Below are 230,686 nucleotides of genomic sequence, written 5' to 3' on the forward strand. Positions count from 1 at the left end.
GCGACCAGTGTGACAACTGCGGCAACCAGCTCGACCCGATCGACCTGATCGACCCGAAGTCGCGGATCAACGGGGAGACCCCGAAGTTCATCGAGACCGAGCACTTCTTCCTGGACCTACCCGCCCTGGCCGACGTGCTGCGGCAATGGCTGGACACCCGGGAGGGGTGGCGGCCCAACGTGCTGCGGTTTTCCCGCAACCTGCTCGACGACCTCCAGCCCCGGGCGATCACCCGTGACCTGGAGTGGGGCGTACCGATCCCGCTGGACGGCTGGCGCGACCGGCCGGACAAGCGGATCTACGTCTGGTTCGACGCGGTGATCGGCTACCTGTCCGCCTCGATCGAGTGGGCTCGCCGCTCCGGCGACCCCGAGGCGTGGCGGAAGTACTGGTCCGCCGACGGCGACGGTAAGGACGCCCGGTCCTACTACTTCATGGGCAAGGACAACATCGTCTTCCACTCGGTGATCTGGCCGGCGCTGCTCTCCGGATACTCCGGCGAGGGCTCCCGCGACGGTGAGCCGGGCGAGCTGGGTCGGCTCAACCTGCCCACCGAGGTGGTCTCCAGCGAGTACCTGACCATGGAGGGGCGAAAGTTCTCCTCGTCCCGCAAGGTGGTCATCTACGTTCGCGACTTCCTGGAGCGCTACGACGCCGACGCGCTGCGCTACTTCATCGCCGCCGCCGGCCCGGAGAGCAACGACACCGACTTCACCTGGGCCGAGTTCCTCCGCCGCAACAACGACGAGCTGGTCGCCGGCTGGGGCAACCTGGTCAACCGGTCCGTCTCGATGGCGGCGAAGAACTTCGGGGCGATCCCGCCGGTCGACCCGGCCGGGCTCACCGAAGCCGACGAGGCGTTGCTCGCGGTGGCCCGCGCCGGGTTCACCACGGTCGGCGACCTGATCGGCCGGCACCGGCAGAAGCAGGCGATCGGTGAGGCCATGAAGGTGGTCGCCGAGGCCAACAAGTACCTCTCCGAGCAGGCGCCGTGGAAGCTCAAGGACGAGGCGGACAAGCCTCGGATGGGCACCATCCTGCACGTCGCCCTCCAGGTGATCAGCGACGCCAACACGCTGCTCACCCCGTTCCTGCCGCACTCCGCGCAGCAGGTGCACGAGCTGCTCGGCGGCACCGGTGTGCACGCGCCGATGCCGGTCATCGAGCAGGTCGACGACCTGGACGGCGGTCCGGCGTACCCGGTGCTCACCGGGGACTACACCGTCGGCGCGCGCTGGGAGTCGGTGGCGCTGGAGGCGGGCCGGCCGCTGGCGGTGCCGAAGCCGGTGTTCCGCAAGCTCGACCCGTCGATCGTCGACGAGGAGCTGGCCCGGCTGGCCGACTGAACGCACGACGGGCGCGGCGGCAGGGTGCCCTGCCGCCGCGCGACGTCACATCGCGTATCGGGTGTCCATCACCTGGTCGTCGGTCACCTCGGGGCCCGGTGCCCAGGCCTCGTAGACGCCGCGTTCGTGGCACTGCGCGCCAGTCGTGATCACCGCGTCCGGGTTCGGGTAGCGCAGTCGCATCCGCAGCCAACCGGCCTCCTCCCGCAGCACCAGGCACGGCACGCCCCGCCACTGGGCGAACCGGAGCCGGCGGGCCACCGCACTCACCGGGTAACGGGCCGCCCGGGTCATCGCCAGCACCCGGAACCCGCCGGGCAGGTCGGCCACCGCCTCGTACTCGTTGTCGCCGTGCACGCCGACCAGTTGGGTGGAGCGCGGCGTGTCCCCGTTCGGCACGTACTCCTGGTCCGGGGAGAGGCCCGGCACCGCGGCGAGCAGGTGCCGCCACTGCGGGCCCACCATCCGCAGCCACCCGCGCTGCTCGGCCTGGTAGGTGTAGAGCACCACCTCCGCCCCGTCCGCCGGGTAGGCGAGCAGGGCGGCGTTCGCCGGCATCGGCAGGTCGGCGAAGTCCCGGGTGATGAACTCCGGGATGAGCTGACCGTTGCTCGGCACGAAGCCCGTCCCCAGCACCGGCGCACCGAGCCGGTCCCGGGATCCCAGCGCGGTCAGGCCGCGGTGTGCCTCGCCAACCGGCACGTCGTAGTCGCCCGGGTCGGACGCCCGCCAGCGCAGCGCGTACGCCACATCCATGCCGTCCCGGCCGACCTCACCGTCGGTGCGCAGCACCGTCGTCGCCGCCGGCGTACGCAGATGCGCCACATCGTGCTCGCGGTAGCAGAAGCCGTGCGGCAGCCAACCCCGTACGTACCCGGCGAGCTGTCGGGCGGAGAGCACCTTCACCATTCGGGTGCCGCGCCGCACCACCGCCGACGCGCGTGCCACCGCCAGCATCGGGTCACCCGCCGTGGCCGGCTGCTGGCTGAGCTGGTGCAGGTACGCCCAACCCCGCTCGCGGTGCGCGGGCATCATCAGCGGCGTCTCCGGCTCGTCGGCCGGCTCCGTCGCCCCGTGCACAGCGGTCACTTCGGTGACGTGCACGAATCGGCGCCACGGCAGGGCGCTGCCCGGGCGGGGCGCCCACTCGAAGCCGGCCACCTCGTCGGCGCTGAACAGCTCGTAGGCGGCGCCTCGGGCGATCTCCTCGGCCGGGTAGACGCCGCCCTCGAACGCCACGTGCAGCCCGGTACGTTCGCCGGCGGTGTCGCCGACCTGGGGAATGACGCTCATGCCGTCACCTCCCTCTGCTCGGTGAGATGGGGGTCGGCACGCTGTCGCGTCGGCCCGGTGGCGCACTGAGTCCGCTCATTGCCAGCACTCCGCTCCGCCCCGTGCCGTCGCTGCTGTGCCTGCCGGTTCGCTCGCTGCGCTCGCTCGATGGCGACGGTAGAGTCGCGCGGCGTAGTCGAGGTGAACGTCGGGTGGCGGGCAGATGGCCAGGCCCGGTGTGTGATGCTGTCGCTGATGAGCGAGCCCACTGAATCCCGCCGAGAGCGTGCCGCCCGGCGGGCCGGAGAGTTTCCGCCCGCCCCCGAGCCGCTGCCCCGGCCGGTGCTGGACAGCCACACGCACCTGGACATCACGGTCAGTGAGGCCGGTGTGCCTGGCGGCGGTCCGGCCGACGACCCGGTTGCCGTGGCCATCGCGCTGGCGACGAAGGTCGGCGTGGACCGGCTGGTCCAGGTGGGGGTGGACGTCGCCTCCTCGCGGTGGGGCGCGGAGACCGCCGACCGGTATCCCGCCGTGCTGGCCACCGTGGCGCTACACCCCAACGAGGCGCCTGGGCTGACCGACCTCGACGAGGCGTTGCGGGAGATCGAGTCGCTCGCCGCCCGCGACCGGGTCCGGGGGATCGGCGAGACCGGGATGGACTTCTTCCGTACCGGGGACGAGGGGCGTGCCGCCCAGGAGGAGAGCTTCCGGGCGCACATCGCCATCGCCAAGCGGTATGGCAAGGCGCTGGTCATCCACGACCGGGACGCGCACGCCGACGTTCTGCGGATCCTCGACGACGAGGGCGCTCCCGACCGGGTGGTGCTGCACTGTTTCTCCGGTGACGCCGACTTCGCCCGCGAGTGCGTCCGCCGGGGCTTCCTGCTCAGCTTCGCCGGCACCCTCACCTTCGGCAGTGCCACCGCGTTGCGCGAGGCAGCCGCGCTCACCCCCGTGGACCAGATCCTGGTGGAGACCGACGCCCCGTACCTCACCCCGATGCCGCACCGTGGCCGGCCGAACGCCTCGTACCTGATCCCGCTCACCGTCCGCGCGCTCGCCGCGACCACCGGCACCGACCTGGACGAGCTGTGCGCGGCCATCTCCGCCACCGGCGACCGGGCGTTCGGCCCGTGGTGAGCCCGGCCCGACGGTCGGCCCCGACGCCGCCGCTACGCTGCCAGCCATGAGCGGTCTCCTCGGCCCGGTGGAGATCCGGGAACTCGCCGCCCGGCTGGGCGTCGCGCCCACCAAGAAGCTGGGCCAGAACTTCGTGCACGACCCGAACACCGTGCGCCGGATCGTCACCGCCGCCGGTCTGACCCCGGACGACGTGGTGCTGGAGGTTGGGCCGGGGCTCGGCTCGCTGACGCTCGGGCTGCTGCCGGTCGCCGGGCACGTGCACGCCGTGGAGATCGACCCGGTGCTCGCCGGTGCGCTGCCGGAGACCGTCGCGCGGCACGCCGGGGCGGACGCCGGTCGGCTCACCGTGCACCGCGCCGACGCGTTGCGGATCGACGCCTCCGAGCTGGGCGACCCGCCGCCGACCGCGCTGGTGGCGAACCTGCCCTACAACGTGGCCGTGCCCGTGGTGCTGAGCCTGCTCGCCGTGCTGCCCACCCTGCGGCAGGGCCTGGTGATGGTGCAGAAGGAGGTCGCCGACCGGCTCGTCGCCGGTCCGGGCTCCAAGGTGTACGGCATCCCGTCGGTCAAACTCGCCTGGTACGCCCACGCCCGGGGCGCCGGTCGGGTCCCCCCGAACGTGTTCTGGCCGGTGCCCAACGTCGACTCCGGTCTGGTCGCCTTCACCTGCCACGAACCACCCCGGCTCGACGTACCCCGGGAGCGGGTCTTCGCCGTGGTCGACGCGGCGTTCGCGCAGCGGCGCAAGACGCTGCGCGCCGCGCTGGCCGGCTGGGCCGGCGGCCCGGACCGGGCCGCCGCCGCGCTCACCGCGGCCGGCGTCGACCCCGGCGCCCGGGGGGAGTCACTGACCGTCGAGCAGTTCGCCGCCATCGCCGCGTCGGCTCCGGTCGGTACGCCGGCCGCAAAGTAGGCTGACGCCGTGCCCGCCGAGGAGTTGACCTTGACCAAGCCGTCCTACATTCGTCTGCACGTGCGGGACCTCACCCCGTGACCGAGGCCTGGCGACCGGACGACGAGGACGAGCGACGCGGCGCCCTCGGGCCGGTGCGGGTCCGGGTGCCCGCGAAGGTCAATCTGCACCTCGGGGTGGGCCCGCTGCGCCGCGACGGCTACCACGAGCTGAACACGATCTACCAGGCCATCTCGATCTACGACGAGCTGACCGCCCGTCGGGGCGACACCCTCGCCCTGACCATGGAGGGCGAGGGCACCGGCGAGCTGGCGTTGGACGACACCAACCTGGTGATCCGCGCGGCGCACGCCCTCGCCGGGTACGCGGGAGTGTTGCCGCACGCCCGCCTGCACCTGCGAAAGCGGATCCCGCTCGCCGGTGGGCTGGCCGGCGGCAGCGCCGACGCGGCCGCCGCGCTGGTGGCCTGCGACGCGCTCTGGGGCACCGGGCTGTCCCGCGACGAGCTGGCTGGGATCGCCGCGGACCTCGGCTCCGACGTCCCGTTCCTGATCTACGGTGGCACCGCGCTGGGCACCGGCCGGGGTGAGGCGATCAGCCCGGTGCTGGTCCGCCCCATCTCCTGGCACTGGGTGGTGGCGATCGCCGACAGCGGCCTCTCCACCCCGGCCGCGTACCGGGAGTTGGATCGGCTCCGCGACGCCGGGACCGCTGGTGCCCCGCTGGGCAGCACCGACGCGTTGCTGGGCGCGTTGCGCCAGCGCGACCCTCGGGTGCTCGCCCGTACGCTCGGCAACGACCTCCAGGACGCCGCGCTGGCGATGCGTCCGGCGCTGGCCGACACCCTCAAGGCTGGTGAAGCCGCTGGTGCCCTTACCGGCATCGTGTCCGGCTCTGGCCCGACCTGCGTGTTTCTCGCCGCCGACGCTGCCGCCGCGGAGCGGATCGCCGCCGAGTTGACCGCCGCGGGCGTGTGCCGGGAGGCGCGGGTCGCGCACGGTCCGGTCGCTGGCGCCCGCGTCGGCTGACCGCGCGTCCCACCAGGCCTGTGCCCGCGCGGCGCGGGCTTCCGGGGCGTCCGCGTACCCTTGGGCCAGGCGTCCAGGTGCCCGCCGGCACCCGGACGCCTTGATCATGAAGGGTGGAACGTGGCGAACATCGTCAATCTGGACCGGGTGTCCAAGGGGTATGGCGCCGCCGGGCGGCTGCTCACGGACGTCTCGCTCGGCCTGGACGACGCCGACCGGATCGGCGTGGTCGGCCTCAACGGCGCCGGCAAGTCCACCCTGCTGCGGCTGCTCACCAAGCAGGAGGACCCCGACGACGGTCGGGTGACCCACCGCCGCGACCTGCGTGTGCTCTGGCTGCCGCAGCAGCTCACACTCGCCCCCACTGCCACCGTCCGGGACGTCGTGCTCGGCACCGCCTGGCTCAGCGAGGGCATGGGCGCCGAGCACGAGTGGGCCGGCGACGCCGGGGTGCGTGCCATCCTCGACGGCCTCGGCATGCCGCACCTCGGGCTCGACCAGCCGGTCGGCCCGATGTCCGGCGGCGAACGACGCCGGGTGGCCCTCGCCGCGCTGCTCGTCCGCGAATCCGACCTGCTCATCCTCGACGAGCCCACCAACCACCTCGACGTCGGCGGTGTCGACTGGCTGGCCCGGCACCTGGTCGGGCGCAGGGGTTCCCTGGTCGTGGTCACCCACGACCGGTGGTTCCTGGACGCGGTCTGCACCAACACCTGGGAGGTCGCCGACCAGACCGTCCGCGCGTACGAGGGCGGCTTCGCGGCCTGGATCCTCGCCCGCGCCGAGCGTGATCGCGTCGCCGCCGCCACCGAGGCCCGCCGGCAGAACCTGCTCCGCAAGGAGATCGCCTGGCTGCGCCGCGGTCCACCCGCCCGCACCTCCAAGCCCCAGTTCCGCATCGACGCGGCCAACGCGTTGATCGCCGACGTGCCGCCGGCGCGCGACACCATGTCGTTGCAGCGGATGGCCACCTCCCGGCTCGGCAAGCAGGTGTACGACCTGGAGAACGTCGAGCTGCTCGCCGGCCCCAAGGAAATCCTGCGCGACGTCACCTGGCAGGTCGGGCCGGGCGACCGGATCGCCATCCTCGGCGCCAACGGCGCTGGCAAGACCACGCTGCTGCGGATGCTCGCCGGCATCACCCGCCCCGACGGCGGCCGCCTCGGCACCGGCTCCACCGTGCGGCCCGCGTTCCTCTCCCAGGAGCTCGCCGAGCTGCCCGGGCACCTGCGGGTGCTCGAAGCCGTCGAGGAGGTCGCCCGCCGGGTCCAGCTCGGCGACCGGGAGGTCTCCGCCGCGCAGCTCGCCGAGGTCTTCGGCTTCGACGACCGCCGACTCTGGACCCCGGTCAGTGACCTCTCCGGTGGCGAACGCCGCCGGTTGCAGATGCTGCGACTGCTCGCTGGCGAGCCCAACGTGCTGCTCTTCGACGAGCCCACCAACGACCTGGACACCGACACCCTCGCCGCGCTGGAGGACCTGCTCGACTCGTGGCCCGGCACGATCATCGTGGCGAGCCACGACCGCTACCTGATCGAACGGGTCACCGAAACGGCGTTCGGGATGTTCGGCGACGGCCGGCTCGTGCACCTGCCGGGCGGCGTGGATGAATACCTCGCCCGGACCGCGGAGCGGGCCGGCAGCATCCGGCCCGGGGTCAACCCGACCGCCGGGCCCACCGGCCCGACTGCGGGTGGCATGTCCGCCGCCGAGGTCCGCCAGGCCCGCAAGGATCTGACCAAGCTGGAACGCCAACTCAGCAAGCTCGACCAGCGCGAGGTCACGCTGCTCGATCAGCTCGCCGCGGACGCCACCGACTACGCCCGGGTCGCCGAGTTGGACACCCAGCTCAAGGATCTGCGCGCCGAGCGGGAGCGGATCGAGGAGACCTGGATGGCCCTCGCCGAGGACCTGCCGGAGAGCTGACCGGACCGGCGCGCCGGCCCGGGACCGTGTGCGGCGTCACACCGCCACATGCGAGACAATCGTCGGCGACACCTCACCCCACGGCGTTGGAGACACAGACATGGCCCACACCCCCGTCAACCATCCCGCGCGGCCGATCTACCGGGCGATCGGCGGGCTGACCGGTCTGTACCTGGTGGTCTTCGGTGCGCTCGGCATCATCACGAGCACCGGCAACGAGATCCTCGCCCAGGACGACACCCGGGTCCTCGGTCAGGGCACCAACCTCGGCTTCTCGCTGCTCAGCGTGCTGCTCGGGATCGTCGTGCTGGTCGGCACCGCGCTCGGCCGCAACATCGACGTGGCGATCAACCAGTGGCTGGCGTACGCCATGATGGTGATCAGCCTGGCCGGTCTCGCGTTCATCCGGACCGACGCCAACATCTTCAACTTCAGCATCACCACCGTGGTCGTGGTGATGATGGCGGCCCTGGTGCTGCTCATGGTCGGCATGTACGGCAAGGTCGGGTCGGAGGACGAGTCCGAGGCCTGGCAGAAGGCCCGTCTCGTTCTCTGAGTTTCTTCCTTGGTTGCGGTGGTGGTTTTCGCCGGAGCCCGAGCTGCTCCGGGCGGTCAGGCTTGATCCCTGCGCAGCTCGGGCTCCGGCGAAAACCTGACGGGGTCCTGCCTTCCGGCGGACCCTTTCGGCTTTGTGGTTCTCCGGACAGTCCCCGCTACCTCGGGTGACAATCCTCCTGAAACGGTCAACTCAGGTGGATGGGGTCAGGGGTATGCCGCACTTTCCGGTGAACCATCCGGCACGGCCGCTCTACCGGGTTCTCTCCGGTCTGATCGGCGCCTACATCCTGATCTTCGGCGTCTGGGGCGTCGCCGAGACGATCGGCAACCCGCTCTTTGACCGGAGCAGCACCTGGGCCCTCGGGCTACGCACCAACCTGGCCTTCTCGCTCGCCTCGGTGATCTTCGGAGTCGTCCTGATCATCGGGGCCTCGCGGCGCACCAACCTCGGCCACTACATGAACCTCACCGCTGGCGTGGTGTTCCTGGTTACCAGCATCCTGATGATGTCCGTGCTGCAGACCGGGGCGAACTTCCTCAACTTCTCGATGTCGACCGTGGTCGTCTCGATGCTGTTCGGCCTGATCCTGCTCGGCACCGGCCTCTACGACAAGGTCGGCCCACCGGAACACGCCGAGGCGGAGCTGGAGCACCGCAAACACCCGGTGGCCGACGCGCACCGCCGCTGATCGGGTCAGCGGCGCCGGGCGGTGATCAACGTCGGCTTCGCCTCCAGGTGCGACAACCCGTTCCACGCCAGGTTGACGAGGTGCGCCGCCACCGTCTCCTTGCGCGGCTTACGCACTTCCAGCCACCAGCGGCCGGTCAGTGCCACCATGCCCACCAGCGCCTGCGAGTACAGCTCGGCGAGCTTCGGGTCGTACCCGCGGCTCTTGAACTCGGCACCCAGGATGTGCTCGACCTGGTGCGCCACGTCGTTCATCACGCTGCTGAAGTTGGCCGCGCCGGACATCAGCGGCGACTCGCGGACCAGCACCCGGAAGCCGCTGGTCTCCTCCTCGATGTAGGTCAGAAGGGCCAGCGCCGCCTGCTCCAGCAACTCTCGCGGATGCCCGGCGGTCAACGCGTTGGTGATCCGGTCCAGCAGGGCCCGGACCTCCCGGTCCACCACCACCGCGTAGAGCCCCTCCTTGCCGCCGAAGTGCTCATAGATCACCGGCTTGGAGACCTTTGCGCGGGACGCCACCTCCTCGATGGAGGTGGCGTCGAAACCGCGCTCGGCGAAGAGTTGCCGCCCGGTGGCGATCAACTGCTCCCGTCGCTGGGCCGCTGACATGCGGACCCGGGAGGCGGGCTTGGCTGCGGGTGCCGGGGTCGGCGGTGTCGCCCGCCGACCGCCGACTCCGTCACCGTCACTGACCTCGGGCATGTCGCCGCCTCGCTGGCGCTCGGTGACGCCCTGCCGTGGAATGGTGCCTCCGCTGTGCCCGTTCACGTCGTCGCCTCACTGGCGGGCGGTCGGACCGCCCTGCCGCGCCGTCCGACCGTACCCGGATCGGCTCCCCGTCTGCCGAGCCGTCCGGTCGCCCCGTGTGGCTCGGTCATCCGGCACATCCTGCCAGGCGGGATCACGGTGCACCGCCCGGTTTTACCGGGGTGCGACCGGCTTCACCAGCTTGGCGGCCAGGCGCTCCGGCTTTGGCCAGCGCACCTGCGACGCCGCGCCGACCTTCTCGAACAGCCAGATCACCCGGGCCGAGATGTCCACCTGGCCGCGCAGCACGCCGTGCCGGGCGCTGGTCGGGTCGGCGTGGTGCAGGTTGTGCCAGCTCTCGCCGAACGACAGGATCGCCAGCGGCCAGAAGTTCGACGCACGGTCGCCCTGGCGCATCGCGAACGGACGCTCACCGTAGACGTGGCAGACCGAGTTGATCGCCCAGGTGACGTGGTGCAGCAGACCGATCCGGACCAGCCCGGCCCAGAAGAACGCGGTCAGCGCGCCCTGCCAGGACCAGGTCACCAGGCCGCCGATCAGCGCCGGGCCAAGCAGCGAGATGGCCACCAGCGCAGGGAAGAGCCGATCGACCCGGCTGATGTCACGGTCGGCGATGAGGTCCGGTGCGAAACGCGCGCGGTTGGACAGCTCACGGCGGAACAGCCAGCCCACGTGCGCGTGGAACAGGCCGCGGGTCAACGCCCAGAAACTGGTGCCGAAGCGCCAGGGCGAGTGCGGGTCACCCTCCAGGTCGGAGAAGGCGTGGTGCCGTCGGTGGTCGGCGACCCACTGAATGATCTCGCCCTGTACCGCCAGCGAACCCGCGACCGCCAGGGTCACCCGCAGCCACCGCTTGGCCTTGAACGAGCCGTGCGTGAAGTAGCGGTGGAAGCCGACGGTGATGCCGAGCCCGGAGACGACGTACCAGACCAGGCCGATGACCACGTCGGTCCAGCCCAGCCAGCCGCCCCAGGCCACCGGCACGGCGACCAGGAGGGCAACGAAGGGGATCACCACGAAAGCCCAGAGGGCGGCCAGGATTCCGGGGGACTGGCTGCCGTCAGTGAGTGGTTTGGGGGCGGGGCCGGCGGTGTTGGGATCGAGCAGAGCAGTGGACATGGGACCTCGCAGGGGGATGGAAACGATCACGAAGCTACGCCTACGTCACCGTAACTTACGGCACCGTAGATCGCACGGGGAAGTTTTGAACGGCCTTCGCATGGCTGTCCAAAGTCGCAGGTCAGGTGCCCTTCCTGGCGGACGGGTGCGGTGGCTCACGGCAGCGGACGCGCGGCGTGCGGGCTGCTCGCGCGGGTGCCGGAAGCGCGGGTCGCTCGGGGTGCGGCGGAATGAGCGATGGCGTCCGGCGGCCGGGGCGCTAAGGTGTACCCGCGGGATCCCCATCCCCTGGCGCGACCTGCTCGCGTCATTGATCGGCCGTGGTGTAATTGGCAACACCCGGGTCTTTGGTACCCGTATTTCAGGTTCGAACCCTGGCGGCCGAGCTGCCCATATACGTCCGTTTTAGGTTCCACTGGGGGTAAGAGGAGAACGTGCAGGGCCCCGCGGCTAGCATGGCCGCGAGAGTGTCCGCCGTCCCGACGGGAGCCACGTCGTGCCCCAGCCCCACCTTCGTACCGTCGTCGTACTCGCCGCCGGTGAGGGCAAGCGGATGAAGTCGACACTGCCCAAGGTGTTGCACCCCCTGCTCGGTCGGACGTTGCTCGGTCACGTGCTGAGCGCCGCCGCGCCCCTGGCCGCAGACCGCACGGTCGTCGTCGTGGGGCACGGCGCCGACCAGGTCCGGGGGCACCTGACCGAGGTCGCCCCGGACGCCACCCCGGTGCTCCAGGCTGAGCAGCTCGGCACCGGGCACGCCGTACGCATCGCGCTGGACGCCGTCCCGGACGGCCCCGGCACGGTCGTGGTGATCAACGGGGACGTGCCCCTGCTGCGACCCGAGACGGTGGGCGCGCTGGTGACCGCGCACGAGGAGGCCGCTGCCGCAGCCACCGTGCTGGCCGCCGAGGTGCCCGACCCGACCGGGCTCGGGCGGATCGTCCGGGACGCCGACGGCCGGCTGGAGCAGATCGTCGAGGAGCGCGACGCCAACGCGGCGCAGCACGCGATCCGGGAGATCAACGCCGGCATCTACGCGTTCGACGCCGTGCGGCTGCGCGAGGCGCTGGGCAAGCTCTCCACCGACAACGACCAGGGCGAGGAGTACCTGACCGACGTCTTCGGGCTGCTCCGCTCGGTCGGCGAGCCGGTCGCGGTGCACGTGGCCGTCGACCACTCCGAGACGTTGGGCTGCAACGACCGGGTCGAGTTGGCGACGCTGCGCCGGCTGCTGCGTGACCGGGTCAACGAGGCGTGGATGCGCACCGGAGTGAGCCTGCTCGACCCCGCGACCACCTGGATCGACGTGACGGTGGCGCTGGACCGTGACGCGGTGGTCGACCAGAACACCCAGCTGCGCGGCGGCACGGTGGTCGGCGCGGGCGCGTTGATCGGGCCGGACGTCACGCTGATCGACACGGTCGTGGGCCCCGGCGCGTCGGTGATCCGCAGCCACGCCGTCGGCGCCGAGGTGGGCGAGGGCGCCACCGTCGGGCCGTACGCGTACCTGCGACCGGCCGCGCGGCTGGCCGCGAAGGCGAAGGTCGGCACGTTCGTCGAGGTGAAGAACTCCGAGATCGGTCCGGGTGCCAAGGTGCCGCACCTGTCGTACGTGGGTGACGCGACGATCGGCGCGAAGGCCAACATCGGCGCGGCGACGATCTTCGTGAACTACGACGGGGTGAACAAGCACCGCACGACCGTGGGCGAGGGTGCCTTCGTCGGCTGCGACACGAGCTTGATCGCGCCGGTCGAGGTGGGTGCCGGAGCCTACGTGGCGGCGGGCAGCGCGATCGCCCAGGACGTGCCGCCGGGCGCGCTCGGGGTGACCCGCGCCCCGCAGCGCAACATCGAGGGCTGGGTGGCGCGCAAGCGCCCCGGGACGGTCTCCGCGGCGGCGGCCGAGCGGGCGCAACGCGGCACAGAGGGTGCGTCGGGTGTGGCCGGCGCCGCAAGCGACAGTGAGGCAATGCACGGGGTGACCGAGACGGTGGGCGGCGCATCCGGCACGGGAGATACTGCAACCGAATAGTCCCCGACCCACCACCACCGGGCCGGGCGCCGCCGACATAACGGGAGCAGACGGGCCCATGGGCAGCATCGTCGCCGAAAACCGCAAAAGCCTGATGCTCTTTTCCGGACGTGGCTTTCCGGAGTTGGCCAAGGAGATCGGTGAGGTGCTCGGCGTCGCGCCGACTCCAGCCGACGCATACGAGTTCGCCAACGGCGAGCTCTTCGTACGTTTCAAGGACTCGGTGCGTGGTTCGGACGCCTTCGTGGTGCAGTCCGTCACGCACGGGGTGAACACCTGGGTCATGGAGACCCTGATCATGGTGGACGCGCTGAAGCGGGGGTCGGCCAAGCGGATCACCGTGGTGTTGCCGTTCTACCCGTACGCGCGGCAGGACAAGAAGCACCGGGGTCGGGAGCCGATCTCCGCCCGCCTGGTGGCCGACCTGTTGAAGACCGCTGGCGCGAACCGCATCCTCACCGTCGACCTGCACACCGCGCAGATCCAGGGCTTCTTCGACGGCCCGGTGGACCACCTCTTCGCGATGGACATCCTGGCCGAGTACGTGGAGCGCAAGTACGCCGGACGGCCGATGACCGTGGTGGCACCGGATTCCGGTCGGGTGCGCGTGGCCGAGCGGTGGACCGACCGGTTGGGCGGCTGCCCGCTGGCGTTCATCCACAAGACCCGTGACCCGATGAAGCCGAACCAGGTCGTGGCGAACCGGGTGGTCGGTGAGGTGGAGGGCCGGGTCTGTCTGATTGTCGACGATATGATCGACACGGGTGGCACCATCGCCAAGGCGGCCGACATCCTCAAGGAGTCGGGGGCGGCGGAGATCGTGGTCGCGTCCACCCACGCGCTGCTGTCGGACCCGGCCACCGAGCGGCTGAAGAACAGCTCGATCAGCGAGATCGTGGTGACCAACACGTTGCCGCTGCCGCCGGAGAAGCAGCTGGACAAGCTGACCGTGTTGTCGATCGCTCCGCTGCTGGCGCGGGCGATCCGGGAGGTCTTCGACGACGGCTCGGTGACTACCCTCTTCGGTGGCCTGAGCTGAGTCTCGCGCTGTGTGAGCCCCGTTTCCGCCACTCGGCGCGCCGGTGGGAGCGGGGCTGGCAAACTGGTGGAAACGGGGCCGGCACGCTGGTGGGAGCACCACCGACGCGCCGGCCTGGAGCCGTGATCGGGGACTGCCGGAAACCCTGGAAACAGCTCGGGTAGACTGGTGCGGTTGCCACGGCGAGGGTGCCCGGCGGGCCGCTGAAAAGCGCCGCACGGAGGCACCGTCATCGACGCGGTGCTCCGGGCAGTCGTTCATGACGCAGAGCCCCAGCGAGCCCCTCGCCCCAGCACCGCAAGACGACAAGCCGCCGCAGCGAAAAGCATCAGGAGTTTCCCCGTGTCCGAGGTAAAGATCAGCGCCGAGCCCCGTACCGAGTTCGGCAAGGGTGGTGCCCGCCGTACCCGCCGGGCCGGCAAGGTGCCCGCCGTGCTGTACGGCCACGGCGAGAAGCCCAAGCACATCGCGCTGCCGTCGCGGGAGTTCGCCGCCGCGATCCGCAAGGGCGGTGCCAACCAGCTCTTCGCGATCGACATCACCGACGGCACCCAGGTGCTGGCGCTGCCGAAGGCGATCCAGCGTGACCCGATCCGGGACACTTTCGAGCACGTCGACCTGATCCTGGTTCGTCGGGGCGAGAAGGTCACCGTCGATGTTCCGGTCCAGCTGGTCGGCGAGGCCGCGAAGGACACCCTGATCGTGCACGAGCACGACACCCTCTCGGTGACTGCCGACGCCACCAAGGTTCCGGACCACCTCGAGGCGTCGATCGAGGGCCTGGAGGCGGGCACCCAGGTGACCGCTGGCGACGTCAAGCTGCCGTCCGGCGTCGAGCTGGCCGTCGACGCGGAGCTGAACGTCGCGTCGGTGACCGCCGCCCCCACCGCCGAGCAGCTCGAGGCGACGCTGCCCGAGATCGAGGTGGCAACCGACGAGGCCGAGGCCGAGGTTGGCGAGACCACCGAGGGTTCCGAGGGTGCGGACGCCGCTCCGGCCGCCGAGGGCGCCGAGAGCACCGAGGCGCGCACCGAGGCCTGATCGGTTCGTACTGTGCGGCAGGCGTCCCCGAGCGTTCGGGGGCGCCTGTCGGCGTATCGGGAGTCGGTGGGATGGGCGTCGGGAGGGACGGGTCGTGACGGACGAGGCGGGGCCGTGGCTGGTTGTCGGTCTGGGCAACCCGGGTCGGGAGTACGCCGGGAACCGGCACAACGTCGGGTTCATGGTGGCCGACCTGCTGGCCGGGCGGGTAGGTGCGCGGTTCGGGCGGCACAAGCGGTCGGTGGCCGAGGTGGCCGAGGCGCGACTGGGGTTCGGTGGACCGAAGCTGGTGCTCGTCAAGCCACTGACCTACATGAATCTTTCCGGCGGACCGGTGGCGGCGCTCGCGCAGTTCTACAAGGTGCCGGCGACGCAGGTGATCGCGGTGCATGACGAGCTGGACATCGGGTTCGGCCAGGTGCGGGTCAAGTTCGGCGGCGGCGAGGGTGGCCACAACGGCCTGCGCTCGATGTCGAAGTCGTTGGGCACGAAGGACTACGTCCGGGTGCGGTTCGGCGTCGGCCGACCGCCGGGGCGGCAGGATCCAGCCGATTATGTGCTGTCGGATTTTGGCGCGGCAGAGCGCAAGGAGCTGGATTTCCTGGTGGACCGTGCTGCCGACGTGGTGGAGTCGGTGATCGTCAAGGGCGTGGAGCCGACGCAGAACCTCTACCACGGCGGGTGAGCGGGGCGGGGCGTACCGGTTCGGAAACGGCGGGCCGGTAGTCTGCGCCTTTCGGCGTGCCGCAACCGACGACGCGGGTCGCGGCGAATCGGTCCGTGCGGGCACGGGTCGCGGCGAGGCGACGGGAGCGGTCAGTTGAGCAGTCCTCCGATGATCGATGGCGCGTTCGCCCGATGGCTGGCGTCCCGGGCCGGGCAGGTGCTGCTCGACCTGCGTACGGAGATGGGTTTCGCGGACGCCGGCGCGCTCAAGTCGGCCGGAGACAAGGTGTCGCACGACCTGATCCGCACGGAGTTGGCGAAGTGGCGGCCGGCCGACTCGGTGCTCTCCGAGGAGGACGAGGGGTCGCGGTTGGCCTGGGCCGCCGAGGTGAACACCGGAGCGGTTTCGCGGTTGACCGCGGACCGGGTGTGGATCATCGACCCGTTGGACGGCACCCGGGAGTTTTCCGAGGAGGGCCGCTCGGACTGGGCGGTGCACGTGGCGCTCTGGGCGCGTAACGCGCCGAGCCCGCACGGGCTGGTCGCCGGGGCGGTGGGGCTGCCGGCGCAGGACCGGGTGCTGGGCACGGACTACCCGCCGGCGTACCCGCCGATGACGGTGGAGGCTGCGGCGGCCGGCGAGCGGAAGATCCGCCTCGCGGCGAGTCGGAGCCGGCCGCCGGTCTTCCTGACCGACCTGGCCGAGGACGTCGGGGCGCACCTGGTGCCGATGGGCTCGGCGGGAGCGAAGATCGCCGCCGTGGTCACCGGCGAGGTGGACGCGTACATCCATGCCGGTGGGCAGTACGAGTGGGACTCGGCGGCCCCGGTGGCTGTGGCGACGGCCACCGGACTGCACGCTTCCCGGATCGACGGTTCTGCGCTGAGATACAACGAGGCGGATCCGCGCCTGCCGGACCTACTGGTCTGCCGCCAGGATCTCGCCACCCGGTTGCTTGCAGCGCTGCAGAGACATTCCGGGTAGCCTGAGCGCACTTTCTTGACATGTCCGACCGGAAAGGTCTGGAAATCGGATGAGCGAGCGAATCGAGCCGGTGTCATGACCACCCCGGCGGCGTACCGGGTCTCCCACCTGGACGCCTTGGAGGCGGAGAGCATCTTCGTGATGCGCGAAGTGGTCGCCGAGATGGAACGCCCGGTGCTGCTCTTCTCCGGCGGCAAGGATTCGATCGTCATGCTGCGGCTTGCGCAGAAGGCGTTCGCCCCGGCCAACATCCCCTTTCCTGTCATGCACGTCGACACCGGGCACAACTTCCCCGAGGTTCTGGAATACCGTGACCAGCGGGTCGCCGAGCTGGGGCTGCACCTCGTGGTGGCGAGCGTGCCGGAGGCCCTGGCGAGCGGCATGGTCCGGGAGTCCGGCGACGGCATGCGCAACCGGATCCAGACGCCGGTGCTGCTGGACGCCGTGGAGAAGCACCGCTTCGACGCGCTGTTCGGTGGCGCCCGCCGGGACGAGGAGAAGGCTCGGGCGAAGGAGCGAATGTTCAGCTTCCGCGACGAGTTCGGCCAGTGGGACCCGAAGAACCAGCGGCCGGAGCTGTGGTCGCTGTACAACGGCCGGCACCACCCGGGCGAGTCGATCCGGGTCTTTCCGCTGTCCAACTGGACCGAGCTGGACGTCTGGCACTACATCGCCCGGGAACGCATCCCGCTGCCCTCGATCTACTACGCGCACGAGCGCGAGGTGATCGAACGGGACGGCATGGTCTACGCGGTCAACGAGTTCTTCCGCCCCCGCGCGGGCGAGGAGCGGTTCAAGGCACAGGTGCGCTATCGCACCGTTGGTGACGCCTCCTGCACCGCTGCGGTCCGTTCCGACGCGGACACCGTGGAGAAGGTCATCGAGGAGGTGGCGGCCACCCGGATCACCGAGCGCGGCGCGACCCGTGGTGACGACCGGGTCAGTGAGGCCGCCATGGAGGACCGCAAGCGGGAGGGCTACTTCTGATGAGCACCGAGATCGTGGCACCGGCCGCCGAGACGCGGACGATGGACCTGCTGCGGTTCGCCACCGCCGGCAGCGTGGACGACGGGAAGTCGACCCTGATCGGTCGGCTGCTCTACGACACCAAGTCGCTCTTCACCGATCAGTTGGCCGCGGTGGAGGCGGTCAGCGCGGCCCGCGGTGACGAATACACCAACCTCGCGTTGCTCACCGACGGTCTGCGTGCCGAGCGGGAGCAGGGCATCACCATCGACGTGGCGTACCGGTACTTCGCCACCCCACGGCGCAAGTTCATCATCGCCGACACCCCGGGGCACACCCAGTACACGCGCAACATGGTCACCGGGGCGTCCACCGCCGACCTGGCGTTGATCCTGGTGGACGCGCGCAAGGGCCTGGTCGAGCAGTCCCGCCGGCACGCGTTCCTGTGCTCCCTGCTGCGGGTGCCGCACCTGGTCCTCTGTGTCAACAAGATGGACCTGGTGGACTGGTCGCAGGAGGTCTACGAGCGGATCGCCGACGAGTTCACCGCGTTCGCCGCGAAGCTCGACGCACCGGACCTGACCGTGGTGCCGATCTCCGCGCTGCGCGGCGACAACATCGTCGCCCGGTCGGAGAACATGCCCTGGTACGAGGGCCCGTCGCTGCTGCACCACCTGGAGCGGGTGCACATCGCGAGCGACCGTAACCTGGTGGACGTCCGGTTCCCGGTGCAGTACGTGATCCGTCCGCAGTCCACCACGGTCACCGACTACCGCGGCTACGCCGGTCAGGTCGCCTCCGGCGTACTCAAGCCGGGCGACGAGGTGATGGTGCTGCCGTCCGGCTTCACCAGCCGGATCGCCGCCGTGGAGACCGCCGACGGGCCGGTCCCGGAGGCGTTCCCGCCGATGTCGGTGACGGTACGACTGGCCGACGAGATCGACATTTCGCGGGGTGACCTGATCTGCCGGCCGAACAACGCGCCGGCGGTGGCCCAGGACATCGAGGCGATGGTCTGCTGGATGGACGAGACGGCCCCTCTGCGGGTCGGCGGCCGGTACGCGATCAAGCACACCACCCGGTCGGCGCGGGCGATCGTGCGTGGGCTGCACTACCGGTTGGACATCAACTCGCTGCACCGCGACGAGTCGGCCGACGAACTGCGGCTCAACGAGATCGGCCGTGTGCGGCTGCGCACCACGGTGCCGTTGCTGGCCGACGAGTATCGCCGCAACCGCACCACCGGAGGTTTCGTCATCATCGACGAGGCCACCAACCGCACGGTCGGCGCCGCCATGATCGTCGAAGCCGGCTGACCGGAACTCGGCCCCGACTCGGCCCGAGGTGGGGTGTCTGACCCGGACGTCGGACGAGGGGGTCGGCACCTACGCATCGCCTCCTTTGCTCTGCTTCAACCCAGGCGACACCGCGCGTCCGATATCCGGACACCGGGTGTTGCCTCCGCTGAAGCAGAGCAAAGGAGGAACCGAACACCCTCCCCACCGGAGGGATGCCCAGAGTGATCAAGCCCATGCCAGGGTTAGTCCAGGCGGGTGGCGCCGGGGGCTGGGAGGACTGTCACGGTGTTGGGGGCGGTGAAACCACGCTCGGCGTACGCGGCCGTGACGGCGGCGGCGACCGCGTCGGCGCGGTCGGCCTCGACCAGGGCGAGGACGCAACCGCCGAAGCCACCGCCGGTCATCCGGGCACCCAGCGCGCCGGCCGCCAACGCCGCCTCGACCGCGGTGTCGATCTCCGGCACGGTGATCTCGAAGTCGTCGCGCATCGAGACGTGTGAGGCTGTGAGCAGTGGGCCGATGTCACGGACCCGGGCGGTGCGCAGCAGTGCCACCGTGTCCAGTACGCGCTGGTCCTCGGTGACCACGTGCCGGACCCGTCGCCGGGTCTCCTCGTCGTCGAGCTGGGCCAGCGCGGCGTCGAGCTGGTCGACGCCCACGTCCCGCAGGGCGGCAACGCCGAGCGCGCTGGCCCCGGCCTCGCAGGAGCGGCGGCGGGCAACGTACTCACCGTCGGCGTGCCGGTGCGGCGCCCGGCTGTCGATGACCAGCACAGCCAGCCCGGCGGCCTCCAGGTCGAACGGGATCTGCTCGACCGACTCGTCGCGGCAGTCCAGGAAGAGGGCGTGCCCGGCGCGGCAGCGGATCACCGCGGACTGGTCCATGATGCCGGTCGGCGCGCCCACGTAGACGTTCTCCGCCCGCTGCGCCAGCCGGGGCCGCAGTTCCGGGGGCAGCTCCAGCCCACCGAGGTCGAGCAGAGCGGCCAGCACGGCTGACTCCAGCGCGGCTGAGGAGGACAGCCCGGAGCCCAGCGGCACGTCGGAGGCGATCGCCAGCCGAGCGCCCGGCACCGGATGGCCGGCCTCGCGGAGCGCCCAGACCACCCCGGCGACGTACGCGCCCCAGCCGGCCACCCGACCCGGCTCGGCGACGTCGTCCGCGCCGAAGGTGATCGTCTCGTCGGAGAGCTCGGACCAGACCGTCCAGTGCTCCCCGTTCTGCCGGTCGGCGGCGACGACGGTGCGCAACGGCAGCGCGAAGGGCAGCACGAACCCTTCGTTGTAGTCGGTGTGCTCGCCGATCAGGTTGACCCGGCCGGGAGCCGCCCAGCGGCCGGCGGCCTGGCCGCCGTACTGCGCGGTGAAGCCGGCGGCGGCCCGTTCGGCGACGTCGCCGGTGGGGTGGGTCACGGCTGCTTGCCCAGGACGTGGGTGCGGTAGAAGGCCCAGGCATCGCCGACCATGTCGTGCAGGGTCGGCTTCTGCGGCACCCAGCCCAGCTCCTCGCGGGCCAGCGCGGAGGAGGCCACCAGCTCGGCCGGGTCGCCCTCGCGGCGCGGCGCCACCTCGACGGGCAGTTGGTGCCCGGTGATCTCGCGGACCACGTCGGCGACCTGGCGGTTGGTGAAGCCGTTGCCGTTGCCCAGGTTGTAGATCCGGTGCTGGCCGCTGGTGGCCGCGCCCAGCGCCAGCAGGTGCGCGCGGGCCAGGTCGGCGACGTGGATGTAGTCGCGGACGCAGGTGCCGTCCTCGGTGGGGTAGTCGTCGCCGAAGAGCTGGAGCTTCTCCCGCCGGCCGGCGGCGACCTCCAACGCGATCGGGATCAGGTGCGTCTCCGGGTCGTGCCGTTCGCCGAGCGCGACGTCGCCGTCGAGGTGGGCACCCGCGACGTTGAAGTAGCGCAGCGACACGGCGGCCAGCCCGTGCGCGATCGTCTCGGAGGTGAGCGCCATGTCGACGGCGAGCTTGGTGGCGCCGTACGTGTTGGTGGGCGCCTTGACCGCGGTCTCCGTGATGGGCAGCTCGGTGGGGTTGCCGTAGACGGCGGCGGTGGAGGAGAAGACCATCCTGGGCACCCCGGCGGCCCGAACCGCGTCGATCAGGGCGAGCGTGCCGACGGTGTTGGTCTGCCAGTAGATCTCCGGCTTGACCATCGACTCGCCGGCGGCGATCAGGGCGGCGAAGTGCAGCACCCCGTCGAAGCCGGCGTCCGGGGTGATGACGCGGGCGGCGTCGTGGATGGACGCCTCGACGTGGGTCGCGTCCGGGGCGAGTGCCTCCCGGTGCCCGGTGCGCAGGTCGTCCAGGACGACCACCTGGTGGCCGGCGTCGAGCAGCATCCGGGTCACTACGCTGCCGATGAAGCCGGCGCCTCCGGTGACGAGCAGTTTCACGTCGCAGCCTCCCTGCCTGGCCCGCCCAGGACGTGGCCCTTCGGTGATCACCCTAAGTCGGCGGCCGGCACCCTCGCCGATGCCACCGACAAACCCCATTCCATCATAATCTCTCACGATTAAACAGAGCCGAACATGTGTGGCCCGCTTCGCGTGATCCCCGGTGCGGCGAGCCAACGGTGTCTACCATCGCTGTCATGCGGGAAGCGGCCCGTACCGGGCTCCGGCGACGCGTGCGGGTGCGGCCCCGCCGCGACCCCGGCCCGCTCGCTCGGGCCGTCGCCCGGGTGCTGGTCCGCGCCGCAGATGGTGCCAGCCGACTCGTCACCGATCTGCTCGGGGCAGGCCCGGCAGCCGGCCGTGAGCGCATCTCCGAGGCCGAGCTGCGGGATCTGGTCGCGGCGAACACCGTGCTCGACCCGGACGAGCGGCGGATCATCGACGAGGTCCTGGTGGCCGGTGCCAGCCTGATCCGCGAGGTGATGATGCCGCGTACCGAGGTGGTCTTCCTCCCGGCGCGGCTGACCATCGCCGAGGCCGCCCGGCTGGTCCGCGCCGAACCGCACACCCGCTACCCGGTCACCGACGGCACCCACGACGACGTGGTCGGCTTCGTGCACCTACGGGACGTGCTGCTGCGCCCGGACGCTGACCCGTGCGTCACCGTCGGCGAGTTGTCCCGGGAGGTGAAGCGGCTTCCCGGCACCAAACGGGTCCTACCCGCGCTGACCGAGATGCGCCGGGAGGGGAAGCACCTCGCGGTGGTGGTCGACGAATACGGCGGCACCGCCGGGATCGTCACCCTGGAGGACCTCATCGAGGAGTTGATCGGCGAGATCCACGACGAGTACGACGCCACTCCGGACCCGGTGCACGTCGGCCTGCCCGCCGTGGTGGACGGCCGCCTCAACCTCGCTGACTTCGCCGAACGGACCGGGGTGGCACTACCTCCTGGGCCGTACGAGACGGTCGGCGGGTTCGTGATGGCCGCGTTGGGCCGGCTCCCGGTGAACGGCGACGAGGTGCCGGTGCCCGGTGAGGCGGCCGACGTCGGCGCGCCCGATACCGCCGATCTGCCGGGCGGCTGGCTGCTGCGGGTGCTCGCGTTGGACGGCCGCCGGGTGGCCCGGCTCGCGGTCTCCGCCGTCCGGGTGCCCGAGCAGCGCCGGGTCGCCGCCGGGCCGACGCGCCGGGTCGGCGCGGACGAACCACGCGAGGTCAGCACCCCGACACCGGCGGGCCGCAGCCGACCCGCCGGCCCGTCATGACGGACCGGGTTGCTTGCTGACAGAATTATCGCCATGTCCGACGTTCCCGCCCGCCCCCGCGTCTTCTCCGGCATCCAGCCGACGGCCGACTCGTTCCACCTCGGCAACTACCTTGGCGCGGTGCGGCACTGGGTGGCCCTGCAGGACACCCACGACGCGTTCTACTGCGTGGTGGACCTGCACGCCATCACCGCCGGGCACGACCCGGAGCTGTTGCGCCAGCGGACCCGGGTGGCAGCCGCCCAGCTCTTCGCGGTCGGGCTCGACCCGGAACGCAGCACCCTGTTCGTGCAGTCGCAGGTGCCCGAGCACCCGCAGCTGGCCTGGGTGCTCGGCTGCATCACCGGCTTCGGCGAGGCCAGCCGGATGACCCAGTTCAAGGACAAGTCGCAGAAGCAGGGCAACGAACGCGCCAGCGTCGGGCTGTTCACCTACCCGATCCTGCAAGCCGCCGACATCCTGCTCTACCAGGCCAACGCGGTGCCGGTCGGTGAGGACCAACGCCAGCACCTGGAGCTCTCGCGGGATCTGGCCCAGCGGTTCAACTCGCTGTTCGGCCCGACGTTCACGGTGCCCGCGCCGCACATCGTCAAGGACACCGCGAAGATCACCGACCTGCAGGACCCGACCGCGAAGATGTCCAAGTCGTCGTCCTCGCCGGCCGGCATCATCGACCTGCTGGAAGATCCGGCCCGGTCCGCGAAGAAGATCCGGTCGGCGGTGACCGACACCGGTCGGGAGATCGTCTTCGACGCCGAGACCAAGCCGGGCGTGTCCAACCTGCTGACCATCCACTCGGCGCTCAGCGGTCGCAGCATCGACGAGCTGGTGGCCGCGTACGCGGGCCGCGGCTACGGCGACCTGAAGAAGGAACTGGCCGAGGTGGTGGCGGACTTCGTTCGCCCGATCCAGGAGCGCACCCGCGCCTACCTCGACGACCCGGCGCAGTTGGACAAGCTGCTCGTCGCCGGTGCCGACAAGGCTCGCGCGGTGGCCGCGACGACCCTCCGGTCCGTGTACGAGCGGGTCGGGTTCCTGCCGCCTGTGCGCGGCGAGTAGCTCCGCGAGACAGGTGGACGGGTCGGTGGCCGGAGGGGCAGCGCGAAGCGTGGATCGCAGTGGCGGGGTGGTGCCGACCGGCGACACCATCCAGATCGGCATCGCGGTGGACATCCCCGAGCCGTGGGGTGCCCAGCTCACCCGGCGGCGGGTCGAGGCCGGCGACCCGCTCGCGGTGCCCGCGCACGTGACGTTGCTCGGGCCCACCGAGATCCGGACGGTCGATCTGCCCGCCGTCGAGCGGCACCTGGCCGCCGTCGCCGCCGCGCACCTGCCGTTCGCGCTGCACCTGCGGGGCACCGGCACGTTCCGTCCGGTCACCCAGGTGGTGTTCGTCGCGGTGGCCACCGGGATCAGCGAGTGTGAGTTGCTGGCCGCCGCCATCGTCGCGACGCCGCACCTGCACCGCGAGGCCCGCTTCCCGTACCATCCGCACGTCACCGTGGCGCAGGACGTGGCGCCGGAGGCCCTGGACAAGGTGTACGAGGATCTGGCCGACTTCTCCGCGATGTTCGAAGTCGACGCGTTCACCCTCTTCTCGCACAGCGGACAGGCCCGGTGGCAGCCGCGTCGGGATTTCCGCCTCGGCGATTGAGCCGTCGGCGACGCGCCGGCCGGGGCGCATCGGGAGCCGGTTGCCACTACGGCGGTGGGAGATCGGCGAGGATGATCGCGTGAACGTGGTCGGCTGGATCGAGGCGGGCATCGACCGCTGGGTGAGCGCCGCGCGCCACCGCTCGGGGCTCTTCGATCACGTGTGGCGGGCCGGCGCGTTGTACGCCGAGGTGCTGGCGGGCCGGCTTGCCGCCGCGATCGCCTACTACGGCTTCTTCGCGGTGTTCGCCCTCGCCCTGGTCGCGTACTCCATCTTCGGCGCGATCCTGGAGGACAACGACGAGGTCAGCGCGGCGGCGGCCGGCTTCCTCAACGAGAACCTGCCGTTCCTGGACGCGGAGCAGATCGCCAACTCCAGCGGCACGGTCGGTGTGGTCGGCCTGGTCATCCTGGTGTTCACCGGGATCGGGTGGGTAGAGGCCATTCGGTCCTCGCAGCGGTTGATGTATCAGCTCAACCAGCAGCCGGGCAACCTGGTGATGCGGCGGCTGGTCGACCTGGGCGTGATGATCGGCATTTTCGTTCTGCTCGGCGTCTCGGTCGCGGCGGTGGACGCGTTGGAGTCGCTGCTGCGTTTCCTGTTGCGCAGCACCGGATCGGTCGGCCTGACCACGATCAGCGCGGTGCTCAGCGTGCTGTTCAACGCGGTGCTCGCCACCGCACTGCTCGTCGCGGTGCCCCGGCTGCGGATGAGCCGGTCCCGGCTGCGTCCGGTGGTGGTGCTGGTCGCGGTCGGCATCACGCTGCTGAACACGGTCGGGCGGTACTACGTGGTGCGTACCGAGCGGAACCCGGCGTACACCGTGGTGGCCGGCGCGGTCGGTCTGCTGCTCTACCTCTACCTGCTCAACCAGCTGGTGCTGTTCGGCGCGGCGCTCCTCGCGACCAGCACGAACGGTCGGGTGGTGGACCTGGCGGAGGCCGCCGTCCCGCCGAGGGACGTCGACGAGGACACCGACCCCGGCACGCCGGGCGGTGGGGGCTGATGACGGAAGGTGTGCAGGTGCTGATCTCGGTCGATCCGGACTCGTCGGTGCCCCCGTACGAGCAGGTCCGTGTGCAGCTCGCCGAGCTGATCGGCGACGGTCGGTTGCCGGTCGGTTGCCGACTGCCCACCGTCCGGCAGCTCGCCGCCGACCTGCGGTTGGCCGCGAACACGGTGGCCCGGGCGTACCGGGAGTTGGAGGTTGCCGGGCTGTTGGAGACCCGGGGGCGCAACGGCACCTTCGTGGCTCCCGGCCGGGACGACGCCGTCGATCGGCTGCAGCGGGCGGCGGCCGACTACGCGGCCGAGGCAGCTCGGCTCGGCGTGTCGCCGGCCACCGCGCTCGCCCTGGTCCGTGCCGCCCTGGATGCCGTCCGCCCCGGCTGACCGGCCGCCGATCGGCCGCCGGACGGGCGGTAACTGAGCGGAAAGGCGTCGGCGCTCGCGTTCGCGGACCATGATGAGCCGGTGGGCGCACTCATGACACTGGACCTGCCGGCGGACTCACCGCTCCTCGGCCTGCCGTGGATCATCACCTTCGGTCCGCTCGGTGACCTCGACGAGTGGGAGCCGGTGGTCTGCGGGCCGTACGAGCGGCCGCACGCGTTGGCGCTGGCCGAGGCGGTGGTTGCCGAGGAGCAGTTGATGGCCGTGGTGGAGCCGCTGCTGCCGGCGCTGTCCGCCGACGAGATCCGCAGTGAGATCGCCGCCGCGCAGGTGGCCGCCGAGGACGAGGCCCGTCAGGTGGAGGGGGCCGACCTCTACGGGGATTTCGAGGACGTGATCGACGAGGAACTGGACGCCGCCGCCGACGAGGCAGGCCACGGTGAGCCCGCCGAGCCACCGAACGAGGCCGAGGTGCGCGCCGGCTTGACCCGGATCGCGGCGCTGCTCACCGCGAAGTGATGGCCCGGCGCGGCGCAGACGAACACCGGCGCCGCGCGGAGCGGACTCCGCGTGGCGCCGGTGTCACCTCACCCCCCACCACAAGGGGCCGGTAGCCCAGTCGCCCGCCGGCGCGGGGCACGGCGAACGACCAGGTCGAGAACCAGTTACCCGCTCAGCGCCGTTCCAACCAGGCGGCCGCGTCAACGGGCAGCAGGTGGCCGGAGCCCTGGCCGGTGAGCGCGTCGCTGGCGACGAGCGGCTGGCCGTACCCGTCGATCAGGACCGGCGCGCCGCTGAGGTTGACCACGCAGGTCAACGTGGTTTCGCCGGCGGTGCGGGAGAAGGCCAGTACGCCTGGCCCGGTCTCCAGCCAGGTGACGCCGTCGGCGTCGCTGGCCAGCGCCGGATGCTCGTGACGGATCCTTAGCGCGGCCCGGTACAGCTCCAGCGTCGAGCCGGGCACGCCGGTCTGCGCGGTGACGGACAGGGCACGCCAGAGCGCCGGGGCGGGCAGCCAGCTCAACTCGCTGCCGGCCGGCCCGAAGCCGTACGGGGCCAACTCGCCGCTCCACGGGATGGGCACCCGGCAGCCGTCGCGGCTCTCGCCGGTCCGCAGGAACGCCGGGTCCTGTCGCAGCTCGTCGGGAAGGTCGAGGACCTCGGGCAGGCCCAGCTCCTCACCCTGGTACAGGTACGCGCAGCCGGGCAGGGCGAGCATCAGCAGGCTGGCGGCGCGGGCCCGGCGCAGCCCTTCGGCGCCGTCGCCGTACCGGGTGACGTGCCGCTGTTTGTCGTGGTTGGACAGCACCCAGGTGGTGGGCGCCCCGACCACGGTCGCCTCGCCCAATGCCGTGTCGATCACCTTGCGGAACGAGTCGGCCGACCAGGTGGCGTCGAGGAAGTCGAAGCTGAACGCCTGGTGCAACTCGTCCGGGCCGATGTAGCGGGCCAGGCGCTGCGGCGTCTCGGCCCATGCCTCGGCGACGGCCATCCGCCCGCCCGGGTAGCTGTCCAGGATGGGACGCCAGGCGCGGTAGATCTCGTGCACCTCGTCCTGGTCGAAGTAGGGCAGCCGGCCCTTGCCGAGCAGTTCGACCTGGCGTTGGCCGGTGGTCATCGTGCTGAAGCCGACGTCCGGCAACCCGTCAGCCTTGATCATGCCGTGCGCGACGTCGATGCGGAATCCGTCCACGCCTCGGTCGAGCCAGAACCGCAGCACGTCCTCGAACTCGGTGCGCACCTCCGGGTGGCGCCAGTTCAGGTCCGGCTGGGCCGGGTCGAACAGGTGCAGGTACCACTGGCCGTCCGCGATCCGGGTCCAGGCTGGGCCGCCGAAGATGCTCTCCCAGTCGTTCGGGGGCAGCTCGCCGTGCGTGCCCTGGCCGTCGGCGAAGAGGTAGCGGGCCCGCTCCGGCGAGCCGGGGCCGGCGGCGAGAGCGGCGGTGAACCAGCGGTGCGCACTGGAGGTGTGGTTGGGCACCAGGTCGACGATGATCCGCAGGCCGAGGGCATGCGCGTCGGTGATCATGGCGTCGAAGTCGGCGAGTGTGCCGAACATCGGGTCTACGTCTCGGTAGTCGGCGACGTCGTACCCGCCGTCGATCATGGGAGAGGTGTAGAAGGGGGTCAGCCAGAGCGCGTCCACCCCGAGGTCGTGCAGGTACGGCAGGCGTTGCCGGATGCCCTGGAGGTCACCGGTGCCGTCGCCGTCGCTGTCGGCGAAGCTGCGGACGTACACCTGGTAGACGACCGCGGAGCGCCACCAGTCGTCGTCGGCGGCGTGGGGCGGGGTGGCGGTGCTGATCATCCGAGCAATATGCCGGCCCGCCGCTGCAAGAGTCAAGCAGATCTTGCGTAAGCGAGTCGCGCGGAACTCGGGGCAACCGCGGTGGAACCGCGCACCACCAGCTCCGGGCGGAACAGGTATTCGGAGTGCGGGGCGCCGTGTCCGTTGATCTCGTCCACCAAGGCCCGGACGGCGGCCACCGCCATCGCGATGACCGGCTGCCGCATGGTGGTCAGCGGCGGGTCGGTGAAGGCCATCAGCGGTGAGTCGTCGTAGCCGACCACGGAGAGTTCGCCCGGCACGCTGAGGCCGCGCTGGCGGGCCGCACGGATCGCACCGAGCGCCATCAGGTCGGAGCCGCAGACCACGCCGGTGACCCCGCGGTCCAGCAATCGGCCGGCCGCCGCCTCGCCACCCTCCACGCCGAACAGGGACAGCTCGGCCAGAGGGCCCAGATCGGCTTCGGCGACGCCGGCCAGTCGCGTCATCGCGGAGCGCCAGCCGGCCACCTTGCGCTGCACCGGGACGAACCGGTCCGGGCCGGTGATCAGGCCGATCCGCCGGTGCCCGAGCGCGACCAGGTGGGCAACGGCCAGCTCCGCCGCCTCCCGGTCATCGCAGGAGACGAAGGGTGCACCGATGCCGGGCACGTACCCGTTGATCATCACGACTGGCAACGGCCGGGCGAGCAGCGCCCGGTAGCGGTCGTGGTTGGCGGCGGTGTCGGCGTGCAGACCGGAGACGAAGGCGATCCCGGAGACCTGCCGGTCCAGCAGCATCTCCACGTACTCGTCCTCGGTCACGCCGCCGGCCGTCTGGGTGCAGAGCACCGGAGTGAACCCGCTCTGCGCCAGTGTCGACTCGATGACCTGGGCGAAGGCGGGGAAGATCGGGTTGTCCAGCTCCGGCACCACCAGGCCGACCAGTCCGGCGCTGCGCTTGCGCAGTCGGGCGGGGCGCTCGTAGCCAAGCACGTCGAGTGCAGTGAGGACTGCCTGCCGGGTCTCCGGGGCCACGCCGGGGCGGTCGTTGAGCACCCGCGACACCGTGGCCTCGCTGACTTCGGCCTGCTGGGCGATGTCGGACAGTCGAGCGCGCATGGCGGCACTTTAGCCCACCGGCAAGTTCTTGCGGGGTCCCTTGCAAGTGCTTCCATAATTTGCAACCTCTTGCTAACGTCCCCGCAACATGCGAGAGCAGCGGCGCAGCGCCCATGCGCCGGTTGGCAAGAACTTCCAGAGCTTCCCATCGGTGGGCCGCCCTTCCCCCGGCGGACCCGCCATGACGACAGGAGTACCGATGCGCATCCGTACCGCGGGTGTGGTCGCCCTCTTCACCCTGGCGCTCGCTGCCTCCGGGTGTGGCGGCGACAGCGACGAGCCGGCCGCGAAGGAATCCCCCAAGGCCGCCGGCGGCAAGCTGGTGATCTGGGCGGACGACAAGCGGACCGCCGCCCTCAAGCCGTTCGCCGACAAGTTCGGCCAGGAGAACGGCGTCACCGTCGAGGTCCAGGCTGTCAGCAAGGACCTGCAGACCAACTTCGTCACCGCCTCGCAGCAGGGCAGCGGCCCCGACGTGGTCGTCGGCGCGCACGACTGGATCGGCAACCTCGTGCAGAACGGTGCCATCGATCCGGTGCAGCTCGCCGCCGAGCAGAAGAGCGCGTTCAACGCGACCGCCATCAAGGCGGTCACCTTCAACGGTCAGCTCTACGGCGTGCCGTACGCGCAGGAGAACCTGGCGCTGATCCGCAACACCGAGCTGGCCCCCGAGGCGCCGAAGACCATCGAGGACCTGGTCGCCACGGGCAAGCAGCTCAAGGCGTCCAAGAAGGCCACCGAGACGCTCTGCCTCCAGGTCGGCCAGAACGGCGACGCGTACCACATCTACCCGCTCTACAGCTCGGCCGGCGGCTACCTCTTCGGCACCGGCGCGAACGGCGACTACGACCCGAAGGACCTGGGCGTCGGCAAGCCCGAGTCCATCGAGGCGTTCAAGAAGATCGGCGCGTTGGGCGAGAAGGGCGAGGGCGTGCTCAAGCGCTCCATCGCGGACACCAACTCGATCGCCACCTTCACCGGCAAGAAGTGCGCCTACCTGGTTTCCGGTCCGTGGGCGGTGGCCGACGTCAAGAAGGCCAACATCAAGTACGACATCTCCGCCATCCCCGGCTTCGCGGGCGGCAAGGAGGCGCAGCCGTTCGTGGGTGTGCAGGCGTTCTACGTTGCCGCCAAGGGCAAGAACAAGGCGCTGGCCCAGGAGTTCGTCGCCAACTACACCACCACGCCCGAGTTGGCCGTCGCGCTCTACAACGCCGAGCCCCGGCCCCCGGCGTTGACCGCCGCCCTCGACCAGGTCAAGGGCAGTGATCCGGATCTGGCCAAGTTCCAGGAGGCTGGCAAGAACGGGCAGGTGCTCCCGGCCATCCCGGCGATGGCCGCGATCTGGGACCCGTTCGGCAAGGCCGAGGCCGCCGTCATCGGTGGCGCCGACCCGACCAGCACCATCACCACGGCCGGCAAGACGATCTCCGGCCAGATCAAGTAATGAGTACGCCGCTGTCCGGCCCGGGGTCTGCCACGCAGACTCCGGGCCGGGAGCCCGACGGCTCCCCACCCTCGCGCTCGCGCCTCCCGCGCCCACGGTTCCGTGCCACGCGGGACGACGCGCCGATCACCGTGACCGGGCTCGCCGGGAAGGTGCTCCTGCTCGGTCTGACCGCCGGTGTCGCGGTCTGGGCGGCCTTCCCGCTCATCGCCGCCGAGATGTGGGCCGGCCTGGCCCTGCTGGCGGCGTCCACCGCCGGGCTGTTCTACCTGTATCTCACCCGCCGGCACATTCCGGCCAAGTACCTGGTCCCGGGCACCCTGTTCCTGATCGCCTTCCAGGTCTTCCCGGTGCTCTACACCGCCAGCACCGCCTTCACCAACTTCGGGGACGGACACCGGGGCGGCAAGGACGACGCGATCGTCGCGATCCAGTCCTCGTCGGTCACCCAGGTACCCGGGTCCGCCGAGTACGCCCTGTCGATCGCCACGAAGGGCGACCCGGCCACCGGGTCGCTGGTCTTCCTGGTCAGCGACCCGGGCACCGGCGCGGTCTCCGTCGGCGACCCTGGTGGGCTGCGCAAACTCGACGCCGCCGACGTCACGGTCGCCACGGGCGGCAAGGTCACCGCCGCCGACGGGTACACCGTGCTGAACTTCGGCCAGGCCAGTGCCCGCAGCAAGGAGATCACCGACCTGGTGGTCCCGACCGCCGGTGGCGCGCTGCGCTCCAGCGGCCTGTCCCGCGCGTACGAGGGCAAAGCGGTGCGGGTGTACGAGGCTGGCTGCGACTGCGTACGGGACACCGAGACCGGGCGGACCTGGACCGCCGACGAGGAGGCGGGCGCCTTCGTCGCCGCTGACGGTGAGCGACTGGCCCAGGGCTGGAAGGTCAACGTCGGGCTGCGCAACTTCACCCGCGTACTCACCGACGAGAGCGTCTCCGGCCCGTTCCTCAGCACCCTGATCTGGAACTTCGCCTTCGCCATCGGCTCCACCGGCGGGACGTTCCTGCTCGGCATGCTGATCGCGCTCGTGCTGCACTCGCCCCGGATGCGCGGCACCAACTTCTACCGGGTGTTGCTGGTCCTGCCGTACGCCATGCCGTCGTTCGCGATGCTGCTGGCCTGGCGGGACATGTTCAACGCCGACTTCGGTCTGATCAACAACCTGTTCGGGCTGGACGTGGACTGGTTCGGTCAGGCGTGGACAGCCCGCCTCGCGGTCATCCTGGTGCAGCTCTGGCTCGGCTACCCGTACATGTTCCTGGTGGCCACGGGTGCGTTGCAGGCCATCCCGCGGGAGCTCACCGAGGCCACCTCGGTCGACGGGGCCTCGCCCTGGCAGTCCTTCCGCGCGGTCACCCTGCCGCTGCTGCTGGTCGCCCTCTCCCCGCTGCTGATCTCGTCGTTCGCGTTCAACTTCAACAACTTCAACGCGATCTACCTGACCACCGATGGTGCGCCCTTCCCGGCCGACAACCCGACCAACGGCGCCACCGACCTGCTGATCACATACACCTATCGGCTCGCCTTCGGCGGGCAGGGCGCGCAGTTGGGCTTCGCCGCCGCTATCTCGCTGTTCATCTTCGCCATCGTCGCGGTGGTCTCCGCGGTCAGCTTCCGGCGGACCCGCAAGCAGGAGGAGGTGTACGCGTGACAACGGTCAAACTTAACCCGACCGTACGGCGACGTAACCGGTGGTTCGCCCAGGTCGGCTGGCGGCATCTGGTCGCCGTGCTCGGCGTGCTGTTCAGCCTCTTTCCGATCGTGTTCGTGCTCTCCGCCGCGCTCAACCCTCTCGGCACGCTCTCCACCACCGAGCTGGTGCCGACCGACGGGGTGTCGCTCGGTAACTTCGGCGGGTTGTTCGAGCGGACCGCCTTCGGGCGGTGGTTCCTCAACTCGTTGCTGATCGCCGGGGTCGCGTCGTTCGCGTCGGTGTTCCTCTCCGCGCTGGCCGCGTACGCCTTCTCCCGGATGCGGTTCCGTGGTCGCCGGGTGGGGCTGCTCTCGCTACTCCTGATCCAGATGTTCCCGCAGTTCCTGGCGATTGTGGCGATCTACCTGATCTTCGGCACGATCACCGACCTGTGGCCGTCGATCGGCTTCAACACCCCGTGGGGCCTGCTCCTGCTCTACCTGGGTGGCGCGCTCGGGGTGAACACCTGGCTGATGAAGGGGTTCTTCGACACGCTGCCCCGGGAGTTGGACGAGTCGGCCACCATGGACGGTGCCTCGCACGCCCAGGTCTTCTTCCGGATCATGCTGCCGTTGGTGGCACCGATCCTGGCGGTGGCCGGGCTGTTGGCCTTCATCGGCACCATCAACGAGTTCCTGATGGCCAACGTGTTCCTCACCAGCACCGACTCCAAGACCCTGGCGGTCGGGATGTACGGCCTGTTGGAGGGCAACGAGCGCAACAACAACTTCGGCATCTTCGCGGCCGGCACCCTGCTCACCGCGATTCCGACAGTGCTGGTCTTCCAGTTCCTTCAGCGTTACATCGTCTCTGGGCTGACCTCGGGAGCCGTCAAGGGATGAGACCGGGGGTGGTCGATGCCCCGTCGCCGCGAGGTAGTGTGCGTCGGCGCTGCCCCGACGTTTTTCAGCGAGGGCGGGACAGCGCACGAGTGGTGGGCCTGCTTCACTAGCCGCTGGGCGGCCCGCCGCCCTCATCCGCAGTCCGGTGCTGTTCCCCGGGGGAGTTTTTCGTGCAGCTGTCGATCCTGATGCCGGTCTACAACGAAGCGGAACGCGTCGCGGAGGCCCTGAAACAGGCCCTGGCCGTGGCGTACCCGTGTGAGATCGAGATCGTGGTGGTCGACGACGGGAGTACGGACGACACCGCGGAGATTCTGGGCGGGATGGACGACGCGCGGCTGCGGGTCGTGACGCATCCGCGCAACGCAGGCAAGGGTGCGGCGATCAAGACGGCGGTGGCCAGCGCCCGGGGCGAGTACATGGTGATCCTGGACGCCGATCTGGAGTACGACCCGCAGGACATCCCGAAACTGTTGGCGCCGGTGCTGGACGGGCACGCGACGGTCGTCTACGGCAACCGCACCTTCGGTAGTCACAGTGCGTACAGCTTCTGGTACGTCATGGGTAACAAGGGCGTGACCACCGCGGCGAACATGCTGTTCAACTCCTACATCGGCGATCTGGAGACGTGTTTCAAGCTGATGCCGGTGGAGTTGTACCGATCGCTGGACATCCACTCCCGCGGGTTCGGTATGGAGGCCGAGGTGACGGGCAAACTGCTGCGGCGGCGGATCCGCCCGTACGACGTGCCGATCAGTTACCGGGCGCGAGGCCGTGAGGAAGGCAAGAAGATCACCTGGCGGGACGGGGTCGAGGCGTTGTGGATCCTGGGCCGGGAACGGGCCCGGCGTCGTCCCGGCGGCATCCCCGCGCAGTCCCTCGCCGACCGATGACGATCACGAAGCGCCGGGACCCGGGAACGGTCGTCCGCGTCGTTGTGGCACTCGTCGGAGTGGGTTGCCTGCTCCTGGCTGCCCAGGGCGCGGTGCAGGCGACCATGCGCGGCGTCGCCCTCGCCAATGACCGGGAATACGACCTGACCGCGCGACGGCATCAGGTGGACTACGAGAAGCTCTGGCGCGAGTTCGTCGCACAGGTGCCTCCGGGCAGCCGGATCGCGCTCACGCCGAGCCAGCCGAACAAGGCGCTCTGGCATCAGCGGCTGAGTGAGTTCGCCGCACTGAACAGATGCGTGGTCGTTCGCGGATCGAAGCGGGACTACGTGGTGAGCGTCGTCCTGGTGGAGCGGCAGCGACCGGCCGGTCCCGGCGTGCGGTTGGTCGTACGGAAGGTCGCCTGAGGACATGCATCCCACCCCGATACTCGCCGCTCTCGCCCTCGTCGCCGCCGGTTTCCCGCTGGCCTTCGCGATCCTGCGCAGCCCCTTCCTCGCCCTGCTCCTCGCGCCCCTGGTGGCGGCCCTGTTGAGCACGGGTGCGGTGATCCTGATGCTGGTCGTCGGTGGCCCGCTGCCGCTCTGGCTCGCCCTGGTGCTGCTTGCCGGGGCAGCGGTCGCCTGGTGGCTGCTGCGCCGCCCCGGCGAGCCGGTGCCGTACGGAGGCTGGTCGCACGCGTTGCTGATCGTGCTGGCGTTGCTCCCGCCGTTCCTGTTGGTCTTCGAACCGCCCTTCCAGTGGGATGCGCACTCCATCTGGTGGCTGCACGCCGGCTACTTCTCGCATGACGGCGCGTACGCGCGGGCAGCGATCGGCAGCTCTGGCTTCGTGTTCTCGCACACCGACTACCCGCCGCTCGCCTCCGCGTCGGTCGCGGCCGTGTGGAGCGTTGTCGAGCCGGACTTCCGTACCGCCCAGCTCGTTGCCGCGCTGGTCAACTTCTCCGCGATCGCGATGCTGGTCCACCTGGTCCGGCGAGCGCTGGGCGGGGTGTCCGCGTGGGTGGCCTGGGCGCTCGCCGTCGGGGTGGGCCTGGCTTCCTGGTCGACCGCGGCGTACGGGGTGGCGAGCGGGCTTGCCGACACGCTCTGGGCGGCAGCCGTCGCCGGGGCGGTTGTGGCCCTGCTGTTCGGTGCCGGTCCGCTGCGCCGACCCCTGTTGCCGCTTCTGCTGCTGACCGTTGCGGCGCTCACCAAGAACGAGGGTTTGGTGGCCGCCGTGGGCGTCGCCCTGCTGGTCACCCTGCGGGGCCGCGCCGACCTGCGGCGAGCCGGGCTGGTCTGGCTGCCGGTGCTGGCCGGGGGCGTGTGGGTGGTGCTGGCCCGCCTTGCCGATGCCCAGTCGGACATCGCCACCGGCAGTTCGGGTGGCGCGCCCTCGCGGGGGGACCAGGGGGCGGTGGAACGGTTCCAGGCCACCATGGCGGCGTTGTGGGACCAGGTCGGCCCGGTGGTGGCGGGCGCTGCGGTGGTGGCGGTGCTCGGTGCGCTGTTCCTCCGGGGGCGGCGCCGTGCGATCGGGCTGGCCTCGGACGGCTGGGTATGGGCGGTCAACGGCTTCTACCTGGCCGTTCTGGTCTGGACCTACCTGTCCGGTCCGAACGACATCAACTGGTGGCTGACGACCTCGGTGGATCGGGTTACGGTGCTGGTGGTGCTCTTGGCGGCCGTGAGCTGTGCGGGCTGGGTCGGCGTCGCGTTCGGCGGTGGCCACCCCGCGGAGCCTGACCCGGTGAGCGACGGGCCACGCGAGTCGGTCATGTCGGGTGCAACCTCGGGCGCGGCCGACTGACCGGCTCCCGCTACTACGATCCGTCGTGGATAGGGGAGTATGGGGCTGTGGAAGCTCTCAGACTCGCCCTTCTCTATGTCCATCTGATCGGGTTCGCGCTGCTGCTCGGCGGCTCGATCGCTCAGTACGTCAGCGGCCGGCTGCGGATCAACCCGGCCATGCTGTGGGGCTCGGTGATCGGTCTGCTGACCGGCATCGGGCTGTCCGCGCCGCTGCGCGATGGCGACGAGCCAGCGCCGGCGAAGCTTGTGACGAAGTTGGTACTCGCTCTGCTGATCTTCGTCATGGTCTTCTTCTCCCGGAAGCGGGAAGTGCTGAACCGTGGTCATTTCCTCGCGATCGTCGGCCTGACCCTGGTCAACGCGGCGGTCGCGGTCTTTTGGCGGTAACGTCCGGGGAGGGGCCACCCCCCGAAAAACCGGACGTTACGGACGCCTTGGCGCTCGCTTACCAGCACGAAGAGTGACCTGCCCCACGCAAGGGTTACACGCGGGTAACAGGCGCTCAACAGTCGTGCACGATTGTCGGCCGGTGGGTGGACGCGGGCGTACGCTCCCGTCCGTAACGTGGGACAGCCGGCGGCATACCGCAGGTCGGCTGATGGCTGCCACCGCACTAGGCGCGGTGTGCAATGGGAAGGAGACGTCTTGCGCTCGGTGCGTGGGATGCGGATCGCCTCGATCGTCGCGGTGGGTGGGCTCGCGCTCACCGCCGCCGCTTGTGGCGAGGCCCCCGATGATGACAAGAACGCCGGCAGTGGCGCCAAGAAGTTCAGCGCCTGCATGGTGACCGACGTCGGTGGCATCGACGACAAGTCGTTCAACACCTCGGCCTGGAAGGGTCTCGAGGAGGCCAAGGCCGCCAACAGCAACATCGAGACCAAGTTCGTCGCGTCGAAGGCCGAGGCCGACTACGAGCCGAACCTGACGCAGTACGTCAACCAGAAGTGCGACTTCATCCTGGCGGTCGGCGGCCTGATGGCCAACGCCACCTCGAAGATCGCCAAGGCGAACCCGAACCAGGCGTTCGGCATCGTCGACGCCAACCCGGGTGACGCCAACGTCTACCCGATGCAGTTCGACACCGCCCAGGCCGCGTTCCAGGCGGGCTACCTGGCCGCCGGGATGAGCAAGAGCGGCAAGGTGGGCACCTACGGTGGTCTGCCGATCCCGCCGGTGACCATCTTCATGGATGGCTTCGTCGACGGTGTGACGTACTACAACACCACCAAGAAGAAGAACGTCCAGGCGCTGGGCTGGAACAAGGAGACCCAGAAGGGCTCCTTCACCAACGACTTCGCCAAGCAGGACGAGGGCAAGAAGGTCTCCGACGCGCTGGTCGCCCAGGGTGCGGACATCATCATGCCGGTCGCCGGCGGCGCCGGCCTCGGCACCACCTCCGCGGCCAAGGCCTCGGGTGGCAAGTACAACACCATCTGGGTGGACGTCGACGGCTGCGAGAGCACGCCGGACTGCTCCGCGATCATCACCACCGTGGTCAAGAACATCCCGGAGGCCGTCAAGGAGGCCGTGCTGAAGGCCGCCGGTGGCGAGAAGCTGCAGGCCAAGCCGGGCTTCGTGGGCACCCTGGCCAACTCCGGTGTCTCGATCGCCCCGTACCACGACTTCGACAGCAAGGTTCCGGCCGAGCTGAAGGCCGAGGTCGACAAGATCAAGGCGGACATCGCCGCTGGCACCATCACCGTCACCTCGAAGGCCCAGCCGACCAAGTGACAACCGGCCGGCCCCTCCGGTGAGATCATCACCAGGGGTCGGGGGACAGGTACGACCGAGCCGGCCGCTCTGGCCCCTGCGGGTTACCCGCGGGGGCCGGAGCGGCCGGATCGCGCACCACGTCGGCCAGGCCGGTCCGGCCGGATCGACGGCAGCTAGGCTGCACCATCGCTCGCACTCCAGGAGGTTGCGCTGAGACTCGAACTGCGCGGCATCACCAAGAGGTTCGGTGATCTGGTCGCCAACGACCACATCGATCTGACGGTGGAGCCTGGAGAGATTCACGCCCTGCTCGGCGAGAACGGCGCGGGCAAGTCGACCCTGATGAACGTGCTCTACGGGCTCTATCAGCCCGACGAGGGCGAGATCCTGGTCGACGGCAAGCCGCTGAAGCTGAAGGGCCCGTCCGACGCGATCGCCGCCGGGATCGGCATGGTGCACCAGCACTTCATGCTGGTGCCGGTCTTCACCGTGGCCGAAAACATCATGCTCGGCGCCGAGCAGGTCAAGGGCGGCATCGCCGGCTTCCTGGACCGACGCCGGGCCAAACGCGAGGTCACCGAGGTGTCCGAGCGCTACAACCTCCAGGTCGATCCGGACGCGGTGATCGAGGACCTGCCGGTCGGCATCCAGCAGCGCGTCGAGATCGTCAAGGCGCTCACCCGCAACGTCGACCTACTCATCCTGGACGAGCCGACGGCCGTGCTCACCCCCCAGGAGACCGAAGAACTGCTGACGGTCATGCGGTCGCTCAAGGCGGCCGGCAAGTCGATCGTCTTCATCACCCACAAACTCGGCGAGGTCAAGGCCATCGCCGACCGGATCACGGTGATCCGACGCGGAAAGACCGTCGGTACCGCCTCGCCGGAGGCCAGCCGGGACGAGTTGGCCGCGCTGATGGTCGGGCGCAACGTCCGGCTCACCGTCGACAAGTCCCCGGCCACGCCGGGCGACCCGGTGCTGGAGGTGGCCGGGCTCGTCGTCGACGACGACCGGCAGATCCGAGCGGTCGACGGGGTGGACCTGACCGTGCGCGCCGGCGAGGTGCTCGGTGTGGCGGGCGTACAGGGCAACGGTCAGACCGAGCTGATCGAGGCGATCATGGGCCTGCGCCCGGTGCTCGCCGGCACGGTCAGCCTGGTCGGCGACCGGATCGACGGCTGGAAGACCAAGAAGGTGCTCCGCGCGGGCGTCGGCTACGTGCCCGAGGACCGCAGCGTGGACGGCCTGGTCAAGGAGTTCAGCGTCGCGGAGAACCTGGTGCTGGACATCTACGACCGGCCGCCGTTCGGTGCGGGACTCGCGCTCAAGCCGGACGCCATCGCGGCCTCCGCGAAGGAGCGGATCGAGCAGTTCGACGTCCGCACCTCATCGGCCGACGCGGCGGTGGGCACCCTCTCCGGCGGCAACCAGCAGAAGGTGATCGTGGCCCGGGAGCTGTCCCGGCCGCTGAAGCTCTTCATCGCCGCCCAGCCGACCCGCGGCGTCGACGTCGGATCCATCGAATTCATCCACAGCCAGATCATCCGCGAGCGGGACATCGGCACCGCCGTCATGGTGGTCTCCAGCGAACTCGACGAGGTGATCGGGCTGGCCGACCGGATCGCGGTGATGTACCGCGGTCGGATCATCGGCATCGTCGGCCCGGACACCCCCCGTGAGCAGATCGGCCTGCTGATGGCCGGCATCACCCCGGACGTGGCCCACGACGCCGTCGCGGCACCCGACGAGGGCCCGGCGAGCGCCGACGGTTCCGCGAGCGAGGACGAGGCATGACCAGCAACCCCAACCCGCAGTCGGGCTCCCCGGACAAGGAGCCGGCGAGCGAGGCGCAGGCCGCGCAGAACGCGCTCGGCAACACCGAACGGGCCGAGTTGGCGACCGAGCCGAGCCGCCCGGAGCCCGAGTCGGAGCCGAAGCCGAAGCCGAGCCTGGGCCGGTTGTTCCTGGACAACCTCTGGGCGGCCAACACCTTCACGGTGACGCTGTTGTCGTTGGTGCTGGCGATCGTGGTCGGCGCGGTGCTGATGATCATTTCTGATCCGACGGTGCTCTCCACCTACTCCTACATCACCTCCCGCCCGTCCGACGCGCTCAATTCCAGTTGGACGCTGGTCAGTGAGGCGTACGCGAACCTCTTCAAGGGCTCGGTCTTCGACCCCGAGGCGTTCTCCGGCTGGCTGAACGGCAGCAACGGCTGGGAGCCCGTGCTCGCGCCGATCTCCGAGACGCTCACCTACGCCGCGCCGCTGGTCTTCACCGGCCTGTCGGTGGCGCTGGCCTTCCGTGGCGGCCTGTTCAACATCGGTGCACAGGGCCAGGCCACCATCGGCGTGATCATGGCGGCGCTGGCCGGTTTCCTGCTGCCCCTGCCGCCCGGGCTGCACCTGCTGGTGGCGGTGCTGGCCGGTGCCCTGGGCGGGGCGGTCTGGGGTTTCATCCCCGGCATCCTCAAGGCCCGCGCCGGCGCGCATGAGGTGATCAACACGATCATGCTCAACTACGTCGCCACGTACTTCCTCACCTGGCTGATCGTGCAGAACGGCGTGCAGGACCCGACCCGGACCGACGCGATCAGCAAGGCGGTGGACACCTCCGCCCAGCTGCCCCGACTGCTCGGCGACAACCTGCGGGTGCACGCCGGCATCCTGCTCGCCGTGTTGGCCACCTGGGCGGTCGCCTGGCTGCTGAACCGCTCGACGCTCGGCTTCGAGCTGCGCGCGGTCGGCGCCAACCCGGACGCCGCCCGTACCGCCGGCATCAGCGTCACACGGACGTACATCCTGATCATGGTTTTCGCCGGCATCCTGGCGGGCCTCGGCGGCTCGAACATGGTGCTCGGCTCCACCGCCAGCGCGTTGACCCCGCTGGTGGTCGCGCAGATCGGCTTCGACGGCATCCTGGTGGCGCTCTTGGGGCGGGTGAAGCCCTGGGGGGTGCTCCTGGCCGCGCTGCTGTTCGGGGCGCTCCAGGCCGGTGGCAACCGGATGCAGTCGTACTCCGGGATCTCGCTGGAGCTGGTGACCGTGCTCCAGGCGCTGATCGTCATCTTCATCGCCGCGCCGGCCCTGGTGAAGGCGATCTTCCAGCTCCGGGCCGCGCGAGCCGCCCGGTTGCAGACGAGCCTGGCGAAGGGCTGGTAACTCATGTCCACCATGGCTGTCCCCGACATCGCAGTCGCCCCGGTCGACGAGGGCTTCTGGACCCGTAGCCGCAAGGTCGGCCTCACGCTGCTGGGGCTCGGCCTGCTGGCCGCGGTGCTCTTCGGCGCGCTCGCCACCGACCAGCAGGCCCGGTTCACGCTCAGCGACGACGCAGCCGGCGCCGCACTGGAGATCAACGGCACGATCGGGGCGATCCTGTTCGGGATCATCGCGATCGCCGCCGGCGCGGCGCTGCTCGCCGGCGTACCGAAGCGGTGGTTCCTGCCCGTGCTCGGCGTCGGGCTCGTCGGCTTCGTGCTCTCGTTCCTCTGCTGGCAGGTCTCCGCCGCACCGGCCGGGCAGAACTTCATGCCGCTGGTCAACATCATCCGGGGCACGTTCATCCTGGCCCTGCCGCTGATCTTCGGTGCGCTCGCCGGGGTGCTCTGCGAACGGTCCGGTGTGGTCAACGTGGCCATCGAGGGCCAGTTGCTGATGGGCGCCTTCAGCGGCGCGCTCTTCGGCAGCATCTCCGGCAGCGTCTGGGTGGGTCTTGTCGCCGCCGCCCTCGGCGGCGCGTTCATCTCGCTGCTGCTGGCCGTCTTCGCCATCCGCTACCTGGTCGACCAGGTCGTCATGGGCATCGTGCTGAACCTGCTGGCGGTCGGCGTCACCGGCTTCCTCTACGAGCGGCTGATGCAGACCGACGCGGCGAAGTACAACAGCGCGCCCCGCTTCAGCAACTGGGAGATCCCGCTGCTGAAGGACATTCCGGTGATCGGGCCGGCGCTGTTCCGCGGCAACATCTTCCTCTACGTCGGGCTGCTGCTGGTGCTGGTGATCCACATCGGGTTGTTCCGCACCCGGTGGGGCCTGCGTACCCGCTCGGTCGGCGAGCACCCGATCGCCGCCGACACGCTCGGCGTCAAGGTGCTGCGGGTGCGCTACCGCAACGTGCTGCTGGCCGGCGTGGTCGCCGGAATCGGCGGCGCGTCGTACACGCTGGCGCTCTACTCGTTCACCAAGAACATGATCGGTGGCAAGGGCTTCATCGCACTGGCCGCGCTGATCTTCGGCCGCTGGAACCCGACCGGTGCGCTGCTCGCCGCGCTCTTCTTCGGTTTCGCCGACCAACTCGCCACCTACCTGGGCGCGATCAGCAGCTCCATCCCCAGCCAGTTCCTGGCAATGTTGCCCTACCTGGCGACCATTCTGGCGGTCGCCGGGCTGGTCGGCCGGGTCCGGGCACCGGCCGCCGACGGCAAGCCGTACATCAAGGGCTGACGCCCCGAGCTGTGCCCCCAGCCGACGGTGCGACAACGACGGGTCGGGCGAACGCTACGCCTGCCCGTCGACCCGGCCGCTCCTGACCTGGGTTACTTCGGCAGAATGATGGCATGACCGACATTGACTGGGCGCGGTTGCGCGCCGCCGCCACCGACGCGATGCGGCACGCGTACGCGCCGTACTCGACGTTCCCGGTCGGCGCGGCCGCGCTGGTCGACGACGGCCGCGTGGTGGTCGGCTGCAACGTGGAGAACGCCGCGTACGGGGTGACGCTCTGCGCCGAGTGCGGCGTGATCTCCAGCCTGCACGCCACCGGCGGCGGACGGCTCGTTGCGCTCTCCTGCGTCGACGCCACCGGCGAGCCGCTGATGCCGTGTGGCCGCTGTCGGCAGCTGCTCTGGGAGCATGGCGGGCCGGAGTGCCTGATCGAGAGCAAGACCCGCCCGCTGCGGATGGCCGAGCTGCTGCCGTACGCCTTCGGCGTGGAGGACCTGGAGGCCGTGACCGGGGAGACGCCGGTGCCGGTGGTCCCGGAGCGGCTGGCCGCCTGGCGGGGGCGCGGCACCGTCTTCGTGCACCCGGACATGTCCGCCGGCCAGCAGGTCTGGACGGCGTACTGGGAACGGTCGGCCGGAGACGACGCCGGCGCCGAGACCGGCGTGCTGGAGGAGGCGCCGAGCTGGGACGACCCGGCCGAGGCGATCACCTGGGGCCTGGCGCGATCGCCCCGGGTGGTCGTGGTGGACGCGACCGGCACCATCTTCTGGGCCGGCGAGGGTGAGCCGCCGGCGGAGATCCCGGTCCGCTGGGCTTGAGCTTTGGGGATTGGGCCGACCGTGCCCGGCTCCGGGCGGTCAGGCTTGATCCCTCCGCCGGGCACGGTCGGCCCCGGCCCCGTCGTGGTCAACGGCCGCGGCGGGGTTCCGCCATTCGACTAGGGAAGATCTTCTGATGAGTAGTGGTTTTGCTGCTGTTGACGTTATTCGGGTCAAGCGGGACGGGGGTGTGCTGTCGGACGCGCAGATCGACTGGGTGGTCGACGCGTACACCCGGGGGGTTGTCGCCGACGAGCAGATGTCCGCGCTGGCGATGGCGATCCTGCTCAACGGCATGACCGGGCCGGAGATCGCCCGATGGACCGCCGCGATGATCGCCAGCGGTGAGCGGCTGGACCTCTCGGCGGTACGCCGGCCGACGGTCGACAAGCACTCCACCGGCGGCGTCGGCGACAAGATCACTCTGCCGCTCACCCCGCTGGTGGCGGCGTGCGGTGCGGCGGTACCGCAGTTGAGCGGCCGGGGTCTCGGGCACACCGGCGGCACCTTGGACAAGTTGGAGTCCATTCCTGGCTGGCGGGCCACGGTGAGCAACGACGAGTTCATCGCCCAACTGGACGAGGTCGGCGCGGTGATCTGCGCGGCAGGTGCCGGGCTCGCCCCCGCCGACCGCAAGCTGTATGCGCTGCGCGACGTGACCGGCACCGTGGAGGCCATCCCGCTCATCGCCAGCTCGATCATGAGCAAGAAGATCGCCGAGGGCACGGGCGCGCTGGTCCTCGACGTCAAGGTCGGCTCGGGTGCCTTCATGAAGTCCGTCGACCAGGCCCGCGAGCTGGCTCGCACCATGGTCGAGCTGGGCGGTGCGCACGGCGTGCGGACGGTCGCTCTGCTCACCGACATGTCCACCCCGCTCGGCCTGGCCATCGGCAACGCGGTCGAGGTGACCGAGTCGGTCGAGGTGCTGGCCGGTGGTGGGCCGGCCGACGTGGTGGAGCTGACGCTCGCGCTGGCCCGGGAGATGCTCGACGCTGCCGGCCTGCCGGACGCCGATCCGGCGGCGGCGCTGCGGGACGGCCGGGCGATGGACTCCTGGCGGGCGATGATCCGGGCACAGGGTGGCGACCCGGACGCGCCGATGCCGGAGGCCGCCGAGGTCGAGGTGGTCCGCGCCGAGCGGGACGGGCACGTCGCGGCCATCGACGCGTACGCCATGGGTGTTGCGGCGTGGCGGCTCGGCGCGGGTCGGGCCCGCAAGGAGGACCCGGTCAGCGTGCCGGCCGGTGTGGTGTTGCACAAGCGGCCGGGCGACGCGGTGCGGGCCGGTGACCCCCTCTACGAGCTGCGGGCCGAGGACGCGACGCGGATTCCGGCGGCGCTGGCCGAGGCTGCCAACGCGGTGCGGATCGCGCCGACCGCTGCGGCGTCGACGCCGCTGGTCATCGAGCGCATCGGCTGATCGAAACGTAGGTCGGGGTGGCGTGGTGCCGATCACCTGGGAGCGCTATTGTCGCAGGCCAAGGGGGGACCACCGGCCTTGAGCCGGCGCGAGCAGACAGGAAGATCCGCCGTGACCGTTGCTGCCCCCGACCCACGTGAGGTGCGCGAGGCGAGCCTGGACGAGCTGTCCCGGCTCGGCCTGCCGTTGCCACCAGCCCAGTTTCCGCTCGTCTGGGAGCCGGGTGACGAGATCGAACTGCGCCCCACGGTGGAGATCGAGGCGCGGATCGCCGTGCTTCACCTCATCCTGGCCCGCTGTTTCGGGATGCCCCCGCAGTCGGCGATGAGCTGGCTCCTCGGCTCGCACCTGGTCGAGATGGTCACCCCGCCGGAGTGGCAGTTCGTGATGGGCGGCAAGGGCGACCACCGCTCGTTCGTGCTGCACCACGACGCGCTGTTCGCGCTGGCCTGGGTGCTCGGGTTGAGCAAGCAGCTCGACCCCACCCTGGCCGTCGACGAGCGGCTGGTCGAGCGGCTGCCGCACCTCGCCGAGGGGGAGACGTTCCCGCACTGGCGTTCCCGGATCCTCGCGGCGCCGCAGCACCCGGCCGACGCGGCTGCCCTGCTCGACCTGCACTACTGCCTGGACTGGGCGTACCTGGAGACCGAGCGCAGCGGCCGGCCGGTGCCGGGTCTGATCGACGCGAACGCGATCGGGCAGCGGCGCTGGGCGCTGGAGTGGGCGGTGATCCTGCGCGGGCCCTACCACGACGAACCGCCCGGCTGGGAAGAGGTCGACCTCTCCACCTGAGCTCAGCGGGGTCGGTACGCGTCCACCCGAACCGCCACGGTCACCCGGACCGGCTCGGGCAGCGTGGCCAGCCGGGCGGTGAGCGCACCCGGGTCGGTGTGCCAGGCGCTCGGGCCCATCCCCACCAGGCTGGCGGCCTCCGGCCGGTTCAGGGTCAACTCCGCCCGGTGCGCCGCCGAGCTGACCGGTGTGAAGTGCCCACTCAGGCTGCCGGCCACCCGGTCCGCCTTGTCCGGGTCCACTCGCAGCAGGTCCAGGGCATCCACCAGCTCGGTGAGGTGGTCGGTGTCGGGCGTGACCACCAGTAGCGTGCCGGCCGGGTCGAGCACCCGGTGGAACTCCGGGCCGTTGCGTGGGGCGAAGACGTTCAGCAGCACGGCGGTCGAGGCGTCCGCCAGCGGCAGCCGCTGCCAGGTGTCGGCGAGCGCGGCGGCGGCCCGGGGATGCGCGCGGGCCGCGCGGCGCAGCGCCGGCTTGGACACGTCCAGGGCCAGACCCACGGCCTCCGGCAGCGCCGCCAGCACCGCGCCGAGATACCGGCCGGTGCCGGCGCCGGCATCCACCACCAGGGGGTACGCCCCGAAGTCGGGTGCCGGCGGTTCGACCCGTACCCCTGCCGTCGTGTCCTTTGCTCTGCTTACCTCCAGGCAACGGTTCTGCCCGGCCACCGTTGCCTCGGTTGAAGCAGAGCAAAGGGCGGACGGGGCAGGTCGCGGCGACGTCGCGGCCGACGCGCGGAGCCGGACGGTGGCCTGCGTCGCGGCAGCGGCGAGGGCGTCCGAGATGACGTCGTAGTGCCCGGCGGCGAGGAAGTCCGCCCGTGCGGCGACCATCTCGGCGGTGTCGCCGACGTGCGGGGAGCGACCGGCGAGCAGGTTGACGTAGCCCTGGCGCGCGATGTCGAAGCTGTGCCGGCGCGGGCAGCGCAGGGCCCTCGTATCGGTGGCCTGCCCTAGCGGTTCGCCGCAGACCGGGCAGCGCAGCTGGTCGAGGATGCGGGGGTCCATGTCAGGCCGCCGGGCCCTGTCGGGGGCGGGGAGCCCGCCCGGTGGGCTCGCCCAGCGACCGTGGCGCGTCCATGCCGTCCAGCTTAGCCGCTTGGTTGACATGTCATCGAAATGCTCGCCGTCGAACGCATCTACGGCTGGCCCGGATGAGTGGCCTTGCTCGGTTGGCCAGAGCGGGCTGACTAGGGTCTGAGCATGGTCGCAACTATCCAGTACGAGGACATCGTCAAGGTTCCGAAGGCGCTGCTGCACGACCACCTTGACGGCGGGCTGCGGCCGGCGACGATCGTCGACCTGGCCGCCGAGGTGGGCCACGAGCTGCCCACCACCGATCCCGAGGCGCTCGGACGTTGGTTCGTGGACGCGGCCGACTCCGGCTCGCTGGAGCGTTACCTTGAGACATTCGCGCACACCGTGGCGGTCATGCAGACCGCGCCCGCGCTGCGTCGGGTGGCCCGGGAGTGCGCGCTGGACCTGGCCGCCGACGGAGTGGTCTACGCCGAGGTGCGCTTTGCCCCGGAACAGCACCTGGAGCAGGACCTCAGCCTGGACGAGGTGGTCGAGGCGGTGCTGGCCGGGTTCGCCGAAGGCACCGCCCAGGCTGTCGAGGCGGGCCTGACCATCCGGGTGGGCACACTGCTCACCGCGATGCGGCACGCCGCCCGCTCCCAGGAGATCGCCGAGCTGGCCGTGCGGCACCGGGACGCCGGTGTGGTCGGCTTCGACATCGCCGGCGCCGAGGCGGGCTTCCCGCCCACCCGGCACCTGGACGCCTTCGAGTACCTGCAGCGGGAAAACTTCCACTTCACCATCCACGCCGGCGAGGCGTTCGGTCTGCCGTCGATCTGGCAGGCCATCCAGTGGTGCGGAGCGGACCGGCTCGGCCACGGCGTGCGAATCGTCGACGACATCGCTCCCGACGGCGCGCTCGGCCGGTTGGCCGCGTACGTCCGGGACAAGCGGATCCCCCTGGAACTGTGCCCCTCGTCGAACGTGCAGACCGGCGCGGTGGCCTCGATCGCGGACCACCCGATCGGCCTGCTGCGGGACCTACGGTTCCGGGCCACCGTCAACACCGACAACCGGCTGATGAGCGGCACCTCGATGTCGCGGGAGATGTCGCTGCTGGTGGACACGTTCGGCTACGGCTGGAAGGAGCTGCAGTGGTTCACGATCAACGCGATGAAGAGCGCCTTCATCCCGTTCGACGAGCGGCTGCGGATCATCGATGAGGTGATCAAGCCGGCGTACGCCAAGCTGCTGGCTTGATCTCCTCAGCCGTGCGGGTGGCCGGCGAGCAGCCCGGCCACTCGGTGCAGCACCTCCCTGGCGCGGGCCGCCTCCGCGCCCAACCCGGTCTGCCGACGCAACACCGCGGGCTCGGCCCGAAGGAGCGCCACGCCGCGCCGGACCAGCACCCGGGGCGCCTTGCGCTGCTCGGACAGGTCGCGGGCCAGCCGACGCAGGAACGTCGCGCCGCGTGGTCGACGCAGCGCGTACGCCCCGGCGAGCAGTCCTCGGCGCCGGCACTCATCGACGATCTCCGCGGCGAAAATCCCTTCGGCCACGAAAAGTGGCGATCCGGCGACATCAAATGGCCGGGTGGCCACCCGTCGATCTGCGCCGATCGCATAAACCGGCACATCGGCTCGACCGTCGCGAGCTAGTCGGGCAATGATTTCCACCGCCGTCGGAGCATCCCAGGACTGCGGCGATTCCCAATCCACCTGGCCGTTTCGTCGCGGCAACGTAGGGTCATCGCCGTCTTTGTAGAAGTCGTCCAAGCAGAGCACCGGTAACCCGGTTTGCTGCGCTATGTACGACTTTCCGGAGCCGGAGGGGCCGGCGAGCAGGACAACGCGGTGCGGATGTTTCATTACCTTCAGTTACTCCGGCCAGACGGACTGCTATCAAATCGCATCAACATCACATCACACCTTCGGCAGGTGACAACCTGGGCTTTCTTCTTGCGGACCGGCGTGATGGAATCTCGGGGGTCCGACCCGCCGGGTCGGTCGCTGAGCGTTGCCCGGGGCAACGCGTTGAAGCTGTAATCGCGAGGGCGGTGACGTGAGCAAACGGCCTCAGACGGCGGGCTCCTTCCTGTCGCGGCTGCGCCGGCCGGCCAGCCGGCTCCGGGACATGCCGATCTGGTCCAAGCTCGGTCTCATCATGATCGTGCCGACCATCGCCACGGTCGTGGTGGGCACCAGTGGTCTTGTCGACCACGTGGAGACGCTCAACAATGCCAACCGAGCTGGCGACCTGGCCAACCTGTCGAGCTATTCGGGCAACCTGGTCGACACACTGCAGGACGAGCGGACCGCCGCCGTGCTGCTGCTGGGGGCGGACGGGACGCAGCCGACGGCGCAGTACCAGGAGGCCTACAACCGGGTGAACTCCCGGGTAGACCAGGAGATGCGCCCCTACCGGCAGCAGCGGGCCGAAGTCGAGGACCTGCCGGGCAGCCTGGATACGCTGCTCGACGGCATCGACCAGAACCTGCGGGACCTGTCGGGCATCCGCAGTCAGGTGTTCAACGGCAAGCTTGCGCTCACCGAGACCGTCCAGGCGTACGAGGGTCTGATCAGTGACCTGCTCGCCATCCGTGACTCGGCCACGCAGCTCGCCGGTAACAACGACCTGAGCGACCGGATGCGCGCCGCCGCGGCGGTCGCCCGGGAGAAGGAGTTCCTCGCCGCACGCCGGGTCGTGGTGCACCGCGCGCTGGGTGTCAAGGGTGGAAAGCGCCTGACTCCGGCGCTGCGCACCGACTACATCGCCAGTGGCACCGGCCAGCAGCAGGCACTGCAGAGCTTCAAGGCCGTCGCCACACCGGACGACGCGAAGTTCCACGACCAGACGGTCGCGGGCGGCGACCGCCGGGAGGCGCAGAACTACACCGGCTGGATCGACGGCAACACCACCGGCGACATGCAACGTGCGCCGTTCGGGCCGGACCAGTGGGAAGCCGCCATGACGGCCAACGCCAAGCTGATCCGCGCCGTCGAGAGGAAACTCGACGGCGAAGTGGTCGCCGAAGCCGACAACCTCCGCTCGGACGTCCAGCGTCAGGTGTTCCTGGAGACCGGCCTGCTGCTCAGCATGCTGCTGCTGGCCATCCTCTTCGCGTACCTGGTCGCCCGCTCGATGGCCCGTTCACTGCGTGAGCTGCGGCAGGGTGCGCTCTCCGTCGCCCAGTACGGCCTGCCCCAGGCCGTGGCACGACTACGTGACCCGCAGGTCGTCGGGCAGCTCTCCCCGGTGCAGCTGGCCAACCAGATCGCCGAGCCGCTGCCGGTTCGCAGCAAGGACGAGTTCGGCCAGGTGACCGAGGCGTTCAACGCCGTCCACCTGGAAGCCGTCCGCACGGCCGCCGAGCAGGCGGCACTGCGTGCCTCCGTCGCGACCATGTTCGTCAACCTGGCCCGTCGTTCGCAGATCCTGGTCGACCGCCTCATCGGGCACCTCGACCGGCTGGAGCGCGGCGAGGAAGACCCGGACCGGCTGGCCGAGCTGTTCCAGCTCGACCACCTCGCCACCCGGATGCGCCGCAACGACGAGAACCTGCTGGTGCTCGCCGGTGCCGACTCCACCCGTGTGCAGCGTGAGCCGGCCGCGCTCATCGACGTGCTGCGCGCCGCGCAGTCCGAGGTCGAGCACTACACCCGGATCGAGTTCGGTGTCATCGACCGGGACATCGAGGTCTCCGCGCACGCGGTCAACGACCTGGTGCACCTCGTCGCCGAGCTGTTCGACAACGCCACCGCGTTCTCGCCGCCCGACTCGCAGGTGATGGTCGAGGCCCGCCGGGTCGGCGACCGCTCCTCGCTCTACGTCGAGGACCGCGGTATCGGCATCAGCAACGAGCAGTTGCGCGACCTCAACGAGCGGCTCGCGACGCCGCCGCAGGTGGACGTGGCCGTGTCCCGGATGATGGGCCTGGTCGTGGTTGCGCGGTTGGCATCCCGGCATGGTGTCCGTGTCGAGCTGCGCCCCGGCTCCGACCGCGGCACGGTCGCCGACGTGACCCTGCCCACCTCGGTGCTGGTGCCCCGGGCGCTCTCCGGCCGGGTGCAGCAGCCTCCGGCCCTGCCGGCGGCCGGCAGCCCTCAGCACGGTGGACCCGCGCCGGCCTTCGGCGCGCTGCCCGCGCTGGGCAACGGCCCTCGCCCGAGCGAGTCCGGCAACCAGGTCACCCTCGGCGGTCGTCCGTTCGACCCCGCGTCGCGCAACGGTGCCGGCACGCCCGCCAACACCGGTGCGTACCGGTCGATGCCGGCCTGGTCCGACCTCACCGGTGCGGCCGGGACGAACGGCGTCAACGGCGGCGACGGGTTCACCCCGCGGCCCGCCAACGGCCAGCCGATCGACCCGCTGCCGCAGCGCCGCGCCGGGGACGACACCCCGACCACCGGCCAGCAGCCGTCCATTCCCCGTCAGTTGCCGAGCAGCCCCGAGGCGCATCCGTATTCGGCGCCGCCGGTCTCCGCGCAGCCCTACTCCGGCGCGCCGGTCTCCGCCTCACCCGCTTCCGGCCAGCCGTACTCCGGGCAGCCGTACTCGGGTGCGCCGTACGGTGGCCCGCCGGTGTCCGCCGCCCCCGCCTCCGGGCAGCCGTACGGCGCTCCGGTGTCGGCGTCGCCAGCGTCCGGTCAGCCCTACTCGGGGCAGCCGTACTCTGCGCCGCCCGCATCGTCCGGGCAGTCGTTCAGCGGGTTCGCACCTCGATCCGCCCCGCCCGCGCAGGCACCCAACGCGCCCGCACCTCCGGCCTGGCCGCCGGTGCCGGGCGCCGACCGGGACGCGTCGACCCCGCCGGTGCCTGAGCGGCTCGCCGCCGCTCTGGACATGACGACGGAGCTGCCGCGTGTGCCGCGACCCGGCGAGCAGCCGGCCGCCGCACGGCAGCCAGCCCCGGCCCCGGCTCAAGCTCCGCAGAGTCGGCCCGCGCCGCAGCAACCGCAGGCGCAGAACCGCCAGCGGTACGCGGACGAGACGATGGAGCTGCCGATCTTCCGGGAGCTCGAGTCGGCCTGGTTCCGTACCCGCCGCTCGGGCTCGGAGGAGGCCGCGGCCGGTGCTGAGCCGGCGACGAACGGCGACACCGCGACCCAGCAGTTCGCCACGGTCGAGGCCACCGGTCGGGCAGTCCACAAGACACCACCCGGGACGACAGGTAACACACCGATGGCAGACACTCCGACAGTCGGAGGAGCGCCGCGGGACAACGGCTCCACAGCGAACGAGGGCGCCCGCCCAGGCTTCGCCGAGAGCCTGCCGAACCGCCGGCCACAACCGCAGACCAACGGCTGGCAGACCGCAGCTGACGACGGCTGGCGTGCCGCCTCGGCGGCGGCTGGCACGGTGCCGGTGAGCGAAACCACCACTACCGGCCTGCCGAAGCGCAAGCCGATGGCGCAGTTGGTGCCGGGTGCGGTGGAGAAGCCCACCACCTCGGTCCAGCGTCGTTCCCCGGAGGCGGTTCGTGGCCTGCTCTCCGCCTACCACCGGGGCGTGCAGCGAGGGCGTAGCACCTCGGACACCCCGACCAGCCCGGAGGCAACTTCGGGAGGGCAATCCTCGCAGTCTGGCTCAGGCCCGGTGGCCGGGAGCGGGCAGAAGGAGCAAGAAGGATGACAACTACGCAGGATCTTGGTTGGCTGCTGGCCAACTTCGCTGACCGGGTGCCCGGTGTCGCGCATGCGGTCGCCGTCTCGGCGGATGGCCTGCTCCTCGCGTCGTCACGGGATCTGCCACGCGACCGGGCCGACCAGCTCGCCGCGATCTCATCGGGTCTGGTCAGCCTGACCCAGGGGGCAGCCCGCTGCTTCGAGGGAGGCGCGGTGTTGCAGACCGTCGTGGAGATGGACAATGGCTTCCTGTTCCTGATGTCCATCTCGGACGGCTCGTCCTTCGCCGTGCTGGCCGCCCGCAGCTCCGACGTAGGCCAGGTCGGCTACGAGATGGCGCTGCTGGTCGACCGGGTGGGCGACGCGCTGACCCCGCAGCCGCGTGCGGCTGCGGGCATGCTGGGCTGACGCCTCGCCGATCGTGAGGTCGGCAAGACTGCAACGACGACAACGACGGGCTTCACCGGTGGGAGCCGGTAACGGGTACGAAGGAGGTGAGCGGCGAGATGGCCGATCGTGACGAACCGACCGGAGCGTTGGTCCGTCCATACGCCGTGACCCGTGGCCGTACCCGTCCCCGGCTCGACATCGCGCTGGAGGCGCTCGTCGAGACGACGGTGCGCGGCCGGACCGCTGCCAATGGCAACGGTGGTGGCCGCGAACACCAGTACATCGCCGCGCTGTGTGACGGACGCGTGCAATCGCTCGCGGAGATCGCGGCGCGGATGCAGCTACCGCTCGGTGTGGCCCGGGTGCTCATCGCCGACATGGCGACGGACGGCCTGGTCGCGGTCCACGAGCCGACCATCCTGGACGACTCCGACGACGCGGTGGGCACTGAACTGCTGGAGAGGGTGCTGAGTGGACTTCGCAGGCTCTGACATGTCGCACCGCCCGCCGAACCCGAGCGGCCGCGTGACGTCGGCGAAGATCGTTATCGCCGGTGGATTCGGCGTCGGTAAGACGACGCTGGTCGGCTCGGTCTCGGAGATCACGCCGCTGACCACCGAGGCCATCATGACCTCCGCTGGCGTGGGCGTCGACGACACCCGGCAGGTGCCGGGCAAGACGACGACCACGGTGGCCATGGACTTCGGCCGGATCTCGATCGACCGTGACCTGATCCTGTACCTGTTCGGTACGCCGGGTCAGACCCGTTTCTGGTTCATGTGGGACGAACTGGTTCGGGGCGCGATCGGTGCGGTCGTGCTGGTGGACACCCGCTGGCTGGCCGACTGCTTCGCGGCGATCGACTTCTTCGAGCACCGACGCCTGCCATACCTGGTGGCGATCAACTGCTTCGACGGGATGCAGTACCACGACCCGCAGGACGTTCGGGACGCCTTGGCGATCTCGAGCGACGTGCCGGTGGTGGCCTGCGACGCCCGTAACCGGGAGTCGACGAAGCACGTGCTGATCTCGCTGGTCGAGTACGTGCTCACCATGCGCCGTACGCGCGCCGTCGCCCCGGCCTGATCGGGACGCGTCACGCCCGGTGGTGGCTCCGGCTGCCACCGGGCGAAACATGCTGCCCTGTCAGCTGGCGTGCGGGCTCGTCTCCGCGACGACCGGTGCGCCGCCACGCCGCCTTCTGAGATCCTGGAAGCTGTCTGCTGTCCCGTCCCGGGGCGTCGCTCTTCCGAGATGTCCGAGAGGCGGCGTTGCCGTGTCCGGGGTTCTCTCTTCCATACGCGATCGCGCCCCCAGTCACTGACCGGGGGCGCGATCGCGTATGGAAGAGGGGTGACGGTCAGGACTGGTAACCGGCGGAGCGGTACTCGTACTCCCGATCGTCGTCGCGGTCCCCGTGGTCGCGGCTGAAGTCCCAGCCGCCCGCTGCCTCGCGACCGGGCCGACCACCCACCGCGAAACCGCCGATCTCCTGTCCGCGACGCCAGCCACGGAAGTAGCCGGTGGTGTTCTCCGCGAGGCTCGCCGCATCACGCACTATGCGCAATGGGCGCTCCTCGCGCAGCGGGGAACCAGGGACCAGATTGGCCTGCGGCACGCGCTTCGGCAGCCCGGCGTTGGTCTCGGCGCCCACGGCGGGGCGGGCGGCCTGCTCTGCTGCCTGCCAGCCGGTGTCGGCCGTGGTCGACCAGTCCAGGTCGGACTCCTCGGCCTGCCCGACGAACCAGGCCGACTTGGCCTGCGCGAAGATCAACAGATCGCCGTCACCCTCGTCGGAGACCGGCGGCGGTCGGTGCTCGACCGGCGGCGTTCGGCGCTCCAGCGGGGGCGGTCGGTGCTCCACCGGGGGTGGTGGCCGGTGCTCTGCGGTGCGAGCAGCAGCAGCCCGGCCGTTGCGAGCGGCCTGCTCCCGGTCGACCAACCGCAGCGGCGGCGTCTCGAGGTGCGGGTCCGCGGGTGGGGTGAGCCCCCCGCGCAGCGCCCGGTCGGCCAGCGGCGGCGGCTCCACCAGCCTCAGCATGGGTGGTTCCTGCGGCAGGTCGTCGGCCAACCAGGGCGGGGTGACCCGACCGTCGGCCCGTCCCGGGTCGGTCGGTGCGTCGATCCCGCGGCCGCCACCGTACGGGTAGGCCACCGGGTTGTTCGGCGAACTGTCGGCCGGGTCCTCCGGGTTGTTGACCAGCGGCCAGTTGGCACGGGAGCCCGGCGGGGCGGACTCTTGACCAGGCCGGGGGGTCGGCACCGGAATGCTGAGATCGGTGGCGCTGAACCCACCCGTGGGTGGCTCGTCGACCGACCGTTGCAGATGGCTCGGTCGAGGCTCGCCGTTGGTCTTCGGGCGGGGCGGAATGACCGTACGGGGCGGAATGACCGTGCGCTGCCGTTCGGCCCGCGCGTTGTTGATCGCGGCGGTGGTCAGCGTCGGCCGGAACGGCTCGCCGGCCTCGGCCGGAGGCACCATGCCGCGCTGTGCCGGTGCGATCGGGGTGATCCCGGGCGGCGGAGGCGGCGGCGAGGAGACCGGTCGGTTGGTCGGACCGTCGATCCGGCTGGGGAGCGGCTCGCGCCCGGGCAGCGTGGACGCTGGCGGACCAGCCAGCGCTGCCGGGGCCATCGGCGCGGGTGCGACCGGCGGCGGCGTGACCGGAGCCGGGGCGACCGGGGGCGGCCCGAGTGGACGGGGCGACGCCAGCGGTGCGTTACCCGGGATCGGCTCGGGGCGGCTGCGCCGCCCGAGGGCGGGTGCGGGCTCGGTAGCGGCCGGGGTGGGCCGGACCGGACGCAACCCGGCACCGGTGCTGGCCAGACCGGTCAGCTCGCCGACCGACTCGCCACGGCGGGCAGCGGCACGGCGGCCGGGTGCCTGTGCAGGCGAGCCGACCCGTGAGCCGAGCGCGCTGACCAGTGCCTCACACCCCGCGTCGCAGGCGCGTACGGCGGCGACGGCCTGGCGGACCGTCTCGGCCACCGCGGACGTCAGCGCCCGGTTGACCGCGGCGCGGCGCGGCGTCTCGGAGATGGCCACCCGCAGGGCGGTGACCGCTTCGTTGATCTCTTCTTCGTCGGCGACCCCGTCGGCGGCGAGGTGCGCGGCGATGGCATCCGCCGCGACCGAAACCTCGCGGCCCCGGGCGACGGTGCCGCCGAGCATGCCCGGCTCCGGCAGGGCGTCCAGCACTGCCAGAGAGACCGGCTCGGCCGGATCCGGGTAGGCACGCAGGGCCGCCGGGTAGAGCTCACGCAGAACCTCGCGCAGCGCCACGGCCGCGGAGTGTCGACCGGTGGCCAGAGCGGCGTGCGCGGCGAGCACCTGCTTGTAGCCGGCGAGGTCCCGGGGTGCCGGCAGGGTGACCGCGGAGAGCGCGCCCGCCTGCAACGCGCGGGCCAGGCCGACGGCCTGTCGTTCGGCCGGAGGCGACTGCATCTCCTCCAGGGAGTCGTCATCGGCGAACCGCTCGGCGAAGTCGTCCACCAAGTCGTCGTCGGCGATCGCCAAAGGTCGACCCGCCGCGCTCAGCAGCGAGATGACCGTGTGGTCGTCGCTGTCGGCGGCGATGGCCGCACCGCTCGGCCCGCCCGACCGCTCCACGAGCAGCGCGACGAGCTGGGCGTAGCCAGCGGCGTCATCGCTGATCTCGCAGACATGCAGCAGACGGCCTGCGTCATCGACCACAGCGGACGTCAGCGTCGAACCGGCGGAGGCCGGTCGGTCAGCCGGATCCGCCGAGGCCAGACCGCAGTAAACGCGCACGAGCGCCACGGCGTCGTCCTCCTCCCGGGACAGGTCTTTCCTCTGCCAGCAACTGATGCTCCCCGGTACGGGTCAGTCGCGCCAGTCCACCACCGCAGAGATCTTGCCGACAATGGTGCGCCAACCCAAACTCGCGGTCTGCGCTCCGATCTTCTTCAGCCGCCGCCGACCGAGGAAAGCACCGATCCCACCGTTGGCGGTGGCACGCAGCGCCTCGTCCAGGTCGTCGAGGCTGGAGCCGGCGGAGAGCATGTCGAGTACCGCAGGCAGCCGCAATGCGTACGAGAGGTCACGAGCGGCCTCACCGGCCTCGATCAACAGTGTCGAATCCCACGTGTCGTGCCCGCCGCGCAGGTTCTCCACGACCAGGTCAAGTTCGTAGGTGTCCTCGTCGAGCGGCGCGATATCTGCCGGCTCCACCCGTTCGGACAATTCATTCCAGCTGTCCAGTTGGGACAGATCGTTGGGCGCGCCGGACCGGATGAAACTGACCAACGACTCGGGGGTCTTGAACAGCAGCAGCTTGCCCCGGTTGCTGAGGAAGACCGGCACCTCCTCGTCGTCCGCCTCGTCCGTGACGTCGTCGTCCGCCTCGTCCGCGTCGGCCTCGGCGTCGGCGTCGGCGTCGGCGTCGGCGGCACCATCGCGGCGTCGACGCGTCGACTCGTCCTCGTCGGCGAACTCGTCGGCCAGGTCCTCGTCGAGGATGACGACGGTCTCGTCGTCCTCCTCCTCGACCACCTGACGGCGGGCGAGGAACGGGTCGTCCTGGTCGCGCTCGGTCACGTCGGTCGGAGTCAGCGAGCTGGCCGGCCGGTACGCCCGCAGCGTGAAGCCGGTGCCGGCGGGCAGCGCGATCTCCACCGGATCGATGCGCAGCTCGTCCCAGAGCGAACGGTCGACCGAGGCCGACGGACGGTCGATCTCCTCGGCCTCATCTGGCTCGACCGCGCCGGTGGTGTCGTCGAGCTCGGGCTCGTCGGCGTCGGGCCGTTGGGGCGACTGGCGGGCCACGCTGACCTCCGTGTGCTTCGGGTTGCCCACCCGCCGGGGTCTCTGACCGGCGAGTGACTCTGGGCACACACCCTAGTCGGCGGCCCTGGGTGACCGGTGCCCGCACCCCGGTGGCCGACTGGCGTACGAGTCCGACCTGCTGGTGGCGGTCGGTGGCGAATCGACCGTTCAACAAGTAGCGTAGCTACGCATGAAGGCCCAGGCGCTGCACGGCCATCTCGACGCTCTGCTGCTCGCCGTGCTCGAACAGGGCGCGCTGCACGGCTACGCCATCATCGAGGCGCTCCGCGCGCGCAGCGACGGCACCCTGGATCTGCCCACCGGCACCATCTACCCGGCGCTACGCCGCCTCGAACGCGCCGGGAACGTGGCGAGCACCTGGAGCACGGTCAACGGCCGGGAGCGGCGGACGTACCAGCTCACCGACTCGGGCCGGCGGGCGCTGGCCGGGGAGCGCGCCGGTTGGCACGAGTTCCAACTGACCGTCGGCCGGTTCCTCGACCCCGGCAGCCCACCCACGAGCCCGGCCTGACTCCCGTCGACCGTGGCACTGGTCAGCGGGTGGCGGCGAGCAGCCAGCCGCGCGCCGCGCGGGCCAGCGAGAAGTACGCACCGCCCACCAGCACCGCGCCGATGATCATCGGTGGCCAACTCAGCGCCGCTTCCCAGAGATTGAGTGACCAGGTGAAGAGGGCGCAGCCGGCAACCATGCCGAGGACCAGCATGCCGGTCAGGCCGGTGCCCACCACGCGTTGTGCCAGGGCCAGGCCCGGTCGGGGCGAACGCGCGCTCGCCGCGACCACCAGCAGACCGGTCACCGCGAGCAGCAACGCACCCATCCAGATCCAGTCGACCGAGTTGGAGAGCAGCAGGTAGCCGGCCGGGGGGCGTGGCCCACCGCTCCAGCTCGACCCCCGCCAGGTCAGGTCGCCGGCGGCCACTCCCACCCCGGCGATCGCCAGCATCCGCAGGGAGAGCCCGCGCAGGGCACCCACGGCCAGCTCGGCCTGCCAGGAGGGGAGCAACTGCGCCGGCGAGCCGAACTCGGCCACCGCCCGGCGCTGCGCCTCAGTGGGCGACACGCCGCTCTCGCGGTACGCCTCGACGGCGTCCAGCAGCCCGTGCCGGGCCTCGGTCAGCAGGTCGGACTTGAGTCGCGCCGGCCCCTGCAAGCGGGCGGCCAACTCCCGCAGGTGCTCGTCGACCAACACGTCCTCACAGCGCGGCATGGCACCACCCTGCCACGGACTCCAAGGTGCCGACGTCCGGGAGAACCCTGGTCCGCCCCCGAGCCCGGTCAGGGGGCGAGCGCCAGGTAACCCCGTTCGGCCGCCGCTTGGAGCAGCCACTGGTCCCGGTACCAGCCGGGGACGGCAACCAGTTCGGCGTGCCGACCGCGCTGGATCACCCGGCCGCCGTCGAGGACGACGATCTCGTCCAGCTCGGCCAGGCCGCTGAGCCGGTGGCTGATCAGCAGCACCGAGTGCCCGGCTGGGGTGGCGGCGAGCGCGGACGCGAGCACCGCGTCCGCGGCGGTCGGGTCCAGCCCTTCGGTGGGCTCGTCGAGCACCAGCACCGGTGGCGCGGCGAGCAGGGCCCGGGCGAGCGCGAGCCGCTGCCGCTGGCCGCCGGAGAGCTGCCCGCCCTCCTCGCCGACCAGCGTGTCCCAGCCGGCGGGCTGGGCGCGTACCCACTCCAGCAGGCCGGCGGCGGCGTTGGCCGCGGTCAGCTCCTCCTCGCCTGCCCCGGCACGCCCGAGCAGCAGGTTCTCCCGCACCGTGGCATGGAAGACGTGCGCCTCGGCGAGCAGCCCGCCGACCGCGCGGGGCAGCGCCTCCTCGGCGTACGCCGAGAGGTCTCTACCGTCCATGGTGACCCGGCCGGACACGGGCCGGACGGCGCCGGTCAGCACGGCGGCCAGGGTGCTCTTGCCGGCGCCGCTCGGGCCGACCACCGCGATCCTCCGCCCGGCCAGCAGGTCCAGGCTGACGCCGTCCAGGGCGGGGGCCGCGCCGGCCCGGTACCGCACGGTCACGTCGACGAAGCGCAGCTCGTGCGGGCCGCCCAGGTCGGTCACGCCGTCCGTGGGCGGGGGAGTCGGCGTGTCGACATCGAGCAGGGCGGCCACCCGGGCCAGACCGGGCCGCAGTTGCGTCCACTGCCGGGCCGCCCCGACCAGCGCCAGAGCCACCTCGACGGCGGCCAGAGCGCCGACGGCCAGGACGCCCACCAGCACCCCCGGCACGTCGGCGGCCAGCGCGGCCAGCACCACCGCCGCAGCGGTCAGCCCGGCGGTCAGCACCCCGGCCGCGTCCACCGCGAACCCGGTGGCGGCCAGCCGACGTTCCAGTCGGGCCAGCCGGCGGGCACGCTGCTCGGCGGCGCGCAGCGTGACGTCGGTCGCCCCGAACGCGGCCAGGTCGGCGGCGCCGTGGGTGAGGTCGATCGCGTCGGTGGCCAGTGCTCCGCGCAGTGGGGCCACCTCGGCCGCGCTGCGGCGAGTGACGGCGGTGGCCAGCACGGGCAGGGCCACCCCGGCAACCAGCAGGCCGACGGCGAGCGCGGCGGCGGCCGGCGGTGAGATCAGCGCCGCCACGGCGACTGCCAGCACACCGACCAGGGCCGCCGCCGAGCCCGGGACCAGCACCCGCAGCAGCAGGTCCTGGACGGCCTCGACGTCGGAGACCAGCCGGCTCAGCACGTCCCCCGAGCGGTACACGGTGCTGCGGCGGGCCGCGAGGGTGGCGAAGACCCGGGCCCGAACGTCGGTGATCATGCGAAGCACCGCGTCGTGCCCGGCGAGCCGCTCGGTGTAGCGGAACACGCCACGGCTGATCGCCAGCGCCCGGACCGCGACGATCGCCACGGTGAGCCGGTCCAGCGGAGGCTGGCCGGCGGCGCTCATCAACAGCCAGGTGGCGGTGGCCATCAGGGCGAGCCCGGCAAACTCGGTGGCGGCTGCGAGCAGGCCGGCACCGACCAGGCGGCTCAGGTACGGCCGGGCCAGCCGCAGCACGGCCCGCTCGGCGTCGGCCCGCCCGGCCTGCTTCACGTCGGCGACCGGCTCCGCGCCCACCCGGTCCGGCTCGTGTTTCGCGCTCATCGGGTCGCCTTCCCGGTCGGCTCGGGCGTCAGCTCGGTGACCCGGCCGTCCTCGACACGCAGGATCCGGTCGGCATCCGCGAGCAGCGCCGGTCGGTGCGCGACCAGCAGCGCGGTCCGCCCGGCGACAAGACGGCGGGTGGCGTCGAGCACCACCGCCTCGGCCGCGGTGTCCAGTCGGGCGGTGGGTTCGTCGAGCAGCACCACCGGTGCGGCCCGCAGGAATGCCCGGGCCAGCGCCACCCGCTGCCGCTGCCCGCTGGACAGCCCGTGGCCGCGTTCGCCGAGCAGGGTGTCCAAACCGTCCGGCAGGCCGGCCACGACGTCGTCCAGGGCGGCGTCGTGCACCGCGGCGGCGAGTGCGTCGGCCGGGGTGTCCGGTGCGCCGAGCCGGATGTTGTCGGCCAGCGAGGCGGCGAAGAGGTGGGCCCGTTGCGGCACCCAGGCGAGCTGCCGGCGCCAGGCGTCCGGGTCGGCGGTCGTGAGGTCGACCCCGTCCACGGTGACCCGGCCGCTGGTCGGGGTCACGAAGCCGAGCAGCAGGCCGAGCAGGGTGCTCTTGCCGGCGCCGCTGGGCCCGATGATGGCGATCCGTTCGCCGGGCCGGATGGTCAGGGTCACGTCGCGCAGGGCGGTGGTCCGCTCGTACGCCACGGTCACCCCCTCGAAGCGGATCTCGCGCCGCGCGTCGGGGGTGGCGGCACCCTCGGCGGCCCGGGGAGCGGTGGGCGCGGCCGAGATGGTCAGTGCCTCGTCCAGTGCGGCGAGCCCCTCCATGCTGGCGTGGAAGCGGCTGCCGGCGGACCGCAGCGGCAGGTACGCCTCCGGGGTGAGCAGCAGCACCAGCAGCGCGGTCTGCAGGGCCAGCCCGCCGCCGAGCAACCGGATGCCGACCGGCACCGCGACCAGCGCCACCGAGAGGGTGGCGACCAGTTCCAGCACCAGCGCGGAGAGGAACGCGATCCGCAGCGTCTTCATGGTGGCAACACGGTGTCCGTCGGCCATCCGGCGCACCACGTCGGTCTGTGCCCGGGCTCGCCCGAACACGCGCAGCGTGGGCAACCCGGCGACCATGTCCAGGAAGTGCCCGCCGAGCAGCGAGAGCCGGCGCCACTGCCGTTCGGTGGCGGCCTGCGCCTGCCAGCCGAGCAGCGCGCCGAAGACCGGGATCAGCGGCAGGGTCAGCGCGATGATCACCGCCGAGCTCCAGTCGGCGAAGACGACCCGGGCGAGCACCGCCACGGGCACCGTCACGCTGAGCACCAACTGCGGCAGGTACCCGGTGAAGTACGCGTCCAGCGCGTCCAACCCGCGTCCGGCCAGGGTGGCGACCTCACCGGCTCGCTGCCCGGCCACCCAGCCGGGCCCGTGTCGGCCCACCGCGCCGAGCAGGTCGGCCCGCAGGGTGGCCTTGACCGTGGCGGCGACCCGCGCCGAGACCGTGCCCTGCGCCCAGACCAGTGCCGAGCGGGCAGCGAGCGCGACCACGAAGCCGGCCAGCGCCGGCCGATCCAGCCGACCGCCGATGGCGGTGGCCAGCACCGCCGCGAGCGCGGTGGCCTGCGCCACGATCAACCCGGCGGCGAGCACGCCGAGAAGCGCGAGCACGGCAAGATCGCGCCGGGCCGCAGGGACCCGGCGCAGCAGACGCGGGTCGAACGGTCGGCGGTTCACCAGTACACCGGTGCCCTGCCGTCGGTCCGTCCTCGGAAAACCCACCAGCACATGGCCTGAAAGCCTAGTAGGACCGGCAGAAGGGGCAGCGCCAGCCAGCCCAGTAGCCGCAGCGTCGGTGTGCTGGCGGCGGCGTCGGCCACGGCCAGCGAGGCGTTCGGGTCGGTCGTGGACACCAGCACGTAGGGCCAGAGGGCCGCGCCGACCAGCACCACCGGCAGCGCCAGGGCCGCGCCGGTGGCGACCAGGGCCCACCCCGGCCGCCGCCGCGCCAGCGCCGCACGGGCCGCCAGCAGCGCCGCCGCCAGGAGCACCGGCAGGAGTACGGCCACCGCCGGCCGCTGGACGGCGTCGCGTACCCGGGAGGAGAGGAGACCCACGACGGTGGCCAGTGCGACCGCGGTGAGCGCAACCGGCACCAGCCGGCGAGCCGTGCGGCCGACCACGGCGGCGGCGTCGGCCGACAGGCGCAGGGTGAGGAAGGTCGCGCCGTGCACCGCGACCAGGGTGACCATGGCCAGACCGGCGGCGGCGGCGAACGGGGTGGCGAGGTGCGACACCCCGGCGACGTGCCCGTCGGCCTGGAGCGGCACGCCCTGGAGCAGCGCGGCGAGCACCACACCCCAGCCCAGTGCGGCGAGGGCGCTGCCGATCATCACGACGCGGTCCCAGCGGGCGCGGATCCGCTCCTCGGTGGGCCGGCTGCGCAGTTGCACCCCCGCGGTGACCAGGATGACGCCGACCAGGGCACCCGCGACAGCCGGATAGCAGCCGGAGAGCAACTCGCCCTCCAGCACCGGGAACGCGCCGAAGAGGACGCCCATGGCGGCCACCAGCCAGACCTCGTTGCCGAGGAAGAACGGGCCGAGCGCGGTGAGCGTCTCCCGCCGCCCAGCGGGGCCGCCGCCGCGGGCGAGCAACAGCCCGACGCCATAGTCGTATCCGGCGAGCACCAGGTAGCCGGCGAAGAAGAGGCCGAGCAGGGCGTACCAGGCGAGGTCCACGGTCTTCTCCTCAGACGAGGGCGGGTTCGGGGTGGGCTGGCTCGCCGGGCGGGGCCGGGGGACGGCCGAGCGCCGGATCGGCCGCACCACGGGCCGCGTGCCGGGCGAGCAGCACCCAGTTGGTGACGGCGAGGGTGCCCAGCAGCAGGCTGAAGCCGATCAGCGAGGCGAGCATCACCGGCGCGCCGACCGGTGAGACCGCCTGCTCGGTGGGGAGCAGCCCGTACGCCACCCAGGGTTGGCGGCCCACCTCCCGGGCGATCCAGCCGAGGATCACCGCGACGAACGGCAGCGGCAGGGCGAGCAGGATCAGCCAGAGCGGGAAGCGCAGCCGGATGATCCAGTCCCGGAAGAGCAGGGGCAGCAGCAACCAGACGCAGCCGAGGGTGAAGCCGATCAGGATCATGAAACCCAGCCCGACGCTGGCCAGGACCGGTGGCGTGTAGTCGCCGGGGCCGAACCGGGTGGTCCACTCCGCGATCAACGCCTGGGCCTCCGGGCTCTGGCCGCCGAACTTGGTCGGCTGCACCCCGCCGACCGGGCCGAACTGGGCGAAGCCGAAGCCCTGCACCGCGCTGATCGCCAGCGCCGAGGTGACCAGGCCGATCCGCAGTGACGTGCGGAAGAGCGCGAAGTCGGGGGTACGCCGGATCAGGTGCCAGGCGCTGACCGCCGCCACCAGCATCCCGCCGACCAGCAGCGCGGCCGAGACCACGTGCCCGAACGCCATGCCGAGGCTGGGGTTGGTGAGCAGCGCGCCGAAGTCGGTGAGGTGGGCGATCCCGTCGCGCACCTCGTACCCGACCGGGTGCTGCAGCCACGAGTTGGCCACCATGATCCAGAACGCCGAGGCGTACGCGGTGATCGCCACGCCCCAGAGCAACGCGAGGTGGACACCCTTGCCGAGCCGGTGCCAACCGAAGATCCACATCCCGAGGAACGTGGACTCCAGGAAGAACGCCACCAGCGTCTCGATGGCCAGTGGCGCGCCGAAGACGTTGCCGACGTAGCGCGACAGGCCGCTCCAGTTCAGCCCGAACTGGAACTCCATGACGATGCCGGTGGCGATGCCGAGCACGTAGTTGATCACGTAGAGCTGGCCCCAGTACCGGGTGAGCCGCTCCCACTTCGGGTTGCCGGTGAGCACCCAGGCGGTCTGCATCCCGACCAGCAGGGTGACCAGCCCGAGCGTGACGACCACGAACAGAAAGTGGATCGAGGTGGTGGTGGCGAACTGCAGTCGGGCGAGGAGCAGGGTGTCCATGGCCGGCTCTCCGTAAGCGTTGGCTCCCTTGTCGTAGCCACCCTACACGTAGCTTAACTACACATCATGTTACTACGCTCCGTCGTAAATGCATTTCCGACGATGTGTGCCGCGATCTTGCAGTTCCGGTCTGCCATTCGCGTCCTTTGCGGCATATGTCACGGCAGAAATCGCAAGATCGCGCATAAGGGATGGCGCGCGGGCGTGGGCGTCAGCGACGCCGGGTGGGCGTCAGCTCAGGAAGAGCGTGACCGGGAGCGCGACCAGCGTGGTGGCGACCGCGAGGGCGGTGGCGCCGAGCACCCGGGGCGGCCGGTCGCTGACCAGCAGACGCTGCATCCGTACGTCAAGATCGCGGTCGCCCATGCCCAGCGCGCCGGCCGGAGTGATCCGGTGACCGGCGGCGGCGAACTGGCGCAATGCTCCCGCCAGCGGTGCCTCCGCGTGCAGCTCACGGGCCTTGTCGTCGGCGCGCATCTCGACCAGCAGGGCGACCCGCTCGTGCGCGTCGCGGACCCAGCCGAACCACGGCAGCGCGCGGCACAGCGCGGTGAACGGCAGCAGCACCAGGTCGTGCCGCTCGTGGGCGTGCGCGCGCTCGTGGCTGAGCACCGCGGCCAGTTCGGCCCCGTCCAGCAGGCTCAGCGTGCCGGCGCTGACGACCACCTGCGGCTTCACCCCCGGCAGGCAGTACGCGGCGGCGCTCGGATGATCCAGCACCAGCGCGCCGGGTGCGGCCGGATCGTCCCGGGCGACCAGGGAGAGCAGGTCCCGGTGCCGGCGTTGGGCGCGTACGGTGCCGTGGATGCTGCGCGCGGTCGTGGTGACCAGCACCGCGCCGATGCCGAAGCCCACCCCGACGCCCGCCAGGTGGAAGGTGCCCACCCCGACCGGCAGCGTGCCGTGGCCGAGGTCGTTGGCCAGGGCGAGGAGGGCGCTCCCGGTCGGCAGGTCGTACGCGCTCACTCCGAGCGCCATCGGCAGACCCATCGCGGAGAGTCCCAGCGCCAACCCGACGGCCTGCCAGCAGATGATCGCCACGCGAGGGCTGCGCCACGTCCAGGTGGAGCGGGCCAGCACCTGAGCGGTCAGATAGCAGGCCAGCATGGTGGCGGCGAAGTGCACGGCGTAGGCCATGGCGCGCGCCCTACCGCTCCGCTGCCTCGCCGGCAGGTCGTCGGCCCGCCGGCCCGTCGAGGCGATCGGTCAGCTGGGCCCCGCCCGTGGTGTCGTCGCCCGTGGTGTCGTCGCCGGTCAGGCCGGCCTCGCTGCCCAGGGCCGCGCGCAGCACCTCGGCCTCGGTGCCGGTCACCGAGCGGGCGAACCGCACCAGCGCGGCGTCCCGACTGCCGCCCAGGTCGAGGGCGTCGAGCATGAGTTGGGCGATGTGCGCCTCACGGCTGGCCGATGGCCGGTACCGCCAGGCCCGGCCCTCTCGTTCCCGCTGCACCATGCCCTTGCCGGCGAGCCGGTCCAGCACGGTCATCACCGTGGTGTACGCGAGTTCGCGACCATCGAGCGCGTCGGCCACCTCGCGCACGGTCACACCATCCGACGTGCCGGGGACCACGTCCCACAACACGTCCATCACCGCACGCTCAAGATCGCCCAACCGAGTCACCCACCAATCCTACCCCCGGTAGTAGACCCGCCCGACCCCGCCGCCCAGCGCGGATCTTGACCGCGCTGCCGACACCCCGCTGGCCGGCAACCCACCCCGAGGCAGAACCCATGCGCTGACCCACCCGACGAACCCGGCCCACGTCAGGTTTTCCGGGGGAGCCCCACCCGCGCAGGGATCAAGCCTGACCGCCCGGAGTGGGCGGGCTCCCCCGGAAAACCCACAGGCCGGGAACGACATCACACCCCCTTGGGGTGCCACACCGTCTTCGTCTCCAACAGCGCGGTCATCTGGGCCAGGCCCGGGTCGGCGGACCAGTCGTGGTCGGCCGGGGCCGGTCGGAGCACCCGCTTGAGGTTTTCCGCCGCCTTGATCTCCAGATCGGTGGCGAGCGAGGCGTCGGTCACCCCGGTCAGGTCGATCGCGTTGACGTCCATGTGCGCCGCCAACGTCGGTGCGGTCTCGGTGATCGCGCCGGTGAGGATGTTGACGACCCCGCCGGGCAGGTCGGAGGTGGCGAGCACCTCGGCCAAGGTGACCGCCGCCAGCGGTTCGGAGGGCGAGGCCGCCACGACCACCGTGTTGCCGGTGACGATCGCCGGGGCGATCACGCTGACCAGGCCGAGCAGCGCCGGGCGTTCCGGGGCGACCACCGCGACCACGCCGGTCGGCTCGGGCGCGGAGATGTTGAAGTAGGGGCCGGCGACCGGGTTGGCGCCGCCGTACACCTGGGCGAGCTTGTCGGCCCAGCCGGCGTACCAGACCCAGCGGTCCACCGCGGCGTCCACCTCGTCGCCCGGTATGCCCAGGGCGACGAACTGCTCGCGGCGGCCCTCCAGCATCTCGGCGGCGCGGTAGAGGATCTGACCCCGGTTGTACGCGGTCGCGCCGGCCCAGCCCTTCACGGCGGCGCGGGCGGCGACCACCGCGTCCCGGGCGTCCTTGCGGGAGGCCAGTGACACATTCGAGGACTGCACGAGATACGACCGTCCCGACTCGCTGCGCGGGAACTTCCCGCCGATGAAGAGCTTGTACGTCTTGCGTACCGCGACCCGCTCAGACATTGAGGTAGCCCTCCAGCCCGTGTCGGCCGCCCTCGCGACCGTAGCCCGACTCCTTGTAGCCACCGAACGGCGAGGTGGGGTCGAACTTGTTGAACGTGTTGGCCCACACCACTCCGGCGCGCAGCCGGTCGGCCATCCACAGGATCCGGGAGCCCTTGTCGGTCCAGATGCCCGCCGACAGCCCGTACGGCGTGTTGTTGGCCTTCTCCACGGCCTCGGCCGGGGTGCGGAAGGTGAGCACCGACAGCACCGGGCCGAAGATCTCCTCGCGGGCGATCCGGTGTGCCTGGGTGACCCCGGTGAAGATGGTCGGCGCGAACCAGAAGCCCCGCTCGGGCAGGTCGCACGGTGGGGACCAGCGCTCGGCGCCTTCGGCCGAGCCGGCGTCGGACAGTTCGCGGATCCGCTCCAACTGGGCGGCGGAGTTGATCGCGCCGACGTCGGTGTTCTTGTCCAGTGGGTCGCCTACCCGGAGCTGGGCCATCCGCCGCTTCAGCGACTCCAGCACGCGGTCGGCCACGTTCTCCTGGACCAGCAGTCGGGAGCCGGCGCAGCAGACGTGCCCCTGGTTGAAGAAGATGCCGTTGACGATGCCCTCGACGGCCTGGTCGATCGGGGCGTCGTCGAAGACGATGTTGGCGGCCTTGCCGCCCAACTCCAGGGTGAGCTTTTTCCGGGTGCCGGCGACGGATCGGGCGATGGCCCGTCCGACCTCGGTGGAGCCGGTGAACGCGACCTTGTCCACCCCGGTGTGCTCGACCAGGGCGCGGCCGGTGTCGCCGGCGCCGGTGACGATGTTGACCACACCGGCCGGCAGATCGGCCTGCTGGCAGATCTCGGCGAAGAGCAGCGCGGTCAGCGAGGTGGTCTCGGCGGGCTTCAGCACCACCGTGTTGCCCGCGGCGAGCGCCGGGGCGATCTTCCAGGCCAGCATGAGCAGCGGGAAGTTCCAGGGGATGACCTGCGCGGCCACGCCGATCGGCTGCGGGTTCGACCCGAAGCCGGCGTGGCCCAGCTTGTCGGCCCACCCCGCGTAGTAGAAGAAGTGCGCGGCGACCAGGGGCAGGTCGACGTCGCGGGACTCCTTGATCGGCTTGCCGTTGTCCAGTGACTCCAGGACGGCCAGCTCGCGGGAGCGCTCCTGGATGAGCCGGGCGATGCGGTAGAGGTACTTCGCGCGGTCCCGGCCCGGCATCGGACCCCAGACCTTGTCGTACGCCTTCCGGGCGGCGCGCACCGCGCGCTCCACGTCCGACGCGCCGGCCTCGGCGATCTCGGCCAGCACCTCCTCGGAGGCGGGGTTGATCGACTTGAAGCTGCCACCGTCGGCAGGGTCGACGAACGTACCGTCGATGAACAGCCCGTACGAGGGTTTGAGGTCCACCACCGAGCGGGACTCGGGGGCGGGGGCGTATTCGAACATCGGCTATCAGTCCAGGGTGAAGTAGTCGGGACCGGAGTAGGTGCCGGTCGTCAGCTTGGTGCGCTGCATCAGCAGGTCGTTGAGCAGGCTGGACGCGCCGAAGCGGAACCAGTCCGGGTCGAGCCAGTCCGGGCCGACGGTCTCGTTGACCATCACCAGGTATTTGGTGGCGTCCTTGGTGGTCTTGATGCCACCGGCGGGCTTGACGCCCACCTGCCGTCCGGTCGCTTCGCGGAAGTCACGGACCGCTTCCAGCATCACGAGGGTCACCGGCAGTGTCGCCGCGACCGGGACCTTGCCGGTGGAGGTCTTGATGAAGTCGCCGCCGGCCAGCATGGCCAGCCAGGAGGCACGGCGCACGTTGTCGTAGGTCGCCAGCTCGCCGGTCTCCAGGATCACCTTGAGGTGGGCGTCCCCGGAGGCTTCCTTGGTGGCCACGATCTCGTCGTAGACCTCCTTGTACCGGCCGGCCAGGAACGCACCCCGGTTGATCACCATGTCGATCTCGTCGGCACCGGCCGCGACGGCAGCCCGGGTGTCGGCCAGCTTGATCTCCAGCGGCGCCTGACCCGACGGGAAGGCGGTCGCCACGCTGGCCAGGTGCACAGCGCTTCCGCGCAGCACCTCGGCGACGTACGGGACCATCGCCGGGTAGACGCAGACCGCGCCGACGTGCGGGCAGGACGGGTCGGCCGGGTCCGGGCGCAGCGCCTTCGCGGCGAGCGCGCGCACCTTGCCCGGGGTGTCCGCCCCTTCCAGGGTGGTCAGGTCGACCATCCGGATCGCCAGGTCGATCGCCTGGGCCTTGGCGGTGGTCTTGATGGATCGGGTGCCGAGCTGTGCCGCCCGCTGCTCCGCGCCGACCTGGTCCACGCCGGGCAGGCCGTGCAGGAAGGTCCGCAGAGCGGTCTCGGATCGTCCCAGCTCGGAGAGCTCCGACCGGGCCGACGTCGTTGTCGCCGTCATGACCCGAAGTCTACGCACCGGAGAGTCGAGTGATCTTGCTCACGATGGGCACGCGAACGTGAGCGGCGTCGCTGGTCCGACCGCGCCCGCACCGCCGCGCCCTGGGGACCGGTAGGTTGAGCGATCGTGGATGTACACGTCATTGACCACCCGCTGGCCCAGTCCAGGTTGACTGCCATGCGGGACGCGCGCACCGATTCCTCGACGTTCCGGGCCGCCCTGCACGAACTGACCACCATGCTGGTGTACGAGGCGGCGCGTACCTTCCCCGTCGAGCGGTACCCGGTGCAGACGCCCGTCACCGGCACCGAGGGCACCCGGCTGGCCAACCCGCCGCTGCTGGTGCCGGTGCTGCGGGCCGGCCTCGGTATGGCGGACGCCGCACTCGGCCTGCTGCCCGAGTCGTCGATGGGTTTCGTGGGCCTGGCCCGCGACGAGGCGACCTACGAGCCGCGCGCGTACATGGAGTCGCTGCCGCGCGACCTCGCCGGGCTGCCGGTGCTGGTGCTCGACCCGATGCTGGCCACCGGTGGCTCGCTGGAGCACTGCTGCCGGCTGCTGGCCGACCGTGGCTGCACCGACATCACCGTGCTCTGCGTGCTCGCGGCCCCGGTCGGCATCGAGCGGCTGGAACGCTCCGGCCTGCCGTTGCGCCTGGTCACGGCCTCGATCGACGAGGGGCTCAACGACCGCATGTTCATCGTTCCCGGGCTCGGTGACGCCGGTGACCGCCAGTTCGGTGGCATGCCCCGGTTCTGAGGCGTTACCCCGGTCGGTGCCGGGTCCGGCGGGTCCGTGCGCGGTGGTGCGCGGACCCGCTAGCGTCTCCGGCCATGACTGGTGTTGCGCTCGCCGAGGAGTTGCTCCTCCTCGCCTACGACGACACGACCGGCAAGGCGACCATGCCGCGGATCAGCCTGGACCTCGGCATGGCCGCGGCGGTGCTGGTCGAGCTGGCCCTGGCCGGCCGGATCGCGTACGCCGACGGGTCTCTGACGGTGGCCGACCCGACGCCTACCGGTGAGCCGGTCGCGGACGAGGTGCTGGGCCGGATCGCGGCCGACTCTCCGCACACCCCGGCCTCCTGGGTGCAGCGCCTGCGGCACGGCCTGCGGGACCGGATTCTCGGTGACCTGTGTAGCCAGGGCGTGGTTCGGGACGTCGACGAGACCGAGCTGGGCTTCATTCACGTACACCGTTACCCGGTGGTGGACACCTCCATCGAGGCGGAGACCCGGCAGCGGCTGGCCGAGGCCCTGACCGGCGCGGCGGCCCCGGACGAGCGGACCGCCGCGCTGGCCACCCTGGTCGTGGTGCTGCGGATGGAGGCCGCGCTCGGGGTGGACGGCGAGACCGCCGCCGACGCTCGGCGCAGGCTGGAGGAGATCGCCACCGGCGCCGGCTTCTCCGGCGAGGTGAGCACCGACGACTCGGTGGTCCGTCCCTCGGTGGGCCTGGTGGTCGCCGCTCTGGGCCGCGCCGTCGACCAGGCCCTCGGCCCCCGCCGCTGATCCCCGGCGCCGCCGCCCTCGGGCTACAACCCGAGGGCGGCGGCGATCTCGGTGCGGAGCTGCGCGATCGCCGCCTGCGCGCGGGCGCGTGCGGCGGTGACATCGCCGTCGGGCACCGGCTCCACCACCTCGAGGTACGCCTTGAGCTTCGGCTCGGTCCCGGACGGGCGGATCACCACCCGGGCCATCCCGGTACGCAGGATCACCACGTCCGCCTCGGGTAGCAGGTCCTGGACGCTGTCCACCTGGTGCCCGAGCAGTGTGGTCGGGGTGGCTGCCCGGATCCTGGCCATCGCGTCGGCGATCACCCGCAGGTCATCGACCCGGGCGGAGAGTTGGTCGGTGTGGTGCACGCCGAACTCGGCGGCCAACTCGTCCAGCCGGTCGGTCAACGTGCGGCCCTGCGTCTTGAGGCCGGCGGCCAGCTCGGCCACGGTCAGTGCGGCGGTGATGCCGTCCTTGTCCCGGACGTGCTCCGGCGCGACGCAGTAGCCGAGCGCCTCCTCGTAGCCGAAGACCAGCGGGGCGCTTCCGCCGCCAGCCCGCACGATCCACTTGAAGCCGGTCAGCGTCTCGTCGTAGGGCAGGCCCCGGGCCGCGCACATCGCCCGCAGCAGGGACGACGACACGATGGTGGTGGCGTAGAGCCCGCTCACCCCACGGCGCATCAGGTGGTCGGCGAGCAGTACGCCCACCTCGTCGCCGCGCAGCATCCGCCAGCCGTCTGCGCCCGCACGGACGACCACGGCGCAGCGGTCCGCGTCCGGGTCGTTGGCGATGGCGAGGTCCGCGCCGGTGGAGTCGGCCAGGGCGATCAGCCGGTCCACCGCCCCCGGCTCCTCCGGGTTGGGGAACGACACAGTGGGAAAGTCCGGGTCCGGCTCTGCCTGGTCGGGCACCACGCCCGGCACCGGGAAACCGGCGCTGGCGAACGCGGCGGTGAGCACGGCCGCGCCCACCCCGTGCAGCGGGGTGTACGCCACCGTGAGATCACGTGGCCCGTCCGGGTCGATCACGGCGGTGGCTCGTTCGACGTACGCGGCGACCAGGTCGTCACCGAGCACCTGCCCGGGTTGGCCCAGCGGCACCTCGGTCAACGGGCCGACCGCCCGGATGGCTGCCTCGATACCGGCGTCGGCGGGCGGCACGATCTGCGCGCCGGCGCCCAGTTCACCGCCCAGCTCCGCGCCGAGGTAGACCTTGTAGCCGTTGTCCTGCGGCGGGTTGTGGCTGGCCGTGACCATCACCCCGGCGACCCCGCCGAGGTGGCGCACCGCGTACGCCAGCACCGGGGTGGGCAGCGGGCGGGGCAGCAGCAGGGCCGGCCGGCCTGCCCCGGTGGCCACCTGAGCGGTGCGCTCGGCGAACTGTCGGGAGCCGTGCCGGGCGTCGTACCCGATCACCAGGGGGCCGGTGCCGCCCTGGGCCGCGAGCCAGCCGACCAGGCCGGCAGCGGCCTGGGTGACCACGGCGAGATTCATGCCGTTCGGGCCGGCGCGCAGCGGGCCGCGCAGGCCCGCGGTGCCGAAGGTCAACGGGCCGGCGAACCGGTCGGCCAGCTCCGGAGCGCTCGCCGGCAGCCGGTCGAGCACCGCCGTCAGCTCGTCCCGGCTGGCCGGGTCGGGGTCGTCGGCCAGCCAGCGCCGGGCTTGCTCGCGAATGTCGTCGATGTCAGTGGTGTCCGCCGCCATGCCCCTTGATAGCACGGCGACGGATCACCGCTGTGGGTTCCCTCCGGCTCAGCCGTCCCCGGTGAGCTGGAACGTCCGCACCATCTCTTCGAAGATCGGCTTGCTCTCCGCGAACTTGGTGTCCGTGGCGGTGAGGTAGAACGAGTACGCCTTGCCGTCCTGTGCCACGCCACGCCAGACGCCGTGCCGCATGGCGTCACCCTCGCCGCAGGTGTATTCGAACTCAGCGGCCGGCTTGCTGGCCAGCTCGGTCTCGGTGGAGGAGACCTGGCTGTACGGCTTGACGCAGGAGGTGCTCCTGGTCTTGAGACCGTTCTCGGCCGTCTCCGCCCATCGGGTGGAGCTGCTGGACCACTTCTCGGTGATGATGCGGACCTTGCGGCCGCTGTCCTCCGGGTCGATGTAGTCGGTGTATGAGCCGCCGGAGGCCTTCTTCCAGCCCTTCGGCACCATGACCTGGATCCCGCGACCTGCGTGCTCCTGCATCTCGACCGCGGGAGCGGCCGGGGCGGACGACGTGGGCTGCGCTGCCGGGGTGCTCGGCGGCGGGTCGTCGCCGCCGGACAGCGCCACCACGGTGAGCAGCAGCACGACGGCCAGTCCGCCGGCCGCGGCGAGCTGCACCTTGCGGGGCCATCCCTTGACCGTGCTGACGAGCTGACCCCCGCTGGCACGGACCTTGCCCAGCGCGCCGCCGCCCGAAGCGGCGGGCGAGGCGGTCCAGGGCTGGCCGGTGCCTGGCACCGACCACTGGTTACCGCCGCCGTAGGTGCCGCCCATGCGTTGGGTGGCCTCCGGTGCGCCGCCGTACCCGACCTGCTGGGTGGGGTCGGCCGGGCTGCCGTAGCTGACCCGCTGGGTGGCGTCCGGGTGCCCGCCGGCGTCCACCCGCTGGGTGGCGTCCGCGTTGCCGCCGTACGTGCGCCCGGCGGCCGACCGGCTGGGTGGGGGCATCGCGCCGGTCGGCGTGTGCAGCGGGCCGGCCAACGCGTCGGCGCTGGTCTCGTCGAGCCCACCCGTGGCGCCGGCCGCGCCAGCGGGCTGTGGGCGTTCGCCCCGGCGCAGCGCGGCCAGCCGGTCGGTCAGGGACTCGTTCGGGGCCAGCATCGCCGGGCCACCGATCTGGCTGTCCGGCTTCGGCTCCGGCTGGGCCGGCGGGGGGATGGGCATCGGTCGCTGCTGCACCGGCACCACGGCGTACGGGTCGGTGACCGAGTGCACAGCCGTCGCGGTGCTGCCCAGCGCACCGGCGAGCAGCTCGCGCAGCATGGCCCGAGAGGTGTGCACGTCCAGCCGGCGCGCCGGGTCCTTCTCCAGCAGACCCATGAGCACGCGGGTCAGCGGGCCGCTGCGTTGCGGCGGGGCGGGCGGGTCCTCGACCACGGCGTGCATGGTCTCGATCGGGTCACCCTTGTCGAACGGGGGCCGTCCCTCGACCGCTGTGTAAAGCGTCACACCCAGCGAGAACAGGTCGCTCGGCGGGCCGAACTCCTGGCCCATGGCCCGCTCGGGCGAGATGAAGTGCGGCGAGCCGAGCACCATGCCGGGGGTGGTGAGCTGCACGTCGGTGGGCATCCGGGCGACCCCGAAGTCGGTCAGCACACAGCGGCCGTCGGTGCAGATCAGCACGTTGGCGGGCTTGACGTCGCGGTGCAGCACGCCGATCGCGTGGGCGACCTCCAACGCGCCGAGCAGCGCGATGCCGATCTTGGCGACAGCGCGGGGAGCGACCGGCCCGTCCTCGATCACCATGTCCGCGAGGCTGCGGGCGTCCAGCAGCTCCATCACGATCCACGGCCGGCCAGCCTCGGTGACCACGTCGTAGACCTGCACCACGGCGGGGTGCTGGATGGCGGCGGCGGCGCGGGCCTCGCGCAGGGTGCGTTCGTACATGGCGTCACGGTCGCTGGGGGCCAGCCCCGGAGGCAGGACGACCTCCTTCACCGCCACGTCGCGGCGCAGCAGCGTGTCTGTGGCGCGCCACACGGTGCCCATGCCGCCGTTGCCCACCGAGGATCGCAGCGAGTACCGGCCACCAATGGTGGTGCCGGGCGCCGCTCGTCCGTTGGCGGGACTAACTGGTCCGCCGCTCCACGTCGGGATCTGAGTCACAGAAAAGCCACCGGGGGAAATCGAGGGGGGCTGGGACACAACCCCCCTATCTTGCTGGTTCCGACGCCCGATGCGAAAGCCGACGCGTCGGACGTTTATCGAAGTCGACAGAACGTGCCCTGTCGTTCACCTCGTGTCGACCGGTCCGGACGCACTGTGCGGTATCCCTCACGCGGCGATGTGGCCAGGCGACTTACCATCCGGGGATGAACGAACGGCGGTCAAGCGAGTCCGGTTTCCCGATCAACGGCGTCTACACCGAGGCCGACCTTCCGGAGGACCTGGACTCCCGGCTGGGCAGCCCCGGCGAGTTCCCGTACACCCGGGGGGTCTACCCCACGATGTACACCTCCCGCCCGTGGACCATGCGCCAGTACGCCGGCTTCGGCACCGCCACCGAGTCCAACGCGCGGTACCACCAGCTGTTGCGGGCTGGCACGATGGGCCTCTCGGTCGCCTTCGACCTGCCGACCCAGATGGGCTACGACTCGGACGAGCCGATCGCGCACGGCGAGGTCGGCAAGGTCGGCGTCGCCATCGACTCCATTGAGGATATGCGGCTGCTGTTCGCCGACATCCCGCTGGACAAGGTCTCCACCTCGATGACCATCAACGCGCCCGGCTCGGTGCTGCTGCTGCTCTACCAGCTCGTCGCCGAGGAGAACGGGGTGCCCGGCGCGGCGCTCAACGGCACGATCCAGAACGACATCCTCAAGGAGTACATCGCCCGGGGGACGTACATCTTCCCGCCGAAGCCGTCGCTGCGCCTGGTGGCCGACACGTTCGCGTACTGCCGCAAGGAGGTGCCGAAGTGGAACACCATCTCCATCTCCGGTTACCACATGGCCGAGGCCGGCGCGACGCCCGCGCAGGAGATCGCGTTCACCCTGGCCAACGGCGTGGAGTACGTGCGGGCGGCGCTGGCCGCCGGTCTCGCTGTGGACGACTTCGCGCCCCGGCTGTCGTTCTTCTTCGTGGCCCGCACCACGCTGCTCGAGGAGGTGGCGAAGTTCCGCGCCGCCCGCAAGATCTGGGCCCGGCTGATGCGCGACGACTTCGGGGCCAAGGATCCGAAGTCGATGATGCTGCGGTTCCACACCCAGACCGCGGGCGTGCAGCTCACCGCTCAGCAGCCGGAGGTGAACCTGGTCCGGGTGGCGGTGCAGGGGTTGGGCGCGGTGCTCGGCGGCACCCAGTCGCTGCATACCAACAGCTTCGACGAGGCGATCGCGCTGCCGACCGAGAAGGCGGCCCGACTCGCGCTGCGTACCCAGCAGGTGCTGGCGTACGAGACCGACCTGACCGCCACTGTCGACCCGTTCGCCGGCTCGTACGTGGTGGAGGCGATGACCGCCGAGATCGAGGCCGCCGCCCTCGAGTTGATGGAGCGGGTGGCCGACCACGGCTCGGCGGTGGACGCCATCGAGGCCGGGTTTCAGAAGCGGGAGATCGAGCAGTCCGCGTACCGGATCGCCCAGGAGATCGACTCGGGTGAGCGGGTGGTGGTCGGGCTCAACCGGTTCACCGTGGACGAGGAGGAGCCGTACGAGCCGCTGCGGGTCGACCCGACGATCGAGGCGGCCCAGGCCGAGCGGCTGGCGCGGCTGCGCTCCGAGCGGGACGCCGACGCGGTGACGCGGGCGCTCGCCGATCTGCGGGCCGCCGCCGAAGGCACGGACAACCTGCTGTATCCGATGAAGGAGGCGCTGCGGGCCCGGGCCACCGTCGGTGAGGTCTGCGGGACGCTGCGCGAGGTGTGGGGCCTGTACCGGCCCACCGATCAGTTCTGACCGGCCCCGCCCGTGGACACGGTGTGTCCGCCGGGCTTAACGGGTATGCCGTCGGGTGAGCCCGGACGTACACCGTGTGCGCCCGTGGCGCTCCCGTGCGTGTGAGCGTCCTTATCCGGCTGGTTGCGGAGTGTGGTCGGCTAATTGTCGGAGTGTCAGTTCACCACCCCGACTAATGCGACAATTTGCAACAGGGCTTCCCGAGTGGTGCCGGATTCGTGACCGCCGCGATCGGTTACGCGTTGTAGGAGGTGAGGGGCGGATGACGGCGTTCGACCGCGATCTACCTGCTGTCCCACACATCTCCGAGCGCCCTCAGCAGGGCATACGTGACGCTGTGCGTTCTGATCATTACCGTAACGAGGTTGCGCAGCGTCACCGCCGGAGGTCTAGGCTGTCTGCTGTCCCCGATGATCCATCCATTTCTAGTGATCGAGAATTCGACGTGACGAGTGCGTTGACGCTGCCCACGGGTGGCCAGCTGGCGTCGTCCTGGCTGGAGACACCACCCGGGTCCCAGCCGCTGCCCCGTGAGCTGGACCACCTCCTCGCGCTCCGGGTACCGGGGCTGATCGCTACGCGCCGTCACCTCCACTCGCACCCCGAGCTCTCCGGTAACGAGTTCGAGACGGCCGCCCTGATCGCCCGGGAGCTCTCCCTGGCCGGGCTGAGCCCGCGCCTGCTACCCAAGGGCAACGGCGTGATCTGCGACGTCAACGGCAGGCCGGACGGGCCGGTCGTCGCGATGCGCGCCGACATCGACGCCCTGCCGCTGGATGACATCAAGGACGTGCCCTACCGATCGACCGTCGAGGGCGTCTGCCACGCCTGCGGGCACGACGTGCACACCACGATCCTGCTCGGCGTCGGCATGCTGCTGGCCCAGCTCGCCGACCTCGGCGAGTTGGACGGACGGGTCCGGCTCATCTTCCAGCCGGCCGAGGAGATCCTGCCCTGCGGCTCGCTCGAGGTCATCGAGGCCGGTGGCCTGGACGACGTGGTGCAGATCTTCGCGCTGCACTGCGACCCGAACCTGCCGGTGGGCCAGGTCGGCCTGCGGGTCGGCCCGATCACCGCGGCCGCCGACAACGTCACCGTCCGGCTCTCCGGGCCGGGCGGGCACACCGCCCGGCCGCACCTGACCGTCGACCTTGTCGACGCGCTCGGCCGGCTGATCACCGAGGTGCCCGCCCTGGTCAGCCGCCGGGTGCCGGCCAACAGTGGCCTGCTGCTGGTCTTCGGCCACGCGTCGGCCGGCACCCGCTACAACGTCATCCCCTCGGAGGCGAGCGCCTCCGGCACCCTGCGGGTGATGGACCGCGACACCTGGGAGCAGGCTCCCAAGATCGTCGCTCAGGTGGTCCGGGACGTGATCGCCCCGACCGGCGCCACGGTCGACCTGGAATACCTGCGCGGCCGGCCGCCGGTGTGCAACGACTCCCGGGCCATCCAGGTGCTGACCGCCGCGACCGCCGCCGCGCTCGGCCCGGAAGGGATCGCCGAGACACCGCAGAGCATGGGCGGCGAGGACTTCTCCTGGTATCTGGAGTACGTCCCCGGTGCCCTCGCCCGGCTCGGCGTGGGTCGCTCCGGCCCCAACGTCGACCTGCACCGCGCAAGCTTCGACGTGGACGAGCGGGCCATCCCGGCCGGCGTTCGCGTCATGGTGCAGACCGCGCTGCGGGCACTGGCGGCGGTGCGCTGACCGGAGCGGTCGGGACCGAGGTCTTCTTCCGCCGCCGCAGCACCAGCAACAGCACCGCCACCGGCACGCCGAATGCCACCAGCCAGGGCAGCAGCGCCCCCAGCACGGTGAGCAGGACGGTCAACGAGGCGACGAACGCCTTCCAACCGCCGGTCAGCCCGGCCAGGAAGCCGGTCTCGGCCTTCTCGGAGGTGATCTTCGCTGCCGGCCCGGCGAGCGACACGGTGATCGTGGACAATGCGGTCAGATCGGCCAGTCGCCGTTTCTTGGCTTCCAGCGACGCCAGGTCGGCCTCGCGGCGACCCAGCTCGTTCTCCAACGACACCAGGTCGTTGATCGAGGTGGCGCGGGACAGGAGTTGGCGGGCACTCTCCACCCTGGCCCGCTGACTGATGATGCGCGCGTCCAGGTCGACGATCGCCTCGGTGGCGTCCTCGGTGCTGATCTCCCGGCTCTGCTGACGGCCGAGCTTGGCGATCTCGTCGACCACGCTTGTGAACTTCGCCGCAGGCACCCGCAGCTGCAACTCCGCCACCGCGTCGGCCTGGGCACTGCGCCGCTGGTCACCGCCGATGAACCCACCGGCCCGGGTGACCAGTGCGGTGACCTCGCGGGCAGCGGCGTCCACATCGTCCACCTGCACCCGCATCGATCCGGTGTAGATGATCGCCCGCTGATCGACCCGCAGGTCCGGTGCCGCGGCTTTGCCCTCCTGCGGCGCTCCGGCCTTGCCCTCCTGCGGTGCCCCGGCTCCGGCCGCCTCGGGTGCTCCCAGCAAACCGTCCTTGTCCGCACCACCATTCGCAGGGGCGGCCGCGTCCGTCGTGTCCCGCGACCCGCTGTCGCCGGCCCCGCACCCGGTCAACACCAGCGCCGCCGCCAGTGCCGTTGCCGCCAGCAGTGTGCCGTGGCGTCGTACCACCTGTCCGTCCATCCCCGCTCCCATCGTCGTCATCCGGTGTGGCGATAGCTCGGACGCGGCGCACGCGTCGGCTGGTTCCGGCAGACTGCGCTGAGGACGTCACGATTCGATAATCAAGGAGTCACGATGCGGCTCACCAAGTACGCCCACTCCTGCCTCCGCGTGGAACACGACGGGGGAGTGCTCGTCGTCGACCCCGGGATGTTCAGCGACCCCGCGGTGGCATTGGACGGTGCGGACGCGGTGCTGATCACCCACCAACACCCCGACCACCTCGACCTGGCGGCGGTGCGCCTGCAGCTCGACCGGCGGCCGATCCCGATCCACGGGCCCGCCTCGCTCGCCGAAACCCTGGGTGACGCGGCCGAGGTGTTGCACCCGGTCACCGCCGGTGAGTCGTTCACCGCCGCCGGGGTGGCCGTCCGCGCGTACGGGGGCCGGCACGCGGTGATCCACCCGGACATCCCGGTGGTGGACAACCTCGGCTACCTGATCAACGACGTGGTCTACCACCCGGGCGACTCCCTGGTGGTCCCCGAGGAGACACCCGTCGACACGCTCTTCGCGCCGATCCACGCCCCCTGGTCGAAGTTCTCCGAGGTGGTCGACTTCATCCGCGCGGTCGCACCCCGGCGCGCGTACGCCCTGCACGACGCCCTGCTCAACGACAACGGGTTGGGCGTACTCGACCGGCAGTACACCGCGCTGTCCGGCACCGAATACCAGCGACTGGAGCCCGGTAGCCGGGTGGACGTCTGACACGATGCCCGGCCCCTCAGCGGAGCTGGTACAGCAGCTCTACCGCACCCCACCGGACCGGTTCGTGGCCGCCCGGGACGCCGCCGTGGCCGAGGCCCGTCGTGCCGGCGACCCGACCACCGCCCGACAGCTGGCCCGGCTACGTCGCCCGACGGTGGCGGCCTGGCTGGTGAACCTGCTCGCCATCCGACGTCCGGAGCTGGTCGCCGACCTGGTCCAGCTCGCCGATGCGCTGCGGACCGCCCAGCGGGAGCTGCGGGGGCCCCGGCTGCGGGAGCTGTCCGCACAGCGCCGGGCGGTGGTCGGCGCCCTGGTCGCCGAGGTCCGGAAGCTCGCCGCGGCGGAGCCGGACGCGCCACCGGCCGGTCGACTGCCACTGGCCGAGGTGGAGGCGACCCTCAACGCGGCGTTCTCCGACGCCGAGGTCGCCGAGCAGGTCCGGGCGGGCCGTCTGCTCCGGGCGGCGAGCTACGCCGGCTTCGGTGAGGTGCCCCGGCCGCAGCTGCGGCTGGTCACCGGCGATGACGAGGAGCCGGAGGAGGAACGCCCCGCCCGCCGACCCGGTGCCCAGCGGGGGCGTCCCGAGGCGGTGCCCCGCCCGGACCGGGCAGCGGAGCGTGCCGACCGGGCAGCGGAGCGCGCCGAGCAGGCCGAGCGGGCTGCGCAGCGCACGGCCCGCGCCGAGCGAGCCCGGCAGCGCCGTGCCCTGGACCGGGAGCTGGCAAAGGCCCAGTCCGACCAGGAGCGCGTCGAGGCAGAGTTGGCCGAGGCGACCGCGCAGGAGCGGGATGGCGCTGCCGTACTCGATGGGATCGAGGCCGAGCTGGCCGAGCTGGAGCGGCGGCGGGCGGTCGCCGAGCAGGATCTCAGCCGGGCCAAGCTCGCTCGGCGTGCCGCCGAGCGTGCGGTCACCGTGGCTCGGCGGCGCGCGGGTGAGGTGGAGGCGGCGGTCGAGGCGCTGGCGGCCGAAGAGGGGGATGCGGACGTGGGCGGTGGCGCGGCAGACTGACCATCGATGGACGACAACGAGTGTGCGGACCGTCCACGGCGGGTGACCCCGGATCGGGGCGTCGCCGTGGTCGACGGGTCGAGGCACCCGAGGATGGTGCCGCAATGACGCCGGAGCAGGTCGCCGCCGCCAGCAAGCCCGTCGTGCTCGACCTGGGCGACGCGTTCAGCCGGGACCCGACCACGTTGCGCCGGGCTCGGCTGTTCGGCATCTCCGGCTGGGCCTTCTACATCAGTGGCCGGGCCGGCGCGCTCGGCGGTGTGCGGGCGGAGACGGCCGCCGCCGCCCTCGGCTTCATCGCCCCGGACGCGGTCGCTGACGGTTGGGACGCCGCAAACCGCGTCGTTCCGCCGTTCGAGGTGGCCGCCGCGAGCCTCGCCGAGTGCTGCCGGTGGGGATCGCAGCAGCTGGGTGCCCTGCCCACCACCGAGCGCCTGGCCGCACTCGTCGAGCGGGCGGTGGTGGCGGCGGACGCCAGCGGGATGCCGCTCTTCGCCGCGTGGCGGGCCATGCCGCTCCCGGATCTGTCCCCGGGGGCCCGGAGCGCCGCCGGGCTGCGGCTGCTCCGGGAACACTTCACCGGCGCCTACCTGCTGGCGGTGCGCGCCGCCGGGATGACCCCGCTGGAGGCCGTGTTGTCCGGGCCGGAGGGAGAGGCCGGGGCGGTGGCCTGCGGATGGCCGCCGCCGTACCCACCAATCGGGCCGCTGGTGCGTCGGCGACTCTGGGCGGAGACGGTGACCAACCGTCTGGCCGCGCCGGCGTTCACGGCCCTCGGCCCCGCTGACGGCGCCGAGTTGGTGGAGTTGCTGCACCGCACCCGGGCCGACCTCACCTGAGCGTCCCGCCGACGAAAATGGGCGGCGCCCGAGGGCGTCGGCTGCCAGGATCTTCTGCCGTGACTCTTCCCGCTGATTGGACAACGCGTAGGCCCACACTCGACGACGTGCCGGCGATCCTCGCGGTGGTGCACGCCGCCGACACCTTCGCCATCGGTCATCCCGACTTCGACGCCGAGGACGTCGCCGCGTCGCTGACCGCGCCCTACGTCGACCCGACCCGCGACTCCTGGCTGGCGGTCGACGCGGATGGCACCGTGGTCGGCTGGGCGACGGTGGACAACCCGACCGGGGTGGGTCGGGAGTTCGTGGAGGTCTACGTCGACCCGGTACGCGCTGCCGCCGTGCGGGCGCCGCTGCTGGCCCGGCAACTGGACCGGGTCGCCGAGCGCGCCGCCGAGCGGGGGCTGCCGGCGCTCACCGTCCGTTGCGCGGTCTTCGCCCCGGAACGCGACTGGGAACGGAGCCTGCGCGAGGTCGGGTTCACCCTGGCCAAGAGGTACGTCCGGATGAGCGGGCCGCTGACCGACCTGCCCGAGCAGCCCGCCGGGCCGGCCGGCGTGACGGTGCGGCCGGTACGCCCCGACGACGAGGCCGACCTGCGGGAGTTCCATCGGATCCACGAGGCCGCCTTCGCTGACACCCCGGACCACGAGCCGCTGTCGTACGAGCGGTGGCGGGCCCGGATCGGCGACCTGACCGCCTGGGACGAGTGGTTCGTCGCCGAGGTGGACGGGGTGCCAGCGGGCGCGTTGCAGTCCTCGGATCAGGCGCTCGACCAGCAGCAGGGCTGGGTGAAGAGTTTGTCGGTGCTGTCCGCGTACCGTCGCAGAGGTGTGGGTGCGGCGCTGCTGCGCCGCGCCTTCGCCCGCTACGCCGAGAAGGGGCGGCAGGCGGCCGGCCTGGGAGTCGACCTCACCAACCCGACCGCCCCGCTGTCGCTCTATGAATCTGTGGGCCTGCGAGAAACCCTGTGGACCGACATGTACGAGCTCTCCGTCCCGGCCGCCGGTGTGTGATTGACGACCCCGGTCCAGCCCGACCGGCGATCAGGTCGACGGCGGTAGCAGACTGGAGACGTGCGATACGCGCTGCTACGCCGACGCGGTGCCGGTGGGGCGGGACCGCAGCTCGGTGACGTAGTCGTCCGGGGCGCCCGCCTTCTCGGCGGCGTTCGCGATCTCCGAGAGATACCACGAGGTCGGCAGACCACCCTCGTACCCGTTGAAGACGTAGATCCAGGCGGTCACGTCGCCGTCGAGGGTGGAGACCCGGACGTGCAGCTTGCGGTACGTCCCGGCGGTCACGCCCTCCAGCTCGTCGAGCTGGTCCGCGTCGTACGGGTGGATGTCGTAGAGCGCCACGAAGACCCGGTCACCGGGAGACTCGACCAGGGTGCTCACCGCGCCCTCCCAGCCGATCACGTCCGCGCCGGCGAAGGTCAGCCGCCAGCCCTCCAGCCAGCCGGTGCCCACCATCGGCGAATGCGGACAGTAGGCGCGCATCCGGGCGGGGTCGAGATTTGAGCCGTAGGCGGCGTGATGACGCACGGCGATGACGATAGCCCGACCAACGGGTGGGGGAGAATACGACAGTGCGTGTCGAATGCGCTCAGGAGAAGAAAGTCACTGTGAGCATGAATGAAGGGCGAATGCTGTGAGCCGGATCGTGATCATCGGTGGAGGGCCGGCCGGGTACGAGGCGGCCCTGGTCGCCGCCCAGCTGGACGCCGATGTCACCGTGGTGGAGGCCGACGGGGCGGGCGGGGCCTGCGTGCTCTCCGACTGCGTACCGTCGAAGACCTTCATCGCCAGCTCGCAGGTGGTCACCGGCTACCGCGACACCGAGGAGTTCGGGGTGCACTCGGACGGCCTGGAGGCGGTCACCGTCGACGCCCGGGCGGTGCACGATCGGGTCAAGCGGCTGGCGTTGGCGCAGTCCGCCGACATCCACGCCAAGCTGCTCAAGGCGGGGGTCACCTTCGTGGCCGGCACCGCCCGGCTCGGCGAGGACGCTCTCGGGCACACCCACCGGGTCGTCGTCACCCCCGCCGACGGCGGCGAGGAATACTCGATCGCCGCGTCCAGCGTGCTGGTGGCCACCGGCTCGACGCCCCGGCAGTTGCCGACCGCTGTGCCGGACGGTAAGCGCATCCTGACCTGGCGCCAGGTGTACGACCTGCCCGAGCTGCCCGAGCACCTGATCGTGGTGGGCTCCGGTGTGACCGGCGCGGAGTTCGCCAGCGCGTACCTGGCGATGGGTGTGAAGGTCACCCTGGTCTCCAGTCGGGACCGGGTGATGCCGCACGAGGACGCCGACGCGGCGTCCGCCATCGAGCGGGTGTTCCGCAACCGGGGCATGGAAATCCTCAACAACTCCCGGGCCGACACGGTTCTGCGTACCGCCGACGGCGTCGAGGTGGAGCTCTCCGACGGCCGCAAGGTCACCGGCTCGCACGCGCTGATCGCGGTCGGGTCGATCCCGAACACGGCCAACCTGGGCCTTACCGAGTACGGCGTGGCGCTGGGCCGGGGCGGCTACGTGACCGTCGACCGGGTCTCCCGGACCAACGTGCCCGGCATCTACGCCGCCGGTGACTGCACCGGGGTGCTGCTGCTGGCCAGCGTCGCCGCCATGCAGGGTCGGATCGCCATGTGGCACGCGCTCGGTGAGGCGGTCCGCCCGCTGCGGCTGCGTACGGTCGCGGCGAACGTCTTCACCGACCCGGAGCTGGCCACCGTGGGTGTCTCCCAGGACGAGGTGGACGCGGGCAAGGTGCCGGCCCGGCAGGTGATGCTGCCGCTGTCCGGCAACGCCCGGGCGAAGATGGACGACCTTTCCGACGGGTTCGTGAAGCTGTTCTGCCGGCCCGCCAGCGGTCAGGTGATCGGTGGTGTGGTGGTCGCCCCGAAGGCCAGCGAGCTGATCCTGCCCATCACCATGGCAGTGGAGAACAACCTCACCGTCAACGAGCTGGCCCAGACCATCACGATCTACCCGAGCCTCTCCGGCTCGATCACCGAGGCCGCTCGCCAGCTCATGCTCCACGAGCTGGAGTGACCCCCCGGGTTTGGGTGATCGCGACGGCGGCGAGGACGGCTACCTCGGTGAGGATGAGGAGCCGTTCGGCCAGGCCGATCAGCAGACGGTCGCCGGGGTAGGCGGACCAGATCATCGCCGCCGCCAGGGCCAGGCTGAGCAGGACGAGGGTGCGGAGCGTCCGGGCGGCGGGGGCCAGGTCGGGTCGGCGGGCGAGCAACCAACCGCCGACCGGGAGCGCCAGGAAGGCAACCACCGAGGCGTACCGGTGCAGGTAGGCCGCGGTGGTCATGGCGGTGCCCGGCTCGTTCGTCGGGACCACCGCTGCCAGCAGCAGCCCGGCCACCCATGCGCCGAGCAGCAGCTCGACCGTACGACCGGAGTTGGGGCGGGGTGGGTCGGTGCGGCGTAGCCCGTACAGCAGTGCCACGGTGGCGAGCGCGAGCACAATCATGGCGATGTCGATGACACCGCCCCGGTCGGAGACGGCGAAGTCGCTGATGGTCAACGCCCATGGGTCGAGGTCGTCGTTGACCTCGAGGTGACCGATCACGGTGAGCAGCGCCGCCAGGGCGATCCCACCGAGGGCCAACAGACCGGTGTTCCGGGTTCCAGGCATGCCTCAGCCTGTCGCCGAGAACACCCCAGCCGAATCCGGGACGCCCACCGAGTTAACCCCCCGGAACAACCCCTAAGCCCCGCGATCTTGCACTTTCGGACGCCATTACGCGTGTTTTACACCAATCGCGGCGACAGGAAGTGCAAGATCGCGCGAACGGGCGTCGCGTTCAGTCCACGGGGACATCGACGGGGACACCGGCGGCGGTGCGGGCGTGGCGTGCGCTGACCAGGGTCATGGCCCAACCTGCCGCGGCGAAGCCGGCCGCCGCGACAGTAGCGATGATGGCCAGCCGCCACGCCGACTCGGTGAGCGCGTTGCCGCCCAGGTGACCCACCAGCCCGCCGTAGGTGGCCCAGCCCAGAGCGGCGACGGCCTCATAGAGCACGAACAGCCGGTACGGGTAACGGCTGCGGCCGGCCGAGAAGCAGGCCGCCATTCGACCGCCGGGCACGAACCGGCAGAGCAGGATGACCACCGGCCCGGGTTGTCGCAGCCCCTGCGTGACTCGGCTGGCCATCCGGCGGGCCCGGCTCAGCTCGGCGTGCCGTGGTTGCCGCCGGTCCGGTGCACTCCGCCCGAGCAGGTAGCAGGCGAGGTCGCCGGCGAACACGCCGAGCGCGCCGACGGCGATGGTGATCGGCAGGCTGAGCCCGCCGTAGACGGTGAGCGCGCCACTGGTGATCATGACAATCTGGGTCGGGATCACCGGGACGAAGGCGTCCGCGATCAGCAGGCCGAGCAGCACCAGGTACGCCCACGTCGGCGACGCGACGTCAGTCAGTAGTTCGGGCACGCCTGCCACCTCGCCGAATGCGGCCGATTGAGTGTCTTGAGCCTGACGGCGTGTCCGGCGTCACCGTGGACAGCCCCGGCCCGTCGTGACCGTCGACACGACCGGGGCCACCCAGGTACAACGAGGCGAAGCACTCTCGGGTGACGGGTTTGGCGGCTGTCCGGCCCGTTCCGCACGGTCGGCGGATCGGCGTTCGTCGGCGTACCGTTGTCGGCGCGGCCACGCCCGTCGGGTCCCCCGTTCCTGACGATTCGGCCGCCTGGGCCGCCGGCGGGTCCCGCGCCGGCGGCCCGCCCCTTCCTCCGCCGCCGCAAATCCGGGTGCATCCCCGATCGTCCGGCGGGTACGGTCGCCGTATGCGCAGTGCGGTAGTAGCAACCACGACGCCGGGTATCCCCGGCGCGCCGCTCTGACGTAACCACCGTCGACCAGGCCCCGGGGCGATCCGCCCCGAGGGCCGCGCGCCGTTCGGAGCCCTGGTCGCCTCCGGGTCGTACCCGATCCAGGAGCCCGACATGATCGACCACCGTAGGCTCGGCCGCGAGCTGGACCTCTTCGCCTCCGATCCGCTGGCCGGCGCTGGCCTGCCGATCTGGCTGCCGGCCGGCGCCGCCGCCCGACACGCCGTCGAGGAGTACGTCCGAGAGCTGGAGCGTCGCTCCGGCCACCAGCACGTCTACTCGCCGCCGCTGGGCAAACGTGAGCTGTTCGAACTCTCCGGGCACCTCGGCTACTTCGCCGACGACATGTTCCCGCCGATGCGATTGAGCGCCGACGACGAGTTCGTGCTCCGGCCGGCGCTCTGCCCCCACCACGCGCTGGTCTTCCGGGCCCGGGGCCGCTCCTACCGGGAACTGCCGCTGCGGATCGCGGAACTGGGCGGAATGTACCGCTCGGAGCGCTCCGGGGTGCTCGGTGGGCTGTCCCGGGTACGCGCCATCTCGCTCAACGACGCGCACACCTTCTGCGCCCCCGAGCAGGTCGGCGAGGAGGTCGCCGAGATCCTCGGGCTGATCCGCGAAGCGCACGCCGCGCTCGGCGTCCGCCCGGCCGGATTCCGGTTGTCCCTGCGCGGCCCCGGCGGAAAGTACGTCGGCGACGACGCACAGTGGACCCGCGCCGAGGAGTTGCTCCGGGGCGCGCTGGCCGGGGTGGCGTACGTCGAGGCACCCGGGGAGGCCGCGTTCTACGGTCCGAAGATCGACATCCAGATCGTCGACGCGGCCGGCCGGGAGTCGACCATCTCCACCATCCAGTTGGACTTCGACAAGCCGGACCGGTTCGACCTGTCGTACACCGACTCGGACGGCAGCCGGCGTCGACCGGTCATGGTGCACCGCAGCCTGGTCGGCAGCATGGAGCGGCTGTTCGCGTACCTGATCGAGGTGCACCAGGGCGCCTTCCCGGCCTGGTACGCGCCGGTCCAGCTGGTGCTGCTGCCGGTCGACGACGGGCAGGCCAACGCGGCGGCCGACCTGGCCCGGCGGGCCGTCGACGCTGGCCTGCGGGTCGAGGTCGACGTCGCCGGTTCGCTGGGCGCCCGGATCCGGGACGCGGCACGCCGCCGCGTCCCGTACCTCGGGGTGCTGGGCGCCCGCGAGGTGGCCGACGGCCGCCTCGCGCTGCGCCTGCGCGGCGGCCACGCCGCGGCCCCGATGCCCGCTGAAGCCGCGCTCGCCCTGATCACCCAGCAGGTCGCCACCCGCGCGGCCGACCTGCTCCCGTCCGCGCCCTGACCCACCCGTCGCCGATCTAGGGCGAATCGTCGCCAGTTGATCTCCGCTCACGACGATTCGCCCTAGATCGACGCGGGCTGGGGGTGGGGTGGGGGAGGGGGTGGGGTGGGGTGGGCGTCGGGTTCGGTGTTGGTGAACTGGGAGCGGTGGAGGCGGTGGTAGGGGCCTTGGGCGGCTAGCAACTGCTCGTGGGTGCCCTGCTCGACGATCCGGCCGTTCTCCATCATCAGGATCAGGTCGGCGTCGCGGATGGTGGAGAGCCGGTGCGCGATGACGAAGCTGGTCCGGTCGGAACGCAGCGCGGCCATGGCCCGTTGGAGCAGCACCTCGGTGCGGGTGTCCACCGAGCTGGTCGCCTCGTCCAGGATCAGCAGCGATGGCTCGGCGAGGAACGCCCGGGCGATCGTGATGAGCTGCTTCTCGCCGGCGCTGACGTTGCTGCCCTCCTCGTCGATGACCGTGTCGTAGCCGTCCGGCAGGCTGTGGACGAACCGGTCCACGAAGGTGGCCCGAGCCGCAGCCAGGATTTCCTCCTCGGTGGCGTCCGGCCGCCCGTAGGCGATGTTGTCCCGGATGGTGCCGCCGAAGAGCCAGGTGTCCTGGAGCACCATGCCGATTCGGCCGCGCAGCTCGTCGCGCCGCATGGTCGTGATGTCCAGACCGTCGAGGGTGATCCGGCCGGCGTCCAGCTCGTAGAACCGCATGACCAGGTTGACCAGCGTGGTCTTGCCGGCGCCGGTCGGGCCGACGATGGCCACCGTGTGCCCTGGCTCGGCGACCAGCGACAGGTCGTCGATCAGGGGCTTGTCCGGCTCGTAGCGGAACGAGACGTGCTCGAACTCGACCCGTCCGTGCGGGTCGGCGACCCGGGCCGGAGCGACCGGGTCGGGGCTCTGCTCCTCGGCGTCGAGCACCGCGAAGACCCGCTCGGCCGAGGCGACCCCGGACTGGAGCAGGTTGGCCATCGAGGCGAGTTGGGTGAGCGGCTGGGTGAACTGCCGGGAGTACTGGATGAACGCCTGCACGTCGCCGAGGCTCATCGTCCCGGACGCGACCCGCAGCCCACCGACCACGGCGATCGCCACGTAGCTCAGGTTTCCGATGAACATCATCGACGGCATGATGATCCCGGAGATGAACTGCGCCCCGAAGCTGGCCCGGAACAGCTCCTCGTTCTTGGCGCTGAACGCGGCCTCCACCTCACGCTGCCGGCCGAAGACCTTCACCAGCTCATGACCGGTGTACGCCTCCTCGATCTGGCCGTTCAACTCACCGGTGTGCTTCCACTGTGCGACGAACTGCTTCTGCGAGCGCTTGGCAATGCGCTGGGTGACCAGCACCGACAGGGGCACCGCGACAAGCGCCACCAGGGCAAGCAGCGGCGAGATCCAGAACATCACACCCAGCACGCCGACCACCGTCAGCAGCGACGTGAGCAGCTGACTGAGGGTCTGCTGGAGGCTGGTCGAGATGTTGTCGATGTCGTTGGTGACCCGGCTGAGCAGCTCACCGCGGGGCTGCCGGTCGAAGTACGGCAGTGGCAGCCGGTTGAGCTTCTCCTCCACCTCGGCGCGCAGCCGCAGCACGGTGCGCTGGACCACCCCGTTGAGCAGCCAGCCCTGCCACCACGACAACACGCTCGCCGCCAGGTAGAGCCCGAGCGCCAGCAGCAGCACCCGACTCAGGGCGCTGAAGTCGATGCCCACCCCGGGCACCACGTCCATCCGGGCCAGCATGTCGGCGAAGCTGTTGTTGCCGCTGGCGCGGGCCGCCGCGACGGACTGCTCGACGGTGGTGCCGGCGGGCAGTTGCCGGCCGATCACCCCAGTGAAGATCAGGTCGGTGGCGTGGCCGAGGATCTTCGGCCCGGCCACGCTGAAACTGACGCTCACCACGGCCAACGTGATGATCGCGGCCAGGTGCAGTCGGTGCGAGCGCAGCCGGCCGAGCAACCGCCGGGCCGACGGCCCGAAGTTCATCGACCGCTCGGCGGGCATGCCGGCGCTCATCCACGGCGGGCCGCCGCCAGGGCGCCCCGGAGGCAGCCGTTTCGGCGTCGCCGCGTCGCCGCCGGGCTGCTGCGCGTCGCCAGCCGGCTTCTGACTGGGTACGGCCGCGGTGCGCGGCTCGTCGCGCTCGCTCATGCCGCCACCTCCGCCGTCTGCTGGGAAGCCACGATCTCGGCGTACGTCGGGCAGTTTTCCAACAACTCCGCGTGCCGTCCCACTCCGACGACCCCTCCGTCCTCGAGAACGATGATCTGGTCGGCGTCGATGATCGTGGAGACCCGCTGGGCCACGATCACCATCGCGGACTGCGCGGTGACCGGCTGCAGAGCCGCTCTCAGTCGGGCATCGGTGCCCAGGTCGAGCGCGGAGAACGAGTCGTCGAAGAGGTAGATCTCCGGTTGCCGGACCAGGGCCCGGGCGATGGCCAGGCGTTGCCGTTGCCCACCGGAGACGGTGGTGCCGCCCTGCGCGATCGGTGCGTCCAGCCCGCCGGGCATCTGGGCCACGAAGTCCCGGGCCTGGGCGATCTCCAGCGCCGCCCACAGCTCCTCGTCGGTGGCGTCGGGATTGCCGTAGCGCAGGTTGCTGGCGACCGTTCCGGTGAACAGGTACGGCCGCTGCGGCACCAGGCCGATCCGCCGCCACAACTCGTCCGGTGCCAGCTCCCGCACGTCCACCCCGTCGACCAGCACCGCGCCGGCGGTGACGTCGACCAGGCGGGGAATCAGCGACAGCAGGGTCGTCTTACCGGCGCCGGTGCTGCCGATGATCGCCGTGGTGGTGCCCGGGGTGGCCCGGAAGGAGATGTCCCGCAGCACCGGCTCGACCGCGCCCGGGTACTGGAAGCGCACTCCCCGCAGCTCCAACTCGGCCCGGGTGGACAGCTCGGTCACCGGCTCGGCGGCGGGGACCACTGAGGAGTCGGTGTCCAGCACCTCGACGATCCGCTCGGCGCAGACCGCGGCCCGGGGCACCATCATCAGCATGAAGGTGGCCATCATCACCGCCATCAGGATCTGCATCAGGTACTGCAGGAAGGCGGTGAGCGCGCCAACCTGGATCGCGCCGGCGTCGACCCGCTGAGCGCCGAACCAGAGCACCGCCACGCTGGAGACGTTCAGCACCAGCATGACCACCGGGAAGATCAGTGCCATGAGCCGGCCGGTACGCAGCGCGGTGGCGGTCAGGTCGGCGTTGGCGACGGCGAAGCGATCCGTCTCGTACGGCTCGCGGACGAAGGCGCGGACCACTCGGATGCCGGTGATCTGCTCGCGCAGCACCCGGTTGACCGTGTCGATCCGGGTCTGCATCAGCCGGAACCCGGGCACCATCCGACGGATGATCGCGCCGAGCGTGACGGCCAGCACCGGCACGCTGACCAGCATCAGCCAGGAGAGCCCGACATCCTCGCGGAGCGCCATCACCACGCCGCCCACGCTCATGATCGGTGCGGCGACGAGCATGGTGCAGCTCATCAGGACGAGCATCTGCACCTGTTGGACGTCATTGGTGTTGCGGGTGATCAGCGACGGCGCCCCGAACCGGGCCACCTCGCGGGCGGAGAAGCGGTTGACGTGGCCGAACAACCTGGCCCGAACGTCCCGGCCGAAGCCCATCGCGACCCGCGCGCCCAGGTAGACCGCAGCGATCGAACAGACGATCTGGATCAGGCTGACCAGCAGCATCCATCCGCCGGTGTGCACGATGTAGTCGGTGTCGCCCCGCGCCACGCCCTGGTCGATGATGTCGGCGTTGAGGCTGGGCAGGTAGAGCGAGGCCATGGTGCCCACGAACTGGAGCAGCACCACCGCCAGCAGCGGTCGTCGGTAGGTGCGCAGTTGGTTGCGCAACAGTCGGATCAGCACGCCGGATCCTTCGGTTCGGTAGGGCGGCCGGTCATTCGCGGGTCGTCCCCGCTGGCGATGACCTCGAGCAGGAACTCCCGGATCACCTGGGCCTTCACCGGGTCGGCGTCGACCGAGGTGAGCGAACGCCCGGAGTGCATCAGAGCGCTGAGCGCGGCCACCCGTTCCCGCCCGGCGGGAGTGAGGGCGAGCCGCACGCTGCGCCGGTCGCTGTCGTCGCGCTGCCGCTCGACGAGCCCGTCGCGGGCCAGCGTGTCCACGATGCCGGTCAGGGTCGCCGGGCGGACGAAGCCTTTTTCGGCGACCTCCCGGTGGGGCAGCTCGCCGTGCCGGGCGAGCGTCATCAGGGTGACCATGCCGGCCTGGGTGAGGCCGTGCTCCTCGGCGAGGTAGCGATTCCACTGCTGCCCGACGAGGTGCCCGGCCACCACCAGCAGCCGGCCGAGCGGTACATCCCGGAGAGTGACGAGTTCCACGAGAGGCAGATTAGCTCCCTGATAGTCAGGGGCCAAACGAAATTGCCGCAGCAGTGGCCACGAACACGATCTGCAGGACGGTGCGCTGCCCGAGCGGGGTGACCGCACTCCCGGCGAGGGTCAGTCGCCGACGCGCGGCCGAGACGTTGGCCGGAAACATCGCGAGCATGAGCAGGCCGAGCCCGGCTGCGGACACCCTCGCGGTCGTCGGCACGAGCAGGCCGATCGCACCGACCAGCTCCAGCACGCCGGTGAGGGTGACCAGCAGGTCCGGCCGGGGCAGTCGGGGTGGGACCATCGCGATCAGGTCGGCCCGGCGCTGACCGGCGAAGTGCGCGACCGCGGTCAGTGTGAACATCACGGCCAGCCCGACCCGCAGTGCGGGGTGCCAGCCGTCGAGTGCGGACACGCCGGCCAGGCCGGCCAGGTGGGCCAGCGCGGTTCCGAGCAGTAGGGCGATCAGGGGTGCCATCGAAATCCTCCTCCATCAACTTGTCACTGGCAAGATTGCGCGTCGGGCTGGCATCTTGTCAATGACAAGTTAGGATTCGGGCATGACCGAGACGCGCTCCTACCACCACGGCGACCTGCGCCGCGCCCTCCTCGCCACCGCGCTGGAGGCGATCCAGGAGGTAGGGCCCGCCGCGCTGAGCCTGCGCGACCTGGCCCGTCGGGCTGGCGTCTCGCATGCCGCGCCCGCGCACCACTTCGGTGACAAGGCGGGTCTGCTCACCGCGTTGGCCGCTCAGGGCTTCGACCTGCTGGCACAGCGGCTGACGGAGACAGGCGACGACTTCCTGGCCGCCGGTGTCGCGTACGTCGACTTCGCCGTCACGCACCGCGCGTACTTCGAGGTGATGTTCCGGCCCGAGCTCTACCGGACCGACGACGCTGACCTGGTCGCGGCCCGGGAGCGCGCCGGCGCCGCGCTCCGCTCGGGGGTGGCGACCCTGCCCACCGGCGGCGCGCCCGTCGACGCCGAGCGGGACGCGCTCGCCGCCTGGTCGATCGCCCACGGCTTCGCCACCCTCTGGCTGGCGGGCGCACTGCCGGAGCGCGTGGGCGACAACCCCCGCGACGCAGCCCGCGAAGTCCTCGGGCGGCTAACCCCGTAACCACTCCTGCTCGATCGACCCGGCGGGGCGTGGGATCACCAGCTGGTGGGGAGGGGCATTCCTTCGGTGAAGCCGGCCGCGCTCTGCACGCCGACGATCGCCCGCTCGTGGAACTGCGTCAGGTCCCGTGCCCCGGCGTACGTGAAGGCGCTGCGCACCCCGGCGATGATCTCGTCGATCAGGTCCTCGACGCCAGGTCGGGCCGGGTCCAGGTGCATCCGCGCCGAGGAGATGCCCTCCTCGAACACCGCCTTGCGGGCCCGGTCGTACGGGCTGTCGTCGGCGGTGCGGGCGCTGACGGCCCGAGCCGAGGCCATCCCGAAGCTCTCCTTGTACCGCCGGCCGTCCGCATCGGTGTACAGGTCACCGGGGGACTCATAGGTGCCGGCGAACCAGGAGCCGATCATCACGTTCGACGCCCCGGCAGCGAGCGCGAGCGCCACGTCCCGTGGGTGCCGCACACCGCCGTCGGCCCACACGTGCCGGCCCAACTGGCGGGCCGCGGTCGCGCAGTCGAGTACGGCGGAGAACTGCGGGCGACCCACGCCGGTCATCATCCGGGTGGTGCACATCGCGCCCGGCCCGACGCCGACCTTGATGATGTCCGCGCCCGCCTCGACCAGGTCGCGTACCCCCTCGGCGGTGACCACGTTGCCGGCCGCCACCGGCACCCCCGGGTCCAGCTTGCGGACCGCCTGGAGCGCCGAGATCATGCGCGCCTGGTGGCCGTGCGCGGTGTCCACGACCAGCGTGTCCACCCCGGCCTCCAGCAGCGCCGCGGCCTTACCGGTCACGTCACCGTTGATCCCGACGGCCGCCGCGATCCGAAGCCGACCCCGGTCGTCCACGGCCGGCGTGTAGAGGGTGGCGCGCAGCGCGCCCTGGCGGGTCAGCACCCCGACCAGCCGACCGTCGGCGTCCACCACCGGAGCGAGCCGGCGACGCCCCGCGGAGAGCAGGTCGAAACCGGTACGCGGGTCCGCGTCCGCCGGAATGGTATGCAGCTCGGTGGACATCACGTGGCGCAGTTGAGCGAACCGGTCGACGTCCGTGGTGTCCGCCTCGGTGACCACGCCCATCGGCCGGCTGTCCTCGTCGACCACGATCACTGCGCCGTGCGAGCGCTTGGGCAGCAGGTGGATGGCGTCGCCCACGGTCTCGGTCGGGCCCAGGGTGATCGGCGTGTCGTAGACCAGGTGCCGCTGCTTGACCCAGGCGACGACGTTCGCCACCACCTCGATCGGGATGTCCTGCGGGATCACCGTGATCGCACCCCGGCGGGCCACCGTCTCGGCCATCCGTCGGCCGGCGACCGCAGTCATGTTCGACACCACCAGCGGGATGGTGGTGCCGGTGCCGTCGCCGGTGGACAGGTCGACGTCGAGCCGGGAACCCAGGTCGGAGCGGGCCGGCGCCATGAAGACGTCGGTATAGGTCAGGTCGTGCGCGGGGACCGCGCCGTGAAGGAACCGCACCCGGCCATCATTCCCGGCCCCGGCCGCCCGCGCCCGTCCCGGTGCCGCAAACCACCCTCCCCGCACTCCCGCCGACGGGACGAAGTGCTAGGAAGTGCCCGTTCCTGCGCACCGGGCGTTGATCAGGTGCCCGCCGCTCAGGCGATGGTGCAGATGGGGGCACCGGCGGTGATCACGGCGCCAACCTCGGCGCTGAGCCCGCTGACCGTGCCCGCCTTGTGGGCGTGCAGCGGCTGCTCCATCTTCATCGCCTCCAGCACCACCACCAGGTCGCCCTCGGCCACCGTGTCGCCGTCCGCCACCGCGATCTTGACGATCGTGCCCTGCATTGGTGAGGTGAGCGCGTCGCCGCTGACCGGGGCGCCGGCCTTGGCTCCACCGCCGCGCCGGGTCGCCTTGCGGGTGGCGGGTGCTGCGGTGGTCGTACTCCCGCCGAAGCCGGCGGGGAGGCTGACCTCGAGGCGCTTGCCGCCCACCTCGACCACGACGGTGTCGCGCTCGGCCGGCGCATCGGCGGCGCCGGCGGCGGCGACGAACGCCGGCACGGTGTTGTGGAACTCCGTCTCGATCCACCGGGTGTGCACGGTGAACGGTTCAGCGGTGAACGCCTCGTCCCGCACGACAAGTCGGTGGAACGGCAGCGCGGTGGCCATCCCGTCGATGACCATCTCGTCCAGCGCGCGGCGGGCGCGCTCCAGCGCCTCGGTCCGCGTCTCACCGGTGATGATCACCTTGGCCAGCAGCGAGTCGAAGTTGCCGCCGATCACGTCGCCGGCCGAGATGCCGGTGTCGACCCGCACACCCGGGCCCGTGGGCAGGCGCAGCGCGGTGACCGTGCCGGGGGCGGGCAGGAAGTTGCGGCCCGGGTCCTCGCCGTTGATCCGGAACTCGATCGAGTGCCCGCGCGGCGTCGGGTCCTCGGTGATCCGCAGCTTCTCGCCGTCGGCGATCCGGAACTGCTCGCGGACCAGGTCGATGCCGGCGGTCTCCTCGGTGACCGGGTGCTCGACCTGGAGTCGGGTGTTGACCTCCAGGAAGGAGATGGTGCCGTCCACGCCGACCAGATATTCCACCGTGCCGGCGCCGTGGTAGCCGGCCTCACGGCAGATCGCCTTGGCGCTGTCGTGGATCTGTGCCCGCTGGGCGTCGGTGAGGAACGGCGCGGGCGCCTCCTCCACGAGCTTCTGGTGCCGCCGCTGTAGCGAGCAGTCCCGGGTGCCCACCACGATCACGTTGCCGTGCTGGTCGGCGAGGACCTGCGCCTCGACGTGCCGGGGCTGGTCCAGGTAACGCTCGACGAAGCACTCGCCCCGCCCGAACGCAGCGACCGCCTCCCGGGTGGCCGACTCGAAGAGCTGGGGGATCTCCTCCATGGTCCGGGCGACCTTGAGGCCGCGCCCACCGCCACCGAAGGCGGCCTTGATGGCGACCGGCAGACCGTGGTCGACGGCGAACGCCATCACCTCATCCGGGTTGGCCACCGGGTCCGGGGTGCCGGGGACCAGCGGTGCGCCGGCGCGCTGGGCGATGTGCCGGGCGGTGACCTTGTCGCCCAGGTCGCGGATCGCCTGCGGGGTCGGGCCGATCCAGGTCAGCCCGGCGTCGATGACCGCCTGGGCGAAGTCGGCGTTCTCCGACAGGAAGCCGTAACCGGGGTGCACGGCGTCGGCACCGGCCCGGGCGGCGACGTCGAGCAGCTTGTCGATGCGCAGGTAGGTCTCGGTCGCGCTGTCCCCGCCGAGTGCGTACGCCTCATCGGCGAGGGTGGCGTGCAGGGCGTCGCGGTCGGAGTCCGCGTACACGGCGACGCTGGCCAGGCCGGCGTCGCGGCACGCACGGATCACCCGGACGGCGATCTCGCCGCGGTTGGCGATGAGTACCTTGCGCACCTTCGTGGCTCCTCCCGGGCAGGTTACTGACGGGGAGTGTATCGGCCACCCTGGTGACCCTAACGATCGCTCAGTGTGGGATGCCGCACTGCGCCGCCACCTTCTAGTCAAACTTGTCTATTACGCTTGTCAGGTGTCTTCGACTCGGATGATGATCCTCGGTCTGGTGCGGTGGATGCAGCCCGTGCACGGATATGACGTGCGTCGCGAGCTGTTGAGCTGGAACGCCGACAAATGGGCGAACGTGCAACCCGGCTCGATCTACCACGCGCTGCGCAAGCTCAGCGAGGAGGGCCTGCTGCGCGCCGTCGCCACCGAGCAGGTCGGCGCCCGTCCGGCGCGCACCACGTACGAGGTGACGGCGGTGGGGGAGGACGAGTTCCAGACGTTGCTGCGCGGCTTCTGGTGGGGGTTGTCCGAGCCGCTGGACCCGTTCTCCGCCGCGTTCTCCTTCCTGCCGGCGCTGCCCCGCTCCGAGGCGGCGGCCGCGCTGCGAAACCGGGCCAACCTGCTGCGCGCCAGCATCGAGTCGATGCGAGCCTCGCTGGAATCCGACTGGATGCGCAACACCAAGCCGGTGCACGTCGGTTGGATGTTCGAGCTGTGGTCGGCGCGGGCGGAGGCGGAGATGGGTTGGTGCGAGCAGATCGCGACACGGATCGACTCGGGAGTGTCATACCTGCCTGCTGAGCTGGAGAACGGGGAGGTCTGGCCGCATCAGGTGGGCAGTCGCTCCCCAGACGCGAAATAATCAACGTTGACTAAAAAAGCTATATCGCGTTAGCCTGCTGGCGCACAGCGGGGGAGTGCGTCGTTCGGCGGCCTCCCAACCTTGACGGCCGGCCCAGTCGCCGGCCCCGGACGACCAGGAGCAGAGATGATCGAGACCAGGGGGCTGCGGAAGTCGTTCCGCTCCCGCGCGGGTCGAGAGACGAAGACGGTGGACGCCGTGCGGGGCGTCAACCTTGAGGTCGCCAAGGGCGAGATCTTCGGCTTCCTCGGCCCGAACGGCGCCGGCAAGACCACCACGCTGCGGATGCTCGCCACGTTGATCGAGCCGGACGGCGGCGAAGCCACCATCGCGGGTGCCGACCTGCGTAAGGACCCGGCCGAGGTGCGCCGGCGGATCGGCTACGTCCCGCAGGGCGGCAGCACCTGGGACGAGTCCACCGCCCGCGAGGAGCTGGTGCTGCACGCCCGCATGTACGGCATCGGCAAGGCCGACGCACAGCGGCGCGCCGCCCGCGCCCTGGATGCCTTCCAGCTCACGGAGTACGCCGACCGTAAGTGCAAGACCTACTCCGGCGGTCAGCGCCGGCGGGTGGAGATCGCGCTCGGCATCATCCACGAGCCGAAGATCGTCTTCCTGGACGAGCCGACCACCGGCCTCGACCCGCAGAGCCGCGCCCACATGTGGGACGAGATCCGCCGGCTACGCGGCGACGGAATGACCGTCTTCATCACCACGCACTACCTGGACGAGGCCGACGCACTCTGCGACCGGATCGCGATCATGGACAACGGCGAGGTGGTGGCCGAGGGCACGCCGGCCGAGCTCAAGCGGGAAATCTCCGGCGACGTGGTGCTGGTCGGCCTCGACCTGGCCGCCACCCCGCAGGCCGCGAAGGCGCTCGACGGTGAGCCGTACGTCAACAAGCTGGAAACCGTCGACGAGGGCGGCCTGCGCCTCTACGTCGACGAGGGCGCCACCGCCATCCCGCAGGTGCTGCGCAGACTCGACCACGCCGGGCTGGAGCTGCGCTCGATCGAGCTGCACCGACCCAGCCTGGACGACGTCTTCCTCACCAAGACCGGCCGCTCGCTGCGCGAGTCCTGACCAGAAGAGACGACTCATGAAATTCGCCCGTGACACCTGGCTGATCTTCCAGCGTCAAACCCAACTCCTGCTGCGCAACCCGGTCTGGGTCTTCGTCGGCGTGTTCCAGCCGGTCATGTACCTGCTGCTCTTCGCCCCGCTGCTCAAGCCGGCACTCAACGCGCCCACCCAGGCCGCCGCCTACAAGATCTTCGTACCCGGTCTGCTGGTGTTGCTGGCGATCTTCGGCGGCCTGTTCCAGGGCTTCGGCCTGATCGCCGAGCTGCGCGCCGGCGTCATCGAACGCTCCCGGGTCACCCCGATCAGCCGGCTCGCCCTGCTGCTCGGCCGCTCGCTGCGCGACGTGGTGTCACTCCTCGTGCAGGCGGTCATCATCACCCTGCTGGCGCTCCTGTTCGACCTGCGGGTGTTCATCGGGGACCTGCTGTTGGCGTACCTGATGCTCGCCCTGATCGCCCTCATGACCTCGGCCGTCTCCTACGGCGTCGCACTCAAGGTCAAGAGCGAGGACGCGCTGGCCCCACTGATGAACACCGTGGCGCAGCCGGTGCTGCTGCTCTCCGGCATCCTGCTGCCACTGACCTTCGCGCCCGGCTGGTTGCAGGGCATCGCCAACTGGAACCCGTTCTCCTGGGCGGTCGACGGCACGCGGGCGCTGTTCGCCGGTGACCTGGGCAGCGACAAGGTCTGGCAGGGCCTGACCATCACCGCGGTCCTCGCCGCGTTGGGCGTCTACTGGGCCGCCCGCCAGTTCGCCCGCAGCGTCCGCTGACGCGGGCTCTTTGATCAACACGAGTTCCTGGATGTCGGGGTGTCCTTCGCGTGAGGACACCCCGACATCTGCGTTCAGGCGGGGCAGCTCTCGGCCCCCGGTGGTTCCTGGCGCTCAGCGCACCCGGGCGAGGGTCAGGCCGTCCGCGATCGGAAGCATCACCGGGTCCACCCGTACGTCAGCGAGGACCTCGTCGTTGAACGCGGCGATGGCCCGGTCGCCTTCGTTCTGCGGGGCGGTCACCCGCCCACCGCGCAGCACGTTGTCGACGGCGATCACCCCGCCCGGTCGCATCCGGGGCACCAGCTCCGCCCAGTAGATCGGATAGCCGGTCTTGTCCGCGTCGATGAACGCGAAGTCCAGGTAGCGCTCGTACGGCAACTCCCGCAGCCGGTCCCCGGCCGGGCCGATGCGCAGATCGATCCGGTCCTGCACGCCGGCCAGAGCCCAGTAGCGCCGGGCGATGCCAGTGAACTCCTCAGAACTGTCGAAGCAGGTCAGCCGACCACCTTCGGGCAAGCCGCGGGCGATCGCCAGCGACGAGAGCCCGGTGAACGTGCCGACCTCGACGGCCTGCCGCACGTCGAGCAGCCGGGTGAGGAACGTCAGGAACGCGGCCTGCTCCGGGGCCACCTGCATGGTGGCGTGCTCCGGCAGCACCGACCGGGTCTCCTCGGCCAAATTCCGGATGATCTCGTCCGGCGGCGAACCGTGCGCGACCAGGTAGGCGTGCAACTCGTCCGTGAGCGGAATCGACTTGGTGGTCATGACCGGACGGTACCGAGCGGCTCGACCGATTGCCCCCCGGGCGCGACCTTCGTCCACAGGTCGGTGATCCGCAGGTCCAACTCGGCGAGGAGCCGACGCAGCAGCGGCATCGACAACCCGACCACCGTCCCCGGGTCACCCTCGATCCGCTCCACGAACGGCCCACCCAGCCCGTCGATGGTGAACGCGCCGGCCACCGCCAGCGGCTCACCACTGGCCACGTACGCGGCGATCTCGTCGTCGCTGATGTCCGCGAAGTGGACGGTGGTCGAGGCGACCGCCTCCGCGCGCCGCCCGGCGGTAACGTCGATGAGGCAGTGCCCGCTGTGCAGAACGCCGCTGCGCCCCCGCATCCGCAGCCAACGCCGGGTCGCATCCGCAGGGTCCGCCGGCTTGCCGAGGATCTCCCCGTCGAAGGCGAGCACCGAGTCGCAGCCGATCACCAGCGTCCGCTGGTCGGCGCCAGGGCTGAGCCGGGTCAACACCGCCTGCGCCTTGAGCCGAGCCAGCTCCAGGCACAACTCCTCAGCCCGATCGGTCACCACCAGGGACTCGTCCACCCCGCTGACCAGCACATCCGGCTCAATACCGGCGGCCTGGAGGGACTTACGACGGGCAGGGCTAGCCGAAGCGAGCACGAGGCGGAGCGGCAGAGATTCAGACACCTACCCGACGTTACCGGCTCACCACCCCCGCAACGACCTCCCCAGCCCCGACACGACCGCCCCGCCCCGACCCGCCCTGCTCCGACCCTCCCGCCCCGGCCCGGCGGCGCGTTGATCGACTCGGCCCGGGCGGGCCCGGCGGCGCTTTGATCGACTCGGCTTCCTTGATATCGGGGTATCCCACCGCTCGGACACCGCGACATCAAGGAACGCGAGTCGATCAACGCGGCGCCGGCCAGTCAGCGACTGATTCTGGGCGGCGGATCGTCCCCACGCCGACGCCGTCGCGCCACCACCACCCATCCGACCCCGGCAGCCAAGATCACCCCGAGCGTGGCCAGGCCACGTGCCGTCGCGCCGCTGCCGTCATCGCCCGGCTGAGCACCGGCCCACGTCGTCGAGCCAGCACCGGCCGGCGCGCTCACCGACTCAAAACCCAGCGGCGGTACGTCCGCAGTCAGCGCCGCAACGAGGTCGATCACGCCATAGCCGTACTCGTCGTCGCGCCCAGGCGGGCCCTTGTCGACGGCCGTAGCCGTCAGCCGGTGCGCCACCTCCCGCGCCGGCAGGTACGGGTACTTAGATCTGATCAACGCGGCAGCCCCGGCCACAATCGCCGTCGCGTCAGAAGTTCCAGTGCCTTTGCGGTACTTGCCGTCAATACTCGTGCTGTAGATGTCAACCGCCGGCGCGACCACGTCAATCTCCGGTCCGGTAACCGAAAAGCTGGCCGAGTTTCCAGCCCGATCAACGCCGCCTACGGCAATAACTCCGGGATAGGCCGCAGGAAAGCTGACGAACTCATCACGGGGTTTGTTGCCTGCCCCTGCAACCACGGTGACGTTTGCTTGTATTGCCAACTCCACGGCGCGCTTTAGTTGAGTATTTGGCCCTGCGACTGAAGAGATGCTGACCACCGTCGCCCCTCGGGAGACCGCGAACTCTATCCCGGCCGCAAGGTTGTCGCTGTCACCATCTTGATCTGTCCGACTGGTTCGAATGGGTAGGATACTGGCTTCTGGGGCGATGCCGAGAGCGCCGCTGTTGTCCGGCTGTCCGTGAGCAGCGATTAGCCCTGCCATTCCGGTGCCATGGCTACTCTCGTCCTGCCAACCGTCACCGCTGCCGGCGGCGACGATGTCGGTGCCGCTGAGGAGATTTCCGCGCAGATCAGGGTGAGGTGCCACGCCGGTGTCTGGCACGGCCACAATCACCCCTTTACCCTTGCTGATCCTTTGTGCTTCGATGGCGTTGAGGTAACTCAGATGCCACTGATCCCTCCGTACCCGTTCAACACCCGCCGAAGTCTGGCTGCCTTGCGCTTGCCGCAGCACAGGCAGTGCCGTGGCCGTGAGGCTGAAGCTTGCCAGTAGTACTCCGCAGGTCTGCAGGATCAATGGTCCAGACCAATGGCCGGGCCGGGATCGATGGGACCCTCTTCTTTCGGCGGTCGAACAATTGGTGTGACGCCTTCGTCTGTGTCCCAAGGGCGGTCTGGATCCCAGCGGCGCTTCTCGTCATCCTGCTTTGCCCGGACGTCAGGCCGCGCGGATGCAATGCCACCCGGACTTGCGCCGGTGCTGCCACTAATGCTGGAGCCGGTGCCGAACGGCGAGATCCCGTGCAGCGCGCTTGAGCCTCGGCCGCCCCCCGGACGAGAGCCTGCACCGCCAGTGGGTCCCGTTCCGGCGCCCCCACCGCCGATTAGACCGCCCACCGGGTTGATGCGCCGGGGTTGGCCGGCGCTGGCCCCAGGTTGACCAAGTCCCATTCCAGGCATCCCGCCGATCAGGCCGCCGGGCGGCATCGGTCGCGGTTGTGCAGAAGGATTCCCCTTGGATCCGGTGTTGCTTGCCGGGAGATCGGTCGCGTGGGGTCGCGAGCGCGGTGCCTGTGAGATATCACCACGCGCAGAGATGACAGGTGGTATTGGCGGTGCCCCGAAGCCAGGAGTTGGACTGGGCGGCGTAAGTGGTGTAGCACCAGGCGGGACCGGGGTTATGGGGCCAGAGGCAATGACACTGCCTGCGCCGCCAAGAACTGGCCCGACGCCAAGGCTTGTTGATGATGTCCCCACCTGACTTGCAGCGGCGCTTGGCCGAGTTGTCGAGGCTGGTGGGAGTGGCACCGGGACTACGGGAGGAATGACAGGAGCGACGGAAGTCCCGCCGTAAACGTCGGGATCGCTCTGGTCAATGCCGGGATTGACCCTCGGGCTGGGTGGTGGTTTTTGGAGGGTTGCTTGGGCTTGTTGGAGTTCGCCGCTGAGGTTGAACATCATGGCCCGGGCCTGCGCGTTCAGCCGTTCCAGCTCCACATCGGTAACAGGCGCCTGCGTTGCCCGGTTGCCCATCACCGCTTTCGGGTCGGCGGCTATCGATTCGTACGCCTGCTTCTGCTGGAACTTGGTCGCGTACTCCTCGTGGATCTTGCGGAGTGCGGCGCGGGTGGTGCCGATGGCCTGGGTGGCGGCGGACAGCGCGGTGTAGTTCGCGGCGGCGGCGTCGTGGGTGCGCTGCACCTTGCCGATCAGTTCGTCGAGTTCGGCGAGGTACGCGGTGGAGGCGGCGCTGGTTTCGGGGGGCCAGGCCCGGGCGAGCCCGCGTCGGTATTCCTGGAGGCGACCGAGGTGGGTTTGGGCCAGGTCGCAGACTTTGCGCCAGCCGGCGACCTGCTTCCAGTGGTTGGTGGTGTCGTGGTCCTGTAGGCAGGCCCACATGTTGTTGACGTCCATGAGTTGCCAGTCGGTGAGGCCGGAGGTGCGGCCGGTGCCCCGTTCGATCACGGCAGCACCACCGGCCCTTCGGCGTCGGGGCCGGTCGGGTCGGTCAGCATCGGCGTGGGGCCGCCGGGCAGCATGGTTGCCGGGTTGGCGAGTGCCTGTCGTACGTCCACCACTCGGGCGGCGGTGAAGGCGTCGCTGTCGGCGTATCGGGTGGCGACCTGATCGGCGGCGGCGGCCAGGTGGCCGGTGGCGCCTCGGACGGCGTACACCATGTCGGCGGTGGCCTGCTGCGTCTCGTGGTGCGCGTGCAGGAATGTGACCAGCTCGATGAAGGCGTCGCACGGGTTGGGCAGCTTGGCGGACATGTCTTCGGCGATGTACGACAGGTGGGGCGCGTAGTTGCTCTCGACCTCGGCGGCGAGTCGATCGGCGAACTCTCTGAGCTGGCTGATGTCGGCCTCGATGCCGCCGTAACCGTGCAGCCAGGGTGTTGGCCGGTCTTCTTCGGGGATCATGGATCCTCCCTACCTGTCACGGCACCGTTTCCCTGAGTGAGGGTAACGGCTCTCCGTGCCCCTGGCAGCCCCCGCGCGGCGGGTCGGGTCAGCGGGGCAGACCGGCGGTGCGCCACGCACCAGGGCCCATGGTGCGGCCGGCCGGTCGACCGCTGCGCGTCCAGGCGGACGCGGTCGCCGGCTCGGGGGCGGCGGCGGGGCGGGACCGGACGACGATCGCCCCCACGAGGGCGGCCAGTTCCTCGGCGGTGGGCACGCCGCGCACGACCCGGAACAGCGGCTCTTCGGCAGACATGACGCCAGGGTACGCGGGGCGAAGTTGCGGGAAGCGCACAGTGGCGTGCCGGCGGTGTGAGCGTCGGCGGGTCCGGGTACCGTCTCACCGATGTCGAGTGCGCTTCCCCAACTTGTCGCTGACCGATACCGGCTCCTGTCGCCGCTCGGCCAGGGCGGCATGGGCCGGGTGTGGAAGGCGCGCGACGAGGTGCTGCACCGCGACGTGGCCATCAAGGAGTTGGTGCCGCCGCCCGGTCTCACCGACGAGGAGCGCCGCGAGATGCGGGAGCGTTCGTTGCGGGAGGCCCGGGCCATCGCCCGGCTCAACCACGTCAATGTCGTTCGCATCTTCGACGTGCTGCGCACGGACGGCGATCCGTGGATCGTCATGGAGTACGTGGCGTCGAGGTCGTTGCAGGACACTCTCGCCGAGGACGGGCCGGTGTCGGTGGCCCAGACGATCGAGATCGGCCTCGGCGTGCTGGGCGCTCTCAGCGCCGCCCACAAGGCGGGTGTCATGCACCGGGACGTCAAGCCCGGCAACGTGTTGCTCGGCGAGGACGGCCGGGTGGTGTTGACCGATTTCGGTCTCGCGACCATCCCCGGCGACCCCAACGTGACCCGCACCGGCATGGTGCTCGGGTCACCCGCGTACATCTCGCCGGAGCGGGCTCGGGACGGCACCGCCGGGCCGGAGGCCGACCTGTGGTCGCTGGGCGCGACGCTCTACGCGGCGGTCGAGGGCAAGTCGCCGTACGCCCGGCCGTCGGCGATCGGCACCCTGGCCGCGTTGGCCACCGAACCGATGCCTCCGCCGAAGAACGCCGGCCCGCTCAAGGCCGTGCTCAACGGACTGCTGCGCAAGGACCCGACCGAGCGGATCACCGCCGAGGTGGCGGAGCGGTTGCTGCGCCGCGCCGGGGGCAAGCGGGCACGCGGGATTTCACTGCTTGATGGCGTACGCCGGCCGGGGCCGAACGGTCCGCGCGAGCCGCGCCTGCCGGTGGTGCCGGCCCCACGACCGGCCGAGAGTGTCGACCGGCCGGTGTCACCGCCGCCGGCCGCCGCCGCGACCACCTCTGCAGCCACCTCCGGTGCCGCCGCGACCCCCGCCGCCGATGCCACGCCGACGGCCGTCGTTTCCGGTGCGGTCGCCGACCCAACCGCGGTCGTGCCGGCCGAGTCGGCGGCAACGGCCCCGGCCGAGCCGACCGCCACGATCGACCGACCGTCCGACGCTGACCCGTCCGATGCCGAGCCGACCGCGAAGGTCACGGCCGCGCCCGACACGAGCGGCGACGGTACGACGAACGTCGACGACGAGCCGACGGTTGTCGACGGTCCGCCGGTGGCTCCGGAGCAGCGCAAGCCGACCACACCGACGTCGCTGATGCCGCCGGTGAGTCCGGCCGGCCGCGCGGCGGTGCCGCCCTCGGATGGCACGAAGCCGAACAACACCCGACGCAACCTGCTGATCGGTGCCGTTGTCGCCCTGCTGCTGATCGGCCTCGTGGTTGTCGTGCCGATGCTGACCAAGGACGACGACAGGACCCCGCAGGCCAACCCGACCAGCGCTGCCACGACCTCCGCGCCCGCGCCGACCTCGGCTGCGGCGCCTCCGCCGCCCACCAGCGGTGCCCCGAGTCCGTCCGCCTCGGCCACTCCCTCGGTAGACCCGAACGCGCTGCCGGCGGGCTGGAAGCTGCACCGGGACCCGGCCGGCTTCGCCCTGCCGATCCCCGGTGGTTGGGTGCGTAGCCAGGTCGACGGCAACACGGTCGTCTTCAACCAGTCCAACGGGCCGGGAAAGCTGCTCGTGCAGTGGACCAGCACCCCGAGGAAGGATGCGGTCGCGGACTGGCGGGAGCAGGAGCCGAATCGCGCGAGCCGCGTCAACAACTACGAGTACCTCAGCATCGAGCGCTGCACCTTCTGGAAGACCTGCGGTGACTGGGAGTGGCGGGAGACCCGGGATGGTCAGCGGATCCACGTCCGCAACCGCGGGTTCGTGACGGCCAAGAACCGCGGTTACGCCCTGCGGTGGGAGATCGCGGAGAAGGACTGGCGGGCCAACCTGCCGAACTTCGACCGGATCGCCAAGGGTTTCGTGCCCGACCGCCAGGACTGAAACTGATTCGCATGACCTTGCGTCGTCCTGGGTAATTGACCTTCGACGACGGAAGGAGGCACGACATGCGTTACCGACGGAGGGACGCTCGGCCTCGGCTGGCACTGTGGATGCTCGTGGCGCTCGGCGACGCGATCCTGCTGCTGGTCGCGGTGGGGATTCCGGCGCTCATCGCACTGCTCGGCGTCGTGGTTGTTACCGCTTTTGGTGTGGCCGCCTGGCGGCTGAGCCGGAGGGACACTCTGGCTCGCGAGGAAGCTGTGGTGCCGGCGTTGAGCCGGCGGCGGGCCTGACCCGTACCGGGTGATGTGGCGGCAGCCGGACCGATTGTCGACCGTGTGGTGACCGTCGATCCCGCTGCCGCCAACGGCCCGATCAGGTGTTGTTGGCCAACGCGATCAGCCGACTCCGGTCGCCGTTCCAGTAGTTGCGGTCCACGTTGCCACTGATCCCGGAGACAGCGCCGGTGCTGGTGTACTGCCAGAAGCTCCACACCGAAGCGCCGGCCGGCAGGGCGCCCGGCGTGCTCGACCAACGGGCCAGCCAGAGCGGGTGGTTCGCCCACGGGCCGGTCCAGCTGCCGGTGCACTGGTTCCACCAGCTGGCGGTGGTGTAGATGACCGCGTACCGGCCGGTGCGGGAGCGGTAGGTGTTGAGGAAGTCCTGCACCCAGTTGCGCATCCCGGTCGTGCTGAGCCCGTAGCAGTAGCCGCCCGCGTACGGGTTGCCCTCGATGTCCAGGGCCGCCGGCAGGGTGCGGCTGTCCGCCGACCAGGCGCCGCCGTTGGAGGCCAGGTAGTTGGCCTGGGTCGAGCCGGCAGAGATGTTCGGTCGGGCGAAGTGGTACGCCCCGCGGATCACCCCGGCGTTGTACGAGTTGACGTAGTTCGCGTTGAAGCGCGGGTCCTTGTAGCTGGTGCCCTCGGTCGCCTTGATGAAGGCGAACTGAATGCCCGCGTTGCGGACGCTGGTCCAGTTGATGGAGCCCTGGTAGTTGGACACGTCGATGCCGGGTGTGGTGGCGGCGGCCGCCGGTCCGGCGGTCGCGACCAGGGCCGCCGCCGCGGTGGCGAGGACGGTGAGGCCGGCCGCGAGCGCGCGGCGCAGCGATGCTGAGGTACGGGCCATGAGTGCCTCCAAGGACGTCGCTCTATCGACATCCATCTTTGGAGCTAAGTGCCCTAGATCGCAAGGGTCGCTGAAGAAAGTTTCATCGAGGATGGTCAGCGTCTCGCGAGCCGGTGCCTCGGGAGCGACACGGAACGCCGCCGGTAGGCTCGCGCCCCATGATGTCGATCGACGGCTTGGGTGACCTGTGGGACACGCTGTTCGGCGCGCAGCCGGACCCGCCCCCGCTGCTGGTGCTGATCACCGCTGCCGTCGCGCTGGTGGTGGTGTCCACCCGGCTGCCGTGGCGGATCGCCCGTAACGCCATCACCATCGCGCACGAGGGCGGGCACGCCCTGATCGCCCTGCTCACCGGCCGCAAGCTGCACGGCATCCGGCTGCACTCGGACACGTCCGGGCTGACGCTCTCCGCCGGCCGCCCCACCGGACCGGGCATGATCCTCACCCTGCTCGCCGGCTACGTGGCCCCGCCGCTCGTCGGGTTGGCCGGCGCCTGGCTGCTGGGCGGCAACCGGATCACCCTGCTGCTCTGGGTCGCGGTGGCCCTGCTGCTGGCCATGCTCGTCATGATCCGCAACGCCTTCGGTGTGGTGTCGTTGCTGGTCACCGGTGCGCTGGTCTTCGCCGTCTCGTGGTACGCGACGCCGCAGGTCCAGGCCGCGTTCGCGTACGCCGGGGTGTGGTTCCTGCTGCTCGGCGGGGTGCGGCCGGTGGTCGAGCTGCAACGGATGCGCTCGCGTGGCCGGATGCCCGCCTCCGACGCTGACCAGCTCGCCGGGCTCACCCCGTTCCCGCCGCTCTTCTGGGTGACCGTCTTCGCCCTGGTCAACCTGGCCGCCCTGGTAGCAGGCGCGCTCCTCCTGGCCGGCCCGATCCTCACCAAGGCCGGCCTAACCGTCTGACCCCCCTTACCTGGTCGATCATGGAGTTGTGGCGGGCCGCATAAGCCGTGATTCATCCGCAGTCGGGCACCACAACTCCATGATCGACGGTGGAAACGCGGGCATGGGCGGGCAGAATGGGGAACATGCGATACGTGATCATCGGCGCGGGAGCGGTCGGCGGGACCATCGGCGTACGGCTGGCTCACGTCGACCGGGACGTGACCCTGGTGGCCCGGGGTGCGCACCTGGACGCGATCCGCGGGCGGGGTCTGACCCTGCGGCAGCCCAACGGCGAGGTCACCGCCCAGCTCACCGCCGTCGACGGGCCCGGTGACCAGCCGCTGCCGGCGGACACTGTGCTGATCCTCACCGTGAAGTCGCAGGACACCGCTGCCGCGCTGGGCGCCTGGGTGGACGCGCCGGTGGTCGGTGGCGGCACGGCCGGCGAGCGTCTGCCGCTGGTGACCGCACAGAACGGGGTGGCCAACGAGCGGGCCGCGCTGCGGCTCTTCGCCGACGTGCACCCGGTCTGCGTCTGGCTGCCGGCCACCCACCTGGATCCGGGCGTGGTGGTGGCCAACGGGTACCCGCACCCCGGGATGCTCCACATCGGGCGGTACCCCGGTGGGGCCGACGACACCGACCGGGCGATCGCCGAGGATCTGAGCGCCGCCGGGTTCGTCGCCCCGGTACGCGCGGACGTGCTGCGTTGGAAGTACGGCAAGCTGCTCAGCAACCTCGGCAACGGCCTGCAGGCGCTGCTCGGCCGGGACATCCCGGACGCGCTGGTCGAGCGGGTACGCGCCGAAGGTGTCGCCGTACTCGCCGCCGCCGGCATCGCACACACCTCGTCGGAGGAGGAGAAGGCCGAACGCGGTGACCTGGTGGGGCAGCGCCCGGTCGACGGCGAGGCCCGCTCCGGTGGCTCCACCTGGCAGAGCCTGGCCCGGGGCACCGGCTCGACCGAGGTCGACCACCTCAACGGAGAGATCGCGCTGCTCGGCCGGCTGCACGGCGTACCGACGCCGGCCAACGTCGCGGTCCAGCGGGCCGTACGCCGGGCGGTCCGGGAGCGGATCGCGGCCGGCGCGTTCCCGCTCGCCGACCTGGAGAAGATGATCGCCTGACCGGGGCAACCGCCGACCCCGCCCGGTGCGTGTTCCCAGCGACCGACACGGGGAGGTAGCGGGTGCCGGACGTCGACGGGTTCGACGAGTTCTACCGGGGGAGTCGGCAACGGCTGCTCGGGTTCGTCTACGCCCTCACCGGCGACCGGGGTGAAGCGCAGGACGCCGTGCAGGAGGCGTACATCCGGGCGTGGCAGCGCTGGTCGACGATCAGCGGGTACGACGACCCGGAGGCGTGGTTGCGGGTGGTGGCCAGCCGGATCGCGGTCAGCCGGTGGCGCAGTCTGCGGAGCCGGGCCCGCGCGTACCTGCGGCACGGTGCGACGGAGACGGTTCCCGGGCCGGGCACCGACACCGTCGAGGTGGTCGCCGCGCTGCGTCTACTGCCCGAGGAACAACGCGTCGCGATCGCCTTGTACTACCTGATGGGCATGCCGGTCGCCGACGTGGCGCGGGAGACCGCAGCCCCGGTGGGCACGGTCAAGGCTCGACTCTCCCGGGGGCGTGCCGCGCTCGCCGGTCTGCTCGCCGTCTCTGACCTGGAGGAGGCAACCGATGCGTGACGACCCGACGTTCGTCGAACAGATCCAGCGGGACCTGCGGGACGTGCGCTGGCTCGCCCCGGAGGAGATCCGCTTTCGGGGCCGTCGCCGCAGCCAGCGCAAGATCGTGGTGGCGACCGTCGTGCTGGCCCTCGCCGGGGTCTCCGCCGTGGCGGTCGCCGCGCCGAGGACGTCCCCGCCATTGGTTCAGCCGGCCGCCTCCGCCTCGCCGACCCGGCATGAGATCACCACTGACGCCCTGCTGCAGCCCGCCGACCTGTCGCAGCAGGTCGATGTGCAGCTCAGCCAATCGGGGCTGGGTGAGCCGGTCCGGCTGGCGGACATGCTCGACTACTGCCGGACGAGCCAGGGACGGTCGGAGGGCTGGCAGATGTCGATTCTGTCCCGTTCGCAGACGTTTGTGCCCAAACGCGCTGCGCCGATCCTCAAACAGTCGGATGGTCTGGTCACGCAGGATCTCTTCCGGCTGGCACCCGAGACGGCAAGACAGCTCTTCGCCAGTTTGGACGACCTGGTCGCTCCGTGTGCCGAGTGGTTGAACGTTGGGCCGATCCTGACGGCAGGAGGGACCCGCACGGGGGAAGCGCTGCACCGGTGGTCGGTGGTGCGGCGGGGCTTCGCCGGGGACGAGTCCGCCGTCCTGCGGGACTCGCTCACCGTCACCCGGGACCTGGAGACCGGGCAGCCGCTCGGCGACGCTCCGTCGCCGATCCTGCTGGCGGTTGTCCGGGTCGGCGATACCGTCTCGGTGCTCCGCCTCGGCTACGACGGCACCGAGGCCGAACTCATACGGCTCGCCGTGGCGGCGGCAGCCCGGATGTGCGCCGCCGCCAACCCTGCCTGCTGACCCCCGGCTCGGGGCCAGCAGGCAGCACCGAGATCAGAGCGGGATGTTGCCGTGCTTCTTGGGCGGCAGGGTCTCCCGCTTGGTGCGCAGGACTCGCAGCGCCCGAACGATCTGGGTGCGCGTCTCGTGCGGCGGGATCACCGAGTCGATGTAACCGCGTTCGGCCGCCACGTACGGGTTGGCCAGGGTGTCCTCGTACTCGGCGATCTTCTCGGCCCGGACCGCCGCCGGGTCCTCGGCGCCGGCCAGCTCGGAGCGGTAGAGGATGTTCACCGCGCCCTGTGCGCCCATCACGGCGATCTGGGCCGTCGGCCACGCGAAGTTCAGGTCCGCGCCGAGGTGCTTGGAACCCATCACGTCGTACGCCCCGCCGTACGCCTTGCGGGTGATCACGGTGACCTTGGGGACGGTCGCCTCGGCGTACGCGTAGATGAGCTTGGCGCCCCGGCGGATGATGCCGTCCCACTCCTGGCCGGTGCCGGGCAGGAAGCCGGGCACGTCCACGAAGGTCAGCACCGGGATGTTGAACGCGTCGCAGGTACGGACGAACCGTGCGGCCTTCTCGGAGGCGGCGATGTCCAGGGTGCCGGCGAAGTGCATGGGCTGGTTGGCGACCACGCCCACCGGCCGCCCCTCGACCCGGCCGTAGCCGACCACGATGTTCTGCGCGTAGAGCGGCTGGACCTCGAGGAACTCCCCGTCGTCGAGGACGTGCTCGATCACCCTGTGGATGTCGTACGGCTGGTTGGCCGAGTCCGGGATCAGGGTGTCCAGCTCCCGGTCCTCGTCGCTGATCGCCAGCTCGGCGGGAGCCTCGAAGACCACCGGCTCGTCGAGGTTGTTCGACGGCAGGTACGACAGCAGCGCCTTGACGTAGTCGACCGCGTCCTCCTCGTCGCTGGCGAGGTAGTGCGCGTTGCCGCTGCGGGAGTTGTGGGTGCGTGCCCCGCCCAGCTCCTCCATGCCGACGTCCTCGCCGGTCACCGTCTTGATCACGTCGGGGCCGGTGATGAACATGTGGGAGGTCTGGTCGACCATCACGGTGAAGTCGGTGACCGCCGGCGAGTAGACCGCGCCGCCGGCGCAGGGCCCCATCACCAGGGAGATCTGCGGGATGACCCCGGAGGCCCGCACGTTGCGGAAGAAGATCTCACCGTAGAGGCCGAGCGAGACCACGCCCTCCTGGATGCGTGCGCCGCCGGAGTCGTTGATGCCGACCACCGGGCAGCCGATCTTCATGGCCAGGTCCATCACCTTGACGATCTTCTCGCCGAAGACCTCGCCGAGCGAACCACCGAAGACCGTGAAGTCCTGCGCGAAGACGCACACCTGCCGGCCGTCCACCGTGCCGTAGCCGGTGACCACGCCGTCGCCGTACGGGCGGTTCTTCTCCAGGCCGAAGGCCGTGGACCGGTGCCGCGCCAGCCCGTCGAGCTCGACGAATGAGCCCTCGTCGAGCAGCATCTCGATTCGTTCGCGGGCGGTCTTCTTGCCTCGCGCGTGCTGCTTCTCGACCGCGCGGGCCGACCCGGCGTGCACCGCCTCGTCGACCCGGCGCTCCAGGTCCGCCAGCTTGCCCTCGGTGCTGTGGATGTTGGTCCCGGTCTCGGTAGTCACCCTGGGAATATAACGATGGTTCAGGTCGGTGCCGCTGTGCAGTACGCCTCAGTGCCGCCGCGGCCACCGCCGTAGGCTGGCGGAATGCCGGGCTCCCCGTACAACGATCTGGACCGCCCGCCGCTGTCGGCGGCCCGGCTGCGCCGTGCGTTGGTCGCGCCGAACGGGCCGTGGGCCCGGCTGGAGCTGCGCGCCGAGACCGGTTCCACCAACGCTGACGTGGCCGAGGCGGCCCGAGCCGGCGAGCCCGAGGGCCTGGTCGTGGTCGCCGAGCGGCAGACCGCGGGGCGGGGCCGGCGCGGCCGGGTCTGGGAGTCGCCGCCACGAGCTGGCATCGCCACGAGCGTGCTGCTGCGGCCCGGCGAGGCCGTGCCGGACCGCGGTTGGCTACCGGCGACACCCACGGGGTACGGGTGGCTGCCGTTGCTGGCCGGAGTGGCGCTGGTCGAGGCGGTGGCCCGGCTGGCCGAGCTGGAGGCCACCCTGAAGTGGCCCAACGACCTGCTGATCGACGACGCGAAGTGCGCGGGCGTGCTGGCCGAGGCGGTGCCGGGGCGCTCACCGGACCAGCCGCCGGCCATCGTGCTCGGCATCGGGCTCAACGTGACGCTGCGTGCCGATGAGCTGCCGGTGAATCCGACCGGGCTGCCGGCAACCTCGCTGCAGCTGGCCGGCGCGGTGGCCACCGATCGGGACCCGCTGCTGCGGGCTCTGCTGCGGGCTGTCGCCGACTGGTACGACCGTTGGCGCGACGCGGGCGGCGACGCGGTGGACAGCGGCCTGCGCGACGCCTACCTGGCGGCCTGCGCGACGGTCGGCCGCGAGGTACGCGTCCTGCTCCCCAACGGCGAGGCCCTGACCGGCACCGCGACAGGTGTGGACCGAGACGGCCAATTACAGGTGACCACCCCGACAGCCCTCCGCACCCTGGCCGCCGGCGACGTCCTCCACCTGCGCTGACCCATCCCCACCCCGCGATCTTGCAGTTGCTGCCCGGGCGGAACGGGCAAAAGCCGTAGCGCGGCGACCAAACGTGCAAGATCGCGAAGAGTGGGTGGGGCCGCGTGGCGGATGTTGTGGTGCCCCTTGGGGGGTTTACCGTCGGCGCGTCATGAAAATCGCGTTGGAGGTTCCCCGTGGCGTTTCCTGAAGACGTGCTCACCGAGGACGAGCATGTCGTGCTTCACCTGCACCCGCACTGGAAGGCGTTGATCCGGCCGATCGCGGTGCTGGTGCTGGCCATCGCCGCGGTGGTGGTCGGTGTGCTCCTGCTGCCCGAGAGCGGCGGCGGTTCGATCGCGCTGGCCGTGATCGGAGTGATCGCCCTGGTCGCGGTGCTCTGGCTCGGTCTGTGGCCGTTCCTGGTCTGGCGCACCACGCACTACCTGTTCACCAACGAGCGGGTGCTGCTTCAGCAGGGTGTCTTCTCCCGGGACCGGCGGGACCTTCCGCTCACCCGGGTCAACGACCATTCGATGAACCAGCATTTCCTCGAACGGCTGCTCGGCGCCGGCACGCTCACCATCGAGTCGGCCGGTGAGCGGGGCCAGTCGGTGCTCGCCGACGTGCCAAACGTCGGGAAGGTGCAGACCACCCTGTACGAGCTGGTCGAGGCACAGCACGACAAGCACTCGCTGGGCGACGGGGAGATGCGCGACATCCTCGCCGACATGCAGGACGGCAAGCCGCTGCGCGACACCACGACCTGATCCGGACCGATTGAGGCCCGCCCTGCCGCACAGTGTCGGGGCGGGTCAGTCGTGTGCTTCGGCCCTGGGCGGGACGGTTTCGGGTCGTTCCGGCCCGGGCCGGCTGATCCCGGCCGGGCCGGTGTCCGCCGGGCCGGTGTCCGCCTGGTCGCTCGCGGCAGGCAGATCGGCGTTGGCCAGGTCGGTGTTGGTCAGGTCGGCGTCGGTCGGGTCGGCGTCGGTCGGGTCGGCTTCGGCCGGTCGCACGGCGAACCAGCCCCGGAAGCGGGTCCGCAACACCTCCTGCTCGGGCCGGTCGTCCGGGCCGAGGCGCAGCATGGTGCCGGTGAGGCTGACGGTGCCGAGCCCGGGGCGGGCGGTCGACGGTCGGGCGCCCATCACGTCGACCCGAACGGCGAGCCGGTCGCCGGCGCGTACGGGGGCGAGCCAGCGCAGCTCCTCCAGGCCGGGGGACGCGTCCGCGGCTGCCCGGGACAGCAGGTGGTCGACGTACGCGCGCATGAACAGGCTGACCGTGTAGAAGCCGCTGGCGATCAGTCCGCCGTGCCGGCTCGCCCCGGCCAGGTCGGGGTCGACGTGGTACCACTGCGGGTCGAAGCGACGGGCGAAGGCGACCATCTCGTCGCCATCCACGGTGACCACACCGAGGTCGACGGTGAGCCCCGGGACGAGATCCTCGAAGAACAGCTCGGCGGGTTGCCCGGTGCCGGAGCGTGCGGCGGGTGTCGTCACCGGCGGGGGGCGCGGCGGGTGCTGACGTGTAGCTCCGCGGCGAGTTCCGCGTCCAGGTCGGCGGCGGGGCTGACGCTCAGCCGGGTGGGCCGACCCTGCGGAGGTGCGCCGGGCGGTGAGTCGGCGCGTTCCGCGGATTCCGCCTCTTCCAGCTCGGACACGGATTCGGCCAGCTCGGCGACCGGGTCCATTTCCGCCATGGTGTCCCACTCGTCGCGCGGGATGTCGTGCCAGGTGGAGTCGGGCTTCGCCTCGTCCTCGACTGGCGCGACGGGCTGGAAGACGAAGGTCCGGTATGACCAGAATCGGAACAGCGTGGCCAGCATGACACCGACGGTCTTGGCCACGTTCAACGCCAGTAGACCATGTACGCCGAGGCCGTACTTCGCCGCTGCCACGGCACCCAGCTCAATGAGCAGGCCAGCCCCGTTGAACAGGAAAAACAGGACGTATTCGCGCCGCAGCGCCTTCGGGCGATCCCGGTACGTCCAGTGCCGATTCATTAGGTACGACGTGATCGTGGCGACGATGGTCGCGATCACGGTCGCCTTCAACTGACCATTGACGAAAACGGTCAGTGCAAGGGCATTGAACACCGCGTAATTGATGACGGTGTTGATGCCGCCGACGATGCCGAACTTGAGCGCCTCGTGGATGAACTTCTGCCAGCGCTCAGGCAGCAGGCGGACAAGACGCATGCGAAACACCTTAGGGCAGTCGGTGCGGCCGGCGATCACCGGTCGAACGAGGTGGGCAGCAGGTCACGCCCCGTGGTCACGGTTGGGCTTCACCTGCGGAAGGGTCGGGGTTCCCGCTTCGACGAAGACGAACCGCCGGTACGACCAGAATCGGAACAGCGTGGCGAGGCCCGTGCCGACGATGTAGCTGGCGAGGTTGTCGGCCAGGCGCGTCTGGAACACGGCCGGCCAGATGCTGCCGAGCCCGTAGCGGCTGATCGCGAGGCAGGCCACCGTGATGCCGAGGCCGACCGCGTTGAAGAAGAAGAACAGCGCGTACTCGCGGGCCGCGTTGCTGCGCTGACGGTGCCGCCAGGTCCAGAACCGGTTGCCCACGAAGGCGACGGAGGCCGCGATCACGGTGGAGATCGTCTTCGCCGTCAACTCTTCGATGCCCCGACTGCTCGTCAGATAGTTGAAGAGCGCGAAGTCGATGAGGAAGGCGATACCGCCCACGGTGGCGAACTTGCTCATCTCGCGGAGCAGGTGACCGAAGCGGTCCAGCAGTCTGCCGACGAGACCCTGTCGGGTCTGCCGGGGGCCCGGTTGTTCCCCGGTCATCGTGGCGGCCACGGGGCGAGCCTACCGGCTGACGACCAGTCGGAGGGGCAGCTACGTCAAGCGGGCGTGGCCGCTCGGAAGCGCCCATCGCTGTGTGCGGAACTGTTGCACGCAGCGTAACCAATTGGGAGGAGTGACGCGGCCCGGAACGGGGATCCACGCACCGGTCGGCGGGGCAGGTCCACGGCCCGACCGCAACAAGCGTCCGCCGGGGTGCACAACAAGATTTGCGTGAAACTGCGCGGGAAAGCGGGTATCAGCTCGTGATACCGCAGCGAGGCCGTACCTTGTGCAGTTCTTCACAACCAGTCCCACTGACTCGGAAGGCTGCCCGGTTTACGCTGAGGCCAATCCCAGGTTTCCACGAAGGCGACGCATCGCGCCGCTGAGTCTCGTGCATCCCATAGATCGGTCAGCGTCGACCACAAGGAGATGTGTCATGGTTGCTCCGGCTGTTGTGCGGGGTATCGATCAGGCCCCGACGTCCCATCCGAAACTGCTCGCCTGGGTCCGTGAGGTCGCGGAACTGACCACCCCTGACCGTGTCGTCTGGGTGGACGGGTCCGACGAGGAGTGGCGCCGCCTCACCGATGAGCTGGTTGAGTCCGGCACGCTGATCCGGCTCAACCCGGAGAAGAAGCCCAACTCGTTCTACGCGCGTACCGACCCGACGGACGTCGCCCGGGTCGAGGAACGCACCTACATCTGCTCCGTCGACGAGGCGGACGCCGGCCCCACCAACAACTGGATGGCGCCGCCGGAGATGAAGCGGACGATGACCGATCTGTACCGCGGTTCCATGCGCGGTCGCACCATGTACGTCATCCCGTTCGTCATGGGCCCGGTCGAGGCCGAGTCCCCGATGTTCGGTGTCGAGATCACCGACAGCCCCTACGTGGTCGCGTCGATGCGCATCATGACGCGGATGGGCGCCCGGGTCCTCGAGGCGATGGGCAACGACGCGGACTTCGTGCACGCGCTGCACTCGATCGGCGCCCCGCTCGCCCCCGGCCAGCAGGACGTGGCCTGGCCGTGCAACGAGACCAAGTACATCTCGCACTTCCCGGAGACCCGGGAGATCTGGTCGTACGGCTCCGGTTACGGCGGCAACTCGCTGCTCGGCAAGAAGTGCTACTCCCTGCGGATCGCCAGCGTGATGGGCCGGGACGAGGGCTGGCTCGCCGAGCACATGCTGATCCTGAAGATCACCTCGCCGGAGGGTCGGGTCTACCACATCGCTGGCGCCTTCCCGTCGGCCTGCGGCAAGACCAACCTCGCCATGGTGGAGCCGACCATTCCCGGCTGGAAGGTCGAGACCATCGGCGACGACATCGCCTGGATGCGGTTCGGCGCGGACGGCCGCCTCTACGCGGTCAACCCGGAGTACGGCCTGTTCGGTGTCGCGCCCGGCACCGACTGGAAGACCAACGCCAACGCCATGCGCACACTGGACCGGGGCAACTCGGTCTTCACCAACGTGGGCCTCACCGACGATGGCGACGTCTGGTGGGAGGGCATGGGTGAGCCGCCGGCGCACCTGATCGACTGGAAGGGCAACGACTGGACGCCAGAGAGCGACAGCCTCTCCTCCCACGCGAACAGCCGGTTCTGCACCCCGATCACCCAGTGCCCGATCCTCGCCGACGAGTATTTCGACCCGAACGGCGTGCCGATCGACGCGATCCTCTTCGGTGGCCGTCGGCGGGACACCGTCCCGCTGGTGACCGAGGCCCGCGACTGGGTGCACGGCGTCTACATGGGTGCGACGCTCTCCTCGGAGACCACCGCGGCCGCGTCCGGGGCCGTCGGCGTGGTCCGGCGGGACCCGATGGCCATGCTGCCGTTCATCGGTTACAACGCCGGGGACTACTTCCGGCACTGGATCGAGATGGGCAAGGGCGCCGACGGCGACGAGGCGAAGCTGCCGAAGATCTACTACGTCAACTGGTTCCGCAAGGACCCGGACGGCGCGTTCCTCTGGCCTGGCTTCGGGGAGAACTCCCGGGTGCTCAAGTGGGTCGTCGAGCGGATCGAAGGCACGGCCGGCGCGGTCGAGACGCCGGTGGGCATGGTCCCCGCGCCAGACGCGCTAGACGTCGAGGGCCTGGACATGACCCCGGAGGACGTCCGGATCGCCCTGAAGGTCGACCCGGACGAGTGGCGTAACGAGCTGCCGCTCGTCACCGAGTGGTTCGAGAAGTTCGGTGACAAGCTGCCGGGCGTGCTCTGGGCCGAGTTGGACGCACTGCGCGCACGCCTGGACGCCGCGCAGCCGCAGCGCTAGGTGTGAAGACCGCCCCTTGCGGGCATCATCGGATCCCATGAGGACGGCCGCCGAGACCCAGGTCCGGCGGCCGTCCGCCGTCCGGGTGCTCACCATCCTGCTCGCGACGACGGCGGCGGCCACCGTCGCGGTCGAGCTGCTCAATTGGTGGTACGCCCCGGAGCAGGGCTTCGGGCTCGCCGTACGGACCGGTTGGGCGATGCTGCGCTCGTTCGGTTTCCTGCTGCTGATCGGGCACGTGCGGCGGGGCCGTACGGTGGCACGCCCGTTCGGGCTGATCCTCGCGGTCACCACGATCTTCGCCGTCGGCCGGATCATCGTGCCCCGGCAGGGGGTGCCGCCGCTGCCCGGCCTGCTCGGTTTCGCCGTGCTCACCGCGCTCTGTGCGGCGGTGGTCTGGCTGCTCTACCGCTCGTCGGCGTTGGCCGGGCACCTGGTCCGCCACCGACCCCGGCTCGTCATCGACCGGGACGGCATCTCCTGGCGGGAGACCCCGCCGCGCCGACCGCAGGCCAGCGCCTGGCTGTTGACCAGCCGGGTGGCCGCGTTCACCTACAGCCCACTGATGCTGGTTCCGGCACTGGTGGCCGGCGGCTCCATCCTGGATGGTCGACTGACCGCGGTGCCGGCCGTGCTGTTCTGGTTCGGCGCGGGCATCACGGCCAGCTACGCGGTGCTGTTCTGTACCGCGTTCCTGATGCGGGGCAAGGACTGGGCGCGTGGCCTGCTGGTCGTCGTCACGGTGGCCGTACTCGCCGTGGATCTGCCCCTGTGCTGGTGGCTGCTGGGCGTGGACGGCCTGGTCCGCGACGGCGGCCCCCTGCTCGCCGCAGCCATGCTGGCCCTCTACGGCCTCCGCCGCGCCGCCCGCGCCCCCGACCCCGTCCCGCCCTGACCCGCCCCGCCCCCGCCCCGCCCGCCCCGCCCTGCCCCGCGCCCCGCCCCCGCCCGCGTCGATCATGGAGTTGTGGTGCCCGGTGCGCGCTGTTTTGCCGCTTCTGTGACCCACCACAACTCCATGATCGACGTTGGCGGGCCGGACTTTGACGGCGTCGGGCTGGGGCGCGCCGCGGGGAGCGGGCCGGGGCGGGCCGACAGGGGGCAGGATGGCGGGGTGGCGTCGGTCACAACGGTTGGCGTGGGCGGATCGTCGGGGCGGTGCGGGAGCAGTCGCGTCGGCCGGAGGGAGGCGCGCGGTGAGCGACGAGTTCGACGTGGTGGTGGTGGGAGCGGGGCCGGCCGGGGCAGCCGCCGCGCTGACAGCGCGCAGGGCGGGTGCCAGCGTGTTACTGCTGGACCGGGCCGACTTTCCTCGGGACAAGGCGTGCGGCGACGGAATCGCCGCGCACTCGGTGGACATGCTCGCCGAGCTGGGGGTGACCGAGGCGGTGGCGGGCTATGCGCCGCTCCCCGCGTTACGCATGATCGCGCCGGGCGGCGGCGCCGTGGCCCGGGCGCTGCCCCGGCCCGCGTACACCGTGCCCCGGGAGGTCTTCGACGCGCGACTGGTGGCGGCGGCCGTGGCGGCCGGCGCACAGCTGCGCCGGCACACCGTGCGCCGGGTCGAGCCGCGCGCCGACCGGGTGGTGCTCGACGGGGAGTTGTCGGGCCGGGTGGTGGTGGGCGCGGACGGCGCCGGGTCGGTGGTGCGTCGGACGCTCGGCCACCCGCAGAATCCCGACCGGCACCTGGCGCTGGCCATCCGTGGGTACGCCCCAGCTCTGCCCGGCCCGTCCGAGCAGCTCATCGTCACCTCGAAGGCGCGCTGGCCGGCGTACGCCTGGTCGTTCCCGATCGGTGACGGGCGGGCGAACGTCGGGTACGGGGAGGTGCTGCGCGGGGAGTCGCTGAGCAGGGCCTACCTGCTGGACCGGCTGGCCGCGCTGCTGCCCGACACCGACCTGGCGACGGTGAGCGCACTGCGCGCCCATCATTTGCCGCTGTCCACCCACCGGCCGACACCAGGGCGGGGGCGCACGCTGCTGGCCGGCGACGCGCTGTCACTGATCAATCCGTTCACCGGGGAGGGGATCTTCTACGCGCTGCTCTCCGGTGCGCTCGCCGGTGCGGCGGCGGCCCAGACACCCGACGGGGCCGCCCGCCGCTACACGCAGGGGTTGCGTCGTCGTCTCGGCACCCACCTGCGACACAGCTCGACCGCGGCCTGGTTGGCGCGGCGGCGCCGGGTGGTGGACGCGGCGGTCCGGGCGGCCCGTCGGGACGACCGGGTCTTCTACGACGTGGTCGAGCTGGGGTTGGGTGACGGACGTCTTACCGCTCGTACGTTGGCGATGATCGGCATCGGTCTGCGCGGCCGGGATGGGGCTCCGAGGCAGTGATCTGGCCGACGGGTCGCTACGCTGCTAGGTGATGACGCTGCGGAACCTTATTTACTCCGTGTACGAGCGCCGGCTCACGGCGAAGCTCGCGGGTAAGCCGGTGCCCCGGCACGTTGGGGTCATGTGCGACGGCAACCGCCGATGGGCGAAGGAAATGGGCTTCCTCGACCCGAACGACGGGCACCGGGTCGGCGCGGCAAAGATCAAGCACCTCCTCGGCTGGTGTGACCAGGCCGGCGTCGGGCACGTCACCCTCTATCTGCTGGCCACCGACAACCTGCGCCGTCCGGCCAGTGAGCTGGACCCCCTCCTCAAGATCATTGAGGACCTGGCGGTGGAGTTGGCGGAAGAGGGCAATCCCTGGCGGCTGCGTATCGTCGGGGCGCTCGATCTGCTGCCGGCACAGACCGCGGCGGCGCTCAAGGGCGCCGAGGAGCGCACCCGCGAGCGCACCGGCGGCGCGGAGGTCAACATCGCGGTGGGCTACGGCGGTCGCCGGGAGATCACCGACGCGGTCCGGTCGCTGCTGCTGGAGTACGCCGCCACCGGCGGCACGATCGAGGAGTTGGCCGAGGTGCTGGACGTCGAGCACATCGCCGAGCACCTCTACACCCGTGGCCAGCCCGACCCCGACCTGGTCATCCGCACCAGCGGCGAGCAGCGGCTGTCCGGCTTCATGCTCTGGCAGTCCGCGCACTCGGAGTTCTACTTCTGCGAGCTCAACTGGCCGGATTTCCGGCACATCGACTTCCTGCGCGCACTGCGCTCGTACGCCACCAGACAGCGCCGCTACGGTGTCTGAACCGGCGGCGACGCGTCTGTCGCCGCCGGGTCCGGCCCGGTCAGGGCAGGTGGGTCAGTGCCTGGGTGAGGAAGTCGCCCAGGGCAGCTGGGGACTCGATCGTCAGGTCGGCGGCGTTGGCCACCTCATGGCCGGTCTCCGGGTTGGCCACGGCCACGCACACGCCGAGGAAATCCGGGTCGGCGGCGGCGCGGGCGCGTAGGGCGGCGAAGGCCTTGATGTCCGAGACGTCGTCGCCGAAGTACCAGGCGGCGGTGGCCCCCTTGATCGCCTCGCCGATCACCATGCCCTTGTCCCGGTCGACCGGCGGCTTGAGCTCCAGCACCATCCGCCCGGCCTGCGCCCGCAACCCCAGCCGGTCGGCCTGCTCGTGCCCCCACTGCTGCACGGTCGAGCCGAGCTGCGGAGCGGTACGCCAGTGCAGCGCGACGGAGAGCCGCTTGTACTCGACCAGCGTGCCGGGCGGCAGCTCCGCCCGAGCCAGGTCGGCCAGCTCCGCCATGGTCGGCACCCAGGGCAGCGCTGCCGGCTCGGTGACGGTTTCCCCGCCGGAGTGGCTGTGCTCCAGCCCGTAGAGGCCGTAGAGGTCCACGCCGGCGAGCCCGCCGAGCTGTTCCCGGAGGAACTCGACGGGTCGGGCGGAGACGATCGCGACCCGCTGCACGATCGAAGCCAGTGCCTCGATCGCGGCCAGCGCCTTGGGTGCCGGGCGTACCGCGCTCGGATCGTCGTCGACGGGCGCGAGCGTGCCGTCGAAGTCGAAGAAGAGCACGGTCCCGGCCGCCCGGCTGGCGGTGGTCCGCCAGGCCTGGTCGGCGTTCAACGGGGTTCTCGGCTGTTGGTTGCCCAGATTCAACGGCGGCACGCGCGTCAGCGTACCCCGGCGATGGAGGCTCATTCCTGGCCGAGTGGACCCGTTCGGCGGTACGCGATCAGCGTTCGGCGGCTCCTCGTCCGCGCCGGCCGAACGGCACCACCGCCGCCTCCTGGCCATGGCTCAACAGATAGCCCTCCACGAACCCGGTGTTGCGATCACCGGTGCGGCTTTCGATCTCGTTGAGCTGCGCAACCAGGAACTCGGTCAGCGCGCTGAGCCGGTTGTTCAGACGCTCGTGCAGCTCAGCGACGACGGCCAGAACGACCGCGGTGCCGGCGGCGATGAGCACAAAGAGGTTGACGAACAGCGGAAGCTGCCCGCCATCGACCGCGAGGGTCACTACGTTGCCGGTCGCCCACAGTGTTATCGACACCGTCGCGACCACGACTGCCAACCACTTCAGGGTCATGGACAGACCCCTCCTTCTGTCCCGCAGGGCTGGGTTCGGCCTTGTCCCGTCCCCCCGCCGATGACGAGCCCAAGCAGTACGAGTAGGGACGCTAGCGTGCCCGTTCCGGCCCCGGAGGCAAACGAATGAACCCGACCAGGCGTTCTTTCGCTATCTGAGGAACTACCCTGCTTGATTGCCCCTTTTTCGGACATCGACGGGGAGCGTTGGGCGGTATGCGAGGTATCTGATGGTTTCGCGGATGTGGAACTTCTCCGCGTCCGACACGTTCGGATCGATCAGGCGACGCAGCAGTGCCTCCACGTCGGGGTCCATCGGAGGGGCGGACTGGCCGGTGCGAGGGCCGGCCGCGGTGCGGTCCCAGCCGAGCGCGGCGAAGGCGGCAGCCGGATTGAGCCCCAGGCCTTCGCAGAAGGCGACCACCCGTTCGGCCTCCGGGTCGCTGGCCCAGTCGCCCCGGACCCACCGGTTGATGGTCTGCCGGGAGACGCCGGTGCGCCGGGAGACCTCGGTGCCACTCCAGGCCCGGGTGGCCCGTGCCTCGTCCAGGGCGCGCCGCACGAAGGTGGCGAAGGCGATCTTTCGCGCATTGGCCGTCTCGGTCACCCCGTGACGGTACGGCCAGCCGGCGGCGAGTGCGTGCCCCGGCTCGCTACTGTCACGCAGACGTGACGGGATCTTCGGATTTCCGGTAAACGATTCGGTGCCACTGTTGAGGGGTGTCACGCGGGCAGAATAGATGCCCGTAGTGGTAAACGTAAGCGGACGAAAAGCTGATACTGTCACGCCCATGGGACAATCTACGGTGTGTCACGTGTATGAGACGATTGGTGCTCACATGCGTCACGCCCCCGGTGCTAGGGGGTGTGGTGACTGAGCTCGCCACCCGCGCCCAGGCCTTCGGGCTGATCGCCGAGGGGGTCGCCGCAGGGCTGACCGCTCCCTGGCGGCTCTACCTCGCCCGAGGCTGCCGCTACCTGTCGCTGAGCGTCGGCGATCGCGCCGAGTGGAACGCCTGGCGTACCCATCTCGGCTGCCCCGAGCTGAGCGTCCGGGTCTACGACGCCGGCGGCGAGATCCGCCGGTCATCCGTGGCCGAGGTCGTGCTGGACGGCTGCCGGATCAGCGTCGAGCTGGTCGAGGAGGTCAGCACCGACGACCTGGACCGGCTGCTCGTCGCGGATCCCACCACGATCGAGCCGGAGGAGCGATGACCTGGCGTCCGGGCTGGGCCGGAGCTGCCCGATGAGCCCGTTCCTCGCGGTGTTCCTCGTCCTGGTGCTCGGTGCCACCAGCTACGCGGCGGGCCGGCTGCACGGGCAGCTCAGCTACCGCATCGGCTACCGCTTCGGCTACCGGCAGGGCTACTTCGACGGTGACCGGGGCGCCTGGAACCGGCGTCGCCGCGATGCCCAGGCGGCGATCGCCTCCGCCCTGTCGGTCTCCCCGGCGGGCGTGGTCCGCTCCGCCGGCACCGTCGCCCGCCCCGGCACCACGTACACCGGCTCGTCGTTCACCGCGCCGGCCGCCCCGATCACGGGGCGGCACCCGACCGGCACGCTCGTCCGACGTTCCGGTTGAGGTCGGTCGGCGGGCGCAGGCCCGCCGACCGGCGCCACGAACGCGGTGCGTCGTCCGCGGCGGACACGCACCGTCGGGGTCACGTCAGACCGGTGACGGTGGCCCCACCGGCCGGGATGCGCGCAGGGGGCATGCATCCCGGCCGGTTCCGCCGCGCCCGCCTCTGCCCCCGTGCTGGTGAGGGGCTCCGCGAAGCGGGGTTCCCGAGCCCGTCTTGGTAGATCCACGTCCGCCCTCTAGCCGGAAGGGTCCGGCGCGGCTAGCGTCTAGGCATGGCACGGGGTTCTCCCGAGCCAGCCGGTCCGCCCGGATCTGCGACCTCGCGCATGGGGTTCCGCATCCGACCCCGTGTCCCCGGGCACCGGAGGAGGCGGAACACGGGTGGCGGGTGCCCATCCGTCGGAGCAGGCCTGTGACGACTCGCCGTACCACCGCCGGTGCCGACCAGACCCCGGCCGCGACTGCCACGACCCGCCGCGCCACCAGGAGCCGCCGTACGGCGGCCGCCGCGCCGGCCGACCCCAAGGAGCCGCGACCAGCCGGCCAGGCCTTTGTCCTGGACACTTCCGTGCTGCTCTCCGATCCGGCGGCGTTCCACCGGTTCGCGGAGCACGAGGTGGTGCTGCCTCTGGTGGTCATCACCGAGCTGGAAGGCAAGCGGCACCATCCGGAGCTGGGCTGGTTCGCCCGGCAGTCGCTACGGATGCTCGACGACCTACGGGTCCGGCATGGCCGACTCGACCGACCCGTGCCCGCCAACGACGTCGGCGGCACCCTGCGGGTGGAGCTCAACCACACCGACGACGGCGTGTTGCCGCCCGGGTTCCGCAGCGAGAGCAACGATGCCCGGATCCTCTCCGTCGCACTCAACCTCGCCGCCGAGGGGCGGGAGGTGACCCTGGTCAGCAAGGACATGCCGCTGCGGGTCAAGGCGGCCTCGGTGGGCCTGCGCGCCGACGAGTACCGCCACGGCCAGGCCAGTGACCCGACCTGGACCGGCATGTCCGAGATGGATTTGAGCGAGGAGCAGATCGGCAAGTTGTACGCCGGCGAGACGCTCGACGTCGACGAGGCTGCCGGGCTGCCCTGCCACACCGGCCTGGTGCTGCACTCGGCGCGTGGCTCCGCGCTCGGTCGGGTGCTGCCGGACAAGTCGGTCCGGTTGGTTCGGGGCGACCGGGAGGCGTTCGGGTTGCACGGTCGCTCGGCCGAGCAGCGGGTCGCTCTCGACCTGCTGCTCGACGAGGCGATCGGGATCGTCTCGCTGGGCGGTCGGGCCGGCACCGGCAAGTCGGCTCTGGCGCTCTGCGCCGGGCTGGAGGCGGTGATGGAGAAGCGCCGGCACAAGAAGGTGATCGTGTTCCGCCCGCTGTACGCCGTCGGCGGCCAGGAGTTGGGCTACCTGCCGGGGTCGGAGTCGGAAAAGATGTCGCCGTGGGCGCAGGCGGTCTTCGACACTCTCGGTGCGGTGGTGCACGAGAACGTGCTGGAGGAGGTCACCTCGCGGGGCATCCTCGAGGTGTTGCCGCTGACCCACATTCGGGGGCGCAGCCTGCACGATGCCTATGTGATCGTGGACGAGGCCCAGTCACTTGAGCGCGGAGTGCTGCTGACCGTGCTGTCTCGGATCGGGCAGGGCTCCCGGGTGGTGCTCACGCACGACGTGGCACAGCGGGACAATCTGCGGGTCGGCCGGCATGACGGGGTCACCGCCGTCATCGAGGCGCTCAAGGGCCATCCCCTCTTCGCCCACGTCACACTCACCCGTTCGGAGCGGTCGCCGATTGCCGCGATGGTCACGGATCTCCTGGAGGACATCCCGATTTAACGGTGCCTTTGCGGGCTTTTGTCCGCATTTTAAGTGTGGCACAGATCACAAACAGGCCGGTCGGTTTCCCAACAGCCTCACTGTGCGCAATCGTGTCCCACGAGCGTCCACGCACCACGGGAATCGTTGGTGATCGTTCGTCCCGAGACGGACGGCATCGGCGACAGTCGGTGCGTCGGCGCGACCGGCAACCGGTCGGGGCGCTCGTGGCACGGCTGACGGCCCGCCTGTGGCCCGCGCCGCGCCGCGCCTTTGCCCCCGACGAAGGGACCACTTCGTGAGTCGGCTGTGGAGCCGGTTGGGCGCCCGTACGGCTGCTGTAGCGCTGCTCTCCGTGGGCGTTGCCGGTGGCTTCTATCTGGGCGAAGACCGGGAAACCCAGCAACAGGGCCTGACCGAGCAGGTCAGCCTCGAGGTCGACCGGGCCGATCTCGCCTACCAGCGTGACCGGCAGGCCTCCCATCAGGTGAAGTTCGCCAAGCAGCGGGCCGCCGAATACCAGGCCAAGCTGCGCGCGGCGCAGGCCGCCAAGGAGGCCGCCGAGCGGGCCCGCAGGGCCGAGGCCGCCGCGGCGTCCCGCAAGGCCGAGCGGAAGGCCGTCGAGCAGGCCGCCAAGCCGTACGACGGGCCGATCCCGGCCTCCTGCGCCCAGTACAGCGGCAACCGCAAGACCGGCTGCGCCATGATGATCGACGCGGGCTTCGGCATCGCCGAGTTCCCCTGTCTGGAGAAGCTCTGGACCAAGGAGAGCGGCTGGAACCACAAGGCCGCCAACTCCTCGTCCGGTGCGTACGGGATCCCGCAGGCCCTCCCGGGCAGCAAGATGGGGACCGTCGCCAGCGACTGGCGGACGAACCCGGCCACCCAGATCAAGTGGGGGCTGGGCTACATCAAGGGCAGGTACAAGACGCCCTGCGGGGCCTGGGGCTACTTCCAGAACAACGGCCACTACTGACGATCTCGACGGCGGGCGGGTGGGCGACCACCCGCCCCGCAGTCGTGCGTACGCCGGTCTGCTCGGACAGGACGCGAGTGGCGGTTGGCCGCTTTTGCTGATAGCAGTTGTGGGGTGACCCTGCACCCGTCAAACGGCGACCCCTACCGGTTCGGCACCGAGGCGTTCTACGCCGCCCTCGGCCGGGCGTTCGTCGCCATGTGTGCGGTGGTCCCGTTCCTCTTCCTCATCGAGGCCGTCGACCAGGGGCTCGCCTTCGGACTGGACGCCACCGCCGGCATCATCCCGCACCGCATCGACGGGCTGGACGGGGTCTTCTTCTCCCCGTTCCTGCACCACGGCTTCGACCACCTCTACAGCAACAGCATCCCGCTGATCCTGTTGGGCACCTTCGTCCTGGCCGCCGGCGCCCGCCGATTCCTCTGGTCGACCCTGGTGATCATCCTGGTCAGCGGGCTCGGCGTCTGGTTCACCGGTTCGCCCAACTCGGTGGTGGTCGGCGCGAGCGGCGTCATCTTCGGCTACCTGGGCATCCTGCTCACCCGGGGCATCGTCGAACGCAGCTGGTGGAACTTCGCGGTCTTCCTGCTGGTCGGTCTGCTCTACGGCTGGCAACTTGTCGGCATCCTCCCCACCGACGAGCGGATCTCCTGGCAGGGCCACCTGTTCGGGCTGCTCGGCGGGGTGGTGGCGGCGATCCTGTTCCGTCGCCGACGGCCGACCGTGGATGGCCCGGACTACTCGGGATCCACGCTCAGCCTGCCCTGAGCGAATCCTCGGCGCGCCTCTGGGACGTGCTTGCCCGACCGCCTCCGCCCGCCTACGGTCGAGATCAGCAAGCGTTGATCCGTAAGCGGAAAGCGACGGTACGCCATGCGCGAGGTCGACATCGCCGTGATCGGGGCCGGTCCGGCCGGTCTCTTCGCCGCGTACTACGCCGGGTTCCGGGGGTTGTCGGTCGCGGTGATCGACGCGCTGCCGGAGCCGGGCGGTCAGGTCACCGCCATGTACCCGGAGAAGCTGATTCTCGACGTGGCTGGCTTCCCCGCCGTCAAGGGCCGCGACCTGGTGGCCAACCTGGTCGCCCAGGCCGCCCCGTTCGGCCCTCACTACCTGCTCGGCACCCGTGCCGAGAAACTCTCGTACGCCGATGGTCGCCCGGTGCTCGGCCTGGCCGGCGGCGACCAGCTCGCCTGCGGCGCGGTCGTGGTCACCGGCGGGCTCGGCAGCTTCAGCCCTCGGCCCCTGCCGTGCGCCGATGGCGCCCCCGGCTCGGGGATCGTCTACTTCGTCACCGAGCCGACCGAGCTGACCGACCGGGACGTGCTGATCGTCGGTGGCGGCGACTCGGCCTTCGACTGGGCGCTGGCGCTGCAGCCGTTGGCCCGTTCGGTGACCCTCGTGCACCGACGGGAAAAGTTCCGGGCGCACGCCTCGACGGTCGCCCGGGTGCTGTCGCTTCCGGTGCGGGTGGTGGTCAACGCCGAGGTCAGCCGACTCATCGGGGACGGCACGGTGACCGGCGCCGAGGTGACCGTGCGCGGTGGTGCGACCGAGACGCTGCCGGTGGACACCGTCGTGGCGGCCCTCGGCTTCACCGCCGACCTGGGCCCACTGGCCGAGTGGGGGCTACGCCTGGACCGCCGGCACATCCTGGTGGACAGCGCCATGGCGACGAACCTGCCGAGGGTCTTCGCGGCCGGGGACATCACCGAATACCCGGGCAAGGTCCGGCTCATCGCGACCGGCTTCGGCGAGGCCGCGACGGCGGTCAACAACGCTGCCGTGGCCATCGACCCGAGCGCGCACCTCTTCCCCGGGCACTCCTCCGACGCCGGCTGACCTCGCTGGCGATATCGGAAGGGCTGACCGGGTCCGGCGGTCAGCGGCGAGTGGGTCGCGCCAGCGCGGCGACCAGCACGGCCACCATGGTCAGCGCTGCCCCGAGCAGGGTGTTCAGGCCGGGGTGCGAGGCCGCGGTGGGCAGCACCAGGTCCAGCAGGACCGCCCCGACGATCTGGCCGGCGATGGTGGCCAGGCCGAGCAGCAGCACCCCGGTGAAGCGCACGATCGCGGCGGCGATCGCGATGAACACGATGCCGATCGGACCGCCCAGGTAGAACCACGGCTCGCTCGGCAGGTGGCCGGTGGGCCAGCCGCGTACCGCGATGTCGATCGCGAACGCGACGAGCAGGGTGACCGTGCCGACGGCGAAGTTGACCAGGGTGGCGGTCAACGCGCTGTCGGCCGCCGCCCGGACCCGGCCGTTGACCGCCTGCTGCCAGGCGATGCCCACCCCGGCGAGCAGGGGCAGCAGGGCCAGCGCCAGCGTGCCCGGGTCCTCGAGTCGGTCGCCGACCGCCAGGCCGACCGCCAGTACGGTGAGCACCGCACCCGCCAGCCGCTGCCGGGTGACCGGCTGCCGGCCCGTCGGCCCGATGCCCGCCCGGTCCACGGCGAGGCTGCTGCCGGTCTGGCCGGCGACCACCGCCACGGTGAAGACCGCCACGCCCAACGTGCCGATGGTGAGCCCCTGGGTGGCCACCAGGAACGCCCCGCACATCCCGCCCAGGCACTGCCACGGCCGCAGCGCGCCCGACGTCAGAGCACGCCGCGTCGCGACCAGGCCACGCCGACCGCCGGGGGTGGCGGGCACCAGCACCAGCAGCACCAACAGGCCGACGCCGAACGAGATCACCGCGGCGGCGAAGCCGTCGGCGAGGCGTACCCCCAGCTCGCCGTTGATTCGGGACTGCACCGCCACCGCGACCCCGGAGACCGATGCCAGCGCGACGCCGGTGATCCGGCGGCTGGCCGACAGGACCTGCGGGGCCGCCGTGTCGGTGGCGGTCACTCCTGTTCGGCCAGCGGACGACCGTCGAAGTCGACCGCGGAGTAGAGCGCGAGCTTCTCCAACCGGTGGTACGAGTCGATCACCCGGATGGTGCCGCTCTTCGAGCGCATCACGATCGACTGGGTGTACGCGCCGCCGGCCCGGTAACGCACACCGCGCAGCAGATCCCCGGAGGTGACCCCGGTCGCCACGAAGAAACAGTTGTCGCCGGTGACGAGATCATCGGTGCCCAGCACCCGGTCCAGGTCGTGTCCGGCGGCGATCGCCTTCTCCCGCTCCTGCTCGTCGCGCGGCCAGAGCTTGGCCTGCATCGCACCGCCCATGCACTTCAGCGCGCACGCGGAGATGATGCCCTCCGGGGTGCCGCCGATGCCCATCAGCACGTCGACGTCCGACTCGCCCCGGGCGGCCGCGATGGAGCCCGCGATGTCGCCGTCGGAGATGAACCGGATGCCCGCCCCGGTCCGGCGAATCTGCGCGACCAGGTCGTCGTGGCGGCTGCGGTCCAGCACGCAGACCGTCACCTCGGAGACGTCGGTGCCCTTGACCTTGGCGATCCGGCGAAGGTTCTCGGCCACACCGGCGTTGATGTCCACCACGTCGGCGTACGCCGGCCCGACGGCGAGCTTCTCCATGTAGAACACGGCGCTGGGGTCGAACATCGCACCCCGCTCGGAGACAGCGAGCACCGCTACGGCGTTCGGCATGCCCTTGCTCATCAGGGTGGTGCCGTCGACCGGGTCGACGGCGACGTCCACCTCGGGGCCGGTGCCGTCGCCGACGTGTTCGCCGTTGAAGAGCATCGGGGCGTTGTCCTTCTCGCCCTCGCCGATCACCACCACGCCGCGCATCTGGATCGAGTTGATCAGCTTGCGCATCGCGTCGACGGCGGCCCCGTCGCCGCCCTCCTTGTCTCCCCGGCCCACCCACCGACCGGCGGCCATCGCCGCGGCCTCGGTGACCCGGACCAGGTCGAGGGCGAGGTTTCGGTCGAGATCCTGTGGGATCCGCGTCCTGGTGTTCGTCATGACGGTTGCTCCTCCTCGCGACGGTGCGGGGACGACCGGCGGCAGGACGACCCCCACTGCCGGCTTTGTTGCTGATCCTCACACGATCGCCGACCCGGCATCGGCGCGGGGCGGTGATGGCCCGGATACCGCCGGTCGGGCGGCTGCGAAGATGGAGGGGTGGAACCCGCACAGCCAGCCGACCGCGTACCCGCCGACCGCACGCCGCCCGACGGCCAGCCGCCGGTCGACGTCCCCACCGGCCCCGGTGGTGAGCCCGCCGCGACCGACCCGACGCCGCCTGCCGGCGAGCCGGCCCTGGTCCCGTCGGGCCCGGCCACCGCGCCGCCAACGGACGAGCCAGCACGGGACCGGCCCGCGCCACCGTCGCGGGTGGCACCTGCCAAATCCGAGCGGTCGCCGAAGGACATGGCGATCTCGCTGCTGGTGCTGCTTGTCCCGATCGCGCTACTGCTGGCGTTCTACCGGGGATTTCTCGGCGGGGATCAGGCCGCGACCGTCGATCCGGCCCCCGCGATCGAGCAGGCCCGGTCGGCGAACGTCTTTCCGGTGAGCCAGCCACAGGGGCTCGGCTCCGGCTGGTCGACGGTCAGCGCCCGCTATCAGACCGTCGAGGGCGGTGCGAACCTGCGGCTCGGCTACCTCACGCCGGAGGGGCGCGGCGTCCAACTCCTGCAGAGCAGCGTCCCGGCGGAGCGGCTGCTCCCCGCGGAACTGACCAGCCAGGGCCAGCCGCAGGGCCCCACCGAGCTGGCCGGGCGCACCTGGCAGCTCTATACGGCTCGGGGGAACCAGCAGGCGCTGGTCCTGCTGGAGCCGACCCGAACGGTGATCGTCGTCGGCGATGCCCGGGACAACGAACTGCGTGAACTGGCCGGCGCCCTACGCTGACCGGCCCCGCCGATCGACGCCCCTGGTGGTGGCGAATTTGGGCAACCAGACAGAAGGGTGATTGTCCGACGCGTCGACAGGGAACAAAGAGGGAGTGATCCGGGCGCGCTGCTCGGCTCGGATCGCGCGACGCAGCCGACGGTGCTGCTGCGTCGCCCGGTTTCCGGCGCCGCCCAGGTCGTCGGGTGACCCCCTTGGGAGACACGTATGACTGTTCGACGACTCGGCGCCGGCCTGGTAGCCGCCGCTTTGATCTCGCCCGCACTGGCCGCCTGCGCCAGCGGTGGAACCGGCACCGCCGGATCGACCGCGTCCCCGACGGTGACCGCGTCCGGCACGGCGAGCCCGTCCGGCGCGCCGGTGGCTGGCGACGCCAAGCAGGCCCTGCTCGACTCCACCAAGGAGATCAGTAACGGCAACTTCCGGTTCACCCTGACCGGCGTCGGCTCGACGGCCGAAGGGCAGGTGCACCAGCCGAGCCAGAGCGCGGCGATGAAGGTCGCCATCGGCGGCCCCTCGTCCGACCTGGCGATGAAGCTCGACGTGATCCACTACAAGCCGGACAGCTGGGTGAAGCTGGAGCTGACCGGCCCCACCGCCGACAGCCTGCCCGCCATCAAGCAGCTCAACCTCGGCAAGTACCAGCACCTGGACCAGGCCCGGATCAAGGGCAACCGCAATCTCGGCTTCGACTTCGACAAGGTCGACCCGGCCGGCAGCGCGGTGCTGACCCAGGGGATCACCGAGGTCCGCAGCACCGGCACCGGCGCGTACGCGGGCACCATCGACGTCACCAAGGCCGCCGAGGCGGGCTCGCTGAACGCCGCCACGATCGCCGCGCTGGGCACCCAGGCGAAGACTGTTCCGTTCACCGCGAAGGTGGACCCGCAGGGCCGCCTCAGCGAGCTGGTGCTCCAGCTGCCGGCCGCGGGGCAGACCGCCGCCCAGGAGATCCGGATGACGTACTCCGACTACGGTGTCGCCACCGCCGCGCAGAAGCCGCCGGCGGCCCAGGTCGTCGAGGCGCCGGCCGAGCTGTACAGCCTGTTCAACTGACGTACGCGGGTGGGGCGGCTCCGGCCGCCCCGCCTGCGGTCAGAGAGCGGTCAGGACGCGGGTTCCTGCCGGGCGGCGTCGATCCGCGCCCGCGCGCCATCCAGCCAGCGTTGGCAGATCACCGCCAGCGCCTCGCCGCGCTCCCAGAGCGCCAGCGACTCCTCCAGGGACGTGCCGCCGGCCTCCAGCCGCTCGACCACCGAGGCCAGCTCGGCGCGGGCCTGCTCGTAACTGAGCCGCTCGTCCGGCCCGGCCTTTGCCTTCGTGTCGTCAGTCATCGCGTCCATCTCAGCACACCGCTCCCCGGGTCACCGCGTCGCCACTCAGCCGTCCACGGTGGCGGCCAGTTCGCCGTCGGCCAGCCGTACCCGCAAGGGGTCGCCCTTGCCGACGTCCGCCGCCGCGCGGACGACGTGGCCGTCCGCGCGCTGCACGATCGCGTACCCCCGGTCGAGGGTGGCGGCGGGGGAGAGCGCGCGGAGCCGTGCCAGGGTGTGTCGCAGGTCATCGTCGGCGGCGGTGAGCCGGTGCTCCAGGCAGCGGCCTGCCCGCTGGCGCAACGCGGTCAGGTCGGTCGCCCGATGCTCCACCATCACCTGCGGCCGGGCCAGCACCGGCCGGGAACGCAGCCCGTCGAGTCGGTGCGTCTCCCGGTCGACCAGGTTGCGCACCGCCCGTTCGAGGCGGTGCCGGGCCTGGCCGATGAGGCGTACCTCCTCGGTGAGGTCGGGGACGACCCGTTTGGCCGCGTCGGTCGGAGTGGAGGCGCGGACGTCGGCGACGTAGTCGATCAGTGGCGCGTCCGTCTCGTGGCCGATCGCGCTGACCACCGGCGTACGACAGCCGAACACCGCGCGGCAGAGCGCCTCGTCGGAGAAGGGCAGCAGGTCTTCGATGCCGCCTCCACCCCGGGCGATGATGATCACGTCGATGGTCGGGTCGGCGTCCAGCACCTTGAGCGCGTCGACGATCTGCGGCACCGCCGACGGTCCCTGCACGGCCACGTTGACCGTGCGGAACTCCACCGCAGGCCAGCGCCGCCGGGCATTGGTCAGCACGTCCCGCTCCGCAGCCGACGCGCGGCCGGTGATGAGCCCGATCCGGCCGGGCAGGAACGGCAGTCGGCGTTTGCGGGCGCGGTCGAAGAGCCCTTCGGCGGCGAGCAGCTTCTTGAGCTTCTCCAGCCGGGCCAGCAACTCCCCGAGCCCCACCTGGCGGATCTCGTCGGCGCGCAGGCTCAACGTGCCCCGGGCGGCGTAGAACTCCGGCTTGGCGTGCAGCACCACGCGGGCACCCTCGCGCAGCTCCGGTGCGCCGGTGTCCAGCACGTCCCGGTTGGTGGTGACGGTCAGGCTCAGGTCGGCCGACGGGTCACGCAGGGTGAGGAAGACGGTGCTGGCCCCGGGTCGGCGGCTGATCTGCGCCACCTGACCGTCCACCCACACCCAGCCCAGCTTGGCGATCCATGCCCCGACCTTCTGGCTGACCACCCGCACCGGCCAAGGCTCCTCAGCGCTGCTACTCCCGCCGCTCCCCGCGCCGCCACTCCCCACCCGCACCCCATCACTCACCCGCCCACCCTACGGACCCCCGCAGTGATCAAGAGGTTTGCGTCACCCCTGGGCGCGTTTCTGACGCAAACCTCTTGATCACCCAGGTGGTCGTCGAGGGTGGGTGGGGGATCGGACACGTACGATGGGCGGGTGACTGAGGCTGAGGCGACTCCACGGACCGGCAAGCGCGTGCTCCTGGCCAAGCCCCGCGGCTACTGCGCGGGTGTCGACCGCGCGGTGCAGACCGTCGAGGAGGCGCTGAAGCTCTACGGTGCCCCGATCTACGTGCGCAAGCAGATCGTGCACAACAAGCACGTCGTGCAGACCCTGGAGGCCCTGGGCGCGATCTTCGTGGAGGAGAACGAGGAGGTGCCGGAGGGTGCCACCGTCGTCTTCTCCGCGCACGGCGTGGCTCCCGAGGTCTACGAGCAGGCCAAGGCGCGCTCGCTGAAGGCGATTGACGCGACCTGCCCGCTGGTCACCAAGGTGCACCACGAGGCGAAGCGGTTCGCCGCCGAGGACTACGACATCCTGCTGATCGGCCACGAGGGGCACGAGGAGGTCATCGGCACCGCCGGTGAGGCCCCCGCGCACATCCAGCTCGTCGACGGCCCGGACGGCGCCGACAAGGTCACCGTCCGCGATCCGGAGAAGGTGGTCTGGCTCTCCCAGACCACGCTCTCGGTGGACGAGACGCTGGAGACGGTGGCCCGGCTCAAGCAGCGGCTGCCGCTGCTGCAGTCTCCGCCCAGCGACGACATCTGCTACGCCACCTCCAACCGGCAGCACGTGGTCAAGGAGATCGCCGCCGACTGCGACGTGGTGATCGTCGTCGGCTCGACGAACTCCTCCAACTCGGTCCGCCTGGTCGAGGTCGCCCTGGACGCGGGCGCCCGCGCTGGTTACCTGGTCGACTTCGCGAACGAGATCGACGACGCCTGGCTGGAGGGGGCCACGACGGTCGGCCTGACCTCCGGCGCGAGCGTCCCGGACGACCTGGTCCAGGAGGTGCTGGCCTACCTCGCCGCGCGGGGCTTCGCCGACGTCGAGGAGATCACCACCGCCAACGAGCGGCTCACGTTCTCGCTTCCGCAGGAGCTGAAGCGGGACATGAAGGCCGCGGCAGCGCGCGGCTGAGCGTGGGAACTAACTCGGCCCTTCGTACGTCAGATTCGGCATGAGGATCTTTCGGCTCGCCGTTCCCGCGCTGGCCGTCTGCGTGGCGTTGACCGCCTGCGGCAGTCAGGACGCCGGAGGCGGCGCACCCACACCGACTCCGACGGGAACGCAGGTGTCGACCAGCCAGCCCACGCCCGACCCGACCGCCTCGCCATCGACCGTCGACCCCACCCCGGGCCCGAAGACCGGGAAGCCGGGCGGTCCGAGTACGCCCCCGGGGGTCGGGGACACCACCCTGACCGGCACCGTGCAGAGCGGCGTGGAGCCCAACTGCGTGCTGCTCGACGGTTACCTGCTTCTCGGCGGCCCGCGTGACGTGCTGACGGCGGGTGCGCGGGTCGAGGTCATCGGTCGGGCGGAGCCCGGCATGATGACCACCTGTCAGCAGGGCACCCCGTTCGTCGTGGCAAGCGCCACCCGGTCCTGACGTGCGGCGCTAGCGGGCCGACACCTCGTCGGCCGGGTCGGCCAGCTCAGGTGCCTGGGGCTGTCGGGGCGTCAACTCGACCTGCGCGGGCGTGGCCAACTCCTCGTCCGAGACGCCCAGCTCGGCGAGCTTGCGGGCGCTGACCAGCACCCGGGCCTCCAACGAGCCGACCGCCCGGTTGTACGCCGTCACCGCACCGGCCAGCGACGACCCGAGCTTGCCCACGTGGTCGCCCAGGGTCGACAGCCGGCCGTACAGCTCCCGGGCGAGGGTGTGCACCGCGAGCGCGTTACGGGCCAGCGCCTCCTGCCGCCAGGAGTAGGCGACCGTCCGAAGCAGGGCGACCAGTGTGGCCGGCGTGGCCAGCACCACGTTGCGGGTGAACGCGTGCTCCAGCAGCGTCGGGTCACGCTGGAGCGCGACGTCGAGAAACGGGTCGGCGGGGACGAACAGCACCACGAACTCTGGTGAGTTGTCGAACGCCGACCAGTACGACTTGGCGGCCAGGGCGTCGACGTGCCCCCGCAGGTGCCGGGCATGGGCGTCGAGGTGGGTGTCCCGGCCGCGCTCGTCGCGGGCCTCCATGGCCGTCAGGTACGCGTCGAACGGCGCCTTGGCATCCACCACCACCGACCGGCCGCCGTGCAGCCGGACCACCAGATCCGGTCGAACGACCTGCTGGTCGGTGGCGGCGGTGACCTGCTCGGAGAAGTCGCAGTGCTCCAGCATCCCGGCCGCCTCGACGATCCGGCGCAACTGGTGCTCGCCCCAGCGGCCCCGCACCTGCGGTGCCCGCAGCGCCGCCACCAGCTGCTTGGTCTCGGTGCGCAGCTCACCGGAGACCGCGTTCATCGAGCGGACCTGCTCGCGCAGCTCGGCGTACGCGTCGACCCGGTCGTGCTCCAGCTCGGCCACCCGCTGCTCGTAGCGGCGCAAGGTGTCGTGCAGCGGCGCGACCGCCCGGGCCACCGCCTCCTGGGACTGTGCGGTGGCCTCGTAGCTCAGGGCCCGCATGGACTGCTCCAGCCGGCCCTCGCCCTCCCGGGTGGCCGCCAGGGTGGCGTCGAGGCGGGCGATGTCGACCGCCGACCGGGAACGGGCCGCGAGCCATCCAACCGCTCCGCCGGCACCGAGGCACACGATCACCAGGAGCAGCGTCGAGACGTCCATCACCGGAGCTTGCCAGACTGATACGACGTGCGAGCCGGGGGTACGTTCGATGACATGGAACTTGTGCTCTGCCTCGCCGTCGTGGTGGTCGGCGCGTTGGGTGCCGCGGCGCTCGTCCGCGCCCAGGCCGGCGCTCGCCAACGCACCGCGCTCGGCGACGCCCGCGCGGAGGCGCAACGGTGGTACGAGCGCCTCGGCGGCCAGTTGATGAACCTCCAGGGCGACGAGCCGGCGGTACGCCAGGCGCTGGCCGACGCCGGCGAGCGGTACAACGCGGCGGGCTCGCAGCTGGAGCAGGCGCGCACGCCGCACCAGTTCGGGTTGGCCCGGGAGACCGCGTTGGAGGGGCTGGCCTACATTCGCGCGGCGCGTACCGCGCTGGGCATCGATCCGGGCCCCGAGGTGCCGACGCTGGCCGCCGCTCGCGGCGTGGGGCAGCTCACCAAGGAGCGCGAGGTCGACGTGCAGGGGCAGACCTTCCGGGCTGGCCCGCAACCTGGCCGGGAGACGCCCTACTACTACCCCGGTGGGCGTTATCAGGGCCGGCCGGTGCCGGCGGGCTGGTATTCGACGCCGTGGTGGAAGACGGCGCTGGGCGCCGGAGCCGGTGTGCTCGGCGGCATCCTGATCGCCGACGCGCTGTTCTCGCCCGCCTTCGCCGACCCCGGGTACGGCTACGACGCCGGTTACCAGGAGGGCTTCGGTGACGGTGCCGACCAGGGCGGGGACGGCGGCGACCAGGACTTCGGCGGCGGCGACCAGGGTGGTGACGGCGGCGGCGGTGACTACGCCGGTGGGGACTACGCCGGCGGCGACTTCGGTGGTGGTGACTTCGGTGGTGGCTTCGGTGGTGGTGACTTCGGCGGCGGCGACTTTGGCGGCGGCGACTTCTGACCGTCGTTGAGTGACCTACGGAACAGGCCCCGGTCGTGGCGACCGGGGCCTGTTTCCGTTCCGATTGATCAGCCGGTGTTGCGCATCCCGGCGGCGATGCCGTTCACCGTGGTGAGCAGCGCCCGCTCCAGAGCGGTGCCGTCGCTCGGCGCGCGTCGGCCACCCGGCGCGGTCGCCACCGCCCGTCCGGCGGCGCCGGACTCCCGGTACTGCCGCAGCAGCGCCACCTGGAGATGGTGCAGCGGCTCCAGGTAGGTGTCGCGTACGGCCAGGGTGCGCTGGAGCACCGGCGAGTTTTCCAGCAGGGCGGGTGAGGACGTCACTGCCAGCACCTCGCGCTTGGTCAGCTCGTACTCCTGCTCGATCTGTTCGAAGATCGGGTGCAGCTTCTCCGGCACCAGCGTCTCGACGTACCGACGGGCGATGCTCAGGTCGGTCTTGGTCACCATCATCTCGACGTTCGACAGGAACGTGCGGAAGAAGTGCCAGTTGCGGTGCATCTCGGCCAGCACGTCGGCCAGCCCGGCCTCGCGGGCGGCGGCCAGCCCGGAGCCGACACCGAACCAACCCGGCACGATCTGCCGGGTCTGGGTCCATCCGAACACCCACGGGATGGCCCGCAGACCGGACAGCCCCGCGCCGGTGTTCGGGCGCTTCGCCGGTCGGGATCCGATGTTCAGCGCGCCGAGCAGCTCGGTGGGGGTGGACGCCCAGAAGTACGCGGGCAGGTCCGGGTCCTCGACGAGCGAACGGTAGGACCGGTACGCCGACTCGGAGACCACGTCCATCGTCGCGTCCCAGCGTTCCAACATCTCGGCCGGCTGGCGAGGTGCCGTGTGCAGCAGGGTCGCCTGGAGCACCGCGGCGAGGGTGAGCTCCAGGTTCTCCCGGGCCAGGGAGGGCAGGGTGTACTTGTCGGAGATCACCTCGCCCTGCTCGGTCACCTTGATCGCGCCGTCCATCGTGCCGTACGGCTGGGCCAGGATCGCCTCGTGCGTCGGCCCGCCGCCGCGCCCGACCGTGCCGCCCCGGCCGTGGAACAGCCGCAGGTGCACCCCGTGCCGGGCGGCCACGTCGCGCAGCGCGCGCTGCGCCCGGTGGATCGACCACTGGCTGGTGGTGATCCCGGCCTCCTTGTTGGAGTCGGAGTAGCCGAGCATGACCTCCTGCACGTCGCCCCGGGCGGTCACCAGCGCCCGGTACGCGGGCAGCGACAGCAGCTCGTCGAGGAGTTCACCGCCGGCGTTCAGCTCGGCGGGGGTCTCCAACAGTGGCACGAACCCGACCCGGGCCCGGCCGCTGTGCACGTCCACCAGGCCGGCTTCGCGGGCCAGCACCACCGCGGCCAGCACGTCGTCGACACCCAGGGTCATCGAGATGATGTACGACTCGATCACCTCGCTGCCGAACCGGTCCTGTGCCTCCCGGATGGTCGAGAACACGTCGAAGGTCTTGCGGGTGGGCTCGGACAGCGCAGTGTCCAGGGTGGACAGCGGTCGACGGCCGGTCAGCTCGTCGGCGAGCAGTTTGGTGCGTTCCAGCCGGGTCAGCGCCGGGTAGTCGGAGACCTCGCCGACGGCCTCGTAGAGCTGAGCGAGCACCGCGTGGTGCGCCTCGGCGTGCTCCCGGATGTCCATGGTCGCCAGGTGCAGGCCGAACGCGGAGACCGTACGGATGGTGGAGGCCAGTCGGCCGACGGCGGTGAGCTGCCCGGAGTTGCGGGCCAGCGAGGCCCGCAGCAGATCCAGGTCGGCGATCAGCGCGGCGGAGCCCCGGTAGTCCCGGCCCGCCACGTGCGCGGTGCCCTGGCGCAACCGCTGCCGGGTGTTGGCGAGCTTCGCCTTCACGCAGCGTGCCTTGAGCCGGTACGGCTCCTCCGCGTTGACCCGGCGGAACCGGGCCGCCACCTCGGGTAGCGCGTCCAGGTCGGCAGCGAGGCTGGCGGAGAGGTCCAGGGACACCCCGCGCAGTCGGCGGGAGACCGAGACCTCGTTGATCAGGTGGTCCATCGCCTTCTCGGTGGCCGCGATGCCGTGCTCGTGCTGGATGGCCAGCACATCGCGGGTGACCGCCGGAGTGACGAACGGGTTGCCGTCGCGGTCGCCGCCGATCCAGGTGCCGAAGCTCAGCGGCCGGGCCGTCGGTGACGTCTCCACGCCGAGCGTGCGCAGCGTGTCGGCCAGGTCGTCGAGCACCTGGGGTGCGGCCTCGGCGTACAGGTCGCGCAGGTAGTAGATGGCGTTGCGCGCCTCGTCGGTCGGGTCCGGTCGGTCGAGTCGCAGCTCGTCGGTCTGCCACATCAGGTCCAGCAACTCGGCGAGGCGGCGGTTGGCCGGGCCTTCGTCGCTGGCGCCGTAGAGGATCGCGTTGGCGGTCTCGGTGTCCAACTCGTCGGCGATCGCCCGCAGCTTGGACAGGATCGAGCGGCGGGCCGCCTCGGTCGGGTGCGCGGTGAAGACCGGCCGGACCGCGAGCCGGCGGGCGGCGTTGGCGATCTCCTCGGCTGGCACCCCGCGCTCGGCGATCATCTTGGCCGCCTGGTCCAGCCAGCCGCCCTGGACCGCCCGGCGGCGGCGCAGATCCCGCGCGCGGTGCACCTGCTCGGTGATGTTGGCCAGGTGGAAGTAGGTGGAGAAGGCGCGGGCCAGCTTGGTGCCGGTGGTCACGTCGAGCCCGCCGAGGCGCTGGGCGGCTGCCGGGGCGTCGGTGCGGACCTGGGCGCGGATCTCCTCGACGAGGTCGAGCAGCGGGCGACCCTCCTGGCGGGCCAGCGTCTGGCCGAGCAGGGTGCCGAGTCGGCGGATGTCGGCGCGCAGCGCGGCGTCCGGGCCGTCGTGGTCATGCTGGTCGGTCACGGTGCGCTCCCTTACGTGGATACGAAGGACAGCGCTGTCCGACTTATTGGATGGTATCCGCGCGCACCGGATGTTCGGAGGGCACCCGGGTGATCCACTGTCCAGGGAGCGGCGTTTTCCGGCGTGATCTCAGCCACCGTCCGGGACCGGCGCGGGGCCGGGGCGGGCCGACCCGGAGCCGGCGTTTCCGGCTCGGCGACCGCGAACCAGGCTGGCGCTGACCAACCCGAGCCCGCCGACCACCGCCCAGAGCGCGAGGGCGAAGGCCGGCCAGCCGGCCGACCGCCAGTCGAAGTACACCGCCGCCTTGGTCAGGTCGTTGGCGAGCCCGGGGATGTTCCACCGATGCATGCCGCGCAGCACGCCGGGCAGGAACTCGGGTGCGTAGATGCCGCCGGAGCCAGGGTTGCCGAGCACCACCAGGAGCAGGATGACCAGTGCGGTTCCCGCGACGCCGAGCCAACCCTGGATGGCGCTGGCGATCAGCGCGGCGGCGAAGACGGCCAGCGCGCCGATGGCGGCGATCGTCGGAACGTCGTGGTGCCAGATGTCCAGAACCGGTCCGACCACGACCGCGCCGGCGATGCCGAGCAGCACGCTGTAGACCGCCAGGGCGGCGATGCGCAGCGCGGCCCGCCGCACCGTACGCGGGGTGGTGCCGGACGAAATCCCCAGCACGGTCGAGGCGAGGTAACCGCCGAGCACGTACCCGACGTTCAGGTAGAAGGGCACCACCCCGCGGGGGTCGGCCGAGGTGACCGGCACGTCGTCGACGACCTGTAGCGGGGTGCCGGTGCGGGTGGCGGCGGTGCTGAGCACCTCCCTGATCGCGCCGGTGGCGGAGGGGCCGGAGGCACTCGCGATGGTGAGGAGCAGACCGTTGTCGGGGCCGGTGCTGAGCACGGCGTACACCTTGCGGCTCAGCAGGCCGTGCTCGGCGGCGCCCGCGTCGTCGTACTCCACCGGTTTGAGGATGTTGGTCTGGCCGCGCACGGCGGTGAGCGCCGCCTGGGCGCGCTGGTCGCCGACGGCGACACCGACCGGTACGTCCCGAGGTGTGGGCTGGTGCAGCGCGCCGACGTAGGCCGCGATGAACGCGGTGGCCAGCGCGAGGGTGCCGATGAGCAGCCCGATGCTGCGCGGCGCCCAGTCGCGGGTTCGGCCTTGCGATGCGTCGTCCACATCGCGAGCCTATGGTCCGTTGAATCGCTTTTAGAGCGATTCGTCGGGCAGTAACTGCCTGGTCGATCGACTAGCTTCTGATCATGGTGTCGCTGAGCTACCCGCCGAAACCGCGACCGGGCGACCGGGTCGCGGTCGTCTCACCCTCCGCCGGTCTGCCGGCCGTCTTTCCCCATGTGTACGAGTTGGGGCTGCGCCGGTTGCGCGAGGAGTTCGGCCTGGAGCCGGTGGAGTACCCGACCACGCGGATCATGGGGGCGGACCCGCGCGACCGGGCCCGCGACCTGACGGCCGCCTTCGCCGACCCGAGCATCACCGCGGTGCTCGCCACGGTCGGCGGGGACGACCTGATCACGGTCACCCCATACCTCGACGACGACGTGTTGCGGGCCAACCCCAAGCCCTACTTCGGGTACTCCGACAACACCAACGTGCTCAACCACCTGTACCGGCTGGGCATCGTCGCCTACCACGGTGGGTCGGTGCTGGTGCACCTCGGCCGGCCCGGCTCGCCGCACCCGCTGACCTTCGGCTCGCTGCGCGCCGCGCTCTTCACCACCGACTGGTACGAGCTGACGCCCGCCATCGAGTGGGGTGACCGGCCGAACCCCTGGACCGAGCCGGAGACATTGGCGCACGAGCCGGAGATGCTGCCGGGTGCGGGTTGGCGCTGGCAGGGCCCGGAGCGGGTGGTGCGGGGGCGCACCTGGGGCGGCAACCTGGAGATCCTGCACTGGTTGCTGGCCACCGATCGGGTGCCGACCGTCGACGAGCTGGACGGCTCCGTACTGATCTTCGAGACCTCGGAGGAGATGCCCAGCGCCCAGGAGGTGTTCCGGATCGTGCGGAACATGGGGGAGCGGGGCCTGCTCGCCGCCTTCTCGGCGATCATCGTCGGTCGCCCCAAGGCGTGGGAGTTCGACAAGCCGCTGTCGGTGCCGGAACGGCTGGCGTGGGGCGAGGCCCAGCGGGAGGCGATCACTCGTGCTCTCACGACGTACAACCCGGACGCGGTGGTGGTCTTCGACGTCGACCTCGGCCACACCGACCCACAGTTGATCATCCCGTACGGCGGGGAGATCCGGGTGGACGCCGTCGAACGCCGGATCGCGGTGCGGTACTGACCTGCCCTTGCTTCGCCCTCGCCCCGCTCAAGATGGTTCTCATGCGTCGACGACGGCGAAGGCGCGGACCGGGAAGGTGCCCATGCCCGCCACCATCGGTGGGGCCGCAGTGAACCGGAAGCCACTCGGCGGTAGCGCGTCCAGGCCGGTCAGGTGCTCCACGATCGGGATGCCGGCGGCGAGCAGGGTGCTGTGTGCGGGGCGTACACCACCGGCCGTCGGGCTCATGTCGTCGATGTTGATCGAGTCGATGCCGACCAGGGCCGCACCGGCGTCGGCCAGCGCCTGGGCGGCGTCCCCGGTCAGGTACGGCGCCTCCGGCGCGCCATACCGCTCGGTGCCGAAGTGCTCATCCCACCCGGTGTGCAGCAGCACCGCGCGCCCGGCCACCTCGTACGGGGCAAGCATCAGCCGGTCCACGGCCCGCATGCCAGCCGGCAGCCGGACCACCACGCCGGGCAGGTCGGCGAGCCGGTCCAGCGACACCCCGGTCAGGTCGTCGGCACCGGCCCAGCGGTGGGCGGGAGTGTCCAGGTAGGTGCCCGTGTTGGCGATCATGTCAATCCGGGCCACGTGGAACTCGGTGCCCGGCGCGTAGTTCGCTTGGGACGCCGCGAAGGTCAGCCAGTCGGTGATCCGGGGCGCCGGCCAGCCGGGCAGGGTAGTCATCCCGTCGCTGATCACGTGGCTCAGCTCGACCAGCCGACGATCGGTGCCGGATGCGCCGACGGCGACGCCCCGTCCGCCCTTGTGCGGCTCCTCAATGATCGTCTTCGCGCTGATCCGTACCTCGGCGACCATCAGCAGCCCGAGGTGCCGGACGAACAACGCCGCCAGGTCGTCGTCGGTGATCTCCTGCCCCGGGATGTCCAGCCGGAACCCCTCGGTGCGTAGCCCGCCGCCGTTGGCGAAGCTCACCTCCGCGTCGAACTGCGCCCGCCACTGCTCACCCATCCCGACACCCGACCACGAAGCCCCGCCATCGGTCAAGATCCACGTCTCGGTCCGGCCGCCACGGGCCCGGTCGGTGCTCGCCTGACCGCCCTTTCGCCTGTGGTCCGCGTCTTCGAACCCGAGAGATCGCGCTAACCGGGGGAGATCGCACTCGATCCAGGAAAGAGTGCGTTCCGCCGGCTCCGAGGCAACTACATCCAGGATCGAGCGCGATCTTGAAGGGCGGTGCCCGCTGGCGGCCGTGCGACCGACCCTTTTTGGGCGGGTACGTGCGCGCTCGCGGACAGGATCCGCACGTCGTGAGGGGGAGCCGCTGCCTCCCGCGTCCCGGCCCAAGATCCGCACGACATCAGGGAAACTGCTGCCTCCCGCGTCCTGGAAGCAGCAGTTTCCGGGAAGTTGCGCGGATCTTGGGCCGGCGAGCGGGGCGGGGCGGCAGGTCGGGAGGGGCGGCGGGCCGGCAGGCCGGGCAGGCCGGGCGGGCCGGCAGGCCGGGCGGGCGGGTTGGGCGCCACGCGACGCGGACCTGGGCGGAAGGGGGTGCGTGTCGGTGGACGGGGATAGGCTGGTTGTCGTGCACCCCCCGTCCGGCTGGACGAGGGGCCGCCGTCGTGTGTGTGTCGACTCCCTGGAAGTGATCCCTTGCTCACCGGACTGTTCTCCGCCGCCCTGGCCGACCCGGGGCTGGCCCGGGCGCGTGACCTGGCGCGCTCCGGTGCCGCACAGGTCGACGGCCTCGACATCACCGCCCCGGCGGCGCTGCGCCCGTTCGCGGTGGCCGCCGTCGCGGCCGATCCCGACGGCACCGGCACCGGCACCGGGAAAAACGGGGGTGGGGCCGGGCGACCGGTGTTGGCGGTGACCGCCACCACTCGGGAGGCCGACGACCTGGCCGCCGCGCTGGGCGGGTTGCTGCCGGCGGAGCAGATCGTGGTCTTCCCCTCCTGGGAGACGCTGCCGCACGAGCGGTTGTCCCCCCGCTCGGACACCGTGGGCCGGCGGCTGGCCGTGCTGCGTCGGCTGGCGCACCCGGAGGCGACCGACGCGCACGGCGGCACCGGGCCGCTGCGAGTGGTCGTGGCCCCGGTCCGTTCGCTGCTCCAACCGCAGTTGAAGGGGCTCGGTGACCTGGAGCCGGTGCAACTCGCCGCAGGCGAGGAGGCGGACCTCGAGGAGGTCGCCCGCCGGCTGATCGACATGGCGTACGCCCGGGTCGACCTGGTCACGAAGCGCGGCGAGTTCGCGGTGCGCGGCGGCATCCTGGACGTCTTCCCGCCCACCGACGAGCACCCGTCCCGGGTCGAGTTCTGGGGCGACGAGGTGGAGGAGATCCGCACCTTCGCCGTCGCCGACCAGCGGACCATCGAGCAGGTCCCCCTGCTCTGGGCGCCGCCCTGCCGGGAGCTGCTGCTCACCCCGGCGGTCCGCGCCCGGGCCGCCGCGCTCGCCGAGCAGCACCCCGAGCTGGCCGAGATCCTGGAGAAGCTGGCCGAGGGCATCCCGGTGGAGGGGATGGAGTCACTGGCACCGGTGCTGGTCGGCCCCGACTCGCTGGAGCTGCTGCTGGACGCCATGCCGGCCGGCACCCACGTGCTGCTCTGCGACCCGGAGCGGATCCGCACCCGGGCGCACGACCTGGTGCGTACCTCGGAGGAGTTTCTCCAGGCCAGCTGGGCCGCCGCCGCGGTCGGCGGCCAGGCCCCGGTGGACGTCGGCGCCGCCGCCTTCCGGACCCTCGGCGAGGTACGCGCCGTCGCGGGCAAGCTCGGCCAGCCGTGGTGGACGCTGTCGCCGTTCGGTCTGGTGGAGGCGGAGACGGCCGAGACGCGACAGCCCTGGGAAGATGCGCCGGAGCAGTCCGCCGTCACCCCGGACGACGCCATCGCGGTGACCCTGTCCGCCCAGCCGGCCCCGCTCTACCACGGCGAAACCACGCGACTGGTCGACGACCTCAAGCGCTGGGCCGGCGAGGGCTGGTCGATCGCGCTGGTTTTCGAGGGGCACGGTCCCGCCCAGCGGGCGGTGGAAGTGCTGCGCGACGCCGGCCTGGGCGCGCGGTTGACCGAGGAGGTGCCGACCGCGCCCGTCCCCGGCGAGCTGGTGGTGACCTGTGGCGCGCTGAGCAGTGGGTTCGTCGACGAGGCGTCCCGCTTCGTGCTGCTCACCGGCAACGACGTGACCGGTGGTCGGGGCACCTCGACGCGGGACATGCGCAAGATGCCGAGCCGGCGGCGCAACACCATCGACCCGCTGGAGTTGAAGGCCGGCGACCACGTGGTGCACGAGCAGCACGGCATCGGCCGCTACGTCGAGCTGGTGCAGCGCACCGTCAACGGCGCCAGCCGGGAATACCTGGTCATCGAGTACGCGGCCAGCAAGCGGGGCCAGCCCGGCGACCGGCTCTTCGTCCCCACCGACCAACTTGACCAGCTCTCCCGCTACGTGGGTGGTGAGCAGCCGACCCTGCACAAGATGGGCGGCTCGGACTGGCAGAAGTCCAAGGCACGCGCCCGCAAGGCGGTTCGCGAGATCGCCGCGCAGCTCATCCAGCTCTACGCCGCCCGCAAGGCGTCCAAGGGTCACTCGTTCGGCCCGGACACCCCGTGGCAGCGGGAGCTGGAGGACGCCTTCCCCTGGCAGGAGACGCCGGACCAGCTCGCCGCGATCGACGAGGTCAAGCGGGACATGGAGCAGACCGTCCCGATGGACCGGCTGATCTGCGGTGACGTCGGCTACGGCAAGACCGAGATCGCCGTCCGGGCGGCGTTCAAGGCGGTGCAGGACGGCAAGCAGGTGGCGGTGCTGGTGCCGACCACGCTGCTGGTGCAGCAGCACTACAACACGTTCGCCGAGCGGATGAGCCAGTTTCCGGTGGAGATCCGGCAGCTGTCGCGGTTCCAGACGCCGAAGGAGACCGAGCGGACGCTGGAGATGGTCGCCGACGGCACCGTCGATATCGTCATCGGCACCCACCGGCTGTTGCAGACCGCCACCCGCTTCAAGCAGTTGGGTCTGGTGGTCGTCGACGAGGAGCAGCGCTTCGGTGTCGAGCACAAGGAGCACCTGAAGACGCTGCGCGCGTCGGTCGACGTGCTGAGCATGTCCGCGACCCCGATCCCGCGGACCTTGGAGATGGCCATCACCGGCATCCGGGAGATGTCCACGATCGCCACTCCGCCGGAGGAGCGGCACCCGGTGCTCACCTTCGTCGGCGCGCAGGACGACCGGCAGGTGGCCGCGTCCATCCACCGCGAGTTGCTTCGCGACGGGCAGGTCTTCTACCTGCACAACCGGGTCGAGTCGATCGACCGGGCGGCGCGGCGACTGCGGGAGCTGGTGCCCGAGGCGCGGGTCGCGGTGGCGCACGGCCAGATGGGCGAGGACGCCCTGGAGAAGGTCATGGTCGGCTTCTGGGAGAAGGAGTTCGACGTCCTGGTCTGCACCACGATCGTCGAGTCGGGCATCGACATCCCGAACGCCAACACGCTGATCGTGGAGCGGGCCGACCTGCTCGGCCTCGCCCAGCTGCACCAGATCCGGGGCCGGGTCGGCCGGGGCCGGGAGCGGGCGTACGCCTATTTCCTCTACCCGCCGGAGAAGCCGCTCACCGAGCACGCCCACGAGCGGCTGGCCACCATCGCCCAGCACACCGAGCTGGGTGCCGGCATGTACGTGGCGATGAAGGACCTGGAGATCCGGGGCGCCGGCAACCTGCTCGGCGGCGAACAGTCCGGGCACATCGAGGGCGTCGGCTTCGACCTGTACGTGCGAATGGTCGGCGAGGCCGTCTCGGCGTTCAAGGGTGAGCGGCCGGAGGAAGAGGCCGATGTCAAGATCGATCTGCCGATCGACGCGCACCTGCCGCACGACTACGTGAGCGTGGAGCGGCTGCGCCTGGAGATGTACCGCAAGCTTGCCGAGGCGCGCGACGAGGAGCGGCTGCGCGAGGTGATCGCCGAGATGACCGACCGGTACGGCGAACCGCCGGCTCCGGTGCAGAACCTGGTGGAGGTGGCCCGGTTCCGCCTGCTGGCCCGCCGGTACGGCCTGACCGACGTGACCATGCAGGGCAAACACGTACGGTTCGGTCCACTGCCGTTGCCGGACTCGAAGCAGTTGCGGCTCAAGCGATACCACCCGGACGCCGTCTACAAGCAGGCCACCGACCAGGTCAGCGTGCCCCGGCCGACCACCCGTCGGATCGGCGGCGAGCCGCTGCGTGACCAGGTGCTGCTCCAGTGGTGCGCGCAACTGCTCTCCGACGTGCTGGGTGCCCCCGCTCCGCTCGCCGTCGCGGCCAGCTGAGGCGCCGGCAGGGTGAGGTGGGGGCCGTCACAGCACGGGAGAGGGCATGAGAGAGTGACACGCATGCGTGCTCGCCGTGTGATCGCCGCCGCCAGCGTCGCGGCTCTGGGTGTCCTCTCCCTCGCCGCCTGCGGAAAGTCCGCACCGAACATCGCCGCGTACGTCGGTGACGCCACCTACTCGGTGGACCGGGTCGATGCGATCTACGCCGACGTGCAGGCGAAGTTCGGCGACGCGGTCCGGCAGGAGGCTGGCAAGGCGGGCGCGACGCCGTCGCCGGAGCAGTTGCGCTCCGAGGTCACCCGCCAGGACGTGGTCGACCTCCTGGTCAGCCTGGATCTGGGCAAGCGGGTGGCGTCGGCGAAGAACATCCAGGTGCCCGACGAGATCACCCCGCAGCAGCTCGAGCAGAACCTGCGGGTGCCGGCGACCACCGAGTACGCCAAGCTCTGGGGCGAGTGGATCGACCTGCTTCAGGTGCTCAACCAGCAGCTTCCGCCGGCCGAGCTGAGCGACGACTCGCTGATGGCCGTCTACGACGCCCTGAAGGACACCGGGGCGATCCAGGGCGGGATGTCCGTGACCGACGTTCGCCAGGCGTTCGGTGACGGCGGTTTCGTCCGCAGCGCCACCGCACTCAGCGCGGCGCTTGAGGAAGAGGCGGACCGGGTCGACGTCTCGATCAACCCGCGCTTCCGGGCGATCGGGGTGCCGTCGGTGGTGAGCACCGGTCAGTCGCTGGTCTTCTACTCGCTGCCGTACATCAACGAGGACGGCCCGGTCACTGACATCTCCACCCCGGAGCCGGTGCCGTCGAGCGGGTCCCCGGATGCCGAGGGTGCCTCCCCGGATGCTGAGGGCACGGCAAGCTGAGCATGACGGCACGGATCGTCCTCCTGGTCACCTCGCCCCGGCTGCCCGCCGGCCTGCTGACCTCCGCAGCCTGGGACGTCGTACGTCAGCACCCGGTGTTGACCGGTGCGGAGAGCGAGTTGGTCACGGCCGTGCGCCAGGCGGGCGCCGAGGTCACCGTGGTGGACGGCCCGGCGACGCAGCCGCTGTTGGATGCGGTGGCGACGCACGGCACGGCGGTCTGGCTGGCTGGTCCGGCGGGCGACGAGGCGCTGGCCCGGGAATTGGGTCTGCGGCTGGCCCGGCAGCCGGGGTTGGCCGAGATGGAGCTGATGTACGGCTCGTGGGATCCGCCGGGCGCCCGGTTGCTCGACGCGGTGGCCGTGTTGGACCGACTGGCCTCGCCCGGTGGCGACCCGTGGAAGCGGGCGCAGACGCACCGCAGCCTCGCCGGTTACCTGCTGGAGGAGAGCTACGAGGCGTACGACGCGATCAGCGCCGACGACACCGACGCGTTGCGCGAGGAGTTGGGCGACGTGTTGTTGCAGGTGGTCCTGCATGCGCGGCTCGCCGAGGAGTTGCCCGAGGATGAGCGGTGGACCATCGACGACGTGGCGGGTGGCCTGGTCGACAAGATGATCCGGCGTAATCCGCACGTCTTCGCCGGTGCGGAGGCGGGCACGCTGGAGGAGATCACCGAGAACTGGGAGCGGATCAAGCGCGCCGAGAAGGCTCGGAAGTCGGTGTTGGACGGCGTGGCACTGAGTCAGCCCGCGCTGGCCCTGGCCGCGCAGGTCCTGGACCGCGCCGCCCGCGTCGGCCCAGCGGTCCCGCCGCCGCTGGCTGACACCGAGCCAGACGCGGAAGCACAGCTGGGCGCCAGCCTCCTGGCAACGGTCGCAACAGCCCGCCAGGCGGGCATCGATCCCGAAGCGGCCCTCCGCCGCACCACCCTCGCCTACGCGAATGCCGTCCGCGCCACCGAAATCCAGACCCCACCCCCAGACCCTCGTTGATCATGAAGTTATTGCCACGGCACGCCGAGGTGGATGGCAATAACTTCATGATCGACGGAACAGGTGGCGGTGCAGGGGGCGGTCGGTAGGGTAGGCCGGGTGGAGGCGTTTGGGGTACTGGCGGAGCGGGTCGTCGAGGCTCTACTGGAGTCACGGCCGGGGGTTGCTACCGCGGCGGGCGATCACCGGTACGACGACCGGCTGCCGGATCTGTCCGCCGGCGCGGTCGCCGGCGACCTCGCGATGCTCTCCGACGCGGCCAACGCGCTGTCCGAGTTGGACCCGGACTCGCTCGACGTGGACGAGCAGGTCGACCACGCGCTGCTCACCTCATTCGTGGATCGGGAGCTGTTCGAGCTGACCGAAATCCGGTCGCACGAGTGGGATCCGCTGCGCCACAACCCCGGCCCCCTGCTGCACCCGCTGCTGGCCCGCTCGTACGCCCCGGCGGAGGTGCGGCTGACCCAACTGGCCGGCCGGCTCGCCGCCGTACCGGATGCTCTCGCCACCGCCCGCGCGACGCTGCGGGACATGCCGCGGATCCACGCCGAGACGGCGGTCGGGCAGTTCACCGGCACGGCCGCGCTGATTCGCGACGAGCTGCCGGCGTTGCTCGCCCAGGCGCCGAGCCACCTCGACCGGGTCGAACCGGCGGCGACCGCGGCGATCGCCGCGCTGGAGGAGTTCGTCGCCTGGCTGCGTGTCGGCCTGGCCGCCGACGCCGGCCCTGGCCGTGACCCGCGACTGGGCCGGCGCCGCTGGGAGGCCCGACTCTGGCACACGCTCGATACCGAGCTGGGTGCCGCCGAGATTCAGCGCCGCGCCTGGGCCAACCTGGACCGGGTCACCGCGGAGATCCGCGAGGCGGCCGTCGAGCTGGTCGGCGGTCCGGCCGACGACGCGGCCGTACGCCGGGCGCTGGACGTGCTCGCCGCCGAGCACCCGAACGACGAGACCATTGTCGAGCTGGCCGGGGTGACCCTGGACGACGCCACCGACTTCGTCCGCGCGCACGACCTGGTCACCCTTGTCGACGACCGGTGCGTGGTCCAGGAGATGCCGGAGTTCGCCCGAGGGGTCGCGGTGGCGTACTGCGACGCGCCCGGCCCGCTGGAGACCGCGGCCGTGCCCACCTTCTACTGCATCGCGCCCACCCCTTCGGACTGGCCGGCGCAGCGGGTCGAGTCGTTCTATCGCGAGTACAACGACCACATGATCCGCAATCTGACGGTGCACGAGGCGATGCCGGGGCACTTCCTCCAGCTCGCTCACGCCCGCCGTTACGTCGGTGGCACCCGGGTCCGGGCACTGGCCGAGTCCGGCCCGTTCATCGAGGGCTGGGCGGTGTACGCGGAGGAACTGATGGTGGGCCTCGGCTTCGGCGGCCTGCCGGTGCGGTTGCAGCAGCTCAAGATGCAGCTACGGATGACCATCAACGCGTTGCTCGACCAACTGGTGCACGCCGAGGACCTGCCCGAGGCCGAGGCGATGGCGCTGATGACCGGGCGTGGCTTCCAGGAGGAGGGCGAGGCTGCCGGCAAGTGGCGCCGGGCGCAGCTCACCTCGACCCAGCTCTCCACCTACTTCGTCGGGTACAGCGAGGTCGCCGAGATCGCCGCGGCCCGCCCGGACGGGGTGTCGGTCCGCGACTGGCACGACGCGATGCTCGCGCACGACTGCCCGCCACCGCGCCACCTGCGCACCCTGCTCGACGTCTGAGAAAACCTGGTCGACCGCCGCCCGTAGGTCGCGGTCGCTCCGGTCAGCGCCGCCCGGCGGTCACCGTCGCGTCGATCAGCCAGCGCGAGATGGAGTACGCGGGCGGCAGTTCCGCCGGCAGCGCATCCAAGCCGAACCACTGAGCCTGGGTCAGCTCCTCGCCATCGACCACCGGCTCGGCGTGCGGGTCTGCTGCACGGGCGGTGAAGCCGGCGAGCAGCACTCCCGGGCCGGAGATCGCCCACGGCTGGCTGCCGAAGTAGACCAGCCGGTCGACGGCCAGCCCGACCTCCTCGCCAACCTCCCGGTGCACCGCCGCCTCCAGTGTCTCGCCGGCCTCGACGAAGCCGGCCACCAGTGCCCACAGCCCGGTCGGCCCGGTGGCGTGCCGGACCAGCAGCAGCTCGTCGGCGCGACCGGTCGGGCTGGGCCGGGTGATCGCCACCAGCACCGCGGCAGAGAGCTGCATCGGCACGTACAGGCCGCAGTCGGCGCACCGCCGGGCGGTCTCGCCGGGCAGGTCGGTCAGCTCGCCCCGGCAGGCGCCGCACCACCGGTGGGTACGCCGCCACGTGATCACCGCCAACGCCCGGCCGGCGAGTGTGGCGTACGGTTCCGGCACCTCGGCGGCGAGCGACGCCCAGCCGAGCGACGCCCATCCGAGTGCCCGGTCGGGGAGGGCGTCGGCGGTGGCCAGGTCGGTGGCCCACGCGGGGATGCCGTCGAGGGTGCCCAGCGGCACCCAGTCGGTGTCGGCGGGCAGGTCGGCGACGCGGAGCGGCCGGCCGTCGGCGCTGCCCAACAGCTTCGCGCCGGTCACCGGCAGGGCCAGGTCCCCAGCGGCAGGCGGCCGGCTCCGGTCGGCCCCCGGCAGGAATCCGTCGGCTGCTGCGGCGAACGCGGACCCGCCAGGTGGTGCGGCGGTCGTCGGGTCGGTCACGAGCCGCCGGGGCGGCGGTCCACCACACCCGCGCCGGCGGGCGGGTCGAACGCGCCCTTGTCGACCGTCGCGGAGTAACTGCTCAGCGCCAGCTCCATGGGCTTGCCGTCGACTGGCCCGGTGAAGCTGCCGAGCACGCCCTCGGTGGTCACACAGGCGGTGAAGTCACCGGACGAGCTCTGCACCTCGACGCAGGCGGCGTGGTACCCGGCGACGGTGGTGTCGCTTTGCCTGATGACCGCCTGCGGGTCGAGCGCAGCGGCGCTCAGCAGCCCGACCACCACCGGCGGCGTGACGAGGCCCTGCTGGTTGGCCTCGTCGAAGAGCGTCACGGTGGGCTTGCTGCCCGGGGTGGGCGGGGTGACCAGCGTGCATTCCGGGCGGGCGCCGGTCGTCGTGCACCGGGTGATGGCCTCCGGGGTGACGGTGAGTCGCCCGCCCGGGTAGGTGTACGCGGAGCGGGCCGGGTCCTGCGCCTGCACGATCGCGGCGCGCTGGCCGCCGGGGAGTTGGTAGTCGGCCGAGTAGGTCAACTCCAGCGCCCGGTCGAGCCGGGCGGCGAGGTCGTTGACGAGTTCCGAGCGACCCATGGCGACTCCGGCGTCCTCGAATGTCTGACAGCCGGTGACCGTGAGCGACGCGATGACCGACACGGCGAGCATGCGGAGGGTGGTCGAGGCGGCGGGCATGGCGACCAGCCTGGTGGATCTGGTCCGCGCAGCGCAAACCCGTTGCCGGTTGACGCCCGGAAATCCGGGAATGTCCGTCAGTGCGGGGCGACTCGGGTGCGCGGGCGACGCCGTGCCCGTTCGCGCCGCCCGATACGCTGCGTTCAACACCTGCCTCAGCCGCACCGTCGCGGCCCACCCACGGACCGGATCACAACAACGAGGAGCGACTTAGTGGCAACCATCGAGGGAATCGTCGCCAGGGAGATTCTCGACTCGCGGGGCAACCCGACGGTCGAGGTCGAGGTCGGTCTGGACGACGGCACGGTGGCCCGCGCCGCCGTGCCCTCCGGCGCCTCCACCGGCGCCTTCGAGGCGGTCGAGCTGCGCGACGGTGACGCCGACCGCTACCAGGGCAAGGGCGTGGAGAAGGCGGTCTCCAACGTCGAAGACAAGATCGTCGACCAGATCATCGGGTACGAGGCCAGCGAGCAGCGGCTGATCGACCAGAAGATGATCGACATCGACGGCACCGACAGCAAGTCGGAGCTGGGCGCGAACGCCATCCTCGGGGTCTCCCTGGCGGTGGCGAAGGCCGCTGCCGGCAGCGCCGAGCTGAGCCTCTTCCGTTACCTGGGTGGCCCGAACGCGCACCTCCTGCCGGTGCCGATGATGAACATCCTCAACGGCGGCGCGCACGCAGACTCGAACGTCGACATCCAGGAGTTCATGATCGCGCCGATCGGCGCGCCGACCTTCCGTGATGCGCTGCGCTCGGGCGCGGAGGTCTACCACGCGCTCAAGTCGGTGCTGAAGAAGAAGGGCCTGTCGACCGGGCTCGGCGACGAGGGTGGCTTCGCGCCGAACCTGCCGACCAACGCGGCGGCCCTGGACCTGATCGCCGAGGCGGTCGAGAAGGCCGGTTACCGGCTCGGCACCGACATCGTGTTCGCGCTCGACGTGGCGGCCACGGAGTTCTTCGACAACGGCACCTACACCTTCGAGGGTGCCGCGAAGTCCGCCGAGGAGATGAGCACCTACTACACGAAGCTGGCCGACGAGTACCCGATCGTGTCGATCGAGGACCCGCTGGCGGAGGACGACTGGAGCGGCTGGCAGACGCTGACCGCCTCGATCGGCGACCGGGTGCAGATCGTCGGTGACGACCTGTTCGTGACCAACCCGCAGCGCATCGCCCGCGGTATCGCGGAGAAGGCGGCGAACGCGGTTCTGGTCAAGGTCAACCAGATCGGCTCGCTGACCGAGACCCTGGACGCGGTGGACCTGGCCCACCGGGCCGGCTTCAAGTGCATGATGAGCCACCGTTCCGGCGAGACCGAGGACACCACCATCGCCGACCTGGCGGTCGCCACCGGCTGTGGCCAGATCAAGACCGGCGCGCCGGCCCGCTCGGACCGCGTCGCCAAGTACAACCAGCTGCTCCGGATCGAGGAGGAGTTGGCCGACGCGGCGCGCTACGCCGGCGCCGGCGCGTTCCCACGCTACCGTTCGTCCTAAGAGGTCGTCAGGAAGCCCCGCAGCGGCTACGGCGGACCCCGCCTCGCTCCTTCCGGGGCTTCCCGACAACCTCCCTAACGCGCGAAGCCTCGGGGGAGGGGTGACGATGCAGCAGCGCCGCACACCGGGTGGTCAGCGTCCCGCCCGCCGGCCGGGTCAGTCCGGTCGGCCGGGTGGTGGCCGGGCCACCCGGGGATCGGTCCGGGAGGCCGGCGTACGCGCCGAACCGCGCGGTGCCGCTGGTCGGGCGCCGGGCGCGGCCCGGGGCGCCGAGGGCGTCCGCTCCGCGAATCGTCCGGCCGCCGCTCGGCGTACCGCTGCCGGTGGTGGCGTCAAACGGCTCGCCGCACCCCATCCCCGTCGCTTCACCGGCCGCGCCACCGTGCTGTTCGCGGTCCTGATCGCGCTCGCCCTGGCCTACACCTACCCGGTCCGCGTCTACCTGGACCAGCAGGCCGACATCGAGCGGATGGAAGCGGCCCAGGCGGTGCAGGAGGCGGAGATCGCCAAGCTCGAGACCGAGGCCGCCAACTGGAAGGACAAGGCGTACATCGAGACCAAGGCTCGGGAGCGGTTCTTCATGGGCCGGCCGGGCGAGAAGATCATGGTGGTGCTGCACGACCCGGAGGGCGCCGCCCGGGACGCCGGGAAGTCGGCCGGTTCGGCCGCCCCGACCGGGCCGGTGACCTGGTACGACACGCTCTGGTCGAGCGTGCAGGCGGCGGACAGCCAGCAGCCGGGCAAGTGAACCACCGACCAGCGCACCAGGAAAGATGGGCACCGTGACTGTCGTACCACCGTCCGAGTCGGCGGCGGATTCCGTACCCCTGCCGCAGCGTGAGCCAGCCACCGAGGCCGACCTGGCCGCGGTGGCCGCGCAGCTCGGCCGGACGCCCCGTGGCACTCGGGCGGTTGCCCACCGATGCCCGTGCGGCCTTCCGGACGCGGTGGAGACAACTCCCCGCCTCGCCGACGGCACACCCTTTCCGACGCTGTACTACCTGACCTGCCCCCGGGCCACCGCGGCGTGCAGCCGGCTGGAGTCGGCGGGGCTGATGAAGGACATGGCGGACCGGCTGACGACGGATCCCGAATTGGCCGCCCGTTACCGTGCCGCGCACGAGGACTACCTCGCCCGCCGGGAGGCGATCGGCGAGGTGCCGGAGATCGCCGGCATCTCCGCCGGCGGCATGCCGGGCCGGGTGAAGTGCCTGCACGTGCACCTGGGGCACGCGCTGGGCGCCGGCCCCGGGGTCAACCCGTTCGGCGACGAGACGTTGGAGCTGGTCGAGCCCTGGTGGACGGCTGGCCCGTGCGTGGACGTGCCGGCGGCCGAATGAGCGCGCAGGCAGAGTCCTCGGCACCCGAGAGTCAGATCCTGGTGCGGCGGGCCCGCACCGGGGATGTGCGGGGCATCCGGCGGCTGGTCGACACCTACACCGACGATCGGCGGCTGCTGAGCAAGGCCACCGTCACCCTCTATGAGCAGGTGCAGGAGTTCCGGGTGGCGGTCCGCCCCGAGGACGGCGCCGTGGTGGGCTGCGGCGCGCTGCACGTGATGTGGGAGGACCTGGCCGAGATCCGTACGGTCGCCGTGGACCCGTCCTGTCGGGGCCGGCGGATCGGGCACCGGCTGGTCGGCGAGCTGATCGACGCTGCCCGGGAGTTGGGCGTGGCGCGGATCTTCGTGCTCACCTTCGAGACGCAGTTCTTCGGCGCGTTCGGCTTCCGGGAGATCGACGGTGCACCGGTGCCGCAACCGGTGTACGAGCAGCTGCTGCGCTCGTACGACGAAGGTGTTGCCGAGTTTCTGGACCTGGAGAGGGTCAAGCCGAACACGTTGGGCAACACCCGGATGTTGCTGCGCCTGTAGTCAGGCCCGCCGGGGGTGCGCGGCGAAGAACTCCCACATCAGGTCGGTGGCCGACACACCCGCGGCGGATGCGGCGAGCTGACCGGACGTCGCCCCCGGCCAGCTGTGGCCCATGTCGGGAATGGTGTAGACGCTGACCTCGCTGCCGTCCGCGCAACTCGCCAGTGTCCGGGTCACCCCCGGCGCCCCGGACGCCTTCGGGCTCGGCCGGCAGTTGAGCCGCTGCTGCCAGGTCTGCATGCCGGTTTGGAAGGTCGAGGCGTACCGGTCCTGGCCACCAATGAAGGTGATCACGGAGACCGGGCTCTTCGGCACGAAGCTCTCAGCGGTGGTCAGTGTTCCGCTGTAACCGCCACTGACGACCCCGATCGCGGCGAACTTACCCGCGCCCTCGACCGCCGCCCGGAAGCTCATGTCGCCGCCGTTCGAGATGCCGGTGAGGAAGACCCGGTTGGGGTCCGCACGCCAGGTCTGCACCAGGTGGTCGGTGAGGGCGGTGAGGAAGCCGACGTCGTCCTGACTGCCGCAGCAGATCAGCGCGTTGAAGCCGCCGCCCACCCCGTCGGGGTAGGCGACCAGCACGTTGTCCTTGTCGGCCTTCGCGTCCAGGCCCGCCAACTCTTGCATCGAGGCGCCGGATCCGGGGTAGAAGTGCAGCGCGATGACCAGGGCGGACGACCGGTTCGGGTCGTACCCGGGCGATGCGTGCAACAGGTAGGTGCGGTCCGCCCCGTTGTGCTCCAGAGTGAGCAGATGGTCGCCCGGCGCCGGGCGTTCGCTCGACGCCGACGGTGTGGCCGGCGGGGCCGACGAGGGTTGCCCCCGCTCACCACAGGCCGCAGCCACGACAATGAGGCAGAGCCCCGTCAACACTGCCACCGTCCGCCGCATGCCGGCCACCCCCCGTCGACCCCGCCGTCCACACTGGAGGTGGGCCGCGTGGGGATCAACCCTTTCGGTCCTGGGCGAAGGGAGGCAGGCTGACCCTCATGCTTCGCCTCCAGCTCGGGCCCGCAGACCTCTGCCGGGTGCGGTTCGCCGACCGGCTACACCCGGTCGGCACCGCACTCCTGGCGGGTCAGTGGCTGCGGGATCCCACGGTCGCGGCGATGGCACCGGCACTGGCCGAGCGGGCTGCGGCGGTCGAGGGCACGGGGGCCGCGCAGGCCGCCACCGCGATCCTGCGGCACCTGCTGCCCGACCGTGGGCGCCTGCCGGATTTCGTCACCCCCTTCGACGGCCTGGAGTCGGTCGCCGCCGGTCTGGAGGCGATCCAGGCCACCCCGGCACGACGGGTACGCGCCGAGGTGAGCGCGGCGTACGCGGACGCGACCGCCGCCACCCCTTTACGGCGGCGGTTCGCAGCCGCCGATCCGGAGGTGCTCGACCTGTTCGGCGGGGCCATCCGGACCTGGTTCGACGCCGTCCTCGCGCCGCACTGGCCCGATCTGATGTTCGCGTACCGTCAGCAGGTGACCTGCGCCAGCCAGCGGCTGGCGCAGCAAGGTCTGGCTGGCCTCTTCGCGGGGTTGCACCCGGCGATCCGGTGGCGCGAGCCGGTGCTGGAGGTGCGGACGTGGTGGGGCGGGGACCTGCCCGGCACCGGCCACGGGCTCATCCTGCTGCCCTCCCCACTGGCCGGGCCTCGACCCCGGGTGCTGGTCGAGCCGGGTCACCCGATCCTGCTCGTCTACCCGGCGGCGATGCCTCCGCGCGGGGCCACTGCCGGGGGTGATGCCCTCGGCCGTCTGCTCGGCGCCACCCGGGCACTGGTGCTGCGCCGGCTGGCGGCCGAAGGCGGGTTGACCACCACCGTGTTGTCCCAAGCCGTCGGGATCAGTCTCTCCTCGGCCTCGGAGCACGCCACCGCCCTGCGGGCCGCCGGTCTGGTGGCCAGCGAGCGGGAGGGCGGGGCCGTCCGTCATCACCTGACCGCGCTCGGAGCGGGCCTGTTGGGAGGCCCGTCAGGCGACCCGTCCGAGGCGTGGCCGTCGGTCGGGCAGGACGCCGGGTACCCGCCCGTCCTGCCGTAAGGTTGCTGCCGTGACGACGCGTGTGGCGGCCATCGACTGCGGAACCAACTCGATCCGACTGCTGGTCGCCGACCTGCCCGAGGAATCGGCCGGGTCGCAGGCGCCGCTGGTCGACCTGACCCGACGGATGGAAATCGTCCGGCTCGGGCAGGGAGTGGACCGCACCGGCCGGCTGGCCCCGGAGGCGATCGAACGGACCCGGGTGGCGCTGGCGTCGTACGCCGCCGACATCGAGAAGCTGGGCGCGGAGCGGGTGCGGATGTGCGCCACCTCCGCCTCCCGGGACGCGGCCAACGCCGCCGACTTCACCGAGATGGTGCAGCGCACCCTCGGTGTCGCACCCGAGGTGGTCACCGGCGACGAGGAGGCCCGGCTGTCGTTCACCGGCGCGGTGCGCGGGCTGCCGGCCGACGCGAAGGAGCCGTTTCTGGTCGTCGACATCGGCGGCGGTTCCACCGAATTCGTGGTCGGTGACCGGGCCGACGGGGTACGCGCGGCGATCTCGGTGGACATCGGCTGTGTCCGGATGACCGAACGGCACCTGCCCGGCGACCCGCCGACGCCCGAGCAGGTCGCGGCGGCGCAGGCCGACATCGCGGCCGCGGTGGACCGCGCGCTCGCCGTGGTGCCCGGCCGCGAGGCGGCCACCCTGGTCGGCCTCGCCGGGTCGGTCACCACCGTGGTCGCCATCGCTCAGGGCCTGCGGGAGTACGACCCGGAGCGCATCCACCACGCCCGGGTCTCGTACGAGGCGGTCGCCCAGGTGACCGGGGACCTACTGGGTCAGACCCGTGAACAGCGGTTGGCGACCCCGGTCATGCACCCGGGCCGGGCCGACGTGATCGGCGCGGGCGCGCTGGTGCTTCGAGTGATCATGGAACGCGCCGGGATGCCGTCGGTGGTTGCCTCGGAGCACGACATCCTCGACGGCATCGCCTGGAGCCTCCAGTCGGCCTCGAACTAGCTCGGCGTTGATCGACTCGGTTTCCTGAAAGTCGGGGTGTCCCGCTGGTCTGGAAACCCCGCTATCGCTGATCTCGTGTCGATCAACGTCCGCGCTCTGCCGGGCTCGCGCGTCGGCGCGTCGGGGTGGATTCGTTGACGCTATTACGCATTACGCAGTAGTGTGCAATGCGTGGACACCACACAGTTGCTGAAGGGCGTGCTCGATATGGCCGTCCTGGCCGTGCTCCGGGAGGAGGACGGCTACGGTTACGACATCCTGCGCCGGCTGCGCGAGGCCGGCCTGGAGGAGGTCGGCGACGCGTCGGTCTACGGGACGCTGCGCCGCCTCTTCGCCGCTGGCCTGCTCACCACCTACGTCGTGCCGAGCGAATCCGGGCCGCACCGTAAGTACTACTCACTGAATGCCGCGGGGCGTGACCAGTTGACCCGCTCCGGCAAGCTCTGGCGCTCGTTCGCCACGACCATGGACAGTCTGCTCGACGATCGGGGGATGGCGGCATGACCGTCGCGGAGCAGGAGATCATCGACTACGTGGCGCGGGTGCGGGCCGCTCTGGCCGACCTGCCGACCACGCAACGTGACGAGCTGACCGAGGATCTTGCCGACCACCTCACCGAGGTCGCCGCCGAGGCCGAGGGCACTCTCGTCGAGCGGCTGGGCGAGCCCGAGACCTACGCCGCCGAGCTGCGTGCCGCGGCCGGCGCCGCCCCGGGCGGTGCGCGCAACCTTGACCAGCGGGTCGCGACCGCGGTGGTCCGGGTCCGCAGCCGGCTGCGCGCGATCGATGTGCGGTTCGGCCCACCCCTGGGGTACGCGACGGCCAGCGACTTCCTCCGGTTGCTGCGCCCGGGTTGGTGGGTGCTGCGCGGCTATCTGGCGGCGATGCTGGTCACCGTGATCAGCACCGGCGGCAGCTTCGGGCTGCTGCCGAGGTTCGGTGGCGAGTTGCTCGCCGGCCTGATCATGCTGGTCGGCTTCGTGCTCGCCTCCATCTGGATCGGCCGCCGCTCCGGGCGGTTGACCCGCTGGCCACGCTCGGCCGTGCAGGTGGGCAGCGCGGTGCTGGTGGTCTTCGCGTTCGCCGCTCTGATGCAGGCGGAGGACCGGATGCGTTACGGCGACTACGGCTACGACCAGACCTCGGTCGACAGCCAGTACGACCGGGTGCGGGACGTCTTCGTCTACGACAGTGAGGGCCGGCTGGTGGAGAATGCCCGGCTCTTCGACCAGAACGGCAGTCCGATCCGGCTCGGCTATCCGGACTGCTCAGAAGACGCCTATGGCAAGCCGTCGCTGCGGGCGTACCCGTACTGCCCCGAGCAGGCGCCCTTCGGGCCTCGCGCCCCGGGCGCGCCCCTTCCACCCACGCCGCCCACCACCGTGCCGGATCCGCGCAGCACGCCGGGCCCGAGCACCCCACCCGGTCCGACCGGAACGCCGGCGCCGACGGCCACCGGCCAGCCCACGGCAGGCCCAACCGCGACGCCGAGCGACGCACCGACGCCAACCCCGACGAGCTGAACCACGGTGTGAATTCGATCATGTGCACGAAGCTGGGAAATAGCTGAACGGACGAGGCGAGCGGGACGGCACCGGAAATCAATGATCGTTACGGTGTCGTCTGCTCATCAACCCCTCGGAAGGAACCCCCGTGTCAGAGCAGGTCGCACCGCCCCCCGCGCCCGACGCCGCACCATCCCCGCCGGCCGTCGAGACGCCGCAAGCGGCCGAACCGGAGCCGGCCGCGCCGCAGCCGGCCGAGCCCGAGGCGGCCGCGCCGCAGGCGGTCGCGCCGCAGCCGGTCGAGCCCGAGGCGGCCGCGCCGGAGGCGAAGAAGTCCGGTGCAAAGAAGGCCCTCGGCATCGTTGGCGCGATCCTCGCAATCGTCGTCGTCGCCGGCCTGAAGTTCGGCATCGCCTCGGCGATCGGCGACTACTTCAACAAGGACGAGACCGCCGCCGCCAAGACCGGTGACTGCATCGCCGAGCTACCCGAGATCCGCGGCACCGAGCAGGAGAAGGTCGACAGCGCCAAGGTCGTGGAGTGCACCTCCACCGACGCGGCGTACACGGTGGTCGGTCGGCTGGATGACCAGACCGAGGCCCAGGCCAAGGCCGACACCACCTGCAATCAGTACTTCAAGGAGAACGAAGAGGGCTACATCTTCTCCAGCATCGAGCCGGGCAAGACGGGCTATGTGCTCTGCTTGACCAAGAAGGTCTGACCGGGGCGGTAGATCAGCATTGACGGCGGCGGGAGCGAACCCCGCCGCCGTCGACGTACCCGGAGTCACCGGCGGGCGAACAGGAGGTGAATGCCACTGTTCCGGCGTCTTCCCGGCGGCGGCGCGGCATGGCAGGCTACCGGCACGTAGGACCACTGGGCGACCAGCCAACGATGACTGACCGCTAGGAGGACAGCCCATGGGCGAGATGGTGAGCTACCGCAGCAACGGGGGCACGAGCGAGGGGTATCTCGCGATACCCGCCAGCGGCATGGCCAGTCCCGCAGTCATCGTCATCCAGGAGTGGTGGGGCCTGGTTCCGCACATCCGGTCGGTGGCGGACCGGTTCGCCGAGGCCGGCTTCGTCGCCCTCGCCCCGGACTTCTACCACGGTGAGACGACCAGCGAGCCGGACGAGGCGCAGCGGCTGTTGATGGCGATGCGGATGGACGAGGCGGCGAAGGACATCGCCGGCGCGGCCGACTATCTCGCGGGGCGGCCGGAGGTCACCGGCAAGGTCGGTGCCGTGGGTTTCTGCGCCGGTGGCAGCCTGGCCCTGTGGTCGGCCACCATCTCGGAGCGGATCGTCGCCACCGCCGGTTTCTATCCCGTGTTGCCCTGGGAGTCGATGCGCCCCGACTGGGTCGACTACGCCGGCAAGGCCGCGGTCATCCACTGCTCCGAAGAGGACGGCACCTCGGCCGCCGAGGGCGTACAAAGCGCCCGCCGGGCCATCGAGGAGGCCGGCGGTAACTGCAACCTCTACGACTACCCGGGCACCTCGCACGCCTTCTTCAACGACGACCGGCCAGAGGCGTTCGACCAGCGCGCCGCCGCCAGCGCCTGGGCCCGCACCCTGGAACTCTTCCGGGCCAAGCTTGGCTGAGTCCCGTACCCCCGAGCAGGTGGTCGCCCGCGCAGCGCGGGCGACCGACCTGGCCGACCTCGACGTGGCGGTGAGCAACTGTTTTGCCTGCCCGCGCCTGGTCCAATGGCGGGAGGACGTTGCCCGCACCCGTCGGGCCGCGTTCCGCGACCAGGAATACTGGGGCCGGCCGGTGCCGGGCTTCGGCACCGGCGACGCGCGGATCGCCATCCTCGGGCTGGCACCCGCCGCACACGGTGGTAACCGCACCGGCCGGATCTTCACCGGTGATCGGTCGGGCGACGTGCTGTTCGCCGCGCTGCACCGGGCCGGGCTGGCCAACCAGCCGACCAGCGTCGCCGCCGACGACGGCCTCGCGCTGCGGGACATCCGGATCTTCTCCGCCGTCAGGTGTGCGCCTCCGGACAACAAACCGACCCCGCAGGAGCGGGACAATTGCGCACCCTGGGTCCATCGTGAGGTCACGCTGATCCGGCCCACGCTGCGGGTCGTGGTCGCGCTGGGCGCATTCGCCTGGGCCGCGTGGTGGCCGGTGCTACGTGAGGTGTACGGGCAGCGCCCGCCCAGCCCGCGACCGGCGTTCGGCCATGGGGCACACTGGTCCGGCACGGGCGCTCCGGACTTGCTGGGCTGCTACCACGTCAGCCAGCAGAACACCTTCACCGGGCGGCTGACACCAGGAATGCTGGACGACGTCTTCGGCCAGGCTAAGCAGCTGGCCGGAGTGGACTGAGACACGCGTGGGGCGGTGGCGATGACAGACGGAACACGCCCGCCCACGCCGTCCCCGGCCGCCGAGACGGGGGTGCTGCGCCCGGCGCTCGGCCTGCTCCGCCGGTGGTGGCCGGTGGGCGCGGTCGCCGCACTGCTCGCCGGTGCCGCGCTGGCGTCGGCCCACTCGTCGATCGGGGCCAGCCGGATCCCGCCAGCCGCGGACAACGTTCCCTGGGTTCCCGAGTACCCGACGGCCGAGCCGCCGCCGTCGATTCCGGTCGAGCCACGCGACGCCGGCGAGGCCACCCAGGCGAACATCCCGCAGTGGATCGGGACCGTGGCGATGGTGTTGCTCGGGCTGGCCATCCTCGCCGCTCTCGGTTACCTCACCTGGGTCCTGATCCGGGGCGCGCTGCGCCGCACCACCCGGACGCTGCCGGCGCAGCGGGCCCGGCGTACCGCCGAGGGCACCGCCCGCGAGGTGGTCGCAGCCCTCGATGCCGGCCTGGTGGAGCTCGACGACCGGGACACCGACCCCCGGGTGGCGGTGATCGCCTGCTGGGTGCGACTGGAAGAGGCCGCCGCCGCTGCCGGTGTTCCACGGCTCACCGGAGACACCCCCACCGACCTGGTCAGCCGGCTGCTACGCGGTGACCCGGCGGCCGGGGTGCCAGCGATCGTCAGCACGGACGTTCTGGCCGAGTTCGCGCACGTCTACCGGGAGGCCCGGTACGCCACCCGCCCGGTCGGCGAGAGCACCCGCGACCAGGCGCGCGCCGCGCTACGCCGGCTGCGTGGAGAGCTCACCGCGGTGGTGACCCCATGAGCAGCAGCACCAGCATCGACGACCTGCTCGCATTCGAGGAGGAGGCCGCGCCGGAGGGCCCGCAGGCGCGCAGATCCCGGTGGGGCCCGGTGGTGCGCTCGCTCGCGTGGGCCGCCGGGGTTGTCGCGGTGCTGATCGTTGGCCTCCGCGCGGTCGGCCTCCAGATCTCGCTGCCCGTACTGATCGCCGGGGTGCTCGCCGTCCTGGCGGTGCGCCGGATCACCGCACTGCTCGCGCCGCCACCCCCGCCGCCGCCGGGTCGCCGGGTCGGGACGGGCGAGGAGGACGGCAGCTACAACTGGGGTGCCCGGGACGCGCTGCGTGGCGCGATCAATCGTTGGGAATTGCCGCTGGACTGGTCCAACACCCGACTCGAACGTTTCACCGAGGTGGTCCTGCCCCGGATCGGTGAACTGGCCGACGAGCGGATGCGCCTGAAGCACGGCGTCACCCGTGAGTCGGATCCGGCCCGCGCCCGCGTCCTGCTGGGTGACCGGCTGTGGACGTTCCTGGCGACCCCGCCTCGCCGCACCCCGTCGCCGCGCGACCTCGCGGTGATCGTCGCCGAACTGGAGAAGATCTGATGAACGACGTGGACCGGAGCATTGCCCCCGCCGAGGTCGGCCACCTGGCTCGGGCGGTCCTGGACGCGGTCGGCACCGTCGTGGTCGGCAAACGGGACGCGCTGGAGCTGGTCCTCGCCGGCATCCTCGCGGGCGGGCACGTGCTTCTGGAGGACCTGCCGGGGCTGGGCAAGACGCTCACCGCACGCTCGTTCGCCCAGGCGCTCGGGTTGGATTTCCGCCGGTTGCAGTTCACCCCCGACCTGCTCCCCGCCGACGTCACCGGCTCGTTCCTCTACGACCAGCGCAACGGCGACTTCACCTTCCGGGCCGGCCCGGTCTTCACCAACCTGCTCCTCGCCGACGAGATCAACCGGACGCCGCCGAAGACCCAGTCCGCGCTGCTGGAGGCGATGCAGGAGAAGCAGGTTTCGGTGGAGGGGGTGACCTACAAGCTGGACGAGCCGTTCCACGTGCTGGCCACCGCCAACCCCATCGAGTACGAGGGCACCTACCCGCTGCCCGAGGCGCAACTGGACCGGTTCCTTCTGCGGGTCTCCTTCGGTTACCCGCAGCACGAAGAGGAGTGGGAGGTGCTGCGCCGTCGGATGAGCCGTCGGCGCGAGGAGGCGGACATCAAGGCGGTGGTAGACGCGACCACGTTGCGGTCCATGCAGGCCGCCCTGGAGGACGTGGTGGTGGAGGACTCCATCGGTCGCTACATCGTGTCCCTCACCGCAGCCACCCGTGAGCACCCGTCGGTGCTGGTCGGAGCCTCGCCTCGCGGTTCGCTGGCGCTGCTGCTGCTGGCCCGGGTCCGCGCGGTGTTCGGCGGACGGGACTACGTGGTGCCGGAGGACGTCAAGGAGGTGGCGGCGCCCGCCCTGGCCCACCGGATCACCCTGCGCCCGGAGATGTGGTTGCGCCGGGTCGACCCGGCGTTCGTGGTCGGCGAGGTGCTGGAGGCGACCCCCGCCCCGGCCAGTGGCGCGCTGCCCAGCTACGCCGCCGGCGGGCCCGGCGCTGATGACCGGACCGACCGTGCCGAAAGCCACCGAGCCGGCCCCGGCTGCCGGCTGGGCACCCACCCCGGCGCTCGGTCGGGCGGTGCTGCTCGCCGGCCTGCTGCTGGTGGCCGGGGTGCTGCTGGGGCGGGTCGACCTCATCGTGCTGGCCGCCCCGTTCGCGCTGGGCACCGCGTACGCGCTGCGTCGACGACCCACGGCGCTGCCGCAGGTGTGGATCACCCCGGGTGCGGGCGGGTCGCTGGTCGAGGGCGGCGACGTGACGGCGGCGGTGAGCGTCGGCAACCCGGACGCGATCGACTACGACCTGGTGGTGGTGAGGTCCCGCGTGTCGCCGTGGCTGCGGATCGCCCGGGCCGGCTTCGCCCGGGACGAGGGCGTCGGCGACGCGTCACCGTCCGCTTCGACGTCGACCGGAGGAGAGGCTCCGGCCAGCGGCACGGGCCGTTCCGTCGCCGACCGGCCGTTCGTGACATCGGTGCCCGCCGGAACGGCTGTGGACCTGGAACTGGCCGGCCGTGCACTGCGCTGGGGTCGGCACCCGGTCGGCCCGGCCGGCGCTCGGGTCGCCACGGCAGGCGGCCTGCTGGTCTCCCGGGCGGTGATCACCGAGCCGGTCCGGGTGCGGGTATACCCGCGTACCGAGCCGTTCGAAGCGGTGGAGGCGATGCCCCGCGCCGCGGGTCTGGTCGGGGCGCACCACTCCCGCCGGCCCGGTGAGGGCGGCGAGCTGGCCGGCGTACGGATCTTCGGGCCCGGGGACCGGCTGCGCCGCATCGACTGGCGGGTGTCGTTGCGCGCCCGGCAGTTGCACGTGGCGGCCACCCTGTCCGACCGCGACGCGGAGGTGGTGGTGCTGCTCGACGTGCTCGCCGAGGCGGGCCGCTCCGGTGGGGTCGGCGGCGCCGCCTCGGTGCTGGACACCACCGTCCGAGCCACCGCCGCGATCGCCGAGCACTATCTGCACCGCGGCGACCGGGTCTCCCTGCTGGAGTACGGGCCGGCAGCCCGCCGGCTGCGTCCGGCCGCCGGTCGTCGGCAGTACCTGACCGTCCTGGAGTGGCTGCTCGACGTCTCCGTCCATTCGTCCTCGCACGAGCCGTACGACCAGGTGTTCGGCCCGCAACTGCTGTCCTCGGACGCGCTGGTGGTGGTGCTCACCCCGCTGCTGGACGAACGGTCGGCACAGATGCTCGCCCGGTTGGCCCGCGCCGGGCGGTTCGTGGTGGCGGTCGACACGTTGCCGACCGACCTGCCGTCGCCCAAGGACCGGGGCTGGGCCGAGGTGGCGTACCGGCTGTGGCGCCTGGATCGCGAGGTCATGATCGGGCAGCTCCGGGAGCACGGCGTACCCGTGGTGCCCTGGGCCGGCGCCGGCAGTCTGGACCAGGTGCTGCGGGACGTGGCCCGGTTGGCGACGGCACCAAGGGTGGGTGGCCGGTGAGCGCGAGGAGTGAGCTTGCGAGCCCCGCAGTCGCGAACGAGGGCAGGCGCAGATGATCGACGCCGTCACTGGGCGGGTTCGGGCGGCCCAGAACGCTGTCGCCCGCATCAGCGCCGTCCCGCTTCTGGTTCGGGTCGGGATCTTCGTCACCGTGTTTGCCGGGTTCGCCCTGGCGTTCCCCGCCGAGGTGCTTCCCGGTCGGCCGGCCCTCTTTCTGGGGGTGGCGGCGCTGATGCCGGCTTTCGGTCCGCGCCGGATCTGGGCGACCTTCACGGCGTTGGTCACGGTCGGTGGCTGGCTGCTCGCCACCGACGGGTACGGCCGCCCGGTCGCCCTCTGGCGGCTGCTCGCCCTCGCCGCCCTGCTCTATCTGGCGCACACGCTCTGCGCGCTGGCCGCGCTGTTGCCCTACGACGCGGTGGTGGACCCCGAGTTGATCACCCGGTGGTTGTCGCGGTCGGCCGCTGTCCTGCTGGGCACCGCCGTGCTGGGGGTGCTGTTGTTGCAGGCCGCCGGCATGGGCGGGGAGGCCGGATACCAGTGGGTGACAGTGCTGGGGCTGGTGGTGGCCGTGGGGACGGCAGCGTTGCTGGGCTGGCTGCTGCGGCGCCGGTGACCGCTGTGACATGAGGGTTACGCAGGTCACACGGGTTGTGCTCCGTCACAGATGGGGGGCGCGAGCGGGATTACCTGAGCCGGCCGGGGAAAGATAGATGACGTGAATCCGAAGCGGATCCTTGTGGTTGGTGCCGGGCATGTCGGTCTGTACGCCGCCCTGCGCCTGTCGAAGAAGCTCAGCTCCCGTGAGGCTGAGGTCATGGTGGTTGACCCCCAGCCGCACATGACCTATCAGCCGTTCCTGCCGGAGGCGGCGGCGGGCAACATCTCCCCGCGGCACTCCGTGGTGCCCCTGCGGCAGGAGTTGCGCCGGTGCAAGTTGGTGGCCGGCACGGTCACGCGGATCGAGCACGACCGCAAGGTCGCCACCGTGCAGCCGATCAGCGGCCCGGCCCGAGAGATCACGTACGACCACGTGATCGTGGCCCCGGGCTCGGTCTCCCGCACCCTGCCGATTCCCGGCCTGCACGAGCAGGGCATCGGGTTCAAGACCATCGGTGAGGCGATCTACCTGCGCAACCATGTGCTGGACCGCCTCGACGTGGCTGCCGCCACGCCGGACCCGGACGTCCGCCGTTCGGCGCTGACCTTCACCTTCGTCGGCGGTGGGTACGCCGGCATCGAGGCGCTCGCCGAGATGGAGGACATGGCTCGCGACGCCCTGCGCTACTACCCCGAGCTCAAGCAGGACGAGGTTCGCTGGGTGCTGGTCGAGGCCACCCAGCGGGTGCTGCCCGAGGTCGACCGGGACATGGGCGCCTACACCGTCCAGCAGTTGCTGAAGCGGAACATGGACATTCGGCTGGACACCCGGCTCGAGTCCTGCGTCGACGGGGTGGTCAAGCTCTCCGACGGTGACAGCTTCCGGTCCGACACGATCGTGTGGACGGCTGGCGTGAAGCCCTCGCCGATGCTGGACGCGACCGACTTGCCGCGCGACGACCGTCGGCGGATCACCTGCCTGCCCACTCTCCAGGTGGTCGACGGCGACCGGGTGGTCGAGGGCGCGTGGAGCGCCGGCGACTGCGCCGCCGTGCCGGACCTCACCAAGGAGCCGGGCAACTTCTGCTCGCCGAGCGCGCAGCACGCGGTGCGTCAGGCCGCCCGGATGGCCGACAACATCACGGCCGTGATCCGGGGCCGCGAGCCGGTCAACTACAAGCACAAGCACGTCGGCAGCGTCGCGAGCCTCGGCCTGCACAAGGGCGTCGCCCAGGTGTACGGGATCAAGATGACCGGCTGGCCGGCCTGGGTCATGCACCGGACGTACCACATGAGCCGGATCCCGTCGTTCAACCGCAAGGTCCGCGTGGTCGTGGACTGGACGCTGGCGTTCGTCCTCAAGCGTGAGGTGGTTGCCCTGGGGCAGCTGCACGACCCGCGCGAGGAGTTCGTCGAGGCGTCCCAGCCAGTCGGTGCACCCCGCGTCTGATCTCAGGTCTACAAAAGGGCCCCTCCCGGTCGGGAGGGGCCCTTTCCTGCGCCGGCAAGGTCCCCCACTTTCCCCCACTCTGCCGATCATGGAGTTGTGGTGCCGGTTTGGTTCCACGGCGGGCGCTTTGTCACCCACCACGACTGCATGATCGACCCGGGTGGGTGCGGGGGGGGGGGCAGCAGGCTCGCACGAGGGGCGTCAGACGCGCCAGGTCCAGGCGTCGGCTATTCGGGTTGCTGGGCCGTAGAGCTGCTCCAGGGTGGCGCGCAGGCTTTCTGCGTGCGGGGCGTTGGCTGGCAGTGCCACGCAGGAAGCGCCCCAGAAGTCGACGTCCCTCGCGGCCTGTCGGCGTTGCTCGTCGCCGATGGCCGGTTGGTCGCCGCGCCGTGCGACGTCCGCCAGCAGAGCGGAGGTGGGCTGCTTGAAGGTGCCCATCGCGGCGGTGCCGCCCCGCCCGTACGGGCCGATGAAGAACCCTTCTGGCAGGCCGAACCCGGCGTCGGCGGCGGTCGCCCAGCGCATCGGACCGGGCTCCTTGGGTGTGGGCAGAGGCACCGGAACCAGCACCCCGCCGGGGCGTACGCACTGCCGCCAGTGGCCGCCGGTGATGAACTCCGGCACAGCAGGCCGTTCGGCGGTCGGCAGCGGGCTCGGGAAGATCGGCAGCAGCGCCACGCCGACGGCCAGTGGCACCAGCCGCCGCACCCGACCGGTGCTGCGCAGAGCCCGGTCGACCGCCAGCACCAGCAGCGTCGCGACGATCGGCAGCAACGCCAGCGCGAACCGCATCGGCAACGCGCCGTCCACCACGGGTAGCCCGCCGATCAGGGCGTACGGGCCGGGAAGCGCGGTCCGGGTGCCGTCGAGCACCACCTCCGGGCCGAGCGAGAGCGCACCCATCACCAGGCCCGCCACGACGCAGGCGAAGACCAGCCGGCGTCGCCCAGCCCAGATCGCGCAGGCCACGGTGACGAGCAGTAGAGGCCAGCCGAGGAAGGTGTTGTACTCGGCCGGGCCGGTGGTCAGCCGGGCGGATTCGCCGCTGCCGGCCAGCGACAGTGGGGAGACCGTCCACCAACTGCTCAGGTCGGCTGAGAAGTAGGCGGGTGTGAACATCCCGTCGGAGACCCCCTGCGGTCCGGCGAACTGGAACCACAGCGGGTAGCCGAGCACCAGCAGGGCGAGCCCGGCGGCGACAGCCAGCCCACCGGCGAAGCCGGGCAGCGCCCGTCGGGCCAGGTCCCGGTCCACCACGGCATAGCTGATCGCCATCACCAGCAACGTGACGGCGGCGAGGAAGAGCACCTCCTCGCCGATGAAGACCTGCGCGGTGACCGCCGCGGCCAGCCCCGCCGCGGAGGTGAACATCCGCCGACGATCCGGTCCGGCGGGCCGGGTGCGACCGGTTCCGTCGGGTGTCGCGGGCCCCGGGTCCGATGCCCGCAGCAGTCGGACCACCAGCCAGACGATCACCGGCACCAGCCACTGGGCGGTCATGTGCAGGTGGCTGTTGGTCTGCGAGACCATGCCAGGGCCGAACCCGCACAGTCCTCCGCCGAGCGCGGCGGCGAGCCGGCGGGCGCGCAGCGTCCGGTGGAACAGCAGGTACCAGGCGAGCGCGGTGCCGGCGAGGTTCGCGCCGGCGAGCAGCGCGAAGGTGACCGGCGCGCCCAGCAGCAGGGTGACCGGCGCGAAGACGACGCCGAGCGCGATCACCGTGGTGTTGGCCATCAGGTTGACCCCGTCGGGGGCGTTGAGCCGGTTGGTGAGCAGGTCGAAGTCGCCGAGCAACGCGCGGGCGTCGACCGCCAGGAACCACTCGTAGAGTGTCTGGTCCTCCGGGTTGAGCGCCAGGGTGCGGCCAGCCGGATCGGGCCACAGCCCGTGGGTGAGCCAGCCGGCCAGCACCGCGCAGACCAGAGCGAACAGCAGGTCCGCCCGGTGTCGGTGGACGGCGGCCAGCAGCCGGACGGCCCGAGGTCGGCGGTTGACCCGGTCGGCGAGGCGGAAGGCCTGCTCAGGGGCGGCGTCGGGGGCCGTGGGGGCTGCGCTGCTCACGGCATCGACCCTAATGTGGCGAGCCCGTCGGGGTACGTCGGGTCGCCGCAGACCGGCTACGGTGACACTGCACCGTGCGTGTCGGCGCGCCGGTGCCACCCGCCCGGGTGGTGGAAAGGCAGACACGGCCGCCTTAAAAGCGGCTGCCGCAAGGCGTGCGGGTTCGACCCCCGCCCCGGGCACAGGTCGGCCTGCACACATTCTCATTCGTGATCACCAGGACTTGGCTGCGCCGTTTACTCTTGGAGGGCACGTTCACGTGCAAACGACCCCCTGAGGGAGGCCAGACAGTGAAGACCTCGAACCCGGTGCTCGCCCGGCTCGGCCAGGCGGCCGAGCGGGAGCGCTCCGCCGGGTACGCCCCGGCCGGTCCGTACGGACAGCCCGGCATTCCCCAGCAGTACCCGTCCCAGGCCGGTTACCCGGCCGCGCCGCCCACCGTGGCGCCGATGACGGTCGACGACGTCGTCGTCAAGACCGTTGCCCTGCTCGGCATCCTCGGCATCACCGCAGCGGCCGCCTGGGTGCTCGTGCCCGACGCGCTGGTCGGCACCGCCTGGATCGGCGCGGCGGTGGTCGGCCTCGTCCTCGGCTTGATCATCTCGTTCTCCCGGATGGCCAACCCGGCGCTCGTCATCGCGTACGCGGTCGTCGAGGGCGTCTTCGTCGGCATGGTCAGCAAGGCGTTCGAGACGCTCTACGACGGCATCGTGCTCCAGGCCGCCGTGGCCAGCTTCGGCATCTTCTTCCTGATGGCGATGCTCTACCGGGCGAAGGTCATCCGGGCCACTCCCGCGTTCGTCAAGGGCATGATCGCGGCGATGGTCGGCCTCTTCGCCGTCATGATGATCAACCTGGTGCTGGCGCTGTTCGGCGTCAACACGGGCCTGCGCGACGGCAGCCCGCTGGCGATCGGCTTCAGCCTGGTCTGCATCGTGGTCGCCTCGCTGAGCTTCGTGCTCAGCTTCAAGGAGATCGAGGACGGCGTCCGGATGGGCCTGCCGCAGCGCTACTCCTGGACGGCCGCGTTCGGCATCCTGGTCAGCCTGGTCTGGCTCTACATCGAGATCCTGCGCCTGCTGAGCTACTTCCAGGGCGACGACTGACCTCGTCTGCGTAGCCTGACCGGCGCCCGCTCCCGCTCTCGCGGGGGCGGGCGCCGTCGTCCGCGCCGTTTGCCCGTCGCCACCGGCCCCTCCGGGGCAGAGTGACTTAGGGGTACGCGGGCGAAGGAGGCGGCGGTGCGCAGCAACAACCCGGTGCTCAACCGGCTGGACGAGACCGGCCGGGTGGAGGCCCGGGTGCTCGGCTCCCGTGACGTCGAGCCGATGACCGTCGACGACGTGGTGGTCCGTACCGTCGGCTTGCTGCTCGTCACCGGCGCGGCCGCGACGGTGTCCTGGGCGGTGATCCCCGACGCCGTGTGGCTCGGCGCCGCGCTCGCCGGCAGCGCCCTCGCGTCGATCGCGCTGGTCCTGGTCATCTCGTTGCGGGGCATCACCAACCCGCTGCCGATCATCGGCTACGCCGTGCTCCAGGGTCTGCTGCTGGGGGTGGCGAGCCGCACCTTCGAGCAGGTCTACCCGGGCATCGTGGTGCAGGCGGTGGCTGGCACCTTCGGCGTTTTCTTCGGCATGGCGGTGCTCTACCGGGCCCGGGTGATCCGGGCGACGCCCCGGCTGGCTCGCCTGGTGATCGGCACGTTGCTCGGCATCGCCGTCCTCAGCGTGGTCAACCTGGTGTCGTACCTGATCTCCGGGCGACCGGGCCTGGCGGTCTACAGCGTCAGTGGGGAGGTCGGCTGGCTGCCGTACGCCTTCTCGGTGGTGGCCATCATCGCCGGGGCGTTCAGCTTCATCCTCGACTTCGACCTCGTCGAGCGGTCGGTGCGCGACGGTCGACCCCGCCGGTACGCGTGGCTGAGCGCGTTCGGCCTGCTCACCGGGTTGGTCTTCCTCTACTGGCAGCTGCTGCGGCTGCTCAGCTACCTGCGCCGTTGACCGGCCGGCAGTGGTGCGGCCGGCGCCGGCCGTAGACTCGGCGGCGATGAGCGCAGCGGAGTTGGATCAGGCCGTGCAGCTGCTGGTCCGTCAGGTCGGGCACTGGCAGCAGCCGCGTTGGGCGGCGGTCGCGACCACCGGCAACGTGTCCCGCGCCGACCTGGTGCACCGGTTGGTGCAGGAGATCGCGAACCTGGCCGCCGACGCCGAGGGTGAGCCCCGGCGGGTGGTGCCTCGGCTCGACAACGACCTGGCCCTGCCCGATCAGCTGCGCGTGGTCGCGGCGGACCTGGTGGCCGCCGATCCGGGGGTCGAGGCGCTGGCCCGGGCCGCCGCCGAGGCGACGGCGACCCGCAGCGCGCTCTGACGTCAGCTCAGCTCAGCCGTTCGAGCACCATGGCCATGCCCTGGCCGCCGCCGACGCACATCGTCTCCAGACCGATGGTCTTGTCGTGCCACTCCAGTGCGTTGAGCAGGGTGCCGGTGATCCGGGCGCCGGTCATACCGAACGGGTGGCCGACCGCGATCGCGCCGCCCATCACGTTCAGCTTCTCCTCCGGGATGCCCAACTGGCGGTAGGAGGGGATGACCTGCGCGGCGAACGCCTCGTTGATCTCGACGAGGTCGACGTCGTCGATGGTCATGCCGGCCCGGCGCAGTGCCTGCCGGGACGCCTCGACCGGACCGAGACCCATGATCTCCGGCGACAGGGCGGTCACGCCGGTGGAGACGATCCGCGCCAGCGGGGTCAGCCCGAGCTCCTCGGCCCGCTGGGCGCTCATCACCACCACGGCGGCCGCGCCGTCGTTGAGCGGGCAGCAGTTGCCGGCGGTGATCCGGCCGTCCGGGCGGAACACCGGCTTCAGGCCGGAGACAGCGTCGAGGGTGACGCCGGCACGGGGGCCGTCGTCGGTGCTCACCACGGTGCCGTCCGGCGTGGTGACCGGGGTGATCTCCCGGGCCCAGAAGCCGTCGGCGATGGCCTTCTCGGCGAGGTTCTGACTGCGTACGCCGAACTCGTCCATGTCGGCGCGGGTGACGTCGTACACCTGGGCCAGGTTTTCCGCGGTCTGCCCCATGGTCAGGTAGATGTCGGGCAGCTCGCCGGCCTCGCGCGGGTCGGTCCACACCTCGGCGTCGCCCTGCGCGCGGCGCTTCGAGCGCTCGCCGGCCGCGGCGAAGCGCGGGTTTTCCCAGCTGCCACCGACCAGGGCCTGCGCCTCCGGAGGCAGCCCGTCCGAGCTGCCCCGGGCGTAGCGGGAGACCATCTCCACCCCGGCTGAGACGAACACGTCGCCCTCGCCGGCTCGGATCGCGTGCATCGCCATCCGGGTGGTCTGCAACGACGAGGCGCAGTAGCGGGTCAGCGTGGCGCCGGGCACCGTGTCCAGACCGAGGAGTGTGGACACCACCCGGGCCATGTTGAAGCCCTGCTCGCCGCCGGGCAGGCCGCACCCGAGGTAGAGGTCGTCGATCGTGGTGGCATCGAGCTGGGGGATCTTGTCCAGGGCGGCCTGGACGATGGTCGCGGCGAGGTCGTCGGAGCGGACGTCGCGCAGGGACCCCTTGTGCGCCCGGCCGATGGGGGAGCGGGCGGTGGCGACGATGACGGCGTCGCGGGACGACTCAATCGGCATGGACCAACGTTAACCCGCCGGTAACATGGCGCGGAAGGAGCCGGCGCGGCGGGAAATGTCACCCCGGCGGGGAACGATCTAGCGCCGGGTCGCGACGGTCGCCGCCGCGGCGACAGCGGGCAGCAGGGCGTGCGCCCACACCCGGTAGCCGTCGGCGGAGGGGTGGAAGCCGTCGTGGCAGAGCGTCCCCGCGTCGGCCCGGAACACCGGCCCGGTCTCGGTGGCCAGGTCGACGACCGAGCCGCCAGCGTCCAGCACGGCCATGGTCTGCGCGCGGGCCATCCGCCGCCCGGACCAGCCAACCACCTGGCGCAGCGGAGGCGCGATGGCCCGCACCGCCCCGAGATCGGGGCAGGTGCCCACCACCACCTCGACCCGCGCCTCACGCAGGCGGTGCACCGCCGCGCCGAGATATGCCGCCGCGTCGGAGGGCCGGCGCAGCCCGGTGGCGTCGTTCGCGCCGATCAGGATCAGCGCCACGTCGGGTCGCTCGCCGAGCAGGGACCGGGCCACCTGCGTGGCCAGGTCGGTCGAGCGGGACCCGGAGACGCCGACGCTGGACAGGTGCACCCGCCGGCCGGTCGGGCCCTCGGCGAGCAGGTTGGCCAACTGCCCGCCGATGGTGTCCTCGAGACGGTCGACACCCACGCCCAGTGCCGACGAGTCACCGAGCAGCACCAGCCGCAGCGGCGGAGCGCCCGCCCGGCCGACCGTGGCCCGCAGGGCCAGCCCCAGCTCCGGTTGGGCGTAGCGCCGGTGCCGGGCCACGAACGCCTCGCCGGCCAGGACGGCCGCGCCTCCAACGGTGCCGGCGAGCAGCGAGATCGCCGTCGCCCGACCCAGCCGGCCGGCGAGGCCGGTGGTTCCGCCACGCTCCCTGCGCTCGTTCATGCCAGTCCCTCCAGTGTCGAGGTGCCCGAGGCGGACCCGTGCTGCGGCACCGCGCCGACACCGAAGAACGCCCGGCGACGCAACTGCGCCCACCGGCCCGCCGGCCCCCGGTCGCGACCCCGGACCTGGGTGCCGCTGACCTCCGTGCCGGCGTGCCGAGCCGCCTCCTGCGCGGCCTCCGGCAGCGACCGTACGCCCTCACCCCGCGTCGGTGTGGCCCGTCGTTCCTGCCCTGCGCCGAGCGCGGAGAGCATCGTCGGCAGGAGCGCGGCGGCGGCCATCGCGTACCCCTCGGCGGAGGGATGGAACCGGTCCCAGGCGAACATCCGGGTCGGCTCGGCGGTGAAACGCGGGCCGAGCAGATCACCGAGCGAGACCGTCCGCCCGCCCGCCTCGACGACGGCGACCGTCTGGGCTGCGGCGAGCTGGCGGCTCCACCGGTGCGCCAGCCAGCGCAGAGGCGGCTGGATCGGGCGGATCGCGCCCAGGTCGGGGCAGGTGCCGACGACCACCTCACACCCGGCGTCGCGCAGGGTGTGAACAGCCTCGACCAGGTAGCGCACCGCCAGCCCGCGCGGGGTGCGGTTGGTGATGTCGTTGCCCCCGATGAGGATCACCGCGATGTCGGGTCGGCACTCCAGCGCCGCCTCCACCTGGTGGCGGAGCGCCGCAGAGATGGCACCGACCACGGCGAAGCGGTGCAGTTGCACCGGCCGGTGCAGTCGACGTGACAGGCCGGTCGCGAGCAACGCGCCCGGCGTCTCCCGACGGCGGTGCACCCCGTAGCCGGCCGCCGACGAGTCACCGAGCACGACCATGGTGAGCGCTGGGCCAGGGAACTTCGCGCCGTACATCCCGTCGCAGCGCGGCGGCGGTGCCTCGGCCATGGGGATGGTGCGTCGGGCCTGCCGGGCCTGGCCGAGCAGCACCCCGCCGGTCGCCGCCGCGGCCGCCGCAGTGGCGCCCGTCCCGATGGCGGCCAGGAGGGCGAAGCGCCGGGCCTGCCGCCAGCGCTCGCCTCCGGGTACGACGGAATCAGCCACCCCCATACCGCGACATTATCGCGCCGGCCCGACACGCCGCTGTCGTCGTGACGCCACACGGGTGCCTGGAAACCGACGCGACGGGGTATCTGTACGGGTGAGGCCGGCCGACTTGCGCCGACCCGCCACGCTGATCCGGCGGAGAGGAGCGCAACGATGGGGAAGACACTGAAGCGCAGCGCGGCGTTCACGGCACTGGCGCGGGCACTGGCGGCCGGGGCGCGCGGTGGGCCGTCGATCGGCGCCCGGTTGGCCGCGCTGCCCCGGATGATCCGGGCCACGACCAAAGGGGAGTACGACGGCGGCCTCCGACTGGCCCTGATGACCGCGGCGACGGCGTACATCGTCTCGCCGATCGATCTGCTCCCGGAGATCCCGCTGGCGATCTTCGGGTTGGCCGACGACGCGGTCATGATCACGTGGTTGGCCGGCAGCGTGCTCGCCGAGACCGAGCGCTTCCTGGAGTGGGAGGCCCGCCGCAGCTCGGTCATCCCCGGGGGGCTGGTGTCCTGACGACACGTACGCTGGGCGGCGAGGAAACGTCTGCCCGGCCGCCATCGCCGGCGCCGCAACGAAGGGCACACCGTGCAGTACTACGACAATGTCGTCGACATGATCGGCAACACCCCGCTGGTACGTCTGCGTAACGTCACCGAGGGCATCCAGGCCACCGTGCTCGCCAAGGTGGAGTACGTCAACCCGGGTGGCTCGGTGAAGGACCGGATCGCGCTGCGGATGGTGGAGGACGCCGAGGCCGCCGGCCTGCTCAAGCCGGGCGGCACCATCGTCGAGCCGACCAGCGGCAACACCGGCGTCGGGCTGGCCCTGGTGGCCCAGCTCAAGGGCTACAAGTGTGTCTTCGTCTGCCCCGACAAGGTCAGCCAGGACAAGCAGGACGTGCTCCGGGCGTACGGCGCCGAGGTGGTGGTCTGCCCGACCGCTGTCGCCCCGGAGGACCCGCGCTCGTACTACAACGTCTCCGACCGGCTGACCCGGGAGATCACCGGCGCCTGGAAGCCCAACCAGTACAGCAACCCGGCCAACCCGCGCTCGCACTACGAGACCACCGGCCCGGAGCTGTGGAAGCAGACCGAGGGCGGGCTCACCCACTTCGTGGCGGGCGTCGGCACCGGTGGCACCATCTCCGGCATCGGCCGGTACCTCAAGGAGGCCTCCGAGGGGCGGGTGCGGGTCATCGGGGCCGACCCGGAGGGCTCGGTCTACTCCGGCGGCACCGGCCGGCCGTACCTCGTGGAGGGCGTCGGCGAGGACTTCTGGCCGGAGACGTACGACCGGAGTGTCGCCGACGACATCGTCGAGGTGTCCGACAAGGCGTCCTTCGAGATGACCCGGCGGCTGGCCCGCGAGGAAGGGCTGCTGGTCGGCGGCTCCTGCGGGATGGCGGTGGTCGCCGCGCTGGAGGTCGCCCGTAAGGCCGGCCCCGACGACGTGGTGGTGGTGCTCCTGCCGGACGGCGGCCGGGGCTACCTCTCGAAGATCTTCAACGACTCGTGGATGGCCCGGTACGGCTTCCTCGACAACTCCGGCGCGGAGCCGACGGTCGCCGACGCGCTGGCCAGCAAGCCGGGTGGCCTTCCCGAGCTGGTGCACGTACACCCGACCGAGACGGTCCGCGACGCGATCGACTACATGCGTGAGTACGGCGTCTCGCAGCTGCCGGTGCTCAAGGCCGAGCCGCCCGTGGTGACGGGCGAGGTGGCCGGCTCGATCGCCGAGCGGGACCTGCTCGACGCGCTGTTCACCGGCCAGGCCCACCTGCACGACACGATCGAGCGGCACATGGGCGACCCGCTGCCGATGATCGGTGGTGGTCAGCCGGTGAGCGAGGCTGTGGGCCTGTTGGAGAAGTCCGACGCCGCGCTGGTCCTCGTCGACGGCAAGCCCAAGGGCGTCCTGACCCGCCAGGACCTCCTGGCCCACCTAGGCGCCCACTAAGTCCCACCGCGTCCCGACGTCCCGCCGTCCCGGCGTCCCGGCGTCCCGCCGTCCCCCGCGTCCCGCCGTCCCCCGGCGCCCCCGCGCCCCCGCGCCCCCGCGCCCCCGCGCCTCCCGCGCCTCCCGCGCCTCCCGCGCCTCCCGCGCCTCCCGCGCCGATCTAGGGAGAATCGTCGTCAGATGATCTCCGATCACGACGATTTTCCCTAGATCAGCGGGGCGCTGGGGCGCGGGGCGGTGGGCGCGGGACGCCGGGGTGCCGGGGCGCGGGGGCGGGGCGGGCGGACAGGTTGGGTGTGCGCGTTGGGTCTTACGTGTCCAGGAGGCGGGAGTAGCGGAGCTGGGGAGTCGGGGCGCTGCCGATGTGCTCCTCGCGTTTCGCACCCGTCGGGGTCCAGCCGCCGCGTTCGTAGAAGCCTCGGGCGTGGGCGTTGTCCCGCAGCACCCAGAGCACCGCGCGGCGCCAGCCCAGGGCACGCATGGCGTCCAGGGCGTCCGTCATCAGCGCGCGGCCGGTGCCCCGGCCCTGCTCGGCCGGCTCCAGGTGGATCGCGTTGAGCAGCCCCGTCTCCGGGTCGTCCTCGTCGTCCGGGCCGAGGTAGCTGAACCCGACCAGCTCCCCGGCGCGCTCGGCCACGGTCAGCCGGTGGTTGTCCTGCTCCCAGTGCCACCGTTCGGCCCAGTACCGCCCCATCGCCTCCGGCGTCGGGTCGGCCAACGCCTCGGCCGGCAGGAAGGCGGAGTACGCGGCGACCCGGGAGCGCTGGTGCATGGCGCCCACCGCCATCAGGTCGTCACCGGTGGCGAGGCGGAGCGTGACGGTCACCCGGTCGAGGCTACCCGGCGGGGTGGGAGCTGCACCGTGGTCAGGTCCTCGGCGATGATCAGGTCACCGTCGAAGTGGGCACGGGCCTCGTCGTGGAACCGGCGCGGGTCGGGGTAGCGCTGGGAGAAGTGGGTGAGCACGAGCCGGCGTACCCCGGACTCGGTCGCCACCCGGGCGGCCTGCGCCGCGGTCAGGTGGCCGACCTCGGCGGCGAGCGCGGCCTCCGACTCCAGGAAGGTCGACTCGATGACCAGCAGGTCGGCGTGCTCGGCGAGGGCGTACACCCCGTCGCAGAGGCCGGTGTCCATCACGAAGGCGAACCGCTGCCCCGGCCGGGGCACGCTCACCTCGTCGCGGGTGACGCGGCGTCCGTCGAGGTCGAGGTGCCCGACGCGGATCAGCTCGCCGACGGCCGGCCCGGCGATGCCGTACGCGGCCAGCTTCTCCGGCAGCATCCGGTGACCGTCCGGCTCGACCAGCCGGTAGCCGTACGTCTCGATGGGGTGCCGCAGCCGGCGTGCCTCCAGCGTGCCGCAGCCCAGGGTGATCCGCTGTCCGTCCGCCTCGATGGGCTCGACCCGCAGCTCGGCGGTCTCGTGGAAGGAGGTGGCGTGCCGCAGGCGGGCGAAGTATTCGGCGCCACCGGCTGGGAAGTGCACGGCGACGGGGTGCGCCACCCGGTCCAGGGAGAGCCGTTGGATCGTGCCGGGCAGGCCGAGGCAGTGGTCGCCGTGGAAGTGGGTGACGCAGATCCGGGTCAGATCGCTGGCGGTGACCGTGGTGTGCAGGAGTTGGCGCTGGCTGCCCTCACCCGGGTCGAACAGAATCACCTCGTCGTCCCAGCGCAGCACGTACCCGTTGTGGTTGCGCTGACGGGTCGGCGTCTGGCTGGCCGTTCCCAGCACCACCAGCTCGCGCATGGACATCGCTGGGTCCTCCGGATATGGAGCGACCCCCGGGGCGCTCCGCGCTGGTGCGCGGGCCGGCTGGACTTGGCCGGCACCCCGGGGGTCGGGTGGCTGTCGTGGATTCGCCGCACCGCTGCCACACGGTCTCGACGATGGTGCTAGTGCCCGCCTCGCGGCGGACCGATCACTGTCGAGGACAGCGGCTAGCTGACAGCCACCTCACGAGTCCGATTGCTATACAAGTCTGGACCACCTCCCTTCACGTGTACGGATACGTTATCGAGTCCTCGGCGGGCTCGGCAACGGATTTCGATCACATGGGGAAATGGGAATGCCCGGCCACCTCATCGGCGGCCGGGCATCACGCTTGCGCAGGTGGGCGCCGGTCAGCCCGCGGTGCGGGCCACGCCGACCGGGCAGCTCAGCCCGTTCGGGCCGTGGTTGCAGTACCCGTTCGGGTTCTTCGTCGGCGCCAGGTACTGCTGGTGGTAGTCCTCGGCGAAGTAGTAGCTGCCGAGCGGGGCGATCTCGGTGGTGATCTCACCCTTGCCGGCCCGCGACACGATCGGCTGGAACGCGTCCCGGGACGACTCCGCGATGGCCCGCTGCTCGTCGGTCGTCGTGTAGATCGCCGACCGGTACTGGGTGCCCACGTCGTTGCCCTGGCGCATGCCCTGGGTCGGGTCGTGGTTCTCCCAGAAGACCTTCAGCAGGTCCTCGTAGGTGATCTTGCTCGGGTCGTACACCACCTGGACGACCTCGGCGTGCCCGGTCCGGCCGGAACACGTCTCCTCGTACGTCGGGTTCCTGGTGACGCCACCGGCGTAGCCGGCGGAGGTGGTGTAAACGCCGGGCAGCGTCCAGAACAGCCGCTCAGCGCCCCAGAAACAGCCCATCCCGAAGACGGCGACCTGCAGGCCCTCCGGGAACGGACCCTTCAGCGGGGTGCCCAGCACCTCGTGCCGGTCGGCGACCGGCATGGCGATCGGGCGGCCCGGCAGGGCCTGGTCGGGCGAAACCATCTCGGCGTTCATACGGCGCAAAAACACGTGGGACTCTCCTCTCGTACCTCTCCCAGCGTGTAACACCGGTGGGTCCTGCTTCCTTACCCGCGCCGGTGTGAGTCAGGCCCCCGTTCAGAGGGCGGCGGCGACCCGGTCGGCGTACGTCTGGGCCTCGGCGTCGTCGCCGTAGCGGGTACGCGGCCAGAAGAACCCACGCAGGCCGTCGCCCTTGGTCCGCGGAACCACGTGGGTGTGCAGGTGGGGCACCGATTGGGACACCTTGTTGTTCATCGCCACGAACGTCCCACCGGCACCCAGAGCGGTCTCGACGGCCACCGCCAGGCGTTGGACCAGCGCGAAGTAGCCGGGCAGCAGGTCGGCCGGCAACTCGGCCAGGGTCACCAGATGGACCCGGGGCACCACCAGCACATGCCCCTTGAACACCGGTCGGGTGTCCAGGAACGCCACCCCGTCCGGGGTGTCGGCGACCCGGAACGCCGGCACCTCACCTGCCACGATCCCGCAGAAGACGCAACCGCTCATCGGCCCAGGCTATGCCGGCCGCCCCGGACCGCAGGGTGCCGGATCGGCGGGAGCGCGGGTTCCGTTCCAGCCCTCGGGACGGGGCACTAGCCTCACCAGAATGAGTCACGGCTTCGAGACGCTCGCCATCCACGCCGGTCAGGACCCTGAGGCCCGAACGGGCGCGGTGATCCCACCGATCTACCAAACCAGCACGTACGCGCAGGACGCCGTCGGCGCACCCCGCCTCGGCTACGAGTACAGCCGCTCGGGCAACCCGACCCGTGACGCGCTCCAGGAGTGCCTGGCAGCGCTGGAGGGCGGTCCGGTGGGGCTCGCCTTCGCCAGCGGCCTGGCGGCGGAGGACACCCTGCTGCGGGCCGTGTGCCAGCCGGGCGACCACGTGGTGATCCCGGACGACGCGTACGGCGGCACGTACCGGCTCTTCGCCCGGGTCGCCCAGCGCTGGGGCCTGGAGTTCACTCCGGCGAAGGTCTCCGACCCGGCCGCGATCCGGGCGGCCGTGCAGCCGGGCCGCACGAAGATCGTCTGGGTGGAGACGCCGACCAACCCGCTGCTCGGCATCGCCGACATCGCCGCCCTGGCCGCCGTGGCACACGACGCGGGCGCGCTGCTGGTGGTGGACAACACCTTCGCCTCGCCGTACCTGCAGCAGCCGATCGCGCACGGCGCGGACGTGGTGGTGCACTCCACCACCAAGTACATCGGCGGGCACTCCGACGTGGTCGGTGGCGCGCTCGTCGTCGCCGACGCCGCACTCGGCGAGGAGTTGCGCTACCACCAGAACGCGATGGGTGCGATCAACGGCCCGTTCGACGCCTGGCTCACCCTGCGGGGCATCAAGACCCTCGGGGTACGGATGGACCGGCACTGCGACAACGCCGAGCGGATCGCGGCGTACCTCGACGGGCACGCCAAGGTGGCCGAGGTGATCTACCCCGGGCTGCCTTCGCACCCCGGTTACGAGGTGGCCGTCAAGCAGATGCGCCGGTTCGGCGGCATGATCTCGTTCCGCGCCGCCGGTGGTGAGGACCACGCCGTGGAGATCTGCAACCGGGCCAAGCTCTTCGTGCTCGCGGAGTCGCTGGGCGGTGTGGAATCCCTGATCGAGCACCCGGGTCGGATGACACACGCAAGTGCTGCCGGCTCGCCGCTTGAAGTTCCCGGCGATCTCGTGCGACTGTCTGTCGGCATCGAGACGGTCGACGACCTACTCGCCGATCTGGAGCAGGCGCTGGGCTGACCGCTGGGGAGGATGGCCGTGCAGGACATCATGGCGACCTGGGTCGGGACGACCGCCAAGCAGATCGCCCGGGGCGTACGGCGAGGTGACGTCTCGGCCACCCAGGTCGTCGCCGACCACCTCGAGTACATCTCCCGAGCCGACCGTGAGCTGGCCGCGTTCCGTGCCGTGCGCGGCGGCGAGGCGATCACCGAGGCGGAGAAGGTCGACGAGCAGGAGGACCTGGCCAACCTGCCGCTGGCCGGGGTGCCGGTGGCGGTCAAGGAGAACACTCCGGTCGCCGGCCTGCCCACCTGGAACGGCTCGGCGGCCGCACGCACCGACGTCGCGGAGGCCGACCACGAGGTGGTGCGTCGGCTGCGCGGTGCCGGCGCCGTGATCCTCGGCGTGACCCGGATGCCGGAACTGGGGCTGTGGGCGCTCACCGACGACGACAGCGCGGTGACCCGCAATCCGTGGGACAGCACGCGTACCCCCGGTGGGTCCTCCGGTGGCGCCGCCGCGGCGGTGGCCGCCGGCCTGGTGCCCATCGCGCACGGCAACGACGGTCTCGGCTCGATCCGGATTCCCGCGGCCTGTTGCGGCCTGGTCGGGCTCAAGCCCGGCCGGGGCGTGGTCCCCTGCCAGCTCGGCGCGGACGACTGGTTCGGCCTCACCGAGCACGGCATGCTGACCAGCACGGTCGCCGACGCGGCGGTCGGCTTCTCGGTGCTCGCCGGCCGGCGTCCCGAGAAGCTGGTCCCGCCGCAGCGGCTGCGGGTGGGCGTCTCGCTGCGCTCCCCGGTGCGCGGCGTCTCGCCGGACGCACCCAACCGGGACGCGGTCGCCGCCGCCGGGCGGCTTCTCGCCGCCGCCGGGCACGACACGGTGCCAGCCGATCCGGTCTACCCCACCGCGCTCGGCCTACAGGGCATCGCCACCTGGTTCGCCGCCGCCGCCACCGACGTCCGGGCCTCCGGTCTGGACCGGCGTGGCCTGCAACGGCGTACCCGGCGGCACGTCGCGCTGGGCGAGTGGGCGCAGCGTCGCGGCTACGTGCGGGAGGCCGACCGGGCCGCGTGGCGGCAACGGTCGGTCGACTTCTTCACCGACCACTCGGTCGATCTGCTGCTCACCCCGGCGCTGGCCAGTGCGCCACCGGAGGCCGCCCGCTGGTCGGACCGGTCCTGGCGGGCGAACATGACAGCCAACATCCGGTACGCCCCGTACGCCGCGCCGTGGAACATCGCCGGCCTGCCGGCGGTCGTCGTGCCGGTCGGACGCCGTCCGGACGGCCTGCCGGTCGCCGTGCAACTCGTCGGTCCGCCCGGCTCCGAGCTGCTGCTGCTCGGTGTGGCGGGCCAGTTCGAGATGGCCGCCCCGTGGGCGCGCCACGCCCCCGGCTACCCCCGGGTCGGAACGGGGTCGCCGACCGCTGCATGATCGTCTACGGTGTGCGCGCATCGTCGCGCGGACCCGGGGGACATCTATGCGCTGCCAGACCTGTGGGGACGCCACGTCCCCCGAGGACAACGAATGCCAGCGGTGCTACACGCCGCTCGGCCAGCCTGCCGTCACTCCGGGGCTGCCGACCTACTCGGTACGCGGCATCGGCCTGGCTGCCCGCATCGCGGTCGGCGCGACAGCGGTGCTGTACCTCGTAGTGGCACTCGCTCCGCTGGTGGGGTCGGTGATGGCCCGGCAGGCGAGGGCCGACGGTGACCGGGATCTGCTGGCCGTCGCGGTGGTCATCGAGGCGCTGCTGGCGCTGCCCATGGTGGCCGCGTACCTCACTGCCGCCGTGCTGGTGATCATCTGGACGTGGCGGACGCGGAAGAACATCGAGGCGTTCCCGGGTGCGCTGACGACGCTCGGGGCCGGTTGGGCGATCGCCGGCTGGCTGGTTCCGTTCGCCAACCTGGTGGTGCCGGCCCGTGTGGTGGCCAACGTGGCCCGCGACAGCCTCCATCGGCGGTTCACGCCGGATCTGGTGTACGTCTGGTGGGCCGCGTGGTTGGTGTTCAGCCTGGGCGAGCGGCTGGTCAGCCGCCTCGACAGCCGGGCGTACGACAGGCTGCCGGAGATCCCCTTCACCGATGCCGGGTACCAGGCGTACATCGACTACTACCGGGACTCGCTCCTCCGCAACACCGTGCCCGCTGTGGCCTGCGTGATCGCCGGGGTAGCGCTGATCGTGCTGATCCAGCGGATCTCCGCCGCGCAGGAGGCCCGTATCGCCCGCGCGCTGCCAGCGTGGCCGACCGGCCCGGTCTGGCCGTCCGCCCCGGTCTGGCCGTCCGTTGAGGGTGGTCCGGGCGGGGAGGCGCGATCCACTCCGGTTCCTTGATGACGCGCTATAGAGGCGCGGTTGATACCCCGATATCGGGGACGTCGAGTGGATCAACGTCCGCGCACCTCGGTGACGCCGCACACGTCGGTGTCGCCGCAGAGCGCTCGGGAGGCGGGTGGCACGATCGGGGCATGACGGAACTGGTCGGTCTCGACGACGTGCGGGCTGCACGGGAACTGCTCGCTGGCGTCATCCGGACCACCCCGCTGGAGCCCTCCCGTCCGCTGAGCGCGGCGCTGGGCGGGCCGACCTGGCTCAAGTGCGAGAACGTGCAGCGCGCCGGCTCGTACAAGGTGCGGGGCGCGTACGTGCGGATCTCCCGGTTGTCGGCGGCGGAGCGGGAGCGCGGCGTGGTCGCGGCGAGCGCGGGCAACCACGCGCAGGGTGTGGCCCTCGCCGCCGGCTTGGTCGGCACGCACGCCACCGTGTTCATGCCGGTCAACGCGCCGCTGCCGAAGGTTGCCGCCACCAAGGGGTACGGCGCGCAGATCGAGTTGGTCGGCAACACCGTCGACGAGTCGCTGGTCGCCGCGCACACGTACGCCGAGCGCACCGGCGCGGTGCTGATCCACCCGTTCGACCACTTCGATGTGATCGCCGGTCAGGGCACAGTGGCCCTGGAGATCCTCGAACAGTGCCCCGAGGTCAAGACGATCATCACCGGGGTGGGTGGCGGCGGTCTGATCTCGGGCATGGCGGTGGCCGTGAAGGCATTGCGGCCGGACGTCCGGATCATCGGCGTCCAGGCGGCCGGGGCTGCGGCGTTCCCGCCCTCGCTGCTGGCCGGGGAGCCGGTCCGGCTGCCCGCCTTCTCCACCATCGCCGACGGCATCGCGGTCGGCCGGCCGGGGGAGATCACCTTCAGCCACGTGCGCAAGCTGGTCGACGAGATCGTCACGGTCTCCGAGGAGGACATCTCCCGGGCGCTGTTGATGCTGCTGGAGCGCGGTAAGCAGGTGGTCGAGCCGGCCGGCGCGGTCGGCGTCGCCGCGTTGCTGGCGGGCGTGGTCGAGGTGGAGACGCCGGTGGTGGCGGTGCTTTCCGGCGGCAACATCGACCCGTTGCTGATGATGCGGGTGATCGAGCACGGGCTGGCCGCCGCAGGTCGCTATCTGCGGGTGACCGTGCGCTGCTCGGACCGGCCGGGGCAACTCGCGTCGCTGCTCAGCCAGATCGCCGAGCACCGGGCCAACGTGGTGGACGTGGAACACCAGCGAGCCAACCCGCACCTCAGCCTCGGCGAGGTGGAGGTCGCGCTGTCGGTGGAGACCCGGGGCGTGGAGCACTCGGACACGCTCATCAGCGCGTTGCGGGCCAGCGGCTACCAGGTGGTCTTCGCCGCCGAGGCGTGACACCGGTGGGTGCCACGCCTCGGGAGCGGTGCTTCTGCGCAGGTCGTGCGGCCGGCGATGGTCAGCCGGAGAACGGCTCGAAGCTGACCACGGTCACCTTGATGTCGGCGCCGCTCGGTGCCGTGTAGGTGCAGGTCTGACCGGGCCGGCCGCCCAGGATCGCCTTGCCGAGCGCTGACTCGGGGCTGTAGACCGTCAGGTCGGTGGTGGCCGCGATCTCCCGCGAGCCGAGCAGGAAGGTCTCGGTGTCGTCGGTGTCGTCGTCGAAGTAGATCGTCACGACCATGCCGGGCGACACCACGTCCGCCGTCGGCGCCTCGCCGACCTTCGCGGTGCGCAGCAGCTCCTGCAGGTATCGGATGCGACCCTCGGCCTTGCCCTGCTCCTCGCGGGCGGCGTGGTAGCCACCGTTCTCCTTCAGGTCGCCCTCTTCGCGCCGAGCGTTGATTTCGGCGGCGATCGCCGGACGGTTGGCGATGTGCTCGTCGAGCTCAGCCTGGAGGCGGTCGTGCGCGTCCTGCGACAGCCAGGTGGCGGGCGCCTCGTTGCCAGTGGACACAGGCGTTCTCCTCAGTTGTGCGTGGCTGGCTGACAGGTGAATTACCAAGCTACCAGTGCGCTACGACACAGCGTGTCGGCCAACACCGCCGACGTCCGGGTCCGACACCGGGGACGGCCGCTCATCCAGCTCTGTTCGCGAGGCTGTTCTGGCAGCTCAGGACGGGGGTTGGCAGCGCATGACCTCGCCGATGAACGGCCGCGCGGTGGTGGTCAGGCGGTGCCGGGTCGTGACGTGCCGGTCGCCGGGCTCGGCGGTCACGGTGACCTGTTCGCGGGCCACCTCGGCGCCCGCGCGATCACGGGCACGCAGCACGCAGAGCGCCGATCCGCCCGGCGGCACGGTCACCCGGAAGTCGACGAGCACCTGGTTGTCCGTGATGTCGGTGTACGTGATCACTTGGGCGTCGTAGACCGGGTCGCCGTACTGGCGGTACAGCCGGACCGAGATCACGGTCAGCGTCGCCACGAGCGCCAGCAGCACCAGCGCGGCCAGCAGCGTACGACGGCGTCCTCCGCCGGATGCCCGGCGGCGGCCGTAGCGGCCAGCCGGGAATATCGGCGCGCTTGGCGAAATTGTGGCGTGCGTCTCGGTCACCGGCGGGTATCTCCTGGCGTTGTTGTCGGCGGCATCGGCAAGAATGACACAGAGTCCCATCCTCCCACCCGGTCCAGCGGCAGGAATGGCAGGTCATGCCCTGCGCTGCTGACCGGCGACGGGGTGCGGTGAGGCAAGATCCCGGCAGGTCAGCCGGTCGAGCCCGGTCGGGTCCACCGTCCGGCACAGACGAGGAGCGCCGAAGTTGGCAGAGCAACTGCGTCTCATGGCCGTGCACGCGCACCCGGACGACGAGTCGAGCAAGGGCGCGGCGACGACGGCGAAGTATGTCGCACAGGGGGTGGATGTCCTGGTCGTGACGTGCACCGGCGGCGAGCGCGGAAGCGTGCTCAACCCCAAACTCGACCGGCCCGACGTGTGGGCCAACATCGCCGACATCCGGCGCGCCGAGATGGACGCCGCGCGGGCGATCCTCGGCGTCGATCAGGCCTGGCTCGGCTTCGTCGACTCGGGCCTTCCCGAGGGCGATCCGCTGCCGCCGCTGCCGGAGGGCTGTTTCGCCCTGCAGGACGTCGAGGTGGCCGCCGGCCCGCTGGTGCGGCTGATGCGCGAGTTCCGTCCGCACGTGGTGACCACGTACGACGAAGAGGGCGGCTACCCGCACCCGGACCACATCATGTGCCACAAGGTCACCGTGGCTGCGTTCGAGGCCGCCGGTGACCCGGAGCGTTACCCGGAGCTGGGCGCACCCTGGCAGCCCCTGAAGCTCTACTACGACATCGGCTTCTCCAAGGCCAAGATCATGGCCCTGCACGAGGGCATGCTGGCCGCGGGTCTGGAGTCGCCCTACGAGGAGTGGCTCAAGCGGTGGGAGGATCGGCCGGACAAGGGCCCGCGGGTCACCACGCGGGTGGAGTGCGCCGAATACTTCCCGGTCCGCGACGACGCGCTGCGCGCCCACGCCACCCAGGTCGACCCGGACGGCTTCTGGTTCCACGTTCCTATGGACCTGCAGCGGCGTGCCTGGCCGACCGAGGATTACGAGCTGGCCCGCTCGGTGGTCGACAGCCCGCTGCCCGAGTCCGATCTCTTCGCGGGGGTGCGGGAGACGGCGCACGCACGCTGATTCCGGCCAGGGCTACCCTGGTCACCAACCGCACATCGGAGGAACGCCATGCTGACCACTGCCCAGGTGCTCGCGGAGAACAACTTCGGGGACACCCGCACGGGTGGTCTGGCCGGGCCGATGGGCCTCTTCCTCATCCTGCTGCTGGCCACCGCGACCATCCTGCTAATCCGCAACATGAACGCTCGGCTGCGCCGTCTGCCTGACCGGTTTCCGCAGCAGACGGGGCCGGCCGACCCGACCAGGGCCGATGCGGTAGTCGTCGATCCGACAGACGGGACCGGAGAGCGTGATTCATCCACGCCCGCTCCCAATGGGCACCAGCAGCACCGGAACGGGTAGTCAGCGCATGATTCACGCTGAACCGGGTGGTCGCCCCCTGTTGCGGCCACCCCGTTTGGCTTAGCCTTCCGCCGGGGGGACCAAAAGTCCCCGAGCCGTGTGCGGGAGGGGGCGCCGATGACCAGCACAGCACCGGCCGCCCGCCGCAACGTCGGTCGGTCGGCTGACGGGGGAGGTCGATGACCTCCGGCCCGGCCGGCGACCCGTTCGACCGGCTCGGGGTGCGTGGCACACCGGGCCCGCTGCTCGTGCTCACCGCCGCCGTCACGCTGACCGCCATGGTCGCCGCTGCGGTCGGGTTGACCCTCCCGGCCAGGCTCCCGGCCGACGACCCTCTCGGGGGTCCGGCCCGCTTCGGCATCGCTGTCGCTGTCCTCGCTCTGGCCCAGCTCGCCCGGCTACGGTTCCGCTCGGCCGCGGGCATGGTCAGCATCACGTGGGGCGAGGCGGCGCTGATCGTCTGCCTCTACCTGACGCCGGCCGGCTGGCTGCCGTCCGCCACGCTGCTCGGCACCGGGCTGGCCTGGACGATGCTGTCGCTGCACAACGACCGCCGTCCGGCGCTGGAGATCGTCCGGATCGCCGCGTCGCTGGCCGCCGCGTCGGCACTGGCCGTCTCCGTGACCACCGCGCTCGGGCGGCCACTGCTCGCCCCGCCCACCCCGATGCTGGCGGTGGCCGTGATCGCCGGCTCGGTGACGTACCTGCTGGTGACCGCCTGGTTGGGTGGGGTGACGCTGGGCCTGCGGCACGGGCTGCCGATCGGGCCGCCGCTGCTCGCCGCGCTGCGCGGCAAGCTCCTGATGTTCGTCGGCAACGTGGCGGTCGGCCTTGTGGTGGTCGCTCTGCTGGAGCTCGACCCGCGCTGGTTGCTGCTTCTACCGCCGCTGCTCTGGCTGTTGCAGCAGACCTACCGCTACCGGCTGCGCTCCGATCAGGAGCGCCGCACCTGGCGGGCGTTCGCCGAGGCCACGGCGGCCCTCAACCAGCTCGACGAGCGGGGCGTGGCCAGCGCCGCGGTCACCGGGGCGCTGACGCTGTTCAACGCCGAACTGGTGGACGTCGACGTGGCTCGGGCTGACGGCCGGTGGTGCCGATACCGGGGCGACGCCAGCGGTCAGCTGGTCGACCGTGAGACGGGCCCACCGGACCAGTCGGAGCCGGACGAGCACGAGCTGAGCCGGGCACTGTCGGTCGGTGCGGCACCGGTCGGTCGGCTGCGGGTCCGGTTCCCCCGCTCGGCCCCGCCCAGCGCCCGGGAACGCGACGCGGTGGCCGCGTTCGGCGACGCGCTCGCTGCCGCGTTGCACGACGCGGCAACTCACCGCGAGCTGCGGCTGGTCACCGCCCGCTCGTCGTACGAGGCGGTGCACGACCCGCTCACCGGTCTGGTCAACCGGGCGGCGATGCTCGGCAAGGGCGATCAGTCGTTGCGGCAGCTCGCGCACGATCACCCGGTGGCGTTGCTGCTGCTGGACATCAACCAGTTCAAGGAAGTCAACGACACCCTCGGCCACGCTGCGGGCGACCAGCTGCTGCGGCTGACCGCGAACCGGCTCAACGCGCTGGTCCGCCCTGGCGACCTGCTCGGCCGGCTCGGCGGCGACGAGTTCGCCCTGCTGCTCACCGCGGTGCCGGTGCTCGGCGACCGCGCCGCCCCGATGGCTCACGCGTTGCGCCAGGCCCGCGAGATCGCCGAGCGGCTGGCCGCGCCGACCGAGGTCGCCGGCGTACGGATGTCGATCGAGGTCTCCGTCGGAGTGGTGGTGGCCAACGCCGGCACCGCCGACCTGACCGAGCTGCTGCGCAGGGCCGACATCGCCATGTACCAGGCCAAGGAGGGCGGCGGCAACGTCGCCGCGTACGACGGCACCCGGGACGCGGCCAGCACCGACCAGCTCGCCCTGCTGGCCGAGCTACGCGAGGCGTTGAAGGTCGACGATCAGCTGGTGCTGGCGTTGCAGCCGGCGGTCGACCTCGCTACGGGTGCGCCCACCGGCGTGGAGGCGCTGATCCGCTGGCAGCACCCCCGGCGGGGGTGGCTGAGCCCGGCCGACTTCATCCGGCCGGTGGAAAACAGCGAGCAGCTCGGCACCTTCACCCGCTACGTGCTGGACAAGGCGCTCGGCGTGGCCGCCGGCTGGGCCCGCGAAGGGTTGGACGTCCCGATCTCGGTCAACCTGTCGGCGCGCAGCCTCCTCGACCCCCGGCTGCCGGCGGAGATCGCCGACGCGCTGCGCCGCCATCAGGTGCCACCGCGCCGGCTCGTCCTGGAGATCACCGAGACGGTGGTGATGAGTGAGCTGGAGGTCATCGACGAGGTGCTGGCCACCCTCCGGTCGATGGGCGTGCAGCTCGCGGTCGACGACTTCGGCACGGGCTTCTCCTCGTTGACCTTCCTCACCCGGATCGCGGTCGACGAGTTGAAGGTGGACCGCTCGTTCGTGATCCGGATGGCCGACTCGCCGGAGGCCGCGGCGATCGTACGGACGACCGTGGGCCTCGCCCACGAGCTGGGGCTGCGCGTGGTCGCCGAAGGCGTGGAGACCGCCGAGCAGCGGATGGCCCTGGCCGAGCTGGGGTGCACCTCCGCACAGGGCTACCACTTCTTCAAGCCGATGCCGGCGGACAAGATCGGCGCGGTGCTGGGGTCGCTGCGCGACTCGGCGGAGTCGAACGTGTTCCGGCTGCGCGCCGACGGCGCCTCCTGACCGCACCCGGAGGCACTATGGTCGGCGGGTGAACCGACTCGTCGACGCCACCAGCCCGTACCTGCTCCAGCACGCTGACAACCCGGTCGACTGGTGGCCCTGGTCGGACGAGGCGTTCGCCGAGGCGAAACGGCGGGACGTTCCGGTACTCATCTCGGTGGGCTACGCCGCCTGCCACTGGTGCCACGTCATGGCGCACGAGTCGTTCGAGAACGAGCAGGTCGGCGCCCTGATGAACGACAACTTCGTGTCGATCAAGGTGGATCGTGAGGAGCGCCCGGACGTGGACGCGGTCTACATGACCGCGACCCAGGCGATGACCGGCCAGGGTGGCTGGCCGATGACCGTCTTCGCCGCCCCGGATGGCACGCCGTTCTTCTGCGGCACCTATTTCCCACGGGCCAACTTCGTCCAGTTGCTCCAGTCGGTCGCCACCGCCTGGCGGGAGCAGCGCGACGCGGTGCTGCGCCAGGGTGCCGCGGTGGTCGAGGCGATCGGCGGCGCACAGGCCGTGGGTGGCCCCACCGCCCCGCTGGACGCCACGCTGCTCGACGCGGCGGCCGGCAAGCTGGCCAGCGAGTACGACGCGACGAACGGCGGCTTCGGCGGCGCCCCGAAGTTTCCACCGCACATGAATCTGCTCTTCCTGCTGCGTCACCACCAGCGCACCGGAGACCCGGGCAGCCTGGAGATCACCCGGCACACCGCCGAGGCGATGGCCCGTGGCGGCATCTACGACCAGCTCGCCGGCGGCTTCGCCCGGTACTCGGTGGACGCGCACTGGACGGTGCCGCACTTCGAGAAGATGCTCTACGACAACGCGCTGCTGCTGCGGGTCTACACCCAGCTGTGGCGGCTCACCGGTGACCCGCTGGCCCGCCGGGTGGCTCGGGACACCGCCCGGTTCCTCTCCGACGAGCTGCACCGGCCAGGGGCGGGTTTCGCGTCCGCTCTGGACGCCGACACCGAGGGCGTCGAGGGGCTCACCTACGCGTGGACGCCCGCCCAACTCGTCGAGGCGCTGGGCGAGGAGGACGGCAGGTTCGCCGCCGACCTGTTCACCGTCACCGAAGAGGGCACCTTCGAGCACGGCGCGAGCGTGCTGCGGCTCGCCCGGGACGTCGACGACGCCGCGCCCGAGGTCCGCGCCCGCTGGCAGCAGGCGGTGGGAGGGCTGCTCGCGGCACGGGACACCCGCCCGCAGCCGGCCCTCGACGACAAGGTGGTGGCCGCCTGGAACGGCCTCGCGATCACCGCGATCGCCGAGTTCCAGCAGGTCGCCGCACTGTACGCGTCCCCGCAGGACCATGATGCCAACCTGATGGACGGCGTGACCATCGTCGCCGACGGTGCGATGCGCGACGCCGCCGAGCACCTGGCCACCGTGCACCTGGTGGACGGCCGACTGCGTCGGGTCTCCCGGGATGGCAAGGTCGGCGAGCCGGCCGGCGTGCTGGAGGACTACGGCTGTGTGGCCGAGGCATTCTGCGCGCTGCACCAGCTCACCGGCGAGGGTCGCTGGCTCACGCTGGCCGGTGGGCTGCTGGACACCGCGTTGGCGCACTTCGCCGCGCCCGGTGGCGCCTTCTACGACACCGCCGACGACGCGGAGCGGCTGGTCGCCCGGCCGGCTGACCCCACCGACAATGCCACCCCGTCCGGCCGGTCGGCGTTGATCGCCGGGCTGGTGGCGTACTCGGCGCTGACCGGGGAGACGCGCTACCGGGAGGCCGCCGAGGCGGCGCTCGCCACGGTCGCGCCGATCGTCGGGCAACACCCCCGATTCGCCGGGTACGCGGCCATGGTCGGCGAGGCGTTGCTCTCGGGGCCGTACGAGATCGCCGTGGTGACCGACGACCCGGCGGGCGACCCCCTGGTGGCCGCAGCACGGCGGCACGCCCCGCCCGGGGCGGTGGTCGTCGCCGGGCGTCCGGACCAGCCCGGTGTGCCGCTGCTCGCCGACCGGCCGCTGGTCGACGGGCGGTCCGCCGCGTACGTCTGCCGGGGGTTCGTCTGCCAGCGGCCGGTCACCTCCGTCGAGGAGTTGCTCGCCGAGCTCGGCTGAGCCCACCGCGACCGACGTAGCGCCCGGTAGTCGCCCGCAGTCCGTGACCACTGCCACCCGGTCGGTTGGCGGACTGCGAGCGCCGGCCCTCCGGGTGGGTGGGTCGGCGGCCCGGATAGGCTGGCCGCGCTATGGATTCCCGTACCGGTCTGCCTGTTGTCGGCATGGTGGGTGGCGGCCAGTTGGCCCGAATGACCCATCAGGCCGCGATCGCCCTCGGCCAGTCACTGCGTGTGCTCGCGACCGCCCCCGACGACGGTGCGGCGCTTGTCGCCGCCGACGTCCAGTACGGCGACCACACCGACCTGGCCGCCCTGCGTACCTTCGCCAAGGGCTGCGACGTCGTCACCTTCGACCACGAGCATGTGCCCTCCGAGCACATCCGCACGCTGGCGGCGGAAGGGGTGACCCTGTACCCGCCGGCCGACGCGCTGCTGCACGCCCAGGACAAGCAGGTCATGCGGGAACGCCTGACCGAGCTGGGTGCGCCCAACCCGGCGTGGCGGCCGGTCGGCGAGCCCGCCGACCTGGTCGGCTTCGGCGAGCAGGTCGGTTGGCCGGTGGTGCTCAAGGCGGCGCGGGGTGGCTACGACGGCCGGGGCGTCTGGATGGTCGACGACGCCGCCCAGGCCGCCGAGCTGGCCGCCACGCTGCTCGCCAACGGCACCCGGCTGATCGTCGAGGAGCGGGTGCCGTTGCGCCGGGAGTTGGCCGTGCAGGTGGCCCGGTCGCCGTTCGGTCAGGTGGCCGCGTACCCGGTGGTCGAGACGGTGCAGCGGGACGGCATCAACGTGGAGGTGCTGGCCCCGGCGCCCGGCCTGGACGAGGAACTGGCGGTCGCCGCCCAGCAACTCGCCATCGACCTGGCCACCGCGCTCGGGGTGATCGGCCTGCTGGCCGTCGAGCTGTTCGAGGTGCGCGACGACGCCGGCCGGCCCGCGATCGTGGTCAACGAGCTGGCGATGCGCCCACACAACTCCGGGCACTGGACCATCGAAGGTGCCCGGACCTCGCAGTTCGAGCAGCACCTGCGGGCAGTGCTGGACTACCCGATGGGCGACACCGCGCTGACCGCGCCGGTAGTGGTGATGGCCAACGTGCTGGGCGGCGAGCCGGGTGGCATGTCGATCGACGAGCGGCTGCACCACCTCTTCGCCGCCGAGCCGGGTGCCAAGGTGCACCTCTACGGCAAGCAGGTGCGACCCGGTCGGAAGATCGGGCACGTCACGGTGCTCGGCGACGACCTGGATGACGTACGGGCGCGGGCCGCGCGGGCCGCACGCTGGCTGCGCGAGGGGCACGAGTGAGCCTTCGAACCCCGCCGGTCGCCGACGAAGGAGGGACCGGAGTGAGCATGGTCGGGCTGATCATGGGTAGCGACTCGGACTGGCCGACCATGCGGGCGGCCGCCGAGGTGTTGGATGACTTCGGCGTGGCGTACGAGGTGCGGGTGATCTCGGCGCATCGGACTCCGGTCGCCATGATCGAGTACGGGCGCGGCGCCGCCGACCGGGGCCTGAAGGTGATCATCGCTGGGGCCGGCGGTGCTGCGGCACTGCCGGGCATGGTCGCCTCGGTGACGCCGTTGCCGGTGATCGGTGTGCCGGTGCCGCTGAAGCACCTCGACGGCATGGACTCGCTGCTGTCCATCGTGCAGATGCCGGCCGGGGTTCCGGTCGCCACCGTGTCGATCGGCAACGCCCGTAACGCCGGCCTGCTCGCCGTACGGATCCTCGGCGCCAACGACGAGAACCTCCGCGCCAAGATGACGACCTACCAGCAGGACCTGGAAAAGCTGGTAGCCACAAAAGAAGCAGCCCTCCAAGCAACCCTCCAGTAACCCCGCGCCCCACCCCCTGCCCTCTGCTCCCTGCGATCTTGCACTTGCGGTCGTTGCTTCGCGGCATTTGCCCCTTATGCCGCGACAGAAAGTGCAAGATCGCGCGAGGCAATGCGTACCCCATCACCTACGCCGTGGGGACCCTCGGGTTCGTCACCTCATGCCGCGGAGCGCGGTCTGTAGGCGTTCCTGGGCGCGGCGGCGGCGCTCGTTGCTCGCACCGAGCACGAGCAGCAGGATGCCCACCGGGATGAGCGCCAGCCACGGGCCGAGGCTGAACAGCGCGTGGATCGCGGTGATCGCGGTGACCGACGCACCGACGATCACCGGTGCCTGCTGACGGCTGGACGAGCCGAAGATCAGGACCGCGACCGCCCCGAGTAGCAGCAGCATCTGCCGCAACGTGCTGGACTCGGTGGCCAACACGATGGCCAGCGTCGGCACGAAGGCGGCGACCAGCGCCGGCCCGTACGCGACCCAGCTGCTCATGTCTGGTCGGTGGCGCAGCTCCAGGACGCCGACGAGGAGGGCCAGTGCGGCGAACGGCAGTGTGTACGCCTCCGGCAGCGCCACGTCGGCGACTCGCATCAGGATCCACCACGCGGTGATCTCGCAGACCACCACCGCCCAGAACAGGATCCGGCGTTCCACCGGTCGGCGACCGGGCCGGGTCGCGGCCACCCCGAGGACCGCGCCCCAGGCGGCCAGCAGGGCGGCGATGTGCCGGGGTGAGTCGAAGGCGAGGGCGAGGGCGATCAGCGCCGCCGCGTATCCGCTCCACTCCACCGTGGAGGCCTCGCGCTGCGCCTCGGGACGGCGCAACCGGGGCAGGGTCGCGGCGAGCACCTGCAGGACGGCACCGACGGCCAGCACCCCGAACGCCGACCAGACCGCGTCCAGCCCGGCGACCAGGCCGGCGGTGAGCACGAAGAGCTGCGCCATCAGTGAGGCGAAGAGCCAGCCGAGGATGCGCGCCCGCTGAGTGGTGCCGAACAGCGCCGCCACCGCGCCCACGCCGACCGCACTGCCGAGGGTGAACAGGGTCAGTTGCCGGTCGGCGAGGCTGCCGGCCAGCCCGGCGCTGCCGCCGGCCAACCCGATGACGAACACCAGCACCCGGGCCAGCCGTAGCGAACGGGCCTGCTCGACCAGCAGCGGCGGCGGGGTCAGCGCGAGGCCGAGCATCGCGATGGTGAAGACGGAGAGCGCCGCGACGGTGCTCGCCGGCCAGCCCCTACCCAGCGCGATGGGCGTGATCAGCAGCGTGACGGCGGCACCGGGCAGCACCACCGGTACGGCCCGGGACCGCCGCCCGCCGCTGAACCCCGTGGCGGCCAGCGCCGCGGTCGCGGTGAGCAACAGCGCGGTCAGCACGTGGGTCGGGTTGACCACGTCCGGGGGCGGGGTGAGCAGCTCCGGCGGCGGCCCCTGCCAGATCCGGGTAAGGGTTCGGTGCGGCTCGACCAGGGCGGTGAACAGGGCGGGTGCGATCGAGGCGAGTGCCAGGGCGGTCGGAAGGGCCGCTGCGGCCAGAGCACCGGCGGCCGGGTTGACCCGCCACCGCCGTTGCTCCGGGTCGTCCGGCAGTCGCCGCAGGGCGCCGTCGAGTCGTACCGCCCAGCGGCGGACCGGCTGGGCGGAGCCGGTAGGCGGCACGGTGGCCGCTCGGATCAGCTCGGCCAGCACGCCGAGCAGACCGGCGGCAGCCGCGTAGACGCCCGCGGCGAGGCCGGTGGGGATGGCGGCGAGGGCGCTGATGGTGGCCCCGCCGACCACCGCCACGCTGACCCAGGGCAGATATTGCGGCACCTGCCGGCGGACCGCGGCGACGGCGGCCAGGCCGAGGCTGGACGCGGCCAGCGCGGCGGTCAGCACCACCTGCGCCGAGTGTCCGAATTCGGCGGCCAGCGCCGCTACCGCACCGGGGAGGGCCAACAGCGCAGCGCCGATCGCCGCACCACCGATCTGCACCAGGTGCGGTGGCATCCCCTCGGTTTCGATGTCGGTCACCTGTGGGCCGGCCAGGACGCGGGCCAGCGTGGCCACCACCACGCCGATCAGCGCGATGCTGCCCAGCGCCAGCGCCGTGGTCCACGGCCGGACCAGACCGGCTCCGGCGGCATGCAGCGCGACCACCCCGGCCACCGTGGCCCGGGACAGCCCGGCGCGGGCCTCCTCCGTGGCCACTGCCGCCATCCCGTACACGGTGGCGACCATCCCGCCGACCAGGACCGGCGACCACCAGGCCAGATCGAATGCGGCCGGCGCGCCGATCGTGGCGAGCACCACCGCGACGCCGGACACGTCCCACCGCCACGGCGGCGGGAGCAGGATGCCGGCGGCGAGCGCCAACAGCGCCAGCGCGACCGGTGCCTGCCAGGTGGCGCCGCCGACGGGCGCGGCCGGCCAGCCGCTCAGGTCGCCCTTCCAGATCGGGCCAGGGTGGCCAGCACGCCGACCCCGCCGCGCACCGCCGACCAGCCGGCGAGTACGCCGATGAGGACACCGCCGACGGCGAGGCCGAGGATCGGCCCGCGTCGCCACTCCTCCGGCATGCTGCGCGCGCCCACGGCGACCACCAGGACCAGGGCGGCGGCCATCGCCAACTGCCCACCCGGGGCGAGCACCGCCCCGATCCGCACCAGCGTGGCGATCAGGGCGGTGGTGACCGCCGCAGCGGCCAGGTCCGAGCCGTCGAGGGTGAGGTCCGCGCGCCGGCCGGCGTCGATGGACGGAGCCAGGAAGAGCAGCACCGCCGCGACCAGCAGTAGCGCGCCCACCCAGGCGTCGGCGATGGTCGCACCGGGCGCCCCGAACGCGGCGGCGGTGACCAACAGCGCGCCCAGCCCGGTGCCGACCGACAGCGGCGCGGGGATGCGGCGCTGGGAGACCTGGACGACGGCGGCATAGCCGAGGGTCACGCAGACCGCCAGGAAGCTGGCCGCCAGGACCGGAACGGTCGCCTCCCGGAGGCTGGCCGGGGTGGGGGTCGGGTCGCTCGGCACGGTGGCGGCCACGAACGCGGCCACCGCCCCGGGCAGCGCGAACGCGGCGCCTCCGGCGGCCCAGGCGGTGACCGTGTCGGAGGCGGCCGAGGCGATCCGGACCCGGGGTGCCAGCGCGACCAGCGTGCCGGCCGCGAACAGGGTGAGCAGGACCGCAGCGGTGAGCGTGGGGCTGGCGAGGCTGGCACCGGCGCCGAACAGGCCGACCACGGCCGCGCCGATGGCGTGCGCCACCGCAGCCCGGTCGGTGCGGGCGGAGAGCCCGATGACCCCGATGCCGATCGCGGTGATCACCATCGGCCAGGGCGCGGTCGCCCAGCCGAGACCGAGCGAGGCCGGAACGGCGAGCGCGGTCAGCGCCGCGCCAGCGACAGCGAATTCGCGGCGGATCTCCGTGGGCAGGGCCAGCACCGCCGCGACGGTGAGCAGGAATGCGGCGCCCGCGAGCTGCCAGGTGGTCGGCCCGACCGCAGCGGCCAACTCGCTCGGATACCGGCTCAGGTCGGCATCCCAGGCGGGCAGCGCCGCCCGGACCGGCGCCACCCCGGCGCGTAGCGCGCCTCCCGCGACCACCAGACCGCTGACGGTCAGCGCCACCGCCGAGGCGATCTGCGGGCCGCGTCGGGCCGCCTCGGGGACCGCGCGCACCGCCAGCCCGGTCACCGTGATGACGGCCGCGATCAGCAGCAACGACCGGCCGGGAAGAGCCACCGAGGCGATCCGGCTGAGCGCGCCGATCACGGCCAGGGTGACGATGCCGGCGGCGACGTCGGGCAGTGGCGGGCGACGCAGCACCAGCGCGCCGGCCAGCCCGACCGCGGCGGCCAGCAGCAGCACCGCCCCGGCGCCGGTCGCGGTCGGCACGGTCTGCGCCCGGAGGAGGGCGGTGACCGCGTACGCCAGGGAGACGGCGACCGCCGCCGCGTGCAGCAACCAGGTCAGCTCGCGCAGCCCGGGCACGGGGCGTGTCGGCCGTGTGTCGGCGGACCCCGCGCTGGCGTCGATCAGCTCGGCGGCCTCCTCCGGGTCGCCCTCCGGCCGGCTCTCGGCGTCGCGTTGGCGGGGCGCCGACGGGGTGCCCGGCGGTGCCAGGTCCTCCCGGACGGGGCGTTCCACGGCCACACCGGAGCGGGCCAGCCAGAGGTCGACGAGAGCGACCAGGGCCAGCACCAGCGCCCAGCCGCCCGGTCCGGTGATCTGGTCGTACGCCAGCAGCGGCAGCACCGGCTGGGCGGCGAGCACGGTGGCGAAGCGGGGTGCGCGCAGGCCCGTCCACCCGGCGTACCCGATGGCGACGGCTGCGGTGACCGCGAAGATCACTCCGGCGAAGACCGTCGCGGAGGCGCTGCCACCGCCGATCCGGTCCACCGCCCAGAGGGCGTTGCCGGTGAGCGGCACCAGCAGCAGGCCGACTGCGGCGATGGTCTCGGCGGTCGAGGTGAGCCCGCGTCGGGCCAGCGCCGGCGGGGCGAGCAGCATCAGCACGGTGGCCAGGAGCAGGATGCCGAGCCTGGCCAGCGCGTCCATCGAGCTGGTCGCCACCGCGGCGAAGACCACCGCGGCCACCCCGAGCAGCAGCGCACCCAGCCCGAGAGGGATGTTCTGCACCTCGCGGGAGGATGCCTCCGGCGGGTGTTCCGGGTCGTCCGCGTCCAGCCAGGTCGCCCTGGGCGGAGGCGGCGGCGGGTCCTCCGGGGCTGGCGGGGTGCCCTGGCGGGGCACCCGGGGCGGCGCTCCGGTGGTGGCGGTCGGTGGCCGCCGGCCGGGGCGGCGGCGTAGCACCCGGCGTGGCCGGGTGGCCTGCTTGAGGCGCTCCTCGCTGGCGTGGGCGAGGATGTCCCGCTGGAAGAGTGCGGCCTGCATCTTGGCGGCGATCTGCCGCTGTTCGCGGGCGATGGCGGCGTCGCGCGCCTTCATCTCCGCGATCGAACGCTCGATATCCGAGAGGTGGTCGACCCACTGGGGCTGATCAGCCCCACAGTGCGGACAACGGACGGCCGGCTTGATCTCCCGGCCGCACGAGGAGCATTGAAAGGTCGCCACGACACCCCTCCACCCGCACTGTGGACTCCCACTGTCGCAGCATGCCTAAAGCCGGCGCGGATTTCGACTCTTGTCGGCGGGTCCGGGGCAAACAACGCCACCGGCCGGCCACCGAGATGCTCGATGGCCGGCCGGTGGAGGTCGTTCCGTCAGGGGCGGCCCATGCCCCGGTACTCCCAGCCGGCCTGGGTCCACAGTGCCGAGTCGAGGCAGTTGCGGCCGTCGACCACCTTGCGGCCGTTGACCAACTCGCCAAGGGCGACCGGGTCCGCGTTGCGGAAGTCGGCCCACTCGGTGAGGACGCAGACCAGGTCGGCGCCGGTGACCGCTTCGTTGATGCTGGTCTCGTAGGTCAGCTCGGGGACCGCGCGGCGGGCGTTCTCGGTGCCCTGCGGGTCGTACACGTGCACGTCGGCGCCAGCCTTGTGCAGCAGCGCGGCGACGGCGAGCGCCGGAGCGTCGCGGACATCGTCGGTGTTGGGCTTAAAGGTGGCACCGAGCACGGCGATCCGGGTGCCGGAGAAATCCGGGCCGGCCGGGCCGGAGCGGCGGCCGAGCAGGTCCGCGGCGAGCTGGAGTACCCGGGTGCGGCGGCGCAGGTTGATCAGGTCGACCTCGTGCAGGAAGCGCAGCGCCTCGCCGGCGCCCAGCTCCTGAGCGCGGGCCTGGAAGGCCCGGATGTCCTTGGGCAGGCAGGCGCCTCCGAAGCCGAGGCCGGCCTGGAGGAACCGGTTGCCGATCCGCGGGTCGTAACCGATCGCGCGGGCCAGCTGGCTGACGTCGCCGCCGGAGGCCTCGCAGACCTCGGCCATCGCGTTGATAAAGGAGATCTTGGTGGCCAGGAAGGCGTTCGCGGCGACCTTGACCAGCTCGGCGGTGGCGAAGTCGGTGACCACCAGGGGCACCTCGCGGTCCTCCGTGGCGGCCAGGTCGAACACGCCCTTGTGCGCCGCGTAGAGCATGCCGTTGGCCCACTCGCTCTTCACGCCGACCACGATCCGGTTGGGGCGCAGGACGTCGTCGACGGCGAAGCCCTCCTGGAGGAACTCGGGGCTCCACGCCACCTCGACGCCCAGGTCGTTGGGGGTGTGCTTGCCGACGAGCTGCTCGACCCAGTCGGCGGTGCCGACCGGCACGGTGGACTTGCCGACGATCAGCGACTTGCGGGTGAGGTGCTGCGCGAGGCTGGTGACCGACGCCTCGACGTACGACAGGTCGGCCCCCATCCCGTCGGCCCGCTGGGGGGTGCCGACGCAGATGAAGTGCACGTCACCGAATTCGGCGGTCTCGGCGATGTCGGTGCTGAACCGGAGACGGCCGGCGGCGAGGTTACGCCGGAGCAGCTCGTCCAGGCCGGGCTCGTGGATCGGCACCTGACCAGCGTTCAACATCGCGATCTTGTCGGCGTCGACGTCGAACCCGAGCACGTCGTACCCCAGTTCGGCGTAGCAGATGGCGTACGTCGCGCCGAGGTAGCCGGTCCCCAGGAACGTCACCCGCGGCCGGGGTGCGCCCGAGGGCGGTGTCACCGCGGCAATGACGGGAGTCGGCTGGATGGTGGGGTAGGGGATCGTCACGCCTGTCTTCTCCGCTCGCACTGGCGGCGCGTCGTCGCGTCGCATTCTGCTGCGGCGCCTGGACGGGGCACCGGAGGGGTGGCTCACTGTCTGTTCTCCATCATCGCCCAGCGCGTGGGTGCACCCTCATGCCCATACCTACGCGCCGGTAACATCACCTGAACTGCAGTCGCTAGTCTTCAGTCTGCGCGGTCGGCGGTCAGGAGTCGTCACAGACTGCGCATGATAGCGGTGAAGGGGAGGGCCGACATGGCCGCAGGGGAGTCGTTCGACGTCTACCGGTTGCCCGACGAGCACCAGGCGATCCGGGACGCGGTGCGTGAGGTCTGCACCGCGAAGGTGGCTCCACACGCCGCCGAGGCCGACGAGACCGGGGAGTTCCCCAAGGCGTCCTACGACGCCTTGCGGGCGGCGGACTTCCACGCCCCGCACATCCCCGAGGAGTACGGCGGCGCGGGCGCGGACGCGCTGGCCACCGCCATCGTGATCGAGGAGGTGGCCCGTGCCTGCGCGTCCTCCTCGCTGATCCCGGCGGTGAACAAGCTCGGCACGATGCCGCTCTTGTTGTCCGGTTCCGAGGAGATCAAGCGCCGCTACCTGACACCGGTCGCGGCCGGTGACGCCATGTTCTCGTACTGCCTCTCCGAGCCGGAGGCGGGTAGCGACGCGGCGTCGATGACCACGCGGGCCGTACGTGACGGGGATCACTGGGTGCTCAACGGGGTGAAGCGTTGGATCACCAACGCCGGCGTGTCCGAGTTCTACACCGTCTTCGCCGTCACGGATCCGGCTTCCCGGTCCCGGGGCATCTCGGCCTTCGTGGTCGAGAAGTCCGATATCGGGGTGAGCTTCGGCGCGCCGGAGAAGAAACTCGGCATCAAGGGCTCGCCCACCCGCGAGGTCTACCTCGACAACGTGCGGATCCCCGCAGACCGGATGATCGGCGCGGAGGGCACCGGCTTCGCCACCGCGATGCAGACCCTGGACCACACCCGGGTCACCATCGCCGCGCAGGCCGTCGGGATCGCGCAGGGCGCGCTCGACTACGCCAAGGGGTACGTGGCCGAGCGTCGGCAATTCGGCAAGGCGGTCGCCGAGTTCCAGGGGATTCAGTTCATGCTCGCCGACATGGGCATGAAACTGGAGGCGGCCCGGCAGCTCACGTACGCGGCGGCCGGCAAGTCCGAGCGCGGCGACGCGGACCTCACCTACTTTGGCGCGGCGGCCAAGTGCTTCGCCTCGGACGCCGCCATGGAGATCACCACCGATGCGGTGCAGCTGCTCGGTGGCTACGGCTACACCCGCGACTACCCGGTCGAGCGGATGATGCGAGACGCCAAGATCACTCAGATCTACGAGGGCACCAACCAGGTGCAGCGGATCGTCATGGCCCGGCAGCTCTTGAAGGGCTGACCGAGGCGGTTTCCTGCTTCGGAGCAGAACGCGCCCCTGCGACAGCGGACCGCTGTCGCAGGGGCGCTACTTCTTGACGTCCGGGTAAACCCGCCCAACATCAGTCGGGTCGCGCGCTTAATGACGGATTCGTCAGCGCGCAACTGGTTTTCCCGCAGATTGTGACACCAGTGAGTGGTCGGAGCATTTGGCAAGCGCCAGAGTGCTGACGGCGCGGTCCGCCACCCGTACCTTGTGACGCATGACACGTTAACAAACGTTACATTGACTGTCATCCACCATTCGGTTGCCCCAATTAATGGATGATCGGCACGCGTGAACTGCCGATCGTACGGGCTTGACCTCGATGTCAGATTTTTGCCCACGGGTCCGGCGATGAACGTTTTTCCCGCCTTGGCAAGTGAATTATTCACTATCTCTGCCCGCCAGTGTCGCCGTCGGACGGCCGAGCCGGCGCGCTCTCGCCCCCGTGCGCCGCAGCTCTGTCGACAACGTCCCTGTGCAGCGGAAATGCACTGTCACCGTCCTTCGGGCTGGCCATTTCCGACTGCTTCGCCGACGGCTCCGGCCCTCGTTCGGCCACGCGTCGGTCGGCCCGACAAACCAGCAGCTCAACCCGCAGCCTGCGGAGTATTTGTCATAAATACGTCTCACTTGACATGTCGGACTTCAGCAGTGGGGAAGGGTCTTGACACGCTCCGTGTCTGGTGGTTTTCTGTGCCTCGCTTGCGTTTACATTCATGAACGCTGGTGGGGGTCGCCAACTTCGGGGGAGGTGCGACGTGGGGCCAGCGTGGCTTGCTGAAATGTTCCGGACATCGATCGGAGCTCGCCCGTAAAGGGCCTTCGGCCTCGGGTCGGATAGCCGATTATCGTGCTGGTCACCCGCCGCCACCGTGCTGGAATTCGAGAGCGAGGCATGCGGCGGTTGAACCACGCACGTCCTCCGCGCGACGCATAAGCGAAGTTTTCGAGATCGACAGTTGACGACGCCCGATCTGGGGACGAGCGTCCCGGCTTCGACGTTGGCAGGTCCGACCGCTTCAGGTCCCTGCCTGGTCGCCGTGCCGGTTCAGCGGTTCCCCGTCGGGCCCCGGGACCAGGCACAGAGTGAGGAAGACGTGAACATTCTCGACAACCCCGACGGACGCTTCTTCGTGGTGGTGAACGACGAGGGACAGCACTCGCTGTGGCCCGACTCGCTCAGCCTGCCGGCCGGGTGGACGGTGACCCATGGGCCCGCCGATCGCGCCTCCTGTCTGGACTACGTCACCGCCGAATGGACGGACATGCGGCCGCGCAGCCTCGTGACGTACCTGGAGAGCGCCGGTCGGGAGGTGGCCTGATGACCACCGACGCGAGCGCCGGCCGCGCTGCGGCGTCAGGCGCGGCGGTGCCGCCCGCCCGGTCGCGCCTCGATTCGATGTCGCCCTCGAAGCGCGCCCTGTTCGAGAAGCGCCTCGGTGGCCTGCGGACCCGGCCAGTCGAGGCGCTCGCCCCGGTGCCACGCGGTGGCGACCTGCCAGTCTCTCCGGCGCAGCGCCGGCTGTGGTTCATGGACCAGCTCGCGCCGGGCACGGTGATGTTCAACATGCCGACCGCCCTACGCCTCACCGGCCCACTCCAGCTCGACCTGCTCACCAACGCCGTGCGCGCCCTCTTCGACCGGCACGAGGCGCTGCGGACCGTGTTCGTGGGCAAGGAGGGCGCCCCGGTGCAGCGCATCCTGCCCGGCATCGAGGTCGATCTCACGCCCCGCCAGCTGCCCGCTGACGACACGGCGGCCCTGACCGCCGCCCTGCGCCACGAAGCGAGCCGTCCGTTCTCGCTCGCCGAAGGCCCGCTGGCGCGCGCGGCGCTGTTCCGTCGGGCGCACACCGAACACGTGCTCCTGCTGACCCTGCACCACAGCGTCTGCGACGGCTGGTCGGTCAGCCTGCTCATCGACGAGTTACTGGAGCTCTACCGCGCCGGTGTGGAGCTCCGCACCCCCGACCTCGCGCCCCTCTCCTTGCAGTACGCGGACTACGCCACCTGGGAGAACCAACCCGAACGCGCGGCAGGCCTGGCCACGAGCCTCGACTACTGGAAGCGGGCGCTCACCGACGCCGTACCGGTCATCGACCTGCCGCTGGACCGTCCCCGTCCGGCCGTGCAGACCTTCCAGGGGGAGCGACACCGGTTCGCCCTGCCCGACGGGGTGTGGCCAACCGTGACCCGGCTCGCGCAGGAGGAACGGGCCACGCCGTTCATGGTCCTGCTCGCCGGATTCGCGGCGCTGGTGTCGCGGTACGCGGCGCAGGACGAGGTCTCGGTGGTGACCCCGGTGGCGAACCGGCCCCGTGTCGAGTTGGAGACGATGGTCGGCTTCTTCGTCAACTCGATCGTCCTGCGGGTCGACACCTCCGGTATGCCTACCTTCCGAGAACTGGTGGGACGGGTCCGCGATCTCGTACAGCAGGGCATGGCGCACGGCGAGGTGCCCTTCGACAGTGTGGTGGAGGCGGTCGACCCGCAGCGCAACCTCGCCCACACCCCCCTCGCGCAGGTGGCGTTCGCTCTCGTCGAGGACCCGGTGTTGGAGACCGAGGCGGCCGGCGTGCGGGTCAGCGCCCTCGACCGCCACCTCCCGGTCAGCAAGTACGACCTGACGATCGACGTGTGGCCGGACGCCGACGGCCGACTGCAGGGCGTGGCTGAGTACGCGACCGACATCCTCGACGAGCGCACCGTGGCGCGAATGTCAGCTCACCTTGGCGCCCTGCTCGTCAGTCTGACCGATGCGCCGGATGCCCCGGTCGGGTTCGCCCGCCTGTTGTCCGACGAGGAGATGCGCGCCGCGGTCGTGGACGGCAACCGGACCGAGGACCCGCTCCTCGGCGACGTCCGCGTGCACGAGCTGTTCGCCCTTCAGGCTGCCCGCACACCGGACGCGCCCGCGCTCCTGGCCGGCGACCTGACCGTGACGTTCGGCGAACTGGACCGCCGTGCCGACGCCCTCGCCACCCGGCTGCGCCGCCACGGCGTGGGCCCGGAGACCCGTGTCGGTCTCTTCCTGGACCGGGGTGTCGACCTTGTCACGGCCGTGCTCGCCACCCTGAAGGCGGGCGGGGCGTACGTGCCGCTGGACGTTGGCGAGCCCACGGAGCGGGTGAGGTTCATGCTCACCGACGCCGAGGTCCGGGTGGTGATCACCAGTGAGATCCGGGCAGCGGAGCTCCCTCCTGCGGGCGTGCCCGTGCTGCTCGCCGACGACAGCCAGGACAACGCCACCGACCTGCCGCCCCTGCCGCGTCCGCACCCGGACAGCGCCTGCTACGTCATCTACACCTCGGGGTCGACGGGGCGGCCCAAGGGGGTCGTGGTCACCCATCGTGGCCTGACCAACTATCTGGCCTGGAGCCTGCGGACGTACCGGGTCGCTGACGGCGGTGGCGCGCCCCTCGTCTCGCCGTTACGGTTCGACCTGTCGGTGACGACGCTCTTCTGCCCGTTGCTGGCGGGCCGGCCGGTGGTGCTCGTCGCCGACGGCACCGAACTGGAGACCCTCACCGAACTGCTCGGCACCGATCTCGACCTTGGGCTGGTCAAGCTCACTCCGGCTCATCTGGAGGCGCTGGACCGGGCGATCCCGACCCGTACGATCGCGTCGGACGGCTATCTGATCGTCGGTGGCGAGTCGCTGCATGGCGCTACCGTCGCCGCCTGGCGTCGTCGCGCCCCGGGCCTGCGGGTCGTGAACGAGTACGGCCCGACCGAGACCGTGGTCGGCTGCTGCGTGCACGAGGTTCACGATGGCACCGACCTGTCCGGTGTGGTGCCGATCGGTCGGCCGATCGCCAACACGCGGCTCTACGTCCTCGACGGAAACCTGACGCCCGTGCCGCCCGGCACGGTCGGGGAGCTGTACGTCGCCGGCGCGGGTGTGGCCCGCGGCTACCACGGCCGGCCGGAATTGACCGCCGGGCGCTTCCTGCCCGACCCGTTCGCCCCGGAGCCGGGCGCGCGCATGTACCGCACCGGTGACCTGGTCCGGATGCGTCCCGACCGCGAGTTGGACTGCCTCGGCCGGATCGACACCCAGGTGAAGATCCGGGGATACCGGGTCGAGTTGGCGGAGATCGAGGCCACCTTGACCCGGCTTCCGCAGGTCCGCGAGGCGGTGGTGCTCCTGCGCACCGACCTGCCCGGCGAGAACCGACTCGTCGCGTACGTCACCGCCGTTGAGGCCGACGCGGCGGACGACCCGCGCGACGCGCTGCGTGCGGAACTGCCCGAATACATGGTGCCGGACGTCGTCGTCACGCTGGATGCGCTGCCGTTGGCCGCCAACGGCAAGGTGGACCGGGCTGCCCTGCCCGCACCGACCGCGTCGGAGCCGGCACCTACTCTTGTCGCGCCGACGAGCCGGTTGGAGGCGGTCATCGCGGAGGTCTGGGCCGATGTGCTCGCCCGGCCGGTGGAGTCCATCGGCCGCGACTCGAACTTCCTCGACCTGGGCGGTCACTCCCTGCTCGCCGTGCGGGCCATGGCCCGGCTGCGCAAGAAGCTCGACGTCGAGCTGCCGCTGTCGGTCTTCCTGGAGTCCACCTCGCTGGCCGACCTGGCCACTCGGATCGAGGCGCTCGGCGGGCGGGCACCCCGGCCAGGTCTCGTCGCCGTGCCGCGTACCGGGCCGGTGCCGTTGTCGCACGCGCAGGGGCGCCTGTACTTCCTCAACCGGCTCGCCGAGGACAGCGCCTTCTACAACGTGCCCCTCGCACTGCGCTTCGATGGTGACCTGCGCGCCGACGCGCTCCGCGAGGCTTTCGCCGCGCTGTGGGCTCGGCACGAGGGGCTGCGTACGCGCTTCCCGTCGGTGGACGGCGAGCCGGTGCAGGAGATCCTGCCCGTCGACGTCGTGGCGTACGCCGAGGTTGATGTTTCCGGCGACGCGGACCCGGAGGAGCGGCTGGGCGCGCTGTTCGACATCGAGGGGCGTACCCCGTTCGATCTGGCCGTCGGGCCACTGCTGCGCGGCACCCTGGTGCGGGTACGCCCCGACTCGCACGTGTTGCTGGTGACGCTGCACCACACCGTCTCCGACGGGTGGTCGCTGAACATTGTCCTGGACGACCTGGTGACGCTCTACCGGGAGATCGCGCAGGGGCAGCCGTCGTCGCTGCCGGAGCTGACGCACACCTATGTGGATTACACGTTCTGGCAGCGTTCGTGGCTGACCGGAGCCGAGCTGGACGACCAGCTCGGCTGGTGGAAGCGGCAGCTCACCGACGTGCCGACGCTGGACCTGCCCACCGATCGGCCACGGCCACCGGCGCAGACCTTCCGGGGCGCGCGCCACGACATCCGCTGGTCGCCCGAGCGGTCCCGGGCGGTGGCCGAACTGGCCCGGAGGGAGAGTGTCTCCCTGTTCATGGCGTTGCTCGCCGGGTTCGACGTGCTCATGGCCCAGCTCAGTGGTCAGCGGGACGTCACCGTCGGCACGCCGATCGCCAACCGCACCAGCACGGAGTTGGAGAAGCTGGTCGGTTTCTTTGCCAACACCCTGGCGTTGCGGGTCGACCTGTCCGGCGACCCCACCTTCCGCGAGGTGCTGCGACGGGTCCGTACGACGGCGCACGGCGCGTACGCCCACCAGGATGTCCCGTTCGAGATGGTGGTCGACGCGGTGGCACCCACCCGCAGTCTCAGCCACTCGCCGCTGTTCCAGGTGCGCTTCGCGTTGCAGAACGCCCCGGGCGGCCTGCCCGACCCAGGCCCCGGCCTCACCCTCACGTCGATCGACAACGAGCAGTGCACCGCCCGCTTCGACCTGCTGATCGACCTGTGGGAAACCGAAGACGGCATCGAGGGGCACGCCGAGTACAGCACCGACCTGTTCGACGCGAGCACCGTCGAGGCGATGATGAGCCGCCTCGAGGCGTTGATGGACCGGCTGGTCCGTGACCCGGACCAGCGCGTCTTCGACGTGGATCTCCTCCTGCCGGGCGAGCGGGAACACCTGGACGTGCTCGCGCATGGTCCGGCGCTGCCCGTCGGCGCCGCGCAACGCACGCTCACCGCACGGGTGGCGGAGCAGGCGGCACGCCGCCCCGATGCCCCGGCAGTCACCAGTGGCGCAACGAGCGTGACCTACGGCGAGCTGCACCGCCGTTCCGGGGACCTGGCCCGGGTACTGGCCGCGCGTGGCGCTGGTCCCGAGACGATGATCGCCCTGCACTTCGACCGTGGTGTCGACGTGGTCGTCGCGGCGCTCGCCGTGTTGGAGACGGGCGCCGCGTACGTGCCACTGGACCCGGCGTACCCCGCGCAGCGGCTGACCGCGATCGTGGCGGATGCCCGGCCGATGATGACGCTCACCACGCGAGACCTGGCGGGCAGTTCACCCGAGGGCGCGGGCGAGGTGCTGGCGATCGAGGACCAGCCCGCCCCGGCGGGACCCCGCCCGACGCCGGCGCTTCGGCCGGAGCACCCGGCGTACGTGGTCTACACCTCCGGCACCAAGGGGCTGCCGAAGGGTGTGGTGGTCACCCACGGGGGGTTGTCGGCTTACCTGGACGGGCTGCCGGCCGCGCTGGCCCTGCCCGACGAGCCGGTGTTCCTGCATACCGCGTCGTTCGCGTTCTCCTCGTCGGTGCGGCAGTTCGCTGTCCCGCTCGCCGTGGGCGGGCACGTGGTCGTCGCCGACCGGGGGCACCTGGCCGACCCGTCGGCGCTGCTCGCACATGCCGCCGCGCACGGCGTGCAGGTCCTGGACCTGGTCCCGTCGTACCTTCGGGTTCTGCAACCGGCACTGGCCCGCCAAGGCGGGTGGCGGCCGCAGGTCGTGCTCACCGCCAGCGAACCATTGCGCTACGACCTGCCGGAAGGCATTCGTAGTGCGCCGGGGGAGGCGCCCCGGCTGGTCAACATGTATGGCCAGACCGAGACGACCGGCATCGTCGCCGCCGCGGAGGTCCGCACGGACCGGGCGGGCCGCCAGGCGGTGGTGCCGCTTGGTCGGCCGATCCCGGGCGCTCGGATGTACGTGGTGGACGAGAAACTGCGCCCGGTGCCGACCGGCCTGCCCGGTGAGATCGTCGTCGGCGGCACTGGCCTGGCCCGTGGCTACCTCGGCGATTCGGCCCTGACCGCCGAACGGTTCGTTCCTGATCCGCTGGGCGCACCGGGTGATCGGCTCTATCGCACGGGCGACCGGGGTCGACTGCTGCGCGACGGCGCGGTGGAGTTTCTCGGCCGCATCGGTGACCAGGTCAAAATCCGGGGTCACCGGGTCGAGCCGGACGAGGTCGCCTCGGTGCTGTCCGGCCTGGACGGTGTGGGCGAGTGCGTGGTGCTCTGCGACGACGACGGTGCGGACGACCGCCGGCTCGTCGCTTACGTGGCGTCCCGGCCGGGCACCGCGCTGCACGTCGACGGCCTGCGCGCGGCGCTGCGGGAGAAGCTGCCGGACTACATGGTGCCGACCATGGTGCTGGTCGACGGTCTACCCCGGCTGCCCAACGGGAAGGTCGACCGGGCCGTGTTGACGGTTCCGGTCACCGCCTCGGTGGCGACCGACGCGCAGACGCCGGGCAGCCAGGTGGAGCAGATCCTGACCGGGATCTGGCGGGAGGTGCTGCGGGTGCCGTCGGTGGGCTCGGGGGACAACTTCTTTGCCCTGGGCGGGGACTCGTTGCATGTGATCCGGGTGGTGGATCGGGCCCGTAAGGCGGGCGTGATGGTCACGCCGGCGCAGTTCATCGCGTATCCGACCATCGCCGGCCTCGCCTCGGTGGCGACCGACGCGCAGACGCCGGGCAGCCAGGTGGAGCAGATCCTGACCGGGATCTGGCGGGAGGTGCTGCGGGTGCCGTCGGTGGGCTTGGAGGACAACTTCTTTGCCCTGGGCGGGGACTCGTTGCATGTGATCCGGGTGGTGGATCGGGCCCGTAAGGCGGGCGTGATGGTCACGCCGGCGCAGTTCATCGCGTACCCGACCATCGCCGGCCTCGCGTCCGTGGCCGGGGGGCCGAGCGCCGCCGGGGCGAGTGGCGACGGGGGCCGCCGTACGGAATCAGGTGTGGTGCCGCTCGTGGCGTCGCACGTCGCGTTCGCGGAACGGAACTTCGCCGACCCCCACAAGTACACGCACATCTTCATGTTCGAGGCGCTCCTGTCACTCGACCCGGCGCTGATGGAGCGGGCCGTGGCGGCCGTGGTGACGCATCACGACTCGCTGCGTATCAGCTTCCCGAGCGAGAGCGGCCGGCTGTCGGTCCGGGTCAACGAGCCGTACCAGCCCACGCCGTTCACCAACGTGGACCTCTCCGCTCTCGACCCGGCGGACCAGGAGGTCGCCTTCCGGCGCCTCGATCACACCCTGCACCGCAAGCTCGATGTCGCGCGAGGCCCACTGCTCCAGGTCGCCCTGGTCCGATTTGGGGCCCACCGGCCCGACCTGCTCGTGGTGATCGTTCACCACCAGCTGATGGACAACAGCTCCTGGGATGTCCTCATGGCGGACCTGCAGACCGCGTACGAGGCGTTGCAGGCCGGCCGGGAGCCACGCCTGCCGATGCCGACGGCGTCCTTCGCCGCGTGGGCCCGCAACCTGGACACGCTCGCCCGGAGCACGGAGCTGACCGAGGACATCGCGTACTGGACGGCACTGGCCAAGGAGCCCGTCCCCTCCTGGCCGCTGGACCACGTCGGCGGCGACGACAACATGTTGTCGGAAGAGACCGTCACGGTCAGCCTCGATGCCGAGGAGACGGCCGCGCTGCGCCGACTGCTGCCACTGGAGTACGGGCTGAGCATCAACGACGCGCTGCTCGCCGCCACTCTCCAGGGCTTCACCGACTGGTCCGGTCAATCGTCGATCCTGGTCGACCTCGTTGCCCGGGGCCGAGAGATGGGCGGTCACGACCTCGACCTGTCCCGCGCCATCGGCCGCTTCTCGATGACCTCACCCCGCCTCGTACGCCGGCCGGAGAAGCCCGGCCCGCGGGCGCTGCTGGAGTCGGTCCGTGAGCAGGTCGAAGCGGTGCCTCGGCGTGGACTCGCCTTCGGCCTGCTGCGCTACATCGGCGGGCACCCGAGCGTGGCGGACGCGCTCGCCCCGCTCGGCAAGCCGGACATCCTGCTCAACAACTGGGGCGAGTTCGCCCACGAACCGGAGGACTCGCCGCTGCTCGGGCCGGCCATGGACGACATGTGGCCGATGCCGAATCTCCAGCGCATGCACCGGTTGCAGGTATTCGGCCGCTTCGAGGGCGGCGAGCTGAGTCTGCAGCTGAAGTACAGCCGCAACCTGAACGACCGCGAGAGCATCGAACGGCTCGCGGCCCTGACGCTGGCCGCCCTCCGGTCCTTCGTTCGACCGGACAGCGACTGATCCGGACCACGACCCGACGTACGCGGAAGGACTTCCGACATGGACCATGTGAAAGAGAGCTGCCTGTTTCCCGAGCGCAACCGGGTGGCCTGCATCGAGGCCACCTCGCCCGGGATCTCGCCCGCCGCCTGGGCGGCAGAGCACCTTGACGTGATCAATGAGCGGCTGGACAGCCACGGGGCGGTCCTGCTGCGCGGGTTCGACGCTCCGGACGCGCCGGCCTTCTCCGCGTTCGTCCGCGTTTTCGGCGAGGAAATGGCCGAGTACACCTACCGCTCGACGCCGCGCAGCAAGGTCGGCGACGTCTACACCTCCACCGAGTATCCGGCCAGCGAGATCATCCCGCTGCACAACGAGATGGCCTACACCAGTGTGTGGCCACGGAGGCTCTTCTTCTACTCGCACATCCCGGCCCAGACCGGCGGGGAGACCCCGCTTGCCGACAGCCACGGCGTCTGGCAGCGGATCCCGGCCGAGGTCCGCGAGCGGTTCGAGCGGCACGGCGTGCGGTACGTGCGCAATTACCGCACCGGCCTCGGCGTCTCCTGGCAGGAGACGTTCCCCGGCATGGACCGCGAGGCCGTGCAGGAGTTCTGCCGCGAGCGGGGCATCACCTACGAGTGGCTCGACGGCAGCGATCTGCGGACCACCGAGACCTGCCAGGCCGTCGCCGTGCACCCGGTATCCGGGCAGACGGTCTGGATGAACCAGGCCCACCTGTTCCACGTCTCCAACCTGCCCGAGGCCACCCGGGAGGCGCTGCTGGAGCTGTTGGCGGAGGAGGACCTGCCGCGCAACGCGTACCTCGGTGACGGCAGCCCGATCACCGACGCCGACCTCGCGGCCATCCGCGCCGCGTTCGACGCGGAGTCCCTGGCCTTTCCGTGGCAGCAGGGTGACCTGCTGATCGTGGACAACATGGCCATGGCGCACGGCCGGTCCAGCTTCACCGGGCCGCGCAAGACGCTCGTGGCGATGACCGGTTCGTACGGCCGGGAGGCGGCGTGAACGCGTTCGCGCAGAAGATCGCCTTCCTGGAGTCGCACGGCGTCGCCGAGTTGGCCCACTCGGAGGCCAACCTGCTGACCCACCTGCGAGGCGTGCACGACCTGCTGGCCGAGTGGGGGTCGCGGCAGGCGCTGTGCGACGCCGGGCTGTTCCACTCGGTGTACGGCACCGAGATCTTTCCGACCGGCGCGATCCCGCACGAGTTGCGGCCGGCTGTGCAGGACCTGATCGGCGCGGAGGCGGAGATGCTGGCGTACCTGTTCGGCACCGTCACCCGCAGCGCTCTCTTCGACGCCGCGTTCGACGGCCCGCCGTTCCTGCTGGAGGACCGCTCCGGCGGATGCGTCGGTGTCAGTGCCGGCCAGTACGCGGACCTCGCCGCCCTGACGGTGGCGAACTGGCTGGAGCAGCGGCCCCGCTTCGCAGAGGCCAGCCGGTTCAGCCGCGCCCGCGAGTTCGATGCCATGCGTCGTTACCTGCCGAACACTGTCCGTACTGCCCTGGAGCGGGCCTACGGGTTCGCTCCGCTCGCCCTCGCCGGAAACGAGTAGACGCAACGTGTCGAACATCAAGACGCCGGTACGCCCGAGTGCCGAACAGGACGCGGGAGTGCTTTCCCGGCTCTTCGTCCAGTGGCCCTCGGTCCTGGTGAAGACGGCCCTGCGACGGCCGCTGAACTTGTCTGACAGCTTGACGCCTCCCCGATACGACCACCTGGAGCGGGTGACGCCGGTCTTCGACGGCGCCTGGGCCGCCCAGCGTGGCCGCCCCGACGGGCTGCGCCGCGCCCTGTACAAGACCTACCGTCGGCGGTTCTGGTGGGCGGGCCTGATCTTCCTGGCCTATCAGGCCTGCGCGACGATCGGGCCGCTGTTGGTGCGTGAGCTGATCGCCTGGTTCGAGGGCGACGGCCGCGGCCCGATGGTGGAGGGCCTTCTCATCGCCGCGGGCCTGGCCGGTTTCTACGTGTTGGACGCGTTGAGTCACAAGCACCAGTGGTCCGAGGTGTGGAAGACCGCGCACTCGATCACCGCGCTGCTGCGTACCGAGATCCTGCGGAAATACCTGCGGATGGACCGGGGCGCACGGTTGGCCCACCCGTCCGGCGAGGTCATCACCCTCGCCTCCTCCGACGCCCGGCGCGTCGGACGGGTCGCGTTCACGCACATGGCGTGGGCGGTGCCGCTGGGCATCGCCGGCTCCTGCGTGATCCTGTGGGTCCTGCTGGGCTGGGCGGCGCTCGTGGGCATCGTGATCCTCATCGCCGGGCTCTGGCTGTCCCACGTGGCCAACGAGCGGGTCTTCGCGCTGGTGCCGGCGATCCGCGACGCGAACGGCGTCCGGATCGGGCTGGTCAGCGAATACCTGGCGGCCATGCGTACGCTGCGCACCCACGGCTGGGAGAACGTCGCCGAGCAGGCGGTCGGCCGCGAGCGGGCGGTGCTCAACGAACTGTTGGTCCGCCGGCAGAAGCGTCTCGCCACGCTCTACCTGGTCAACGCCGCCGCGCCGGTGCTCATGGTGATGGCCACCCTGGTCACGTACGCGGCGCTCGGCAACGAACTGAAGGCGGCGGACGTGTTCGCGGCGATCGCCGTACTCACCGTCCTCCGGTCCCAGCTTCCCGAGCTGGTGCGCTACCTGGACATGCGCAACGAGTGGCGGGTCGCGTTCGGCAAGGTGACCACGTTCCTGGAGGCCCCGGACGTCGCCGAGGCGTCGACCGACGACGGTGCGTCGGCCGGGGCGGTCGACCTCGACGGCGCGTCGTTCACCTGGCCCGGGGCCGACGCGGACACGCCGCCGGTCCTGGCCGGTGTCGACCTGCGGGTCGCGCCCGGTGAGCTGATCTGCGTGCTGGGCCGAGTCGGCAGCGGCAAGTCCGCGCTGCTCGCCGCGCTGGCCGGGGCGATGCCCACGGTCACCGGCACCGCCCGGGTCAGCGGCAGCGTGGTCTACCTGCCGCAACGGCCCTGGATCATGCAGGGCAGCGTCATCGACAACATTCGCTGCTTCTCGCCGGAGAACCCTGACCGGTACGCGGCCGTCGTCCGCGCCACCGCCCTGGAGGCGGACCTGGCGGCAATGCCGGCCCGGGACGCCACGGCGATCGGGGAGCGCGGGGTGAACCTCTCCGGCGGGCAACGGCAGCGCATCGCGCTGGCCCGTGCCGCGTACGAGGACGCTGACGTCTACCTCTTCGACGACCCGACCAGCGCGGTCGACGACGCGGTGGCCGGCACCATCCTGGAGTCGTTGTTCGACGGGGTGCTCGCCGGGCGTACCCGAATCGTGGCCACCCATCGTCTCGACGTGGCCCGGCGGGCCGACCGGGTGGTGGTCCTCGACGGCGGCCGGGTGGTCGCGGCAGGCCGTTTCACCGACGTCGCCGCCCAGATGCCGGAGTTGCTGCCGGCCGTCGCCGCCGAGGTCACCGCGCAGTCCGACCCCGACGGCGCCGGGCTCGACGAGGTGGCCGAGGAGATCGTCGCCGAGCCGGAGGAGGAGACCGTACGGGCCGGTCGAGTTGGCACCGCCACCTATCGCCGTTACCTGCGGGTGCTCACGCCGGGTTTCCTCGCCGTCGTCCTGCTCGGGTTGGCCGTCGGCGGGCAGGCCGTCCTGGGTGGCTCGTCGTTCTGGCTCGGCCACTGGACCGAGCACGCCGGGCAGGAGACGGCGTACTACGCCGGTGTGTTCGCCGCCATCGGCCTGCTGGCGCTCGTGCTGGATCGCGGGTTGTTCAGCTTCGCCTTCGCCCGGGGCGTGTCGGCCGGTCAGAACCTGCACGCCTCGATGCTGAACCGGGTCTTCCGGGCCCCGCTGTCGTTCTTCGACCGCAACTCCTCCGGCCGCGTCCTGGCTCGGTTCTCCGGAGACATGGAGACCATCGACCTGGAGTTGCCCGAGACCACCATGGACACCCTCCGGGTCGGGGTCGGCCTGGTCGTGCCACTGGCGGCGCTCGCCTTCACCAGCCCACTGATGCTGGTGGCCGCCCCGCTGCTTCTGGTGGTGTACCTCCGCTGGCAGCGGCTCACCCGGGCCAGCACGGTAGAGGCGTCCCGGCTGTCGAAGCAGGCGAACGAACCGATGCTCGCGCTGCTCAGCGAGGCGGTCGACGGGGTGACCTCGATCGAGGGACGGGACACGCGGGTGCTCGGCTACCAGGCCGCGTTCAGCGGCCGGGTCCGCATCGCGCACCACGCGGACTACACGGTCAACGCGCTGTCCCGGCACTTCAACCTGAAGCTGGACATGCTCGGCGCGATCGTCCTGCTGACGTACGGCGTGCTGATCGTCGCGGTCGGCGGGATCGGCGCCGGTCTGGCCGGTGTCGGGGTCAGCTTCGTGTACGCGCTCATGGAGGCCCTGGCCATGAGCCTGATGACCGTGCAGATGATGGATCTGTCGCTGGCGAGCTTCGAACGCGTCGACGACTACACCCGACTGCCGGTCGAACGGTCCGATGGTCAACCGGCCCCGCCCGGCTGGCCCACGGCCGGTGACGTCCGCTTCGAGGACGTCACCCTGCGGTACGCCGAAGGCGCCCCAGCCGCACTGAACGGCGTGTCGTTCGACGCACCCGCGGGCAGCAAGATCGGCATCGTCGGCCGGACCGGCAGCGGCAAATCCAGCCTGTTCACCGCGCTACTGCGGTTCGTTCAGCCGGAGCAGGGGCGCGTCCTCATCGACGGGGTGGACACCTCGACGCTACGGCTGGCGGACCTGCGGGCCGCAGTCGAGGTCGTACCGCAGGATCCGGTGCTGTTGCCCGGCACCCTGCGAAACAACATCGACCCGACCGGTGCGTACCCCGATACGGCGATCACCGCCGTTCTCACCAAGGTCGGCCTTGCCGACCGGCTGCTCGGCGCGGGCGGGGGTGGCCTCGACGGGACCCTGTCCGCCGACGGCGGACAGCTCAGCGCCGGAGAGCGCCAGCTGTTGTGCCTGGCCCGGGCGCTGCTACGTGACGCGAAACTGGTCCTCATCGACGAGGCCACGTCGAACCTCGACGCTGAGACCGACGCCCGGATCCAGCGGCTGCTGGCGGTAGACCTCGCCGACGCCACCGTGCTCACGATCGCCCACCGCCGGGAGACCCTGGCCGGCGCCGACCGGGTGGTGACGCTGGACGGCGGGCTGCTGGTCCGGGTGACGGAACACGACCGCGCAGAGGTGCTGGCCGGCGTGACTAACCCGATCGGCCAGCGCGCCGGCCACACGAGCCTCGAGGAGCCGGCGCAATGACCGAACCGCAGGTGGCGGTGCCGGAGGCGGGAGGGCTCGCCTACTGGCGGGACCGGTTGGCCGACACGCCCGTCCTGGACCTGGTCACCGACCGGGTCCGCCCGGCCCGTCGACGCCACCACACCGAACGGGTGCCGCTCACGGTCGGCCCGGACACCGCCCGGCGGCTCGTCGCGGTGAGCGAGGCGTACGGCGTCCAGCCCCTCGTGCCGTTGCTCGCCCTGGGGCAGGTGGTGCTGGGTCGTCATGCCGGAACACGGGATCTGACCCTCGGTACGCCCGTGAACGGCACCCTGGTGGCGCTGCGCACCCGGTGGGCCGATGACCCGACGGCCGCCGAGCTGTTCGCCCGCGTCGCTGCGGGGACCCGAGAGGCGTCGGCGCACACCGATGTCCCGCTCGACCGGGTTGCCGAGGCGCTCGGGCTGCCCCGTGACCCGAGTCGTGCCGCGCTCTGCCCGGTCGTGCTGGCGCAGGGCGCGGTTCCGGCCACGGGCGACGTGCCGTCTGACCTGACCGTGCTCTGGGACGAGTCGACGGCCGACGGATTGTCCGGCGTGGTCGCCTACGACCCGGACCTGTTCGACCGCGCGTCGGTGCGTCGGTTCGCCGACCACTACCTGACGTTGCTCGACAACGCCCTGGCCACACCGGAGGCGCCGGTCTCTGCCCTCGCGCACACGTCGGCTGAGGAGCTTGCGCTGATCGCGGGGTGGGGCACCGGCGGCGGCGCGGCTGGTCCACCGAGCGTGCCGGCGGCGTTCCTGGCCCAGGCCGCGGCGACGCCGGACGCGATCGCACTCGAGTACGACGGCACCACTCTCACGTACGCCGAGCTGCGCGCCCGCGCCGACGCCCTGGCGACCGTCCTGACCGCCCACGGGGTCACCCCGGGCAGCGTGGTCGGCCTGGCGATGGCATCGTCGGCGCAGCTCGTCGTCGCGATGCTCGCGGTGCTCGCCAGCGGGGCGGCGTACCTGCCACTGGACCCGGCCTACCCCGACGCGCGGCGGGAGTTCATGGTGCGCGACAGCGGCGCACGGCTGCTGATCGCCGATGGTGAGGTGGCCTTCGTCGGCGACCTGCCGGTGCTGCGGGTCGACCGGCTGGTGCTGCCGGTCGGACGGCCCGCCCCGGACTGGCCGCACGCGCACGCCGCCCAGCGGGCCTGCGTCCTCTACACCTCCGGGTCCACCGGGCGGCCGAAGGGTGTCGAGACCACCCACGGTGGGATCGTCCGGCTGGTCCACGGCGCTGACTACTTCCCCGTCGGTCCTGCCGACGTGGTCGCCCAGGCGGCCAACGTGTCGTTCGACGCGGCCAGCTTCGAGGTGTGGGGGGCGCTGCTCAACGGTGCCCGGTTGGTGGGCATCGCCAATGACGACGTCCTCACGCCCTCCCGGTTACGTGACCGCCTTGCCGCGCACGGCGTCACCCTGCTGATGCTCACCACCGCGCTGTTCCACCGGTGCGTGGACGCCGATCCGACGATGTTCGCGCCGTTGCGCGCCCTGTTCTTCGGCGGTGAGGCCGCGGATGCCCGCCGGGTCGCGGCGGTGTGCGCGGCCCTGCCCGGGTTGCGCCTGGTCAACGGGTACGGCCCGACCGAGTGCACCACGTTCGCCAGTACCTGGGACGTGACCGACCTGCCCGGCGACGCGGCCCGGACCCCGATCGGCCGACCGATCGGCGGGACCCTCATGTACGTCGTCGACGACCACGGCCGGCGGACCGGCATCGGCGTCCCGGGCGAGCTGCTCATCGGCGGCGCGGGCCTGTCGCGCGGATATCTCGGCCGGCCCGACCTGACCGCCGAGCGGTTCGTGCCGAGCCCCTTCGATCCCGGTGCGCGTCTCTACCGGACTGGCGACGTGGTGCGCTGGCGGGAGGACGGCCACCTGGAGTATTTGGGCCGCGCCGACCAACAACTCAAGATCCGTGGCGTCCGCATCGAACCCGACGAGATCGCCAGCGTCCTCGCCACCTGCCCGGGTGTCCGGGCCGCCGCCGTCGACGTGCGTGGCGACGGCGAAGCGCGTCGCCTCGTCGGCTACGTCGTGCCCGACGGCGACCCGGTCCCGGCCGGGGAGCTGCGCGCCCACCTCGCGGCCAGGCTGCCCGAGGCGATGGTGCCGACCTGGTACGTGCCGCTGGCCATGTTGCCGGTCACCCCGAACGGCAAGGTGGACCGCCCCGCGCTGCCCGCACCCGCCGCGCACCACGGCGTCCGGGCGGCCGACGGGGTGCCGCCCAGTGGGCCGGTCGAGGAGTTGGTCGCACAGACCTGGCGGGACCTGCTGGGCGTGCCGGTGTTGTCCGCTGCCGACAACTTCTTCGCCCTCGGCGGCCACTCGCTGCTCGCCGCGCAGATGGTGGCGCGAGTTGCCGCCCACGCGGGCGTCGACCTGGGCGTCCGTGCGGCCTTCGAGGCGCCCACGGTCGCCGCGCTCGCCGCCCGCGTCGCCGAGGCCCGCCCGGGCGGCGTCCGCCCGCCCGTCCCGGTCGCCGGCAAGGGGCCACATCCGCTGTCGTACGCGCAGCGGCGGCTGTGGTTCCTCGACCGGCTCGACCCCGGGCAGGCGGTGTATTCGGTTCCGCTGGTGTTCACCCTGGACGGCCCGCTCGATGTCGACGCCCTCGACGCCAGCCTGCGCGCGCTGGTCCGGCGCCACGCGGCGCTGCGGACCCGGCTGGTGACGAACGACGGCGAGCCGCGGCAGGTGGTCGATGACGAGCCGCCCGTGGTCCTCGCCCTGGATGACCTGCGCGGCCGCGCCGACCGGGACAGCCACGCGGACGCGCTGATGCGACGCGCCGCCGAGGAACCCTTCGATCTCGCGGCCGGGCAGCTGGCACGGTGGCACCTGGTCCGGCTGACCGACCAGCGCTGGATGCTGCTGGTGACGATGCACCACGCGGTCTGCGACGGCTGGTCGATCGGTGTGCTGATCCGCGACCTCGGCGCGTTCTACGCCGCCCGGACCGTCGGCACGCCCGCCCCGACTCCGCTCACCGTCGAGTATGTGGACTACACCATGTGGCAGCGCGGGCTGCTGGCCGGAGAGGCTGGGACGACGCAGCTCGCGTACTGGGTGGACCAACTCGCCGACGCGCCGGCCGCGCTGGACCTGCCGACCGACCGCCCTCGCCCGGCCACCGCCCGGCACGCGGGGGAGACGTTCGGGATACGGCTGCCCGCCACCCTGGTCGAGCGCCTCGACGAGGTGGGACGGCGGCACGGCGTCACCCGCTTCATGGTGCTCCTCGCCGTGTTCCAGCTGGTGCTGGGCCGGTACGCGGACGTGCGCGACGTCAGCGTCGGCAGCCCGGTGTCCGGGCGCACCCGTCCCGAGTTCGACGACCTCGTCGGCTTCTTCGTCAACACCGTCGTCCTGCGGACACGGTGGCAGGACACCGACACGTTCGTCGAGCTGCTCGCTCGCGTCCGCGCTGCGGTGCTCGGCGCCTACGAGCACCAGGATGTGCCGTTCGAGCAGGTCGTCGAGGCGGTTCGGCCACCACGCGACCCCAGCCGTACCCCGCTGTTCCAGGTCATGCTGTCGGCGCAGAACCTGCCGGAGCGGACCGACGCGATACCCGGGCTGTCGGTCGCGGTGTCCGAGCCGCCCGGTCAGGTGGCGAAGTTCGACGTCACCGTGGCCTGGGACGAGACGCCGAGCGCCGCGGGCGAGCTACGCGGCACCGTCGAGTACGACGTCGACCTGTTCGACCGGGACACCGTTGAGCGGCTGGCGGAGAGCTACCGGACCCTGCTGGAGTCGGCCCTCACCACCCCGAACGCGCCGGTGGCCACCCTGGACCTGCTGCCCGGTCCCGAGCCGGTCGCACCAGTCGGCGAGTCGGGCGGCGAGCCGACCGCCCCGACGCTGCACGGCCTGGTCGCCGCCGCCGCAGCCCGCTGGCCGGATCACCCCGCGCTCGTCCAGGGCGACCGGTCGCTCAGCCACGCCGAGCTGGCCACCCGTGCCGCCGCCGTGCACGCCCACCTGAACGCCCGGGGGTACGCCCCGGCGACGCCGTCGCCGTCCTGTTGGACCGGAGTCTCGACTGGCCGGCCGCCCTGCTCGGCGTCCTGCGCGCGGGTGCCGCGTACGTGCCGCTGGACCCGGCGATCCCGCAGAAACGGTTGGCGCACGTCCTCGCCGACTCGTCGGCGGTGCTGGTGCTCGGCTCACGCGAAACCGGCCCGCCCACCACCGTCCTGCCGTTCGTCGCGGTCGAGGACGCGCTCGTTGCCGGCCCGCCCGCCGTGGTGGCACCGGTCCACCCGTCGGCACCGGCGTACGTGCTCTACACCTCGGGCACCACCGGCCAGCCCAAGGGCGTGTGCGTCAGTCACGGCAATCTCGTGCACACCCTGGAGGCGGTCGCCGAGCACTATGCGCTCACTCCCGCCGACCGGGTGCTCCAGTTCGCCGCGCTCGGCTTCGACGTGGCGGCAGAGGAACTGTTCGGGACGCTGATCCGAGGCGGTGCCGTGGTGCTGCCGCCGGCCGGCCCGGTACCCGGTCTCGACGAGCTGACCGCTCTGGCCCGCCGGGAGCGACTCACCGTGCTCAACCTGCCGGCGTCGTACTGGCACGAGTGGGTCGCGGCGCTGGACCGGCACCCGCCCGCGTCCTGCCCGCAGTTGCGGCTCGTGGTGGTCGGGAGCGAGCGGGTCGACGCGGGGCGGCTCGCCCAGTGGCGTGCTGCCGCTCCGGGTGTCCGGTGGCTCAACGCGTACGGCCCGACGGAGACCACCATCACCGCCACCGTTCACGAACCATCCGGCGACCGGGAATCCGCCACCGGCAGCGTTCCCGTGGGACGGCCGCTACCCGGCGTGCGGGCGTACGTCCTCGATCGTGGGCTGCGGCCGGTGCCGCGCGGCGTTCCGGGGGACCTGTGGCTCGGCGGACCCGGCGTGGCGCAGGGCTACGTCGGGGACCGCGCACGCACCGCCGCCAGCTTCCTCCCCGACCCGTGGGGCCTGCCCGGCACCCGCATGTACGGCACCCGGGACCGGGTACGCCTCGGCGTCGGCGGGGTGCTCGAGTTCCTCGGGCGCGAGGACGACCAGGTCAAGTTGCGCGGCTTCCGGATCGAGTTGGGTGAGATCGAGGCGGCGCTCGGCGCCCACACCCCGGTTGGGGAGGCGGCGGCGATGCTGCGCGAGGACGTACCGGGCCGACCCACCCTGGTCGGTTACGTGACGCCGACCGACGTGGACGTGGCGCTGCTCCGTGCGCACCTGGCCGACCGGCTTCCCGGCTACATGGTGCCGGCGACGATCGTCCTGCTCGACCGGCTGCCGCGAAGCGAGCGCGGCAAGGTCGACCGGGCCGCCCTTCCTCCGCCGCCGGTTCCGGCCCCGGCCCCGGCCGGGAACGGGATACCCGGCAGCGAGTTGGAGCGGGCGGTGGCGGCGATCTGGCGGGACGTGCTGGTGGTCGAGCACGTCGGCGTCGACGACAACTTCTTCGACATCGGGGGGCACTCGCTGCTCGTCATGCGGGTGCAGACGCACCTGATCGAGCGACTGGGCCGCACGGTGCCGGTGGTGGAGCTGTTCCGCCACTCCACCGTGCGGGCGCTCGCCCGGCACCTGGCGTCCGGGGACCGGCCGCCGGCGTTGTCCGCCGGGCACCACCGTGCCGAGACACGCAGAGCCATTCAACGGGGGCGCACGCCGCGACGTCGGCCGGGCGGGCACCAAGACATGGGGGAAGCATGATGACCGAGGTACGTCCGTTGCCCGACAACGCCATCGCTGTCGTTGGAATGGCACTCCGGGTCCCCGGGGCCGCCACCCTCGACGACTTCTGGGGCAACCTGCGGGACGGGGTCGAATCCATCACGACCCTCGGCGACGCCGACCTGATCGCCGACGGCGTCCCGCCCGAGGAGTTCAACCACCCGGACTATGTCCGCGCCCTCGGCGTCCTCGACGATCCAGCCGGCTTCGATGCCCGTTTCTTCGGTTTCTCGGCCCGCGAGGCGCAGCTGCTCGACCCACAGCACCGGCTGTTCCTGGAGTGCGTCTGGGAGGCGTTGGAGCACGCCGGTCACCCGTTCGACGCGACGGAACCGGTGACCGGTGTCTACGCCGGGGTGGGGGAAAGCTCCTACCTGCTGCACAACCTGCTGCCCAACGCGGACCTGGTGGCCCGGGTCGGCGCGTTCCAGACCTCCATCGGCAACGACAAGGATTTCATGCCGACCCGGGTGTCGTACAAGGTGAACCTGCACGGCCCCAGCATCAGCGTGCAGACCGGTTGTTCCACGTCGTTGGTCGCCGTGCACATGGCCGCCCAGGCACTGCTCGCCGGCGAGTGCGATGTCGCGTTGGCCGGCGGCGCCACCGTCATCGCACGCCGCCGCGGTTACCGGCACGCCCAGGGCGGTATCCTGTCGGCCGACGGCCACTGTCGAGCGTTCGACGCCGAGGCGACCGGCGCGGTGGCCGGCAGCGGCGCCGCGGTCGTCGTCCTCAAGCGGCTCGCCGACGCGGTCGCGGATGGCGACATCGTCCATGGGGTGATCCGAGGTTCGGCGGTGAACAACGACGGCGCTCGCAAGGTCGGCTTCACCGCGCCGAGCGTGGACGGGCAGGCCGACGTCATCGCCGAAGCGCTCGCCGTCGCCGGGGTCGCCCCCGACACGATCGGCTACGTCGAGGCGCACGGCACCGGCACCCCGCTCGGCGACCCGATCGAGGTGGCCGCGCTGAAGAGCGTGTTCCGCGACGTCCCGCCGGGCCGGATCGGGCTCGGCTCGGTCAAGACGAACGTCGGGCATCTCGACACCGCGGCCGGGGTGGTCGGTCTGATCAAGACGGTGCTGGCGTTGCAGGCGGGCGAGATCCCACCGTCGCTGCACTTCCGCACACCCAACCCCGAGCTGGGTCTGGCCGGGAGCCCCTTCCACGTCGTCGCAGCCCGCACCCCGTGGCCGGGCGAGGTGCGGCGCGCCGGGGTCAGCTCGTTCGGCATCGGCGGAACCAACGCCCACGTCGTACTGGAGGAGGCCCCGACCCCGGCACCGCGCGAGGAGAGCCGGCACCGCCACGTACTGCCCCTGTCGGCGGCTACGCCCACCGCTCTCGACACGGCCGCAGCCCGACTCGCCGCGCACCTGCGTGCCCACCCGGACCTGCCGCTGACCGACGTGGCGTACACGCTGCAACGAGGCCGTCGGACCCTGCCGTACCGCCGAGCGGTGGTCGGCGGCAGCCCCGCCAAGGTTGTCGAGGCGTTGGAGCGGCCGGCCGCGCGAGGCGCGGCCGAGACCGCCACCGACCGTGCGGTGCTGTTCACCTTTCCTGGTCAGGGCGCGCAGCGCAGCGGCATGGGCCAGGCCCTGTACGCCGGCGAGCCGGTCTTCCGCGCCGAGGTGGACCGGGCGGCCGAACTGCTGGAGCCGTTGATCGGCGAGGACATCCGCCGCCTGCTGTACCCCGCCGACGACGAGCGGGCCACCGCGGAGTTGCTCCACCAGACCCGGTACGCGCAGCCGGCGCTGTTCGTCGTCGAGTACGCGCTGGCGAAGCTCTGGGCGGAGTGGGGCGTGCGTCCGGCGGCGCTGCTGGGGCACAGCGTCGGCGAACTGGTGGCCGCCTGCCTGGCGGGGGTGTTCACGGTGCCCGACGCACTGCGCCTGGTCGCGGCGCGTGGCCGGCTGATGCAGGCGGCGGAGCCGGGCGCGATGCTCGCGGTGCCGCTGTCCGAGGACGATCTGCTGCCGCTCCTCGACGACGGGTTGGATCTCGCGGCCGTCAACGGGCCCCGGCAGTGCACCGTCTCCGGGGCGCCTGAGGACGTGGCCGCGTTCGAGGTCCGCCTCCGCGAGCGAGGGTTGACCGCGACCCGGCTGGCCACCTCGCACGCGTTCCACTCCCGGTCCATGGCCGCCGCCGCGGCGGCGTTCGAGACGGAGGTCGCCCAGGTGCGGCGGTCGGCGCCGGACATCCCCTTCGTGTCGAACGTGACCGGCACCTGGATCACCGCCGAGATGGCGACCAGCCCCTCGTACTGGTCCCGGCAGCTGCGGTCGACCGTCCGCTTCGCCGACGGCCTGGAGTCGCTGCGCCGTTCGGACGCCGTGCTGCTGGAGGTCGGTCCGGGACGGGTGCTGACCCGCCTCGCCGGAGGGCCGCCCGCCCGCGCCGTCGCATCGCTGCCGTCGGCCGGTCGGGACGCCGACGCGGAAACGGAGTTGCTCGCCGCCGTCGGGGCGCTGTGGCGGCTGGGTGCTCCGATCGACTGGGAGGCGCTGCATGGCGACGTGACGCCCCTGCGGACCGTCCTGCCCACCTACCCGTTCGAGCGGGAGCGCTGCTGGATCGATCCTCCGCGCGACACCGTGGCGGGCCGTACAGGTGTCGACGGGCTCACCGTGCGTGGCTACCGCAGGGCCGGAAGCGCCGGCCCGGCGGTCGCCGTGTCCGGCACCTGGCTGGCCTTCGGAGCCGGTCTCCCGGACGGCGTCGTCGACGAGCTGCGCGGGGCGGGCACCCGCGTGGTCGCCGCCGACCTCGACACGGCCACCGGCTCGCTCACCACGTCACTGGCACCGGACGAGCGGATCGCAGGCGTGCTGCTGGCGGTCGGGTCAGCCGACCCGTCGCCCGCGCTCGCGGCCCTGGGCGCAGCTCTCGCCGCGCGCGGCGACACGTACGCCCGGGTCGTCGTCGTCACCGACGGCGCACTGGACGTGACCGGCTCGGAGGACCTGGTGCCTCCGCGCGGAGTGCTCGTCGATTGGGCGGCTGGCGGTGCGCCTGGCACCCGGACGCTGCTCGACGTGGTCCCGGCCGCGACGTCGGCCGCCGCCCGTCGCCTCGCCGTCGCGGTGGCGCGGGAGATCCGTAGCGCGCATCCCGAGCCGGTCGTGGCCCTGCGTGGCGGGCACCGCTTCGTGCCGCACGTCATGCCCGCCCCGGCCGCCCCACCAGACCGGCACACCGGTGCGCTCTATCTGCTCGCCGGGGACGCGGTGGCGGGTGCCGCGTTCCGTCGGGCCCTCACCACCGCCGGCGCGACCGTCAGCGACCTCGGCGCCGACGGGCACGGCACGGCCGATCCGGCGACTGTCCTGGTCCCGGTGGACGGCCGCGCGTCCGTCGATGAGGCCCTGGCCGCGCTGGCGGCCGCCCGCGTCGACGCGCGGGGGCCAGTCGCCGCCGTCGAGGTGCACGTCCTCGGCGGTACGCCGGACACACCGCTCGCCGGCCGGATCGCCGCGCAGGTGGCGGCGAGTGGCCGGGAGTCCGACGCGGAGTGGGTGACCTACGTGTGGCCCGCCGGGGACCTGTCGGCGGTCGAACGGACCGTGGCCCGGGTGGTGGGTGCCGCATCCTCCACCTGTCACCTCGTGGTCACCGCACTCGACGAGACCGAGGAGACCGCCACCGAGACATCCGGCGACATCGCCGCGTACGCGGATTCGACCGAGCGCGAGGTGGCGGCGATCTTCGCCGACCTGCTCGGCGAACGGGACGTCGCACTCACCGCCGGCTTCTTCGAGCTGGGCGGGCACTCCCTGCTCGCCGCGCAGCTCGTCGCACAGGTCGGCAGGGTGTGTGGGGCGGACATCCCGCTGCGCGCCTTCGTCGCCGAACCGACGGTCCGTGGCCTCGCCGCCGCAGTCCGCGCGGCCCGAGCGGAGACCGGCGACGCCGGGCCGGAGTCGTTGCCGGCCGTCGTGCTGGACCCGGCGTCGGCGCATGTGCCGTTCCCGCTGACCGATGTGCAGCAGGCGTACTGGATCGGCCGCACCGGTGTGTTCGAGCTGGGCAATGTCGGCATGCACGGGTACGAGGAGTTCGACGTCCCCGAGCTGGACGTGCCTCGGTTGGAGCGGGCCCTGCGCCGGCTGATCCGGCGGCACGGGGCGCTTCGCGCCGTCGTACTGCCCCACGGCGAGCAGCAGGTCCTCGAGGAGGTGCCGGACTACGTGATCGTCACCGAGGACGTACGGGGTCGGCCGGATGCCGAGGTGACCGCGGTTCTTGAACGGACCCGCGCCGACATGTCGCACCAGGTGTTCGTCCCGGACCGGTGGCCGCTGTTCGAGCTGCGCGCCACCCTGCTCGACGACGGCCAGGGTCGGGTGCACTACAGCATCGACGGCCTGATCACCGACGCGTGGGCGTCGAGCATCGTGATGCGCGAGTTGACCCTGCTCTACAACGAGCCGGACGCGACCCTGCCCGAGCTGGAGTTGAGTTTCCGCGACTACGTGCTCGCCGCGCAGGCCGCTGAGTCGACCGACCGGTACCAGCGTGCCGCCGCGTACTGGCAGGAGCGGGTGCCGACGTTGGCTCTCGCACCGGAGCTGCCGCTGGCGGCCGACCCGCACACCATCGCCGCGCCACGCTTCGCCCGGCTCACCGGGCAGGTGCCGGCGGAGGTGTGGGGTCCGGTCAAGGCCGCCGCCTCCCGGCGCGGCCTCACCCCGACCGCGCTGCTGCTGGCCGCGTACGGCGAAGTGGTTGCCACCTGGTCGAAGACCCGGCGGTTCAGCCTCAATCTGCCCATGGCTCACCGGTTGCCGCTGCACCCGCAGGTCGACGCGATCCTCGGTGACTTCACGTCGGTGACGCTGCTGGAGATCGACGCGGTCGGCGCGGCGTCGTTCGAGACGCGCGCTCGGGCGATCCGGGACCAACTCCTCGCGGACCTGGACCACGGCCTGTTCAGTGGAGTGCGGGTCGCGCGGGAGCTGAAGCGGGTACGCGGCGACGCGGCCGCCGTCCTGCCGGTGGTGTTCACCAGCCTGTTCCAGGGCATCGGGGGGCACCCACAGATCGGCGAGGTGGTCTACAGCATCTCCCAGACGCCCCAGATCTGGATCGACACCCAGGTGTACGAGCTCGACGGCGCTCTGGTGCTGGACATCGACGCCGTCGAAGACCTCTTCCCCGACGGCATGGTCGCCGCGATGCACGCGGCGACGTTGAAGGTGGTCAGCTGGCTCGCGGCCGACGAGGCGCACTGGGTCGACCCGGTGCCGTCACTCGTGCCCAGCGCGGAGTTGGCAGCCCATGCGGCGTACAACCGCACCGACGGGCCGCTGCCGACGGGCCTGCTGCATGAGCCGTTCTTCGCCACGGCCGCCCGGGTGCCCGAACGCCCGGCCGTGATCACGCCGACCCGTTCGCTCACCTACGGCGAGCTGGCGGACCGCGCGCGGGCGATCGCCGCCCACCTCGGCGGCCTGCGGGTGCGCCCCGACGAGCTCGTCGCAGTGGTGATGGACAAGGGCTGGGAGCAGTGCGCCGCCGTTCTCGGCGTTCTCGCCGCCGGTGCCGCCTACCTGCCGATCGATCCCGATCTGCCCGACGAGCGGGTGCGTTTCCTGCTGGCGCACGGACAGGTGCGCGCGGTGCTGACGCAGGGGCACCTGGCGGACTCGGGCGTGGAGCGGTTCGGCGACCTCGAGGTTCTGCGAGTGGACGACCTGCGGGCACTCCCGGCGGGCGAGCTGCCCGCGATCGCCACCACGCCCCGGGAC

At 71.4% G+C, this 230,686-nt stretch carries 189 protein-coding genes, 2 tRNA genes and 5 pseudogenes (2 of these 196 running past the window's edge); 125 read left to right on the top strand and 71 right to left on the bottom strand.

Annotated features, from left to right (window positions below):
• Positions 1 to 1,346: the 3' portion of a methionine--tRNA ligase gene (metG, locus tag PCA76_RS03790; protein ID WP_272615323.1), read on the top strand. The gene continues 457 nt to the left of window position 1, outside the view; the window shows 1,346 of its 1,803 coding nt (coding positions 458–1,803); its start codon lies beyond the left edge, outside the window; it ends in the stop codon at positions 1,344 to 1,346.
• A gap of 45 nt (positions 1,347 to 1,391) precedes the next feature.
• Here the strand turns inward: metG and PCA76_RS03795 are convergent, their stop codons facing one another.
• Complete coding sequence (locus PCA76_RS03795) at positions 1,392 to 2,639, bottom strand: hypothetical protein (protein ID WP_272615325.1); 1,248 nt, start codon at positions 2,637 to 2,639, stop codon at positions 1,392 to 1,394.
• 222 nt (positions 2,640 to 2,861) lie between these two features.
• Here PCA76_RS03795 and PCA76_RS03800 point away from each other — a divergent pair, with 222 nt between their 5' ends.
• From PCA76_RS03800 to PCA76_RS03825, 6 genes are all read left to right on the top strand, one after another.
• Complete coding sequence (locus PCA76_RS03800) at positions 2,862 to 3,761, top strand: TatD family hydrolase (RefSeq protein WP_272619159.1); 900 nt, start codon at positions 2,862 to 2,864, stop codon at positions 3,759 to 3,761.
• A gap of 46 nt (positions 3,762 to 3,807) precedes the next feature.
• Entirely contained in the window at positions 3,808 to 4,677 is an 870-nt protein-coding gene (rsmA, locus tag PCA76_RS03805) for a 16S rRNA (adenine(1518)-N(6)/adenine(1519)-N(6))-dimethyltransferase RsmA (RefSeq protein WP_272615326.1), read from the top strand.
• 77 nt (positions 4,678 to 4,754) lie between these two features.
• A complete protein-coding gene (locus PCA76_RS03810) occupies positions 4,755 to 5,705 on the top strand; it encodes a 4-(cytidine 5'-diphospho)-2-C-methyl-D-erythritol kinase (RefSeq protein WP_272615327.1) in 951 nt (316 codons plus the stop codon).
• Between the two features lie 120 nt (positions 5,706 to 5,825).
• Positions 5,826 to 7,631 (top strand): ABC-F family ATP-binding cassette domain-containing protein, encoded by a 1,806-nt coding sequence (locus tag PCA76_RS03815; RefSeq protein ID WP_272615329.1) that lies wholly within the window; start codon positions 5,826 to 5,828, stop codon positions 7,629 to 7,631.
• A 100-nt stretch (positions 7,632 to 7,731) separates the two neighbouring features.
• On the top strand, positions 7,732 to 8,187 hold the full coding sequence (locus PCA76_RS03820) for a DUF4383 domain-containing protein (protein ID WP_272615330.1): 456 nt from the start codon (positions 7,732 to 7,734) through the stop codon (positions 8,185 to 8,187).
• A gap of 214 nt (positions 8,188 to 8,401) precedes the next feature.
• The gene (locus PCA76_RS03825) at positions 8,402 to 8,878 is read left to right on the top strand and encodes a DUF4383 domain-containing protein (protein WP_272615331.1); all 477 of its coding nucleotides are present in this window, start codon (positions 8,402 to 8,404) and stop codon (positions 8,876 to 8,878) included.
• Positions 8,879 to 8,883: 5 nt separating this feature from the next.
• Here the strand turns inward: PCA76_RS03825 and PCA76_RS03830 are convergent, their stop codons facing one another.
• Together PCA76_RS03830 and PCA76_RS03835 are read right to left on the bottom strand one after the other, a co-directional pair.
• Complete coding sequence (locus PCA76_RS03830) at positions 8,884 to 9,579, bottom strand: TetR/AcrR family transcriptional regulator (RefSeq protein ID WP_272619161.1); 696 nt, start codon at positions 9,577 to 9,579, stop codon at positions 8,884 to 8,886.
• A gap of 219 nt (positions 9,580 to 9,798) precedes the next feature.
• Positions 9,799 to 10,764, bottom strand: coding sequence for an acyl-CoA desaturase (locus tag PCA76_RS03835; protein WP_272615332.1), 966 nt, complete (start codon positions 10,762 to 10,764; stop codon positions 9,799 to 9,801).
• A gap of 314 nt (positions 10,765 to 11,078) precedes the next feature.
• Between PCA76_RS03835 and PCA76_RS03840 the strand changes: the two genes are divergently transcribed.
• The 8 genes from PCA76_RS03840 to PCA76_RS03875 all read left to right on the top strand — a co-directional run bounded on the left by PCA76_RS03840 (position 11,079) and on the right by PCA76_RS03875 (position 18,809).
• Positions 11,079 to 11,150: transfer RNA gene (locus PCA76_RS03840), tRNA-Gln, on the top strand.
• A gap of 110 nt (positions 11,151 to 11,260) precedes the next feature.
• Entirely contained in the window at positions 11,261 to 12,796 is a 1,536-nt protein-coding gene (gene glmU / locus PCA76_RS03845; RefSeq protein WP_336298046.1) for a bifunctional UDP-N-acetylglucosamine diphosphorylase/glucosamine-1-phosphate N-acetyltransferase GlmU, read from the top strand.
• A 58-nt stretch (positions 12,797 to 12,854) separates the two neighbouring features.
• Entirely contained in the window at positions 12,855 to 13,835 is a 981-nt protein-coding gene (locus tag PCA76_RS03850; protein ID WP_272615334.1) for a ribose-phosphate diphosphokinase, read from the top strand.
• A 342-nt stretch (positions 13,836 to 14,177) separates the two neighbouring features.
• On the top strand, positions 14,178 to 14,876 hold the full coding sequence (locus tag PCA76_RS03855) for a 50S ribosomal protein L25/general stress protein Ctc (RefSeq protein ID WP_272615335.1): 699 nt from the start codon (positions 14,178 to 14,180) through the stop codon (positions 14,874 to 14,876).
• A 94-nt stretch (positions 14,877 to 14,970) separates the two neighbouring features.
• On the top strand, positions 14,971 to 15,561 hold the full coding sequence (gene pth, locus PCA76_RS03860) for an aminoacyl-tRNA hydrolase (RefSeq protein ID WP_272615336.1): 591 nt from the start codon (positions 14,971 to 14,973) through the stop codon (positions 15,559 to 15,561).
• A gap of 150 nt (positions 15,562 to 15,711) precedes the next feature.
• On the top strand, positions 15,712 to 16,527 hold the full coding sequence (locus PCA76_RS03865; protein ID WP_272615337.1) for an inositol monophosphatase family protein: 816 nt from the start codon (positions 15,712 to 15,714) through the stop codon (positions 16,525 to 16,527).
• A 75-nt stretch (positions 16,528 to 16,602) separates the two neighbouring features.
• Complete coding sequence (gene cysD, locus PCA76_RS03870) at positions 16,603 to 17,514, top strand: sulfate adenylyltransferase subunit CysD (RefSeq protein WP_272615338.1); 912 nt, start codon at positions 16,603 to 16,605, stop codon at positions 17,512 to 17,514.
• The gene (locus PCA76_RS03875) at positions 17,514 to 18,809 is read left to right on the top strand and encodes a sulfate adenylyltransferase subunit 1 (RefSeq protein ID WP_272615339.1); all 1,296 of its coding nucleotides are present in this window, start codon (positions 17,514 to 17,516) and stop codon (positions 18,807 to 18,809) included. The genes cysD and PCA76_RS03875 overlap by 1 nt, the downstream gene beginning before the upstream one ends.
• Before the next feature lie 224 nt (positions 18,810 to 19,033).
• Here PCA76_RS03875 and galK read toward each other — a convergent pair whose 3' ends face one another.
• Entirely contained in the window at positions 19,034 to 20,203 is a 1,170-nt protein-coding gene (galK, locus tag PCA76_RS03880; protein WP_272615340.1) for a galactokinase, read from the bottom strand.
• On the bottom strand, positions 20,200 to 21,186 hold the full coding sequence (gene galE, locus PCA76_RS03885) for a UDP-glucose 4-epimerase GalE (protein WP_272615342.1): 987 nt from the start codon (positions 21,184 to 21,186) through the stop codon (positions 20,200 to 20,202). Before galE ends, galK begins: the two co-directional genes overlap by 4 nt.
• Before the next feature lie 197 nt (positions 21,187 to 21,383).
• On the opposite strand from galE, the gene PCA76_RS03890 reads away from it, so the two are divergent.
• The 6 genes from PCA76_RS03890 to PCA76_RS03915 all read left to right on the top strand — a co-directional run bounded on the left by PCA76_RS03890 (position 21,384) and on the right by PCA76_RS03915 (position 26,019).
• Positions 21,384 to 22,454 carry a hemolysin family protein gene (locus tag PCA76_RS03890; protein WP_272615343.1) on the top strand — a complete coding sequence of 357 codons (1,071 nt, stop codon included), beginning with the start codon at positions 21,384 to 21,386 and terminating at the stop codon, positions 22,452 to 22,454.
• A 33-nt stretch (positions 22,455 to 22,487) separates the two neighbouring features.
• A complete protein-coding gene (gene trpS, locus PCA76_RS03895) occupies positions 22,488 to 23,513 on the top strand; it encodes a tryptophan--tRNA ligase (RefSeq protein WP_272615344.1) in 1,026 nt (341 codons plus the stop codon).
• Positions 23,514 to 23,538: 25 nt separating this feature from the next.
• Entirely contained in the window at positions 23,539 to 24,108 is a 570-nt protein-coding gene (locus tag PCA76_RS03900) for a 2'-5' RNA ligase family protein (RefSeq protein WP_272615345.1), read from the top strand.
• Positions 24,109 to 24,187: 79 nt separating this feature from the next.
• Positions 24,188 to 25,114 carry a YihY/virulence factor BrkB family protein gene (locus PCA76_RS03905; RefSeq protein WP_272615346.1) on the top strand — a complete coding sequence of 309 codons (927 nt, stop codon included), beginning with the start codon at positions 24,188 to 24,190 and terminating at the stop codon, positions 25,112 to 25,114.
• Positions 25,114 to 25,500 (top strand): GntR family transcriptional regulator, encoded by a 387-nt coding sequence (locus tag PCA76_RS03910; protein ID WP_272615347.1) that lies wholly within the window; start codon positions 25,114 to 25,116, stop codon positions 25,498 to 25,500. Before PCA76_RS03905 ends, PCA76_RS03910 begins: the two co-directional genes overlap by 1 nt.
• An 81-nt stretch (positions 25,501 to 25,581) precedes the next feature.
• Positions 25,582 to 26,019, top strand: a complete 438-nt coding sequence (locus PCA76_RS03915; protein ID WP_272615348.1) for a hypothetical protein — start codon at positions 25,582 to 25,584, stop codon at positions 26,017 to 26,019.
• Positions 26,020 to 26,173: 154 nt separating this feature from the next.
• On the opposite strand, the gene PCA76_RS03920 is transcribed toward PCA76_RS03915, so the two are convergent.
• Together PCA76_RS03920 and PCA76_RS03925 are read right to left on the bottom strand one after the other, a co-directional pair.
• Positions 26,174 to 27,808: a glycoside hydrolase family 13 protein gene (locus tag PCA76_RS03920; protein ID WP_272615350.1), complete on the bottom strand. Its 1,635-nt coding sequence runs from the start codon at positions 27,806 to 27,808 to the stop codon at positions 26,174 to 26,176.
• A gap of 32 nt (positions 27,809 to 27,840) precedes the next feature.
• Entirely contained in the window at positions 27,841 to 28,887 is a 1,047-nt protein-coding gene (locus PCA76_RS03925; RefSeq protein ID WP_272615351.1) for a LacI family DNA-binding transcriptional regulator, read from the bottom strand.
• Between the two features lie 199 nt (positions 28,888 to 29,086).
• On the opposite strand from PCA76_RS03925, the gene PCA76_RS03930 reads away from it, so the two are divergent.
• From PCA76_RS03930 to PCA76_RS03995, 14 genes are all read left to right on the top strand, one after another.
• Positions 29,087 to 30,334, top strand: coding sequence for a sugar ABC transporter substrate-binding protein (locus PCA76_RS03930; RefSeq protein ID WP_272615352.1), 1,248 nt, complete (start codon positions 29,087 to 29,089; stop codon positions 30,332 to 30,334).
• The gene (locus tag PCA76_RS03935; RefSeq protein WP_272615354.1) at positions 30,334 to 31,992 is read left to right on the top strand and encodes an ABC transporter permease subunit; all 1,659 of its coding nucleotides are present in this window, start codon (positions 30,334 to 30,336) and stop codon (positions 31,990 to 31,992) included. The genes PCA76_RS03930 and PCA76_RS03935 overlap by 1 nt, the downstream gene beginning before the upstream one ends.
• Entirely contained in the window at positions 31,989 to 32,876 is an 888-nt protein-coding gene (locus PCA76_RS03940) for a sugar ABC transporter permease (RefSeq protein ID WP_272615356.1), read from the top strand. The genes PCA76_RS03935 and PCA76_RS03940 overlap by 4 nt, the downstream gene beginning before the upstream one ends.
• Before the next feature lie 170 nt (positions 32,877 to 33,046).
• Positions 33,047 to 33,769, top strand: coding sequence for a glycosyltransferase family 2 protein (locus PCA76_RS03945; protein WP_272615357.1), 723 nt, complete (start codon positions 33,047 to 33,049; stop codon positions 33,767 to 33,769).
• Positions 33,766 to 34,176 (top strand): hypothetical protein, encoded by a 411-nt coding sequence (locus PCA76_RS03950; RefSeq protein ID WP_272615358.1) that lies wholly within the window; start codon positions 33,766 to 33,768, stop codon positions 34,174 to 34,176. The genes PCA76_RS03945 and PCA76_RS03950 overlap by 4 nt, the downstream gene beginning before the upstream one ends.
• Before the next feature lie 4 nt (positions 34,177 to 34,180).
• A complete protein-coding gene (locus tag PCA76_RS03955; protein ID WP_272615360.1) occupies positions 34,181 to 35,563 on the top strand; it encodes a hypothetical protein in 1,383 nt (460 codons plus the stop codon).
• Positions 35,564 to 35,610: 47 nt separating this feature from the next.
• Positions 35,611 to 35,952 (top strand): hypothetical protein, encoded by a 342-nt coding sequence (locus PCA76_RS03960; protein ID WP_272615361.1) that lies wholly within the window; start codon positions 35,611 to 35,613, stop codon positions 35,950 to 35,952.
• 276 nt (positions 35,953 to 36,228) lie between these two features.
• Positions 36,229 to 37,296: a BMP family lipoprotein gene (locus PCA76_RS03965; protein ID WP_272619165.1), complete on the top strand. Its 1,068-nt coding sequence runs from the start codon at positions 36,229 to 36,231 to the stop codon at positions 37,294 to 37,296.
• 252 nt (positions 37,297 to 37,548) lie between these two features.
• A complete protein-coding gene (locus PCA76_RS03970) occupies positions 37,549 to 39,072 on the top strand; it encodes an ABC transporter ATP-binding protein (RefSeq protein WP_336298071.1) in 1,524 nt (507 codons plus the stop codon).
• Entirely contained in the window at positions 39,069 to 40,439 is a 1,371-nt protein-coding gene (locus tag PCA76_RS03975) for an ABC transporter permease (protein ID WP_272615362.1), read from the top strand. The genes PCA76_RS03970 and PCA76_RS03975 overlap by 4 nt, the downstream gene beginning before the upstream one ends.
• 3 nt (positions 40,440 to 40,442) lie before the next feature.
• The gene (locus tag PCA76_RS03980) at positions 40,443 to 41,723 is read left to right on the top strand and encodes an ABC transporter permease (RefSeq protein ID WP_272615363.1); all 1,281 of its coding nucleotides are present in this window, start codon (positions 40,443 to 40,445) and stop codon (positions 41,721 to 41,723) included.
• Positions 41,724 to 41,836: 113 nt separating this feature from the next.
• Positions 41,837 to 42,541: a cytidine deaminase gene (locus PCA76_RS03985; protein WP_272615365.1), complete on the top strand. Its 705-nt coding sequence runs from the start codon at positions 41,837 to 41,839 to the stop codon at positions 42,539 to 42,541.
• A gap of 136 nt (positions 42,542 to 42,677) precedes the next feature.
• Positions 42,678 to 43,961 (top strand): thymidine phosphorylase, encoded by a 1,284-nt coding sequence (locus tag PCA76_RS03990; RefSeq protein WP_272615367.1) that lies wholly within the window; start codon positions 42,678 to 42,680, stop codon positions 43,959 to 43,961.
• Between the two features lie 111 nt (positions 43,962 to 44,072).
• A complete protein-coding gene (locus PCA76_RS03995; RefSeq protein ID WP_272615369.1) occupies positions 44,073 to 44,753 on the top strand; it encodes a DUF4272 domain-containing protein in 681 nt (226 codons plus the stop codon).
• Between the two features lie 2 nt (positions 44,754 to 44,755).
• On the opposite strand, the gene PCA76_RS04000 is transcribed toward PCA76_RS03995, so the two are convergent.
• Entirely contained in the window at positions 44,756 to 45,760 is a 1,005-nt protein-coding gene (locus PCA76_RS04000; RefSeq protein ID WP_272615371.1) for a putative RNA methyltransferase, read from the bottom strand.
• 195 nt (positions 45,761 to 45,955) lie between these two features.
• Between PCA76_RS04000 and PCA76_RS04005 the strand changes: the two genes are divergently transcribed.
• Positions 45,956 to 47,029, top strand: a complete 1,074-nt coding sequence (locus PCA76_RS04005; protein WP_272615372.1) for an adenosine deaminase — start codon at positions 45,956 to 45,958, stop codon at positions 47,027 to 47,029.
• Between the two features lie 5 nt (positions 47,030 to 47,034).
• Here the strand turns inward: PCA76_RS04005 and PCA76_RS04010 are convergent, their stop codons facing one another.
• Positions 47,035 to 47,328: a hypothetical protein gene (locus PCA76_RS04010; RefSeq protein ID WP_272615373.1), complete on the bottom strand. Its 294-nt coding sequence runs from the start codon at positions 47,326 to 47,328 to the stop codon at positions 47,035 to 47,037.
• Positions 47,329 to 47,830: 502 nt separating this feature from the next.
• Between PCA76_RS04010 and PCA76_RS04015 the strand changes: the two genes are divergently transcribed.
• The 4 genes from PCA76_RS04015 to PCA76_RS04030 all read left to right on the top strand — a co-directional run bounded on the left by PCA76_RS04015 (position 47,831) and on the right by PCA76_RS04030 (position 52,869).
• Positions 47,831 to 51,400 (top strand): sensor histidine kinase, encoded by a 3,570-nt coding sequence (locus tag PCA76_RS04015; RefSeq protein ID WP_272615374.1) that lies wholly within the window; start codon positions 47,831 to 47,833, stop codon positions 51,398 to 51,400.
• Positions 51,397 to 51,801 carry a roadblock/LC7 domain-containing protein gene (locus PCA76_RS04020; RefSeq protein ID WP_030329023.1) on the top strand — a complete coding sequence of 135 codons (405 nt, stop codon included), beginning with the start codon at positions 51,397 to 51,399 and terminating at the stop codon, positions 51,799 to 51,801. Before PCA76_RS04015 ends, PCA76_RS04020 begins: the two co-directional genes overlap by 4 nt.
• Before the next feature lie 98 nt (positions 51,802 to 51,899).
• Positions 51,900 to 52,274: a DUF742 domain-containing protein gene (locus PCA76_RS04025; RefSeq protein WP_124820399.1), complete on the top strand. Its 375-nt coding sequence runs from the start codon at positions 51,900 to 51,902 to the stop codon at positions 52,272 to 52,274.
• Between the two features lies 1 nt (position 52,275).
• Entirely contained in the window at positions 52,276 to 52,869 is a 594-nt protein-coding gene (locus PCA76_RS04030; RefSeq protein WP_112732747.1) for a GTP-binding protein, read from the top strand.
• Positions 52,870 to 53,143: 274 nt separating this feature from the next.
• Here the strand turns inward: PCA76_RS04030 and PCA76_RS04035 are convergent, their stop codons facing one another.
• Entirely contained in the window at positions 53,144 to 55,588 is a 2,445-nt protein-coding gene (locus PCA76_RS04035; protein ID WP_272619170.1) for a transposase, read from the bottom strand.
• A 39-nt stretch (positions 55,589 to 55,627) separates the two neighbouring features.
• Complete coding sequence (locus PCA76_RS04040; RefSeq protein WP_272615378.1) at positions 55,628 to 56,599, bottom strand: DNA primase; 972 nt, start codon at positions 56,597 to 56,599, stop codon at positions 55,628 to 55,630.
• 160 nt (positions 56,600 to 56,759) lie between these two features.
• Here PCA76_RS04040 and PCA76_RS04045 point away from each other — a divergent pair, with 160 nt between their 5' ends.
• Positions 56,760 to 57,101 (top strand): PadR family transcriptional regulator, encoded by a 342-nt coding sequence (locus PCA76_RS04045; protein WP_272615380.1) that lies wholly within the window; start codon positions 56,760 to 56,762, stop codon positions 57,099 to 57,101.
• Positions 57,102 to 57,123: 22 nt separating this feature from the next.
• On the opposite strand, the gene PCA76_RS04050 is transcribed toward PCA76_RS04045, so the two are convergent.
• The 10 genes from PCA76_RS04050 to deoC all read right to left on the bottom strand — a co-directional run bounded on the left by PCA76_RS04050 (position 57,124) and on the right by deoC (position 68,687).
• Positions 57,124 to 57,798 carry a permease prefix domain 1-containing protein gene (locus tag PCA76_RS04050; RefSeq protein ID WP_272615381.1) on the bottom strand — a complete coding sequence of 225 codons (675 nt, stop codon included), beginning with the start codon at positions 57,796 to 57,798 and terminating at the stop codon, positions 57,124 to 57,126.
• 68 nt (positions 57,799 to 57,866) lie between these two features.
• On the bottom strand, positions 57,867 to 59,672 hold the full coding sequence (gene cydC / locus PCA76_RS04055; protein ID WP_336298047.1) for a thiol reductant ABC exporter subunit CydC: 1,806 nt from the start codon (positions 59,670 to 59,672) through the stop codon (positions 57,867 to 57,869).
• A complete protein-coding gene (gene cydD / locus PCA76_RS04060; RefSeq protein ID WP_272615383.1) occupies positions 59,669 to 61,345 on the bottom strand; it encodes a thiol reductant ABC exporter subunit CydD in 1,677 nt (558 codons plus the stop codon). The genes cydC and cydD overlap by 4 nt, the downstream gene beginning before the upstream one ends.
• Positions 61,342 to 62,349 carry a cytochrome d ubiquinol oxidase subunit II gene (locus tag PCA76_RS04065; RefSeq protein WP_272615385.1) on the bottom strand — a complete coding sequence of 336 codons (1,008 nt, stop codon included), beginning with the start codon at positions 62,347 to 62,349 and terminating at the stop codon, positions 61,342 to 61,344. The genes cydD and PCA76_RS04065 overlap by 4 nt, the downstream gene beginning before the upstream one ends.
• Before the next feature lie 10 nt (positions 62,350 to 62,359).
• Positions 62,360 to 63,613 carry a cytochrome ubiquinol oxidase subunit I gene (locus tag PCA76_RS04070; RefSeq protein ID WP_272615386.1) on the bottom strand — a complete coding sequence of 418 codons (1,254 nt, stop codon included), beginning with the start codon at positions 63,611 to 63,613 and terminating at the stop codon, positions 62,360 to 62,362.
• A gap of 231 nt (positions 63,614 to 63,844) precedes the next feature.
• Entirely contained in the window at positions 63,845 to 64,750 is a 906-nt protein-coding gene (locus PCA76_RS04075) for a M56 family metallopeptidase (RefSeq protein WP_272615387.1), read from the bottom strand.
• Positions 64,751 to 64,760: 10 nt separating this feature from the next.
• Complete coding sequence (locus tag PCA76_RS04080; protein ID WP_272615388.1) at positions 64,761 to 65,234, bottom strand: BlaI/MecI/CopY family transcriptional regulator; 474 nt, start codon at positions 65,232 to 65,234, stop codon at positions 64,761 to 64,763.
• 239 nt (positions 65,235 to 65,473) lie between these two features.
• Positions 65,474 to 66,298 carry an aldehyde dehydrogenase family protein gene (locus PCA76_RS04085; protein WP_272615389.1) on the bottom strand — a complete coding sequence of 275 codons (825 nt, stop codon included), beginning with the start codon at positions 66,296 to 66,298 and terminating at the stop codon, positions 65,474 to 65,476.
• Complete coding sequence (locus PCA76_RS04090) at positions 66,291 to 67,721, bottom strand: aldehyde dehydrogenase family protein (RefSeq protein WP_272615391.1); 1,431 nt, start codon at positions 67,719 to 67,721, stop codon at positions 66,291 to 66,293. The genes PCA76_RS04085 and PCA76_RS04090 overlap by 8 nt, the downstream gene beginning before the upstream one ends.
• A 6-nt stretch (positions 67,722 to 67,727) precedes the next feature.
• Complete coding sequence (deoC, locus tag PCA76_RS04095) at positions 67,728 to 68,687, bottom strand: deoxyribose-phosphate aldolase (RefSeq protein ID WP_272615392.1); 960 nt, start codon at positions 68,685 to 68,687, stop codon at positions 67,728 to 67,730.
• Positions 68,688 to 68,813: 126 nt separating this feature from the next.
• Here deoC and upp point away from each other — a divergent pair, with 126 nt between their 5' ends.
• Together upp and PCA76_RS04105 are read left to right on the top strand one after the other, a co-directional pair.
• Positions 68,814 to 69,446, top strand: a complete 633-nt coding sequence (gene upp / locus PCA76_RS04100; protein WP_272615393.1) for a uracil phosphoribosyltransferase — start codon at positions 68,814 to 68,816, stop codon at positions 69,444 to 69,446.
• Positions 69,447 to 69,520: 74 nt separating this feature from the next.
• Entirely contained in the window at positions 69,521 to 70,198 is a 678-nt protein-coding gene (locus tag PCA76_RS04105) for a GOLPH3/VPS74 family protein (protein WP_272615394.1), read from the top strand.
• A 23-nt stretch (positions 70,199 to 70,221) separates the two neighbouring features.
• On the opposite strand, the gene PCA76_RS04110 is transcribed toward PCA76_RS04105, so the two are convergent.
• Together PCA76_RS04110 and PCA76_RS04115 are read right to left on the bottom strand one after the other, a co-directional pair.
• Complete coding sequence (locus PCA76_RS04110) at positions 70,222 to 71,889, bottom strand: phospho-sugar mutase (protein WP_272615395.1); 1,668 nt, start codon at positions 71,887 to 71,889, stop codon at positions 70,222 to 70,224.
• Between the two features lie 48 nt (positions 71,890 to 71,937).
• Complete coding sequence (locus PCA76_RS04115) at positions 71,938 to 74,001, bottom strand: serine/threonine-protein kinase (protein WP_272615397.1); 2,064 nt, start codon at positions 73,999 to 74,001, stop codon at positions 71,938 to 71,940.
• 206 nt (positions 74,002 to 74,207) lie between these two features.
• Between PCA76_RS04115 and PCA76_RS04120 the strand changes: the two genes are divergently transcribed.
• Together PCA76_RS04120 and PCA76_RS04125 are read left to right on the top strand one after the other, a co-directional pair.
• Positions 74,208 to 75,791, top strand: coding sequence for an acyl-CoA mutase large subunit family protein (locus tag PCA76_RS04120; RefSeq protein WP_272615398.1), 1,584 nt, complete (start codon positions 74,208 to 74,210; stop codon positions 75,789 to 75,791).
• A gap of 445 nt (positions 75,792 to 76,236) precedes the next feature.
• Positions 76,237 to 77,496: an amidohydrolase gene (locus PCA76_RS04125; RefSeq protein WP_272615400.1), complete on the top strand. Its 1,260-nt coding sequence runs from the start codon at positions 76,237 to 76,239 to the stop codon at positions 77,494 to 77,496.
• Here the strand turns inward: PCA76_RS04125 and PCA76_RS04130 are convergent.
• On the bottom strand, positions 77,453 to 78,451 hold the full coding sequence (locus tag PCA76_RS04130) for a DUF4349 domain-containing protein (RefSeq protein WP_272615401.1): 999 nt from the start codon (positions 78,449 to 78,451) through the stop codon (positions 77,453 to 77,455). The two genes, PCA76_RS04125 and PCA76_RS04130, sit on opposite strands and share 44 nt — an antisense overlap.
• 93 nt (positions 78,452 to 78,544) lie before the next feature.
• Between PCA76_RS04130 and PCA76_RS04135 the strand changes: the two genes are divergently transcribed.
• From PCA76_RS04135 to PCA76_RS04150, 4 genes are all read left to right on the top strand, one after another.
• Complete coding sequence (locus tag PCA76_RS04135; RefSeq protein WP_272615402.1) at positions 78,545 to 79,177, top strand: MBL fold metallo-hydrolase; 633 nt, start codon at positions 78,545 to 78,547, stop codon at positions 79,175 to 79,177.
• A gap of 4 nt (positions 79,178 to 79,181) precedes the next feature.
• Positions 79,182 to 80,186 carry a hypothetical protein gene (locus PCA76_RS04140; RefSeq protein ID WP_272615403.1) on the top strand — a complete coding sequence of 335 codons (1,005 nt, stop codon included), beginning with the start codon at positions 79,182 to 79,184 and terminating at the stop codon, positions 80,184 to 80,186.
• Between the two features lie 104 nt (positions 80,187 to 80,290).
• Positions 80,291 to 81,025: an SCO6745 family protein gene (locus PCA76_RS04145; RefSeq protein ID WP_272615404.1), complete on the top strand. Its 735-nt coding sequence runs from the start codon at positions 80,291 to 80,293 to the stop codon at positions 81,023 to 81,025.
• A gap of 59 nt (positions 81,026 to 81,084) precedes the next feature.
• Positions 81,085 to 82,044 (top strand): GNAT family N-acetyltransferase, encoded by a 960-nt coding sequence (locus tag PCA76_RS04150; RefSeq protein ID WP_272615405.1) that lies wholly within the window; start codon positions 81,085 to 81,087, stop codon positions 82,042 to 82,044.
• A 75-nt stretch (positions 82,045 to 82,119) separates the two neighbouring features.
• Here PCA76_RS04150 and PCA76_RS04155 read toward each other — a convergent pair whose 3' ends face one another.
• The gene (locus tag PCA76_RS04155) at positions 82,120 to 82,575 is read right to left on the bottom strand and encodes a gamma-glutamylcyclotransferase (protein WP_272615406.1); all 456 of its coding nucleotides are present in this window, start codon (positions 82,573 to 82,575) and stop codon (positions 82,120 to 82,122) included.
• Between the two features lie 106 nt (positions 82,576 to 82,681).
• On the opposite strand from PCA76_RS04155, the gene PCA76_RS04160 reads away from it, so the two are divergent.
• Positions 82,682 to 84,085 carry an NAD(P)H-quinone dehydrogenase gene (locus PCA76_RS04160; RefSeq protein ID WP_272615408.1) on the top strand — a complete coding sequence of 468 codons (1,404 nt, stop codon included), beginning with the start codon at positions 82,682 to 82,684 and terminating at the stop codon, positions 84,083 to 84,085.
• Here the strand turns inward: PCA76_RS04160 and PCA76_RS04165 are convergent.
• Both PCA76_RS04165 and PCA76_RS04170 read right to left on the bottom strand, forming a co-directional pair.
• Positions 84,063 to 84,683 carry a DUF998 domain-containing protein gene (locus PCA76_RS04165; protein ID WP_272615409.1) on the bottom strand — a complete coding sequence of 207 codons (621 nt, stop codon included), beginning with the start codon at positions 84,681 to 84,683 and terminating at the stop codon, positions 84,063 to 84,065. The genes PCA76_RS04160 and PCA76_RS04165 overlap by 23 nt on opposite strands.
• A 169-nt stretch (positions 84,684 to 84,852) precedes the next feature.
• Positions 84,853 to 85,479 carry a DedA family protein gene (locus tag PCA76_RS04170; RefSeq protein ID WP_272615410.1) on the bottom strand — a complete coding sequence of 209 codons (627 nt, stop codon included), beginning with the start codon at positions 85,477 to 85,479 and terminating at the stop codon, positions 84,853 to 84,855.
• 515 nt (positions 85,480 to 85,994) lie between these two features.
• On the opposite strand from PCA76_RS04170, the gene thrS reads away from it, so the two are divergent.
• Positions 85,995 to 87,215 carry a threonine--tRNA ligase gene (thrS, locus tag PCA76_RS04175; RefSeq protein ID WP_272615411.1) on the top strand — a complete coding sequence of 407 codons (1,221 nt, stop codon included), beginning with the start codon at positions 85,995 to 85,997 and terminating at the stop codon, positions 87,213 to 87,215.
• Between the two features lie 62 nt (positions 87,216 to 87,277).
• Here the strand turns inward: thrS and PCA76_RS04180 are convergent, their stop codons facing one another.
• From PCA76_RS04180 to PCA76_RS04195, 4 genes are all read right to left on the bottom strand, one after another.
• Positions 87,278 to 89,224: an ABC transporter ATP-binding protein gene (locus tag PCA76_RS04180; RefSeq protein WP_442930237.1), complete on the bottom strand. Its 1,947-nt coding sequence runs from the start codon at positions 89,222 to 89,224 to the stop codon at positions 87,278 to 87,280.
• A gap of 131 nt (positions 89,225 to 89,355) precedes the next feature.
• Entirely contained in the window at positions 89,356 to 91,089 is a 1,734-nt protein-coding gene (locus PCA76_RS04185) for an ABC transporter ATP-binding protein (protein WP_272615412.1), read from the bottom strand.
• A complete protein-coding gene (locus PCA76_RS04190) occupies positions 91,083 to 91,565 on the bottom strand; it encodes a MarR family winged helix-turn-helix transcriptional regulator (protein ID WP_272615414.1) in 483 nt (160 codons plus the stop codon). Before PCA76_RS04190 ends, PCA76_RS04185 begins: the two co-directional genes overlap by 7 nt.
• Positions 91,566 to 91,590: 25 nt before the next feature.
• Positions 91,591 to 92,037 (bottom strand): DoxX family protein, encoded by a 447-nt coding sequence (locus tag PCA76_RS04195; protein ID WP_272615416.1) that lies wholly within the window; start codon positions 92,035 to 92,037, stop codon positions 91,591 to 91,593.
• An 82-nt stretch (positions 92,038 to 92,119) separates the two neighbouring features.
• On the opposite strand from PCA76_RS04195, the gene PCA76_RS04200 reads away from it, so the two are divergent.
• Positions 92,120 to 92,680: a TetR/AcrR family transcriptional regulator gene (locus PCA76_RS04200; protein WP_272615417.1), complete on the top strand. Its 561-nt coding sequence runs from the start codon at positions 92,120 to 92,122 to the stop codon at positions 92,678 to 92,680.
• 35 nt (positions 92,681 to 92,715) lie between these two features.
• Here PCA76_RS04200 and PCA76_RS04205 read toward each other — a convergent pair whose 3' ends face one another.
• Both PCA76_RS04205 and PCA76_RS04210 read right to left on the bottom strand, forming a co-directional pair.
• Positions 92,716 to 94,155, bottom strand: coding sequence for a GuaB1 family IMP dehydrogenase-related protein (locus tag PCA76_RS04205; protein ID WP_272615418.1), 1,440 nt, complete (start codon positions 94,153 to 94,155; stop codon positions 92,716 to 92,718).
• 137 nt (positions 94,156 to 94,292) lie between these two features.
• Complete coding sequence (locus PCA76_RS04210) at positions 94,293 to 96,044, bottom strand: acetyl/propionyl/methylcrotonyl-CoA carboxylase subunit alpha (protein ID WP_272615420.1); 1,752 nt, start codon at positions 96,042 to 96,044, stop codon at positions 94,293 to 94,295.
• A gap of 148 nt (positions 96,045 to 96,192) precedes the next feature.
• Here PCA76_RS04210 and PCA76_RS04215 point away from each other — a divergent pair, with 148 nt between their 5' ends.
• The 3 genes from PCA76_RS04215 (at position 96,193) to PCA76_RS04225 (ending at position 98,653) form a co-directional block, all read left to right on the top strand.
• Positions 96,193 to 96,795, top strand: a complete 603-nt coding sequence (locus PCA76_RS04215; RefSeq protein WP_272619174.1) for a PadR family transcriptional regulator — start codon at positions 96,193 to 96,195, stop codon at positions 96,793 to 96,795.
• Between the two features lie 126 nt (positions 96,796 to 96,921).
• Complete coding sequence (locus tag PCA76_RS04220) at positions 96,922 to 97,881, top strand: ATP-binding cassette domain-containing protein (protein ID WP_272615421.1); 960 nt, start codon at positions 96,922 to 96,924, stop codon at positions 97,879 to 97,881.
• 16 nt (positions 97,882 to 97,897) lie between these two features.
• Positions 97,898 to 98,653, top strand: coding sequence for an ABC transporter permease (locus PCA76_RS04225; protein WP_272615422.1), 756 nt, complete (start codon positions 97,898 to 97,900; stop codon positions 98,651 to 98,653).
• Between the two features lie 114 nt (positions 98,654 to 98,767).
• Here the strand turns inward: PCA76_RS04225 and PCA76_RS04230 are convergent, their stop codons facing one another.
• The 6 genes from PCA76_RS04230 to PCA76_RS04255 form a co-directional block, all read right to left on the bottom strand.
• Entirely contained in the window at positions 98,768 to 99,421 is a 654-nt protein-coding gene (locus PCA76_RS04230) for an O-methyltransferase (RefSeq protein WP_272615423.1), read from the bottom strand.
• Positions 99,418 to 100,086, bottom strand: coding sequence for a Maf family protein (locus PCA76_RS04235; protein ID WP_272615424.1), 669 nt, complete (start codon positions 100,084 to 100,086; stop codon positions 99,418 to 99,420). The genes PCA76_RS04230 and PCA76_RS04235 overlap by 4 nt, the downstream gene beginning before the upstream one ends.
• A gap of 239 nt (positions 100,087 to 100,325) precedes the next feature.
• Positions 100,326 to 101,420 (bottom strand): type VII secretion-associated serine protease mycosin, encoded by a 1,095-nt coding sequence (gene mycP / locus PCA76_RS04240; protein ID WP_272619176.1) that lies wholly within the window; start codon positions 101,418 to 101,420, stop codon positions 100,326 to 100,328.
• A 59-nt stretch (positions 101,421 to 101,479) separates the two neighbouring features.
• Positions 101,480 to 102,871 carry a hypothetical protein gene (locus PCA76_RS04245; RefSeq protein WP_272615425.1) on the bottom strand — a complete coding sequence of 464 codons (1,392 nt, stop codon included), beginning with the start codon at positions 102,869 to 102,871 and terminating at the stop codon, positions 101,480 to 101,482.
• Entirely contained in the window at positions 102,868 to 103,326 is a 459-nt protein-coding gene (locus PCA76_RS04250; protein ID WP_272615426.1) for a hypothetical protein, read from the bottom strand. Before PCA76_RS04250 ends, PCA76_RS04245 begins: the two co-directional genes overlap by 4 nt.
• An 88-nt stretch (positions 103,327 to 103,414) precedes the next feature.
• Positions 103,415 to 103,621: an acyl-CoA carboxylase subunit epsilon gene (locus PCA76_RS04255; protein WP_272615427.1), complete on the bottom strand. Its 207-nt coding sequence runs from the start codon at positions 103,619 to 103,621 to the stop codon at positions 103,415 to 103,417.
• A gap of 90 nt (positions 103,622 to 103,711) precedes the next feature.
• Between PCA76_RS04255 and PCA76_RS04260 the strand changes: the two genes are divergently transcribed.
• Together PCA76_RS04260 and PCA76_RS04265 are read left to right on the top strand one after the other, a co-directional pair.
• Entirely contained in the window at positions 103,712 to 105,730 is a 2,019-nt protein-coding gene (locus PCA76_RS04260) for a serine/threonine-protein kinase (RefSeq protein WP_272615428.1), read from the top strand.
• Between the two features lie 65 nt (positions 105,731 to 105,795).
• Complete coding sequence (locus PCA76_RS04265; RefSeq protein ID WP_272615429.1) at positions 105,796 to 106,023, top strand: hypothetical protein; 228 nt, start codon at positions 105,796 to 105,798, stop codon at positions 106,021 to 106,023.
• A gap of 82 nt (positions 106,024 to 106,105) precedes the next feature.
• Here the strand turns inward: PCA76_RS04265 and PCA76_RS04270 are convergent, their stop codons facing one another.
• Complete coding sequence (locus tag PCA76_RS04270) at positions 106,106 to 106,858, bottom strand: GH25 family lysozyme (RefSeq protein WP_272615430.1); 753 nt, start codon at positions 106,856 to 106,858, stop codon at positions 106,106 to 106,108.
• A gap of 158 nt (positions 106,859 to 107,016) precedes the next feature.
• Between PCA76_RS04270 and PCA76_RS04275 the strand changes: the two genes are divergently transcribed.
• The 4 genes from PCA76_RS04275 (at position 107,017) to PCA76_RS04290 (ending at position 110,279) form a co-directional block, all read left to right on the top strand.
• Positions 107,017 to 107,760: a M50 family metallopeptidase gene (locus PCA76_RS04275; RefSeq protein ID WP_272615432.1), complete on the top strand. Its 744-nt coding sequence runs from the start codon at positions 107,017 to 107,019 to the stop codon at positions 107,758 to 107,760.
• Between the two features lie 125 nt (positions 107,761 to 107,885).
• On the top strand, positions 107,886 to 108,869 hold the full coding sequence (locus PCA76_RS04280) for a ketopantoate reductase family protein (protein ID WP_272615434.1): 984 nt from the start codon (positions 107,886 to 107,888) through the stop codon (positions 108,867 to 108,869).
• A gap of 62 nt (positions 108,870 to 108,931) precedes the next feature.
• Positions 108,932 to 109,432, top strand: coding sequence for a SigE family RNA polymerase sigma factor (locus PCA76_RS04285; protein ID WP_272615435.1), 501 nt, complete (start codon positions 108,932 to 108,934; stop codon positions 109,430 to 109,432).
• Positions 109,425 to 110,279, top strand: coding sequence for a hypothetical protein (locus PCA76_RS04290; protein WP_272615436.1), 855 nt, complete (start codon positions 109,425 to 109,427; stop codon positions 110,277 to 110,279). Before PCA76_RS04285 ends, PCA76_RS04290 begins: the two co-directional genes overlap by 8 nt.
• A gap of 33 nt (positions 110,280 to 110,312) precedes the next feature.
• Here PCA76_RS04290 and PCA76_RS04295 read toward each other — a convergent pair whose 3' ends face one another.
• A complete protein-coding gene (locus tag PCA76_RS04295) occupies positions 110,313 to 111,896 on the bottom strand; it encodes an acyl-CoA carboxylase subunit beta (protein ID WP_272615437.1) in 1,584 nt (527 codons plus the stop codon).
• Positions 111,897 to 111,980: 84 nt separating this feature from the next.
• On the opposite strand from PCA76_RS04295, the gene PCA76_RS04300 reads away from it, so the two are divergent.
• Positions 111,981 to 112,856 (top strand): biotin--[acetyl-CoA-carboxylase] ligase, encoded by an 876-nt coding sequence (locus tag PCA76_RS04300; protein WP_272615438.1) that lies wholly within the window; start codon positions 111,981 to 111,983, stop codon positions 112,854 to 112,856.
• 176 nt (positions 112,857 to 113,032) lie between these two features.
• Complete coding sequence (locus PCA76_RS04305) at positions 113,033 to 113,605, top strand: PH domain-containing protein (protein WP_272615439.1); 573 nt, start codon at positions 113,033 to 113,035, stop codon at positions 113,603 to 113,605.
• Between the two features lie 45 nt (positions 113,606 to 113,650).
• Here PCA76_RS04305 and PCA76_RS04310 read toward each other — a convergent pair whose 3' ends face one another.
• The 4 genes and pseudogenes from PCA76_RS04310 to PCA76_RS32735 all read right to left on the bottom strand — a co-directional run.
• Positions 113,651 to 114,337, bottom strand: a complete 687-nt coding sequence (locus tag PCA76_RS04310) for a MaoC/PaaZ C-terminal domain-containing protein (protein ID WP_272615440.1) — start codon at positions 114,335 to 114,337, stop codon at positions 113,651 to 113,653.
• Positions 114,334 to 115,035, bottom strand: a complete 702-nt coding sequence (locus PCA76_RS04315) for a GtrA family protein (protein ID WP_272619177.1) — start codon at positions 115,033 to 115,035, stop codon at positions 114,334 to 114,336. The genes PCA76_RS04310 and PCA76_RS04315 overlap by 4 nt, the downstream gene beginning before the upstream one ends.
• Before the next feature lie 63 nt (positions 115,036 to 115,098).
• Entirely contained in the window at positions 115,099 to 115,635 is a 537-nt protein-coding gene (locus PCA76_RS04320) for a GtrA family protein (protein WP_442930238.1), read from the bottom strand.
• Positions 115,636 to 115,848: 213 nt separating this feature from the next.
• Positions 115,849 to 115,938: pseudogene (locus PCA76_RS32735) on the bottom strand (GtrA family protein); the annotation flags it as partial.
• Positions 115,939 to 116,074: 136 nt separating this feature from the next.
• Between PCA76_RS32735 and PCA76_RS04325 the strand changes: the two are divergent.
• From PCA76_RS04325 to PCA76_RS04340, 4 genes are all read left to right on the top strand, one after another.
• Entirely contained in the window at positions 116,075 to 117,919 is a 1,845-nt protein-coding gene (locus tag PCA76_RS04325) for a phosphoenolpyruvate carboxykinase (GTP) (RefSeq protein WP_272615443.1), read from the top strand.
• A 37-nt stretch (positions 117,920 to 117,956) separates the two neighbouring features.
• On the top strand, positions 117,957 to 118,814 hold the full coding sequence (locus PCA76_RS04330) for a hypothetical protein (protein WP_272615444.1): 858 nt from the start codon (positions 117,957 to 117,959) through the stop codon (positions 118,812 to 118,814).
• A gap of 301 nt (positions 118,815 to 119,115) precedes the next feature.
• Positions 119,116 to 120,258 carry an NAD(P)/FAD-dependent oxidoreductase gene (locus PCA76_RS04335; protein ID WP_272615446.1) on the top strand — a complete coding sequence of 381 codons (1,143 nt, stop codon included), beginning with the start codon at positions 119,116 to 119,118 and terminating at the stop codon, positions 120,256 to 120,258.
• Between the two features lie 31 nt (positions 120,259 to 120,289).
• Positions 120,290 to 121,060, top strand: coding sequence for an isoprenyl transferase (locus tag PCA76_RS04340; RefSeq protein WP_272615447.1), 771 nt, complete (start codon positions 120,290 to 120,292; stop codon positions 121,058 to 121,060).
• 40 nt (positions 121,061 to 121,100) lie between these two features.
• Here the strand turns inward: PCA76_RS04340 and otsB are convergent, their stop codons facing one another.
• The 3 genes from otsB to PCA76_RS04355 all read right to left on the bottom strand — a co-directional run bounded on the left by otsB (position 121,101) and on the right by PCA76_RS04355 (position 122,952).
• Positions 121,101 to 121,925 (bottom strand): trehalose-phosphatase, encoded by an 825-nt coding sequence (otsB, locus tag PCA76_RS04345; protein ID WP_272615449.1) that lies wholly within the window; start codon positions 121,923 to 121,925, stop codon positions 121,101 to 121,103.
• Between the two features lie 67 nt (positions 121,926 to 121,992).
• A complete protein-coding gene (locus PCA76_RS04350; RefSeq protein ID WP_272615450.1) occupies positions 121,993 to 122,346 on the bottom strand; it encodes a hypothetical protein in 354 nt (117 codons plus the stop codon).
• 162 nt (positions 122,347 to 122,508) lie between these two features.
• Positions 122,509 to 122,952 carry an XRE family transcriptional regulator gene (locus PCA76_RS04355; RefSeq protein ID WP_272615451.1) on the bottom strand — a complete coding sequence of 148 codons (444 nt, stop codon included), beginning with the start codon at positions 122,950 to 122,952 and terminating at the stop codon, positions 122,509 to 122,511.
• 263 nt (positions 122,953 to 123,215) lie between these two features.
• Between PCA76_RS04355 and PCA76_RS04360 the strand changes: the two genes are divergently transcribed.
• From PCA76_RS04360 to PCA76_RS04385, 6 genes are all read left to right on the top strand, one after another.
• Complete coding sequence (locus PCA76_RS04360; RefSeq protein ID WP_030328857.1) at positions 123,216 to 123,560, top strand: hypothetical protein; 345 nt, start codon at positions 123,216 to 123,218, stop codon at positions 123,558 to 123,560.
• A 31-nt stretch (positions 123,561 to 123,591) separates the two neighbouring features.
• Positions 123,592 to 123,927: a hypothetical protein gene (locus PCA76_RS04365; RefSeq protein ID WP_272615454.1), complete on the top strand. Its 336-nt coding sequence runs from the start codon at positions 123,592 to 123,594 to the stop codon at positions 123,925 to 123,927.
• 412 nt (positions 123,928 to 124,339) lie between these two features.
• Positions 124,340 to 125,755: a PhoH family protein gene (locus PCA76_RS04370; protein WP_272615456.1), complete on the top strand. Its 1,416-nt coding sequence runs from the start codon at positions 124,340 to 124,342 to the stop codon at positions 125,753 to 125,755.
• A gap of 277 nt (positions 125,756 to 126,032) precedes the next feature.
• A complete protein-coding gene (locus PCA76_RS04375) occupies positions 126,033 to 126,710 on the top strand; it encodes a transglycosylase SLT domain-containing protein (RefSeq protein WP_272615458.1) in 678 nt (225 codons plus the stop codon).
• A 114-nt stretch (positions 126,711 to 126,824) separates the two neighbouring features.
• Positions 126,825 to 127,478 carry a rhomboid family intramembrane serine protease gene (locus PCA76_RS04380; RefSeq protein WP_272615459.1) on the top strand — a complete coding sequence of 218 codons (654 nt, stop codon included), beginning with the start codon at positions 126,825 to 126,827 and terminating at the stop codon, positions 127,476 to 127,478.
• A gap of 105 nt (positions 127,479 to 127,583) precedes the next feature.
• Positions 127,584 to 128,552: an NAD(P)/FAD-dependent oxidoreductase gene (locus tag PCA76_RS04385; protein WP_272615461.1), complete on the top strand. Its 969-nt coding sequence runs from the start codon at positions 127,584 to 127,586 to the stop codon at positions 128,550 to 128,552.
• 40 nt (positions 128,553 to 128,592) lie between these two features.
• On the opposite strand, the gene PCA76_RS04390 is transcribed toward PCA76_RS04385, so the two are convergent.
• Positions 128,593 to 129,564 (bottom strand): DMT family transporter, encoded by a 972-nt coding sequence (locus PCA76_RS04390; RefSeq protein WP_272615463.1) that lies wholly within the window; start codon positions 129,562 to 129,564, stop codon positions 128,593 to 128,595.
• On the bottom strand, positions 129,561 to 130,592 hold the full coding sequence (glpX, locus tag PCA76_RS04395) for a class II fructose-bisphosphatase (RefSeq protein ID WP_272615464.1): 1,032 nt from the start codon (positions 130,590 to 130,592) through the stop codon (positions 129,561 to 129,563). Before glpX ends, PCA76_RS04390 begins: the two co-directional genes overlap by 4 nt.
• A gap of 159 nt (positions 130,593 to 130,751) precedes the next feature.
• On the opposite strand from glpX, the gene PCA76_RS04400 reads away from it, so the two are divergent.
• Together PCA76_RS04400 and PCA76_RS04405 are read left to right on the top strand one after the other, a co-directional pair.
• Positions 130,752 to 131,483: a DUF4245 domain-containing protein gene (locus PCA76_RS04400; protein WP_272615465.1), complete on the top strand. Its 732-nt coding sequence runs from the start codon at positions 130,752 to 130,754 to the stop codon at positions 131,481 to 131,483.
• Between the two features lie 207 nt (positions 131,484 to 131,690).
• The gene (locus PCA76_RS04405; RefSeq protein ID WP_272615466.1) at positions 131,691 to 132,539 is read left to right on the top strand and encodes a hypothetical protein; all 849 of its coding nucleotides are present in this window, start codon (positions 131,691 to 131,693) and stop codon (positions 132,537 to 132,539) included.
• A gap of 50 nt (positions 132,540 to 132,589) precedes the next feature.
• Here PCA76_RS04405 and PCA76_RS04410 read toward each other — a convergent pair whose 3' ends face one another.
• Complete coding sequence (locus PCA76_RS04410) at positions 132,590 to 132,817, bottom strand: exodeoxyribonuclease VII small subunit (RefSeq protein WP_272615468.1); 228 nt, start codon at positions 132,815 to 132,817, stop codon at positions 132,590 to 132,592.
• A 45-nt stretch (positions 132,818 to 132,862) separates the two neighbouring features.
• Positions 132,863 to 134,098 carry an exodeoxyribonuclease VII large subunit gene (gene xseA / locus PCA76_RS04415; protein ID WP_442930239.1) on the bottom strand — a complete coding sequence of 412 codons (1,236 nt, stop codon included), beginning with the start codon at positions 134,096 to 134,098 and terminating at the stop codon, positions 132,863 to 132,865.
• A gap of 144 nt (positions 134,099 to 134,242) precedes the next feature.
• Here xseA and PCA76_RS04420 point away from each other — a divergent pair, with 144 nt between their 5' ends.
• Both PCA76_RS04420 and PCA76_RS04425 read left to right on the top strand, forming a co-directional pair.
• Complete coding sequence (locus PCA76_RS04420) at positions 134,243 to 135,229, top strand: 4-hydroxy-3-methylbut-2-enyl diphosphate reductase (RefSeq protein WP_272615470.1); 987 nt, start codon at positions 134,243 to 134,245, stop codon at positions 135,227 to 135,229.
• A 40-nt stretch (positions 135,230 to 135,269) separates the two neighbouring features.
• Positions 135,270 to 135,698 carry a hypothetical protein gene (locus PCA76_RS04425; RefSeq protein ID WP_272615471.1) on the top strand — a complete coding sequence of 143 codons (429 nt, stop codon included), beginning with the start codon at positions 135,270 to 135,272 and terminating at the stop codon, positions 135,696 to 135,698.
• 9 nt (positions 135,699 to 135,707) lie between these two features.
• Here PCA76_RS04425 and PCA76_RS04430 read toward each other — a convergent pair whose 3' ends face one another.
• Positions 135,708 to 136,868, bottom strand: coding sequence for a DNA recombination protein RmuC (locus PCA76_RS04430; RefSeq protein ID WP_272615472.1), 1,161 nt, complete (start codon positions 136,866 to 136,868; stop codon positions 135,708 to 135,710).
• A gap of 54 nt (positions 136,869 to 136,922) precedes the next feature.
• Between PCA76_RS04430 and PCA76_RS04435 the strand changes: the two genes are divergently transcribed.
• Positions 136,923 to 137,762: a hypothetical protein gene (locus PCA76_RS04435; protein ID WP_272615473.1), complete on the top strand. Its 840-nt coding sequence runs from the start codon at positions 136,923 to 136,925 to the stop codon at positions 137,760 to 137,762.
• 68 nt (positions 137,763 to 137,830) lie between these two features.
• Here the strand turns inward: PCA76_RS04435 and ppc are convergent, their stop codons facing one another.
• Together ppc and PCA76_RS04445 are read right to left on the bottom strand one after the other, a co-directional pair.
• Positions 137,831 to 140,617, bottom strand: a complete 2,787-nt coding sequence (ppc, locus tag PCA76_RS04440) for a phosphoenolpyruvate carboxylase (RefSeq protein WP_272615474.1) — start codon at positions 140,615 to 140,617, stop codon at positions 137,831 to 137,833.
• 129 nt (positions 140,618 to 140,746) lie between these two features.
• Complete coding sequence (locus PCA76_RS04445; RefSeq protein WP_272615475.1) at positions 140,747 to 141,799, bottom strand: hypothetical protein; 1,053 nt, start codon at positions 141,797 to 141,799, stop codon at positions 140,747 to 140,749.
• Positions 141,800 to 141,882: 83 nt separating this feature from the next.
• Here PCA76_RS04445 and PCA76_RS04450 point away from each other — a divergent pair, with 83 nt between their 5' ends.
• A complete protein-coding gene (locus PCA76_RS04450; RefSeq protein ID WP_272615476.1) occupies positions 141,883 to 142,923 on the top strand; it encodes a S66 family peptidase in 1,041 nt (346 codons plus the stop codon).
• A gap of 39 nt (positions 142,924 to 142,962) precedes the next feature.
• On the opposite strand, the gene PCA76_RS04455 is transcribed toward PCA76_RS04450, so the two are convergent.
• Positions 142,963 to 143,877 (bottom strand): cyclase family protein, encoded by a 915-nt coding sequence (locus PCA76_RS04455; protein WP_272615477.1) that lies wholly within the window; start codon positions 143,875 to 143,877, stop codon positions 142,963 to 142,965.
• 642 nt (positions 143,878 to 144,519) lie between these two features.
• Between PCA76_RS04455 and mfd the strand changes: the two genes are divergently transcribed.
• The 4 genes from mfd (at position 144,520) to PCA76_RS04475 (ending at position 151,769) form a co-directional block, all read left to right on the top strand.
• Entirely contained in the window at positions 144,520 to 148,182 is a 3,663-nt protein-coding gene (gene mfd / locus PCA76_RS04460; protein WP_272615478.1) for a transcription-repair coupling factor, read from the top strand.
• A 63-nt stretch (positions 148,183 to 148,245) separates the two neighbouring features.
• Complete coding sequence (locus tag PCA76_RS04465) at positions 148,246 to 149,055, top strand: hypothetical protein (protein ID WP_272615480.1); 810 nt, start codon at positions 148,246 to 148,248, stop codon at positions 149,053 to 149,055.
• Positions 149,056 to 149,057: 2 nt separating this feature from the next.
• Positions 149,058 to 150,050, top strand: a complete 993-nt coding sequence (locus PCA76_RS04470) for a nucleoside triphosphate pyrophosphohydrolase (RefSeq protein WP_272615481.1) — start codon at positions 149,058 to 149,060, stop codon at positions 150,048 to 150,050.
• 99 nt (positions 150,051 to 150,149) lie between these two features.
• Positions 150,150 to 151,769 carry a DUF885 domain-containing protein gene (locus PCA76_RS04475; protein WP_272615483.1) on the top strand — a complete coding sequence of 540 codons (1,620 nt, stop codon included), beginning with the start codon at positions 150,150 to 150,152 and terminating at the stop codon, positions 151,767 to 151,769.
• Positions 151,770 to 151,812: 43 nt separating this feature from the next.
• On the opposite strand, the gene nudC is transcribed toward PCA76_RS04475, so the two are convergent.
• Both nudC and PCA76_RS04485 read right to left on the bottom strand, forming a co-directional pair.
• Positions 151,813 to 152,709 (bottom strand): NAD(+) diphosphatase, encoded by an 897-nt coding sequence (gene nudC / locus PCA76_RS04480; RefSeq protein WP_272615484.1) that lies wholly within the window; start codon positions 152,707 to 152,709, stop codon positions 151,813 to 151,815.
• Positions 152,706 to 153,398, bottom strand: coding sequence for a hypothetical protein (locus tag PCA76_RS04485; protein WP_272615485.1), 693 nt, complete (start codon positions 153,396 to 153,398; stop codon positions 152,706 to 152,708). Before PCA76_RS04485 ends, nudC begins: the two co-directional genes overlap by 4 nt.
• 213 nt (positions 153,399 to 153,611) lie before the next feature.
• On the opposite strand from PCA76_RS04485, the gene eno reads away from it, so the two are divergent.
• From eno to PCA76_RS04505, 4 genes are all read left to right on the top strand, one after another.
• Complete coding sequence (gene eno / locus PCA76_RS04490; RefSeq protein WP_272615486.1) at positions 153,612 to 154,895, top strand: phosphopyruvate hydratase; 1,284 nt, start codon at positions 153,612 to 153,614, stop codon at positions 154,893 to 154,895.
• A gap of 106 nt (positions 154,896 to 155,001) precedes the next feature.
• On the top strand, positions 155,002 to 155,643 hold the full coding sequence (locus tag PCA76_RS04495; protein ID WP_272615487.1) for an FtsB family cell division protein: 642 nt from the start codon (positions 155,002 to 155,004) through the stop codon (positions 155,641 to 155,643).
• Between the two features lie 34 nt (positions 155,644 to 155,677).
• Positions 155,678 to 156,235, top strand: coding sequence for a DUF501 domain-containing protein (locus PCA76_RS04500; protein WP_272615489.1), 558 nt, complete (start codon positions 155,678 to 155,680; stop codon positions 156,233 to 156,235).
• Positions 156,232 to 156,768, top strand: coding sequence for an amino-acid N-acetyltransferase (locus PCA76_RS04505; RefSeq protein ID WP_272615491.1), 537 nt, complete (start codon positions 156,232 to 156,234; stop codon positions 156,766 to 156,768). The genes PCA76_RS04500 and PCA76_RS04505 overlap by 4 nt, the downstream gene beginning before the upstream one ends.
• Here the strand turns inward: PCA76_RS04505 and PCA76_RS04510 are convergent, their stop codons facing one another.
• Entirely contained in the window at positions 156,769 to 157,659 is an 891-nt protein-coding gene (locus PCA76_RS04510; protein ID WP_272615493.1) for an alpha/beta hydrolase family esterase, read from the bottom strand. It abuts the gene before it with no gap.
• Between the two features lie 98 nt (positions 157,660 to 157,757).
• Between PCA76_RS04510 and PCA76_RS04515 the strand changes: the two genes are divergently transcribed.
• The 13 genes and pseudogenes from PCA76_RS04515 (at position 157,758) to PCA76_RS04575 (ending at position 169,499) form a co-directional block, all read left to right on the top strand.
• Positions 157,758 to 158,801, top strand: coding sequence for an ArsR/SmtB family transcription factor (locus PCA76_RS04515; RefSeq protein WP_272615494.1), 1,044 nt, complete (start codon positions 157,758 to 157,760; stop codon positions 158,799 to 158,801).
• A gap of 22 nt (positions 158,802 to 158,823) precedes the next feature.
• Complete coding sequence (locus PCA76_RS04520; RefSeq protein WP_272619181.1) at positions 158,824 to 159,765, top strand: Ppx/GppA phosphatase family protein; 942 nt, start codon at positions 158,824 to 158,826, stop codon at positions 159,763 to 159,765.
• 171 nt (positions 159,766 to 159,936) lie between these two features.
• Positions 159,937 to 160,269 carry a PadR family transcriptional regulator gene (locus tag PCA76_RS04525; RefSeq protein ID WP_030328782.1) on the top strand — a complete coding sequence of 111 codons (333 nt, stop codon included), beginning with the start codon at positions 159,937 to 159,939 and terminating at the stop codon, positions 160,267 to 160,269.
• On the top strand, positions 160,266 to 161,288 hold the full coding sequence (locus PCA76_RS04530; RefSeq protein ID WP_272615496.1) for an HAAS signaling domain-containing protein: 1,023 nt from the start codon (positions 160,266 to 160,268) through the stop codon (positions 161,286 to 161,288). The genes PCA76_RS04525 and PCA76_RS04530 overlap by 4 nt, the downstream gene beginning before the upstream one ends.
• Before the next feature lie 130 nt (positions 161,289 to 161,418).
• A complete protein-coding gene (locus PCA76_RS04535; RefSeq protein ID WP_272615498.1) occupies positions 161,419 to 161,991 on the top strand; it encodes an LppU/SCO3897 family protein in 573 nt (190 codons plus the stop codon).
• Positions 161,992 to 162,190: 199 nt separating this feature from the next.
• Positions 162,191 to 162,877: a dienelactone hydrolase family protein gene (locus tag PCA76_RS04540; RefSeq protein WP_272615500.1), complete on the top strand. Its 687-nt coding sequence runs from the start codon at positions 162,191 to 162,193 to the stop codon at positions 162,875 to 162,877.
• Complete coding sequence (locus tag PCA76_RS04545) at positions 162,870 to 163,610, top strand: uracil-DNA glycosylase (protein WP_442930197.1); 741 nt, start codon at positions 162,870 to 162,872, stop codon at positions 163,608 to 163,610. The genes PCA76_RS04540 and PCA76_RS04545 overlap by 8 nt, the downstream gene beginning before the upstream one ends.
• A 21-nt stretch (positions 163,611 to 163,631) precedes the next feature.
• Positions 163,632 to 164,417, top strand: a complete 786-nt coding sequence (locus tag PCA76_RS04550) for a DUF4129 domain-containing protein (RefSeq protein ID WP_272615501.1) — start codon at positions 163,632 to 163,634, stop codon at positions 164,415 to 164,417.
• Positions 164,414 to 165,001: a hypothetical protein gene (locus tag PCA76_RS04555; protein ID WP_272615503.1), complete on the top strand. Its 588-nt coding sequence runs from the start codon at positions 164,414 to 164,416 to the stop codon at positions 164,999 to 165,001. Before PCA76_RS04550 ends, PCA76_RS04555 begins: the two co-directional genes overlap by 4 nt.
• Positions 165,001 to 165,999, top strand: a pseudogene (locus tag PCA76_RS04560) (AAA family ATPase); the annotation flags it as partial. The gene PCA76_RS04555 and the pseudogene PCA76_RS04560, both read left to right, overlap by 1 nt.
• Before the next feature lie 7 nt (positions 166,000 to 166,006).
• The gene (locus PCA76_RS04565; protein WP_272615505.1) at positions 166,007 to 167,449 is read left to right on the top strand and encodes a DUF58 domain-containing protein; all 1,443 of its coding nucleotides are present in this window, start codon (positions 166,007 to 166,009) and stop codon (positions 167,447 to 167,449) included.
• A gap of 55 nt (positions 167,450 to 167,504) precedes the next feature.
• The gene (locus PCA76_RS04570; protein ID WP_442930240.1) at positions 167,505 to 168,065 is read left to right on the top strand and encodes a hypothetical protein; all 561 of its coding nucleotides are present in this window, start codon (positions 167,505 to 167,507) and stop codon (positions 168,063 to 168,065) included.
• A gap of 102 nt (positions 168,066 to 168,167) precedes the next feature.
• The gene (locus PCA76_RS04575; protein WP_272615509.1) at positions 168,168 to 169,499 is read left to right on the top strand and encodes an NAD(P)/FAD-dependent oxidoreductase; all 1,332 of its coding nucleotides are present in this window, start codon (positions 168,168 to 168,170) and stop codon (positions 169,497 to 169,499) included.
• A gap of 201 nt (positions 169,500 to 169,700) precedes the next feature.
• Here the strand turns inward: PCA76_RS04575 and PCA76_RS04580 are convergent, their stop codons facing one another.
• Entirely contained in the window at positions 169,701 to 171,560 is a 1,860-nt protein-coding gene (locus PCA76_RS04580) for a hypothetical protein (RefSeq protein WP_272615511.1), read from the bottom strand.
• A gap of 101 nt (positions 171,561 to 171,661) precedes the next feature.
• Here PCA76_RS04580 and PCA76_RS04585 point away from each other — a divergent pair.
• From PCA76_RS04585 to PCA76_RS04600, 4 genes are all read left to right on the top strand, one after another.
• Positions 171,662 to 171,742 (top strand) — tRNA-Leu (locus PCA76_RS04585).
• A gap of 108 nt (positions 171,743 to 171,850) precedes the next feature.
• Positions 171,851 to 172,666: a Bax inhibitor-1/YccA family protein gene (locus tag PCA76_RS04590; protein ID WP_272615512.1), complete on the top strand. Its 816-nt coding sequence runs from the start codon at positions 171,851 to 171,853 to the stop codon at positions 172,664 to 172,666.
• Positions 172,667 to 172,801: 135 nt separating this feature from the next.
• Positions 172,802 to 173,560, top strand: a complete 759-nt coding sequence (locus PCA76_RS04595; RefSeq protein WP_272615514.1) for a Bax inhibitor-1/YccA family protein — start codon at positions 172,802 to 172,804, stop codon at positions 173,558 to 173,560.
• Positions 173,561 to 173,606: 46 nt separating this feature from the next.
• Entirely contained in the window at positions 173,607 to 173,927 is a 321-nt protein-coding gene (locus PCA76_RS04600) for a hypothetical protein (protein ID WP_272615516.1), read from the top strand.
• Positions 173,928 to 173,934: 7 nt separating this feature from the next.
• On the opposite strand, the gene PCA76_RS04605 is transcribed toward PCA76_RS04600, so the two are convergent.
• The 3 genes and pseudogenes from PCA76_RS04605 to PCA76_RS04615 all read right to left on the bottom strand — a co-directional run.
• Positions 173,935 to 175,197, bottom strand: coding sequence for an acetyl-CoA C-acetyltransferase (locus tag PCA76_RS04605; protein ID WP_272615517.1), 1,263 nt, complete (start codon positions 175,195 to 175,197; stop codon positions 173,935 to 173,937).
• 78 nt (positions 175,198 to 175,275) lie between these two features.
• Entirely contained in the window at positions 175,276 to 176,040 is a 765-nt protein-coding gene (locus tag PCA76_RS04610) for an SGNH/GDSL hydrolase family protein (protein WP_442930241.1), read from the bottom strand.
• A 15-nt stretch (positions 176,041 to 176,055) separates the two neighbouring features.
• Positions 176,056 to 177,137 (bottom strand): annotated as a pseudogene (locus tag PCA76_RS04615) (SGNH/GDSL hydrolase family protein); the annotation flags it as partial.
• A 150-nt stretch (positions 177,138 to 177,287) separates the two neighbouring features.
• On the opposite strand from PCA76_RS04615, the gene PCA76_RS04620 reads away from it, so the two are divergent.
• Positions 177,288 to 177,644 (top strand): YkvA family protein, encoded by a 357-nt coding sequence (locus PCA76_RS04620; RefSeq protein WP_272615521.1) that lies wholly within the window; start codon positions 177,288 to 177,290, stop codon positions 177,642 to 177,644.
• 72 nt (positions 177,645 to 177,716) lie between these two features.
• Positions 177,717 to 179,087, top strand: coding sequence for a cystathionine beta-synthase (locus tag PCA76_RS04625; RefSeq protein WP_272615523.1), 1,371 nt, complete (start codon positions 177,717 to 177,719; stop codon positions 179,085 to 179,087).
• Positions 179,088 to 179,397: 310 nt separating this feature from the next.
• Here the strand turns inward: PCA76_RS04625 and PCA76_RS04630 are convergent, their stop codons facing one another.
• From PCA76_RS04630 to PCA76_RS04645, 4 genes are all read right to left on the bottom strand, one after another.
• The gene (locus PCA76_RS04630) at positions 179,398 to 179,913 is read right to left on the bottom strand and encodes a GNAT family N-acetyltransferase (RefSeq protein WP_272615525.1); all 516 of its coding nucleotides are present in this window, start codon (positions 179,911 to 179,913) and stop codon (positions 179,398 to 179,400) included.
• Entirely contained in the window at positions 179,910 to 180,839 is a 930-nt protein-coding gene (locus tag PCA76_RS04635; RefSeq protein ID WP_272615526.1) for a ribonuclease Z, read from the bottom strand. The genes PCA76_RS04630 and PCA76_RS04635 overlap by 4 nt, the downstream gene beginning before the upstream one ends.
• A gap of 368 nt (positions 180,840 to 181,207) precedes the next feature.
• Entirely contained in the window at positions 181,208 to 181,870 is a 663-nt protein-coding gene (msrA, locus tag PCA76_RS04640) for a peptide-methionine (S)-S-oxide reductase MsrA (protein WP_272615527.1), read from the bottom strand.
• A gap of 87 nt (positions 181,871 to 181,957) precedes the next feature.
• Positions 181,958 to 182,368, bottom strand: a complete 411-nt coding sequence (locus tag PCA76_RS04645; RefSeq protein WP_272615529.1) for an HIT family protein — start codon at positions 182,366 to 182,368, stop codon at positions 181,958 to 181,960.
• A 100-nt stretch (positions 182,369 to 182,468) separates the two neighbouring features.
• On the opposite strand from PCA76_RS04645, the gene PCA76_RS04650 reads away from it, so the two are divergent.
• From PCA76_RS04650 to ilvA, 4 genes are all read left to right on the top strand, one after another.
• Positions 182,469 to 183,611: a cystathionine gamma-synthase gene (locus PCA76_RS04650; protein ID WP_272615531.1), complete on the top strand. Its 1,143-nt coding sequence runs from the start codon at positions 182,469 to 182,471 to the stop codon at positions 183,609 to 183,611.
• 12 nt (positions 183,612 to 183,623) lie between these two features.
• Entirely contained in the window at positions 183,624 to 185,033 is a 1,410-nt protein-coding gene (locus PCA76_RS04655) for an amidase (RefSeq protein ID WP_272615533.1), read from the top strand.
• A 46-nt stretch (positions 185,034 to 185,079) separates the two neighbouring features.
• Entirely contained in the window at positions 185,080 to 185,937 is an 858-nt protein-coding gene (locus PCA76_RS04660; RefSeq protein WP_272615535.1) for a DUF4328 domain-containing protein, read from the top strand.
• Positions 185,938 to 186,071: 134 nt separating this feature from the next.
• Complete coding sequence (gene ilvA / locus PCA76_RS04665; protein WP_272615536.1) at positions 186,072 to 187,292, top strand: threonine ammonia-lyase; 1,221 nt, start codon at positions 186,072 to 186,074, stop codon at positions 187,290 to 187,292.
• 61 nt (positions 187,293 to 187,353) lie between these two features.
• Here ilvA and greA read toward each other — a convergent pair whose 3' ends face one another.
• Together greA and PCA76_RS04675 are read right to left on the bottom strand one after the other, a co-directional pair.
• Positions 187,354 to 187,851, bottom strand: a complete 498-nt coding sequence (gene greA / locus PCA76_RS04670) for a transcription elongation factor GreA (RefSeq protein WP_272615537.1) — start codon at positions 187,849 to 187,851, stop codon at positions 187,354 to 187,356.
• Positions 187,852 to 188,007: 156 nt separating this feature from the next.
• Complete coding sequence (locus PCA76_RS04675) at positions 188,008 to 188,448, bottom strand: DUF4307 domain-containing protein (RefSeq protein WP_272619185.1); 441 nt, start codon at positions 188,446 to 188,448, stop codon at positions 188,008 to 188,010.
• A gap of 205 nt (positions 188,449 to 188,653) precedes the next feature.
• Here PCA76_RS04675 and mca point away from each other — a divergent pair, with 205 nt between their 5' ends.
• The 6 genes from mca to purE all read left to right on the top strand — a co-directional run bounded on the left by mca (position 188,654) and on the right by purE (position 196,493).
• Positions 188,654 to 189,535 (top strand): mycothiol conjugate amidase Mca, encoded by an 882-nt coding sequence (gene mca / locus PCA76_RS04680; protein ID WP_272615538.1) that lies wholly within the window; start codon positions 188,654 to 188,656, stop codon positions 189,533 to 189,535.
• A gap of 48 nt (positions 189,536 to 189,583) precedes the next feature.
• The gene (locus PCA76_RS04685) at positions 189,584 to 189,877 is read left to right on the top strand and encodes a hypothetical protein (RefSeq protein ID WP_272615539.1); all 294 of its coding nucleotides are present in this window, start codon (positions 189,584 to 189,586) and stop codon (positions 189,875 to 189,877) included.
• A gap of 179 nt (positions 189,878 to 190,056) precedes the next feature.
• Positions 190,057 to 192,588, top strand: a complete 2,532-nt coding sequence (locus tag PCA76_RS04690) for a putative bifunctional diguanylate cyclase/phosphodiesterase (protein ID WP_442930198.1) — start codon at positions 190,057 to 190,059, stop codon at positions 192,586 to 192,588.
• Between the two features lie 28 nt (positions 192,589 to 192,616).
• Entirely contained in the window at positions 192,617 to 194,653 is a 2,037-nt protein-coding gene (locus tag PCA76_RS04695; RefSeq protein ID WP_272615541.1) for a thioredoxin domain-containing protein, read from the top strand.
• A gap of 131 nt (positions 194,654 to 194,784) precedes the next feature.
• Entirely contained in the window at positions 194,785 to 195,960 is a 1,176-nt protein-coding gene (locus tag PCA76_RS04700) for a 5-(carboxyamino)imidazole ribonucleotide synthase (protein WP_272615542.1), read from the top strand.
• A gap of 41 nt (positions 195,961 to 196,001) precedes the next feature.
• Positions 196,002 to 196,493: a 5-(carboxyamino)imidazole ribonucleotide mutase gene (gene purE, locus PCA76_RS04705; RefSeq protein WP_272615543.1), complete on the top strand. Its 492-nt coding sequence runs from the start codon at positions 196,002 to 196,004 to the stop codon at positions 196,491 to 196,493.
• Between the two features lie 153 nt (positions 196,494 to 196,646).
• On the opposite strand, the pseudogene PCA76_RS04710 reads toward purE, so the two are convergent.
• Both PCA76_RS04710 and PCA76_RS04715 read right to left on the bottom strand, forming a co-directional pair.
• Positions 196,647 to 201,541 (bottom strand): annotated as a pseudogene (locus tag PCA76_RS04710) (SCO7613 C-terminal domain-containing membrane protein).
• Between the two features lie 149 nt (positions 201,542 to 201,690).
• Positions 201,691 to 203,118, bottom strand: a complete 1,428-nt coding sequence (locus tag PCA76_RS04715; RefSeq protein ID WP_272615545.1) for a UDP-glucose dehydrogenase family protein — start codon at positions 203,116 to 203,118, stop codon at positions 201,691 to 201,693.
• A 249-nt stretch (positions 203,119 to 203,367) separates the two neighbouring features.
• On the opposite strand from PCA76_RS04715, the gene PCA76_RS04720 reads away from it, so the two are divergent.
• The 9 genes and pseudogenes from PCA76_RS04720 to PCA76_RS04760 all read left to right on the top strand — a co-directional run.
• Entirely contained in the window at positions 203,368 to 204,531 is a 1,164-nt protein-coding gene (locus PCA76_RS04720; protein ID WP_272615546.1) for an acyl-CoA dehydrogenase family protein, read from the top strand.
• Positions 204,532 to 205,652: 1,121 nt separating this feature from the next.
• The gene (locus PCA76_RS04725; RefSeq protein WP_272615548.1) at positions 205,653 to 205,877 is read left to right on the top strand and encodes an MbtH family protein; all 225 of its coding nucleotides are present in this window, start codon (positions 205,653 to 205,655) and stop codon (positions 205,875 to 205,877) included.
• Positions 205,877 to 213,907: a non-ribosomal peptide synthetase gene (locus tag PCA76_RS04730; RefSeq protein WP_272615549.1), complete on the top strand. Its 8,031-nt coding sequence runs from the start codon at positions 205,877 to 205,879 to the stop codon at positions 213,905 to 213,907. Before PCA76_RS04725 ends, PCA76_RS04730 begins: the two co-directional genes overlap by 1 nt.
• A gap of 39 nt (positions 213,908 to 213,946) precedes the next feature.
• The gene (locus tag PCA76_RS04735) at positions 213,947 to 214,915 is read left to right on the top strand and encodes a TauD/TfdA family dioxygenase (protein WP_272615550.1); all 969 of its coding nucleotides are present in this window, start codon (positions 213,947 to 213,949) and stop codon (positions 214,913 to 214,915) included.
• A complete protein-coding gene (locus PCA76_RS04740) occupies positions 214,912 to 215,466 on the top strand; it encodes a DUF6817 domain-containing protein (RefSeq protein WP_272615551.1) in 555 nt (184 codons plus the stop codon). The genes PCA76_RS04735 and PCA76_RS04740 overlap by 4 nt, the downstream gene beginning before the upstream one ends.
• Positions 215,467 to 215,605: 139 nt before the next feature.
• Positions 215,606 to 219,169 (top strand): ATP-binding cassette domain-containing protein, encoded by a 3,564-nt coding sequence (locus PCA76_RS04745; protein ID WP_272615553.1) that lies wholly within the window; start codon positions 215,606 to 215,608, stop codon positions 219,167 to 219,169.
• A pseudogene (locus PCA76_RS04750) lies at positions 219,166 to 222,987 on the top strand (amino acid adenylation domain-containing protein); the annotation flags it as partial. The gene PCA76_RS04745 and the pseudogene PCA76_RS04750, both read left to right, overlap by 4 nt.
• Before the next feature lie 233 nt (positions 222,988 to 223,220).
• Entirely contained in the window at positions 223,221 to 224,906 is a 1,686-nt protein-coding gene (locus PCA76_RS04755) for a non-ribosomal peptide synthetase (RefSeq protein ID WP_272615555.1), read from the top strand.
• A protein-coding gene (locus PCA76_RS04760; protein ID WP_272615557.1) for a non-ribosomal peptide synthetase/type I polyketide synthase crosses the window boundary here: on the top strand, positions 224,906 to 230,686 show its 5' portion. 1,389 nt of this gene lie beyond the right edge of the window; only the first 5,781 of its 7,170 coding nucleotides appear in the window; its start codon is at positions 224,906 to 224,908; its stop codon lies off the right edge, out of view. The genes PCA76_RS04755 and PCA76_RS04760 overlap by 1 nt, the downstream gene beginning before the upstream one ends.

The organism is Micromonospora sp. LH3U1 (genome assembly GCF_028475105.1).
Taxonomy (GTDB): domain Bacteria; phylum Actinomycetota; class Actinomycetes; order Mycobacteriales; family Micromonosporaceae; genus Micromonospora.

Bases quoted from the DNA above. Each gene is read 5' to 3' on its own strand.
- PCA76_RS04270 (WP_272615430.1), bottom strand. From the start codon at position 106,858: ATGGCCCGTACCTCAGCATCGCTGCGCCGCGCGCTCGCGGCCGGCCTC.
- PCA76_RS04735 (WP_272615550.1), top strand. From the start codon at position 213,947: ATGGACCATGTGAAAGAGAGCTGCCTGTTTCCCGAGCGCAACCGGGTG.
- PCA76_RS04700 (WP_272615542.1), top strand. From the start codon at position 194,785: ATGGATTCCCGTACCGGTCTGCCTGTTGTCGGCATGGTGGGTGGCGGC.
- PCA76_RS04230 (WP_272615423.1), bottom strand. From the start codon at position 99,421: ATGACCACCAAGTCGATTCCGCTCACGGACGAGTTGCACGCCTACCTG.
- PCA76_RS03950 (WP_272615358.1), top strand. From the start codon at position 33,766: ATGACGATCACGAAGCGCCGGGACCCGGGAACGGTCGTCCGCGTCGTT.
- PCA76_RS04105 (WP_272615394.1), top strand. From the start codon at position 69,521: ATGACTGGTGTTGCGCTCGCCGAGGAGTTGCTCCTCCTCGCCTACGAC.
- PCA76_RS04045 (WP_272615380.1), top strand. From the start codon at position 56,760: ATGAAGGCCCAGGCGCTGCACGGCCATCTCGACGCTCTGCTGCTCGCC.
- PCA76_RS04320 (WP_442930238.1), bottom strand. From the start codon at position 115,635: ATGACCGGGGAACAACCGGGCCCCCGGCAGACCCGACAGGGTCTCGTC.
- PCA76_RS04510 (WP_272615493.1), bottom strand. From the start codon at position 157,659: ATGCGGCGGACGGTGGCAGTGTTGACGGGGCTCTGCCTCATTGTCGTG.
- PCA76_RS03920 (WP_272615350.1), bottom strand. From the start codon at position 27,808: ATGATCAGCACCGCCACCCCGCCCCACGCCGCCGACGACGACTGGTGG.
- PCA76_RS03990 (WP_272615367.1), top strand. From the start codon at position 42,678: ATGAGTAGTGGTTTTGCTGCTGTTGACGTTATTCGGGTCAAGCGGGAC.
- PCA76_RS04145 (WP_272615404.1), top strand. From the start codon at position 80,291: ATGACGCCGGAGCAGGTCGCCGCCGCCAGCAAGCCCGTCGTGCTCGAC.
- PCA76_RS04330 (WP_272615444.1), top strand. From the start codon at position 117,957: ATGAGGACGGCCGCCGAGACCCAGGTCCGGCGGCCGTCCGCCGTCCGG.
- glpX (WP_272615464.1), bottom strand. From the start codon at position 130,592: ATGACGAACACCAGGACGCGGATCCCACAGGATCTCGACCGAAACCTC.
- PCA76_RS04220 (WP_272615421.1), top strand. From the start codon at position 96,922: ATGATCGAGACCAGGGGGCTGCGGAAGTCGTTCCGCTCCCGCGCGGGT.
- PCA76_RS04425 (WP_272615471.1), top strand. From the start codon at position 135,270: ATGAGGATCTTTCGGCTCGCCGTTCCCGCGCTGGCCGTCTGCGTGGCG.
- PCA76_RS03980 (WP_272615363.1), top strand. From the start codon at position 40,443: ATGTCCACCATGGCTGTCCCCGACATCGCAGTCGCCCCGGTCGACGAG.
- PCA76_RS03830 (WP_272619161.1), bottom strand. From the start codon at position 9,579: ATGCCCGAGGTCAGTGACGGTGACGGAGTCGGCGGTCGGCGGGCGACA.
- PCA76_RS03820 (WP_272615330.1), top strand. From the start codon at position 7,732: ATGGCCCACACCCCCGTCAACCATCCCGCGCGGCCGATCTACCGGGCG.
- cydC (WP_336298047.1), bottom strand. From the start codon at position 59,672: ATGAGCGCGAAACACGAGCCGGACCGGGTGGGCGCGGAGCCGGTCGCC.
- PCA76_RS03875 (WP_272615339.1), top strand. From the start codon at position 17,514: ATGAGCACCGAGATCGTGGCACCGGCCGCCGAGACGCGGACGATGGAC.
- PCA76_RS04070 (WP_272615386.1), bottom strand. From the start codon at position 63,613: ATGGACACCCTGCTCCTCGCCCGACTGCAGTTCGCCACCACCACCTCG.
- PCA76_RS04555 (WP_272615503.1), top strand. From the start codon at position 164,414: ATGAGCAGCAGCACCAGCATCGACGACCTGCTCGCATTCGAGGAGGAG.
- PCA76_RS04405 (WP_272615466.1), top strand. From the start codon at position 131,691: ATGACTGTTCGACGACTCGGCGCCGGCCTGGTAGCCGCCGCTTTGATC.
- PCA76_RS03930 (WP_272615352.1), top strand. From the start codon at position 29,087: ATGCGCATCCGTACCGCGGGTGTGGTCGCCCTCTTCACCCTGGCGCTC.
- rsmA (WP_272615326.1), top strand. From the start codon at position 3,808: ATGAGCGGTCTCCTCGGCCCGGTGGAGATCCGGGAACTCGCCGCCCGG.
- PCA76_RS03910 (WP_272615347.1), top strand. From the start codon at position 25,114: ATGACGGAAGGTGTGCAGGTGCTGATCTCGGTCGATCCGGACTCGTCG.
- PCA76_RS04075 (WP_272615387.1), bottom strand. From the start codon at position 64,750: ATGGCCTACGCCGTGCACTTCGCCGCCACCATGCTGGCCTGCTATCTG.
- PCA76_RS04025 (WP_124820399.1), top strand. From the start codon at position 51,900: ATGGCCGATCGTGACGAACCGACCGGAGCGTTGGTCCGTCCATACGCC.
- PCA76_RS03890 (WP_272615343.1), top strand. From the start codon at position 21,384: ATGCGGGAAGCGGCCCGTACCGGGCTCCGGCGACGCGTGCGGGTGCGG.
- PCA76_RS04135 (WP_272615402.1), top strand. From the start codon at position 78,545: ATGCGGCTCACCAAGTACGCCCACTCCTGCCTCCGCGTGGAACACGAC.
- PCA76_RS03935 (WP_272615354.1), top strand. From the start codon at position 30,334: ATGAGTACGCCGCTGTCCGGCCCGGGGTCTGCCACGCAGACTCCGGGC.
- PCA76_RS03965 (WP_272619165.1), top strand. From the start codon at position 36,229: ATGCGGATCGCCTCGATCGTCGCGGTGGGTGGGCTCGCGCTCACCGCC.
- deoC (WP_272615392.1), bottom strand. From the start codon at position 68,687: ATGACGGCGACAACGACGTCGGCCCGGTCGGAGCTCTCCGAGCTGGGA.
- PCA76_RS04505 (WP_272615491.1), top strand. From the start codon at position 156,232: ATGAGCGCGCAGGCAGAGTCCTCGGCACCCGAGAGTCAGATCCTGGTG.
- PCA76_RS04300 (WP_272615438.1), top strand. From the start codon at position 111,981: ATGCCGGGCTCCCCGTACAACGATCTGGACCGCCCGCCGCTGTCGGCG.
- PCA76_RS04340 (WP_272615447.1), top strand. From the start codon at position 120,290: ATGACGCTGCGGAACCTTATTTACTCCGTGTACGAGCGCCGGCTCACG.
- PCA76_RS04275 (WP_272615432.1), top strand. From the start codon at position 107,017: ATGATGTCGATCGACGGCTTGGGTGACCTGTGGGACACGCTGTTCGGC.
- PCA76_RS04365 (WP_272615454.1), top strand. From the start codon at position 123,592: ATGAGCCCGTTCCTCGCGGTGTTCCTCGTCCTGGTGCTCGGTGCCACC.
- PCA76_RS04450 (WP_272615476.1), top strand. From the start codon at position 141,883: ATGGTGTCGCTGAGCTACCCGCCGAAACCGCGACCGGGCGACCGGGTC.
- PCA76_RS04650 (WP_272615531.1), top strand. From the start codon at position 182,469: ATGAGTCACGGCTTCGAGACGCTCGCCATCCACGCCGGTCAGGACCCT.
- PCA76_RS03835 (WP_272615332.1), bottom strand. From the start codon at position 10,764: ATGTCCACTGCTCTGCTCGATCCCAACACCGCCGGCCCCGCCCCCAAA.
- PCA76_RS04435 (WP_272615473.1), top strand. From the start codon at position 136,923: ATGGAACTTGTGCTCTGCCTCGCCGTCGTGGTGGTCGGCGCGTTGGGT.
- PCA76_RS03955 (WP_272615360.1), top strand. From the start codon at position 34,181: ATGCATCCCACCCCGATACTCGCCGCTCTCGCCCTCGTCGCCGCCGGT.
- PCA76_RS03985 (WP_272615365.1), top strand. From the start codon at position 41,837: ATGACCGACATTGACTGGGCGCGGTTGCGCGCCGCCGCCACCGACGCG.
- PCA76_RS03865 (WP_272615337.1), top strand. From the start codon at position 15,712: ATGATCGATGGCGCGTTCGCCCGATGGCTGGCGTCCCGGGCCGGGCAG.
- PCA76_RS04110 (WP_272615395.1), bottom strand. From the start codon at position 71,889: ATGGCGGCGGACACCACTGACATCGACGACATTCGCGAGCAAGCCCGG.
- PCA76_RS04470 (WP_272615481.1), top strand. From the start codon at position 149,058: ATGACGGCACGGATCGTCCTCCTGGTCACCTCGCCCCGGCTGCCCGCC.
- PCA76_RS04485 (WP_272615485.1), bottom strand. From the start codon at position 153,398: ATGCCCGCCGCCTCGACCACCCTCCGCATGCTCGCCGTGTCGGTCATC.
- PCA76_RS04655 (WP_272615533.1), top strand. From the start codon at position 183,624: ATGGCCGTGCAGGACATCATGGCGACCTGGGTCGGGACGACCGCCAAG.
- PCA76_RS04540 (WP_272615500.1), top strand. From the start codon at position 162,191: ATGGGCGAGATGGTGAGCTACCGCAGCAACGGGGGCACGAGCGAGGGG.
- PCA76_RS04530 (WP_272615496.1), top strand. From the start codon at position 160,266: ATGACCGTCGCGGAGCAGGAGATCATCGACTACGTGGCGCGGGTGCGG.
- PCA76_RS04290 (WP_272615436.1), top strand. From the start codon at position 109,425: ATGCGTGACGACCCGACGTTCGTCGAACAGATCCAGCGGGACCTGCGG.
- PCA76_RS04465 (WP_272615480.1), top strand. From the start codon at position 148,246: ATGCGTGCTCGCCGTGTGATCGCCGCCGCCAGCGTCGCGGCTCTGGGT.
- PCA76_RS04255 (WP_272615427.1), bottom strand. From the start codon at position 103,621: ATGTCTGCCGAAGAGCCGCTGTTCCGGGTCGTGCGCGGCGTGCCCACC.
- PCA76_RS04090 (WP_272615391.1), bottom strand. From the start codon at position 67,721: ATGTTCGAATACGCCCCCGCCCCCGAGTCCCGCTCGGTGGTGGACCTC.
- PCA76_RS03925 (WP_272615351.1), bottom strand. From the start codon at position 28,887: ATGCGCGCTCGACTGTCCGACATCGCCCAGCAGGCCGAAGTCAGCGAG.
- PCA76_RS04430 (WP_272615472.1), bottom strand. From the start codon at position 136,868: ATGGACGTCTCGACGCTGCTCCTGGTGATCGTGTGCCTCGGTGCCGGC.
- PCA76_RS04410 (WP_272615468.1), bottom strand. From the start codon at position 132,817: ATGACTGACGACACGAAGGCAAAGGCCGGGCCGGACGAGCGGCTCAGT.
- PCA76_RS04085 (WP_272615389.1), bottom strand. From the start codon at position 66,298: ATGTCTGAGCGGGTCGCGGTACGCAAGACGTACAAGCTCTTCATCGGC.
- PCA76_RS04120 (WP_272615398.1), top strand. From the start codon at position 74,208: ATGAACGAACGGCGGTCAAGCGAGTCCGGTTTCCCGATCAACGGCGTC.
- PCA76_RS04030 (WP_112732747.1), top strand. From the start codon at position 52,276: ATGTCGCACCGCCCGCCGAACCCGAGCGGCCGCGTGACGTCGGCGAAG.
- PCA76_RS04250 (WP_272615426.1), bottom strand. From the start codon at position 103,326: ATGATCCCCGAAGAAGACCGGCCAACACCCTGGCTGCACGGTTACGGC.
- PCA76_RS03975 (WP_272615362.1), top strand. From the start codon at position 39,069: ATGACCAGCAACCCCAACCCGCAGTCGGGCTCCCCGGACAAGGAGCCG.
- PCA76_RS03850 (WP_272615334.1), top strand. From the start codon at position 12,855: ATGGGCAGCATCGTCGCCGAAAACCGCAAAAGCCTGATGCTCTTTTCC.
- PCA76_RS04260 (WP_272615428.1), top strand. From the start codon at position 103,712: ATGTCGAGTGCGCTTCCCCAACTTGTCGCTGACCGATACCGGCTCCTG.
- PCA76_RS04050 (WP_272615381.1), bottom strand. From the start codon at position 57,798: ATGCCGCGCTGTGAGGACGTGTTGGTCGACGAGCACCTGCGGGAGTTG.
- PCA76_RS04385 (WP_272615461.1), top strand. From the start codon at position 127,584: ATGCGCGAGGTCGACATCGCCGTGATCGGGGCCGGTCCGGCCGGTCTC.
- cysD (WP_272615338.1), top strand. From the start codon at position 16,603: ATGACCACCCCGGCGGCGTACCGGGTCTCCCACCTGGACGCCTTGGAG.
- PCA76_RS04605 (WP_272615517.1), bottom strand. From the start codon at position 175,197: ATGCCGATTGAGTCGTCCCGCGACGCCGTCATCGTCGCCACCGCCCGC.
- PCA76_RS04660 (WP_272615535.1), top strand. From the start codon at position 185,080: ATGCGCTGCCAGACCTGTGGGGACGCCACGTCCCCCGAGGACAACGAA.
- PCA76_RS04280 (WP_272615434.1), top strand. From the start codon at position 107,886: ATGCGATACGTGATCATCGGCGCGGGAGCGGTCGGCGGGACCATCGGC.
- PCA76_RS04690 (WP_442930198.1), top strand. From the start codon at position 190,057: ATGACCTCCGGCCCGGCCGGCGACCCGTTCGACCGGCTCGGGGTGCGT.
- ilvA (WP_272615536.1), top strand. From the start codon at position 186,072: ATGACGGAACTGGTCGGTCTCGACGACGTGCGGGCTGCACGGGAACTG.
- PCA76_RS04195 (WP_272615416.1), bottom strand. From the start codon at position 92,037: ATGGCACCCCTGATCGCCCTACTGCTCGGAACCGCGCTGGCCCACCTG.
- PCA76_RS04635 (WP_272615526.1), bottom strand. From the start codon at position 180,839: ATGTCCATGCGCGAGCTGGTGGTGCTGGGAACGGCCAGCCAGACGCCG.
- PCA76_RS03795 (WP_272615325.1), bottom strand. From the start codon at position 2,639: ATGAGCGTCATTCCCCAGGTCGGCGACACCGCCGGCGAACGTACCGGG.
- PCA76_RS04720 (WP_272615546.1), top strand. From the start codon at position 203,368: ATGGCCGCAGGGGAGTCGTTCGACGTCTACCGGTTGCCCGACGAGCAC.
- PCA76_RS04515 (WP_272615494.1), top strand. From the start codon at position 157,758: ATGCTTCGCCTCCAGCTCGGGCCCGCAGACCTCTGCCGGGTGCGGTTC.
- PCA76_RS04685 (WP_272615539.1), top strand. From the start codon at position 189,584: ATGCTGACCACTGCCCAGGTGCTCGCGGAGAACAACTTCGGGGACACC.
- trpS (WP_272615344.1), top strand. From the start codon at position 22,488: ATGTCCGACGTTCCCGCCCGCCCCCGCGTCTTCTCCGGCATCCAGCCG.
- PCA76_RS03800 (WP_272619159.1), top strand. From the start codon at position 2,862: ATGCTGTCGCTGATGAGCGAGCCCACTGAATCCCGCCGAGAGCGTGCC.
- PCA76_RS04315 (WP_272619177.1), bottom strand. From the start codon at position 115,035: ATGCGTCTTGTCCGCCTGCTGCCTGAGCGCTGGCAGAAGTTCATCCAC.
- PCA76_RS04550 (WP_272615501.1), top strand. From the start codon at position 163,632: ATGACAGACGGAACACGCCCGCCCACGCCGTCCCCGGCCGCCGAGACG.
- thrS (WP_272615411.1), top strand. From the start codon at position 85,995: ATGATCGACCACCGTAGGCTCGGCCGCGAGCTGGACCTCTTCGCCTCC.
- PCA76_RS04265 (WP_272615429.1), top strand. From the start codon at position 105,796: ATGCGTTACCGACGGAGGGACGCTCGGCCTCGGCTGGCACTGTGGATG.
- PCA76_RS04000 (WP_272615371.1), bottom strand. From the start codon at position 45,760: ATGGACCCCCGCATCCTCGACCAGCTGCGCTGCCCGGTCTGCGGCGAA.
- PCA76_RS04325 (WP_272615443.1), top strand. From the start codon at position 116,075: ATGGTTGCTCCGGCTGTTGTGCGGGGTATCGATCAGGCCCCGACGTCC.
- PCA76_RS04645 (WP_272615529.1), bottom strand. From the start codon at position 182,368: ATGAGCGGTTGCGTCTTCTGCGGGATCGTGGCAGGTGAGGTGCCGGCG.
- PCA76_RS04455 (WP_272615477.1), bottom strand. From the start codon at position 143,877: ATGGGTGAGCAGTGGCGGGCGCAGTTCGACGCGGAGGTGAGCTTCGCC.
- PCA76_RS04620 (WP_272615521.1), top strand. From the start codon at position 177,288: ATGGGGAAGACACTGAAGCGCAGCGCGGCGTTCACGGCACTGGCGCGG.
- PCA76_RS04495 (WP_272615487.1), top strand. From the start codon at position 155,002: ATGCAGCAGCGCCGCACACCGGGTGGTCAGCGTCCCGCCCGCCGGCCG.
- PCA76_RS04215 (WP_272619174.1), top strand. From the start codon at position 96,193: ATGATGATCCTCGGTCTGGTGCGGTGGATGCAGCCCGTGCACGGATAT.
- PCA76_RS04600 (WP_272615516.1), top strand. From the start codon at position 173,607: ATGAGCGCAGCGGAGTTGGATCAGGCCGTGCAGCTGCTGGTCCGTCAG.
- PCA76_RS04225 (WP_272615422.1), top strand. From the start codon at position 97,898: ATGAAATTCGCCCGTGACACCTGGCTGATCTTCCAGCGTCAAACCCAA.
- PCA76_RS04165 (WP_272615409.1), bottom strand. From the start codon at position 84,683: ATGCCTGGAACCCGGAACACCGGTCTGTTGGCCCTCGGTGGGATCGCC.
- PCA76_RS04130 (WP_272615401.1), bottom strand. From the start codon at position 78,451: ATGACGACGATGGGAGCGGGGATGGACGGACAGGTGGTACGACGCCAC.
- PCA76_RS04565 (WP_272615505.1), top strand. From the start codon at position 166,007: ATGACCGGACCGACCGTGCCGAAAGCCACCGAGCCGGCCCCGGCTGCC.
- PCA76_RS04730 (WP_272615549.1), top strand. From the start codon at position 205,877: ATGACCACCGACGCGAGCGCCGGCCGCGCTGCGGCGTCAGGCGCGGCG.
- PCA76_RS04350 (WP_272615450.1), bottom strand. From the start codon at position 122,346: ATGACCCTGAAGTGGTTGGCAGTCGTGGTCGCGACGGTGTCGATAACA.
- PCA76_RS04005 (WP_272615372.1), top strand. From the start codon at position 45,956: ATGGTCGCAACTATCCAGTACGAGGACATCGTCAAGGTTCCGAAGGCG.
- PCA76_RS04140 (WP_272615403.1), top strand. From the start codon at position 79,182: ATGCCCGGCCCCTCAGCGGAGCTGGTACAGCAGCTCTACCGCACCCCA.
- PCA76_RS03825 (WP_272615331.1), top strand. From the start codon at position 8,402: ATGCCGCACTTTCCGGTGAACCATCCGGCACGGCCGCTCTACCGGGTT.
- PCA76_RS04020 (WP_030329023.1), top strand. From the start codon at position 51,397: ATGACAACTACGCAGGATCTTGGTTGGCTGCTGGCCAACTTCGCTGAC.
- PCA76_RS04180 (WP_442930237.1), bottom strand. From the start codon at position 89,224: ATGAGCGCCGGCATGCCCGCCGAGCGGTCGATGAACTTCGGGCCGTCG.
- PCA76_RS04200 (WP_272615417.1), top strand. From the start codon at position 92,120: ATGACCGAGACGCGCTCCTACCACCACGGCGACCTGCGCCGCGCCCTC.